Origin of the sequence: Aminobacter sp. AP02, assembly GCF_003148805.1 — a bacterium.
Taxonomy (GTDB): domain Bacteria; phylum Pseudomonadota; class Alphaproteobacteria; order Rhizobiales; family Rhizobiaceae; genus Aminobacter.
The window spans coordinates 55,447-283,390 of record NZ_QGGX01000006.1 but is presented as its reverse complement, the minus strand read 5'-3'; the positions used below and the strand labels follow the sequence as shown (position 1 = coordinate 283,390).

210 protein-coding genes, 1 tRNA gene, 1 pseudogene and 1 riboswitch (2 of these 213 running past the window's edge) are annotated in these 227,944 nt (G+C 62.3%); of the genes and pseudogenes, 94 read left to right on the top strand and 118 right to left on the bottom strand.

All coding sequences use genetic code 11. The features are described from left to right. The 6 genes from C8K44_RS10270 to C8K44_RS10245 all read right to left on the bottom strand — a co-directional run. On the bottom strand, positions 1 to 174 hold the 5' portion of the coding sequence (locus C8K44_RS10270; RefSeq protein WP_109575671.1) for a DUF680 domain-containing protein. It extends 66 nt beyond the left edge of the window; only the first 174 of its 240 coding nucleotides appear in the window; it begins with the start codon at positions 172 to 174; its stop codon lies beyond the left edge, outside the window. A gap of 138 nt (positions 175 to 312) precedes the next feature. After that, positions 313 to 957: a TetR/AcrR family transcriptional regulator gene (locus C8K44_RS10265; RefSeq protein ID WP_109575670.1), complete on the bottom strand. Its 645-nt coding sequence runs from the start codon at positions 955 to 957 to the stop codon at positions 313 to 315. 112 nt (positions 958 to 1,069) lie between these two features. Further along, on the bottom strand, positions 1,070 to 1,555 hold the full coding sequence (locus tag C8K44_RS10260) for a MaoC family dehydratase (RefSeq protein ID WP_281062988.1): 486 nt from the start codon (positions 1,553 to 1,555) through the stop codon (positions 1,070 to 1,072). A 128-nt stretch (positions 1,556 to 1,683) separates the two neighbouring features. Then, the gene (locus tag C8K44_RS10255) at positions 1,684 to 4,812 is read right to left on the bottom strand and encodes an efflux RND transporter permease subunit (RefSeq protein WP_109575713.1); all 3,129 of its coding nucleotides are present in this window, start codon (positions 4,810 to 4,812) and stop codon (positions 1,684 to 1,686) included. 13 nt (positions 4,813 to 4,825) lie between these two features. Next, positions 4,826 to 5,977, bottom strand: a complete 1,152-nt coding sequence (locus C8K44_RS10250) for an efflux RND transporter periplasmic adaptor subunit (protein ID WP_109575669.1) — start codon at positions 5,975 to 5,977, stop codon at positions 4,826 to 4,828. Between the two features lie 212 nt (positions 5,978 to 6,189). Further along, positions 6,190 to 7,017 (bottom strand): MurR/RpiR family transcriptional regulator, encoded by an 828-nt coding sequence (locus C8K44_RS10245; protein ID WP_109575712.1) that lies wholly within the window; start codon positions 7,015 to 7,017, stop codon positions 6,190 to 6,192. Between the two features lie 176 nt (positions 7,018 to 7,193). On the opposite strand from C8K44_RS10245, the gene C8K44_RS10240 reads away from it, so the two are divergent. The 9 genes and pseudogenes from C8K44_RS10240 to C8K44_RS10200 all read left to right on the top strand — a co-directional run bounded on the left by C8K44_RS10240 (position 7,194) and on the right by C8K44_RS10200 (position 18,055). Then, positions 7,194 to 7,985, top strand: coding sequence for an N-formylglutamate amidohydrolase (locus tag C8K44_RS10240; protein ID WP_245417443.1), 792 nt, complete (start codon positions 7,194 to 7,196; stop codon positions 7,983 to 7,985). A gap of 18 nt (positions 7,986 to 8,003) precedes the next feature. After that, entirely contained in the window at positions 8,004 to 9,563 is a 1,560-nt protein-coding gene (locus tag C8K44_RS10235) for an amino acid permease (RefSeq protein WP_109575667.1), read from the top strand. A 105-nt stretch (positions 9,564 to 9,668) separates the two neighbouring features. After that, entirely contained in the window at positions 9,669 to 11,039 is a 1,371-nt protein-coding gene (locus C8K44_RS10230) for a glutamine synthetase family protein (protein ID WP_109575666.1), read from the top strand. Positions 11,040 to 11,099: 60 nt separating this feature from the next. Beyond that, a pseudogene (locus tag C8K44_RS10225) lies at positions 11,100 to 12,503 on the top strand (aldehyde dehydrogenase family protein); the annotation flags it as partial. A gap of 181 nt (positions 12,504 to 12,684) precedes the next feature. After that, positions 12,685 to 13,857: an iron-containing alcohol dehydrogenase gene (locus tag C8K44_RS10220; protein WP_109575664.1), complete on the top strand. Its 1,173-nt coding sequence runs from the start codon at positions 12,685 to 12,687 to the stop codon at positions 13,855 to 13,857. A 239-nt stretch (positions 13,858 to 14,096) separates the two neighbouring features. Next, positions 14,097 to 15,203, top strand: coding sequence for an ABC transporter substrate-binding protein (locus tag C8K44_RS10215; protein ID WP_109575663.1), 1,107 nt, complete (start codon positions 14,097 to 14,099; stop codon positions 15,201 to 15,203). 64 nt (positions 15,204 to 15,267) lie between these two features. After that, positions 15,268 to 16,185, top strand: coding sequence for an ABC transporter permease subunit (locus C8K44_RS10210; protein ID WP_109575662.1), 918 nt, complete (start codon positions 15,268 to 15,270; stop codon positions 16,183 to 16,185). Then, positions 16,182 to 16,973, top strand: coding sequence for an ABC transporter permease (locus tag C8K44_RS10205; protein WP_109575661.1), 792 nt, complete (start codon positions 16,182 to 16,184; stop codon positions 16,971 to 16,973). Before C8K44_RS10210 ends, C8K44_RS10205 begins: the two co-directional genes overlap by 4 nt. A 17-nt stretch (positions 16,974 to 16,990) precedes the next feature. Next, positions 16,991 to 18,055 carry an ABC transporter ATP-binding protein gene (locus C8K44_RS10200; RefSeq protein WP_109575660.1) on the top strand — a complete coding sequence of 355 codons (1,065 nt, stop codon included), beginning with the start codon at positions 16,991 to 16,993 and terminating at the stop codon, positions 18,053 to 18,055. A 108-nt stretch (positions 18,056 to 18,163) separates the two neighbouring features. Here C8K44_RS10200 and C8K44_RS10195 read toward each other — a convergent pair whose 3' ends face one another. Then, positions 18,164 to 18,409 (bottom strand): DUF1344 domain-containing protein, encoded by a 246-nt coding sequence (locus C8K44_RS10195; RefSeq protein ID WP_158282727.1) that lies wholly within the window; start codon positions 18,407 to 18,409, stop codon positions 18,164 to 18,166. Positions 18,410 to 18,585: 176 nt separating this feature from the next. Then, positions 18,586 to 19,752, bottom strand: a complete 1,167-nt coding sequence (locus tag C8K44_RS10190; protein ID WP_109575658.1) for a dihydrodipicolinate synthase family protein — start codon at positions 19,750 to 19,752, stop codon at positions 18,586 to 18,588. A gap of 318 nt (positions 19,753 to 20,070) precedes the next feature. Here C8K44_RS10190 and C8K44_RS10185 point away from each other — a divergent pair, with 318 nt between their 5' ends. The 12 genes from C8K44_RS10185 (at position 20,071) to C8K44_RS10130 (ending at position 34,290) form a co-directional block, all read left to right on the top strand. Beyond that, positions 20,071 to 21,114: a LacI family DNA-binding transcriptional regulator gene (locus tag C8K44_RS10185; RefSeq protein WP_109575657.1), complete on the top strand. Its 1,044-nt coding sequence runs from the start codon at positions 20,071 to 20,073 to the stop codon at positions 21,112 to 21,114. Beyond that, a complete protein-coding gene (locus C8K44_RS10180; RefSeq protein ID WP_109575656.1) occupies positions 21,111 to 22,112 on the top strand; it encodes a Gfo/Idh/MocA family oxidoreductase in 1,002 nt (333 codons plus the stop codon). The genes C8K44_RS10185 and C8K44_RS10180 overlap by 4 nt, the downstream gene beginning before the upstream one ends. A gap of 4 nt (positions 22,113 to 22,116) precedes the next feature. Further along, positions 22,117 to 23,727, top strand: coding sequence for an acyl CoA:acetate/3-ketoacid CoA transferase (locus C8K44_RS10175; RefSeq protein WP_109575655.1), 1,611 nt, complete (start codon positions 22,117 to 22,119; stop codon positions 23,725 to 23,727). Further along, the gene (locus C8K44_RS10170; protein ID WP_109575654.1) at positions 23,720 to 24,499 is read left to right on the top strand and encodes an enoyl-CoA hydratase/isomerase family protein; all 780 of its coding nucleotides are present in this window, start codon (positions 23,720 to 23,722) and stop codon (positions 24,497 to 24,499) included. Before C8K44_RS10175 ends, C8K44_RS10170 begins: the two co-directional genes overlap by 8 nt. Further along, complete coding sequence (locus tag C8K44_RS10165) at positions 24,499 to 26,019, top strand: aldehyde dehydrogenase family protein (protein WP_109575711.1); 1,521 nt, start codon at positions 24,499 to 24,501, stop codon at positions 26,017 to 26,019. The genes C8K44_RS10170 and C8K44_RS10165 overlap by 1 nt, the downstream gene beginning before the upstream one ends. 93 nt (positions 26,020 to 26,112) lie before the next feature. Continuing rightward, positions 26,113 to 27,366, top strand: a complete 1,254-nt coding sequence (locus C8K44_RS10160; protein ID WP_109575653.1) for an ABC transporter substrate-binding protein — start codon at positions 26,113 to 26,115, stop codon at positions 27,364 to 27,366. Positions 27,367 to 27,431: 65 nt separating this feature from the next. Beyond that, complete coding sequence (locus C8K44_RS10155) at positions 27,432 to 28,349, top strand: sugar ABC transporter permease (protein WP_109575652.1); 918 nt, start codon at positions 27,432 to 27,434, stop codon at positions 28,347 to 28,349. Further along, the gene (locus C8K44_RS10150; RefSeq protein ID WP_109575651.1) at positions 28,346 to 29,221 is read left to right on the top strand and encodes a carbohydrate ABC transporter permease; all 876 of its coding nucleotides are present in this window, start codon (positions 28,346 to 28,348) and stop codon (positions 29,219 to 29,221) included. Before C8K44_RS10155 ends, C8K44_RS10150 begins: the two co-directional genes overlap by 4 nt. A 4-nt stretch (positions 29,222 to 29,225) precedes the next feature. After that, complete coding sequence (locus C8K44_RS10145) at positions 29,226 to 30,341, top strand: ABC transporter ATP-binding protein (RefSeq protein WP_109575650.1); 1,116 nt, start codon at positions 29,226 to 29,228, stop codon at positions 30,339 to 30,341. A 1-nt stretch (position 30,342) separates the two neighbouring features. After that, entirely contained in the window at positions 30,343 to 31,851 is a 1,509-nt protein-coding gene (locus C8K44_RS10140; protein WP_109575649.1) for a GMC family oxidoreductase, read from the top strand. Beyond that, a complete protein-coding gene (locus C8K44_RS10135; protein WP_109575648.1) occupies positions 31,848 to 32,624 on the top strand; it encodes a 3-ketoacyl-ACP reductase in 777 nt (258 codons plus the stop codon). Before C8K44_RS10140 ends, C8K44_RS10135 begins: the two co-directional genes overlap by 4 nt. Before the next feature lie 10 nt (positions 32,625 to 32,634). Then, complete coding sequence (locus C8K44_RS10130) at positions 32,635 to 34,290, top strand: GMC family oxidoreductase N-terminal domain-containing protein (protein ID WP_109575647.1); 1,656 nt, start codon at positions 32,635 to 32,637, stop codon at positions 34,288 to 34,290. Positions 34,291 to 34,312: 22 nt separating this feature from the next. On the opposite strand, the gene C8K44_RS10125 is transcribed toward C8K44_RS10130, so the two are convergent. The 6 genes from C8K44_RS10125 to C8K44_RS10105 form a co-directional block, all read right to left on the bottom strand. Then, complete coding sequence (locus C8K44_RS10125; RefSeq protein WP_146203925.1) at positions 34,313 to 36,298, bottom strand: diguanylate cyclase; 1,986 nt, start codon at positions 36,296 to 36,298, stop codon at positions 34,313 to 34,315. Positions 36,299 to 36,477: 179 nt separating this feature from the next. Next, the gene (locus tag C8K44_RS28165) at positions 36,478 to 36,612 is read right to left on the bottom strand and encodes a hypothetical protein (protein ID WP_281062987.1); all 135 of its coding nucleotides are present in this window, start codon (positions 36,610 to 36,612) and stop codon (positions 36,478 to 36,480) included. Further along, the gene (locus C8K44_RS10120; RefSeq protein WP_245417437.1) at positions 36,609 to 36,869 is read right to left on the bottom strand and encodes a DUF202 domain-containing protein; all 261 of its coding nucleotides are present in this window, start codon (positions 36,867 to 36,869) and stop codon (positions 36,609 to 36,611) included. The genes C8K44_RS28165 and C8K44_RS10120 overlap by 4 nt, the downstream gene beginning before the upstream one ends. Before the next feature lie 102 nt (positions 36,870 to 36,971). Beyond that, on the bottom strand, positions 36,972 to 37,385 hold the full coding sequence (locus tag C8K44_RS10115) for a hypothetical protein (RefSeq protein ID WP_109575645.1): 414 nt from the start codon (positions 37,383 to 37,385) through the stop codon (positions 36,972 to 36,974). Positions 37,386 to 37,575: 190 nt separating this feature from the next. After that, a tRNA-Val gene (locus C8K44_RS10110) sits at positions 37,576 to 37,650 on the bottom strand. 126 nt (positions 37,651 to 37,776) lie between these two features. After that, positions 37,777 to 38,139 (bottom strand): response regulator, encoded by a 363-nt coding sequence (locus C8K44_RS10105; protein ID WP_018429348.1) that lies wholly within the window; start codon positions 38,137 to 38,139, stop codon positions 37,777 to 37,779. Positions 38,140 to 38,317: 178 nt separating this feature from the next. On the opposite strand from C8K44_RS10105, the gene C8K44_RS10100 reads away from it, so the two are divergent. Both C8K44_RS10100 and hisN read left to right on the top strand, forming a co-directional pair. Then, entirely contained in the window at positions 38,318 to 39,259 is a 942-nt protein-coding gene (locus C8K44_RS10100) for an N-formylglutamate amidohydrolase (protein ID WP_109575644.1), read from the top strand. A 224-nt stretch (positions 39,260 to 39,483) separates the two neighbouring features. Next, positions 39,484 to 40,257: a histidinol-phosphatase gene (gene hisN, locus C8K44_RS10095; RefSeq protein WP_109575643.1), complete on the top strand. Its 774-nt coding sequence runs from the start codon at positions 39,484 to 39,486 to the stop codon at positions 40,255 to 40,257. A 4-nt stretch (positions 40,258 to 40,261) separates the two neighbouring features. Here hisN and C8K44_RS10090 read toward each other — a convergent pair whose 3' ends face one another. Continuing rightward, entirely contained in the window at positions 40,262 to 41,221 is a 960-nt protein-coding gene (locus C8K44_RS10090) for an alpha/beta hydrolase (protein ID WP_109575642.1), read from the bottom strand. Between the two features lie 456 nt (positions 41,222 to 41,677). Here C8K44_RS10090 and C8K44_RS10085 point away from each other — a divergent pair, with 456 nt between their 5' ends. Then, a complete protein-coding gene (locus C8K44_RS10085) occupies positions 41,678 to 42,148 on the top strand; it encodes an Hsp20 family protein (RefSeq protein WP_109575641.1) in 471 nt (156 codons plus the stop codon). A gap of 73 nt (positions 42,149 to 42,221) precedes the next feature. On the opposite strand, the gene C8K44_RS10080 is transcribed toward C8K44_RS10085, so the two are convergent. Beyond that, positions 42,222 to 43,271, bottom strand: coding sequence for a low specificity L-threonine aldolase (locus tag C8K44_RS10080; RefSeq protein ID WP_109575640.1), 1,050 nt, complete (start codon positions 43,269 to 43,271; stop codon positions 42,222 to 42,224). Positions 43,272 to 43,777: 506 nt separating this feature from the next. Between C8K44_RS10080 and gltB the strand changes: the two genes are divergently transcribed. Beyond that, positions 43,778 to 48,508, top strand: a complete 4,731-nt coding sequence (gltB, locus tag C8K44_RS10075; RefSeq protein ID WP_109575710.1) for a glutamate synthase large subunit — start codon at positions 43,778 to 43,780, stop codon at positions 48,506 to 48,508. A 122-nt stretch (positions 48,509 to 48,630) separates the two neighbouring features. Next, complete coding sequence (locus C8K44_RS10070) at positions 48,631 to 50,085, top strand: glutamate synthase subunit beta (protein WP_109575639.1); 1,455 nt, start codon at positions 48,631 to 48,633, stop codon at positions 50,083 to 50,085. A gap of 68 nt (positions 50,086 to 50,153) precedes the next feature. Here C8K44_RS10070 and C8K44_RS10065 read toward each other — a convergent pair whose 3' ends face one another. Both C8K44_RS10065 and C8K44_RS10060 read right to left on the bottom strand, forming a co-directional pair. Next, positions 50,154 to 51,395 (bottom strand): DUF459 domain-containing protein, encoded by a 1,242-nt coding sequence (locus tag C8K44_RS10065; protein ID WP_245417436.1) that lies wholly within the window; start codon positions 51,393 to 51,395, stop codon positions 50,154 to 50,156. Between the two features lie 16 nt (positions 51,396 to 51,411). Further along, a complete protein-coding gene (locus C8K44_RS10060) occupies positions 51,412 to 52,638 on the bottom strand; it encodes a lytic murein transglycosylase (RefSeq protein ID WP_109575638.1) in 1,227 nt (408 codons plus the stop codon). Positions 52,639 to 52,886: 248 nt separating this feature from the next. Here C8K44_RS10060 and galU point away from each other — a divergent pair, with 248 nt between their 5' ends. After that, positions 52,887 to 53,774: a UTP--glucose-1-phosphate uridylyltransferase GalU gene (galU, locus tag C8K44_RS10055; protein ID WP_109575637.1), complete on the top strand. Its 888-nt coding sequence runs from the start codon at positions 52,887 to 52,889 to the stop codon at positions 53,772 to 53,774. A gap of 67 nt (positions 53,775 to 53,841) precedes the next feature. After that, a riboswitch (cobalamin riboswitch) is annotated at positions 53,842 to 54,027 on the top strand. A 45-nt stretch (positions 54,028 to 54,072) separates the two neighbouring features. Then, entirely contained in the window at positions 54,073 to 54,789 is a 717-nt protein-coding gene (bluB, locus tag C8K44_RS10050; RefSeq protein WP_109575636.1) for a 5,6-dimethylbenzimidazole synthase, read from the top strand. A gap of 12 nt (positions 54,790 to 54,801) precedes the next feature. Here the strand turns inward: bluB and C8K44_RS10045 are convergent, their stop codons facing one another. Continuing rightward, positions 54,802 to 56,379: an outer membrane beta-barrel protein gene (locus tag C8K44_RS10045; RefSeq protein ID WP_245417435.1), complete on the bottom strand. Its 1,578-nt coding sequence runs from the start codon at positions 56,377 to 56,379 to the stop codon at positions 54,802 to 54,804. A 246-nt stretch (positions 56,380 to 56,625) separates the two neighbouring features. Here C8K44_RS10045 and C8K44_RS10040 point away from each other — a divergent pair, with 246 nt between their 5' ends. Next, entirely contained in the window at positions 56,626 to 57,624 is a 999-nt protein-coding gene (locus C8K44_RS10040) for a KpsF/GutQ family sugar-phosphate isomerase (RefSeq protein WP_109575634.1), read from the top strand. A gap of 6 nt (positions 57,625 to 57,630) precedes the next feature. Here the strand turns inward: C8K44_RS10040 and C8K44_RS10035 are convergent, their stop codons facing one another. The 11 genes from C8K44_RS10035 to C8K44_RS09985 all read right to left on the bottom strand — a co-directional run bounded on the left by C8K44_RS10035 (position 57,631) and on the right by C8K44_RS09985 (position 70,666). Continuing rightward, positions 57,631 to 58,095: an NfeD family protein gene (locus tag C8K44_RS10035; protein ID WP_109575633.1), complete on the bottom strand. Its 465-nt coding sequence runs from the start codon at positions 58,093 to 58,095 to the stop codon at positions 57,631 to 57,633. A 26-nt stretch (positions 58,096 to 58,121) separates the two neighbouring features. Then, the gene (locus tag C8K44_RS10030) at positions 58,122 to 59,072 is read right to left on the bottom strand and encodes an SPFH domain-containing protein (RefSeq protein ID WP_109575632.1); all 951 of its coding nucleotides are present in this window, start codon (positions 59,070 to 59,072) and stop codon (positions 58,122 to 58,124) included. Between the two features lie 119 nt (positions 59,073 to 59,191). Beyond that, a complete protein-coding gene (locus tag C8K44_RS10025) occupies positions 59,192 to 60,406 on the bottom strand; it encodes an FAD-dependent oxidoreductase (RefSeq protein WP_109575631.1) in 1,215 nt (404 codons plus the stop codon). A 137-nt stretch (positions 60,407 to 60,543) separates the two neighbouring features. After that, a complete protein-coding gene (gene hemH, locus C8K44_RS10020) occupies positions 60,544 to 61,608 on the bottom strand; it encodes a ferrochelatase (protein ID WP_109575630.1) in 1,065 nt (354 codons plus the stop codon). Positions 61,609 to 61,735: 127 nt separating this feature from the next. Next, positions 61,736 to 63,655 carry a 5'-nucleotidase C-terminal domain-containing protein gene (locus C8K44_RS10015; protein WP_109575629.1) on the bottom strand — a complete coding sequence of 640 codons (1,920 nt, stop codon included), beginning with the start codon at positions 63,653 to 63,655 and terminating at the stop codon, positions 61,736 to 61,738. 270 nt (positions 63,656 to 63,925) lie between these two features. After that, positions 63,926 to 64,309, bottom strand: a complete 384-nt coding sequence (locus C8K44_RS10010) for a hypothetical protein (RefSeq protein WP_109575628.1) — start codon at positions 64,307 to 64,309, stop codon at positions 63,926 to 63,928. Between the two features lie 145 nt (positions 64,310 to 64,454). Further along, the gene (locus C8K44_RS10005) at positions 64,455 to 65,900 is read right to left on the bottom strand and encodes a homospermidine synthase (RefSeq protein WP_109575627.1); all 1,446 of its coding nucleotides are present in this window, start codon (positions 65,898 to 65,900) and stop codon (positions 64,455 to 64,457) included. Positions 65,901 to 66,040: 140 nt separating this feature from the next. Continuing rightward, positions 66,041 to 66,964, bottom strand: a complete 924-nt coding sequence (locus C8K44_RS10000; protein ID WP_109575626.1) for a DUF3445 domain-containing protein — start codon at positions 66,962 to 66,964, stop codon at positions 66,041 to 66,043. A gap of 67 nt (positions 66,965 to 67,031) precedes the next feature. Beyond that, a complete protein-coding gene (locus tag C8K44_RS09995; protein WP_109575625.1) occupies positions 67,032 to 67,697 on the bottom strand; it encodes an aminotransferase class IV family protein in 666 nt (221 codons plus the stop codon). Further along, on the bottom strand, positions 67,646 to 68,800 hold the full coding sequence (locus tag C8K44_RS09990; protein WP_199227063.1) for an aminodeoxychorismate synthase component I: 1,155 nt from the start codon (positions 68,798 to 68,800) through the stop codon (positions 67,646 to 67,648). Before C8K44_RS09990 ends, C8K44_RS09995 begins: the two co-directional genes overlap by 52 nt. Before the next feature lie 30 nt (positions 68,801 to 68,830). Next, a complete protein-coding gene (locus tag C8K44_RS09985) occupies positions 68,831 to 70,666 on the bottom strand; it encodes a M3 family oligoendopeptidase (RefSeq protein WP_109575624.1) in 1,836 nt (611 codons plus the stop codon). Positions 70,667 to 70,809: 143 nt separating this feature from the next. Between C8K44_RS09985 and C8K44_RS09980 the strand changes: the two genes are divergently transcribed. After that, positions 70,810 to 72,309: a sigma-54 dependent transcriptional regulator gene (locus C8K44_RS09980; protein ID WP_109575623.1), complete on the top strand. Its 1,500-nt coding sequence runs from the start codon at positions 70,810 to 70,812 to the stop codon at positions 72,307 to 72,309. A 373-nt stretch (positions 72,310 to 72,682) separates the two neighbouring features. Beyond that, entirely contained in the window at positions 72,683 to 74,365 is a 1,683-nt protein-coding gene (locus tag C8K44_RS09975; protein WP_109575707.1) for a DUF882 domain-containing protein, read from the top strand. Positions 74,366 to 74,444: 79 nt separating this feature from the next. Here C8K44_RS09975 and C8K44_RS09970 read toward each other — a convergent pair whose 3' ends face one another. Both C8K44_RS09970 and C8K44_RS09965 read right to left on the bottom strand, forming a co-directional pair. After that, a complete protein-coding gene (locus C8K44_RS09970) occupies positions 74,445 to 75,086 on the bottom strand; it encodes a 2-dehydro-3-deoxy-phosphogluconate aldolase (RefSeq protein WP_109575622.1) in 642 nt (213 codons plus the stop codon). 164 nt (positions 75,087 to 75,250) lie between these two features. After that, positions 75,251 to 76,117: an N-acetylmuramidase domain-containing protein gene (locus tag C8K44_RS09965; RefSeq protein WP_109575621.1), complete on the bottom strand. Its 867-nt coding sequence runs from the start codon at positions 76,115 to 76,117 to the stop codon at positions 75,251 to 75,253. A gap of 174 nt (positions 76,118 to 76,291) precedes the next feature. Between C8K44_RS09965 and C8K44_RS09960 the strand changes: the two genes are divergently transcribed. The 3 genes from C8K44_RS09960 (at position 76,292) to C8K44_RS09950 (ending at position 79,122) form a co-directional block, all read left to right on the top strand. Next, positions 76,292 to 77,221, top strand: a complete 930-nt coding sequence (locus C8K44_RS09960) for a rhodanese-related sulfurtransferase (protein WP_109575620.1) — start codon at positions 76,292 to 76,294, stop codon at positions 77,219 to 77,221. A 101-nt stretch (positions 77,222 to 77,322) separates the two neighbouring features. Further along, positions 77,323 to 78,069: a tellurite resistance TerB family protein gene (locus tag C8K44_RS09955; RefSeq protein ID WP_109575619.1), complete on the top strand. Its 747-nt coding sequence runs from the start codon at positions 77,323 to 77,325 to the stop codon at positions 78,067 to 78,069. A gap of 297 nt (positions 78,070 to 78,366) precedes the next feature. Then, positions 78,367 to 79,122: an SDR family oxidoreductase gene (locus C8K44_RS09950; RefSeq protein ID WP_109575618.1), complete on the top strand. Its 756-nt coding sequence runs from the start codon at positions 78,367 to 78,369 to the stop codon at positions 79,120 to 79,122. A gap of 6 nt (positions 79,123 to 79,128) precedes the next feature. Here the strand turns inward: C8K44_RS09950 and C8K44_RS09945 are convergent, their stop codons facing one another. After that, on the bottom strand, positions 79,129 to 80,313 hold the full coding sequence (locus C8K44_RS09945; protein ID WP_109575617.1) for a pyridoxal phosphate-dependent aminotransferase: 1,185 nt from the start codon (positions 80,311 to 80,313) through the stop codon (positions 79,129 to 79,131). An 83-nt stretch (positions 80,314 to 80,396) separates the two neighbouring features. On the opposite strand from C8K44_RS09945, the gene C8K44_RS09940 reads away from it, so the two are divergent. Both C8K44_RS09940 and C8K44_RS09935 read left to right on the top strand, forming a co-directional pair. After that, positions 80,397 to 81,080, top strand: coding sequence for a GNAT family protein (locus tag C8K44_RS09940; protein ID WP_109575616.1), 684 nt, complete (start codon positions 80,397 to 80,399; stop codon positions 81,078 to 81,080). A gap of 141 nt (positions 81,081 to 81,221) precedes the next feature. Further along, a complete protein-coding gene (locus C8K44_RS09935) occupies positions 81,222 to 81,428 on the top strand; it encodes a hypothetical protein (protein ID WP_109575615.1) in 207 nt (68 codons plus the stop codon). A gap of 2 nt (positions 81,429 to 81,430) precedes the next feature. On the opposite strand, the gene C8K44_RS09930 is transcribed toward C8K44_RS09935, so the two are convergent. Both C8K44_RS09930 and C8K44_RS09925 read right to left on the bottom strand, forming a co-directional pair. Then, a complete protein-coding gene (locus C8K44_RS09930) occupies positions 81,431 to 82,864 on the bottom strand; it encodes an ATP-binding protein (protein ID WP_109575614.1) in 1,434 nt (477 codons plus the stop codon). Then, positions 82,861 to 83,577, bottom strand: a complete 717-nt coding sequence (locus tag C8K44_RS09925; RefSeq protein WP_109575706.1) for a response regulator transcription factor — start codon at positions 83,575 to 83,577, stop codon at positions 82,861 to 82,863. The genes C8K44_RS09930 and C8K44_RS09925 overlap by 4 nt, the downstream gene beginning before the upstream one ends. A gap of 214 nt (positions 83,578 to 83,791) precedes the next feature. Between C8K44_RS09925 and C8K44_RS09920 the strand changes: the two genes are divergently transcribed. Together C8K44_RS09920 and C8K44_RS09915 are read left to right on the top strand one after the other, a co-directional pair. Then, positions 83,792 to 84,085, top strand: a complete 294-nt coding sequence (locus tag C8K44_RS09920) for a hypothetical protein (protein ID WP_109575613.1) — start codon at positions 83,792 to 83,794, stop codon at positions 84,083 to 84,085. Between the two features lie 42 nt (positions 84,086 to 84,127). Next, positions 84,128 to 84,349, top strand: a complete 222-nt coding sequence (locus C8K44_RS09915) for a hypothetical protein (protein WP_109575612.1) — start codon at positions 84,128 to 84,130, stop codon at positions 84,347 to 84,349. 105 nt (positions 84,350 to 84,454) lie between these two features. Here the strand turns inward: C8K44_RS09915 and C8K44_RS09910 are convergent, their stop codons facing one another. From C8K44_RS09910 to C8K44_RS09885, 6 genes are all read right to left on the bottom strand, one after another. Then, positions 84,455 to 85,555 carry a nickel/cobalt transporter gene (locus tag C8K44_RS09910; protein ID WP_199227069.1) on the bottom strand — a complete coding sequence of 367 codons (1,101 nt, stop codon included), beginning with the start codon at positions 85,553 to 85,555 and terminating at the stop codon, positions 84,455 to 84,457. A 13-nt stretch (positions 85,556 to 85,568) separates the two neighbouring features. Beyond that, positions 85,569 to 86,234 carry a DUF1007 family protein gene (locus tag C8K44_RS09905; protein ID WP_109575611.1) on the bottom strand — a complete coding sequence of 222 codons (666 nt, stop codon included), beginning with the start codon at positions 86,232 to 86,234 and terminating at the stop codon, positions 85,569 to 85,571. Between the two features lie 76 nt (positions 86,235 to 86,310). Beyond that, on the bottom strand, positions 86,311 to 87,219 hold the full coding sequence (locus C8K44_RS09900) for a LysR family transcriptional regulator (protein WP_109575610.1): 909 nt from the start codon (positions 87,217 to 87,219) through the stop codon (positions 86,311 to 86,313). Between the two features lie 117 nt (positions 87,220 to 87,336). Beyond that, positions 87,337 to 87,813: a DUF1963 domain-containing protein gene (locus tag C8K44_RS27500; RefSeq protein ID WP_158282726.1), complete on the bottom strand. Its 477-nt coding sequence runs from the start codon at positions 87,811 to 87,813 to the stop codon at positions 87,337 to 87,339. Beyond that, entirely contained in the window at positions 87,807 to 88,988 is a 1,182-nt protein-coding gene (locus tag C8K44_RS09890) for a DUF1963 domain-containing protein (RefSeq protein ID WP_158282725.1), read from the bottom strand. Before C8K44_RS09890 ends, C8K44_RS27500 begins: the two co-directional genes overlap by 7 nt. 97 nt (positions 88,989 to 89,085) lie before the next feature. Next, positions 89,086 to 90,288 carry an amidase gene (locus tag C8K44_RS09885; protein ID WP_109575608.1) on the bottom strand — a complete coding sequence of 401 codons (1,203 nt, stop codon included), beginning with the start codon at positions 90,286 to 90,288 and terminating at the stop codon, positions 89,086 to 89,088. Between the two features lie 549 nt (positions 90,289 to 90,837). Between C8K44_RS09885 and odc2 the strand changes: the two genes are divergently transcribed. Both odc2 and C8K44_RS09875 read left to right on the top strand, forming a co-directional pair. Beyond that, a complete protein-coding gene (gene odc2 / locus C8K44_RS09880) occupies positions 90,838 to 91,971 on the top strand; it encodes an ornithine/lysine decarboxylase (RefSeq protein ID WP_109575607.1) in 1,134 nt (377 codons plus the stop codon). Positions 91,972 to 92,070: 99 nt separating this feature from the next. Beyond that, the gene (locus C8K44_RS09875) at positions 92,071 to 92,640 is read left to right on the top strand and encodes an N-acetyltransferase (protein WP_109575606.1); all 570 of its coding nucleotides are present in this window, start codon (positions 92,071 to 92,073) and stop codon (positions 92,638 to 92,640) included. A gap of 306 nt (positions 92,641 to 92,946) precedes the next feature. Here C8K44_RS09875 and C8K44_RS09870 read toward each other — a convergent pair whose 3' ends face one another. From C8K44_RS09870 to flhA, 8 genes are all read right to left on the bottom strand, one after another. Next, positions 92,947 to 93,171, bottom strand: coding sequence for a hypothetical protein (locus C8K44_RS09870; protein ID WP_146203924.1), 225 nt, complete (start codon positions 93,169 to 93,171; stop codon positions 92,947 to 92,949). Between the two features lie 234 nt (positions 93,172 to 93,405). Next, entirely contained in the window at positions 93,406 to 93,744 is a 339-nt protein-coding gene (locus C8K44_RS09865) for an SCP2 sterol-binding domain-containing protein (RefSeq protein WP_281062989.1), read from the bottom strand. A 133-nt stretch (positions 93,745 to 93,877) separates the two neighbouring features. Beyond that, positions 93,878 to 94,423 (bottom strand): hypothetical protein, encoded by a 546-nt coding sequence (locus tag C8K44_RS09860; protein ID WP_109575603.1) that lies wholly within the window; start codon positions 94,421 to 94,423, stop codon positions 93,878 to 93,880. Then, positions 94,411 to 94,824: a hypothetical protein gene (locus C8K44_RS09855; protein WP_109575602.1), complete on the bottom strand. Its 414-nt coding sequence runs from the start codon at positions 94,822 to 94,824 to the stop codon at positions 94,411 to 94,413. Before C8K44_RS09855 ends, C8K44_RS09860 begins: the two co-directional genes overlap by 13 nt. 10 nt (positions 94,825 to 94,834) lie before the next feature. After that, a complete protein-coding gene (locus tag C8K44_RS09850) occupies positions 94,835 to 95,383 on the bottom strand; it encodes a rod-binding protein (protein WP_109575601.1) in 549 nt (182 codons plus the stop codon). A gap of 104 nt (positions 95,384 to 95,487) precedes the next feature. Next, positions 95,488 to 95,868 (bottom strand): hypothetical protein, encoded by a 381-nt coding sequence (locus C8K44_RS09845; RefSeq protein WP_109575600.1) that lies wholly within the window; start codon positions 95,866 to 95,868, stop codon positions 95,488 to 95,490. 3 nt (positions 95,869 to 95,871) lie between these two features. Beyond that, the gene (fliR, locus tag C8K44_RS09840; protein ID WP_109575599.1) at positions 95,872 to 96,624 is read right to left on the bottom strand and encodes a flagellar biosynthetic protein FliR; all 753 of its coding nucleotides are present in this window, start codon (positions 96,622 to 96,624) and stop codon (positions 95,872 to 95,874) included. Next, positions 96,621 to 98,711 (bottom strand): flagellar biosynthesis protein FlhA, encoded by a 2,091-nt coding sequence (flhA, locus tag C8K44_RS09835; RefSeq protein WP_109575598.1) that lies wholly within the window; start codon positions 98,709 to 98,711, stop codon positions 96,621 to 96,623. The genes fliR and flhA overlap by 4 nt, the downstream gene beginning before the upstream one ends. Before the next feature lie 970 nt (positions 98,712 to 99,681). Between flhA and C8K44_RS09830 the strand changes: the two genes are divergently transcribed. Beyond that, complete coding sequence (locus C8K44_RS09830) at positions 99,682 to 101,076, top strand: selenium-binding family protein (protein ID WP_109575597.1); 1,395 nt, start codon at positions 99,682 to 99,684, stop codon at positions 101,074 to 101,076. A gap of 121 nt (positions 101,077 to 101,197) precedes the next feature. Continuing rightward, on the top strand, positions 101,198 to 101,824 hold the full coding sequence (locus C8K44_RS09825) for a hypothetical protein (protein WP_109575596.1): 627 nt from the start codon (positions 101,198 to 101,200) through the stop codon (positions 101,822 to 101,824). A gap of 53 nt (positions 101,825 to 101,877) precedes the next feature. On the opposite strand, the gene C8K44_RS09820 is transcribed toward C8K44_RS09825, so the two are convergent. From C8K44_RS09820 to C8K44_RS09655, 33 genes are all read right to left on the bottom strand, one after another. Further along, a complete protein-coding gene (locus C8K44_RS09820; RefSeq protein ID WP_109575595.1) occupies positions 101,878 to 102,177 on the bottom strand; it encodes a hypothetical protein in 300 nt (99 codons plus the stop codon). A gap of 248 nt (positions 102,178 to 102,425) precedes the next feature. Beyond that, on the bottom strand, positions 102,426 to 104,069 hold the full coding sequence (locus C8K44_RS09815; RefSeq protein ID WP_109575594.1) for an MFS transporter: 1,644 nt from the start codon (positions 104,067 to 104,069) through the stop codon (positions 102,426 to 102,428). Positions 104,070 to 104,247: 178 nt separating this feature from the next. Beyond that, positions 104,248 to 104,514 (bottom strand): flagellar biosynthesis protein FliQ, encoded by a 267-nt coding sequence (gene fliQ, locus C8K44_RS09810; protein ID WP_109575593.1) that lies wholly within the window; start codon positions 104,512 to 104,514, stop codon positions 104,248 to 104,250. Continuing rightward, positions 104,511 to 104,924, bottom strand: coding sequence for a flagellar hook assembly protein FlgD (gene flgD, locus C8K44_RS09805; protein WP_109575592.1), 414 nt, complete (start codon positions 104,922 to 104,924; stop codon positions 104,511 to 104,513). The genes fliQ and flgD overlap by 4 nt, the downstream gene beginning before the upstream one ends. After that, complete coding sequence (flbT, locus tag C8K44_RS09800; protein WP_109575591.1) at positions 104,924 to 105,364, bottom strand: flagellar biosynthesis repressor FlbT; 441 nt, start codon at positions 105,362 to 105,364, stop codon at positions 104,924 to 104,926. Before flbT ends, flgD begins: the two co-directional genes overlap by 1 nt. Continuing rightward, positions 105,361 to 105,708 (bottom strand): flagellar biosynthesis regulator FlaF, encoded by a 348-nt coding sequence (gene flaF / locus C8K44_RS09795; RefSeq protein WP_109575590.1) that lies wholly within the window; start codon positions 105,706 to 105,708, stop codon positions 105,361 to 105,363. Before flaF ends, flbT begins: the two co-directional genes overlap by 4 nt. A 25-nt stretch (positions 105,709 to 105,733) precedes the next feature. Beyond that, positions 105,734 to 106,777: a flagellar hook-associated family protein gene (locus C8K44_RS09790; protein WP_109575589.1), complete on the bottom strand. Its 1,044-nt coding sequence runs from the start codon at positions 106,775 to 106,777 to the stop codon at positions 105,734 to 105,736. Between the two features lie 4 nt (positions 106,778 to 106,781). Further along, positions 106,782 to 108,236: a flagellar hook-associated protein FlgK gene (gene flgK / locus C8K44_RS09785; protein ID WP_109575588.1), complete on the bottom strand. Its 1,455-nt coding sequence runs from the start codon at positions 108,234 to 108,236 to the stop codon at positions 106,782 to 106,784. 33 nt (positions 108,237 to 108,269) lie between these two features. After that, a complete protein-coding gene (locus tag C8K44_RS09780) occupies positions 108,270 to 109,526 on the bottom strand; it encodes a flagellar hook protein FlgE (RefSeq protein WP_109575587.1) in 1,257 nt (418 codons plus the stop codon). A 65-nt stretch (positions 109,527 to 109,591) separates the two neighbouring features. Then, entirely contained in the window at positions 109,592 to 110,260 is a 669-nt protein-coding gene (locus C8K44_RS09775) for a response regulator transcription factor (RefSeq protein WP_109575586.1), read from the bottom strand. A gap of 213 nt (positions 110,261 to 110,473) precedes the next feature. After that, entirely contained in the window at positions 110,474 to 111,064 is a 591-nt protein-coding gene (locus tag C8K44_RS09770) for a transglycosylase SLT domain-containing protein (protein ID WP_109575585.1), read from the bottom strand. Continuing rightward, entirely contained in the window at positions 110,994 to 112,262 is a 1,269-nt protein-coding gene (locus C8K44_RS09765) for a flagellar hook-length control protein FliK (RefSeq protein WP_109575584.1), read from the bottom strand. The genes C8K44_RS09770 and C8K44_RS09765 overlap by 71 nt, the downstream gene beginning before the upstream one ends. After that, positions 112,259 to 113,587 carry a chemotaxis protein MotC gene (locus C8K44_RS09760; protein WP_109575583.1) on the bottom strand — a complete coding sequence of 443 codons (1,329 nt, stop codon included), beginning with the start codon at positions 113,585 to 113,587 and terminating at the stop codon, positions 112,259 to 112,261. Before C8K44_RS09760 ends, C8K44_RS09765 begins: the two co-directional genes overlap by 4 nt. Next, positions 113,584 to 114,879: a MotB family protein gene (locus C8K44_RS09755; RefSeq protein WP_245417434.1), complete on the bottom strand. Its 1,296-nt coding sequence runs from the start codon at positions 114,877 to 114,879 to the stop codon at positions 113,584 to 113,586. Before C8K44_RS09755 ends, C8K44_RS09760 begins: the two co-directional genes overlap by 4 nt. Beyond that, positions 114,876 to 115,496, bottom strand: a complete 621-nt coding sequence (locus C8K44_RS09750) for a hypothetical protein (protein ID WP_109575581.1) — start codon at positions 115,494 to 115,496, stop codon at positions 114,876 to 114,878. The genes C8K44_RS09755 and C8K44_RS09750 overlap by 4 nt, the downstream gene beginning before the upstream one ends. After that, positions 115,496 to 117,142, bottom strand: coding sequence for a flagellar basal-body MS-ring/collar protein FliF (gene fliF / locus C8K44_RS09745; protein WP_109575580.1), 1,647 nt, complete (start codon positions 117,140 to 117,142; stop codon positions 115,496 to 115,498). Before fliF ends, C8K44_RS09750 begins: the two co-directional genes overlap by 1 nt. Positions 117,143 to 117,261: 119 nt before the next feature. Then, positions 117,262 to 118,275, bottom strand: coding sequence for a flagellin (locus tag C8K44_RS09740; RefSeq protein ID WP_109575579.1), 1,014 nt, complete (start codon positions 118,273 to 118,275; stop codon positions 117,262 to 117,264). A gap of 329 nt (positions 118,276 to 118,604) precedes the next feature. Continuing rightward, complete coding sequence (locus C8K44_RS09730; protein ID WP_109575577.1) at positions 118,605 to 119,585, bottom strand: flagellin; 981 nt, start codon at positions 119,583 to 119,585, stop codon at positions 118,605 to 118,607. 280 nt (positions 119,586 to 119,865) lie between these two features. After that, entirely contained in the window at positions 119,866 to 120,816 is a 951-nt protein-coding gene (locus C8K44_RS09725) for a flagellin (protein ID WP_109575576.1), read from the bottom strand. Between the two features lie 303 nt (positions 120,817 to 121,119). Next, positions 121,120 to 121,851 (bottom strand): flagellar type III secretion system pore protein FliP, encoded by a 732-nt coding sequence (fliP, locus tag C8K44_RS09720; RefSeq protein WP_109575575.1) that lies wholly within the window; start codon positions 121,849 to 121,851, stop codon positions 121,120 to 121,122. Continuing rightward, entirely contained in the window at positions 121,848 to 122,354 is a 507-nt protein-coding gene (locus C8K44_RS09715; protein ID WP_109575574.1) for a flagellar basal body-associated FliL family protein, read from the bottom strand. The genes fliP and C8K44_RS09715 overlap by 4 nt, the downstream gene beginning before the upstream one ends. Before the next feature lie 8 nt (positions 122,355 to 122,362). Next, entirely contained in the window at positions 122,363 to 123,067 is a 705-nt protein-coding gene (gene flgH / locus C8K44_RS09710) for a flagellar basal body L-ring protein FlgH (RefSeq protein WP_109575573.1), read from the bottom strand. After that, complete coding sequence (locus tag C8K44_RS09705) at positions 123,064 to 123,663, bottom strand: MotE family protein (protein WP_109575572.1); 600 nt, start codon at positions 123,661 to 123,663, stop codon at positions 123,064 to 123,066. The genes flgH and C8K44_RS09705 overlap by 4 nt, the downstream gene beginning before the upstream one ends. Positions 123,664 to 123,666: 3 nt before the next feature. Then, positions 123,667 to 124,893 carry a flagellar basal body P-ring protein FlgI gene (locus tag C8K44_RS09700; protein WP_109575571.1) on the bottom strand — a complete coding sequence of 409 codons (1,227 nt, stop codon included), beginning with the start codon at positions 124,891 to 124,893 and terminating at the stop codon, positions 123,667 to 123,669. Further along, entirely contained in the window at positions 124,890 to 125,309 is a 420-nt protein-coding gene (flgA, locus tag C8K44_RS09695) for a flagellar basal body P-ring formation chaperone FlgA (RefSeq protein WP_245417442.1), read from the bottom strand. The genes C8K44_RS09700 and flgA overlap by 4 nt, the downstream gene beginning before the upstream one ends. Before the next feature lie 59 nt (positions 125,310 to 125,368). Then, on the bottom strand, positions 125,369 to 126,157 hold the full coding sequence (flgG, locus tag C8K44_RS09690; protein WP_109575570.1) for a flagellar basal-body rod protein FlgG: 789 nt from the start codon (positions 126,155 to 126,157) through the stop codon (positions 125,369 to 125,371). Between the two features lie 11 nt (positions 126,158 to 126,168). Beyond that, the gene (locus tag C8K44_RS09685; protein ID WP_109575569.1) at positions 126,169 to 126,480 is read right to left on the bottom strand and encodes a flagellar hook-basal body complex protein FliE; all 312 of its coding nucleotides are present in this window, start codon (positions 126,478 to 126,480) and stop codon (positions 126,169 to 126,171) included. Beyond that, the gene (gene flgC / locus C8K44_RS09680) at positions 126,477 to 126,896 is read right to left on the bottom strand and encodes a flagellar basal body rod protein FlgC (protein ID WP_109575568.1); all 420 of its coding nucleotides are present in this window, start codon (positions 126,894 to 126,896) and stop codon (positions 126,477 to 126,479) included. The genes C8K44_RS09685 and flgC overlap by 4 nt, the downstream gene beginning before the upstream one ends. A gap of 5 nt (positions 126,897 to 126,901) precedes the next feature. Beyond that, the gene (gene flgB, locus C8K44_RS09675; protein WP_109575567.1) at positions 126,902 to 127,282 is read right to left on the bottom strand and encodes a flagellar basal body rod protein FlgB; all 381 of its coding nucleotides are present in this window, start codon (positions 127,280 to 127,282) and stop codon (positions 126,902 to 126,904) included. Positions 127,283 to 127,411: 129 nt separating this feature from the next. After that, on the bottom strand, positions 127,412 to 128,041 hold the full coding sequence (locus C8K44_RS09670) for a hypothetical protein (RefSeq protein ID WP_109575566.1): 630 nt from the start codon (positions 128,039 to 128,041) through the stop codon (positions 127,412 to 127,414). Next, positions 128,025 to 129,425, bottom strand: a complete 1,401-nt coding sequence (fliI, locus tag C8K44_RS09665; protein WP_109575565.1) for a flagellar protein export ATPase FliI — start codon at positions 129,423 to 129,425, stop codon at positions 128,025 to 128,027. Before fliI ends, C8K44_RS09670 begins: the two co-directional genes overlap by 17 nt. Further along, positions 129,426 to 130,148, bottom strand: a complete 723-nt coding sequence (gene flgF / locus C8K44_RS09660; protein WP_109575564.1) for a flagellar basal-body rod protein FlgF — start codon at positions 130,146 to 130,148, stop codon at positions 129,426 to 129,428. Positions 130,149 to 130,155: 7 nt separating this feature from the next. Then, on the bottom strand, positions 130,156 to 131,277 hold the full coding sequence (locus C8K44_RS09655; protein ID WP_109575563.1) for a DUF1217 domain-containing protein: 1,122 nt from the start codon (positions 131,275 to 131,277) through the stop codon (positions 130,156 to 130,158). Between the two features lie 154 nt (positions 131,278 to 131,431). Here C8K44_RS09655 and motA point away from each other — a divergent pair, with 154 nt between their 5' ends. Genes motA through C8K44_RS09625 form a run of 6 tightly spaced genes read left to right on the top strand, consistent with a single transcriptional unit; the run spans position 131,432 to position 136,324 of the window. Beyond that, on the top strand, positions 131,432 to 132,307 hold the full coding sequence (gene motA, locus C8K44_RS09650; protein ID WP_109575702.1) for a flagellar motor stator protein MotA: 876 nt from the start codon (positions 131,432 to 131,434) through the stop codon (positions 132,305 to 132,307). Positions 132,308 to 132,342: 35 nt separating this feature from the next. Further along, a complete protein-coding gene (locus C8K44_RS09645) occupies positions 132,343 to 133,278 on the top strand; it encodes a FliM/FliN family flagellar motor switch protein (protein WP_109575562.1) in 936 nt (311 codons plus the stop codon). 56 nt (positions 133,279 to 133,334) lie between these two features. Then, positions 133,335 to 133,736 carry a flagellar motor switch protein FliN gene (fliN, locus tag C8K44_RS09640; RefSeq protein WP_109575561.1) on the top strand — a complete coding sequence of 134 codons (402 nt, stop codon included), beginning with the start codon at positions 133,335 to 133,337 and terminating at the stop codon, positions 133,734 to 133,736. Positions 133,737 to 133,779: 43 nt separating this feature from the next. Continuing rightward, on the top strand, positions 133,780 to 134,790 hold the full coding sequence (locus tag C8K44_RS09635; protein WP_109575560.1) for a flagellar motor switch protein FliG: 1,011 nt from the start codon (positions 133,780 to 133,782) through the stop codon (positions 134,788 to 134,790). Positions 134,791 to 134,816: 26 nt separating this feature from the next. Continuing rightward, positions 134,817 to 135,893 carry a flagellar biosynthesis protein FlhB gene (gene flhB / locus C8K44_RS09630; RefSeq protein ID WP_109575559.1) on the top strand — a complete coding sequence of 359 codons (1,077 nt, stop codon included), beginning with the start codon at positions 134,817 to 134,819 and terminating at the stop codon, positions 135,891 to 135,893. Continuing rightward, complete coding sequence (locus C8K44_RS09625) at positions 135,890 to 136,324, top strand: hypothetical protein (RefSeq protein WP_109575558.1); 435 nt, start codon at positions 135,890 to 135,892, stop codon at positions 136,322 to 136,324. The genes flhB and C8K44_RS09625 overlap by 4 nt, the downstream gene beginning before the upstream one ends. A 29-nt stretch (positions 136,325 to 136,353) precedes the next feature. On the opposite strand, the gene C8K44_RS09620 is transcribed toward C8K44_RS09625, so the two are convergent. Together C8K44_RS09620 and C8K44_RS09615 are read right to left on the bottom strand one after the other, a co-directional pair. Continuing rightward, positions 136,354 to 137,109, bottom strand: a complete 756-nt coding sequence (locus C8K44_RS09620) for a LuxR C-terminal-related transcriptional regulator (protein ID WP_199227062.1) — start codon at positions 137,107 to 137,109, stop codon at positions 136,354 to 136,356. Continuing rightward, positions 137,106 to 137,807, bottom strand: coding sequence for a helix-turn-helix transcriptional regulator (locus tag C8K44_RS09615; protein ID WP_109575557.1), 702 nt, complete (start codon positions 137,805 to 137,807; stop codon positions 137,106 to 137,108). Before C8K44_RS09615 ends, C8K44_RS09620 begins: the two co-directional genes overlap by 4 nt. 506 nt (positions 137,808 to 138,313) lie before the next feature. Between C8K44_RS09615 and C8K44_RS09610 the strand changes: the two genes are divergently transcribed. Next, positions 138,314 to 139,495 carry a TMEM43 family protein gene (locus tag C8K44_RS09610; protein WP_109575556.1) on the top strand — a complete coding sequence of 394 codons (1,182 nt, stop codon included), beginning with the start codon at positions 138,314 to 138,316 and terminating at the stop codon, positions 139,493 to 139,495. Positions 139,496 to 139,502: 7 nt separating this feature from the next. Here C8K44_RS09610 and C8K44_RS09605 read toward each other — a convergent pair whose 3' ends face one another. Both C8K44_RS09605 and C8K44_RS09600 read right to left on the bottom strand, forming a co-directional pair. Beyond that, the gene (locus tag C8K44_RS09605) at positions 139,503 to 140,534 is read right to left on the bottom strand and encodes a histone deacetylase family protein (RefSeq protein ID WP_109575555.1); all 1,032 of its coding nucleotides are present in this window, start codon (positions 140,532 to 140,534) and stop codon (positions 139,503 to 139,505) included. Beyond that, the gene (locus tag C8K44_RS09600; RefSeq protein WP_109575554.1) at positions 140,531 to 141,205 is read right to left on the bottom strand and encodes a TetR/AcrR family transcriptional regulator; all 675 of its coding nucleotides are present in this window, start codon (positions 141,203 to 141,205) and stop codon (positions 140,531 to 140,533) included. Before C8K44_RS09600 ends, C8K44_RS09605 begins: the two co-directional genes overlap by 4 nt. A 260-nt stretch (positions 141,206 to 141,465) precedes the next feature. On the opposite strand from C8K44_RS09600, the gene C8K44_RS09595 reads away from it, so the two are divergent. The 8 genes from C8K44_RS09595 (at position 141,466) to C8K44_RS09560 (ending at position 150,735) form a co-directional block, all read left to right on the top strand. Beyond that, complete coding sequence (locus C8K44_RS09595; RefSeq protein WP_109575553.1) at positions 141,466 to 143,142, top strand: amidohydrolase; 1,677 nt, start codon at positions 141,466 to 141,468, stop codon at positions 143,140 to 143,142. Positions 143,143 to 143,254: 112 nt separating this feature from the next. Next, complete coding sequence (locus tag C8K44_RS09590; protein WP_109575552.1) at positions 143,255 to 144,349, top strand: ABC transporter ATP-binding protein; 1,095 nt, start codon at positions 143,255 to 143,257, stop codon at positions 144,347 to 144,349. A gap of 3 nt (positions 144,350 to 144,352) precedes the next feature. Further along, positions 144,353 to 145,273, top strand: coding sequence for an ABC transporter permease (locus tag C8K44_RS09585; protein WP_109575551.1), 921 nt, complete (start codon positions 144,353 to 144,355; stop codon positions 145,271 to 145,273). Beyond that, positions 145,266 to 146,066 (top strand): ABC transporter permease, encoded by an 801-nt coding sequence (locus C8K44_RS09580; protein WP_109575550.1) that lies wholly within the window; start codon positions 145,266 to 145,268, stop codon positions 146,064 to 146,066. The genes C8K44_RS09585 and C8K44_RS09580 overlap by 8 nt, the downstream gene beginning before the upstream one ends. Before the next feature lie 17 nt (positions 146,067 to 146,083). Continuing rightward, a complete protein-coding gene (locus C8K44_RS09575; RefSeq protein WP_109575549.1) occupies positions 146,084 to 147,118 on the top strand; it encodes an extracellular solute-binding protein in 1,035 nt (344 codons plus the stop codon). A gap of 126 nt (positions 147,119 to 147,244) precedes the next feature. Next, complete coding sequence (locus C8K44_RS09570) at positions 147,245 to 148,267, top strand: extracellular solute-binding protein (protein WP_109575548.1); 1,023 nt, start codon at positions 147,245 to 147,247, stop codon at positions 148,265 to 148,267. 62 nt (positions 148,268 to 148,329) lie between these two features. Next, positions 148,330 to 149,526, top strand: a complete 1,197-nt coding sequence (locus C8K44_RS09565) for a serine hydrolase (protein ID WP_109575547.1) — start codon at positions 148,330 to 148,332, stop codon at positions 149,524 to 149,526. 30 nt (positions 149,527 to 149,556) lie between these two features. Further along, complete coding sequence (locus C8K44_RS09560) at positions 149,557 to 150,735, top strand: serine hydrolase (protein WP_109575700.1); 1,179 nt, start codon at positions 149,557 to 149,559, stop codon at positions 150,733 to 150,735. A gap of 2 nt (positions 150,736 to 150,737) precedes the next feature. Here the strand turns inward: C8K44_RS09560 and C8K44_RS09555 are convergent, their stop codons facing one another. Beyond that, positions 150,738 to 151,724, bottom strand: a complete 987-nt coding sequence (locus tag C8K44_RS09555) for a LysR family transcriptional regulator (RefSeq protein WP_109575546.1) — start codon at positions 151,722 to 151,724, stop codon at positions 150,738 to 150,740. A gap of 302 nt (positions 151,725 to 152,026) precedes the next feature. Between C8K44_RS09555 and chvE the strand changes: the two genes are divergently transcribed. The 5 genes from chvE (at position 152,027) to C8K44_RS09530 (ending at position 157,919) form a co-directional block, all read left to right on the top strand. After that, positions 152,027 to 153,094, top strand: a complete 1,068-nt coding sequence (chvE, locus tag C8K44_RS09550) for a multiple monosaccharide ABC transporter substrate-binding protein (protein ID WP_109575545.1) — start codon at positions 152,027 to 152,029, stop codon at positions 153,092 to 153,094. Positions 153,095 to 153,240: 146 nt separating this feature from the next. Then, positions 153,241 to 154,776, top strand: a complete 1,536-nt coding sequence (gene mmsA / locus C8K44_RS09545; protein ID WP_109575544.1) for a multiple monosaccharide ABC transporter ATP-binding protein — start codon at positions 153,241 to 153,243, stop codon at positions 154,774 to 154,776. Further along, on the top strand, positions 154,773 to 155,987 hold the full coding sequence (mmsB, locus tag C8K44_RS09540; protein ID WP_109575543.1) for a multiple monosaccharide ABC transporter permease: 1,215 nt from the start codon (positions 154,773 to 154,775) through the stop codon (positions 155,985 to 155,987). Before mmsA ends, mmsB begins: the two co-directional genes overlap by 4 nt. Positions 155,988 to 156,142: 155 nt before the next feature. Next, positions 156,143 to 157,138 carry an AraD1 family protein gene (gene araD1, locus C8K44_RS09535; RefSeq protein WP_109575542.1) on the top strand — a complete coding sequence of 332 codons (996 nt, stop codon included), beginning with the start codon at positions 156,143 to 156,145 and terminating at the stop codon, positions 157,136 to 157,138. A 10-nt stretch (positions 157,139 to 157,148) separates the two neighbouring features. Then, entirely contained in the window at positions 157,149 to 157,919 is a 771-nt protein-coding gene (locus tag C8K44_RS09530; RefSeq protein ID WP_109575541.1) for an SDR family oxidoreductase, read from the top strand. A 4-nt stretch (positions 157,920 to 157,923) separates the two neighbouring features. Here C8K44_RS09530 and C8K44_RS09525 read toward each other — a convergent pair whose 3' ends face one another. From C8K44_RS09525 to C8K44_RS09510, 4 genes are all read right to left on the bottom strand, one after another. After that, positions 157,924 to 158,943 (bottom strand): aldose epimerase family protein, encoded by a 1,020-nt coding sequence (locus tag C8K44_RS09525; RefSeq protein ID WP_109575540.1) that lies wholly within the window; start codon positions 158,941 to 158,943, stop codon positions 157,924 to 157,926. Between the two features lie 80 nt (positions 158,944 to 159,023). Then, a complete protein-coding gene (locus C8K44_RS09520) occupies positions 159,024 to 160,256 on the bottom strand; it encodes an FAD-dependent oxidoreductase (RefSeq protein ID WP_109575539.1) in 1,233 nt (410 codons plus the stop codon). A gap of 5 nt (positions 160,257 to 160,261) precedes the next feature. Further along, positions 160,262 to 160,576, bottom strand: coding sequence for a MocE family 2Fe-2S type ferredoxin (locus tag C8K44_RS09515; RefSeq protein WP_109575699.1), 315 nt, complete (start codon positions 160,574 to 160,576; stop codon positions 160,262 to 160,264). 74 nt (positions 160,577 to 160,650) lie between these two features. Further along, positions 160,651 to 161,739: a fatty acid desaturase family protein gene (locus C8K44_RS09510; protein ID WP_109575538.1), complete on the bottom strand. Its 1,089-nt coding sequence runs from the start codon at positions 161,737 to 161,739 to the stop codon at positions 160,651 to 160,653. Positions 161,740 to 161,899: 160 nt separating this feature from the next. On the opposite strand from C8K44_RS09510, the gene C8K44_RS09505 reads away from it, so the two are divergent. The 12 genes from C8K44_RS09505 to C8K44_RS09450 all read left to right on the top strand — a co-directional run bounded on the left by C8K44_RS09505 (position 161,900) and on the right by C8K44_RS09450 (position 176,112). Beyond that, positions 161,900 to 162,931: a LacI family DNA-binding transcriptional regulator gene (locus C8K44_RS09505; protein ID WP_109575537.1), complete on the top strand. Its 1,032-nt coding sequence runs from the start codon at positions 161,900 to 161,902 to the stop codon at positions 162,929 to 162,931. A gap of 146 nt (positions 162,932 to 163,077) precedes the next feature. Next, positions 163,078 to 163,893 (top strand): TIM barrel protein, encoded by an 816-nt coding sequence (locus tag C8K44_RS09500; protein ID WP_109575536.1) that lies wholly within the window; start codon positions 163,078 to 163,080, stop codon positions 163,891 to 163,893. A 319-nt stretch (positions 163,894 to 164,212) separates the two neighbouring features. After that, positions 164,213 to 165,151 (top strand): substrate-binding domain-containing protein, encoded by a 939-nt coding sequence (locus C8K44_RS09495; protein WP_109575535.1) that lies wholly within the window; start codon positions 164,213 to 164,215, stop codon positions 165,149 to 165,151. Between the two features lie 99 nt (positions 165,152 to 165,250). Continuing rightward, complete coding sequence (locus C8K44_RS09490) at positions 165,251 to 166,789, top strand: sugar ABC transporter ATP-binding protein (protein WP_199227061.1); 1,539 nt, start codon at positions 165,251 to 165,253, stop codon at positions 166,787 to 166,789. Between the two features lie 30 nt (positions 166,790 to 166,819). Continuing rightward, positions 166,820 to 167,863, top strand: a complete 1,044-nt coding sequence (locus C8K44_RS09485; protein WP_109575533.1) for an ABC transporter permease — start codon at positions 166,820 to 166,822, stop codon at positions 167,861 to 167,863. Between the two features lie 99 nt (positions 167,864 to 167,962). Next, the gene (gene iolG / locus C8K44_RS09480; protein WP_109575532.1) at positions 167,963 to 168,958 is read left to right on the top strand and encodes an inositol 2-dehydrogenase; all 996 of its coding nucleotides are present in this window, start codon (positions 167,963 to 167,965) and stop codon (positions 168,956 to 168,958) included. Between the two features lie 168 nt (positions 168,959 to 169,126). Beyond that, on the top strand, positions 169,127 to 171,061 hold the full coding sequence (gene iolC, locus C8K44_RS09475) for a 5-dehydro-2-deoxygluconokinase (protein WP_109575531.1): 1,935 nt from the start codon (positions 169,127 to 169,129) through the stop codon (positions 171,059 to 171,061). Between the two features lie 65 nt (positions 171,062 to 171,126). Further along, the gene (gene iolD, locus C8K44_RS09470) at positions 171,127 to 172,977 is read left to right on the top strand and encodes a 3D-(3,5/4)-trihydroxycyclohexane-1,2-dione acylhydrolase (decyclizing) (protein ID WP_109575698.1); all 1,851 of its coding nucleotides are present in this window, start codon (positions 171,127 to 171,129) and stop codon (positions 172,975 to 172,977) included. A gap of 290 nt (positions 172,978 to 173,267) precedes the next feature. Then, positions 173,268 to 174,185 (top strand): myo-inosose-2 dehydratase, encoded by a 918-nt coding sequence (iolE, locus tag C8K44_RS09465; RefSeq protein ID WP_109575530.1) that lies wholly within the window; start codon positions 173,268 to 173,270, stop codon positions 174,183 to 174,185. A gap of 60 nt (positions 174,186 to 174,245) precedes the next feature. Further along, positions 174,246 to 174,449, top strand: coding sequence for a hypothetical protein (locus C8K44_RS09460; RefSeq protein ID WP_109575529.1), 204 nt, complete (start codon positions 174,246 to 174,248; stop codon positions 174,447 to 174,449). Between the two features lie 4 nt (positions 174,450 to 174,453). Further along, complete coding sequence (gene iolB, locus C8K44_RS09455; protein WP_109575528.1) at positions 174,454 to 175,266, top strand: 5-deoxy-glucuronate isomerase; 813 nt, start codon at positions 174,454 to 174,456, stop codon at positions 175,264 to 175,266. Between the two features lie 39 nt (positions 175,267 to 175,305). Further along, on the top strand, positions 175,306 to 176,112 hold the full coding sequence (locus C8K44_RS09450; protein WP_109575527.1) for a 3-methyl-2-oxobutanoate hydroxymethyltransferase: 807 nt from the start codon (positions 175,306 to 175,308) through the stop codon (positions 176,110 to 176,112). Between the two features lie 43 nt (positions 176,113 to 176,155). On the opposite strand, the gene C8K44_RS09445 is transcribed toward C8K44_RS09450, so the two are convergent. The 5 genes from C8K44_RS09445 to C8K44_RS28160 form a co-directional block, all read right to left on the bottom strand. Further along, positions 176,156 to 177,778, bottom strand: a complete 1,623-nt coding sequence (locus C8K44_RS09445; RefSeq protein WP_109575526.1) for a GNAT family N-acetyltransferase — start codon at positions 177,776 to 177,778, stop codon at positions 176,156 to 176,158. 30 nt (positions 177,779 to 177,808) lie between these two features. Beyond that, the gene (locus tag C8K44_RS09440; protein WP_109575525.1) at positions 177,809 to 179,152 is read right to left on the bottom strand and encodes an HlyD family type I secretion periplasmic adaptor subunit; all 1,344 of its coding nucleotides are present in this window, start codon (positions 179,150 to 179,152) and stop codon (positions 177,809 to 177,811) included. 12 nt (positions 179,153 to 179,164) lie between these two features. Beyond that, entirely contained in the window at positions 179,165 to 181,660 is a 2,496-nt protein-coding gene (locus C8K44_RS09435; protein ID WP_109575524.1) for a type I secretion system permease/ATPase, read from the bottom strand. 23 nt (positions 181,661 to 181,683) lie between these two features. After that, on the bottom strand, positions 181,684 to 183,738 hold the full coding sequence (locus tag C8K44_RS09430; RefSeq protein ID WP_109575523.1) for a type I secretion protein: 2,055 nt from the start codon (positions 183,736 to 183,738) through the stop codon (positions 181,684 to 181,686). A 133-nt stretch (positions 183,739 to 183,871) separates the two neighbouring features. After that, the gene (locus C8K44_RS28160) at positions 183,872 to 185,713 is read right to left on the bottom strand and encodes a hypothetical protein (RefSeq protein ID WP_158282724.1); all 1,842 of its coding nucleotides are present in this window, start codon (positions 185,711 to 185,713) and stop codon (positions 183,872 to 183,874) included. Between the two features lie 740 nt (positions 185,714 to 186,453). Between C8K44_RS28160 and C8K44_RS09415 the strand changes: the two genes are divergently transcribed. From C8K44_RS09415 to C8K44_RS27490, 3 genes are all read left to right on the top strand, one after another. Further along, the gene (locus C8K44_RS09415; RefSeq protein ID WP_109575521.1) at positions 186,454 to 187,254 is read left to right on the top strand and encodes a response regulator transcription factor; all 801 of its coding nucleotides are present in this window, start codon (positions 186,454 to 186,456) and stop codon (positions 187,252 to 187,254) included. Positions 187,255 to 187,261: 7 nt separating this feature from the next. After that, entirely contained in the window at positions 187,262 to 187,744 is a 483-nt protein-coding gene (locus C8K44_RS09410) for a hypothetical protein (RefSeq protein WP_109575520.1), read from the top strand. A 540-nt stretch (positions 187,745 to 188,284) separates the two neighbouring features. Continuing rightward, positions 188,285 to 188,884, top strand: coding sequence for a hypothetical protein (locus tag C8K44_RS27490; protein WP_158282723.1), 600 nt, complete (start codon positions 188,285 to 188,287; stop codon positions 188,882 to 188,884). On the opposite strand, the gene C8K44_RS09400 is transcribed toward C8K44_RS27490, so the two are convergent. Beyond that, positions 188,866 to 190,452, bottom strand: a complete 1,587-nt coding sequence (locus tag C8K44_RS09400) for an ABC transporter substrate-binding protein (RefSeq protein ID WP_109575519.1) — start codon at positions 190,450 to 190,452, stop codon at positions 188,866 to 188,868. The two genes, C8K44_RS27490 and C8K44_RS09400, sit on opposite strands and share 19 nt — an antisense overlap. Positions 190,453 to 190,741: 289 nt before the next feature. Between C8K44_RS09400 and C8K44_RS09395 the strand changes: the two genes are divergently transcribed. The 4 genes from C8K44_RS09395 (at position 190,742) to C8K44_RS09380 (ending at position 193,991) form a co-directional block, all read left to right on the top strand. Continuing rightward, positions 190,742 to 191,665: a sulfurtransferase gene (locus C8K44_RS09395; RefSeq protein WP_109575518.1), complete on the top strand. Its 924-nt coding sequence runs from the start codon at positions 190,742 to 190,744 to the stop codon at positions 191,663 to 191,665. A gap of 104 nt (positions 191,666 to 191,769) precedes the next feature. After that, positions 191,770 to 192,984 (top strand): YeeE/YedE family protein, encoded by a 1,215-nt coding sequence (locus tag C8K44_RS09390; RefSeq protein ID WP_109575517.1) that lies wholly within the window; start codon positions 191,770 to 191,772, stop codon positions 192,982 to 192,984. Between the two features lie 121 nt (positions 192,985 to 193,105). Next, positions 193,106 to 193,372 (top strand): hypothetical protein, encoded by a 267-nt coding sequence (locus C8K44_RS09385; protein WP_146203922.1) that lies wholly within the window; start codon positions 193,106 to 193,108, stop codon positions 193,370 to 193,372. Positions 193,373 to 193,382: 10 nt separating this feature from the next. Then, positions 193,383 to 193,991, top strand: a complete 609-nt coding sequence (locus C8K44_RS09380; protein ID WP_109575515.1) for a hypothetical protein — start codon at positions 193,383 to 193,385, stop codon at positions 193,989 to 193,991. Between the two features lie 6 nt (positions 193,992 to 193,997). On the opposite strand, the gene C8K44_RS09375 is transcribed toward C8K44_RS09380, so the two are convergent. From C8K44_RS09375 to C8K44_RS09365, 3 genes are all read right to left on the bottom strand, one after another. After that, complete coding sequence (locus C8K44_RS09375) at positions 193,998 to 195,101, bottom strand: serine hydrolase domain-containing protein (protein WP_109575514.1); 1,104 nt, start codon at positions 195,099 to 195,101, stop codon at positions 193,998 to 194,000. Between the two features lie 28 nt (positions 195,102 to 195,129). After that, positions 195,130 to 196,728 (bottom strand): ABC transporter substrate-binding protein, encoded by a 1,599-nt coding sequence (locus C8K44_RS09370; protein ID WP_199227060.1) that lies wholly within the window; start codon positions 196,726 to 196,728, stop codon positions 195,130 to 195,132. Between the two features lie 74 nt (positions 196,729 to 196,802). Beyond that, on the bottom strand, positions 196,803 to 197,960 hold the full coding sequence (locus C8K44_RS09365; protein ID WP_245417431.1) for an FAD-binding oxidoreductase: 1,158 nt from the start codon (positions 197,958 to 197,960) through the stop codon (positions 196,803 to 196,805). Between the two features lie 115 nt (positions 197,961 to 198,075). On the opposite strand from C8K44_RS09365, the gene C8K44_RS09360 reads away from it, so the two are divergent. Beyond that, positions 198,076 to 198,699 (top strand): XRE family transcriptional regulator, encoded by a 624-nt coding sequence (locus tag C8K44_RS09360; protein WP_109575696.1) that lies wholly within the window; start codon positions 198,076 to 198,078, stop codon positions 198,697 to 198,699. Positions 198,700 to 198,703: 4 nt separating this feature from the next. Here the strand turns inward: C8K44_RS09360 and C8K44_RS09355 are convergent, their stop codons facing one another. From C8K44_RS09355 to C8K44_RS09325, 7 genes are all read right to left on the bottom strand, one after another. Then, positions 198,704 to 199,840 carry an alpha-D-ribose 1-methylphosphonate 5-triphosphate diphosphatase gene (locus tag C8K44_RS09355; RefSeq protein WP_109575512.1) on the bottom strand — a complete coding sequence of 379 codons (1,137 nt, stop codon included), beginning with the start codon at positions 199,838 to 199,840 and terminating at the stop codon, positions 198,704 to 198,706. Between the two features lies 1 nt (position 199,841). Beyond that, positions 199,842 to 200,549, bottom strand: a complete 708-nt coding sequence (locus tag C8K44_RS09350; protein ID WP_109575511.1) for a DUF1045 domain-containing protein — start codon at positions 200,547 to 200,549, stop codon at positions 199,842 to 199,844. 102 nt (positions 200,550 to 200,651) lie between these two features. Further along, positions 200,652 to 202,037, bottom strand: coding sequence for a phosphonate ABC transporter, permease protein PhnE (phnE, locus tag C8K44_RS09345; RefSeq protein ID WP_109575510.1), 1,386 nt, complete (start codon positions 202,035 to 202,037; stop codon positions 200,652 to 200,654). 3 nt (positions 202,038 to 202,040) lie between these two features. Then, positions 202,041 to 202,991, bottom strand: a complete 951-nt coding sequence (phnE, locus tag C8K44_RS09340; RefSeq protein ID WP_109575509.1) for a phosphonate ABC transporter, permease protein PhnE — start codon at positions 202,989 to 202,991, stop codon at positions 202,041 to 202,043. Between the two features lie 174 nt (positions 202,992 to 203,165). After that, positions 203,166 to 204,077 (bottom strand): phosphonate ABC transporter substrate-binding protein, encoded by a 912-nt coding sequence (gene phnD, locus C8K44_RS09335; RefSeq protein ID WP_109575508.1) that lies wholly within the window; start codon positions 204,075 to 204,077, stop codon positions 203,166 to 203,168. Positions 204,078 to 204,169: 92 nt separating this feature from the next. Then, the gene (phnC, locus tag C8K44_RS09330; protein ID WP_109575507.1) at positions 204,170 to 205,012 is read right to left on the bottom strand and encodes a phosphonate ABC transporter ATP-binding protein; all 843 of its coding nucleotides are present in this window, start codon (positions 205,010 to 205,012) and stop codon (positions 204,170 to 204,172) included. Positions 205,013 to 205,173: 161 nt separating this feature from the next. Beyond that, the gene (locus C8K44_RS09325) at positions 205,174 to 205,953 is read right to left on the bottom strand and encodes a hypothetical protein (RefSeq protein WP_245417430.1); all 780 of its coding nucleotides are present in this window, start codon (positions 205,951 to 205,953) and stop codon (positions 205,174 to 205,176) included. Between the two features lie 179 nt (positions 205,954 to 206,132). Here C8K44_RS09325 and C8K44_RS09320 point away from each other — a divergent pair, with 179 nt between their 5' ends. After that, positions 206,133 to 207,176, top strand: a complete 1,044-nt coding sequence (locus C8K44_RS09320) for a Tim44 domain-containing protein (protein ID WP_109575505.1) — start codon at positions 206,133 to 206,135, stop codon at positions 207,174 to 207,176. A gap of 191 nt (positions 207,177 to 207,367) precedes the next feature. Further along, complete coding sequence (gltS, locus tag C8K44_RS09315) at positions 207,368 to 208,579, top strand: sodium/glutamate symporter (RefSeq protein WP_109575504.1); 1,212 nt, start codon at positions 207,368 to 207,370, stop codon at positions 208,577 to 208,579. A 7-nt stretch (positions 208,580 to 208,586) separates the two neighbouring features. Here the strand turns inward: gltS and C8K44_RS09310 are convergent, their stop codons facing one another. From C8K44_RS09310 to phnG, 7 genes are read right to left on the bottom strand one after another with little or no spacing between them, the layout of a single operon-like run. Continuing rightward, positions 208,587 to 209,204: a DapH/DapD/GlmU-related protein gene (locus C8K44_RS09310; RefSeq protein WP_109575503.1), complete on the bottom strand. Its 618-nt coding sequence runs from the start codon at positions 209,202 to 209,204 to the stop codon at positions 208,587 to 208,589. Next, positions 209,201 to 209,908: a phosphonate C-P lyase system protein PhnL gene (gene phnL / locus C8K44_RS09305; RefSeq protein WP_109575502.1), complete on the bottom strand. Its 708-nt coding sequence runs from the start codon at positions 209,906 to 209,908 to the stop codon at positions 209,201 to 209,203. The genes C8K44_RS09310 and phnL overlap by 4 nt, the downstream gene beginning before the upstream one ends. A gap of 2 nt (positions 209,909 to 209,910) precedes the next feature. Beyond that, a complete protein-coding gene (gene phnK / locus C8K44_RS09300; RefSeq protein ID WP_109575501.1) occupies positions 209,911 to 210,687 on the bottom strand; it encodes a phosphonate C-P lyase system protein PhnK in 777 nt (258 codons plus the stop codon). Next, complete coding sequence (locus tag C8K44_RS09295) at positions 210,684 to 211,577, bottom strand: alpha-D-ribose 1-methylphosphonate 5-phosphate C-P-lyase PhnJ (protein WP_109575500.1); 894 nt, start codon at positions 211,575 to 211,577, stop codon at positions 210,684 to 210,686. The genes phnK and C8K44_RS09295 overlap by 4 nt, the downstream gene beginning before the upstream one ends. After that, entirely contained in the window at positions 211,574 to 212,683 is a 1,110-nt protein-coding gene (locus C8K44_RS09290; RefSeq protein WP_109575499.1) for a carbon-phosphorus lyase complex subunit PhnI, read from the bottom strand. The genes C8K44_RS09295 and C8K44_RS09290 overlap by 4 nt, the downstream gene beginning before the upstream one ends. Position 212,684: 1 nt before the next feature. Beyond that, entirely contained in the window at positions 212,685 to 213,281 is a 597-nt protein-coding gene (gene phnH / locus C8K44_RS09285) for a phosphonate C-P lyase system protein PhnH (protein ID WP_199227066.1), read from the bottom strand. 8 nt (positions 213,282 to 213,289) lie between these two features. Then, entirely contained in the window at positions 213,290 to 213,760 is a 471-nt protein-coding gene (phnG, locus tag C8K44_RS09280; RefSeq protein WP_109575497.1) for a phosphonate C-P lyase system protein PhnG, read from the bottom strand. A 124-nt stretch (positions 213,761 to 213,884) separates the two neighbouring features. Between phnG and phnF the strand changes: the two genes are divergently transcribed. From phnF to C8K44_RS09230, 10 genes are all read left to right on the top strand, one after another. Continuing rightward, positions 213,885 to 214,610, top strand: coding sequence for a phosphonate metabolism transcriptional regulator PhnF (gene phnF, locus C8K44_RS09275; protein ID WP_245417429.1), 726 nt, complete (start codon positions 213,885 to 213,887; stop codon positions 214,608 to 214,610). Between the two features lie 312 nt (positions 214,611 to 214,922). Beyond that, positions 214,923 to 216,032 carry an extracellular solute-binding protein gene (locus C8K44_RS09270; protein ID WP_109575495.1) on the top strand — a complete coding sequence of 370 codons (1,110 nt, stop codon included), beginning with the start codon at positions 214,923 to 214,925 and terminating at the stop codon, positions 216,030 to 216,032. A gap of 155 nt (positions 216,033 to 216,187) precedes the next feature. Further along, complete coding sequence (locus C8K44_RS09265) at positions 216,188 to 217,174, top strand: ABC transporter permease (RefSeq protein ID WP_109575494.1); 987 nt, start codon at positions 216,188 to 216,190, stop codon at positions 217,172 to 217,174. Next, on the top strand, positions 217,174 to 217,968 hold the full coding sequence (locus C8K44_RS09260; protein WP_109575493.1) for an ABC transporter permease: 795 nt from the start codon (positions 217,174 to 217,176) through the stop codon (positions 217,966 to 217,968). The genes C8K44_RS09265 and C8K44_RS09260 overlap by 1 nt, the downstream gene beginning before the upstream one ends. After that, on the top strand, positions 217,968 to 219,053 hold the full coding sequence (locus C8K44_RS09255) for an ABC transporter ATP-binding protein (RefSeq protein ID WP_109575492.1): 1,086 nt from the start codon (positions 217,968 to 217,970) through the stop codon (positions 219,051 to 219,053). Before C8K44_RS09260 ends, C8K44_RS09255 begins: the two co-directional genes overlap by 1 nt. Positions 219,054 to 219,098: 45 nt before the next feature. Then, positions 219,099 to 220,592, top strand: a complete 1,494-nt coding sequence (locus C8K44_RS09250) for an NAD(P)/FAD-dependent oxidoreductase (RefSeq protein WP_109575695.1) — start codon at positions 219,099 to 219,101, stop codon at positions 220,590 to 220,592. Positions 220,593 to 220,601: 9 nt separating this feature from the next. Further along, positions 220,602 to 221,102 (top strand): hypothetical protein, encoded by a 501-nt coding sequence (locus tag C8K44_RS09245; RefSeq protein WP_109575491.1) that lies wholly within the window; start codon positions 220,602 to 220,604, stop codon positions 221,100 to 221,102. Then, the gene (locus tag C8K44_RS09240) at positions 221,099 to 221,674 is read left to right on the top strand and encodes a peroxidase-related enzyme (protein ID WP_109575490.1); all 576 of its coding nucleotides are present in this window, start codon (positions 221,099 to 221,101) and stop codon (positions 221,672 to 221,674) included. Before C8K44_RS09245 ends, C8K44_RS09240 begins: the two co-directional genes overlap by 4 nt. 29 nt (positions 221,675 to 221,703) lie before the next feature. Then, complete coding sequence (locus C8K44_RS09235; protein ID WP_199227059.1) at positions 221,704 to 222,318, top strand: XRE family transcriptional regulator; 615 nt, start codon at positions 221,704 to 221,706, stop codon at positions 222,316 to 222,318. Positions 222,319 to 222,387: 69 nt separating this feature from the next. Beyond that, entirely contained in the window at positions 222,388 to 223,467 is a 1,080-nt protein-coding gene (locus C8K44_RS09230; protein WP_109575489.1) for an NAD/NADP-dependent octopine/nopaline dehydrogenase family protein, read from the top strand. A gap of 87 nt (positions 223,468 to 223,554) precedes the next feature. Here the strand turns inward: C8K44_RS09230 and C8K44_RS09225 are convergent, their stop codons facing one another. The 4 genes from C8K44_RS09225 to C8K44_RS09210 form a co-directional block, all read right to left on the bottom strand. Further along, positions 223,555 to 225,126 (bottom strand): FGGY-family carbohydrate kinase, encoded by a 1,572-nt coding sequence (locus tag C8K44_RS09225; RefSeq protein WP_109575488.1) that lies wholly within the window; start codon positions 225,124 to 225,126, stop codon positions 223,555 to 223,557. A 160-nt stretch (positions 225,127 to 225,286) separates the two neighbouring features. Then, entirely contained in the window at positions 225,287 to 226,765 is a 1,479-nt protein-coding gene (locus C8K44_RS09220; protein ID WP_109575487.1) for a mannitol dehydrogenase family protein, read from the bottom strand. A 96-nt stretch (positions 226,766 to 226,861) separates the two neighbouring features. Then, positions 226,862 to 227,638 carry an L-iditol 2-dehydrogenase gene (locus C8K44_RS09215; RefSeq protein WP_109575486.1) on the bottom strand — a complete coding sequence of 259 codons (777 nt, stop codon included), beginning with the start codon at positions 227,636 to 227,638 and terminating at the stop codon, positions 226,862 to 226,864. Next, positions 227,635 to 227,944, bottom strand: the end of a protein-coding gene (locus C8K44_RS09210; RefSeq protein ID WP_109575485.1) for an ABC transporter ATP-binding protein. 689 nt of this gene lie beyond the right edge of the window; only the last 310 of its 999 coding nucleotides appear in the window; its start codon lies beyond the right edge, outside the window — the gene reads right to left on this strand; it ends in the stop codon at positions 227,635 to 227,637. Before C8K44_RS09210 ends, C8K44_RS09215 begins: the two co-directional genes overlap by 4 nt.

Below are 227,944 nucleotides of genomic sequence, written 5' to 3'. Positions count from 1 at the left end.
GGTGGGGACCGCACTGCGCTGCTTGATCGAACCTGTCGTGGCACAGTCGACTTTCTGCTTGGACATCGTTGCGCTGCACCCTGTCGGCACAGGCGCCGTGTTGTGCGTGTCTTTTGCCATTGCAAGGCCGCTCGTCGCGAGCATCGCCGCGAGCGCCAGAATCGTCCGTCGCATTGTCCATCTCCGTAAAACCTTACCGTACATGTACGGGATAACTTACAGATACGGCCGCACCTTGCGCATTGCAAGGAAATTAGCCGTACGCGTACGGATCTTTTGTTTTTTCAGGCACTGAATGCTACCCGGCAGGCTCTAACAATGGCCGGGTTCGTCCGTGAGCGGAGCCGTCTCGCCTGCGGCCAGTCCGGCCAGGGCGAGATCGCCGATACGCATCACATAGGCTTTGGGATCGCCGAAGGGATAGAAGGGAAACGTGATCAGCAGCGAGATCGCCCCGTGGGCCACTGTCCACAGGGCCGTGGCGATGGCACGGGCGTCACCCTTCAGCTTGCCAGCCAAGATGCATGCTTCAACCCGCTCCAGGATGACCTGGAATGCCGGGTTGCCTCGTTCCATCTCGGCGAAGGTCTTTCCAACCGGCGGTTTCTGCTTCTCGGTCATGAATACGGTCCGGTATTCATTCGGATTGCCAAGTCCGAACTCAGCATATTCGGTAAGCGCTGCGTGGACCGCTTCGAGTGGATCGCGAGGCTGGTTGTGCCGCATCCGCCGCGCCAGGTCGGCGAAGGCATCCTCGGCCAGCGCCAGCAGGATTTCCTGCTTGTCGGCGAAGTAGGAATAGACCGACATGGGAGCATAGCCGACCCGCGTCGCAAGCTTGCGGATCGTCAGGCCCTCATAGCCTTCTTCCCGCACCAGCGCATGGGCGGCTGCTACCAGTTCGGCCCTGAGTTCGGCCTTGTGAAGCCCACGTCTGTTTGCGGCAATGCTGGACACGGTTACGCCCTGTTGACTTCACGCACTCGAAGCCGGCGACTTTATACGTGCCTCCAAAAGGCGGCAAGGCAAGCGAGTTAGCTCTTCAAGGCTATACGCTGACGAGGGATGCTTAGGCCGTTTCGCTCGCCGGCTCGACAAAAGTCAGCGTCAGCCAGCGTGCCGTCAGCGCCGGCTTCTTCGAGTTCTCGATCTCGATGGTCACCTCATGCGTCGCCTGAATCCAGCCCGAGGGACGGATCTTCAACTCAGCCAGGACGAAGTGGGTGCGGATACGCGACCCGGTCTTCACCGGAGCCACGAACTTCAGCTCCTCGAAACCCTGGTTGATACCCATGCTGCCGCCTTCGACCGAGGGAAGCGTGTCGAAGGTCATGGCCGAAAGCAGCGAAAGGGTCAGGAAACCGTGGGCGATGGTGCCGCCGAAGGGCGTTTCCTTGGCGGCCCGTTCCGGGTCGCAATGGATGAACTGGTGGTCGTCGGTGGCATCGGCGAACTGGTCGATCATCAACTGGGTGACCGTGCGCCATGGCGACACGCCAACCTCCTTGCCAACGCTGGCCTGAAGTTCGTCGAGAGTGATCGATTTCAGGCTCATTTGTATCTGTCCTGGATAAGAAAAAGTGATGTGCGCTTTGGTTTGGTGGACTGATACAGAAACAGACACGCCCTGTCATCGCTTGCGGCGGCGAATCCGCAGCAGAATGCCCATCATCAGGCGGGTCGTTACTCCGCCGGTTCGACGCCGGTATAGGCTGCTTCCTCGAGCTCGCGCTTGAGGCGGCTTTCTTCGGCAACCTTGGGCGTGATGAAGCGGCCGAGCAGCAGATAGGCCACCGGCGTAAGGAACAGGGTCGAGATCGTGGCAAGGCCGAGACCGCCGACGATCACCCAACCGAGCGCTATGCGGGCTTCCGCGCCGGCGCCCTGCGCCAGCACCAACGGCAGGCCGCCGAGCACGGTACAGATCATCGTCATCATCACCGGGCGAAGGCGGATGGTCGCTGCCTCTTCGATCGCCTGGCGTACCCCCATTCCGCGGTCACGCAGCTGGTTGGCGAACTCGACGACAAGGATGCCGTTCTTGGCCATGACGCCGACAAGCAGGACAAGGCCGATCTGGCTGTAGGCGTTAAGCGAGGTTCCGGTCAGGAGCAGCGCGAAGACGGCGCAGGCAAGGCCCAGCGGTACCGTCGCCATGATGACGACAGCACTGACGAAGCTCTCGAACTGCGCTGCAAGCACCAGCAGGATGATGACTATGGCAAAACCGAAGATCGTCAGCATGCTGCCGCTGGTTTCGTTCAAGGTCGCGGCTTCCGCGAGCGGCAGGACACGGCTTCCTGCCGGCAGGACCGGGGCCGCGATCTCCTGCACGCGCTGCAGCGCTTCGCCAAGGGCAAAGTTGTCGGCGAGGTTGGAGGTGATCGCCACCGAACGCTGCTGCTGCTCGCGCGACAGCGACGGCGGCACGGCACGCTCGCTCAGCGAGGCGATGGTGGAGACCGGCACGAAGCGCCCGTCGCTTGCGCGGATGAAGATGTTTTCGAGGTCGGTCGAATCGTTGATCGGGTTGGTGGTCGAGACCAGCTTCACGTCGAAGCTGCGGTCTTCGATGAAGACGCTGGCGATCTTGCGGCCATCGAGCATGGCTTGCAGCGCCGGCGACAGGCCCTTGATGTCGATGCCGAGGTCGGACGCGCGGTCGCGGTCGACGGTGACGAACAGCTGCGGCTGCGTCGAATCGGTGCTGAGACGGGCCTGCTGGAAACGCGGGTCCTTCTCCATCTCGGCCAACACCTTGTTGGCGGCAACACCCAGATCGGCGTAGCTGTTGCCAACAAGGGCAAATTGCAGGCCGTTGCCGGCACCGCGGATGCCGAGGCTGTTGGGCTGGGCGACCGTGGTGCGCACGCCTGGCACATCGCGGGTTCGCGCCACGATATCGGCGGCGATCTGTTGCTGGGTGCGCTCGCGCTTGTCCCAAGGCGCCAGCGACAGCACCATGAAGCCGCTGTTGTTGTTGTTGCCCATGCCGGCGCTGACGAAAGTGCTTTCGATCTCGCCCGACTTGCGAAGCGGCTCGATCAGCCCCTCTATGCGGCGCAACTGCGAGGCGGTGTAGTCGAGGCTGACCCCTTGGGGTGCCGACACGCGCAGCATCACCATCGAGCGGTCTTCGGTCGGGGTCAGTTCCTGGCGCACCGAGCCGAAGGCCAGGTAGGCGGCACCGGCAAACAATATGGAGATCAGGATGACGATCGCCGGTGCGTTGAGGCAGGCGCGCAGGCAGCGCTTGTAAAGCGCCGCGAGCTTGGTGCCGATCTTGCCGATCACTCCCGAATGGCTGTGCTCGATGCTTTTTTCCGTCAGCATGCGGGAGGCGAGCATCGGGCAAAGCGACAGCGCGACGACCGACGACAGCAGCACTGCGATGGCCAGCACGAAACCGAATTCGCGGAACAGGCCACCGGTCTGACCGGGCAGGAACGAGATCGGGATGAAGACGGCGGCGAGCGTCGCGGTCGTAGCCACCACAGCGAAGAACACTTCCTGCGTGCCGAGCACGGCCGCAGCGCGCGGGCCCATGCCATCGTTGCGGCGACGCACGATGTTTTCAAGCACGACGATAGCGTCGTCGACGACAAGACCTGTAGCCAGCACCAGCGCCAGCAGCGTCAGGATGTTGACCGAAAAGCCGGCGAGATAGATGCCGGCGATCGTGCCGATCATCGCCACCGGCATGGCAAAGCCGGGAATGAGTGTCGCGCGCCAGTCCTGCAGGAACAGGTAGATGACGATCAGGACGATGGTCACCGACAAGAGCAGGGCGATCTCGACCTCGTGGATGGCGCCCTCGACGAAGGTGGCGTCATCGCTGGTCACGCGGATGGTCATGCCTTCGGGCAGCGTCGACTGGATCTTTTCGGCGGCTGCACGAACGCCCTTGGAGATGTCGAGCGTGCTCGACTGCGCCTGGCGAACGATGCCGATGCCGATGCCGGTCTTGCCGTCGGAGCGCAGCGAGGTCGAACCGGGGTCGCCGCCCAGCGTGACCGTGGCAACGTCGCCAAGGCGGGTCTTGCCGTTGATGATGATGCTTTCGAAGGCCTCGGGCGTGGTTACCGCAGCACTGGCGCGGACAATGATGTCCTGGTTGCCGACGGTCAGCGAGCCCGCCGGCGCGTCGAAGGAAACACTCGCCAGCGCGTTGGAGATGTCGGCGAGCGTCAGGCCTAGGCTCGCCACCCGGGCCTGGTTGATGTCGACCCGGAATACCTTGGCCCGGTCGCCATATGCCTGGACGTCGGCAACGCCGTCGACTGATGCAAGCACGTCGACGATCTGGTCTTCGACCAGGATGGTCATGTCCTCGACGGGCATGGTGTCGGAGGTCACCGCAAGGCGCATGACCGCATCAGCATTGGCATCGGCCTTGACGATGCGCGGGGCATCGGCGTCGTCGGGCAGAGAGTTGGTCACGCGGCCAACGGCGTCACGCATGTCGGAAGCCGCGACGTTGAGATCGACGCCGTCGTTGAACTCCACTGTCACGCGGCTGTTGCCGTATGACGAGCTCGACGATATCGCCTTCACGCCGGTGACGCGCGCGACGGCGCCCTCAACGACAGCGGTTACTTCACGGTCGACAATCTCGGCCGCCGCATCGGAATAGGTTGTCGACACGGTAATGACGGGGCGGTCGACATCGGGCAACTCGCGGATCTCGACGCCGTAGAAGGCGGCGAGGCCGGCAACCACGATCAGTGTGTTGATGACGAAGGCCAGCACCGGTCGGCGCACGAAGAGCGCAGTGATACCTTTTTCGGCGTGTTCGTTCTGGGTGCTGCTCATGGGCCGCTCCTGCTCAGGAGCCGCTGCGCACGGCAGCTTCACTGCCGGCGACGAGAAGTTCAGCACCTTCGCGCACCGTATGGATACCTTCGGTGACGACCTTGTCGCCCGCCGTCAATGCGGCCACGACCAGCACGCTGTCGGTGTTGCGCTGGATGATGCGCACTGGAACGCGCTTGGCCTTGCCGTCGGCAAGCGCCCAAACGAAGGCGCCGTCGCCGCCCCACTGGATCGCCAAGGGGTCGACCGATGGATAGGTGTCGCCGGGGAATTCCATCGCCACCTGGAACGACATGCCGGCGCGCAGCACGTCGCCGTCATTGTCGAGCCGGGCCTGGATGCGCAACGTCCGGCTCTGCTCCTCGAGCCTGTTGTCGACAGCGCTGACCACGCCGTCGAAGACCTGGCCGGGACGAGCAATCGAGTTGGCCGAAAGCGGCGCACCAACCGAGATCAAGCCGGTGAAGCGTTCGGGCACCCAGAAATCGACGATGATGCGCGAACGGTCGTCGATGGTGGCGATCGTCGTCTGGCTGGTGACGTAGTTGCCGGCCTCGACCGGCAGGATGCCGACAACGCCGGCAATCGGCGCGGTGATGGTGCGGCGGTCTAGCGCCAGGGCGGCGTCACGCACGGCGAGCCGCGCATTGTCGAGCGCCAGTTCAGCCTCCCTCTGCTGTACGGCTGTGGCGGTATTGGATGCCCTGAGCGCCTTGATGCGCTCCAGCGACGCCTCTGCGTCGCCTTGGGCGATACGCGCGCGTTCGAGCGCGATTTCTTCCGAATCAGAATCGAGCTTGGCGATGACAGTGCCAGCTTCGATCTTTTCGCCTGAAGTGACCGCAATTCCGGTCAGCCGGCCGGATGCGTATGGGTTGATGACCACGGAGTTCAGCGCGCGGCCGGTGCCGATCGCCGAGAGCTTGTCGTTGATGGTGCCGGTGGTGACTGTCTGGGTGACGACAGGGGTCTGCGCCTGGCCGCCGCGTCCGCCCTGCCGATTGCCGCCACCAGTCGTCTGTGCGGCCTTTTCGGTAGACGCCCAAGCCCAGTCGATACCCCAGCTTGCGAGGACGGTACGCGAGCTCGGAACGAACAGCACCCAACCGGCGGCTGCGACAAGCGCAATGACGATTGCCAAGACAATCTGCTTCCAGGCGGCCATCTGCACTCCAGTCTCGCTAAGTCCCTCGGCCCGGCATTTCGGGCCGGGCGTCGACGCCTCTTTGGCGTCTGCGCATTATTTCGAGGTCTGTGCGCGCAAAAAGAGCGCGCCAGCGACCATATTATAGCCTAGTTCGATAGCGGAGACTTATGGCAATTCTCGGCGTGCCGCACATTAAATCTGCGTAATCTTTCAAGGATTGGGCGCCAAGGTCAGCGCAGGTCCTCGATCTCGCGAATGCGCTTGGCGCCATCGGTCTCTAGCTTTCGCGTCAGTGCGCCGATGAGCGTTTCGGCGGCAACGAAAAGAGCTGCCGATGAATCCCAGGCCGACGGCACGGCTGTGCGCCCGGCAATCACATGGCGGGCAAAACGCGCGATCGGCGACAGCCATTGGTCGGTGAAAAGGATAATCGTTGCGCCACGATTATGTGCCTTCTCGGCGAAGTGGACCAGACTGTCCTGGTAGCGGCGGATGTCGAAGATGAGCAGCGTGTCGCGCTTGCTCATGTCTATCAGCCGGTCGCGCCACAGGCTTTCCTGTCCGACGAGATGGGTGACGTTCGGCCGGATCAAATTGAGATGGGCAGCCATGTAGCGCGCCAGGGGATCGGTGAAACGGCCGCCGACGAGATAGACATGGGCGCGTTGGTTGGCGAGCTGGCTGACGATGTCGGCCAACTGCTTGTCCGAGATATGCCTGAATGTTTCGCGGATGTTTTCGAGCACCGCCTCCAGGATCGGCGCGGTTGAGGCGGGCAGGGGCGATCGTGCCGTGATGGTGCGCGAGGCCGGTGATTGCAACTGGGCTGCAAGCTCGTCCTGAAGTGCCGACTGGAATTCGGGGTAGTTCTGGAAGCCCAGCCTCGCGACAAATCGCAGGATTGTTGGCGACGACACGCCAGCCTGCTGGGAGAATTCGGCCACCGTCTTCAGTCCAATCAGCGGATAAGAGGAGATCAGCGTCTGGGCCGCGCGGCGCTCGCCGGCAGACATCGTATCGATCTTTTCGGTGATCAGTTCGGCAACGCTCGAAACCATCTGCATCCCTTCCGCGAACGTTGCCGCCTTGGCCCACCAGCGAGCGCAAATGACATTTGACAAACTCTTGCAATGTGTATGAAATCATCCACAGGGGCGCAATGAACAAAAATACGTAACATACGATACGGCCCCTGGGAAAATGAATGGGTAAGGGCCAGGCCGTACTACGCGCGATGTCGAATGCCGTCCGGGTGACCAATCGGGCCGGGCGCAGCCCCTACGTCATTATCTGCGATCACGCTTCCAATCATCTGCCCGCGAGCTTCGGCACGCTCGGGCTGGATGCCGCCGAAATGCAACGTCACATCGCCTGGGATCCGGGTGCGCTGCCGGTCGCCGAACGCATGGCCGAAGGCCTCGACGCGACGCTGGTTCAATCCTGCGTCTCGCGGCTTGCCATTGACTGCAACCGCCCGCTCGCCGCCCACGACCTGATCCCCGAGATCAGCGAAACCACTGCCATTCCGGGCAATGCCGCGCTTACCAGCGCGCAGCGCGAGGCGCGTGTGGCGCTGTCGTGGCGACCGTTCCACGATGCCATCGACGAGGTCGTTTCGGAACGGCTCGCGGAAGGGCGCGAGACGAGACTGGTGTCGGTCCATTCCTTCACCCCGGTCTACAAAGGTGTTTCGCGCCCCTGGCCAATCGGCATCATTCATGACGAGGATGCTCGGCTCGCCGTACCCTTGATCGCGGCGCTGCAGCGACTCGACGGCATCAATGTCGGTATCAACGAGCCTTATTCGCCGGCTGATCGCGTCTACTTCACCTTGGAACACCACGGCAGGTCGCGCGGCCTGCCGTGCGCGATGATCGAAATCCGCAACGACGAAATTCCGGCGCAGACCGGGCAGCGGAAATGGGCGGACTTGCTCACGGGCATCTTTGCGGAACTCGAACCCGAGGCGGGCGAAGCTGCCCCATTCCGGACGAGCGACGGCCGCGCAGCTCAATCAAAGGCATAACAACAAGGGGACACTCGCATGACATCGCCTGGTTATTCCGAAAAAGACAAGAGCGAGGACGTCAAGGTCCTCCACAGTATGGGCTACGCCCAGGAACTCGAACGGCGAATGAGCCAGTTCTCGAATTTCGCGGTTTCGTTTTCCATCATCTGCATCCTGTCGGGCGGCATCAACTCGCTCGCCCAGGCAACTTCGGGCGCTGGCGGTGCCGCCATCGGCATTGGCTGGCCGCTGGGCTGTTTCGTCAGCCTTGTCTTCGCCGTCGCCATGGCGCAGATCAGCTCGGCCTATCCAACGGCCGGCGGCCTCTATCACTGGGGTTCGATCCTCGGCAACCGCTTCACCGGCTGGCTAACCGCCTGGTTCAACCTGCTCGGTCTGGTCACGGTGCTCGGCGCCATCAATGTCGGCACCTACTATTTCTTCATGGGCGCCTTCGGCACCACCTATCTTGGTCTCGAAGACACCACGACCACGCGCATCATCTTCCTGGCCATCATCACCGGGTTGCAGGCGCTGGTGAACCACATGGGCATTGGCCTCACCGCCAAGCTCACCGATTTCTCCGGCTATCTGATCTTCGCCACCGCGATTGCGCTGGCGGTCGTGTGCCTGGCGGCCGCGGATACTTATGAGATCAGCCGGCTGTTCACCTTCGCCAACTATTCGGGCGAGGCGGGTGGCAATGTCTGGCCGACCAATTCGTCGATGTGGGTGTTCCTGCTTGGCCTGCTGCTGCCGATCTACACCATCACCGGCTACGATGCCTCCGCGCATACCTCGGAAGAAACGCTGAAGGCTGCGCATTCGGTGCCGCGCGCCATGATCGGCTCCGTGCTGTGGTCGGCGCTGTTCGGCTACATCATGCTGTGTGCCTTCGTGCTGATGCTGCCAAGCATGGACGATGCCGCGGCTCAGGGCTGGAACGTGTTCTTCTGGGCGATGACCGAACAGGTCAATCCCGTGGTCAAGGACCTGCTATATCTCGCCATCTTCGTCGCGCAGTGGCTTTGCGGCCTGGCGACGGTGACGTCGGTGTCGCGCATGATCTTCGCCTTCTCGCGTGACGGTGGCCTGCCGGGCTCCAAGGCACTGGCCAAGGTCAGCCCGACCTACCGCACGCCGGTGGCGGCGATCTGGACCGGCTCGATCCTGGCCGTGCTTTTCGTCTGGGGCTCGTCGCTGGTCTCCATCGGCGAGACGCCTGTCTACACCATCGTCGTTGCTTGCACCGTCATCTTCCTGTTCTTCTCCTTCACCATTCCGATCGCGCTAGGCCTGTTGGCCTGGGGCACCTCGAAGTGGGACAAGATGGGCCCGTTCGATCTCGGTGAGGGCACGTTCAAGCTGTTTGCGGTGCTGTCGATCATCGCCATGGTCCTGATCTTCGTGATCGGCATCCAGCCACCAAACGACTGGGCGCTGTACATCACCGTCGGCTTCCTGGTCGTGACAGGTATCGTCTGGTTCGGCTTTGAAGCACGCCGCTTCCAGGGCCCCCCAATTGGCGACGAAGTGGCCAAGCGCGCCGCCGAGATCGCGGCAGCCGAGCGTGCGGTCGGCGAAACCGGACACTGACAGTCCTCAAGATGGCCGTGGCCGGCCCAGAGCCGGCCACGTCTTTTTTCAAACCTCAACGATCTTCCAAAACCTGAAAGTGGCATTGCCCGGAGCGGAACGAAAATGGCTGGAAATCTCTCATTCGATCAGTTGAAGAAAGCTGTCGCCGCAGGCGAGATCGACACGGTTCTGGCCTGTGCCGTCGACATGCAGGGCAGGCTGGTCGGCAAGCGGTTCTTGGCCAAGTACTTCGTCGATTCCGCTTATGACGAGACCCATGGCTGCAACTATCTGCTGGCCAACGATATCGATATGGAGCCGGTGCCGGGATACAAGGCCGCGAGCTGGTCGAAAGGCTATGGCGACTTCGTCATGAAGCCCGACCTGGACACCATCCGCAACGTGCCATGGCTCGAAAAGACGGCGCTGTTGCTTTGCGACGTGCTCGACCATCACACCCATTCCGACCTGCCGCATTCGCCTCGCGCCATCTTGCGCAAGCAGGTCAAGCGGCTGCAGGAACGTGGCTATCTCGCCTATTTCGCTTCCGAGCTCGAATTTTACCTGTTCAGCGAAACCTACGATTCCGCGCGTGGAAAACACTGGCAAAATCTCGATACCGCATCACCCTATATCGGCGACTACCTGATCGGCATCACCACCAAGGAAGAAGGCGTCATGCGCCGGCTTCGCAACGAGATGGAAGCAGCCGGCATCCCGATCGAGAATTCGAAGGGCGAGTGGGGTCCGGGCCAGGAAGAGATCAACGTCCGCTACGCCGAAGTGCTTGAGATGGCGGATCGCCACGTCATCCTGAAAAATGGCGCCAAGGAAATCGCGGCCAGCGAAGGCAAGGCCATCTCCTTCATGGCCAAGTACAATTACGGCCTCGCCGGGAATTCGAGCCACATCCACAACTCGCTGTGGAGCGCGGATGGCAAGACGCCGCTGTTCTACGACAAGGGAGCGGAATGGACCCTGTCGAAGCTTGGCCAGCAGTGGGCTGCGGGTCAGCTCAAATATGCCAAGGAGTTCACCTGGTTCCTGGCGCCCTACATCAATTCCTACAAGCGCTTCCAGGCCGGTACGTTTGCGCCGACCAAGATCATGTGGAGCGAGGACAACCGCACCGCCGGCTTCCGTCTCTGCGGCGAGGGCACCAAGGGCATTCGCATGGAGTGCCGGATCGGCGGCGCCGACCTCAATCCATATCTGGCCTTCGCAGCTCTGATCGCGGCCGGTCTTGCCGGCATCGACGAAAAGCTCGAGCTGGAGAAGCCGTTTGTCGGCGATGCCTATCAGGCTGCCAGTCTGCCCGAAATTCCCAAGACCTTGCGCGACGCCACCGAAACACTGGCATCATCGAAGATGCTGATCGAGGCGCTCGGGGAGGATGTGGTCGAACACTACGTCCACACCGCACGCTGGGAGCAGTTCGAATATGACCGCCGCATCACCGACTGGGAATTGCACCGGGGATTCGAGCGGTACTAAAGTCACCAACAATTATTATGGCTCTCCTCCGCCCTGCCGGACGGAGGGGAGTGTTGAACTTGGAAGGACAACAAAATGACCGAAACGGTCAAACTCAAATCCCCCGTCGATGGCTCGATTTACGTCGAGCGCCCCGTTGCCAGCGACCAGGCGGTCAACGCAGCCGTGGAACGTGCCCGCGCAGCGCAAGCCGAATGGGCCAGGGTGCCTGTCGCCGAGCGCGCCAACTACATGCTCAAGATGCTCGAGGCACTCGTTGCCATGAGCGACGAGATCGTGCCGGAACTGGCCTGGCAGATGGGCCGGCCGACCCGCTACGGCGGCGAGTTCGGCGGTGTCAAGGAACGCACCCAGTACATGGTCGAGATCGCAGAGAGCGCGCTCGCGCCTGTCCCGGCGTCCAATCCCAAGGATGGTTTCCGCCGCTATGTGAAGAAGGACCCGCTCGGCGTGGTCATGGTCATTGCGCCGTGGAACTATCCCTACCTCACCGCCGTCAACACCATCGTTCCAGCGCTGATCGCCGGCTCGACTGTCATCCTCAAGCATGCCGCGCAGACGCTGCTCGTCGGCGAGCGCTTTGCCAAGGCATTTGAAGTCGCCGGTCTGCCCAAGTACGTCTTCCAGAATCTGGTGCTCAACCACGCCCAGACCGAGAAGCTGCTCGGCTCGGGCAAGATCGACCACGTCAACTTCACCGGTTCAGTTGCTGGCGGCCGCGCCATCGAGAAGGCCGCGGCAGGCACCTTCATGACGCTCGGCCTCGAACTTGGCGGCAAGGACCCGGCCTATGTGCTGGCCGACGCCAAGCTCGACCACGCTGTCGCCAACCTCGTCGAAGGCGCGTTCTTCAATTCGGGCCAGTGCTGCTGCGGCATCGAGCGTGTCTACGTCCACGAGAAGATCTACGACCAGTTCGTCGAGGGCTTCATCGCCGAGACCAACAGCTATGTGCTCGGCAACCCGCTGGAGCAGGCAACCACCATGGGGCCGATGGCGCAGGCGCGTTTTGCCGACTTCATCCGCGAGCAGAAGGCGGAAGCCCTGCGCAAGGGCGCGGTCGCGCATATGAACACCAAGGACCCCCAGGACAAGGCGGGCTCGCCCTATCTGCCGGCCGAGGTGCTGACCAATGTCGACCACCAGATGAGTGTCATGCGTGAGGAAAGCTTCGGCCCGATCGTCGGCATCATGAAGGTGCGCAACGACGAGGAGGCGATCGCCTTGATGAACGACAGCCCCTACGGCCTTACCGCTTCGATCTGGACCTCTGACACCGAGCACGCCATTTCGATCGGCGACCGCGTCGAGACCGGCACGGTGTTCATGAACCGCTGCGACTATCTCGATCCCGCGCTTGTCTGGACCGGCGTCAAGGACACCGGCAAGGGCGCAGCCCTGTCGCAGATCGGCTACGACAACCTGACCCGGCCGAAGTCCTATCACCTGCGCGAGAAGATCTAGGTCGCGACAATGTCTTCGACCCCCACTCCGCCTCGCTACGCTCGGCACCTCTCCCCCGATCGACGGGGTAGAGGAAACGCCGGTCGAGGTTTCGCGCTCTTCCTCTCCCCCGGGCAGGGGGAGAGGTGGACCGGCGAAGCCGGGACGGAGTGGGGGTGCCTCTAACTTCTGGAAAGAAAAAATGTCCAAACTCGTTTCCAAGTGGAATTACCCGACCACGGTCCGCTTCGGTGCAGGCCGCATCTCCGAGCTGCCCGACGCGCTTGCAGCTACCGGCATCAAGAAGCCGTTGTTCGTCACCGATCCGGGCCTCGCCAAACTGCCGGTCGTTGCCTCGACGCTGAAAATTCTCGACGACGCCAAAGTGCCTTACGCCGTCTTCTCCGATGTTCGCCCGAACCCGGTCGAGTCCAACCTCACTGCTGGCATCGCAGCATTCAAGAAGGGCAAGCATGATGGCGTCGTCGCTTTCGGCGGCGGCTCGGCGCTCGACCTTGGCAAGCTGATCGCCTTCCAGGCCGGCCAGACACTGCCGGTGTGGGATTTCGAGGATATCGGCGACTGGTGGACGCGCGCCAATTCCGACGCCATTGCCCCGATCATCGCGGTGCCGACTACCGCCGGCACCGGATCGGAGGTCGGCCGCGCCAGCGTTCTGACGCATGAGGCGACGCATACCAAGAAGGTCATCTTCCATCCGAAGATCCTGCCTGCCATCGTTATTGCCGATCCGGAACTTTCGGTGGGCATGCCGCAGTTCATCACCGCGGGCACCGGCATGGATGCGCTGGCGCACTGCCTGGAGGCGTATTGCGCGCCCGGGTTTCATCCAATGGCAGACGGTATCGGCGTCGAAGGCGTGCGGCTGGTCTTTGAAAACCTGCCCAAGGCCTATGCCAACGGCAAGGATCTGACCGCGCGTGCCAACATGATGGCTGCCGCAGCGATGGGCGCGACCGCATTCCAGAAGGGTCTCGGCGCCATCCATTCCCTGTCGCACCCGATCGGCGGCCTCTACGACACCCATCACGGCATGACCAATGCCGTCTTCATGCCTTACGTGCTGGCCTTCAACCGCGATGCGATTGAAGACAAGATCGTCCGGCTGGCTGCCTATTGCGGCATCAAGGGCGGTTTCGACGGTTTCGCCAAGGCGGTGATCAAGCTGCGCAAGGAACTCAAGGTGCCGCACGCGCTACCCGGGCTCATCAAGGGTCTCGACATGGACAAGAAGCGCAAGACCCTGATCGCTGACATGGCGGTGGTCGATCCGACTGCCGGCGGCAATCCGATCAAGCTCACGAAGAAAGCAGCACTGGGCTTGCTTGAAAACGCCATCGAAGGGGCGGTTTGAGACTAGTGCTGGAACGCGAACCCGACTTGTATAGTCGGCAAAATAGAGGGGAGGGCTTGGGGAGGCTTCCGCAATTTAATTAGCCGGTAAACAACGGCGACGATTGCGACAACCGATTAAAAGTAGTTAACTTTTTTCCACTGCGCGCGCCGGCTTCATATAACCTTCATGCGATTGTCACATGAAGCCGATACCGCATCGCAGGCGTCTCAGGGCGTCAGTTCAACGGAGAGGACAACATGTTCAAGCTTACAGGGAAAGTGCTTTCCCTTACCGCAGCGTCGCTGATGGTGACGACCGCGATCGTTTCCGCGCAGGATCTGGCTGCGCTCGAGGCTGCCGCCAAGGCGGAAGGCCAGCTCACCACCATCGCCTTGCCGCATGACTGGTGCGGCTATGGCGCAGTCATCGATGGCTTCAAGAAGAAGTATCCCGAGATCACTGTCAACGAACTGAACCCCGACGCGGGTTCGAGCGATGAGATCGAGGCGATCAAGGCCAACAAGGACAACAAGGGTCCGCAGGCGCCTGACGTCATCGACGTCGGCCTTTCCTATGGCCCGCAGGCGAAGGCCGATGGCCTGATCCAGCCTTACAAGGTGTCGACCTGGGATTCGATCCCCGACACCGCCAAGGACGCCGACGGCTTCTGGTACGGCGACTATTACGGCGTTCTTTCGTTCGAAGTGAACAAGGACCTCGTGCCGAACGCGCCGCAGGACTGGGCTGACCTGCTCAAGGACGAGTACAAGAACTCGGTTGCTCTCGCGGGTGACCCACGCGCGTCCAACCAGGCAATCCAGGGCGTCTATGCTGCCGGCCTCGGCGCAGGTGCCACCGACGCAGCTTCGGCCGCCGAAAAGGGCCTCGCCTTCTTCAAGGAACTGAACGCCAAGGGCAACTTCGTGCCGGTCATCGGCAAGTCGGCAACCCTCGCGCAGGGCCAGACCCCGATCCTGATCACCTGGGACTACAACGCCCTTGCTGGCCGCGACACGCTCAATGGCAACCCGCCGGTCGAAGTCGTCGTGCCGAAGTCGGGCGTCGTTGCCGGTGTCTACGTTCAGGCGATCAGCGCCTATGCGCCGCACCCGAACGCAGCCAAGCTGTGGATGGAGTATCTCTATTCCGACGAAGGTCAGCTCGGCTGGCTGAAGGGCTATTGCCACCCGATCCGCTTCAACGATCTCGCCAAGAACGGCAAGATCCCGCAGGAAATGCTCGACAAGCTGCCGCCGGCCGCTGCCTATGAAAAAGCCGTATTCCCGACGCTCGACGACCAGGCCAAGGCCAAGGAAGCGATCACCAAGCAGTGGGATGCGGTTGTTGGCGCCAACGTCCAGTAATTGAATTCCTATCGACGCGGGCGGCCTCGCGGCCGCCCGTAATTTCTCTCAAGACGGCGCACGAATGACCCAAGCCAGCATAACCACCACGGCTGATGCCGCGCGCTCCGCACCACCTGACGCGCAAAGCGGCTTCCGGCTGCCGACCCATTGGCTCGGCGTTGCTCCGTTCTTCATATTCGCATTGATGTTCCTGATCCTGCCGACGCTCTATCTCGTCGTCGGCGCATTCCAGAACGACCAGGGCGAGTTCACGCTCGCAAACATCCGCCAGTTGTTCCTCGACGCTTCGATCCGCGACGCCTATTGGGTGTCGATCAAGATCAGCTTCTGGTCGGCCACCATCGGCGCTTTCGTCGGCCTCGCCATGGCGATTGCCATCGTGCGCGGCGGGCTGCCCAGATGGGTGCGCTCGTCGACCATGACGTTTTCCGGCGTCGCCTCAAACTTTGCTGGCGTGCCGCTGGCCTTCGCCTTCCTGGCCACGCTCGGCCGCCTCGGGCTCGTGACAGTCATCTTGCGCGATGCCTTCGGCATCAACATCTACGCGATGGGCTTCAACGTGCTCAGCTCGTGGGGGCTGATCGTCGTTTATCTCTTTTTCCAGATCCCGCTGATGATCGTCATCATCACGCCGGCGATCGACGGGCTCAAGCGCGAGTGGGGCGAGGCGGCAGCGACCCTTGGTGCCACCACCTGGCAATATTGGCGCATGGTCGTCATCCCGGTGCTGTGGCCAAGCTTCCTCGGCACCGTCATCTTGCTGTTTGCCAATTCCTTTGGCGCCATCGCCACTGCCTATGCCTTCACAGGCTCATCGCTCAATATCGTGCCGATCAAGCTCTATGCGCAGATCCGCGGTGACGTGCTGCACAATCCGCATCTCGGCTATGCGCTAGCCTTCGGCATGATCGTGGTCACCGGTCTCGCCAACATCTTCTACATCTGGTTCCGTACCCGCAGCGAGAGGTGGCTCAAATGAAGACCGGTCGCTTCTGGGCATGGCTCGTCTTTGCCCTCGGTACCGCCTATTTCTTCATCCCGCTGATCGCGACCTTCGAGTTCTCGCTGCGCATGCGGCGCGGCGAATACTCCTTCGACGCCTATCGCGTCGTGCTCGGCGACGCCCGCTTTCAGGAGACTTTCGCCTATTCGGTAACGGTGGCGGTGTTTACCATTATCCTCGGCGTGTTGCTTGTCGTGCCGACAGCCTACTGGATCAGGCTGCGCATGCCGCAGCTGAGGCCCATCGTCGAGTTCATCACGCTATTGCCGCTGGTCATCCCGGCCATCGTCATCGTCTTCGGCTACATCAGGATGTATGGCTCGAACTCGCCATTGCCGTTCCTCGGTTCAGCACGCGGCACCGATGCGCTGTTGGTGATCGGCTATGCGACGCTGGCGCTGCCCTACATGTACCGCGCCGTCGACACCGGCCTGCGCACCATCGATGTGCGCACGCTGACCGAAGCCGCGCAGATCCTGGGTGCGGGCTGGATAACCATCATCGCTCGGGTCATCCTGCCCAACGTGCTGATCGCCGTATTGTCGGGCGCCTTCCTGACCTTTGCCATCGTCATCGGCGAGTTCACCCTGGCGAGCTTGCTCAATCGTCCGGCCTTCGGTCCGTACCTCCAGAACATCGGCGCCAATCGTGCCTATGAGCCGGCGGCACTGGCTGTCATCGCCTTCGCCATCACCTGGGGCTGCATGTCGGTAATCCAGGTCCTCGCACGTTTCGCGCCGAAGTCGGCAAATCGCCCGAATTGAAAAAAGAGCAAAAGCCAATGGCCGATCCCTTCCTTTCCATCCAGAACGTCAAGAAATCCTTCGGCAACGTCGCCGTCGTCAAGGATTTCAATCTCGACGTCGGCGCGGGCGAATTCGTCTCTTTCCTCGGACCTTCAGGTTGCGGCAAGACCACCATGTTGCGCATCGTCGCCGGCTTCGAGGAGCCATCGGCAGGCAAGGTGATGATCGGCGGCAAGGACGTCACCGGTCTCAAGCCCAACCAGCGCAACATCGGCATGGTGTTCCAGGCCTATGCTCTCTTCCCCAACCTGACGGTGGCGCAGAATATCGGCTTTGGCCTGAAGGTGGCCGGCATGCCCAAGGCCGAAGCCCAGGCGCGTGTCGCCGAAATGCTCAACATCATCAAGCTGCCCGATTTCGGCGACCGCTATCCCTACCAGCTGTCAGGCGGCCAGCAGCAGCGCATTGCGCTCGCCCGCGCTCTGGCGCCGAAGCCCAAGCTCCTGCTGCTCGACGAGCCGCTGTCGGCGCTCGACGCCAAGGTGCGCATCTCGCTGCGCGAGGAAATCCGCTCGATCCAGAAGAAGCTGGGCATCACCACCATCTTCGTCACCCACGACCAGGAAGAGGCGCTGTCGATGTCCGACCGCATCGTGGTGATGAACGAAGGACGCGCCGACCAGACCGGCACGCCGTTCGAGATCTACAACCGCCCATCGACTAAGTTCGTGGCCAACTTCGTCGGCACGCTCAATGTGCTTGAGGGCACGATCAGCGACGCAGCGTCCGGCACGGTCAAGATCAATGCCGAAGAGATCGGGCTCAAGGGCAAACTCAACGGGTCGAAATCGGGTGACACGCTGTCGTTTGCGCTTCGTCCCGAGGCCATCGCGCTCGGGCGCAAGGCCGGCAATGATTCAAGCCTGACCGGCCAGATTGCTGACGTGCATTTCTTGGGCTCTGTCATCCGCGTCCGTGTCGGCATTGGCCCAAACATGGTCTCGCTCGACACCTTCAATAGCCCCAACAGCCCACCGCCTGCCGTCGGCGAGAAGACCGAGATCAGTTTTTCCTCTGGGGATGTGCTGGTACTACATTAGGTACAACAGCAAACCTGCGGTGATGCTGCAGGGCGACTTAGAACGAATACCGTCAAATGAGAGGCCACGGACAGAGCCCGTGGCCTGCAATTGGCAATCGGCAACCGATTATGGATTGATGAGAACGTTGACCACCTTGGTGTTGTCGTTCTTGTCGGTCTGGATATCGACCTTGGCGCCTGCCGCAACTTCCGGGGGGATTGCGATAGAGGGGTCAATAGTCCAGCTGGTGCCGTCTTCCAGCGTGATGACGCGCGTTTCCTTGTTGTATTCCTTTACCACGCCGTTGGCGTCGGCGAAGGCGGGGAACGACAGAGTGCCAGCAACGGCCAAGGCGAGAACGAACTTTTTCATAAAAGTGCTCCTTTGGTGTTTCAGCAACTTCATTGAACCACGTTGAATGCCCGCGCGCGTAAGTCACGCGCGCGCGGCAACGCCCCCAGCGACAGTTAAACACGCGACGCGGAATTTGGTTCCACTAGCAACCGCGAATGTATGTGCGGATTGAAGCGGTGCGGCAGGTGTAGTTGTCAACTAACCCCGTATTGTACCATCAGGGCAGTCATGCGCGAGGCTGCAAGGTCGGGCTTGTCGAGCACATTGGCCTTGTCGGCAAGGCAAAACACCTCGGCATAGTGGAGCGCGCCCCGTGCCGACTGCATGCCGGCAGGCATGGTGAAATGGTTCTGGTGGCCGTTGAGCCAGGCGAGAAAGACCACACCGGCCTTGTAGTATTGTGTCGGGGCCTCGAAGATCTTGCGTGATAGCGGCACTGTAGGTTCGATGGTTTCGCGGAAGGTGGCAAGGTCGCCCTGGGCGAGTGCTGAGAGCGCCTTGGAGGCTTGTGGCGCCACCGCATCGAAGATGCCGAGCAAGGCGTGGCTGTGGCGGGTGCCGTCGCCCTCGATCAGGGCGGCATGGTTGAAGTCGTCGCCGGTGAAGCAGATCACGCCCTCCGGCAGGCGGCGGCGCAGCTCGACCTCATAGGCCTGGTCGAGCAGCGAAATCTTGATACCCTCGATCTTGTTGCTGTGGTCGGCGATGATGGAGAGCACCGTCTCCAGGGTGTCCTCGAAGCGGTCGCCGCCCCAATAACCTCTAAGTTCGGGATCGAACATGTCGCCGAGCCAATGCAGGACGACCTTGTCCCTGGCTTGGCCGAGGATGCGGCCATAGACCTTACGGTAATCGTCGGGCGATTTGGCGACGTGGGCAAGGGCGCGGCTTGCCATCAAGATCGAACGGCCGCCATGCTTCTCTACGAAACCGACCTGTTCTTCATAGGCGGAAATTACGTCATCGAGTGATTTGGCGTCCTGTTTGGCGAGTTGGTCAGTACCTGCGCCGCAGGCGAGGTCGGCGCCCGGCACGGTGCGCGCCTGGGCCAGCGAGCGGCGGATCAGTTCCTTCGCGCCGGCCCAGTCGAGCCCCATGCCGCGCTGAGAAGTGTCCATCGCCTCGGCGATCCGGAAGCCGAGCGACCACAGATGATGGCGGAAGGCCATGGTCGCATCCCAGTCGATCGCGGGGTTGTTCCAGGGTGTGGCATCGGCCCACGGATCGGAGACGACATGGGCGGCGGCATAGGCGATGCGGTTGAAAACGGGGGGCGTTGCCGGTCGCTCGGTCGGCGTGCCCAAGAGGGCGTAGGTCTCGATCGAGCGGTCCGCCCGCGGAAGCTTGACTGCCTTGGCCATGGGTTCCTCCCCTGATCGGCTGCATCTCGGTAATTTAGATCGTTCCAAATTTCAAGTTCGAATTTTGTGCCGTTGTGCTCGGGGAGTTTTGAATCTGCAGAAGAGGGCTGCTGACAGCGCATGTCGACGCTGCGAATTGTCGTAAATCGTTTGAAATGCCAGATTGTGTACAATTCTTGGGCGATATGGGTTCGGCTCGTGGCGCTCGTCCCAGGTAAAATCGGCGACGTTCGCGTCCATCCTTGCTTGACAGTTTGGAACGTTCCAATTAATGAACTCGGAAAAGGGAGCCAAAGACGCTTCCCCGGGAGGTTCGTTTTGAAGCAGTCGAAGGTGACAGTTGTCGATGTTGCGCGCGCCGCTGGCGTGTCGAAGTCGACTGTGTCGCTCGTGCTTCAGGGCAGCTCTCTGGTAAACGAGGGGACGCGTGCCAAAGTTGGTGCCGTCATCCGCGAGCTCGGCTATGTCTACAACCGTGGCGCTGCCAATCTGCGCCAGTCGAAATCCAAAATCGTCGGTATTGTCGTCAACGACCTGACCAACAGCTTCTTTGCCGAACTCGCCGTCGGCATGGATATGGTCGTGCAGTCGGCCGGCTACATCCAGTTCATGGCCAACACCTCCGAAAACGCTGACCGCCAGGGCGAGGTGATCGCCTCGATGCGCGAGCACGGCATGGCCGGGCTGATCCTGTCGCCGGCACGGGGCACGACGGCAGCCGACCTAAGGCCTCTTGTTGATAGTGGTATCCCTGTCGTGCTCGTGGCGCGCAACGTTCCCGGCCTCAAAGTGTCCTCGGTCGTTTCGGATGGGCACGCGGGTGCGGCAGCCGCGGTGCGCCATCTTATCGAACTGGGCCACCGTCGTATCGCCTTTCTCGGCGGCTTCAACGACACTGCGGTGTTCGACGAGCGTATGCGCGGATTCCGCGATGCGCTTCAGGAGGCGGGCCTCAATGCATCGGATGAGTTGGTCATCAGTTCGGCGCCGTCACGTGCTGGCGGCGTGGCAGCCGTCGAGCGGATGCTGGCCATGGTCGATCGGCCGACAGCAGCCCTGTGCTTCAACGACGCGGTGGCGTTCGGTGTCTGCGACGGGCTGCGCAGCGCCCGCATCGAGCCGGGCGTCGACTTCGGGGTCATCGGCTTCGACGACGTGATCGAGGCGAAGACGGCCGTGCCGGCGCTGACCACAGTTTCGGTCGACCCGCAAGGCATGGGGCGGCGGGCAGCCCAATTGCTGCTCAAACAGATCAATGCAGGTGATTTCGACGCCGAAGCGCTGGTCGCGTCGGTCCGGCTGGTGGTGCGCGAGAGCTGCGGGGCAGCGCAGCGCATGAAACGAGAGGCGGTTACAGCATGACACGCTGGGGTCTGATCGGCGCGAGCACCATCGCTAGGGAATGGGTCATCGGCGCGATCCGCGCGACCGGGGGCGAGGTCGTGTCGGTGATGAGCACCAATGCCGAGCGTGGCCATGCCTACGCCCAGGAGAACGCCATCGCCAAGTCGGTCACCTCGCTGGAAGAGATCACCGGTGATCCCGATGTCGACGCTGTCTACATCTCCACGACCAACGAACTGCACCACGACCAGGCGATCGCCGCCGCGCGTGCCGGCAAACATATCTTGTGCGAAAAGCCGCTGGCGCTGGCGCTCGACGATGCCAAGGCAATGGTCGCCGCTGCCCGCGAGGCCGGCGTCGTCATGGCCACCAACCATCACTTGCGCAACGCGGCGAGCCACCGTGCCATGCGCGATGCCATTGCCGCCGGACGCATCGGCAAGCCTTTGGCAGCGCGCGTGTTTCATGCAGTCTACCTGCCGCCGCATCTCCAGGGCTGGCGGCTTGACAAGCCGCAGGCCGGCGGAGGCGTCATTCTCGACATCACAGTGCACGACGCCGACACGCTGCGCTTTGTTCTGGGCGAGGATCCGGTCGAGGCGATTGCACTGAGCCAGAGCGGCGGCATGGGAATGCGCGGGCTTGAAGACGGGGTGATGGGTGTCTTGCGGTTCAAGTCCGGCGTCATCGCCCAGTTCCATGACGCCTTCACCACCAGATTCGCCGAGACAGGCTTCGAGGTGCATGGCACTGAAGGTTCCCTGATCGCCCGCAATGTTATGACGCAGAAGCCGGTCGGTTCCGTATTTCTGCGCAACGCCGACGGCGAACAGCAACTGCCGCTTGGCCAGCACAATCTCTACGAGGCGGCACTTGCTGCTTTCCACGCCGCAATTGCCGGCAGGGGTGCTCCGTCAGCCAGCGGGGAAGATGGCGTGTGGTCGCTGGCCACGGGGCTCGCCGTCGCCAAGTCGGCTGCGACGGGTGCAGCGATTGCAATCGAACCGGGGCTCTGAGGCGATGGGCAAGCACATCACGCCAGCCGAGGCGGCGAACCTGATTCCCGACGGCGCGGTCGTTTCGGTGTCGTCGTCGAGCGGGCTTGGCTGCCCTGACCTGATGCTGAGGGCTATCGGAGAGCGTTTCGAGGCATCAGGGCATCCGCGGGATCTGACGACGCTGCACCCCATCGCTGCCGGCGACATGAGTGGCATCAAGGGTGTCGACCATATCGCTAGGAAGGGCCTGCTGAAGAAGATCATCGGCGGTTCCTACCCGTCGGGACCGTCCAGTGCCGAGCCGCCGCTGATCTGGCAGATGATCGGCAACGAGGAGGTGGCCGCCTACAACGTGCCCTCGGGCATCATGTTCGACATGCATCGCGAGGCGGCGGCCAAGCGGCCGGGCGTGCTGACCAAGATCGGGCTCGACACCTTCGTCGACCCCGAGCGTCAGGGCTGCGCCATGAACGCGCGCGCCGCGGCCGAACCGCTGGTCAAGAAGGTCAGCTTCGAGGGCGAGGACTGGCTTTATTTCCCTGTCATCAAGCCGCAGGTGGCGATCATCCGGGCGACGACATCAGACGAGCGCGGCAACCTGACCTACGAGCATGAGGGCGCTTATCTCGGTGGGCTCGACCAGGCGCTCGCTGCGCGCAACAATGGCGGCATCGTCATCGCGCAGGTGAAGCGCATCACCAAGCATGGCTCGCTCAGGCCGCATGACGTGCGCGTTCCCGGCATGCTGGTCGACTACATCGTCGTCGATCCCGAGCAAAAGCAGACGACGCAGACGTTGTACGACCCGGCGATCTCAGGCGAAATCATGCGCCCGCTCGACAGTTTCCGCGTGCCCGAGTTCAACATCCAGAAGGTCATCGCGCGCCGCGTGGCGCAGGAGTTGCAGGCGGGAAGTGCCGTCAATCTCGGCTTCGGCATCTCGGCCAACGTGCCGCGTATCCTGCTCGAGGAGGGGCTGCACGGCGAGGTCACCTGGGTGATCGAGCAGGGGGCAGTTGGCGGCGTGCCGCTGCTCGACTTCGCCTTCGGCTGTGCCTCGAATGCCGATGCCTTCATGCCGTCGCCCTACCAGTTCACCTATTTCCAGGGCGCGGGCTTCGACGCCTCGCTGCTGTCGTTCCTCGAGATCGACCGCAGCGGTTCGGTCAACGTCTCCAAGCTCAGCTTCCGCCCGCATGTGACGGCGGGTGCCGGCGGCTTCGTCGACATCACGGCGCGGGCGAAAAAGATCGTCTTCTCCGGCATGTTCAATGCCGGCGCCAAGCTCGGTATCGAGGGCGGCAAGCTGGTCATCGACAAGGAAGGCAAGCTCAAGAAGCTGGTCAATGAGGTCGAGCACGTCACCTTTTCCGGGCGCCGCGGCGTCGAGCAGGGCCAGGACATCACCTATGTCACCGAACGCTGCGTGATGAAGCTCACGCCTCAAGGCATCTTGCTGACCGAGATCGCGCCGGGCGTCGAGCTGCAGGCGCATATCCTCGACCAGTCGGAATTCGCGTTGATCGTTTCGGACAAGCTCAAGCAGATGGATGCGGCGCTGTTTGCAGACGCGCCAATCGGCCTTAAGTTGCCACGCAAGGCCGAACGCAAGCTGGAACGCGCCCATGGCTGACCAGCGCATCAAGGTCGAATTCTCCGGCCATGTCGCCGTCATCACAGCGGCACGGCCGGACAAGCTCAATGCCTTCGACATCGACATGCTGAAAGCGCTGTCTCAGGCCTGCGACGAGGTCGAGGCCAATGCGGAAATCCGTGTCGCCATCCTCACCGGCGAAGGCAAGGCATTTTCGGCCGGTGGCGACATCAAGGCCTGGGGCGCGATGACGCCGGGCGAGTTCGGCCATGCCTGGGTGCGCTTTGGCCATCGCGTGTTCGAACGCCTCGCGACGCTTCGCATGCCGCTGATCGCCGCCATCAATGGCCACGCGCTGGGCGGCGGGCTGGAGCTGGCGATAGCCGCCGACATCCGCATCGCCGAGCGGCAGGTGAAGATCGGCCTGCCGGAGACTGGGCTCGGCATGGTTCCGGGGTGGTCGGGCACGCAGCGGCTGGTGCGCCGTGCCGGTGCGCAGGTGGTGCGGCGCATGGCGCTGGGCGGCGAGGTCTTTTCCGCCGACGAGGCGGCCGCGCTCGGACTGGTTGACCATGTGGTCGAGACCGGCGGGGCAGTGGCCGCCGCGCGCGACTATGCGGCCAGGATCGCGGCGCGTGGTCCGGCGGCAGTCGAGGTCTCAAAACTGATGATCGCGACCGCGAACGGCGAAGACAATGGCACCGCCGTCGAGGCATTGGGTTCGATTCTCGTGGCAAAGACCGGAGACCTCAAGGAGGGGGTCGCGGCCTTCAGCGAGAAGCGTGCCGCCAAATTTACGGGAGAATGGTGATGACGGTCCTGATGCGCCCCAAGCCGCTCGTCGGTTTCAAGGTCCGCGAGTTCAAGATGCTGATCGACGGCAAGTGGACCGCCGGCGGCGAAGGCAAGACCATCGAGCGCGCGAGCCCCGGACATGGCGTCGTCGTCAGCCGCTATCAGGCTGCCACAAAGGTGGATGCGGAAGGGGCAATTGCGGCAGCGCGCCGCGCGTTCGATGACGGCCACTGGCCGCGCATGACCGGCGCTGAACGCTCACTGATCCTTTTGCGTGCCGCCGACATGATCGCTGCACGCGCCGACGAGCTTGCCTTCCTCGACTGCATCGAATCCGGCAAGCCGATCTCGCAGGCCAAGGGCGAACTGGCCGGTGCCGCCGATATCTGGCGCTATGCCGCGGCCTTGGCCCGTGGCCTCCATGGCGAGAGCTACAATACGCTCGGCGACGGCACGTTGGGCGTGGTGCTGCGCGAGGCGATCGGCGTGGTTTCGATCATCACGCCGTGGAACTTCCCGTTCCTGATCGTCAGCCAGAAGCTGCCGTTTGCGCTGGCCGCCGGCTGCACGGCGGTGGTCAAGCCGTCTGAACTGACCTCCGGCTCGACGCTGGTGCTGGGCGAGATCCTGGAGGCCGCCGGCGTGCCCGCGGGCGTGGTCAACATCATCGTCGGCACCGGCCCGGAGGCGGGCGCGCCGCTGACCAGCCATCCCGACGTCGACATGGTGTCGTTCACCGGCTCGACCGGCATCGGCCGGTTGACCATGGCGAACGCGGCGCAGACGCTGAAGAAGGTGTCGCTGGAACTCGGCGGCAAGAACCCGCAGATCGTGTTCCCCGACGCCAATCTCGACGATTTCGTCGATGCGGCGGTGTTCGGCGCGTACTTCAATGCGGGCGAATGCTGCAATGCCGGCTCGCGCCTGATCGTGCATCGAGATATCGCCGACGAGGTCACCGCTCGCGTCGCGGCTCTGTCCGCCAAGGTCAAGGTTGGCGATCCGCTCGACCCTGAAACACAGGTTGGTGCTATCATCACGCCGCAGCATCTTGCGAAGATCGTCACTTATGTGAATGGTGCGAGAGACAGTGGCGCGAGTGTCGCCATCGGCGGTTCTTCTGCCGATCTCGGCCTTGGCCAGTTCATGGAACCGACGATCCTGTCGTCGGTCGCCCCCGACATGGCGGTGGCGCGCGAGGAGGTGTTCGGGCCGGTGCTTTCGGTACTTACCTTCGAGACCACTGACGAGGCGATCCGCATCGCCAATTCGATCGACTATGGCCTGTCGGCTGGCGTTTGGAGCCGCGACTTCGACACCTGCCTGACTGTCGGCCGGCGGGTGCGAGCAGGCACCGTGTGGATGAACACCTTCATGGACGGCGCTTCCGAACTGCCGTTTGGCGGCTATCGCCAGTCTGGCATCGGCCGAGAACTCGGCCGCCATGCGGTGGAAGACTACACCGAAACCAAGACGCTCAACATGCATATAGGACCGCGCACGGGCCATTGGATGCCGAAAGAGGCACGCTCCTGAGCGGACAAGAGGAGGAATTCCCCGAGGCGGGGCCGAAGGGAACTTATGCCACGCAATGATGCGTGAGGAACTTGCAACCCGGGAGGAACTGGAATGCGTAAGTTTTTGATGAGTACGGCGGCTGTTGCGGCATTATTCGCAGCACCCATGCCGATGGCGCATGCCGATGAGAGTGTGGAAGTGCTGCACTGGTGGACGTCGGGCGGCGAGGCCGCTGCACTCGATGTCCTGAAGAAGAATCTTGAAGCCCAGGGCGTGACCTGGAAGGACATGCCCGTCGCCGGCGGCGGCGGTGAAGCGGCAATGACCGCGCTACGCGCCCGCGTCACCGCAGGCGATCCGCCTACCGCCGTGCAGGCCCTCGGCTTCGACATTACCGACTGGGCCAACCAGGGCGTGGTCGGCGATCTCGGCGAAGTGGCCGACAAGGAAGGCTGGGACAAGGTCGTCCCCGCTGCGCTGCAGAACTTCGCCAAGCATGACGGCAAGTGGATCGCAGCACCCGTAAACGTGCACTCGACCAACTGGGTCTGGATCAACAAGAAGGCGCTCGACGCTGCCGGCGGCAAGGCACCCGAGAGCTGGGACGAGCTGATTGTCGTTCTCGACAAGATGAAGGCCAACGGCATCAGCCCGCTCGGCCATGGCGGCCAGGCCTGGCAGGATGCCACCATCTTCGACGCCGTCGTGCTGTCGCTCGGCACCGATTTCTACAAACAGTCGATGATCGACCTCGATCCGGCGGCTTTGGGTTCGGACAAGATGGTCGAAGCCTTCGACCGCATGGCCAAGCTCAAGACCTATGTCGACAAGGACTTCTCCGGTCGTGACTGGAACCTCGCTTCGGCAATGGTCATCGAAGGCAAGGCCGGCATGCAGATGATGGGCGACTGGGCCAAGGGCGAGTTCCTGAAGGCTGGCCAGAAACCGGGCAGTGACTTCGTGTGTATCCGCTTCCCCGGCACGCAAGGCGCTGTCACCTTCAACTCCGACATGTTCATGATGTTCAAGGTCGGCGACGACAAGAAGAAGGCGCAGCTGCAGATGGCTGCCGACATCGAGGATCCGGCGTTCCAGTCTTCGTTCAACGTCGTCAAGGGGTCTGTGCCGGCGCGTACCGACGTGCCAGACACCGCTTTCGACGATTGCGGCAAGAAGGGCATCAAGGATCTGGCCGAAGCCAGCGCCGCCGGCAAGGTGTTCGGCTCGATGGCTCATGGCTATGCCGCACCGGCCGCGGTCAAGAACGCGCTCTATGACGTGGTGACCCGCCACTTCAACGGCGAGATCGACTCCAAGGCCGCAGCGGCTGCGCTCGTCGAGGCGGTTGCCGCCGCCAAGGGCTGAATTTAGCCCCGTGCCCCGGCTTCGGCCGGGGCACTCCTTACCGGATCAACCCAGAGGCTGGACCCATGGCCGATCTTACGACGACCGCACCCCGCGCGGTAACGAACCCGCGCGCGACGATGCAGGACCTGCTGCCGAAGCTGGTGCTGGCGCCAAGCTTCGCTGTGATCCTCATCTTCGTGTACGGCTTCATCATCTTCACGGCCTTCCTGTCGTTTTCCGGCTCGAAGCTGTTGCCCGATTTTTCGACCTGGGTCGGCTTCGGCAACTATGTCAGGCTGTTCAACCACCCCAACTGGATCACGGCGCTGAAGAACCTCGCCATCTTCTCGGTACTGTACATCGTGGTGTGCAGCGCGATCGGGCTGGCGCTCGCCATCTTCCTCGATCAGAAGATCCGCGGCGAAGGTTTCCTGCGGCCGATCTACCTGTACCCCATGGCGTTGTCGTTCATCGTCACCGGCGTTGCCTGGAAATGGTTCCTCGATCCAGGCATCGGGCTTGAGCACGTCATGCAGTCATGGGGCTGGGAAAGCTTTTCGTTCCGCTGGATCAAGGACGGCAAGATGGCGATCTACACCATCGTTATCGCCGCGGTCTGGCAGTCGTCGGGCTTCGTCATGGCGATGTTTCTTGCCGGCCTGCGCGGCGTCGACAATGAGATCATCAAGGCCGCCCAGATAGACGGGGCTTCGACGCTTACCATCTATCGCCGCATCATCATCCCGCTGATGCGGCCGGTGTTCCTGTCGGCATTCGTCGTGCTCGCCCACCTCGCCATCAAGTCCTACGACCTCGTCGTGGCGATGACCGACGGCGGCCCGGGCACCGCGACCTGGACCCCGGCATTGTTCATGCAGAAATTCACATTCGGCCGCAACGAAATGGGCATGGGCGCAGCTTCCGCGATCATCATGATGATGATGATCTTCACCATCATCGTGCCCTATCTCTACTCTGAGCTCGGGGGGAAGAAGAAATGAGCTCCCAAGACGTCGCCACCCGCAACAGCATCTTTGCCCGCGCAATCATCTACGTCGTGCTGATCCTGTTTGCGATCTACTACCTGCTTCCGCTCTACGTCATGGTGGTCAATTCGCTGAAGCCGCTCGACGAGATCCGGCAAGGCAACATGCTGGCGCTGCCACAGCAATGGACGATCGCGCCCTGGCTGTCGGCCTGGTCGACGGCACAGATTGGCGTTCAGCCAGTCGGGCTCAAACCCTATTTCATCAACTCCGTGCTGATGGTCGTTCCCGCGGTCGCCATCTCCACCATCCTCGGCGCGCTCAACGGCTATGTGCTGACCAAATGGCGCTTCAAGGGCGACAGCATCGTCTTCGGCATGATGCTGCTTGCCTGCTTCATCCCGTTCCAGATCGTGCTGATCCCATCGGCCCGCATCCTTGGCCTCACCGGGCTTGCCGGCACCATCACCGGGCTGGTGCTCATCCACGCCATCTACGGCCTTGGCTTCACCACGCTTTTCTTCCGCAACTATTACGAGGCGTTTCCAACCGAGTTGATCCGCGCGGCACAGATCGACGGCGCGAGCTTCTTTCAGATATTCCGCCGCATCCTTCTGCCGTCGTCGGGGCCGATCATCGTCGTCACCGTCATCTGGCAGTTTACCAACATCTGGAACGACTTCCTGTTTGGGTCGTCCTTCTCAGGCTTCAACTCCATCCCGTTGACGGTGGCGCTAAACAACCTGGTCAACTCGTCGACCGGCGTGAAGGAATACAACGTCCATTTTGCCGGCGCGATCCTCGCGGCCCTTCCCACCCTCATCGTCTACATCGTCTCCGGACGCTACTTCGTGCGTGGCCTGATGGCCGGCGCGGTCAAGGGGTAAGCCCATGTCGTTTCTCAAGATCAGCAATCTCTACAAGTCCTACGGCCAGGTCGAGATCCTGAAGGACATCAACATCGAGATCGACAAGGGCGGCTTCCTCGTGCTCGTCGGCCCGTCGGGCTGCGGCAAGTCCACGCTGCTCAACACGATCGCCGGGCTCGAACCGATCACCTCGGGCGAGATTGCCATCAACGGCAAGTCGGTGGCCGGGCTGCACCCGTCCAAGCGCGACATCGCCATGGTGTTCCAATCCTATGCGCTCTACCCGAACATGACGGTCGCCGGGAATATCGCCTTCGGCATGGAAATCCGTGGCGTGCCCAAGGACGAACGCGACAAGGCGATCAAGCAGGTGGCCGACATCCTGCAGATCGGTCACCTGCTCGATCGCAAGCCGAGCCAGCTTTCCGGCGGCCAGCGCCAGCGCGTCGCCATGGGCCGAGCGCTGGTACGCAATCCGCAAGTGTTCCTGTTCGACGAACCGTTGTCCAATCTCGACGCCAAGCTGCGGGTCGACATGCGCACGGAGATCAAGCGCCTGCACCAGCGCATGAAGACGACCATCGTCTACGTCACCCACGACCAGATCGAGGCGATGACGCTGGCTTCCAAGATCGCCGTGCTGAAGGACGGCGTACTGCAGCAATTCGGCACGCCGGCCGAGATCTACAACAGCCCGGCCAACATGTTCGTCGCCGACTTCATGGGCTCGCCGGCGATGAATCTTCTGACCGCGCGCATCGAAAGGGGCGAAGGCGGGCTGAACGTCGTACTCGACAGGCCCAGCGAGCAACCGCTGGCGCTGCCGATCAAGACCGCCAACGGTGCGCTCGGCGCGTATTCGGGTAAGGAAGTGATCTTCGGCGTGCGGCCAGAAGCGCTGACCGACCCTGACGGCGCCGACCGCAATGCCAAGTCGCTGGCAGAAGGCGAATGCCTGATCGAGGTGGTGGAGCCGGCAGGTTCCGATACGTTCGCCGTTACCAAGCTGGGTGGCAAGGAAGTGGTGGCGCGCCTGCGGGCCGATGCGGCCATACACGCAGGCCAGAAGACAAAGCTCGCCTTCAATCTCGACAAGGCGGTTTTCTTCGACCCCAAGAGCCAGTTGCGTATTGTCTGAAATGCCTGGATCGCCTGACGTCGTCATCATCGGTTCGGGCGTCGGCGGGGCTACGGTCGCTGCCGGCCTCGCGGCGACCGGCGCCGAGATTTTGATCCTGGAGACAGGTGGTCACATCGAGGACCGCCCGGAGAACCGCGACCAACGTGCCATCTTCCAGCGTGGCCATTTCCGCCCCGACGAGACCTGGTACGAGGCCGACGGCACCGGCTTCAACCCCGGCAACTACTACAATGTGGGGGGCAACTCGAAGTTCTACGGGGCGGTTCTGACGCGCTACCGCCGCGAGGATTTTGCCGAAATGCAGCATCTCGACGGCGTGTCGCCGGCATGGCCGATCGACTATGAAGAGCTCGAGCCGTGGTACTGTCTGGCAGAGCAGCTTTACCAGGTGCGCGGCGCGTCGGGTGAAGACCCGACCGAGCCGGTGCATTCAAGGCCCTATGAGCTGAGTGCCGTTGCCGACGAACCGGCGATTGCAAAGGTGCGGGCGCGCCTGAAAGCGAAAGGCGTGCATCCTTATTCGTTGCCGCTTGGTGTCGATATCGAGCGCTGGCTCGCCAAGGGCAAGACACCGTGGGACGCGCATCCCAACAGCTTCGACGGCAAGATGGATGCCGAGACGGCAGCCCTTGCGGCGGCGCTGAAGCATGAGAACGTCAAGCTGCAGACCGGTGCCAAGGTGACGCGGCTGGAGACGGCGCCCGACGGGCGCAACATCGCTGCCGTGCATTTCACGCAAGACGGCGAGAACCGGGTGCTCAAGCCAAAGCTTGTCATCCTGTCGGCGGGCGCCGTGCAGTCGGCCGTGCTTCTGCTGCGCTCGGCCAATGACGCAAATCCGAACGGCCTCGCCAACAGCTCCAACCAGGTCGGGCGCAATTTCATGAACCACAACTCGACGGCGGTGATCGCCTTGAGCCCGTGGTTTCGCAACGACTCGATCTACCAGAAGACCTTCGGCTTCAACGATTTCTATCTCTCGGACGGCGAGGGCGGCCCGCCGCTCGGCAATGTGCAATTGCTCGGGCGCATTTCCGGCACGATCCTGAAGGGTGCGATGCCTTCGGTGCCGGAATGGCTGCTCAACAGTGTGACGGCGCATTCGATCGACTTCTACGCCATGAGCGAGGACCTGCCGTCCCCGGAAAGTCGGGTCATGGTCGACGGCGATCGCATCGTGCTGCAGTGGGTGCGCAGCAACTGGGACACGCATGAGCGGCTGGTCGCCAAGCTCAAGCAGGTGCTGCGCAACGCGGGCTTTCCGGTGGTCGTCTCTCGCGCCTTCGACAAGCGCACGCCTTCGCATCAATGCGGCACTGTGCGTATGGGCACCGATCCCACCCAAGCTCCACTCGACATCTGGTGCCGTGCCTTCGACCATCCGAACCTGTTCGTTGTCGATGCCGGCTTCCTGCCGACCTCGGCGGCGGTCAATCCGGCGCTGACGATTGCTGCGCAAGCGCTGCGCGTCGCCGACCATATTGCTGCGAAGGATCTTGTCGCATGAGCGCCAGCGCCAAACCCGTGGCCCTCGTGACCGGCGCCCGTCGCGGCATAGGTCTTGCCGTTGCCAAGGGGCTCGCCGAAGCGGGTTTCGACCTCGCCATCACCGACCGCGAGGACGACAAGGCCGCAGCAGAAGCCGTTTCCGGGCTGGAAAAGCATGGTGCCAAGGTGCTGTTTGTCGCCTCCGACCTCGCCGAGATCGAAGGCCATGCAGCGACGGTCGAAAAGATCGTCGGACAGTTCGGTCGGATCGACTGCCTGGTCAACAATGCCGGGATCGCGTCCAAGGTGCGCGGCGACTTCCTTGAGCTGACGCCTGAGAACTTCGATGCCATCATGGCCGTCAACCTGCGCGGCACAGTGTTCTTCACCCAGGCGGTGCTGCGCGCCATGCTGGCCATGAAGCCAACGCCCGAGCCGCGCTCGATCATCAACATAACTTCGATCTCGGCCGAGATGACCTCGCCCGAAAGGCTCGACTACTGCATGTCCAAGGCTGGACTTGCGGCCTTAACGCAAGGGCTGGCGCTCAGGCTTGCAGATGCGGGCATCGATGTCTTCGAAATCCGTCCCGGTATCATCCGTTCCGACATGACCGCCAAAGTGGCCGAGAAATACGACCGGCTGATCGCCGAGGGCCTGGTGCCGGTCAAACGGTGGGGCGAGCCCGACGATATCGGACGCATCGCGGCAGCCCTTGCCAGCGGCGCCTTCGGTTTCGCCACCGGTTCCATCATCAAGGCCGACGGTGCGCTGTCGGTCGCGCGACTTTGAGAGTTTCGAGATGACTTACGACTATATCATCACTGGTGCGGGTCCCGCCGGCTGCGTGCTTGCCAACAGGCTGAGCGAGGATGCGGACGTTCGTGTGCTCTTGCTCGAAGCCGGCGGTGGCGACTGGAACCCGCTGTTCCACATGCCGGCGGGCTTTGCCAAGATGACCAAGGGTGTTGCGAGCTGGGGCTGGGAGACCGTGCCGCAGAAACACATGAAAAATCGGGTTCTGCGCTACACCCAGGCGAAGGTGATCGGCGGCGGCTCGAGCATCAACGCGCAGCTCTATACGCGTGGCAACGCGACCGACTACGACCTGTGGGAGCGCGAAGACGGCTGCACCGGCTGGAACTACCGCTCGGTTCTGCCCTACTTCAAGCGCTCGGAAGACAACCAGCGTTTCGCCGACGACTACCACTCTTATGGCGGACCGCTCGGTGTCTCGATGCCGTCCGCGGCGCTTCCGATTTGTGATGCCTATATCCGCGCCGGCCAGGAACTCGGCATTCCTTACAACCATGACTTCAACGGCAAGCAGCAGGCGGGCGTGGGCTTCTACCAACTCACCCAGCGCAACAAGCGCCGCTCGTCGGCCTCCATGGCCTACCTCGATCCGATCAGGAGCCGACCGAACCTGACTACGCGCACCGGTGCGCGCGTGGCGCGCATCGTGGTCGAGAAGGGGAGGGCCGTCGGTGTCGAAGTGGCCAATGGCAATGGCATCGAGATCATTCGCGCCGGGCGGGAGGTGCTGGTTACCTCGGGCGCTATCGGCTCGCCCAAGCTATTGCTGCAGTCAGGTATCGGCCCGGCAGACCATTTGAAGAGTGTCGGCGTTCCTGTCGTCCACGACCTCAAGGGCGTTGGCGAAAACATGCAGGACCACCTCGACCTGTTCGTGATTTCCGAATGCACCGGCGATCACACCTACGACAACGTCGCCAAGCTGCACCGCACGCTGTGGGCCGGTCTGCAGTATGTGTTGTTCCGCACCGGGCCGGTGACATCCAGCCTCTTTGAGACAGGTGGCTTCTGGTATGCCGATCCAGACGCTCGCTCGCCGGATATCCAGTTCCATCTTGGGCTAGGCTCTGGCATCGAGGCCGGAGTGGCACGGCTCAAGAACGCCGGGGTGACGCTGAATTCGGCCTATCTGCACCCGCGCTCGCGCGGCACTGTGCGACTTGCGTCGAACGACCCGGCAGCGGCACCCTTGATCGATCCGAACTACTGGAGCGACCCGCATGATCGCAAGATGTCGATCGAAGGGCTGAAGGTCGCGCGCGAAATCATGCAACAGGCAGCGCTCAAGCCGTTCGTGCTGGCCGAGCGGCTACCGGGGCCGGGCACGGTCAGCGATGAGGACCTGTTCGAATATGGCTGCGCCAACGCCAAGACCGACCATCACCCGGTCGGCACCTGCCGGATGGGCACCGACGACATGGCGGTGGTGGGGCTCGACCTGAAGGTACACGGTCTCGACGGCCTACGGGTCTGCGACAGCTCCATCATGCCGCGTGTCCCTTCGTGCAACACAAACGGTCCGACGATCATGGTCGGCGAGAAGGGGGCGGACATCATCCGCAACCGTGAGCCGCTGGCGCCCGTCATCTTTACCCATGAGCGCAACGACGCTCGGCCACGGGCGCGGGCCGACGTGAGTTAGGCGAACTGCGTCGCCGGGCTGGCTATCTGGACATGCGGGCGGCACCAAGTGCCGATCCGTCGGCCTCCTTGTTGCGTTCGACCAAACGGGCCATGTCCGCCAACAGCACGTCCTGCTCGTAGAAGGCGATGCGACCGCGCCCCAATTCCTTCGCCTTATAAAGCGCCTGGTCCGCACGTTTCAAATAGGTTCGGATGTCCTGGCTCTCCCCGCCCAGCAAGGTGATGCCGACGCTTGCGCCGATGATGATGCTTCGCCCGTCAATGTGGTACGGCTCGCACAATATCTCCACCAGCCTGCTGCCAAGGGAAGCGGCGGCCTCGGGCTGATCGGCATTGGTCTGTATGATTGAGAACTCGTCGCCACCGACGCGCGCGATGCAATCCGTGCCGCTGGCGCAACTGCGCAATCTGGCGGCAACCTCACAAAGGAGGGCGTCGCCTACGGGGTGGCCTAGCGTGTCGTTCACCTGCTTGAACCGATCGAGGTCAAGGCAAAGCAAGGCACCTTGCGCTCCATGTGCGGCCTCACTCGCGGCCAGTTCAAGGCGCTGCCGGAACATGGTTCGGTTTCCCAGACCGGTCAGCGCATCATGGTGCGCCATATGAGCGATGCGGGCCTGGTCGTTTTTCCGAGCATCGATGTCTTCGAGTACCCCGACCCATTCCACGATGTTGCCGTCGTCGTCGGCCATCGGTGTGCCTTGTGAACGGACCCAGAGCCAGTAGTCGCCCCTGACTTTCAGGCGGAATTCGACGTCCAACGGCGTATTGTCAGCCAGGGCCCTGCGCCAGGCGGCGGTCGTCAGCGCCCTGTCTTCGGGATGTATGCCTTCGGCCCAATCGTATCCCGCAACCTCGCCTGCTGGCCTGCCGGTCAGTTGTTCCCAGCCGGTGGCCGAACCGACCCCGTCGGCGAGGGAGCGGCGCCAAAGCACGATGGCGCCTGCCTCGGCAATGACCCGGTAGCGCCGTTTTTCGTTTCGCAATGCCTTTTCGGCTTTTTCAAAGCTCTGTCGCAGCATTTCGAATTCGCGTATCGACGATGGCGGTACCGAAGCAGTGTCCGACCGTTTTCCATCAGCGATCGCGTTGCTGTGGGCGACCAGCGCCTTTACCGGATGGAGGATCCGGCGGCCCAGCCATAGGGCGAGGGACAGCGCCAGGCCGATCGCCACCGTAGCACCCACCAAAAGCCCCATGATGGGATCGCGCCAGCGTGCATTGAAAACGCTTGTTGGCTCGCCGACAACGACGACCCAGCCCGGCGTGCCCTGCAATTTCTGGTATGAAAGCATGACGGGCAAACCTTCCACCGTTCTTGCCTCGAAAAGTCCGGAAGTGGTTCCCAGAGCCTGAAGTTTCGACCAATCGGGCGCCATTTGGCCAACAAAACGTTCCGGATCGCGCGAGCGCGCAACGATTCGGCCGTTGCCGTCGGTCACGGCGACCAGAATGCCGCTCAGCGAGCGTTTGCCGCGCAGCAAGGTCTGTACCAGCGACGAAGGTGACGTCGTGAGGACGAACGCGGCCTCACGTCCCGGTATCGGCAAAGCCAGGGACAGAATGGGCCGGTTGTCCCGGATCACGATGTTCGAGACCAGCGGCGATTGGTTCTGCAATGCCGTCAAGGCGGTGCCTGCCGCGACCGGTGTGCGCGAACGCAAAAGATGCATGCTCTGCGTGTCGACGAGTGCGATCTCGCCGTCGAGGCCGATCTTGCCAAATCCTGTCTCGGACAGAGGAATCGGGTTTCCATGAGACTGTCCGAAGGACGAGGCGAGCACTTCCATGGTGGAGAAGCGCCCCTGCAGTTCACCCTCGATGGCGTTGGCGAGCGTGCTGGCGGTGTCGTTCAGCCTGGTGGTCGCCGTGTCCATGTAGGCGTATCCCGTGTGCCAAACGGCAAAGGCGGAGACCGCAATTACCGGAAGAAGGCAGACGAGCGCCAGCGCCAGGAGATAGCTGTTCAAGCCTCGCTGCACGCCCAGTTTCGCTTCCGTGACCAATTTGCACACACTCCGCGGATGCAACCTAGCGTAGGCCGATACCAGGGGCTGCTAATGCACCCAAAAGCCTTCCAAATGGTCAACGTTGGGGCGGTTGTGGCGGGGACAGCCGAGTTCATGCAGTGGAAATTTGCAAGGCTGCGAGCAGGGGCGCCGCTGAGGTCGCCAAACTCGCAGCTCTATCCGAGCGGACCGACCTGGAAGACCATGCTGGCGATGGCGGCAATGCCGATCACAAGCAGGATCACCGCAGTGATGAGCGTGAACGAGGGAGGAAAACTGCTCTGGGCGTGGACGAGCCCGGCGGCTCTCATTGCTTCGCGCTCCTGTCGCAGGCCGAGCATGAACTGAAGGTGATAGACACAATGCCAACAACCAGCATGACGATACCCAGCGCGACAAGGGCAATGCCAAAGTTGCGCGCCGGTGCCGTGCCTGTCATCAGGGCGTGTTCGCGCAATTTCTCGAACACCTGGTAGATGGTGAAGCCGAAGCTGATCAATGCCAGCGAGGTGCGGATGACCGACATCAAGGTGCGGTCGGCGCTCAAGCGCGTGCGCTGGAACGCCATGCCGGTTCGACGGGCGGCGAGTTCGTCTGAAAACTTGTCAGACGCGAGCTTTGTCTCCGTCGGCGTGACGTTTCTCCGGATCAAGTTTCAGGGCTAGCACATTCAAAGCTGGCAGCGATGGTACCTCATCGCTATCTCGGGGAAACTCGGGTCCATGCGTTCAAAGGTATCCTTGTCTATCACCCTGAACGACATGGACATGCTTTGGAACATGATGGAATCCGCGCAGTTCAGAAGCACCGACAAGTGGTCCTTTTGCTCGCTTATCTTACCAGCGGTGCAAGACATGTTCGAGCCGGCGATCTTGTCGCCGCTGATGAGAATGCCCGTGGTCAAGCTGGACGTCTTGTCCTTGAAATCGATCTTGCCATCCACCTTGTGGAAAGTGTCGGCGCAATCAGTGCCGCCTGTCGTCCAGGCGCCCTGCAACGCGTCCATTGACGCGGCCTGCACGCCGGTCGCAAAGATCATTCCCACCGCAACCAGTGCGTAAGCAACTCCGTTTTTCGACATCATGCGCCCTCAACCTCGTGTTGGTCGAGGAATGCTAGAGCCTGTCGTAGGGGAATGCTAGTGGCGGCTGCGCTATCGAGCGAACGCAGCGGCGCGCCCAACGAAGCCTCAACTCGGGCCAACGAACCCGCATTGCCATCAGGTACGCGAGCTGCGGACTGCCAATCAGGTCATCAATGGTGGGGAGTTCGGATGGTGGGCGTGACAGGGATTGAACCTGTGACCCCTGCAATGTCAATGCAGTGCTCTCCCGCTGAGCTACACGCCCATCCGATGGGGGCGGATACACCATTTTTGATCCGGCGCGTCAATAGCGTGTTTGGCGGAAAAATGCGCCGGATCATCAATTCCCTTGGCGGCGCCGTCGATTCCCTTGGCGACGTTAGGGAAGCGCCTATGCGGCGTGCAGCATCTTTTCGACCTCGTTGACGAGATCGCGCAGATGGAAGGGCTTCGACAGCACTTTTGCGTCGCGCGGCGCCTTCGAATCAGGATTGAGCGCCACTGCGGCAAAGCCTGTGATGAACATCACCTTGAGATCGGGGTCGATCTCGGTGGCGCGGCGCGCCAATTCGATGCCGTCCATTTCCGGCATCACGATGTCGGTCAAAAGCAGTGAGAAAGGTTCTTCGCGCAGCCGCTCGTAAGCGCTCGCGCCATTGTCGAAGTCGCTCACCTGGTATCCGGCGCGCTCAAGCGCCTTGACCAGGAAGCGGCGCATATCGTCGTCGTCTTCTGCCAGAAGAATGCGTGCCATCAGTAATCCCGTCCGAATCAGCGGTCGAAGCCGCCCCCCAGCAGGGGCTTCGTTAACCATCTTCTATATGAGTCCGGGACGGTAAACATCAAGTGAATGCCGTGTCAGCAGAGTGAGGCAAAGCCACGGTAAGAGCGGATTTTCCACAGTTCGAAATGCTGGACACAGGCGGCGGCAGGTGGCACTTTCGAGCGATGAGCAAGTGCATTTCGCAGGTCCATCAGCAAAGATGACGCCAGCCGAAGATTTCTCGGTACTGCCGCCGTTCGAAGTCCGGACGAGCGCCGAGCAGCGTGTGCCGTTCGTGTTCAATTCGCCCCATAGCGGGCGCTGCTATCCCGACCGGTTCCTGGCCATGACCCGGCTCGACGCCACCTCGATCAGGCGCTCCGAAGATTGTTATGTCGATGAACTGTTCGGTGCCGCGGTTGCTCTTGGCGCGCCGATGCTGGCGGCGCATTTTCCACGCGCCTATCTCGATGTGAACCGCGAGCCGTGGGAACTCGATCCCAGGATGTTCGCCGAACCGGTTCCGCCTTTCGCCAACATCCGTTCGGCGCGCGTTGCCGGCGGGCTCGGCACCGTGCCGAAGCTGGTGGGCGAGGGGCTCGACATCTACGCCAGCCGGCTGCCGTTGGCAGAGGCCGTCGGGCGCATCGAATGCGTCTACAAGCCCTACCACGAGGCGCTCAAGCGGCTTGTCACGCGCACGCATGCGCGTTTCGGCTACGCGGTGCTTGTCGATTGCCATTCGATGCCGGCTTCGATCCGCATCGGCGACAGTGGGGTGAGGCCCGATTTCATCGTTGGCGATCGTTTCGGCACTTCTGCTGCATCTGCTCTGTCCGAGCGGGCGATCGGGCTGCTTGCGGCAATGGGTTATACCGTGGCGCACAATAAACCTTATGCCGGCGGTTTCATCACCGAGCATTATGGCCGGCCGGCGCGCAGGCTTCACGCGCTGCAGATCGAAATCAATCGCGGGCTCTACATGGACGAGCGCACGTTCAAGAAATCGGCGGGCTTTTATGCGCTGGCGGACGATCTGGCCCGGTTTTCCGCCGATCTCATGGCGGCTCCGGACCATTATTTCCTCGACCTGCCGCTGGCGGCGGAATAGTCAGAGGCTAGCAAACGGCTAAAAAAAGACCGCTCCGGAGAGCGGTCGAAGTCTAGGGAGGAAACGCCCAAGGAGGGCATGGACAGGAGAACCTGTCCGAAGTCGAGATTATTGTGCGCTGCACAAAAGTCAAGGCGCCTTGGGTCTTTTTAAATCATGGTGATGTAGTTATTGCCTATAGGCGTGGCTGCGTGTCATCCAGGCCACAGTCAGACATGGGGTGAATGATGATCGACGCCGAATTCATGCGACGAATCGCAAGTGCCGCAGCGGCCGAGACGTTGCCGCGTTTCCGCCGGCAAGGCGCAGTGGCAAACAAGCTCGCTGGTGGATTCGACCCGGTCACTGAAGCCGACCAGGAGGCCGAGCGCGCCATTCGTGCGCTGATCAATGCCGAATTTCCCGATCACGGCATCCTCGGCGAAGAGCATGGCAACGAAAACATCTCCAACAGCCATGTCTGGGTCATCGATCCGATCGACGGCACTCGCGCCTTCATTTCCGGCTTACCGGTGTGGGGCACGCTGGTTGGCCTCACTGTTGACGGCGATGCGGTGGCCGGGGTGATGTCACAACCCTTTACTGGTGAGTTGTTCTTCGCCGACGGCAAGGGCTCGCACTATGAGGGGCCGGGCGGGCCGCGCAAGCTTGCCGTGCGCAAGACGACCAAACTTTCCGAAGCAACGATGTTCACCACCACGCCAGCACTGTTCAAAGGCGAGATGCGCATGCGTTACGATGATCTGGAAGGCAAGGTGCAACTCGCGCGCTACGGCACCGACTGCTACGCTTTCGCCATGGTTGCCGCGGGCCAGGTCGATATCGTCGTCGATCCGGGCCTCAAGCCCTATGACATCGTCGCGCTGATTCCCATCATCGAGCAGGCCGGCGGTATCGTCACCACCTTCGATGGCGCTCCGGCCGAGAATGGCGGCGACATCATCGCCGCGGCAACGCCAGAACTGCATGCGGCGGCGCTGAGAGTTCTCGCGGGGTAGGGTGCTACTCTACCGCTTCGGGAGTTCCTGGCACGAAGGCTGAAAAGGCCGCGAGCAGCGGCTCGCGGTAGATGTCGACTTCCTGAAGGATCTCGTGGCGGGAGCCGTCGACAGTCAGCAGCGAGGCTGCTCGGCACTGGTACGCAAATTGCTCGACGTCCCGGGTCGACACGACTTCATCGGCACCTGCGGTAACGATCAGCATCGGTACCCTTAGCGAGGCCATGAAGGCCTGGTCGCGCACGGTTTCCGATGCCTTGGCCGCGGCCCGCAGCCAAGCGACCGTCGGGCCGCCGACAGACAGTTCCGGATAGGTTTCGTAAAGCAGTGTGTTGCGACGATAGCGGCGCTCATCGCTGGTCAACTTGTTGATTTCGAAAGGCGTACCTGCTCGCGGCCGCGGCCCCCAGGCTACGTAAAGCCTGCCGAGGCCGAGCCAGCAGAGCAAGGTAGTGATGCGCTTGATCGACTTCATCGACAGCGGCGCGCCGATGACCGAGAGGAACGGCGCCACAAGCACCATGCGCTGGACGCGATTGGCCATCAAGGGAGCGGCGAGCATGGCGATCAAGGCGCCGCTCGAGTGGGCGAGGATGAAGAATGGGCCACGACAGTCAGGCAAGACGATCTGCTTGAAGAAGGCTTCGAGATCCTTGACGTAGTGGTCAAAGCTTTTGACGTATCCGCGATGGCCGTCGCGCAGAAGCCTTTCGGAAGCACCCTGGCCACGCCAGTCGAAAATGGCGACGGCATGACCGCGCACCGCGAGGTCCCGAATGGTCTCGAAATACTTCTCGATGCACTCGTTGCGTCCCGGCAGCAGGATCACCGTGCCCTTGAAGGGCCGGTTAGTTGCCGGAAACAACGCATAGCGCAGGCGCTTGCCGTCATGCGCGGTGAAGTAGCCGCCCGTGGCCCTCTCCGGAACCGGATTGCCGGGGATTTCGTGGAACAGGTCCGTCATCAGGCGCTTCGGCTTGGAACTCGCTGCCGTGGGATCAGTCTATTGCCAAGGGTGATAGAAAGGGCAGCGGCGAAAATCAAAGGAATTCCTTCAGCAAGCCGAAACGAATGAGGCCGGAGGCAGCTTGCGGGATGCCTCCGGCCTCTGTCGTTCCGGGAGGAAGGGACGTTACAACCCGGTTCGGCCTCGTCGGCTGCGCAACCTTGCGCTGCCTGTTCGTCAACTTGGATGCACTTTAGGCGAGGCGACCTGAACGGATACCGAAGGAGCGGTTCATCTTCGGTTCATCGGGGAGAGGGCGAGAAAGCAGTTTCTGGCGTCTCTTGAAATGCCTTTGGACGGCACCCAAATGTCTTCTGCGGCGCCCAATATCGGGGCCGCTGATCACCGCCGGGACGCCATGAAGGGTTTCGGCACAGGTCACACGCAAACCTTGTTGCTCACTGGAGAACACCCATGCGTCACGTTGATTTTTCCTCGCTCCACCGCTCGACCGTCGGCTTTGACAGGCTGTTCAATATGCTCGACGGCCTTGGTCAGCCCGAAGGCGGCCAGACGACCTATCCGCCCTACAACATTGAGCGCACCGGTGAAGATGCCTATCGCATCAGCATGGCGGTTGCCGGCTTCTCGGAAACCGAGATTTCGATCGAAGCCCATCGTAATGTGCTGACGGTAAAGGGCGATCGCAGCAATGAAGCCACCGGCGAAGGTTCGGAGCTGCTGTATCGCGGCATCGCCTCGCGTGCTTTCGAGCGTCGCTTCCAGCTTGCCGACCATGTCGAAGTCGTAGGTGCGACCCTCAAGAACGGCCTGCTTCACATCGATCTCAAGCGCAACATCCCGGAAGAGCACAAGCCTCGCAAGATCGAGATTGCGGCTGCTCCGGCGAAAGCCAAGCAGATCGAAGCCAACACCGTGAACTAAACAGACCGCTCCTCCCAAGGAGAAAAGGCGGCGCTTTCGAGCGCCGCCTTTTTCATGTTTGGTCGGTAGACGCTCAGCGCAACAGGTTGCCGAAGCGATCGATCTCGTCCTCTGTCGTGGCGAAACTGGTGACGAAGCGGTAGAGCGCTTCGTCCTCGCCGATCTCGCCGTCGAAGCCTGCCGGCGCGTGCCAGTCGTAGAAGGCGGCGCCCGCGTCTTGCACCTTTTTCGCCACTTCGGTCCTGATCACTGCAAAGACCTCATTGGCCTGCGGCTGCCAGGCGACGCGTGCGGCTGGCGAAGTTGCGATGGCCGCGGCGAGCCTTGCCGACATCGCGTTGGCGTGGCGGGCCGTCTCCAGCCACAGGCCGCCATCGAAATAGGCGTCGAACTGGGCCGAGATGAAGCGCGACTTGGAGAACAGTTGGGCCGAACGCTTGCGCAGGAAAGCCATTTCCCTGGCGCGGTCGAGGTCGAACATGATGATTGCCTCGGCGCACCAGCAACCGTTCTTGGTGCCCCCGAACGAGATGATGTCGACGCCGCGTTTCCAGGTCATTTCGGCGGGCGTGGTGTCGAGCGAGACCAGCGCATTGGCAAATCGGGCACCGTCCATGTGCAGCGGCAGGCCGTGGCGGCGGGCAATCGCTGAAATTGCCGCGATGTCGTCGAGGCCATAGACGGTCCCGACCTCCGTGGACTGGGTAACGGAGATCGCTGAAGCGCGTCCACCGTGCACGTTCTCGCTGGCGAAGCGGCCGACGGCGCGCTCGAGATTGCCGATGTCCATGCGCCCGAGGGGGCCATCAACCGGGGAAAGCCGCGAACCGTGGGAAAAGTATTCCGGCGCGCCGCATTCATCCTCAAGGACGTGCGCCTCGCGGTGCGCGAAGGAAATGCCCCCCGGTTTGCCGTAGGCGGCGAGCGACAGCGAATTGGCGGCCGTGCCGGTCGCCACGAAGAATACCGCCACTTCGCGCTCGAAGATTTCGGAGAAGCGCTTGTACACAGCCCGATCGAGATCGCCGTCGCCATAGGCGCGGCTATAGCCGGCGGCACTGGCGCTAAGCCGTTCGGCGACCTTGGGATGAGCGCCGGCCCAATTGTCTGATGCGAAGATCATTTTGTGCGTCCGTAACATGGCTGTCGGGGGCTGTGTGGCAGAATGGGGCCGAGCTAGAGCGGATTTGGCAATCTTCGGCAAGTGCGCGAGCTGGAAATCGATTGAGGCAGGGTTGGATCCACATTTGACCGGTTGTTCAAAAATTACGCCGATCGCGAGTTCCGCGTAATTTTGTGTCTTTGAAGTGGCGGAAAATTCGTGAATCGGTCTTGTGCGTATTCAAGAATTCTGTCATACAAAATTTAGGACAGCAGTGCTGTCTTATTTATCTGCCCAAAGCGAACCGGATTTGGCGTATGATCACGCCCCGTCCGGCTTCCGCTGCGAGCGTGGGTGGAGCTTGAGGCGGAATGCCTTCCGTCCTGTTCCCCCGACCCGCGGTCAAGTGCCGGTCGCCGGCACCGAGCCGCAGAGCATATCGATAGCAATATCGGCATAACAGGGACGGGCAACCCCTGCCGTCCCAACGTGGATTGCCCGACTGGGCCATAATGGAGAACGAGACGATGACGGAGTTGACGCCATCTGTGACGACGGGTTTTGTGCCGGCCGCGCAGACGAAAGCGGCCAACAAAAAAACCGATCATCTCCGAACCCCCACCGGCTATGCAGCGCATGGCCTCTACGACCCACGCAACGAGCACGATGGCTGCGGCGTCGGCTTCATCGCCCAGATGAAGGGCATCAAGTCGCACCAGATCGTCAAGGACGGTCTGTTCATGCTCGAAAACCTGACCCATCGCGGCGCGGTTGGTGCCGACCCGCTGGTTGGCGACGGCGCAGGCGTGCTGGTCCAGATCCCCGATGCGGTTTTCCGCGAGGAAATGGCCAAGCAGGACATCGAGCTTCCCCCGGTTGGGCAGTACGGCGTCGGCCACTGGTTCATGCCTAGAGATCCCGTGCTTCGTGACCACATCGACGACATCATCCGCGAGTCGGCGCAGTCGGAAGGGCTGCCGCTGATCGGTTTCCGCGATGTTCCCGTCGACAATGCGTCGCTGTCGAAGGCGCCCGAAATCGCCGCCGCCGAGCCTTATCACCGCCAGGTGTTCATCGGGCGCACCCCTGAAATCCCAGATGACGAGGAATATGAGGCGCGCCTCTATCTCCTGCGCAAGGTCATTTCCGGCCGCATCTATGCCGAAAACAACAACAGGGATATCGGCGCCTACTGCGTGTCTCTGTCGGCACGCACCATCGTCTACAAGGGCATGTTCCTGGCCAATCAGGTCGGTGCCTATTACAAGGACCTCACCGATCCGCGCTTCGAGACGGCGCTGATCCTCGTCCATCAGCGTTTTTCGACCAACACCTTCCCATCTTGGAAGCTGGCTCACCCCTATCGCATGGTCGCGCACAATGGCGAGATCAACACCGTGCGCGGCAACAACAACTGGATGGCTGCGCGCCAGGCGTCGGTCGACAGTGAACTGTTCGGCAACAACATCTCCAAGCTGTGGCCCATTTCGTACGAAGGCCAGTCGGATACCGCCTGCTTCGACAACGCGCTCGAGTTCCTGTTCCAGGGCGGTTACTCCCTGGCGCATGCGATGATGATGCTGATCCCGGAAGCCTGGGCCGGCAACAAGTCGATGGGCGCCGACCGCAAGGCCTTCTACGAATACCATGCGGCTCTGATGGAGCCGTGGGACGGCCCGGCAGCGGTCGCCTTCACCGACGGTCGCCAGATCGGCGCAACCCTCGACCGCAACGGCCTGCGCCCGGCGCGCTACATCGTTACCGACGACGACCGCGTGATCCTGGCCTCCGAGGCCGGCGTGCTGCCGGTCGATGAGAAGAGCATCGTCAAGAAGTGGCGCCTGCAGCCCGGCAAGATGCTGCTGATCGACCTGGTCAAGGGCCGCATCATTTCGGACGAGGAGATCAAGTCCGAGATCGCAACGAAGCACCCCTACAAGCAGTGGCTTGCCAACACCCAGCTGATCCTTGAAGAGCTCAAGCCGGTCGAACCGCGCGAGCTGCGCAAGGATGTGTCGCTGCTCGATCGCCAGCAGGCCTTTGGCTACACCCAGGAAGACACCAAGCTTCTGATGTCGCCGATGGCAACGACGGGCCAGGAAGCTGTCGGCTCGATGGGTACCGACACACCGATCTCGGCCATGTCCGACAAGGCAAAGCTGCTCTACACCTACTTCAAGCAGAACTTCGCCCAGGTCACCAACCCGCCGATCGATCCGATCCGCGAGGAGCTGGTGATGAGCCTGGTGTCCTTCATCGGGCCGCGGCCCAACATCTTCGACCTTGTCGGCTCGTCACGGCGCAAGCGTCTTGAAGTGCGCCAGCCGATCCTGACCAATGGCGATCTTGAGAAGATCCGCTCCATCGGCCATACCGAGGACCGGTTCGACACCAAGACGATCGACATCACCTATTCCGCGGCCGAAGGTGCCGCCGGCATGCCGGCGGCCATCGAGCGGCTGTGCGATCGCGCGGAAGCTGCGGTTGCCGGCGGCTACAACATCATCATCCTGTCAGATCGCCAGATCGGACCGGACCGCATCGACATCCCGACGCTTCTGGCGACGGCCGCGGTGCATCACCACCTGATCCGCAAGGGCCTGCGCACGTCCGTCGGCCTCGTGGTTGAGTCGGGCGAGCCGCGCGAAGTACACCACTTCTGCTGTCTCGCCGGCTACGGTGCCGAGGCGATCAATCCGTATCTCGCCTTCGATACGCTGATCGACATGCACAAGCGCGGCGAGTTCCCGCCGGAGGTCGACGCTTCCGAAATCGTCGGCCGCTACATCAAGTCGATCGGCAAGGGCATCCTCAAGGTGATGTCCAAGATGGGCATCTCGACCTACCAGTCCTATTGCGGCGCGCAGATCTTCGACGCGATCGGCCTGAAGAGCGACTTCGTGGACAAGTACTTTACCGGCACCGCGACCAACATCGAAGGCGTCGGCCTGGAGGAAATCGCTGCCGAGACCGTCAGCCGGCACGAGTCGGCCTTCGGTCCTGATCCGGTGCTGCGCAATGCGCTCGAAGTAGGTGGCGAATACATGTACCGCATGCGCGGCGAAGCCCACATGTGGTCTCCCGATGCGGTCGCCTCGCTCCAGCACGCGGTTCGCACGGGCTCGTGGTCGACCTTCAAGGAGTTCTCCGCCCAGATCGACAGCGAAACCGCGCGTGCCCAGGCAATACGCGGCCTGTTCCACATCAAGTTGGCTGAAGAGACTGGCCGCAAGCCCGTCGCCGTCGACGAGGTGATGCCGGCCGCCGAGATCGTCAAGCGCTTCTCGACGGGTGCGATGTCCTTCGGCTCGATCAGCCGCGAAGCGCACACCACGCTCGCTGTTGCCATGAACCGGATCGGTGGCAAGTCGAACACCGGCGAAGGCGGCGAGGAACCCGACCGTTACCTGCCTCTGCCCGACGGTTCGGTGAACCCCGAGCGTTCGGCCATCAAGCAGGTGGCTTCCGGCCGCTTCGGCGTGACGACGGAGTATCTCGTCAACTCCGACATGATGCAGATCAAGGTTGCCCAGGGCGCCAAGCCCGGCGAAGGCGGCCAGTTGCCCGGCCACAAGGTCGACGCGACGATCGCCAAGACCCGTCATTCGACGCAAGGGGTGGGCCTGATTTCGCCGCCGCCGCACCATGACATCTATTCGATCGAAGATCTGGCGCAGCTGATCTACGATCTGAAGAACGTCAATCCTGCGGCCGACGTGTCGGTCAAGCTGGTCTCGGAAGTGGGTGTCGGCACGGTCGCTGCCGGTGTTGCCAAGGCACGTGCCGACCACATCACGATCTCGGGTTATGACGGCGGCACGGGCGCATCGCCGCTCACCTCGCTCAAGCATGCCGGCAGCCCGTGGGAAATGGGCCTGGCCGAGACGCACCAGACGCTGGTGCTGAACGGCCTGCGCAGCCGCGTCGCGCTGCAAGTCGACGGTGGCCTGCGCACGGGCCGAGACGTCATCATCGGTGCGCTGCTGGGCGCCGACGAGTTCGGCTTCTCGACCGCGCCGCTGATTGCGGCGGGCTGCATCATGATGCGCAAGTGCCATCTCAACACCTGCCCGGTTGGCGTCGCCACCCAGGACCCGGTGCTGCGCAAGCGCTTCAAGGGCACGCCCGAGCACGTCATCAACTACTTCTTCTACGTGGCCGAAGAGGTTCGCGAGCTGCTTGCCGCGATGGGCTACACCCATCTCGACCAGATCATCGGCGACGCTGACCTGCTGGAAAAGCGCGAGCTCATCAACCACTGGAAGGCACGCGGGCTCGACTTCTCGAAGGTGTTCTTCAAACCGGATGCGCCCCGCGAATCGGTACACTGGACCGAGCGCCAGAAGCATCCGATCGACGACGTGCTCGACCGCAAGCTGATCGCCGAGGCAAAGACTGCCTTGGAGGCTCGCCAGCCGGTGAAGATCGAGACCACGATCCGCAATGTCGACCGCTCGACCGGCGCGATGCTGTCGGGTGAGGTTGCCAAGCGCTTCAAGCACAAGGGCCTTCGCGAGGACACGATCTCGGTCAGACTGACAGGCACCGCCGGGCAGTCCTTCGGCGCGTTCCTGGCACGGGGTATCTCCTTCGAGCTTGTCGGCGACGGTAACGACTATGTCGGCAAGGGCCTTTCGGGTGGCCGTATCGTCATCCGTCCGCCCGAGGAGTCCAAGATCCGTGCCGAGGAGTCGATCATCGTCGGCAACACCGTGCTCTACGGTGCGACCGAGGGCGAGTGCTACTTCCGCGGTGTGGCGGGCGAGCGTTTCGCGGTGCGCAACTCGGGCGCCGTCACTGTCGTTGAAGGCGTGGGCGACCATGGCTGCGAATACATGACCGGTGGTGTTGTCGTCGTCATCGGCAAGACCGGCCGTAACTTCGCGGCCGGCATGTCCGGCGGCGTGGCCTATGTGCTCGACGAGGATGGCGATTTCGCTGAACGCTGCAATATGGCCATGGTCGAACTCGAGCCGGTCCCCGAAGAGGACGACATGCTCGAGAAGCTGCACCATCACGGCGGCGACATCGCCCATATGGGCCGCGTCGACGTTTCGGGCGACATGACCCGCCACGATGAGGAACGCCTGGTGCAGCTGATCTCGAACCACATGCACTACACCGGTTCGACACGCGCCAAACAGATACTCGACGACTGGGCGAGCTATCGTCCGAAATTCCGCAAGGTCATGCCGGTGGAGTACCGCCGCGCGCTGATCGAGATGGAGCGCATGAGGATGGGAGTCGCGGCGGAGTAGCCGCGACGTTACCTGCCGGCGCTGCGCCCAACTGGACGCAGCACCATCGCATGCTTCATTGGAAGTGATGGAACGACACGCCCGCGAGGTTCCCGCGAGGCTAGACTGACGAAAGTTAGACTATGGGCAAGGTTACAGGTTTTCTCGAAATCGACAGGCAGGTGCACAAGTACCAGCCGGCTTCCGACCGCATCCGGCATTTCCGCGAATTCACGCTGCCGATGTCGGACAAGGAAGTTGAAAAGCAGGCAGCACGCTGCATGGATTGCGGCATTCCGTTCTGCCATGGGCCGACGGGTTGTCCAGTGCACAACCAGATCCCGGACTGGAACGATCTCGTCTACAATGGCGATTGGGACAATGCGATCCGCAACCTGCACTCGACCAACAACTTCCCCGAATTCACCGGCCGCATCTGCCCCGCTCCTTGCGAGGAAGCCTGCACTCTGAACCTCGAGGACATTCCGGTCGCCATCAAGACCGTCGAGCAGGCGATCGCCGACAAGGCCTATGAGACCGGCTACATCAGGCCTTATCCGCCTGAGAAGAAGACCGGCAAGAAGGTTGCCGTCATCGGCTCCGGCCCTGCCGGCATGGCGGCGGCCCAGCAACTCGGCCGTGCTGGCCACGACGTCCATGTCTATGAGCGCGAGAGCCGCCCAGGCGGTTTGCTGCGCTTCGGCATTCCGGACTTCAAGATGGAAAAGCACTATATCGACCGCCGCGTCGAGCAGATGACGGGCGAGGGGGTGACCTTCCATTGCGGCGTCAATGTTGGCGTCGACAAGCCCGTCACTGAACTTCTGGCCGAGTTCGATGCCGTTCTCTATTGCGGCGGCTCCGAGACGCCGCGTCCGGCGGGCATTCCGGGCGACGACCTCGAGGGCGTGCACGATGCGATGCCTTACCTCGTCCAGCAGAACAAGCGCGTCGGCGGCGAAGACATCCAGTCGGTTGCCTGGGCCTCCGAACCGATCGTCGCTGGTGGCCAGCATGTTGTCGTCGTCGGCGGTGGCGACACCGCGTCCGACTGCGTCGGCACTGCCTTCCGCCAGGGTGCGGTGCGCGTTACCCAGCTCGATATCCGTCCGCAGCCGCCGGAAAAGGAAAACAAGCTCTCGGTCTGGCCCTATTGGGCGACCAAGATGCGCACCTCATCCTCGCAGGCCGAAGGCGCGCAGCGCGAGTTCCAGGTGGCGACGCTGGAATTCATCGGCGAAGAGGGCCAGCTGACTGGCGTGAAGTGCTGCGAAGTCGACGACAAGCGCAAGCCGATCCCGGGTACCGAGTTCGTCATCCGCGCCGATCTCGCCTTCATCGCCATCGGATTTGCCGGCCCGCTCGCCGGCGGCCTGGTCAAGGAGCTCGAAGGCACGCTCGACATCACCACCGATAACCGTCGTTCGACCAATGTCGCGGCCAACGATCGCGACTACAAGACCAACGTCGACAAGCTCTATGTTGCCGGCGATGTGCGCCGTGGCCAGTCGCTGGTGGTCTGGGCTATCCGCGAAGGACGCCAGGCGGCGCACTCGATCGATGTTGCCCTGATGGGGTCAAGCGTTCTGCCACGCTAAGGCTTGGCGGTTTCGATAATGAAAAGGCGCCGCGAGGTGCCTTTTTCATTTCCGGTGGCTTCTGCAAACTACCGCTTGATGGCCGTCGTCATCTCGGTGCTCTGGCCGGCCGGCAGTGGCTTGGGCGGCCACGAGAAATCGTCGGCACGCCCGGGGGGCGCCGCCGGCGCTATGCCCTGCACGACAAGTTTTTCGCCGGGCGAGCGCGGGTCGCCCTTGGCGGCCGTTTGTGCTCCCAGCAATTCGCTGCCGCCGTCGAGTTCGGGGTCGGAAAGCGAGACCGGCACGGTTCGGTCGATATTGACCGGCACGTTCAGTTCGCCGGGGGTCGCTTGCGGCAAGCTTGCCGGCATCACGGTCTCGGTTCCCAGAGCGGTGATACCGAGCAGCTTGTTGAGCGACTTTTCCGTATAGAAGGCGAGCTTGCGCTTACCGGCCTTGGTGACGTTGATGCCGTCATCGGAGCGCAGGCGCACCGGCTGGCCGTTGATATCGGGGCCGCTGGTGACGAAGGCACCGCCCTCATCGACAAAGCCGCCCCAGACATCGATGAATTCGCTTCCCACTGCCTCGGTCGCCGCACGATAAACATCGTTGAAGGCGAGCATGTCGGTGCTCGCCTTCGGCGACTTGAAGGCCGGCATGCCGACCCACAGGAACGGCACCTTGGTGGCGGAGATAGTTTTTGCCAGCGCTTCGGTGCGGGCTTTGTATTCCTTGGTCCAGGCTGCGTTCATCGGCGGCTCGCGCGTGTCACCGATCTTCATCTGCTGGCGATCATTTGAGCCCATCATGACGATGACGGCGGCGGGTTTTTCCTGCTCGATCAGGGCTTTGGCATTCTCGGGCCAGTTGTAATAGTCATCGCGCACGAAGCCCGACGAACCGTTGGTCTTGTCGATGACCCGGACCTTGGCATTTTCGGCGAAGACGGCGCTGAGGCCCTCGGCGATGCCAGCGCCGAGGAAGTCACCGATGACAAGAACGACCTTGGCGTCGAGCGCTTTCTCGATGACGGGAACGACCGGTTCGGCCGGCCTGGCGACGGTGCCCACAGCGCTCTTCGGCTTGCGCGGGGCCCTGCGAATGACGCGCTGCGGGGCTTGCTGCTGCTGATAGATGTAAGGATCAACGCGCGGTTCGCGGCGCGGCATGAAGAGGTCGCGCAGCGACCACCGCCGCAATATGCCTTCCTGGGCTGCAGCTGGGCTTGGCATGGTGGACGAGATGGCGGTCACGGCGACCGCCACCGCGAGCAGTGGCATCGTCAGGCGCAAAAGCAAAAACCTTGAACGACGTGTCGATGCCAAATGCAGCCTCCGGTTGCTAATTACGCCGCAGCCATTTGAGGACTTCCATGCTCGGATGCCCGTCCGGCGTCAAGCCCAGCTGTGCCTGGAACGCCTTGATTGCGGTGCGCGAGCCTTCGCCGATCTTGCCGTCGCTCTTGCCATCGTAATAGCCGTGCGCCGACAGCCGCTTCTGCAACTCCTGCTTCTCTTCGAAGCTGAGCTTGGTGAACGGTCGCTTCCAGTCCTGTACCAAGCCACCATAGCCGGCGATCTCGTCGGCAAGAAGGCCAACGGCGAGCGCATACTTATCGGCATTGTTGTAGCGCTTGATGACGGAAAAATTCTTGGTCATCAGGAATGCCGGTCCACCGCGTCCGTCCGGCACCTTGAGGGTGGCCACGTCGGAGCCGCGCTTGAAGGCCTTGCCATTGGCGCGTTCGACGCCAAGCGCTGCCCACTTGTCGAGCGTCATCGATCCCGAGGGGAACTTCTGGCCCTGGGGCAGCACGACCTCGTAACCCCAGGTCTTGCCGGCCTGCCAGCCATTCTTCTTCAGAAGATTTGCGGCCGTGGCGAGCGCGTCGGGCACGGAGTTCCAGATGTCGCGCTTGCCATTGCCGTCTGCGTCGACGGCATAGGCCTGGTAGCTGGTCGGGATGAACTGGGTGTGCCCCATGGCGCCGGCCCAGGAGCCGACGAGATGGCTCTCGTCGATGTCGCCGCGCTGCAGGATCTTGAGCGCCGCGATCAGCTGGGTGCGAGCAAACTTCGCCCGGCGCTGGTCGCCATAGGCGAGCGTCGCCAGCGAGCGCACCACATTGCGCATAACCTTGTCGTTCTTGAGAATTTCGCCGTAGTTCGATTCCATCGACCAAATGGCCAGCAGAACATAGCGGTCGACGCCGTAGCTGGCCTCGATGCGGTCGAGCCACGGCTTCCACTTGCGTGCCATCTCACGGCCTACCGCTATCGACTGGTCGTGCACGCGGTTGTCGAAGTAATCCCACACCGGTGCCGTGAATTCCGGCTGGAAGCGGGCTTTTTCCAGAACCTCGGGATCCGCCGAGGTTACGCCGCGAAAGGCACGATCATAGGTCGCACGGGAGATTCCGTTGTCGGCGGCTACCGAACGGAAGCTCGCGACCCAGCGTTCGAAGCCAGCCTCGGCCGCCGCCGGGCCAGCAGGCAACAGCAGCGCGAGCGAAAGACCAGCGATCGCGGCAACGCCTGCGAGACTCTTGGCGGTTTTGCGAAGGGGCATTCTTTCCTCCTTGGAGAGATCAGAAAGTCGATTCATCGCCTAAGCCGGTTAGCAATCAGTTTACCATGGTCCCCAGAGGAACGAAAAACGCCCTTGGGGATTGTCTCCTTAATGGGCGGGACAATCAAGATCGCGTGATCGATGGTCTTGCCCCTGTCCCCGAATACGTGAACGCGTTCAGTATTCCTCAATTCGGGCGTGAGAATGTCACTTCTCATACCTGTAATCTTCTATCGGACGACGAAGCAATGAAGAGAGTTCGCAAGGCAGTTTTCCCGGTCGCCGGTTTGGGCACGCGTTTTCTGCCTGCCACCAAGTCGATTCCGAAGGAAATGCTGACGGTTGTCGATCGTCCGGTGATTCAATACGTGGTCGATGAGGCACGCGAGGCGGGCATCGAGCATTTCATCTTCGTCACCGGCCGCAATAAGGCGGTCATCGAAGATCATTTCGACGTTCAGTTCGAACTCTATGACACGCTGGCCCAGCGCGGCAAAGGTGAGCAGCTCGAGCGCTTGCAGCGGCTGCAACCCGGGCCGGGACAGACCTCGTTCACCCGCCAGCAAGTGCCGCTTGGCCTTGGCCATGCTGTGTGGTGCGCGCGCGAACTTGTCGGCGACGAGCCCTTTGCACTGCTTTTGCCCGATATGATTATGCAGTCTGAAAAGAGCTGCATGCGCGAGATGGTCGAGCTTTATGCCGAAACCGGCGACAACATCATCGCCGTGCAGGAATGCGATCCCACCGAAACGCACAAATACGGCATCGTCGGACAGGGCAAGGCCGTCCATACCGGCTTCGAGATCGAAGGCATGGTGGAAAAGCCCAAGCAGGGTACGGCACCATCGAACCTCTTCATCAATGGCCGTTACATCCTGCAGCCGGAGATTTTCAACATCCTGGCCAGCCAGGAGCGCGGCGCCGGCGATGAAATCCAGCTCACCGACGCGATGCTGAAGCTCGAAAAGCAGCAGTCTTTCTACGGTTACCACTATCGTGGCCGCACCTTCGACTGCGGCTCGCCGGAAGGCTTCGTCGAAGCCAATGTCGCGTTTGCCTTGTCGCGTTCGGATCTCAACAGGAGCATGGCCGGTGTCATCGAAGGCCTGTTGCAAGAGATGAAGCCTGACCGCTAAGCGGCCGCAATGTCGCTCGCGCGTCAGTTTTGGACGCGCGGCGGCGTAGCAAAGGGCTTTGTCGTCCTGTAGACATTTCCTGCCAGGTGCTCGCAGCGATGCGGGAGAATCGGGAACACGGTGCAAAACCGTGGCGTGCCCAACGCTGTAAGAGGGACCGTATCGGCAAAAGCCACTGTTCGTCCTGAACGGGAAGGCGCCGAACGCGGGTTGAACTCGAGCCAGAAGACCGGCCCGGCAGAAATCGTCCACCGCATGGTCAGGCGGGGGAAATCGATTGCTCGCAAGGGGAAACGCAATGCCGGCTGACCATTTCAACTCCAATGGTTTCGACCAGACCGCACAGGACGCCGTCTACCGTGCCATCTTTACGCGTCGAGATGTGCGCAGCCATTTCCTGCCTGATCCGCTTGAAGATGGGCTGCTGGCAAGGCTTTTGATGGCTGCCCATTGCGCGCCGTCGGTAGGCTTCATGCAGCCGTGGAATTTCATCGTCATCCGCGATGCTGGACGCCGCCAGCAGGTGCGCGATCTGTTCCTTGCCGCGCGTGGGGAGGAATTGCCGCAGATCGCCGAGGAAAAACAGGCGCTCTACCGCAAGCTCAAGCTCGAAGGCATCTGCGAGACCCCGCTCAATCTCGTTGTCACCTGCGACCGCGGCCGCTCGGCAAAGTCGCCGCTCGGACGCTGGCACAATCCGGAAATGGACCTCTACAGCACCGTTTGCGCGGTCCAGAACTTCTGGCTGGCGGCGCGCGCCGAAGGCGTCGGCGTCGGCTGGGTCAGCATCCTCGACCGCGAGGCGCTGAAACAACTGCTCGGCATTCCCGAGCACGTCGTTCCCGTAGCTTACCTCTGCGTCGGCCATGTTTCGGAATTCGCGCCAAGGCCTGATCTCGAACGGCACGGCTGGGGCAGCCGCCTGCCGCTGGCAGACCTCATCATGAGCGAGGTGTATGCGGGAGAAGGGGAAGAAGCGTTGAGGGCGATCGCCGCCGAACTGGTGGCGCCCTAGAGCGCCGATGCGTCAGCGCTGGATTCTCATCCCAAGGAATACACTGTTGGTCGTGCTGTCGCGGTTGGGCAGGGTGCTGGTGAAGGTCTCGTGGCGCAGACGCCCGGTGAGACCGGCATAGCGGTTGAGCCACCAGGTCAGGCCCGCTTCGGCGGTCAGTGTCAGGTCGTGATCGCTTGAGCCGGCATAGTCGCGCCAGCCGACGCCCACGGCAGCCAAACCAGTGAGGTTTGACCGGAGTTCGCGCTCGACGCTGAGGCGCCCGGCATAAAGCACCGAACCGCTTTCGCCCGGTGTGGTCGAGCCTTCCACGAAGGTCGCACCGTTCAAGCCGACGGTGGTACCACGCATCGGCGACCATCTGAGATCGGCGGCAATTGTCGGTTCGGAGATGGTCTTGAGGCGCTCGTCGTCGAAGTTTTCGCTGATCCAGCCTGCCGAGACTTCACCGCCGAATTTCTCGCCCATGTCCAGTTCAACGCCGGCACGCGCGCCGATCTCGTTCGAAGAACGTTCGAAGCCGGCCGTGTCGAGGCGCAGGTCATAGATCCGGCGACCGAACTGGACCTCGCCAAATGGCGTCAACGCCGGGGATATCTGATATCCCGCGCGCAACCTGCCAGAGTAAAGCGTGGAGTTTCTGTCTTTTTGCGACAGCATGGCTCCATCCGACAGTTGCGCATCGCCGTAGGTTTCCTTCGTGGCCTCGCCGGTCACGCCGAAGCGGAATTTGCCGACATCTTTCTCCATCCCGAGCGCGCCATTGAGGATATGGAGCGTCGGGCGCTCGACGGTGCCGACGATAACAACGGGTGAAAAGGCCGATTCCGGGCGGAAATCATAGCCGAGACGCGCGATGGCACGCAGGTCATCGGCAAGATCGAGCTGCAATCGACCATTGATGCCGCCAGCGAGGTCGTCCACCTCCTGGCCGGAGATGGATTTGCGGACAATGCCGTACGCGTCGATGTTCGCCGAATGGGTTTCCCAGTCGGAAGCCGCGTTGAGGCGAAGAGCCGTGTCCGACAGCACTGCCGATTTGCCGTCCGGGCTCGAATCCGCGTTGGTGGTTGCGCCCAAACCTTGCACGAGGCTGGGCCGCAGCACGAAACTGCCGACGCGGATGCCTGTGGGTTCGAAGGGATTTGCGTCGATCAGCAGATCGCGGCCTTCGATGGCGCGTTGCCGCTCGGAGTCCGGCCCGTTGTCCACGCTGGTCTCGGAGTCGACAGTGCCTTGGCGCACAGTGGCAGTGGTGATGTCGTCTTGCGTCGCCGGTGCCGCCCTTGTGGATGACGCGCCAGCGGGGGCGGCGCGTTGCCGCCGCGCCTCTTCGGTGCGCTGGCGCGCCGTCGTTGGCGGGCGATTGGACGCCGCACTGTCGGCATTGGGCGGTTCGCTGAACAGGCTGTCTTCGGCGGCTGGATCAATTGGGTCGGCAAGTGCGCCGGGGCTGGCGGGCTGGTATTCCGCGACCGGAACCTGGGGGGACGGTTGCGGCTGGGTCGGTGGCCTGCGCGTCAGCAGGCCCGCCGCGTTTGCGTCGTCACCAGGACCGCGCAGGCCTGCCTCCTGGGCATGCAAAGGCATGGTGCAAAGCAACGTCGCTATACTTGCTGTCGCCAGCAAGGAGCGCAGTCCAACGTTGCCCCATAGTCCTTTTTGCCCTGGCTTGATCTGCGCCATTTTTTCCACTGCTTCGCCGGCGCATGGGCGCCGCAATTACCAACTGGTAAATGGCCATGGTTAACGGAGAGTTTCTCGTCATCGCTCGGGCATGCCGTTCGGGCTGGATAATCATGGACAGGGACCGTTCGACGCGCTAACGCATGCGACATGCACGCTGGATCACTAAAAAAAGAACCGGATCGGCAGGCGTCGATCGCCTCCGCCCTCCGCACTGTTGCCACAGAGCAGGCCGGCATGGCCGCGCTTGCAGCCGCGCTCGAAGGAGCGTTGGCCGAACCATTCGCCCAGGCAGTGTCGATCCTTGCGCGACTCGGTGGCCGGGTCATCGTTACCGGCGTCGGCAAGAGCGGCCATATCGGCTCGAAGGTCGCAGCGACGCTGTCCTCGACAGGGACGCCGTCCTATTTCGTTCATCCCTCCGAAGCCATTCATGGCGATCTCGGCATGATCACCAAGGAAGATGCGATCGTCGCGCTCTCCTGGTCAGGTGAAACAGCCGAGCTCAAGGGCATCGTTGCCTATTCGAGGCGCTTTTCGATACCGCTGGTTGCCATCACCGCGGGTGACGCTTCCGCATTGGCGCGTCAGGCTGATGTGGTCTTGTCGTTGCCGCGCACGCCGGAGGCCTGCCCGCACGGTCTTGCCCCGACGACCTCGACGCTGCTTCAATTGGCGATAGGCGACGCGTTGGCGGTCGCCCTGCTTGAAGCGCGCGGCTTCACCGCCGATCATTTCCGAACCTTCCACCCCGGCGGCCAGCTTGGCGCGAGCCTGATGCCGGTCGGCGACCTGATGCATACGGGCGACGAGATGCCGATCGTGGCGGTTGGTACCAAGATGCCGGAAGCGGTCAGGACACTGTCGAAGAAGCGCTTCGGCTGTGTCTGCGTCGTGGACGCGGACGGCAAGCTCGCCGGCATCCTCACCGACGGTGATCTGGCACGCAATCTCGACCGCAATCTCGCCGAGACAAATGTCGAAGACATCATGACCGTGCGGCCCAAGACCGTTCCGCGACAGATGCTGGCTGGCACGGCAACCGCCATGCTCAACGAGCACAACATCAGTGCCATTCCCGTGGTGGAAGACGACCGTCCGGTCGGCATCATCCACTTCCACGACCTGCTCAGGGTCGGCGCTGCCTGAGCAGCCTCAGACCGGCTCCACGACCAGTTCCAGATCGACGTCAGCAGCACTGACGACACGCACCTGCGTACCGACAGGCAGGTCCGGGCCGGAAACGCGCCACATCGTGTCGCCAAGCTTGATGCGCCCGCGGCCTTCCTTGATCGGTTCGGTCAGCGTCGCGGTGCGCCCGATCATCTGGGCGCCGCGGCGGTTGAGCAGCGGCTGGTCGGAGACGTCGCCGCGGCCGCGAACGATCTGCTTACCGATATAGGCCGATGCCAGCGCAAGTACGAGGAACGCCAGGATCTGTGCCTGCCAACTCCAGAAGGCCGCATCCCACAAAAGCAGCGACACCGAGCCGACGATAAGCGCGGCAATGCCGATCCATAGCAGGAACACACCCGGCGCAAAGATCTCCATTGTCAGCAGGATGAAGCCGAGCAGCATCCAGTTCCACGGACCCAGTTCGTCAACGATGCTTGCGATCATTTGGGCTTCCCCATCAGTGCGGTCGCTCAGTTCTGCTCAGGCGCAATCCTTGGCGGGCGCGAGGACTGGCGCTGCGCGCCGGCGGTGCCTTCGGCGCGGAACACTTCCTTGGCGATCTCGCCGATGCCGCCCAAGGTGCCGATCAGCGACGAAGCCTCCATCGGCATCAGCACGACCTTGCTGTTGGGGGCCGAGCCGATCTTGGCGAGGGCTTCGGTGTATTTTTGGGCAACGAAATAGTTGATCGCCTGAACGTCGCCCTTGGCGATGGCCTCTGACACGACCTGCGTGGCGCGGGCTTCGGCCTCGGCGGCGCGCTCGCGTGCCTCGGCATCGCGGAAGGCGGCCTCGCGGCGGCCTTCGGCCTCCAGCACCTGTGCGGCCTTGAGGCCTTCGGCTTCGAGGATCTGGGCGCGCTTGTTGCGCTCGGCCATCATCTGGCGCGCCATCGAGTCCACGAGGTTGGCGGGCGGATTGATGTCCTTGATCTCGACGCGGGTCACCTTGATGCCCCAGGGATGTGCTGCTTCGTCGACGACGCGCAGCAGGCGCTCGTTGATCGCGTCACGGTTCGACAACAATTCGTCGAGGTCCATGGAGCCCATGACCGTGCGGATGTTGGTCATGGTGAGGTTGAGGATGGCGTTTTGCAGCCCGGCAACCTGGTATGCGGCCTGCGGCGCGCTGAGCACCTGGTAGAAGGCAACGCCGTCGACCGCCACGATAGCATTGTCGCGGGTAATGACCTCCTGGGTCGGTACATCGAGCACCTGCTCCATCATGTTCATCTTGGCGCCGATGCGGTCGATGAAGGGAATGATCAGGTTGAGACCGGGCGTCAGGGTCTTGGTGTAACGGCCGAACCGTTCGACCGTATAGTTGTAGCCCTGAGGGATGGTCTTGATGCCGGCGAAAAGCAGCAAGAGAACAAGGACGACAAGGACCGGGATGACGATGTCGAAACCACTGAAGTCCATTCGGTTAACCCCTCAGGCTTGAGCTTGCCGGCTGTAGTCATGCCAGCGCTGCGATGCCGAAAGACTTAAGGGCCTTTCAGTGCTGTTACAATCGCGTGCTGGCGGATTGTCAGGTGTTGTCAACGGCGAAAGCTAAACAAGCCGGCGTCGGAGTCCTCGCTGCCCGTAATCGTCGAGGTAATGAGCTCGGCGGCGATACGCGAATAGGTGATGCCATTGCCGCCGTAGCCCATCACGGCATGGATACGCGGATGGCGAGGCAACTGACCAATATAGGGCAAGCCGGTGACCGTGGTGCCGAATGAACCGGCCCAGGAAAACTCGGGCGTCGCATCGAGCTTGGGCAAAAGAGCCTTCAGTTTTCGTGCGATGCGCTCGGATTTTTCAGCTGTCAGCATGTCGCGCTTTGCCTCGTCGGTGAAATCTTCATCCTCTCCGCCGCAGATCACCCGCCCGTCGGCGGTGGCGCGCATATAGAGGTAAGGATCGGAGGCCTCCCAGATGAAGGCGGCTCCGGGCCACAGTGCTCGCTTCTGCTGTCGCGTGGCGATCGCCCAAGTAGAGATGATCTTGTGGTTGGTTGACGGCACGAGGTCTGCGACAAGTTCGTAGCCGGTGGCCAATACGACATGAGTTGCCGTGATCGTCGGGCCTCTGGCGGTCGCGATCACGACATCTTCGCGTCCGTCTTCGATGCCGGTCGCCTCGACGGGAGCGTATAAGCGCGCCTTGCGTGCAAGCGCCTTGCGGAGCAGTCCGGCGGTCAATTTTCTAGGATCGAGCGCCAGATTGTCGGGGCTGAGGATCGCGCCATCGCGCTCCACACCGAATTTTTCGCGCAATGTCGAAGCCGTCAGGTAGGTCGCACCAATGCCAGCTTGGCGCCGCGCTTCGGCCTCTTCGCGCAGGCCGCTCGCGTTCAGAATGTTGCCGGCGAGATAGAGCGATTGCCTGGTCTCGGCGGCGCAGCGGATGCCGAGTTCGCTGATGTGCGCCTTGAGGTTCATCACCGCGAGCCGAGATCGGCGCCAGGCACGCTCGGCCTTCGGCTTGCCGATCTTAAGTGACAGTAGTGAAAGTGGCTGGTCGATCTCGAATTGGACGAGGGCTGTCGTGGCCGAAGTCGAGCCGAGGAACGGTCCGCGCCGATCGATGCAGACAACCGAACAGCCGGCTTCGGTCAATGCTTCGGCGATCATGGCGCCGCTGATACCCATACCGATGACAGCAACATCGGTCTTGACGTCGCGGGTGAGCTTGCCAGTAGGGACGGACGGCGCGCGATAGGCATACCAGACGGGCCGTCCGGTCCTTAGGTCGAGCTTTCGGGTCATGCATGCGCACCTCTCCAGATGTGCTCAACGCACCGCCTTGGGGAGAGGTTCCTGAGGGGCCGACGGCCTTAGCGCGCGCATGCACCACCCCGGATTGGCACCCGCGAGATCGCCTTGGATTGCGGCTCGGCCGTTCCTCAGACCCAGCCCATCAGTTCGCGGCGGGTGATGGTCTCGATGACTGCCATGCCTTCAGGGCTGTCGTTGAGGCAGGGGATGTGGGAGAAGTTCTTGCCGCCGGCGTGGTGGAATATCTCGGCGTTTTCGCCGGCGATCTCCTCCAGCGTTTCGATGCAGTCGGCCGAAAAGCCCGGATTGACGATCGCGATCGACTTGATGCCTTCCTTGGCGAGCCGCTCCACGGTCTTGTCGGTGTAGGGCTGAAGCCATTCCTGCGCGCCGAAGCGCGACTGGAAGGTTGTCATCAGCTTCTTGTCACTCATGCCGAGGCGCTCACGCAGCAGCCGTGTCGTCTTCACGCAATGGCAATGATAGGGGTCGCCCTTTTCGAAATAGGGCTTTGGGATACCGTGATAGGAGGCGAGGATCACCTCCGACTCGAAGTCGACCTTGGCAAGATGCTGCTCGATGGAGCGCGCGAGCGCTTCGATGTAGACCGGTTCGTCATAGTAGGCCGGCACGCTGCGGATGGTCGGCTGGGCCCGCAGCTTCATCAGCGCACGGAAAAACTGGTCGTTAGCGGTTGCCGTCGTTGTTGCCGAATATTGCGGGTAGAGCGGAAACAGAACGATCCGGTCACAGCCCTGTTCGAGCAGCTTCTTGGTGACGCTTTCGGTCGAGGGATTGCCGTAGCGCATGGCCCAGTCGACGACGACGTCGGGCAGGTCACGCAGCGCCTCGGCAAGCTTTTCGCCCTGGGCGCGGGTATGGGTGCGCAGCGGCGACTCGTCGAGCGCGGTGTTCCAGATCTTCTTGTAGTTCTCGCCCGATTTCTTGGGCCGCGTGTTGAGCACGATGCCATAGAGGATCGGATACCACAGCGCCTTCGGCATCTCGATGACGCGCGGGTCGGAGAGGAATTCACGAAGATAGCGCCACATCGACTTCTGGTCGGTGCCGTCTGGTGTGCCGAGATTGACGAGGAGAACGCCGACCTTGCCCTTGCGCACCGCGGGGTGACCGTTTGGGAACGGGCCGAGCGCCTTGGCCGATTTTTCGTCGATCGTCGTGGTCATGTTCATTCGGTGTCTCCGTAATGCGGGATACCTAGTTGAAAGGCGCAACCGTTCAATGTCGCGTCTGGCCGCACCCAAAAAACAAAGTCCGCCCGGCATGCCGGGCGGACTTGTTGAGGGCAAGAGAGCCCTATCAGTTTACCGACGGGATCGAAAGCGTTCCGCCGATGTGCAGGTCCTTGGCCTTGGCGTCAGGATTGGCCTCGGCGATTGCTTTCCACTTGGTCGGATCGCCGAGATAGGTCTTGGCGAGGTCCCAGAACGTGTCGCCAGCAACCACCGTATGCGACTTGGCACCAGCCGGCGCTGCCTCGGCGGGCTTGGCCGGTTCCACGGTTGGCGGGGTGTTTGCGATCTCGGTCGAAGCGCCGGGCAGGACGGGGGTCGCAGGTGCAGCGTCCGCGGGCTTGGCGGGTTCTGCAGCAGGGGCGGCTGCCGCCGCTACGGCGATCTCGGTGATGCGGCCGTCCAGCTTCGGCGTGAAGGGCCGGTTCTTGGCGAGATAGTCGGCGACGACCTGTTCGAGGCTCGGACCGTAGTCATAGGCGTTGGTGGCGTTTTCGGCGAAAAGCTTGTAGCCGTCGCCGCCCTGGCGCACGTAGTTGTTGGTCGCCACCGTGTAGACCTTGGCTTCGTCGATCGGCTTCCAGGCGCCACCGTCCATCACTTCCACCGACTTGACGCGGCCGGCATTGGCGGCGACCGACTTGTCGAAGGAATATTTGAGCCCGGAAACCTGCGGGAACTTGCCCTTGCCCTCTTCGATCTCGCTGACGCCTGCTTCAAGCGAGGCGACGATGTCCTTGCCCGAAAGCTGGAAGGTGGCGAGCGTGTTCTGGAATGGCAGGACCGTTAGAACTTCACCCATGGTGACGACGCCCTGGTCGATGGAGGCACGAATGCCGCCGCCGTTCTGGAAGACGATGGTGACGCCCTGATCCTTGACGCGGTCGAGAATGGCATCGGAAATCAGGTTGCCCATTTCGCACTCGCGTGCCCGGCAGCTTTCACGGCTGCCGTCGATCAGGGCGGTGGTCTCCGAGACTTCCTTGTTCTTCAGTTCCTCGATCGGCGCGCCGAGTTCCTTGATGCGGGCAAGCACTGCCTCGTCGGGCTTGATCGAATTGTCGAGATAGATTGGATCGCCCTTGGCTTCCTTGACGACGCCGTTGTCGTCGAAGGTCACCGTGAATTCGCCGAGATACTTCGAGTAGGACGCAGCCTGGGTGACCGGCACCTTGTAGCCGTCGGGGTTGTCGATCATCGTCGGATAAGGCCCTTCGGCCTTGGCGTCGGTGTTCGACAGCAGCGAGTGCGAGTGACCGCCGACAACCACGTCGACGCCGGGGATCTTGGCGATCATCTCCTTGTCGCGGGGATAGCCGACATGGGTGAGGGCGATGATCTTGTTGACGCCCTCGGCCTTCAGCTTCTCCACTTCGGCAGTGATGTTCTTGACGTCGTCTTCGATGGCAATGTTGGGGCCGGGCGAGGCAACTTCGGGCGTGTCGTTGGTGACGGCGCCGACGATGCCGATCTTCTGGCCGCCGACCTCGAGCACGAGCGACGGCTTGATGCGGTCGCCGACCTTGGACTGCGCATTGGGATGCACGTTGGCGGAAAGGACCGGGAACTGGATCTTCTCGAGGAACGGCACCAGCGCTTCCTCGCCGTCGTCGAACTCGTGGTTGCCCACGGTCATGGCGTCGAACTTCATCTGGTTGAGGAATTCCGCTTCAACCGCGCCCTTGTAGGTGGCGTAGAACAGCGAGCCCTGAAAATTGTCGCCGCCATTGAGCAGCAGCACGTTCTGGCCTTCGAGTTTCTTGCGCTGGTCGGCGATCGCCGTCACCAGGCGCGCCGCGCCGCCGATGCACTCGCCCTTGCCCTCTTCTTCGGTCGAGCAAGTCGATTCGAATTTGTTGTTGCTCTCAATGCGGCTGTGCCAGTCATTGATGTGCATGATGGTCAAAGCGTAATCGGCGAATGACGGCGCGGCGGAATAGCCGAACGCCGAAGCTGACAAAGCCGCAATGGCAGCCAATCTCTTCATGTTGAAATCTCCCGAATGACCCCCGCGAGACGTTTAGCGTCTTCGCTTGACCGGAATGTTACACATTCCTTGGTGCCATGTTCACATCCTCATTTTGCGGATGCAAGGGAGAATCGGAAACGACAAGCCGGCTTACTTGCCGTGCGCAGGAGCATACGTACGTAAACCAAAGCGCCGTGCGTTCGAATGGACGCACGGCGCTCTGAAACTACGAATCCACGCATCGCGCCCCTTGAAAATCTGATCTGATTTTCGGGCCGCTGCGGTAGGTCAGGCCGAACGCCTGGTCAGCGTGAATTGCTGGTTGGTGCCGCTGGTGCAGTTCAGCTGGTTGGCGGAGATCAGCAGGCAGTTGAAGCTGATCGGCGACTGGCGGATCAACGAGGTGCCGTTGATCTGTACCGAATTGGCGCCGGTCAGGATGTAGGTGCCGTCAGAAAGCTTCTGGCCGGTATCGGTTGCGACCGTCTGGAACGAGCCGTTCGTGAAGGTCGAAAGCCCGGTCCCCTTGGCGTCGAGCCAAGCACCTTCCACACCCGATGGCGCCGATCCGGAACCACCGCCCGAAGAGCCACCGCTGGTAGAGCAGCCGGCAATGGCGGCCGCAAGCAGGGCAAGTACTCCGGCCGAAACAATTTTGCGCGAAGTTGTCATGAAGTAGTCCTCTCCTCAGTCCGCTTGCCTTCAATCGCCCGATTTGGCGATGAAGGCAAGGGCAGAGCAAGGCGGTTAAGAACTGAGGCAGTAAGGCACTAGGGCAGTAAACCTACTTCCCTGGTGCCCATCGCTCTCATCTTTTTTAGCGCACCAGAACGTTGCGGAACTGCCATGGATCGTCCTTGTCGAGATCCTCCTCGAACAGGCCAGGGCGGCCTTCGAGCGGCGTCCAGTCGGTGTAATAGCCGTTGACCGGCCCGAGGTAGGGCAATTGCACTTCGAGGCAGCGCCGGTAGTCGGTTTCGTCGGCCTCGACGATACCGGCCTCCGGGTTCTCCAGCGCCCAGACCATGCCTGCGAGCACCGCCGAGGAGACCTGCAGGCCCGTTGCGTTCTGATAGGGCGCGAGCTTGCGGGCCTGTTCCAGCGACAGCTGCGAGCCGAACCAATAGGCGTTCTTGTCGTGGCCGTAGAGCAGCACGCCGAGTTCGTCGACACCATCGACCAGCTCGTCCTCGTCGAGAACGTGGTGCACTGGCTGCGGCTTGCCGGCGGCGCCGAACATCTCGTGCATCGACAGAACCGCGTCGTTGCAAGGATGATAAGCGTAGTGGCAGGTCGGACGGTAAGTCACCTTGCCCTTCTTGGAGCGCACTGTGAAGAAGTCGGAGATCGAGATCGCCTCGTTGTGGGTGACCAGGAAACCGTACTGCGGTCCTGGCGTCGGGCACCAGGTACGGACGCGGGTGTTGGCGCCTGGCTGTTCGAGATAGATCGCGCCCTTGTTGCCGTGCTTGAACTTCTTGGCGTTCTTGGGCTTCCAGGTCTCGTGCGTGCCCCAGCCGAGCTCGGCCGGCTGCAGGCCTTCCGAGATGAAGCCTTCGACCGACCAGGTGTTCCAGAACACGTTCATCGGCTTGGGATTCTTGGTGCGCTGGGTGTCGCGCTCGGCGATGTGAATGCCCTTGACGCCCGCCTTCTTCATCAGCGCGGCCCAGCCTTCGCGGTCGTGCTGTGCGGGTTCCTCGAATTCGATGCCGAGGTCCTTGGAGAGGTTGACCAGCGCCTGCTTGACGAACCACGAGACCATGCCCGGGTTGGCGCCGCAGGTGGAGACGGCGGTCGTGCCGCCGGGGTGCTTGCGCCGTTCGGCCAGAAGCGTTTCGCGCAACGCATAGTTGGTGCGCTCGTCATTGCCGGCGTTGTTGTCGAAGTAGAACCCGAGCCACGGCTCGATGACGGTGTCGACGTAAAGGGTGCCGAGCTTGCGGCACAGATGCATCAGGTCCACCGAACCGGTGTCGACCGACAGGTTGACGCAGAAACCCTGGCCTCCGCCATTGGTCAGCAGGGGCGTCAGAAGCTCCTTGTAATTGTCCTTGGTTACCGCCTCCTGGATGAATTTGATGCCGCGCTCATCCGCGAGTTTACGGTTCTCGTCGCTGGGATCGATAATCACCATGCGCGACTTGTCGAACTTGAAATGGCGTTCAATGAGGGGGAGAGTTCCGCGACCGATCGAGCCGAAACCGATCATCACAACAGGACCAGCAATCTCACCGTAAACGGGCCATTTTTCATTCGCCATTTTTTATGGCACTCCTTCTCACACTAAAAGAGCCGGGCCACGATTGACCCGGCTTCAACAGCTAAACCATACATGCTTGTTGCAATAAAGCGAATCCGGCGCCCCATATGCTGTGGGAAGCGGACGTTATGCCGCTATAGTTAGCCGGCGTTCGCCATGGAATGCAGGAAATCGACGAGCCTGTCCCGGTCGGCGGCGAGGCCTTTGTAGTCGAGTTGCTCGCGGTCGAGGCTCATCAGTTGCTCTGCGAAGGATGCGGCCAATAGGGCGCGTTCGTCGCTCTGCGCAAGCACCGCGAGAGGGTCGAGATAGATGCGGATGGTGAACAGGATGTCGCCAGAGACCGGCAGCTTTCTCAAGGTCTGCCGCTCGACGCGGATGAAGGCCCGGCCGGCGACATCGGCGTCGGCAAAGGTCGACTGGGTCTCCGACGAGCGAGCGATGCGCTGGCGGTCGGAGAGCGGGTGATAGAGATCTCCACTGGCCTGGATCGACCAGTTGAAACGCTCGACCAGCACAGCCAACTTGTCGAACATGCGAGCGATCAACTCGGCCATGCGGGTGCCGGGGCCGAAGCCGGGCACGGGGCCGTGGATCTGGTGGATTGGCAGGCCGAATTTTTCGGTGAGCTTCCATGACGAGGGAAAACACAGCGAGCCGGCCGCCAGCCGCCAGCCATTCTCGCCCTGCCGCATCAGAATGAGATCTTCCTGCACCAGCTTCGAGGCGGCGATCAGCGGATTGTCGCCAGCGTTCTGGATATCGACGGACCGGTCTGTCCCTGCGACGACGCAGCGGCCGCCTTCGAGGCAATAGGCTTCGGGGAAGCGCTCGACGAGATGCGCGACCAGGAGGTCGAGCACTTCCTGCTGGGCCTCCCGCGTTTCCGGCTCGGCGACGAACACCTTGTCGGGCAACTCGGCATAGAGCCTGTCTTTTTCCGAGAGATAGGCCTCGAGATGATCGTCGAGCTCGATCCAGTCGCGCGGCTCGGCTTGCTTGAGGCCGATGGCGAATGGTTTCGAGCTGCCGTCATATGGGGTGTGGGTGGGGCTGTCGGTCATCGCAACTTGTCGGACTGAGTGGCTGGGTGTGGCTTAGCCTGCGGCGCGGGATGTCGGCAATGTCGCGCTATTGGGCCAGGTTCGCCGCGATCAAACCGCGCAGCGAATTGCCGAACCAGATTTTCGCGGCTCGGCGAAAATCGGCAGCGCTCACGACCGCCTCCACAGCCATGCCGCCTTCGATCATTTCGCCGCGCAGCACCCCGGCGAGCAGGCCGCAGGCGAGGGCAGGCGTCTTGAGCGGGCCGCCGTCGCCCATATCAACGAAGACATTGGTGATCGTGCCTTCGCAGACGTCGCCAGCCTCGTTGAGCAGGATCACCTCGTCGGCCTGTTCGCGCGAAAATTCGGCGCGGGCGCGATCATAGGCGTCGCGGCGCGTGGTCTTGTGCCGAAGCAGCGGATTTGACGAGGCGAGCCTCGTGTCGGCGATGCGCACGATCCAGGTGGTATCAGGAGCAAGCGGAGTGAAGGCCTGCGTCGTGATATCGACGCTGCCATCGGCGGAAAGGGCCAGGCGGACCCTGAGGGCGGTGTCGCCACCCACCGCGAGCCTAAGCGCATTTTCGACAGTTCCCTGGTCGAAGGTGAAGCCAAGTGCCTTGGCAGACGCCCTGAGCCGCGCAAGATGCAAGCCCCCACGCAGGAAGCCGGTCGCCGGTTCCCAGCGCATGGTCTCGATCAGCTCGAAGCCGGCACCGTGCCCGTGGCGAAGCGTGCTTTGAGAAGGCATTCCGCGTACTCCGCTTCCGAAGTTGAATCGAAGACAACTCCGCCACCGACATTGTACACGGCCTCGCCGTCCTCATGCAGAGTGATGGTCCTGATCGCCACGGAAAAACGCATCGTCCCGCCAGGTGCTATCCAGCCGATTGCGCCGCAATAGACGTCGCGCGGCACGCTTTCCAGTTCACGCAGGATCTCCATCGCCCGGATTTTAGGCGCGCCGGTGATCGAGCCGCATGGAAACAGGGCGGCAAACACCCGCTCGATGGAAAGCCCCGGCAAGAGCTTGGCCCGCACGCGGCTGACCATCTGGTGCACTGTCGGATAGCTCTCGATGCGGAACAGTTCGGGCACGTCGAGCGTGCCGACCTCGCTGATGAGCGAGATGTCGTTGCGCAAGAGATCGACGATCATGCGGTTTTCCGCCTGGTTTTTCCCGTCGTTGCGCAGGAATTCGCGCAGTGCTGCGTCCTCTTCGGGCGTCTTGCCGCGCGGGGCAGTACCCTTCATCGGATGGGTCTCGATCCAGCCTTCGCTGTCAATCTCGAAGAACAGCTCGGGCGAGCGCGAAAGCACCACGGGGCCGCCGAGCGATACAAGCGCGCCATACTTCACGGGCTGGCGCGCGATCAGCGCATCGAAGGCATCGAGCGCTTGGCCGGTCCATTGCGCATGGACAGGGAATGTCAGGTTGGCCTGGTAGCAATCGCCCTGGCGCAGATGCTGGTGCAGTTTCCTGAAACGGCGTTCATAGTCGGCTTCTGACCATGTCGCCCGGGCGTCGAAGATCGGTCCGTTGGTGACGGGTTCGCGCGATGGCGCCCGGTTGCGGTCCGATGGCTGGTCGAACACGCCAAGGCACACCAGCGGAGCGCGCCGGCCCTCGGGAAGGAGCGGCCGAAGCTTGGGTTCGAGCAGGTAGCCGGCCTCGTAGGAAAAATAGCCGGCCAGCCATTTGCCCTGTTCGTGCGCCTTTTGGGCTGCCTGCAAGGCCGGAAAAAAGTCCGCAGTGTCATGCGCGACAATGACTTCGCGGGGTGCCTCGAACAGCACCTCGCGGCCGGCGGGGTCGTCCCTGAATAGGACGAATGGAGAAGCAATATCAGCCATGATTTCAGCGTGTATGGGAACGTGCCGGGCTCAGTCCAGCGCTTCCAACTCGTCAATGAGGTTGTCGATGACGGCAAGACCCTTCTGCCAGAAGGCCGGGTCGGTGGCGTCGAGCCCGAACGGCTTCAGAAGCTCGGAGTGATGCTTGGTGCCGCCAGCGCGCAGCATCTCGAAATACTTCTCCTGAAAGCCGCTCTCTGCATTCTGGTAGACCGCATAGAGCGAGTTCACCAGGCAATCGCCGAAGGCGTAGGCATAGACGTAGAAGGGCGAATGTATGAAGTGCGGGATGTAGGACCAGAACACCTCGTAACCGTCGCGCAGCTTGATCGCCGGCCCCAGGCTCTCGGCCTGCACCTCGAGCCAGAATTGGCCGAGCTGGTCGGAGGTCAGCTCGCCATTCTTTCGCTCGGAATGCACCTTGCGCTCGAATTCGTAGAAGGCGATCTGGCGCACGACCGTGTTGATCATGTCTTCGACCTTCTGGGCCAGCATCGCCTTGCGCTCGCGCTTGTCGGTGGTGCGGTCGAGCAGCGAGCGGAAGGTCAGCATCTCGCCGAACACGCTCGCGGTTTCGGCCAGCGTCAGCGGTGTGGAGGCCATCAGCGCGCCCTGGCCGCCAGCCAGTACCTGATGCACGCCGTGGCCGAGTTCGTGGGCCAGGGTCATGACGTCGCGCGGCTTGCCCATGTAGTTGAGCAGGACGTAGGGATGCGCCGAGGGCACCGTGGGGTGCGCAAAGGCGCCTGGCGCCTTGCCCGGACGCACCGGCGCGTCGATCCAGCGGCGGTCGAAGAAATCGCGCGCGATGTCGGCCATCTCAGGCGAAAAGCGCTGATAAGCGGTCAGCACCGTGTCCTTGGCTTCGTCCCAGCCAATGGTTGCCTGCGGCGTCTCGGGCAACGGCGCGTTGCGATCCCAATGGTTCATCACCTCCATGCCGAGCCATCTGGCCTTCATCGCATAATAGCGGTGCGACAGGCGCGGATAGGCCTCGCGAACGGCGGCGGCGAGGGCGTCGACCACTTCGCGCTCGACCCGGTTGGCTAGGTGTCGGGAGTCGGCAATGTCTTCGAAGCCGCGCCAGCGGTCGGAAATCTCCTTGTCCTTGGACAAGGTGTTGGTGATCAGGGTGAATACGCGCAGGTTCTTGCGGAAGGTCGCGGCAAGTGCTTCGGATGCCGCCTTGCGCACCTCGCCGTCCGGGTCCTGAAGCTTGTTCAGCGCCGGCTCGAGGGTCAGTTCCTCGCCGCCGATGTCGAAACGCAGGTCGGACATCGTCTCGTCGAACAGCCTGTTCCAGGCACCGCGCCCGGTGATCGACTTCTCATGGAACAGCTGCTCGACGCGGTCTTCGAGCTGGTAAGGCTTGTCCTTGCGCAGGTCGAGCACCCAAGGGCGGTAGTGGCCGAAGGCCGGATCATCGTCGAGCGCCTGGAGGATCAGCTCGTCGTCGACGAGGTTGAGTTCGAGCGCGAAGAACAAGAGATGCGCGCTGGCGTCGGTCATCTTTTCCTGGACGTCGCCGTAGAGCTTGGCGCGCTTGGGGTCGGAGGTGTCGCCGGAGTAGACCAGTCCGGCATAAGAGACCACGCGCCCGACAAGTTCCTCCAGCGCCTCGTAGCTGCGCATCGCCTCGCCAAGCTTGCCTGCGGCACCACGCGCTGCCTCGATCGAAAGCGTTCCTTTCCAGCGGGCCTCGAAGGCGACCGCATCGGCCGAGGCCTTGTCGAGGTCGCGGACAAGCTCGGGCGCTTCCATCCCGGCATAGAGGTCGCCGAGGTTCCATTCGGGCAGTTCGCCAAGCCCTGTCACACTCCCTGCGGAGGCTGTGGCTGACATCTCTTGCCCGGAATTCCAACGCATTGCGTCTTCCTTTTCACTTACTTGTACCGGTTCGTTCAAATCATAAGGGATTCGTTCACCGGCTTTTTTGAAACCTTATTTAGAACCCTGTGCCAGGATGATCCACATCCAAAACGGCAGCTACGGGCATATTCCGGACATTCATGGCAGGTTCGATTCTCATAGTCGATGACGATCCCGTCCAACGTCGCCTTGTCGACGCCGCGGTGACGAAATTCGGCCACACCGCTCTCGTGGCGGATGGCGGGGAGGCGGCCTTGCGCCTGCTCGACGGACCGCGTGGCGGCGAGATCGACGTGATCATCCTCGACCTGTCCATGCCGGGCATCGATGGCATCGGCGTGCTCAAGGCCATGCGCGAACGCGGCATGGCCATTCCGGTCATCGTCCAGACGGCGCAGGGCGGCATCGAGACCGTGGTGTCGGCGATGCGCAACGGCGCCTTCGATTTCGTCGTCAAACCAGCGTCGCCGGACAAGCTCCAAGCAGCGATTGCGAACGCGCTCAAAGTCGAGGCCGTCGGAGGCGAGATCCGGCGGACGGCGCGGCGCGGCAGCGGGCTGTTGACCTTCCGCGACATGATCACCCGAAGCCCGGCCATGGACCGGGTCATCCGGCTCGGCCAGAAGGCGTCGGCATCGAACATCCCGATCCTGATCGAGGGCGAATCGGGGGTCGGCAAGGAACTTGTGGCACGTGCCATCCAGGGGTCCGGCGATCGGCGCTCGAAGCCCTTCGTTACTGTCAATTGCGGGGCGATCCCCGACAATCTGGTTGAAAGTATCCTGTTCGGCCATGAGAAGGGCTCATTCACCGGTGCGACGGACAAGCACGCGGGCAAGTTCGTCGAAGCCGACAAGGGAACCTTGTTCCTCGACGAGATCGGCGATCTGCCGCTCGACGTGCAGGTCAAGCTGTTGCGCGCCGTGCAGGAAGGCGAGGTCGATCCCGTCGGCGGACGATCAACCGTCAAGGTCGACATCCGGCTGATTTCGGCGACGCACCGCAACCTCTTGCAACAGGTCAAGGACGGCAAATTCCGCGAGGACCTGTTCTACCGCCTCAACGTCTATCCGATTTTCGTGCCGCCGTTGCGTGAGCGCCGCGACGATATTCCGCTGCTCGTCAGTCATTTCATTTCCCGTGTCGCGCCGGCAAGCCCGCATGGCAGGATTCCGATGATCTCGGAAAATGCACTGGCATTGCTTCAGGCCTATGACTGGCCGGGCAACATCCGGCAGCTGGAAAACGCCATTTTCCGTGCGTGTGTCCTGTCTGAAGGCGATGTGCTGACCGAAGACGAGTTTCCGCAGATACGCGCTCAGGTCGAAGGCGTTGTCGATCTCGGCGGCACCACTGTTGCCGATACGGGCACCGAACGAGCGTCTCTCCCCGCTCCCGTACTGCCGCGGGCCCCGGAACGGGCGAGGCCGGGAATGCTGCGGGCGCTCGACGAGCGTGGCAATGTACGTCCACTGTCCGACGTTGAATTCGAGATGATCCGGCTCGCCATCGACCACTATCATGGCCAGATGAGCGAGGTCGCGCGGCGGTTGGGAATCGGGCGCTCGACGCTGTACCGCAAGCTCAAGGAGTACGGAATCGATCCTGAGACCGGGCGGAGCGAGAGACTCGCTTCCTGATATTTTTCTTTAGCGGAACTGAATTAAGGCTTGCGTGTCGCTTGCGCGCCGCATGAAAATTCGGGTGCGCGCATATTTGTTAATCGCTGTTTTTGTGGTTTAAACCAGCGGTTTACCATAAAAAAGCGCGCTTCTTTTTTGGTTGGACATCGCCATGGTCTCACCGCATTTCGGCTTCAATAATCAGTGATTAACCATTAGGATCGATATTCGGACGCGAATCCGTAAGCGTGTCCGGGCTTCAAATCCGGGGACAGATGGCAGCCTAACAGGGCCTTTTGATTTGAACAGGATCGAGAACACCGAAGGGCGTCACTCGAAATCCAAAGTGTTGCAAAAGTGGCTTACCGCCGCAGCGCTGGCTTTTGGTTTCATGACAGCCTCCCAGGCCTCCGCCGAAACGCGGACGCTCAAGCTTTTCTACACCCACACGGGCGAGAAGGCTGAGATCACGTTCAAGCGCAATGGCAGATACGATGCCGCCGGCCTGAAGAAACTCAATCAGTTCCTCCGCGACTGGCGCCGCAACGAGCCGACGAAGATGGACCCGCGTCTGTTTGACGTCGTTTGGGAATCCTACCGTTCGGTTGGCGCTACCGGCTACATCAGCGTTGTTTCCGCCTATCGTTCGCCTGCCACCAATTCGCTGCTTCGCAGCCGCTCGAGCGGCGTTGCCGAAAAAAGCCAGCACATGCTTGGCAAGGCGATGGACTTCTACATTCCCGGTGTTCCGCTGAAGAAGCTGCGTGACGCGGGTCTGCGCGTCCAGGCCGGCGGCGTTGGTTACTATCCGCGTTCCGGTTCACCCTTCGTCCACATGGATGTCGGCAATGTGCGCCATTGGCCGCGCATGAGCCGCCAGGAACTTGTGGCCGTATTCCCATCCGGCAAGACGCTGCATGTGCCGAGCGACGGCAAGCCGCTGCCGGGCTTCGAGCAGGCGCTTGCCTCCTATCAGGCACGCAAGAGCAGCGGCGACCTGGTCATGGCCAGCGCTTCGCCTGCCAAGCGCGGCGGCCTGTTTGCCGCGCTGTTCGGCGGCGGCGGCGCCGACGAGGAAGAAGATACCGGCGAAAGCACGATTGCAGCTGTTGCCCCCAAGAAGGCGCCGACCCAGGTCGTGGCGGCCGCGCCGGCTCCAAAGGCGCAGCCTGGAATCCAGATCGTTTCGCCTGAGAACGCACAGCGCGCCGAGCTGCCGCAGGTTGCCGAGCAGGAACCCGAGACCATCATTGCGGCCCTTCCAGCGCGTAGCGTGCCATTGCCTGGCGTAGCCCCGCGGCCGCAGGCCGAAATTGTCTCGGCCACAGCCGAGAACGTACCATTCGGCGCAGCATCCGCTCCGCTTGCCGAAAGCGAACAGCCTACCGCGGCCGAACAGCAGATTGCTGCCAATGTGCCGCTGCCGACCTGGCGTCCGAACCATACGCCTCCGGCCGAGCTCAAGCCTGAGAACCAGGCCGTGCTGATGGCGCTTGCTTCGACTGACGACGCGCCGGCGATCGCCAGCGACGTCAACGCGCCGCTGCCGTCAGCTCGTCCGCAGGACATGACCGTTGAAGCTGCCTTGGCTGCTGCCAACGACATTCCGACAGAAGACGAGGGCGCGCAGGCCGAACTCGAAGTTGCCGCCCTGGCGCCTCAGCCGGAGCAGCGGTCCGTGTTCGATCAGCCTGAAGCGGTAGCTGTCGCCACGCCCAAGAGCGCGATCGCTACGGCCTCGGCTGGAACCGACCCTGCCGCTGCCATTGGTGGCAACGTCAAGACAACGCGCAAGGCTGCCCGCCCGCTCGCTCAGGAGGCCAAGCCGGATCCCAAGGCTGTCGTGGTTGCAGCAGCCCCCGATGCCGCACGCTGGGCACTGCGCAGCGGCGCCCAGGTCATCACGGTCACGACCAACACCAAGGCGCCGGGCTTTGCCTATAATCTGGTTCGCACTGCGCCCAAGGAAGTCTACACGGCCGGCTTCCAGCAGGGCAACGAGGCTACCGACGCCCATCGTTTCTCGGGTAGTGCCGTCAAGTTCCTCTCGGTCGCTCGCTTCGGAACGAACTGACCGGACTCCCGAACAAAAAAAGAGCCGCGCTGGACAACCAGCGCGGCTTTTTCTTTGTCGGATTCTCCGAGGGAGACGATCAGTTCTTGCGCAGCTTGCTTGCCTCGGCGGCGAGGGCCTCGATGCCGGCCCAGTCGCCTGCCTTGACCATTTCGTCGGGTGCCACCCAGGAACCGCCGACGCAGACCACATTCGGCAGGCTGAGGTATTCCTTGGCGTTCTTCGCCGAGATCCCGCCGGTCGGGCAGAACTTCACGTCAGCGAGAGGCGAAGCCAAGGCCTTGAGGAAAGGTGCGCCGCCGGCCTGTTCTGCGGGGAAGAACTTCAGGAAGTCGAGGCCCGCCTCGCGTGCGGTCATGATCTCGCCGGGAGTGATGGTGCCCGGCAGCAGCGGGATATCGCTGTTGGCGGCATGAGCGATCAATTCGCGGGTTAGGCCCGGGCTGACGATGAATTTCGACCCGGCGGCAACCGCCTCGTCGAACTGGCGCGCGTTCAGGACGGTGCCTGCACCGGCGATGCAATCCTCGACCTCGGCGGCAACGCGGCGAATCGATTCCAGCGCTTCGTCGGTCCTGAGCGTGATTTCGATTGCCTTGAGGCCGCCGCGTGCCAGCGCGCGGGCAAGCGGTACCGCATCGGCGGCGCGCTCGATCTTCAGCACTGGAATGACTGGCTGGCCATCCAGCAGCGCAAGGAGTTTTTGGGTTTTGCTGGTCATGGCATTCCGTTCCACTGTCAATTTTCAACCGATTTAACAGACGGCGCATTGCAAGTCCACGAAACCGGTAGCGACTTGGTGTTGCGGGCCCGGATGCACTGCACCGCCGCGCAATCAATGGACGCCCGAAGGACACTGTAGCAGCTAAACCAGTGCAGGGTCCTTTAAGATCTGCCGAAAAGCCCCACCAGCCAAGCTTTCAGGCTGGACCAAAATCCGGCAGCCGGCTGCAGTGCCTTTTCAAGAGCTGCCTGGGTACGCTCGCCGGCGATCCCGTCGGCGGCAAGACCGTGTTCGCTTTGAAATTTCTTGATTGCGGCTGCCGTGCCAGGCCCGAAGATGCCGTCGGTGTCGACCGGATAGCCGAGTGCGACGAGAGCTTCCTGAAGCTCGGTCACCATTTCGCCGCGCGAATCGACTTTCATCAGCCGGTCGCCCGGCGCTGGGCCGTCGATCTGTCGCTGATATGCCTCCGCGAGCTTGAGATGATAAGCGTTCTTGCGGAAGCCGGGGCCGTTGTAGCCGTGCCCGACCGCTTCCCAGTCGTGCCTGTTGAGCGCTTCGGTGAGGCCGGCTTTTTCAATGTAGCGAGCCATCAGCCGGGCTTGACCGGCGGCTCCCGAGCGGGCTTCCTCCACAAGGGCATCGACGTTGTCGAAGCCGAGCCAAAGCCAATGCGCGCCCATCACCTGCCCGAGACCCCACGACGTCGACTCATAGGCCGCCTGGTGGTCGATGCCGGCCGCCTGGTCTAGCATCTGCCAGCGTGCCGCCTGGGCACGCGGATTGGCAACGGCGCCCGCTGTCGGTGAGGCGAGGCCGGCGGCCCGCGCGTTGTCTTGCTTGTCGCCGGAAAGCCTGCGGTCGAAATAATGCCCTTCGAAGCGGATCAGCGGCTCGTTTCGTCCGTCGATCCTGGCAAAGACCTGGCCAGCACTTTCGATCTCGGCGATGGCAAGCAATGCTGCCGGTTCGATCCCGAGCTCCCTGGCCGCCTTTTCAATTTCCGCTGCCGTCTGCTTGCTGAACATGCGCCTGGCACTCCCTTTCGTCGGTGCGATTGTCGCCCGACTTTGGCAGGCGTGGATAAATATGTTTGCATCCGGCTTGGGGCCGCGATCTCAACGAATCTGGAACCATTTGTAATCGTTTGCCTTTCCGCATTGCATTGAAAATCGCGAGCCAAGGCGTTAGGGGCTCTCGCCATGAATCTTTCCACGCCCGCACCCCACTTCCGTGTTGCCGCCCTCTACCGTTTCTGCCGGCTCGAGGGTTTCGAGGCCTTGCGCGCCCCGCTGGCCGCCTTTTGCTGTGGCCGCGGCATCAAGGGCACGCTGTTGCTTGCCCGCGAAGGCATCAACGGTACCGTCGCCGGTACCGAACAGGCGGTTGCCGAACTCATCGCCTATCTCGAAGCTATGCCGGAATTCGCCGGACTTGAGGTCAAGTATAGCGCCGCCGAAGCGATGCCGTTCCACCGTATGAAAGTGCGGCTCAAGAGCGAGATCGTCACCATGGGCGTGGAGGGCATCGACCCACTTGCCAGCGTCGGTGCTTATGTCGAACCGGATGACTGGAACGCGCTCATTTCCGATCCGGACACCATCGTCGTCGACACCCGCAACGACTATGAAGTGTCGATCGGCACGTTTTCCGGCGCGGTCGATCCCCAAACCAAGAGTTTCCGCGAGTTCCCGGCCTGGGTCGAGAGCCACCGCAGCGAACTGGAAGGCCGCAAGGTGGCAATGTTCTGCACCGGCGGCATCCGCTGCGAAAAGGCGACTGCCTATGTGAAGTCGCTCGGCATCGACGATGTCTTCCATCTCAAGGGCGGCATCCTCAAGTATCTCGAAGAGGTGCCGGCCGAAGAGAGCTTGTGGCAGGGTGAGTGTTTCGTCTTCGACGAGCGCGTATCGGTTTCCCATGGCCTGGCCGTAGGCGAGGCAGAACTGTGCCGGGCCTGTCGGCACCCGCTCAAGCCCGAAGAGGTTTTGTCGCCGAAATTCGTATCCGGTGTTTCGTGTCCGCATTGCCATGACGCCCGCACCGAAGAAGACCGTGCCCGCTATGCAGAACGCCACAAACAGGTGGAACTTGCCGAAAGGCGCGGTACACATCCGCATATTGGCGGCTAGTCCCGCGCCTCCGACGGCCTCGCCAAATTGGCTGACGTCATTGTAATGTCGCCTTCGTCCGCCTACCTGACGGCGACCGTCATTCCAAACCGGAGGCACCTATGTTCGACCCCAAGAAGCTGCTCGACGATCTGCTCGGCTCCACGATTCCAGGCACCGGTTCCACCGTGCGCGACAAGGCGGGGCAGGCGACCAAGCTTGCCAAGGACAATCCGCTGGCCGCGGGCGCCCTGGTCGCCGTGCTGCTCGGCACTGGTACCGGACGCCAGGTCACCGGCACCGCGTTGAAGGTCGGTGGTCTCGCCGCCATCGGTGGCCTCGCCTACAAGGCCTACCAGAACTACAAGGCCGGCAACGCGCCTGATGCCACCGCCAACACCAATCCTGACACGCAGCTTCTGCCGCCACCGGCCGACAACTCCTTCCACCCGGCCCAGGCACCGCAAGGCGAGACCGAATTCGCGCTGACGCTGATCCGCGCCATGATCGCGGCAGCCAAGGCCGACGGCCATATCGACGACGCCGAGCGCAAGAAGATCGGCGACAGGCTCAGCCTGTCGGGCCTCGATTCCGAGGCCGGGCAGTTCCTGAAGGACGAACTCGATGCGCCGCTGGATCTGGACGCGATCGTGGCCGCCGCCCAGACCGACGCGCAGAAGGTCGAGCTGTACACCGCCTCGCGTCTTGCGATCGAACCCGACTCCCGCGCCGAGCGCGGCTATCTCGATCTGCTTGCTGGCCGGCTTCAGTTGCCGGACGCATTGGTCGACCACGTCGAGGCAACCATTTCGAGCGTCAAGGTGCCGATCGAGGCGTCCGCCAATCCGCAGGTTAATCCTCGCTGGTAGCGGTTGCGATGAGGGCGCGCAGAAAGCCGCTAAAAGGCAATTCTTCGCGTTAAGGATTTGTTAACCGAGCAGGCGCATCCTTTTCTCATTCGGATCGGCTCTCCTCCTCCCAAGCACGGTTCGATTTAAAACTGGGCGGTCGCCAATGACCGCCCTTTTTGTGTGACTCCCCTCGACATTTCTGGATGGACTATCAAGCAAATCCAATCTGGTTTTGCTTGACCCTGCGCTCTAGATTTAAGGTGCTACGAAGGATCGTCCGCCGGCGATTGGTCATGCGCAGGGGAGGGCTTCATCATGGCGAGCAACAGGGTTGCGGTGGTTACGGGTGCTGGCAAGGGCATCGGCAAGGCGGTGGCTACCGCATTGCTCCACGATGGCTGGAACACCGTCTTTTGCGGGCGCAGCAAGCATGTGCTGGATGAAGCGATCCACGACGCTGGCAAGACCGACGCCAAGGCGCTCGCCGTTGTCTGCGACGTCACCAGGCCTGAGCAAGTCGACGACATGTTCGAGACCATCACCGAAGCCTTCGGTCGGGTCGATCTGCTCTTCAACAATGCCGGCATGGGCTACAAGGCGTCCACCATCGACGAGATCCCGGTCGAAGCCTGGAACGAAGTGGTGTCAGTCAACCTCACCGGATCGTTCCTATGCTCACGCGCGGCATTTGCAGCCATGCGCAGGCAGGAGCCCATGGGTGGGCGCATCATCAACAATGGTTCCGTCTCGGCCCATGCGCCGCGCCCTGGATCCGTGCCCTATACCGCCACCAAGCATGCCATAACCGGCCTTACCAAGACGCTGGCACTCGATGGCCGGCCCTTCGACATCGCCTGCGGCCAGATCGACATCGGCAATGCACTGACGGAGATGGCCGCGCCCATGACCGTTGGCGTGCAGCAGGCCGACGGCTCGATCGCTGCGGAGGCCGTGATGGACGTCGCCCGTGTCGCCGAGGCCGTGGTCTACATGGCCGGCCTGCCACTCGACGCCAATGTGCTGTTCATGACCGTGATGGCGACGAAGATGCCCTATGTCGGGCGTGGGTGAACGGCTCTATTTCGCCAAAAACGCCTCAATGCGCTCCAGCGCGCGCAGGATGTTTTCTTCGGAATTGGCGTAGGACAGCCTGATATAACCTTCGCCAAGGATGCCGAAATCCGGCCCGCCGATCAGCGCGACGCCAGCTTCTTCGAGCAGTGCCGAGGCGAGTTTCTTGGCCTTCCAGCCGGTCTTTTCGACATTGGGGAAGGCATAGAAGGCACCCTTCGGCGTGATGCAGGAAATGCCGGGGATCGTATTCAGCCCCTCGACGACGATCTTGCGGCGATTGTCGAAAGCACGCATCATCTTGTCGACGTCGTCCTGCGGCCCGTCGATCGCAGCAATGCCGGCATACTGGCTCGGCGCGTTGACGCAGGACCAGCAATTGACCGCGAGCTTGCGTACCTTGTCGTAGAGCATGCCGCTGTGAGGAGCATTCGGCCAGATCGACCAGCCCATGCGCCAGCCGGTCATCGCCCAGGTCTTGGACCATCCATTGAGCACGATCAGCCGGTCTCGGATTTCAGGAAAGCTGAGCAGCGAGGTGTGTTGCTCGCCGTCATAGGTCATGACGTCGTAGATTTCGTCGGACATGACAGCGACATGCGGATGGGCTTCCAGCCCCTTGACCAGCTTGGCGATCTCCATGCGCGGCGTCACCCCACCTGTCGGATTGGCGGGCGAATTGAGGATCAAAAGCCGCGTCTTGGGCGTGATCAGCGAAAGTGTTTCCTCGGCCGAAAAGGCAAAGCCGTTGGCCTCGCGCATCGGAACCGGCACCGGTGTCGCTCCGGTGAACTCGATCATCGAGCGATAGATCGGAAAGCCGGGGTCGGGGTACAGGATCTCGGCGCCCGGTTCGCCGAACATCAGGATCGCAGCGAACATCGTCGGCTTGCCACCAGGCATGATCATGACGCTTTCGGGCGAAACCTCGACACCTGTGGTCGTCAGCGTGCGTCGTACCACCGCCTCGCGTGTCACCAAAAGACCGTTGGCGGGCGTGTAGCCGTGATGGCCGTCGCGCAATGCCTTGATTGCCGCTTCGACGATGTGGTCGGGTGTGCGGAAATCTGGCTGGCCGATGCCGAGATTGACGATGTCGCGCCCCTCATGGAGAAGTGCCGTGGCGCGCGCCAGAACGGCAAATGCGTTTTCTTCGCCGAGGCGGTCGAAGGCGGCAATCGTTTGGAGCATTCCGGCAATCCGTCTGGTTCTTTCGGTCACTTCGTATTTTTGCGAGGGTCCGGGCGGCCATGTCAAACGAATTGGAGAGATCGTTGACCGAGAACCTGCACGACTGGAAGCCGCGTCCGCGCCCTGAGCGCATCGTGCTTGATGGACGCTATGTGCGCCTCGAACCGCTAGACGCGGCAAAGCATGGCGAGCGCCTGTTCGAGATGGCGACCGCCCAGGATGCCGAAGGCCGGTTCCGCTGGCTGTTCGACACCAAGCCGCAGACTCGCGCCGAGTTCCAGCCATGGCTCGACAAATCGGCGGCAAGCGAGGATCCGCTTTTTTTCGTGGTCATCGACAAGGCGAGCGGCAAGATGGCCGGGCGCCAGACGCTGATGCGCATCGATCCGGCTCAAGGCGCCATCGAGATCGGCAATATCTACTGGAGCGACATCATCTCCCGTAGGCCGGCGGCGACTGAGGCGCAATTCCTGTTTGCACGCTACATCTTCGAACTCGGCTACCGCCGCTACGAGTGGAAGTGCAACAACCGCAACGAGCCGTCCAAGCGTGCCGCCGAACGTTTTGGCTTCAAGTTCGAGGGCATCTTTCGCCAGCACATGGTTGCCAAGGGTGAAAACCGCGACACGGCCTGGTACTCGATCATCGACAAGGAATGGCCTGCACTAAGGCAGGCCTATGAAGCCTGGCTCGATCCGGCAAATTTTGATGCCGCAGGTCAGCAGAAGCGCAAGCTCGAGGACTTTCGCGCAGAAGTTGGAACATGAAACGTGCCAGTTTTGGCTGGCCGACTTACGCATGCGACAAAGGAACCGGCATTGGCGCGTTGGCTGATGCGCCGACGAGCGCTATGAAGCTCTGCGTCACGGGCCTTGAACCCGGCAACATCTGGATCTGAGGCCTCGCCGATGGACACCAAAACCCGCCACGCCGCCGTCGCCGCCGCCTGGATCATGATCATCTTCGGCGTCGCGGCATTCTTCCTGCCGAAAATCATGCTGGCGGTCGGCAGCTACTCGACTGTGGCTGCCGGGGTAGTCGCGGTGCTGTTCGTGCTAGGCTTCTTCGGCGTGTTCTGGCTGCGCGGCCGCAGCCAGCGCAGGAACGGCAACTGAGCCTATTTTGCCGCAAGCGGTTGTACCGCTTCGGCCAGCGGAATCGTCAGCTCGGCCCGCAAGCCACCACCGTCGGCCCTGTTTTGGAGCGTGACGTCGCCACCAAATCGGCGGGCGATGTTGCGGGCGATCGTCAGGCCTAGACCAAAACCGCCGGTCTGGCGGTTACGCGAACCTTCGAGCCGGATAAACGGACGGAAGATCGTCTCCATCTGGGCTTCGGGGATGCCTGGTCCGGAATCGTCGATGGTCAGCAGGATACGAACTTTGTCGCGCGACAAGGCAAGGCGCGCCTTGCCGCCATATTTCACCGCATTGTCGACGAGGTTCACAACGCACCTGCGCAGCGCGATAGCCTGGCCGTAGCAGATCAGTCCGCGCGCATGGGCGCGTGCGCCGTCGAAGACGACATGCGGATTGCCGTCGGCGATAGAGTCCACCAACGACCAGAAGTCGATCCGCTCGGAGGCCTCGCCCTTGGCTTCGAAGTTTGCGAAGTCGAGGACCGAGGCCGAGATCGCCTCGATGTCGGCAAGATTGTGCATCAGCGCCGTGCGCAGGGGCGAGTTGCGCAACAATTCAAGACGCAGGCGAATGCGCGTCAACGGCGTTCTGAGATCATGGGCGAGTGCTGCGGCGAGAAGTTCACGATCCTCGACATATTCGCGCAATCGCGCCTGCATGGTATTTACCGCGCGGGCCGCCGATCTGTATTCACTGCTGCCCCACTCCGGCAGCGGTGGGCTTTTCAGATCTTCGCCGATGCGCCGGACTGCGCTTTCGAGCGCGCGATACGGTGCGGTCAGCCGGCGAAGCGACCAGATCGACAGCAAAACCACAAGGGCTGCGACCGATCCGTAGAGCGGCAGGCTGTCGGTGTTGAGAATGGGACTGGGCGGCGTGGCCTGCATGGTGAAATTGAGCCACTGGCCGTCCTTGAACTCGATCGATGCGACCAGCGTATCGGAGTTTGTGAAATCGGATGACAAGTCCACCAGTTCACGCTCGACACTGCCCATGCTTTCATCCGATTGGGTCGCGCTTTGGCTGGGTCGTGTTTCTGCCGTCTCGCGCCGCACTCGCGCTTCCTCGACGCCGTATTTCGACAGCCGCCCAACGATGATGTCCTCGAGCTCAGCCATGTCGTCGTCAGCGGGGATAGACGAGGTGATTGCCGAGGTATCCGACGTGCTGAGCACGTGTGGCGGCACCGACAGACCGGCGGCTATGCGGGTGCGGTCCGCTGGTTCTTCGGCGTACATCAGCTTGGTCAGCGACAGGGCCCGGTCGTTGAGCCGCAGCAGATCAAGGACGTTGTTTGAGGCGACGCGCTCGCGCGAGACAATGGAAAGCGTAGAAACCTGGATGGCCAGAAGTCCTGCGATGACGATCAGCAGAACCCAGGCGGGCAGCGACCGTGGCAGGAGCCAATTCATTCGGCTGACACCTCCGGGACGAATTGATAGCCGCCGCCGCGTACCGTCAGTACCAGCTTGGGAGAACGCGGATCGTCTTCCATCTTGCGCCTCAGGCGACTGACCAGAATGTCGACGCTACGGTCGTAGCTGTAGTCGCCACTTTGGTTGGACAATTCCACCAACTGCTCGCGGCTCAAGACGCGCTGCGCGCTTCTCACCAATGTGTGGAGCAGGTTGAATTCGGCGGTGGTCAGTTCGACCCGTACCTCGTCGGGCCTTAGCAGCCTGCGCCGAGAGGCATCAAGCGTCCAGCCGGCGAACTTGTATACTTGCGGCACCGGGCGATGAGCCGCACCTGCGGTGCTCGGCCGGCGCAATACGGCGCGGGTGCGAGCCAGCAATTCGCGGGGGTCGAAGGGTTTCGGTACATAGTCGTCGGCGCCCATCTCAAGCCCCACGACGCGGTCGATCGTCTCTGTGACCGCCGTCAGCATGATGATCGGTATCTTGGAATGGATGCGCAGGTCGCGGCAAATATCGAGACCGCTTTTGCCCGGCAGCATGACGTCGAGGATGATGAGGTCGACAGGCGCGCGGCGAAGCGCTGCCTGCATCTCGTCGTCGTCGCGGGCTGTCGAAACACGCATGCCATGCTTCTGGAAGAACTCCTGGAGCAGGTCGCGGATTTCCCTGTCGTCGTCGACGATCAGAATGTGGACGTCGGCTTTCAATTCAATTTGCTTCCGCTGTCGCGCTGGATGGGGATCGGCCAGGACCTTGGCAAAATAAGGTCCGCGCATCGATTTGGCCAGCGGATGCTGGTCACCTGCTGCACTGAATTCGCCAGTTACAATCCAGAAACAAAACTCTGCAAACCGGAAAAATACCCGACAAGTCGATCCGCGATAACAACCGTGTTGCTTAGCCACGGGTGCCTGAAACGACATGCGAAAGCTTGTGATCAGTTCGACGATCGTTCTGCTTTCAGCTCTTTCGCTAGGCGCGACCGGTACCCAGGCGCAATCGAAGGGGACCATCAGCAGAACCGAACGTTGCGACAAGCTGCAACAGCAGTTCACCCACGAGATCACCGAACACGCCGAGGCAAAACGGGCCGCCGAAGCGCAAGCTCTCCAGAAAAAGGCGATGAAATTCTGTGCCGGCAAACAGCAGGCCCAGGGCATCCGCGCCTATGCGACAGCACTGAAGATGCTTGGAGTGCAACCGATCGAACCCTGATCGGCAAACTCAAACCAGGCCCTTGTGCAAAGGAAACCTATCATGAACGTCAACAAGACCCTCCTGACCGCTCTTGGCCTGGCCGTCGCTGTGGCCTTCTCGGCTCCCGTCCTGACCGCCAGTTCCGCCAACGCGGCCAGTGCAGCCGCGACGAGCACCACAGCGCCGGCAGTGAAGAAGCCGGTCCAGAAGACCACCCACAAGACCACCCCCAAGAAACACAAGAAGACTGCGGCTCCGAAGAAGTCCACCACTGCCATGTAACATCCGAAGCCACGCAGGACGTGGTTCGACGAATTCCGCCCTGGCAGCCGCAGCTCCAGGGCGGATTTCTTTTGCGCAAGTCATGTTTGGGTGACAGCGAGCGCCCTAGGCGCTCAGGCTTGCCGCCAGCAACGCCAGGCCGAGCAGCATGACGAGTGCTGCGCCGCCGATCTCGATGACATTGTGGACGCGGTTTCCGGCGCGGCCGTCGCCGGCGATGGCCACAGCCCAGTTCTTCGCCGTCACGGCCAGCACCGCCAGCGTCGAGACAGTGATCGCCGTTCCCAGAGCCATAGCGAAGACCGACAGGATGCCGCCAGCCCACAGCCCGTTGAGGAAGGCGAAGCTGAGCACGATCAGCGCGCCGGAACAGGGGCGGATGCCGACAGCTGCGACGGCCGACCAGGCCGTTCGCCAGTCGAAATGCTTGCCTTCAAGCAGCTTGGGGTCAGGCGCATGCGAATGGCCGCAGGTCGAGCAGACGTCGCCAGCGGTGTGATGAACATGATCGTGATGGTGATGCGCGTGGCCATGATCATGGTGGTGGGCGTGGCCATGGTAATGGTCGTGTGAATGATCGTGGCCGCAATTGGCATGGTCATGGCCATGACCATGCGCATGGGCGGCTGACAGGCTGTGCACCGGAGCAGCGCCCGCAAGGCCGAATGCCATCGGTTTGAGCTTCCTCCACAACAGCCACGCTCCGAATGCGGCGATCAGCGCGTAGCTGACGGTCTCCAGGAACCAGGTCGCGTTGGTCATCGACACCGAGGTGCCGCGCAAGACGAGGAACACCAGCGACATCAAGACGATGGCGGTGGCGCCCTGCAGGAATGCCGACACGAAGGACAGCATGACGCCGCGGCGCAGCGCCACTTCGTTGGCGAGCATGTAGGACGAAATCACGGCTTTGCCGTGGCCGGGACCTGCCGCATGGAAGACGCCGTAAGCGAACGACAGGCCGACCAGCAGCCAAATGCCCCCGCTCTGGCCGTCGCGCATCGCCTTCAGCGAACCTGTCAGCGAGCGGTAGAATTGCTGCTGGTGGACGTTGATCCAGTTGAGCAGCCCGGAAAACAGGCCGGTCGAAGGCACGATCGCCTCGTTGGTGCCGATCCCCAGGGAGCTCTGCGCATGCGCCTGAAGGGCAAAATGGCTGAGCACGTAGCTGAGCGCCAAAAGTCCGAAGACCAGGCGGATCGTCATCTTCTTCACTGCATCACCCCTTGGCTTGGCAGTTCAATTCCAGGCGCGTGGCAAATATCTTGCTCATGTCGGTGCCCGATGGATCGTTGAAGAACGCCTCGGTCAGTTTCGATTGGTTCTGCGCAATCGCTTCATCCGGATCGGGGCGGATCACGGAGCGGCTGCAGATCGAGGGCAGGTTGGCGACTGAGAGGTTGGAGTCTTCGGTGAAATCGATCGCGGTGTAGAAGGTCGGATCATAGACGCCGAAGTCGATCTTGCCAGCGAGCTTCAGCGGCTCTTTCGGCTCGGTCTCAAACAGGATGATGAGCTGCTGATCCTCGAAATTGGCGATCAGGTTGGACGGCGGCTTCATCGCCACATCCTTGCCGTCGACGGTCACGACCTGGAAGTAATTGTATTCGCCGATCGACTCGAACACCGTCTTGGATACCTCCGCCAGTTCGGAATCGTCGAGCTTGAGGTCGGAATTCTTGTCGAACTCCATCAGCACGGTGCTGGAAAACAGGTCGTCGAAACGCCAGAGATGGCGCAGCGACTTCACGGTGCTGTCGAGATTGAGCACGACGTCGAGCCGGGCCTCGGCAAACACGTGCGGATGAACGCTTGCCGGCACGGTCATGGCCAGCAAAACCGCTGCGGCTGTCGCCAACATGGTCTTTGACGATTTCAGAATCATGGTACTGGCGGTCCCGCGCTTTGGGTGATGCCGACAGTTATCAGAAACCGGGCAAAAGTGGGACGCGTGCCGCCGATTATGCCGAATGGTCGCAAGGGTTCGCCTTGAACCATTGCACCAGGAAGTCGACGAAAACGCGGATCTTCGCCGGCAGATAGCGGCGATGCGGGTAGACTGCAAAAATGCCGGCGCCGCTGGGCAGTCGATCGTCGAGCACAGGCACCAGCCGGCCGGCCTCGATGTCGGGAGCGGCGATGAAGTCCGGCAACATAGCGAAGCCGAGCCCCGCGACTGCCGCAGCACGCGCCGCCATCGGACTGTTGACCTCCATCGGCCCCGAAACCGAGACCGTCATCGCCTCGCCGGTGTCGGCGGCGAATGGCCAATTGGAGAGGTAGCGGCCGTTCGTGTCGATGATGCAGGGCAGTCCACTGAGATCAGCCGGGCGCTTCGGTACGCCGTGCTTTTCGATCAACTCCGGCGAGCCGCAGACCCTGACGCCGAACGGGGCCAGCCGGCGTGCGATCAAGGATGAGTTCTCAAGCCGTGAAATGCGGATGGCAAGGTCGAAACCCTCTTCGACGAGATCGACGAAACGATCATCGAGATGGATTTCCAGCACGATGTCGGGGTGCTCCTTGGCGAAATCGATCAACGACTGGCCGATCGGTGCGTCGGCGAAAGTCCGCGGTGCCGAAAGCTTGACGCGGCCGCGTACGTCGCCGGAAGATTCGCGTACGGCGTCGGCCAGGCTGTCGACCTCGCGGATGATTTCCGAAGCGCGGCGATAGTAGGTGTGGCCAGCTTCAGTCAGCGAGAACTGGCGCGTGGTGCGATTGAGCAGCAGCGCGCCGAGTTCGTCCTCCAGCTCGCGCACATACTTGGACAGCAGCGCCTTGGAGCGGCCGATCTTGCGCGCGGCGGCCGAAAAACCCTCGGCCTCGACCACGTCGATGAATGCGCGCATGCGGGTCAGTGTGTCCATGGTGCCTGGGTCTCGTTCAAAAGCTGGATACGATAATGCCTAGATTGTTCACACTGAGCGTAGGGTCAAGTGCGACGGCACGATGCTTGATGCGCAAGATGCCTTGAAAGCGCCCAGCTAGTTCGAAACCTGGACCCTGACAGCGTCGAACCTGCCGGCGGCGAGGTCTTCTTTCCTGATTGTCACAACCAGGTTGTCGACGTCACCGAACATCCAGCCCATCAGGTTGCTGGTGGGCAGTTCAAGCAGGGTAACGTCCTTGTCCATGTCGAATTGGTGGACAAAGCTGAACGGAATGTGGCCCATGCCCGCCATTTCATGCGCGGCCTGATCCTTCCAGATGGCCTCGAAATAGCTGCGCATCGCCGGCGGCAGGGCGTCAGGCGATTTCGAGTAGGCGTGCCGGGCCCGGTCGAGACGCAGGCATTCGAAGTCCCAGGTCCACAGGCACCCTTCGCCATTGTGGGTGGTGAGCGGCGCCTGCTGGGTGCGCGGATAGATGATCTCGTATTTTGCCAGTTCGGCCGTGATCGCGGCAATCTCGTCTTGCGAAAGCTGCTGGTCCGATGTTGCCCTGACCTGCTCGGCTACCATGCGCACCCGTGCAAGGGCGCTTCGAGCATGGGCCGCCCCTTCGTCCTTGCTTCGATGAGCGCCGCCAAGGTGGTGGCACGTTCGCGCAGTTCGGCGAGATAGCCAGGCTGTTCCAGTGCGGCTTCCGCTATGAGGAGGCTTTTCGATACCTGTTCGAGTTGCTGCCGGAGCGGCGTGATCAAGTCCTCGGCCAGGTGTTCGACGAGGCGCGCCTGCGCGATCTCGAGCATTTCGTGGGTGGTGGCGCGATCGAACGGGCGGTGCTCCGGGGACGCCACGTCGAAACCCTGTTTGTAGATATCGTGGCTGGCCTCGCTGTGTCCTTCCTGCTTGGGGTCGGAGTCGCCCGGCCGAAGTGGCATCAGGTCGACAGGCCAGCGGGGCCAGGCGTCGATCTGTTTCAGCCGCGACTTCCCATAGGGCAGATTGGTGGACCAGTCTTCTATGCTGAGGTCTGCGGATCCCTGCCGCCATGGTCCCATCTCGTCGAGGTGCAGCACGCGTACCGCGTAGCCGGTCGGGTGGATGAAGAAGGCCAGCCAGCCGTCGCGCGGACCGAGACCGTCCCAGAGATTGCCAGGCAGGTCGGCGCAACAAATCTGGCCGAGGAAATTGGCGTTGCGGCCATCGATCCGGGGCCAGGGGATATGCTCGGCCATCGCCGGTGCGCCGCCGAGCCAGCTTCTGGGACGCCCGACGTCGCGCAGCGGGACCTGCGGCACCAACCGTACGACAAGAGGCTCGGTGCCCTTTGCATCCATGAGCTTCTGTTCATGCACGAGTTGGGCGGACAAGTCCTGACGGAGCCTGAGCAGGAACTGGCGGTCGGCGTCGGTCAGCGGCCTGTCCGGAACTTTGAGGGCAGTCCTTCCCACCGCCTTGGCGATGCGTTCCGGAGGGGGGCCTTGCGCGGCGGCCGGCGCAGCCGCCTCGGTGTTGCGTTGCCTGACGACAGGACGTGCAGTCAGTTGCTGGACGCTAGGTTGCCTGCGATAGGCGAGGACCGTGAATACGACGGTCAGCAGGGCGAGCACGGCGGCGGAGGGAACCACGCCGATCCGCGACACAAGCGCGAAGTCGAGGAAGGCGTTGATGCCCTGGACGCCGTTGGAAGTTGCGCCGCCCGGCAAGCCGTCGAGAAAGCGGGTAAGCGCCTGTGCGACCAGCATGGCCATGAAGATGAACACAAGTATTAGGCGCAGATATGGGCTCATCTGCGCATGATAGCGCTGTAAGCCTAATTATTCGTGACGTTGTGGAAACTGCCGATGCTTAGGTACTGCGTAGTATTTTCTGCTTCAGCACTTTGCGGCCCAGCTCTATCAGCGCGAGATCGCTGCCGGCGGGGCCGAGCAGCGACAGGCCGAAGGGAGCGCCGTCGACCTTTCCGATGGGCAGGGTGATCTGTGGAAACCCTGACAGGCCAGACAAGCAAAGCAGCATCAGCGCGCGTTCGCGATAGGCCTGAAGTTCTTCATGTGAACCGTTTGCCAATGGCGCCGCGCCAGGCACAGTCGGCATGACCAAAAAGCCGTTGTCGCCCAGCAACCTGCCCAATTCCTTGCGAAAAGAATCGCGTCTGGCGATCTCAGCCTGATAGGTAGCCGCATCGATGCTCGCGCCGAAATCGAAGCGGTCCTTGACGCCTGGGGCAAGGCCGCGATCTCCGGACGAGATCCATCCACCATGTTGCTGCCAGGCCTCGTAGGACTGGATCTTGCGGAAACACCAGTAAAGTTCGTCGGCGTCGAAGGAGAGGGGCGCGGCATCGGCAATCGGACCGAGGGCATTCTCAGCCTGTCCACGCATCCGCTTGTATTCGGCTGCTTCGGCGGGGCCTGTTACCAACTGATCGAGCCAGTCGAGCGCAAGCGGCCGGTCCAGCGTGCGAGGATGGGCGTCCTTGCCGATCAACAGCGTCGCCACCGTTCCATAGGTGTCGATGTCCCGGGCGAACCAGCCGAAGGTGTCGAGGCTCGGCGCGAGCTTCATCGCGCCGTCGAGCGAAATCAGGCCGTGTGTCGTGCGCAGGCCGATCAGGCCGCAGAAGCTGGCCGGTGCCCGGATCGAGCCGCCGGTGTCGGAGCCTATCGCAATGTCAGCAAGTTTGCCGGCCACTGCAGCCGCCGAACCCGACGACGAGCCGCCGGTGACGCGGTCAGGTGCAGCCGGATTGACCGGATAGGAATAGTGCGCGTTCTGCCCCATCAGGGAGAAGGCAAGTTCGTCGGTCTGGGTCTTGCCAACGAATCGCGCACCGGCATCGAACAGCACTTGTATCGAGGGGGCTGTTTTGGACGCTGGGCGCGCACTCGCCGCCTTTTGCGGGTTGCCACATCCAGTCGTGTAGCCGGCGACGTCATAGATGTCCTTGACCGCAAGCCTCAGTCCTGCCAGCGGTCCATTTTCCGCATTGGGAACAGGCACTTGCGGTACATCTAGAAACGCGTTGAAAGGGCCTGTTGTTTCAGTCATCGTTCGAAGCCTGTTTACGATGTCGCAGCATTGTTCAGTGTTTGATTTTTTTCAACCTGCTATGCGATTTTAATTGATTGTGACATCAGTGGTGCATATATCCCCGCTTGCCCAAAGTCGCACGTGCCTGTGGGTGTCCGCCGATCCCTCGAATGGCGAGGAAATCGGTAAGGTAACTGGAGCTAACCCCTCCAGTCGATTTAGCGGCCAACCGCCAAATCGAGGACACCTTGAAGCAACGACGGTGCGGGCCTTTCTGGTTCTCTTCCGGCTGTCCAAAAGCCGGGGTTACTGAAGAGGCACACCTTCATTGCCGGCAGTGCGGAACGGGTCTCCCATTTCCAAGCCAAGGCAGACAAAGCGAACCGAAGCCGGGCTGGCTTAGGTTCACCGCCGCGTGAAGCGCATTTATGGTTCCAGGGTCTCCACAGGCTGGTTCCATCAAATAGCGGTCATGTCTTTGTCCACCGCGGGATTCTGCGGCCGGGAACGGCTGTCCCGCAGCTTGATAATGATTCTGCGCGGCAGGACCGCGCGATGGAGAGACCTATGGCCACTCAGCGCATCCTCGACTTCCTCGCCACCCGACGCCCGTCCGGCCCTTGCCTGGTCGTCGACCTCGATGTCGTGCGTGACAATTTCCGCGCCTTCGAAAAGGCAATGCCGGAGTCCAAGGTTTACTACGCGGTGAAGGCAAACCCGGCACCTGAGATCCTGCGCCTGCTCGCCGGCATGGGCTCGTCCTTCGACACCGCTTCGGTTGCCGAAATCGAGATGGCCATGGATGCCGGCGCGCCGGCCGAGCGCATCTCCTTCGGCAACACCATCAAGAAGGAGCGCGACATCGCGCGTGCCTTCGAGCTGGGTATCCGCCTGTTTGCCGTCGACAGCGTCGAAGAAGTCGAGAAGGTCGCTCGTGCAGCTCCCGGCGCACGCGTCTTCTGCCGCGTTTTGACCGATGGCGAAGGTGCGGAATGGCCCCTGTCGCGCAAGTTCGGCTGCGTGCCTGGTATGGCTGTCGACGTGCTGCGACTGGCCAAGTCGCTCGGCCTCGACGCCTATGGCGTGTCGTTCCATGTCGGCTCGCAGCAGACCGACCTGACCGCCTGGGATCGTGCGCTTGCCGACGCCAAGAAGGTGTTCGCCAAGCTGGCCGAAGAAGGTATCACGCTCGGCATGGTCAACATGGGCGGCGGCTTCCCGACGCGCTATCTGCGCGACGTGCCGGCGGCCCAAGCTTATGGCCAGGCGATCTTCGAGTCGCTGTCCAAGCACTTCGGCAACAACATCCCGGAGACGATCATCGAGCCGGGTCGTGGCATGGTCGGGAACGCAGGCGTCATCAAGTCCGAGGTCGTTTTGATTTCGAAGAAGGCCGACAATGACAATGTGCGTTGGGTGTTCCTCGACATCGGCAAGTTCGGCGGTCTCGCCGAGACGATGGACGAAGCCATCCGCTACCCGATCGTGACGGCGCGTGACGAAGACGAGAAGTCACCTTGCGTGCTCGCGGGCCCGACCTGTGACTCGGCAGACGTCATGTACGAAAAGACGCCGTATCCGCTGCCGCTGTCGCTGACTATCGGCGACGAGGTGCTGATCGAGGGTACGGGCGCATACACCACGACCTATTCTTCGGTCGCCTTCAACGGCTTCGAGCCTCTCCGATCCTACGTGATCTGACGGCTCGCAAGAGTTGATCAGATCACCCCGGCGCGGGCGCATCGGCGCCCGCTCGGGTTCGCTTGTGGAACAGTTCTCCGCTCGTGAAGGATCGCGGACATGCATATCGAAAAAGAAATCACTAAGACCTCGCCCGGCTTCATCATCGTTGCCGAAACCTTTGCCGACATTCCGGCGCGCGAAGCTTTGCTCGACCGTGCCATGGGCCCGAAACGGCGCAAGAAGTCGTCGGAGAAGCTCCGGCGTGGCCGTCGTCCATCCGAGGGCCTTGCTCTTATCGCGCGCAATGCCGATGGCTCGGTCCTTGGTACCGTGCGCTTGTGGGACGTGCGCCTGGGCGAGGGCGGTCCGGACGCCTTGCTGCTTGGCCCTCTCGCGGTCGATCCCACGATGAAGAGCGGCGGCATCGGCTCGGCGCTGATGCGTCATGCCATCGCCGAGGCTGGCCGTCTCGGCCACGGCGCCGTCCTTCTGGTCGGCGACGCCCCTTACTATGCGCGCTTCGGCTTCTCGGCTGAAAAGACAGGCGCGCTGGCCATGCCCGGACCTTACGAGCGCGACCGGTTCCTTGGACTGGAACTCGTCCACGGCGCTCTCGATGGCGCAAAGGGCGTTCTGAAGGCCGCTGGCCGCAAGCTCAGGACCGAGCGCACGCGTATCGCGGCCTGACCGGCCGTCAGAGCTATCCCCGAGCCGCTCTGCGGTTCGGGGCGGGCGGAAAGCATGTCGGCGACAGCGCCATGGCGGTGTCCACCGAGCAATCCAAAGATGGCTGCTTCGGAAGGGGCGGGCGCGGGGTTCGCGGCCGATCCTCGTCCTGCATCCCAAACAGTACGTTGGCGCAGCCGGTTAGAAACATCGTGCATAGCAATGCCGTCACCACTGCTGCGAAGCGGTTTCGTTTCACCGTCATACTCCAATGTCGGGCTTTGGGAGGCAGTGGCGCGCCGGGCCTCCCGTGAGGCGCGGCGTCCATCAGTCATTGTTCGTCGATGTAGAACCGGTCATCGCCATGGCGTGGCCGCCGCCGGTCATGGCAGTCAGGGTGCCGGTACCGGTCAGGTCCACGCCAGCAGTCGACCTGCTCGGCGAATGGCGGACGCGGAGGCATGGGGGGTAGCGGCGGGCGAGGATGATAGCGCGGATAGTCTCGCCCATGGCGCGGTGGATAGCGCGTGTCATCCCAGCGGGGCGGGCCATAGCTGTCGTCCACGCAGCCGGCGAGAACTGCCGCACACAGCGTGGTAGCCAAGGCAATCAGTCGGTGTTGATTCACATGATACTCCAGTCGCATTCAGTGACCGGAGCGCTGTGTGCGCCAATGATTACAGCTGCATTACGCGCTGGCGCTCGTGGCGTGTAGGATTGTGCAATGCAAAAAGGCCCGGCTGAACACCGGGCCTTTTGTTAGTGGAATGATCTAAGGTCGACGGATCAAAGCAACTGGCTCAGACCCATGGCCACCGACATGTCGCCCTCGACCTTGATCTTGCCGGTCATGAACGCCATCGTCGGGTTCAGATCGCCAGCGATCAGCGATTCAAGGTCGTCGAGCGACAGCTTGATGGTGCAATCGGCCGGTGCGTCGGTCGTCGAAATGGTTGCGCCGTCGATGACGATGACGCCATCGCTGCCGGTGTCGAACTTGATCGAGCGGTCAAAGCCGGCGCTCTCCACCTTCGCCTTGATCTTGTCTGCGACTGCCTGAATGCTCATGGCTCTCTCCTGGTCATTTCCTGAAAGGCGCTTTGCGCCGGGCCTCCCCGGACCAATCCGGATGGAGCCGGCCCGGGTCACAGGACTGCATTGCCTATAGCTGGCGGTTGACGTTTACGTCAACGTTGAATTGACAAAGATGGCAGCTCGAACCGGCTTCTGCGGCAGCCCGAACAGACTGCCAGTTGTCTCAGTGTGCCGTCGCCGGGCTTGCGTCGGGCTTGGCGGATTCGGTCGCGGCGGCGTCCGCGGCGGAGGAGCGCTTGCGGACCGCGTTGTCGCGGACGTCGTCCGGGGTCAGGAAATCGATCTGCTCGACCATCACTTCATGCACCAGCTTGGAACCGATGCGCGTGTTGATGCTGTCGCGGATGCCATTGCGAAATGCGTCGAGGTCGAGCTTGTCGTACTGGGTAAAGTCGATCTGCGGATTGCCGTAGAGATACGAATAGACCTGATCGACGAGCAGAACGTCCATCGGCACCGACATCTTGGCGGCTTCCTTGGGCTCGACGGTGTAGACGAGGCGCGTGAGGAAATAGCCGTGCACGCGCTCGCCACCGAGCAACGGCACCGAGATCACGTCAGTCTTGACGTAGTCGAGACCGCCGAGAAGCGGTTTGTTCGCTTCGTCGGCCGGCAGGTTGGCGGCGGCCTGGAACGAATAGAAGACCGCGCCGAGGGTCACGGCGACAATCCACAGCGCCGCCGCGATGAACTTGATCACCGGGCCCATCCGAATTCGTTGGCCGAATAGGTGCCGTCCGTCTCGGAACGCTGGATGGCGTCGCGGAGGAGGGATGCGACTTCGCTGACAGCGCTGAGATGGGCGAGGATGGCGCGCTCATTGGCAACCAGCTTGTCGCGCAGGCGTTCGACGCCGACCTTGAGTTCGCTCGGGAACTCGCCTTCGACCAGACCCTTGGTTGCGCGGGTCAGTTCGTAGAGATAGCGGCTCTTGCGCGCATTCGACGCCTTGATGTCGAAGTGGATGTCGGTGCGGATCGCTGAGGTTTCTTCCTCGACCGCATCCTCGATGCGGCTGATGATGGCCGCCACATTGCCAGGCCGCGCGCCGGTGTCGCTCAGGTCGGCCGTCGCGGGAAGGTCAGGCCTGTATTCGGAGATATCCGACATATCTTATCCTCTAGGATTTGTTGTCAGTGACGGAGCCGGCATGGTCGCTTCCAAGCGACTGCACCATCTTCCGCTGCATTTCCTGGATGAGCGCAGTCGCCTGGCTCGTTTGTTCGTCGAGCGCGGCCTGGTCGGGGCCGCCGGAGACGCCGCTGACGGGCACCGCCTTTTCGTTTTCGATATAGTGGTCGCGCATCACCGCCTTGGCGATGCCGATACCGCCGGCATCGGCCGTCTGGTTCGCGAGGTGTTCGGCCATCAGCGACTTCCACATGTCGCCAGCCATACCCTTGCCGTAAACGCTCTCGGTGTTTTTCGGCATCATGTTTTCAATGAAGGTCTGCAGCACCATGGCTTCGAAGCGCTTCATTGAGGCGTCGGGCGAGGCCTTGTCAGGCTGGCGCGTGAGGCCGCCGGTAACGTCGGCTTCGGTAAGCGAGAAGGTTCCGGCGGGGCCGGCAGTCCGGTTGGCGAGCGCGGCGCGCGCGGCCTGGATGCCGGACGGCTCGACCGCCTTGGCAACGTCCAGAACAATGTCGCTGGGTGGGGAGATGGCCAAAGCTGGCTCGCCTTTCCGGAGTTTGTGTTACCGCTGATTGTGGCGGATCAAGCTTGTGGCAACCTTACTTGTCGCTAAAGTGCCGCTCGCCCGGACGTTCGTGGTCATTCACTGGGCTTTCTTTCAATAATTTCGAGGCGTTCGCGGTCGGCGCTGTCGCGCTCATCCTGACGGCGGACGTCGCGATAGGCGCGCTCGACCATGTTGGTGCGGGCTGTCGCGGCGGCGATCTTGCCAACCTCGACATTGGCAAGGCCAAGATTGAGCTGCTGCTTGTTGATCGCTGCCGAGATGCGCCGGTGATATAGTTCCGGAAACAGCTGCGACATGCCGCCAACGCTGTTGAAACTCTGTGTCAGGTCCTGCACTTCCGTTTCGGCTGCGATCGCCTGGGCGACGAAGCCGGCATGGCGTGTCTCGTGCAGCGCCTTGAGCTGTTCCTGCACGACGACAAGTTTTTTCAGACGATCCCTGCGCGAGGCCAAGCCTTATCTCCCAACGGTGATGTCGACGAAGCCGTCGGCGAAAAGGCTGAGCATGGTGGCGATGCCGAAATACATCAGGATCAGTCCGCCGGCGACGACGAAGGGCAGCGAGATGAAGTAGACCGGGATCTGCGGCGTCAGCTTGTTGACGAAGCCGATCGTCAGGTTGACCAGGATCGCATAGGCGACGAACGGGCTGCCGAGCCTGAGCACGACCATGAAGCTTTCCGACAAGGTGTCGGTGACATCGACCAGAGCTGCCTGCGGGTTGAAGAACATGTTGACCGGCGCAACCTGATAGGAGGCGACCAGCGCTCGGACGATCTCGTGGTGGAAGTTGAAGGCGAAGAGCAGGATCAGCGCGGCAATCGAAATGATCGAGGCGAGTGGCGCCTGCGGTTCGTTTTCTTCGATGGCATGGCCGCCGACGCCTCCGAAGCCGACGAGCATGGCGATCGCCGAGCCCATGAACATCAGCGCCAATATGTAGAGCCTGGCCATCAACCCGATGAGCCCGCCGATCAGGAGTTCGGACGCGATCATCGGCATCAGCACGCCGGGGCGGGCGTCGACGAAGGGAAAAATCTGGTCCCAGAGGTGAACCAGAAGCCCGCCGGTGGCTGCGACCGCGACGAACAAGCGGACATGCATGGGCACGCGCACGCTTGAAATGCCGGGCATCAGCATGAAGCAGCCGCCGATACGACAGAAGGCGAGGAACGCCGCAAGGACCATGCCCTGCGCGGCGGCATTCATGAGACGGTACCGAGCACGCGCAGTTCGACGCCCTTGGCGATCTCGACATGGCTGAGCACCGGCAGTGTGGGGAACAGCCGTTCGATGATCATGCGGACGTAGGGCCGGGCGTCGGGCGCGGTGACCATGACAAAACGCTCGCCCGTCTCGAGATGGGTGCGGATCGCCTTGGAGGCCTCCTGGCCGAATTCCTCGAGCTGGCGCGGGTCGATGTCGAACTCGCGTATGTCGCCCTTGGCGTCGCGCTTGAGGCTCTGGTGGAATGCAAGGTCCCACCGGTTGCCGAGACGCAGTACCTTGAGCACGCCGCTCTCGCTCAGATCGCCGCAGATCTGCTGCGCCATGCGGATGCGGACATGCTCGACGATCTGCTCGGTGCGGCGGACATGTGGCGAGATCTCGGCGATGGCCTCGATGATGAGGTGGAGATTCCGGATCGAGATGCGCTCGGCAAGCAGCAGCTTGAGCACCGCCTGCAGGCCGGGATAGGTGATGTGCGAGGAGCAGATCTCGTCAGCAAGCTTGCGGTATTCCGGATCCTGGCGTTCGAGCAGGGCCTTCATGTCCTTGTAGGACAAGAGCTGCGGCAAGTTGTTGCGGATCACTTCGGACAGGTGGGTGAGCAGCACAGACATGTTGTCTGCGAAGGTGAACTGCTCGCGCTTCAGGTCCTCGGCGAAGGAATCGAGCACCGAAAACGCGCGCATGCCGAAGGCCGGCTCGCGAACTTCCTCGCCCGGAATGTCGGGCAGGTCGCGCGAGCCGAGCAGCACCATGATTTCGCCGACACGCATCTGGTATTCGGCGACGACAGTGCCGTGGACCTTGATCTGGTAGCTCTTGGGCGGGATCGAGAAATCGTCGGTCATGCGCACTTCGGGAACGACGAAGCCGTATTGGGTGGCGAACTTCTTGCGCATCTTCGACATGCGGAAGGCGAGTTCCTGATGCGTGGCAAGCAGGCGCGTCGACAGTTGCTTGCCGATCAGCAGTTCGATCTCGGCGGTGGCGAGCGACGCCTTGACCGAGTTCTTTTCCTCTTCGACCTTGTCGGCCGCTACCTGCTCCTTTTCGGCATTGGCCTCGGCGATGCGGCGGTTGTGGCGCATCGGGATGACATAGCCTAGCGCTGCCATGCAGGCGGCGAGCGAGATGAACGGGAACATCGGCAGGCCAGGCATCAAGGCGAGCAGCAGCAGCAAGCCAGCCGCGACGTAGAGCGCGCGCGGATAAGCGCCGAGCTGGCCGAAGACGGCCTGGTCGGCGGAGCCGCGGGTGCCGCCCTTGGACACCAGCAGGCCGGCGGCGAGCGAGACGATGAGCGCGGGGATCTGGGTGACCAGGCCGTCGCCGACCGACAGCTTGATGAACACGTCGGCGGCTTCGCCCATCCCCATGTCGTGGCGGAAGTAGCCGATAGCGATGCCGCCGACGATGTTGATCGCGGTGATCATCAGGCCGGCGATGGCGTCGCCACGGACGAATTTCGAGGCACCGTCCATCGAGCCGAAGAAGGAGCTTTCTTCTTCCAGTTCGCGGCGGCGCAGCTGCGCGGTCTTGTCATCGATCATGCCGGCGGAGAGGTCGGCGTCGATCGACATCTGCTTGCCGGGGATGGCGTCGAGGGTGAAACGCGCGCCGACTTCGGCGATACGTGTCGCACCCTTGGTGATGACGATGAAGTTGACCACGATGAGGATCAAGAACACGATCAGGCCGATGACGAAATCGCCGGACATGACCAAGTTCGAGAAGCCCGAAATGACGTAGCCGGCGGCGTGCGTGCCTTCATTGCCATGCGACAGGATCATCCGCGTGGTGGCGATGTTGAGCGACAGCCGCAGCATGGTGGCGATCAGCAGAATCGTCGGGAATGACGAGAAATCGAGCGGGCGCTGGATCCATAGCGCGACCATCAGGATCAGCACCGAAATGGCGATGGAAAAGGCGAGGCCGACATCGATCAGGAAAGCCGGGATCGGCAGGAACAGCACCGCCAGGATGATGACGATGCCGATGGCGAAGAAGACGTCGCGTCCGCTCTTGTTCGCCGTGCCTTCGCCCGAAATGGTTTCGCTGATCGCCATTGCTGCTTCCGATCGAATCCTGCCGCGAGCCAGTGCCACGACGCGTCGACCCTATTGCGCCAAGCTTGCGCGAGGGTGGGAGGGAGGAGCGGCTCCCTTGTGAGAGAGCACCAGGGCGGCTGGCGTTGTCATCCCGGGCGAGCGCAGCGAGACCCGGGACCTATTGACCCGCACGGCCGGGTTCTAATTTCAGATCCGGTCATGAAGTGCTCCCCAGGCGACGACCCGGCTGTGCTTGACGATGTTCGAGCCAATGGGTCGCGGCTCTCGCTGCGCTCGCCCGGGATGACGGCGTCAGCGCTGGCGCCAAGCTTCATCCCCGCCACGCTCGCCTTCGCGCCTGGCTATTGTCAAAGAGCACTCCCTTTCAGGAGGTGGTTCGGGAAGCGGGGCGCGAGGCCGTGCCTTCCGATAGTAGATTTGTGGCGCGAACCTCGCGTCCCACTCGGTGTTCTTGCCCCGCTCAGTCGCCTCAACGCTTTCGCGCCGCCAGCCGCCGCAAGGCCCGGGCTTGGGGGCTCATCACCCAGCAGGAGATCCGACCTCCTGCCAGCCCGGCACCGGCGCTTCCCCCCGCTGCCCGGTGCGCACCGGAGTCCCGTGGAAGATCGCGAGGTCAATGATACGGCACGTCTGGAGGGCGTGGAAAAACGGGGGCCGTCTATCCACGGTGATTGCTGACAGACTTCCTGACAAGGCAGTGGAAATGCGGAGCCATTAGCAAGATGCGCGGAGCAACATGCGTCTTGTCGACTGCCATTGCGATCCTATGACAGCTCCAACATCCAGCAATCACGACGGCCGGTTTTTCTCGGACCAGCAAGCGGCAACCGGTGCTGACCTTCCGCTCAGGTTCCTAGCATCAGCCGACTTGATTGGACACTTCGTCCCTGTGGTGCGAAAGTCGCTCGCAGGACCAATTCCGGGGGCAACGCGCAAAAATCAGAAATGATCAAGAGAGGGTTTCATCATGGCAACCTGGCAACCTGATCCTTCATTCTATCCCTCGCCAAGAATGGCCGCGAAGGCGCCGAAAGAGACGCTGGCCTATGTCGCCGCCTTCGACCCGGACCGGAGGAAACCTGACGCGATAGCTGTCGTCGACGTAGACCCCAAATCCCCGTCCTATTCCCAGATCGTCGGCAAGGTCGACATGCCGAATGCCGGCGACGAGCTGCACCATTTCGGCTGGAATGCCTGCTCGTCTTGCCTTTGTCCCAATGCGCCACATCCCCACATGGAACGGCGCTATCTTGTGGTGCCCGGCTTGCGGTCGTCGCGGCTGCACATCATCGACACCAAGCCGGATCCCAGAAACCCTGAGATCGTGAGGGTCATAGAGCCGGAAGAGATCGCTGAGAAGGCTGGCTATTCGCGCCTGCACACCATCCATTGCGGTCCGGAAGGAATTTATGTGAACGCGCTTGGAAACGCCGAGGGCAAGGCGCCAGGCGGCATATTCCTGCTGGATTCCGGGAGTTTCGACGTTCTCGGCCAGTGGGAGATGGACCGGGGACCGCAGCAGCTTGCCTATGACTTCTGGTGGCATCTCGGTCACGACACCATGGTGACGAGCGAATGGGGAACCCCCGATACATTCGAAAACGGGCTCGTTCCAGAGATACTGCTGGGCAGCAAATATGGGCGCAGGCTGCACTTCTGGGACCTGCACAAGCGCAAGCATCTGCAGGAGATCGACTTCGGCGAAGAACACCAGCTCGTGTTCGAATTGCGCCCGGCGCATGACCCGACCAAGGCTTATGGCTTTGTCGGCTGTGTCATCAGTCTCAAGGATCTTTCGGCTTCGATCTGGACCTGGTACCGCGACGGCGACAAATGGGCGGTGAAAAAGGTGATCGAGATCCCCGCGGAACCAGCGGATCCGGACCTGCTGCCACCCGTTCTCAAGGGCTTCAATGCGGTTGCCCCACTCGTCACCGACATCGACCTGTCGATGGATGACCGCTTCCTCTATGTGTCCTGCTGGGGCACCGGAGACATGATCCAGTACGACGTGTCGGATCCGTTCAACCCGAAAGAGGCCGGCAGGGTCCGCATAGGCGGGATCGTGTCGCGGGCAAGCCATCCAAAGGCGAACAATGGCGCGCTCAACGGCGGCCCGCAAATGGTCGAAATCAGCCGGGATGGAAAGCGGGTCTACTTCACCAACTCGCTCTACGGCGCCATCGACCCGCAGTTCTATTCCGATGGCATCGACGGGTGGATGGTGAAGCTCGACGTTGGAGAGAATGGCGGGATAAAGTTCGACGAGGATTTTTTCGTCGACTGGCCAAAAGGGCATCGGCCGCATCAGGTGCGCTTGGAGGGAGGTGATTGCTCGTCCGATTCCTACTGCTATCCGTGATGAGCTCGCCCGCCTCGCAGCGACGAGAGCGCCGTGAAGGACGCTATGAGTCTCTGAATCCAGGCATCGTGCATTCCGAGGATCGGATCGGATTTTCGGCCAGCCGCTGTATTGGCGTAGCATGATTTCCATCTCGCCTTGGCTGGTGCTTGCTGGCCTTGGAGCGTTTCACGGCCTCAACCCCGCCATGGGGTGGCTGTTTGCTGTTGCGCTCGGGTTGCACCGCGAAAGCCGACGCACAGCGCTGCTAGCTCTAATCCCCATCGCGCTCGGGCATATGGTTTCGATCGGTGTCGTTGCGATGGCTGTGTTGACGCTTGGCCTGGTCGCTGACCAGCGTTCGTTGGAAACAGCTGCCGGCATGGTGCTCATCGGCTGGGCCATCTTCCATGCCACATCCGGTCACAACCATAGGGTCAGGATCGGCATGAAAACCGGGATGATGGGGCTTGGCGTCTGGTCGTTCCTGATGGCGACCGCCCACGGGGCCGGCCTGATGCTCGTGCCGGTGCTCATCCCGCTGTGCCTTTCGGGCAGCCCGGCTAGCGATTTGACAGCTGCTGGATCGCTGCCCATCGCGCTGTCGGCGATCGGCGTGCATATGGGGGCCATGCTTGCAGTGATCCTGGTTGTCACTGTTTGCGTCTATGAATGGGCAGGCCTTTCATTCCTTCGCCGTGGATGGATCAATTTCGATCTCATCTGGATCGCGGCCCTTACAATCACTGGCATAGTGCTGATCGTTTAATCCAATTCAGCCCGGCCGGCGGACGCCCGACCGGGCCAATTCATTGAAAACTGCTACTTTGTGGCGTGAATGATGATGGATCCCATGGAGACTTTGGGGGCATCCACATTGATGCCTGCCGCATTTTTCGAGATCCACTCCCTGGCGAGCTTGACACTCTCTTCGGTGCCAGCCTTGTCGTGGCAGACCGTCATCGACAGCCCACCTTCGCCATCACTGCTACGGGCAAGCGTATAGCTTTCAAACCCCTTGACGGCGCGCATGAGCTTTTCGACTTCTGCCTTGTGTTTTTCCAGCAGCGAAAAGAGCTCTTTCGAGCCCTTGCCTGTGTAAGTTCTGACAACGACATCCATGATGGGCTCCAATCCTGAGAATGCGTTCGTCGCCCGAACGCGCATCGTGGAAAGCATCGATCCAAACCAACGGCTCCGGTCCTGCTGACCAATGCGCCGGATGGTGCGCGCGTCGATTTAATATTACAATTTGCTAATATGATCTATCGAAGGTCGAGCAAATACCGACCTCGCCAGCGGCCGTAGTTCCGAGCTCGTGAGCGCCGTTAAAGCTGGTCCTGTCCGAACTGGATCTGACGACCCATGCTTTAATGCAGCTCGATGTGGCCCTTGTGCGTGCCGAGTGCCGCGGCGAGGCTGGTCGGGCGCTCGATCAGGCGGTGGACGCGTGGCGGCTGAGCACCGCTGTGCAGCGCGCGCAGCTTGTCGCCGATGACGGCGTCGGCGTGGGTGGCGCGCTGGTTGTGGCGGATGTATTCGAGCCAGGTCGGCGTGTGGTAGCTCTCCACCCAGATCTCGGGGTTCTCCAGATCGCGCGACAGCGTCCAGTTGCGGGCGCCGTCGCGGCGTCGCACGCGGCGCCTTTCAGTCATGGCATCGAGGAAGGCGCTGACGTCTTCCTCGCGGATGATGAATTCGATCGTGATGACGATGGGGCCCGAGCGCGGCCGGACGTCGAGGGCCAGATGCGGCTCGCGGAAACGGTTGAGCGGATCGAGATTGAGGGCCGTATGCTCGGGCAGCGGCAGCAGGAAGCCGATCGCCGCTCCTGCCAGCATGACGATGCCGGCGACGATCAGCGCGGTGGCCGCGCCGTTGCTTTCGGCGACGAGACCCCAGACCCAGCTGCCCAGTGCCATGCCGCCGAAGGTCGACATCTGGTAGATCGACAGCGCGCGGCCGACGACCCAACGCGGCGTCGACATCTGTACGGTGATGTTGAAATGTGAAAGTGCCAGCACCCAGCAGGCGCCGCCGATGAGCAGGCCTCCGCTGGTCAGCCAGGCATTGGAGCTCCACGCGGCAATCCAGCTGCATAGCGCAAAGCCGAGGAAGGCCGAACGCACGATGGTTTCGCTCGACATGCCGCGGCGGATGCGGCCGGAAATCAGCGCGCCGCCGACGGCGCCGATACCGAAGGCGCCGAGCATGATACCGTAGGTCAGGGGCCCGCCTGCAACGAGGTCGCGGGCGACGAGCGGCAAGAGCGCCTGGATGACGACGGCGGTAAAGCCGAAGGCAAAGCTGCGGAGAAGCACCTTGCCGATATTGGGCGACATGGCGACGTAGCGCAGGCCCGCACCCATGGCCTGACCGAGCGTTTCGCGCGGCAGCGGGTTGGCCGGATACTGCGGGCGCCAGCGGAACAGCACGAAGATGATCGCGAAGTAGCTGAGCGTGTTGACGGCGAAGGCGGCGGCTGCACCGGCGGTGGCGACGATGATGCCGCCGATGGCCGGACCGACGCTGCGCGTCATGTTGAAGCCCATCGAATTGAGCGCGACCGCCGCCGGCATGACGGGGCGGGGCACCATGTCGCCCACCGACGCCTGCCAGGACGGGTTGTTGAGGGCGGTGCCGCAGCCGATGAGGAAAGTGAAGGCGAGCAAGAGCCACGGCGTGATCACGCCGAGATAGGCGGCCAACGTCAGCAATGCGGAGACGGCAAGCATGAAGCATTGCGCAGTCAACATGACACGGCGGCGGTCGTAGCTGTCGGCAAGGGCGCCCGATGCCAGCGAAAACAGCATGATCGGCAACGAAATCGAGGCCTGGACGAGTGCCACCATGTCCGATGACGTGGCGATCGAGGTCATCAGCCAGGCGGCACCGACCGACTGGATCAGGCTGCCGAAATTCGACGCCAGGCTGGCGAACCAGACCGAGCGGAAAATGCCGTGCTTGAACGGGGCAAGTGCCGAACCCTGCTCGTACTGGTGGTCATCGTCCATGCGCTGATGCCGGCCGGGCCGGGTGCCCCTCGTGTGAATGAATCGTTGTTAGACGACTAGACCATGATCGGCGGGCGCGGTGAACCCATTTGTATGGAGCAGGCATGGGCCAGCAGCGTCGCTGCTGAGGTCCACAGCGGGAATCCAGGGGAGGCCGGCCCGCAACGACCGCCTTTTGTCAGAAGCCGTTTTCGATGCGCTCGAAGATGACGTTGGTGAAGCTTGAAATTTGGGCACCTATGAACGGGCCAGTGAGCGCTACCACCAGGAAGATGGCGACGATCTTGGGCACGAAGGTGAGCGTGATTTCCTGGATCTGGGTCAGCGCCTGGATGAGCGCGATGCCGACGCCGACCAGCATGGCTGCCGCGACCGCTGGCGCGGAGGCGGTGAGCACGGTCCAGATGGCGTACTGGACCAGGTCGAGGGCATCGGCTTCGTTCACGCGGCCGTCGCCTTGACGGTGACGCCGGGAGCCATGGTGATCTGCTTGCCGTCGGTGAGCACGGCAATGACGCCATCCTTGGCGAGACGCACTTCGGCGACCTGGCCTGATGTCTTGCCGTCGGCTGAGGTGACCGTGCGCCCGATCAGCGCGTCGGCCTGGGCGAGCGCGGACGACTGCAGGATCTGGTCGAGCCGCGAGTTCATCTGCACCGACTGCTCGACCTGCGAGAAGGTGGCGAGCTGCGCGACGTATTCGGTCGAGTCCATCGGTTTGGTCGGGTCCTGGTTCTTCATCTGCGCCATGAGCAGCTTGAGGAAGGACTGGTAATCGACCGAGGCCTTGGCGCCGGCCGACTTGGTACCGGTGTTGGCGCCGACAGGGGGAGTAGTGGTGAAATCGACGGGCATCAGAAAGAACCTCCAGCGGCGATGGCGCGTACGATTGGCTGCTGATCGTTGCCAGTCATGATGCGCTGTTCGAGTGGATAGAGCGAGCGGAGCGTCTTCAACGCCTCGTAGACATGGTCCTCGGCGACGAGGCGGTCGATGTGCTTCAGGCTCGAAAGAATCTCGGCGTTGTCGAAGGTGGCGAGCAGCAGCGGCAGCGAGCGGCGGAACATGTCGCGTGCCTCGACGGCCCCCTGGGGGTCGACCAGCATGACCTGCAGGATGAAGTAGAGCTGGCGCAGAGGAGTCGACGCCTGGTCCGGCTGCAGGACATGGCTTTCGAGCAGGAACTGCGCGTCGTTGAGCAGTTCAAGCGAGGCCTTGCGGTCGATGCGGACGACGGCGCCGTTGATGTAGATCTTCTCGTTGGCCTTCAGCGAGATCTTCAGCGTGTTTTTCATTGTATGCCGTCACGGATGATCTGCGAGACCTCGATCAGGCCTTCGAAGTTGTCGGTGCGGCCCTGGCGGATGTCTTCGCACTCGCGCAGCAGCCACAGGCCGATGGAGATGAGATTTGCGCGCAGCTCCTTGGGAAGCGCGTTCTCGGGGCTGCCGAGGTCGTCCAGCAGCGATGTCCACACACGGTTGGTGAACATCAGCGCGTCGATGGCTTCCCGGGAATTGGGGCCGACTTCGCTTGCCCTGGTCAAAAGATCGATCGAACGGCTGAGAAGCTGGCGTTCGCGATCCTTGGCGTCGGCAATCGAGTCGTCCTGGATATCGGCATAGGAAAATTGATACATATGCGTCCCGTTGGTTGCCGTCAGATCAGAGGAATTTCATCAGGCTGAGCTGTTGAATGCGGGCAGTCAGGGCGTAGGATTTCTCGATCATCGAGATGAGATCGGTTACGCGCGTCGCCGCTTTTTCGGGGTTCACGCCCTCGGTTTCCAGGATGTAGCCTTCGTAGAGGTCCTGCTGCATTTTCAGCCGCTCGGTGGCACCGCTGACGCGCTGCTCGATGATGCCGGTTCTCGCTTCGAGCTGGCCGATGTCGCTGACAGCCGCGCCGATGGTCGCGACGCCGCGGGTAACGAGTGCCGCTCGAGCCGCGTCGCCGACATTGGAACCGAGCAGGTCGCTCATGACCACCGAGATCATCGCGATCTTGCGTATGCCCATTTCATTGGCGCTGACCGAGCTTTCCGTCGTCTCGTTCAAAGTGATGCGGCTGGTAATGCCCTGATCGGTGGCATTCGACCATGTGCCCTGCCAACCGGAGCCGAGAAACATCGGTTCGACCTTGGTGGTCATGAAGCTGTCCATCTGGGCAGCGGTGATGTTCTTGGCGGCCGGGTCGTTCTGCGTGAAACCGAAATGGGTCTGGAAAGCGGTGTCGAATGCCACCTTGCTCGGCGAACCAGGCTTGAAGTCGTTGAACGGCTTGACGTCGGTATTGGTACCGGCAAACAGATATTCGCCGTTAAGGCTCGTGTTGAGCACGGCCGTCATGGTTTCGAGCGTCGCCCGAGCTGTGTCACGCGTCTGTCCGTAGGTAGCGTCGCTGGACGCGCTGGTTGTCAGGCTGGCCAGCAGGGACTGGGCGGACGCGCCGATCTGCTTGAGAGACTTCTGCGTCATCGACAGGCGCGACGCCACCAGAGCGTTGGAATCGACAATGCCACCCAGGCGTTCGTGGTCGCGGTTCAAGGCGACCGACTGGGCCGTGCGCGCGCCTAGCGCCAGCCCGGTGTCGGCGACGAAGCCACTGGTGGCCTCCTTCTGCGCTTTGATGAGCGCCGACTGCTGGCGCATCATCGAATAGCGCAGCGCGTTGGTGACGGCTGAAGTGGAAACGAAGGTGGTTTTCATCGTGCTACCTCACCGCTGCCAACAATGCACTGAGCATCTCGTCGACAGCCTTCAAGAGCCTCGCCGAGGCTTGGTAGGCGTGCTCGAGATCGAGCATCAGCGACATCTCGATGTCGACGTTGACAGCTGTTTCGCTGGACAGCGCCTCGGCCGTACGGACCGCCAGTGCTTCCTTGCTCTGGGTGGCGCTATCGGCCTGCTTGCGCATGGCTTCGAACCAGCCAATCGAATTGGTGGTGAAGCTGCTGAGGCTGGAGTTTGCGGTGATGCCGGCCGCCGGGTCAAAGACCATAGGCTCGTCGATGCGGTTGCCGTAGGAAATCAAAAGATCAGCGTAGGACGCGTTGTTTGCCGTATTGGCGATGTAGGACGCGCCGTTGATGCCGCCGTCGCGCAGGAGCTTCGGGTTGCCGCCGACAGTCGGGTCGACCGCAGGATTGATCTTGATCTGACGCGCGAGGCCGTTGATGAGCGTACCGGCCGGCGGAACGGCGGGGCCGCCCGACCAGGTGAACAGGCCAGCCTGGTTGGCAAGCCCTGGCGCTGACTCGGAGAAGGCAGTGATGAGGCCGCGAGCGGTTTCGTCGAGCTGGGCCTGCATGGTGTTGGCGACGCTGTCGCGCAGTTGAACCAGTCCTGCGAGCTTGCCTGCAGCATCGGTGTTGGCGCCGGTTCCCGGCTGGATGGGCACCCCGTCGATGTAGACCTTGCTGCCGGCCATGCCTGGGGCAAAGCCAGGCGACTGCTCGAAAGTGACGGCGCGCGGCACGGTCTCGAACAGCGTCGCGCCTGATGCCGTGGTGATGACCATGTCGTTGTCGCCACGCTTGAAGGTCGAGATCGGAACGATCTCGGAAATCTTCTTCAAAATGGCGTCGCGCTGGTCGAGGGAATCGTTGACGTCGCGCGCGGTGCGGGTCCCGGTCATGATGAGCTTGTTGGCCTGTTCGAAGTCGGCCAGCAAGGTATTGAGGTCATCGACCGCTGTGGCGATTTCGCCGTCCGCCTCGGTGCGGATCTTCTGGATGGCATCGGTGCCATCGTTCAATGAACGTACGACCTGGCGGGCGGCATCGATCGCTGCCGTTCCGAGGTTCTGGTTGGAAGGCGATGCCGCATAGAGCTGCAGCGCCTGCTGGAACTTCCCAAGCACGGTCGCCGGCGAACTCTTGTTGTCGGAGCCGTTGACGTCGAGGGCCAGCTTCTGCAGGCCTTCGAAGAGCGTGTTCTGGCCGGAGAAATCGGCCAGAGCTGACAGGTTTTGGCGAAACAGCAGTTCGTTGGTCGCCCGCTGGATCTCGACGACGCGCGCGCCGGGACCGGTGCTGGTGAGCACCGCCGTGCGGCGCGCGTAGTCTGGGTTCGATGCATCCGCGACGTTGCGGGAAACCGTGCTGGTCTGACGCGACGTGTTGCGAAGCGCAGATTGAGCGATGCTAAGGGCAGATGACAACGACATGCTGAATCTTTCGCGGACTGAGGCCCGTCAGTCCTATCTCTTCAGGTTGACGAGGATATCCATGAGGTCTGCCCCGGTTTGGAAGACCTTGGAGTTGGCGGTGTAGTTGCGCTGGGACTCGATCATGGCCGTGAGTTCCTCAGCGATATCGACGTTGGAGTTCTCGACAGCTCCGGAAACCATCTTGCCGCGGCCGCCTGAGTCGGCGAAGCCGATCTGGACCTCGCCCGAGTCAGAGCTTTGCGAGAAGACGTTGCCCGATTGCTGGATGAGCCGGTCAGGGCTTGCCACGTCTGCCAGCGGAATCTTGAACAGTGGCTTCATCGAGCCGTCCGCGTACTGGGCGTACATGGTGCCGTCGGTGTCGAACTGGACGCGCTCGATCGTGCTCGGACCGTTGCCGTCCGTCACCGCCTTGGTGACCGTGTAGGGCGAGGCGAGCTGGGTCATCTTGGACATGTCGAGGGTCATTGGCGCACCGCCGGGCACGGTGAACGACAAAGTACCTCCGCCGGTCAGCTTGCCGGTGGTGCCGTCGAATGTGAGGGAGTCACTGTCGAGCAGACCACCTGCGGCGTATGGGAACGATGACGTACCTGACGCAGCCTTCGACTGGTCGAACACAGCTACATCCCAAGTGTTGGCGCCTGTCTTGGTATAGTAAACGTCGAGAATCTTCTTGGCGCCGAGATTGTCATAGACCACCATCGACGATTTCGAGGTGTAGGTCGCGCCAGCAGCGTTGCCGCTCGGCAGCGGCGGGGCGACGACAGCGGCGTCGCTGGGCAGGTTTGCGGTGAAGATGCCGTTCTTGGTCGGAAGCGCGGTCAATTCAGTCGCGGAAATCTGGACCGGCACAAGTCCTTCGAAGCCGTTGGCCGTGGCTGCTGGAACGCCGTTGGCGTAGCTGTAACCCATCAGCTGGTAGCCGGCGGCGTTGATCAGACGGCCCTGGCCGTCCGGCACGAAAGAACCGGCGCGGGTGAGGAAAGGCGAGCCGGATGCGTCGCGCACGACAAAGAAGCCGTTGCCGTCGACCGCAAGATCGGTGGTCGACGTTGTGTACTGCAGCGCGCCCTGCTTGCTGATCGAGTTCAGCACGTTGGTCGTGACGCCGCCTGAATTGTAGCTGCCTGGCGTGCTGGGCAGGACCAGTGACGAGAATTCGGTGAATGCGCGCTTGTATCCGGTCGTGCTCGAATTCGCGATGTTGTCGGCGACCGTCGACAGCCGGTTTGCCTGGGCAGCCATGCCCGAAACACCGGTTCGCATCATTCCGTAAAGGCTCATCGATGGTCTCCTCAAATCTCATGCCACGATAATGAAGCTACGCGGCATGACTTGCGCGAGGCTGGTCAGACGACCAGCCGGTAGCCGAGGAAACGTTTGGAATCGATCGGGTCGTGTCCCAGACGCTCGCGCAGCTTCTTGCGCAGCTTGGAGATGTGGCTTTCTACGACATTTTCTTCGACTTCTTCGTCGAACACACCGTAGATCGCGTTGAAGACCTGTGTCTTCGTGACTCGGCGGCCGCTGTTGCTTGCCAAATATTCCAGGATTCGGCGTTCGCGGCGCGGCAACGGCATCGGCTCGCCATGGATTTCGGGGTCGCGGCCATCCATGAAGATGCGCATCGCGCCGATCTCGGTGAAGCCGGTGTCTTCCTGGGCCCGGCGGCGGATTGCCGAGATGCGTGCCAGGATCTCCCGGATATGGACAGGCTTGCGGATGACGTCATCGACGCCCGACTCGAAAAGCTTGAGGGTGTTCTCGAGATTGTTCTGTTCGCTGAGCGCGATGACAGGAGCCTTGGTGCGATCGCGCAGCTGACGAGGAGAAATCAAATCCTCGTTGCAATCGCCGATGAGAAAGGCGCGAACCGAGCGCAGATCCTCTTCGGGAGCGCTGGTGACCCATTCGCCGAACTCGCCCGAGCGGAAGCCCGCGCAAGCCACACCTTCCCGGTCAAAAAGTGAATTATATCCTTTGGTGACGAGCTCGCGCTCGTCGACAACAACAATCATCGGCCCCGCCTTCCGAATCAGAAAAAATGCCCCGTTAACCAATCGGTAATGGGTCGGGAGCAAGGCGACCAATCGTGAATTCTTGCCACTATTTTTTTGGGAGTCAGGAATCGCATGGGTTGAAACGGCTGCACGACATGCGTGCATCCTGTTTCATCATTTCGAAGCTGGCTGGGGTCTCGGCTCGCGGCCGGTTCAACGTGCCTCGCACCCCTAGGGGTTGCAGAAACTCCGGGCGTTGTCGGTCCAGCGGCCGAAGCCTGTGGCGACCATGTTGGCGATGACGCGGCAGACGTAGCGCTTCTGGGCCGGGTCGTTGTTGGGGCCGGCATGATAGCGGGCGACGGCCATCGACCAGGACTCGTGGCGGCTGTGAAGACTGACCAGGAATCGCGCGGCGTAATCGACATTGCGACGGGGATCGAGCATGTCGCGCACCGACCGGAACTCGGCGGCATGGTAGCGATGGTTGATCTGCATGCAGCCGAGATCGATCAGGGTCTTGCCCTCGCTGCGGGCAGCCTCAAAAGCTGCAAGAGCCTCTGCCGCATTCTTTGGGAAGACGGCTTTTCCTTCTATATTCAATGCGTTGGGTTGAAGACTCCCCTTCTTGCCGGTCTCTGTCAAACCGACGGCATAGAGTATCCCCACCGGCACGCCATACCGGTCCGCGGCGCGCAGGATCTCCGGTTCGCACGGATTGGCGGAGGCGGCAGCCAGGCCCGTCGAAGCGCTAGATATAGCGGCTGCTGTCAGCGCGATCAGTGCGAGGCGACGAAATGTTGCGTGCGTTGCCGTCTTCATTTGCCGCTCTCCCGCCGTTACGTCCATTGCCTGTATTGCCACCCTCGCTGCCTGTTCCACCTGGCTGGAACGACGGCTGGTCTCGGCCGCCGGAGCCCTGGGATGCCGCGTCGCCATCGCCGCGTGCCTGGGCCGACGCGTTCGACTGAGGCTGCAGGATGGTGACGCGGTCGACGTCGAATCCGAGACCTCGCAGCGCTGTATTGATCGCCTCGCGGTCGGCGGAAAGCCTGTGATACGCCTCGGCATTCTCAACTTGTATTTCAACTGAAAGTTGTTGTCCGGCGAGGTGAAGATTGGCTGTGACCATGCCCAGTTCGACCGGACGCAACTGGATCTTCAAGACCTGTGCTGCCGGTGCATTTGTGGCGCTGGACTGAAGCTGCTGGACGGCACTTGCCGCGGCCGTGTGGCGTGGGGCAGCCGAAGCGATTTCCAATGCCAACGCGCCTGTGGTGCTGTTGGCACCCGAGCTTGCGGGAGCGGGGATCGCCTGCTCGGAGATGACGCTGACGCGGCTTGTGACGGCAGGCTGATCGGCCTGCTTTGCGGTAGGACGGGCAGGCTTGTCGAGCGCTGTGTCCACGTCTCCCGGGTTCGCCGTCGCTGTCGTTCCGGGTTGCGCTGTCGTTGTAGCTTCGGAAGCGGGCGCCAATCCCGGCGGCAACGACGTAGCAGCGGAGGACGTACGCGCTGAGGTGACCAGGGCTGAACGCTCGCCTTTGGGCACATCCCCGGAAATATCAGGCTGCAAAGTTGCATCGCCAGTGTCGGCGTCGGTGGCATTTGCCGGTGCAGCGTTGGCCGGCTGGCTGCCCGCCTTGCGCAGCTCGCTCAAGGCAAGCACCAGGGGCATTGCGACGTCCGCAGCGTCTGCTTTGGAGACATCCTTGGCTGGCGCATCGGGAAGCGGCAGTTCCGCATCCTGCGCCGGCTCCGCATCGGCCGGAACATCGCCTTCAGCGGTTGTCGCGTCTTCGGCACCATGTGGGTTAGGCGCGGCAAGCCGTTCGGCAAACTTGTGCAGCCCTTTTTCACGGGTCGCATCCGCGCCCTTCGGCTGATCGTCCTTTTTCGGCGACATCAACGCGCTGTCAAAATCGGACTGCTCGTCATTGCCCGGGAGGGCGTTGCGGTCTGCCACCGATGCATGTCTGGCGAGCGGGCTCACCAGTGCCGAGCTGATGCCGTCGGTCATTTGGGGGAGGCTCCGAGAAGTTCGTCAATGGATTCGAGCGTGCGCCGCGCTTCGATGACCTTGGGGTCTTCTGGCTCAGCTGGCGGCTCTTGCTTCGTCAACGGCACGACCCTTGGCGCGGTTGCGAAAGCCGGTTCCTGGGTCGTGGTCAGTGGAGTGGTATCTGATGCGTCGATGGCATCTGGAACCATCGGGTCGGCTACGGGCGACGGGATGTCGAGCGGCGGCGGCGGCAGATCCGCTATGTCGACAGGTTTCTTGGCCGCCGGTGCGGCCGGTACAGCCGAGGTCAGCTCGGATGCAACCGCCTCGACAGCGTCGAGCAGGGCGCGGTCGCCCTTGGACAGCTTGTCGCGATCGATGCCGCCAAGCTTGCCCAGCATCTCGGCGGCGTTGCCCGAGGTGATGGACGAAAGACCCGAATAGAGCTGAGTGCGTGGGTCGGCATTGTTGCGCTGGCCATCGCGGCCTTGCGCAGCCTTGGCGGCGGCAAACGCGGAGAGATCGCTCAAGCCGTCGATCGCGGCACGACGGGCGATACGCAGATAGACAACCTTCTCCTGCTCAGCATCCATCATCGCAGTGATTTCTGCAACCGAGTCGAGATTGACCGAGGCATGAAGCGTGACGACGCCGGCGACGAAGGCATCGGCGAACTGGCTGGCATAGGGCGAGCGCAGATAGCTGCGGACATATTGGGTCGACGTGCGTAGGAAGCGGCCGCCGTCCTCTAGCTTGCTGGCAAGCGCCACCGAACGGCGCAATGCGGCTTCCTCGACCAGCGTGCCGGGGCTGAGTAGCCGGGCCTGGTCGAACAGTTTCATTGCCTTTTCGGGCTCGTCGGCGATGCTGACCGAACCCTTGACCAGGGCAAGGAAGGCACCCAGTTCGGAGGTCAGGCTCAACGGATCGATCGAGGCGAGTGCCTCGACAGTGCCCTTGGGCTTGCCCCTGAGGTAGTCGATGACGCCTTGCGCCAGCTTCTGGTCGGCCTCGTCCAGTGTCAGCCGCGACACTACTTGTTCGATGGTCAGCGGGTTGCCGCCGCTCATGGCGTAGATCAACAGCGCGCGGAAGTTCTTGATCTCCTTGAATGCGGCCGGATCGGCCGTGCGCATGCGCTCGTCGGTCATTTCAAGCAGGCGGCGCTGCAGCGGCAGCGAGGCCTGGTCGCCTGAAGCGATGCGGTCCTGCAACAGCTGCAGGCAGCGCACGAGCTGGTAGGGCTCGAGCGCCGGCGCTTCGCTGGCGCGCGCTTCGCCTGCTACGCCCGTGGCGACCAGGGCGATGAGGGCCGCACCTGACAGGGTCGCCGCGAGCCTCATTCAGGCTTCTCCAGCAGGATTTCGATGCGCCTGTTGGTGGCCGAAAACGGCTCGGTGGCGTCTTTCAGCTTGCGGTCGGCGAAGCCCGCGACCTCGGTGATGCGCTTATCGTCGAGCCCGGCGCGGACCAGCATGTAGTAGGCAGAATGGGCGCGCGCGGTGGACAGCCGCCAGTTGTCATAGCCGCCGCCACGGAACGGACGGGCATCGGTGTGGCCGTTGATCGACACGTTGCCCTCATGCGCCGAGATGGTCTTGGCGATCTTTTCCATGGCGAGCACGAGTTGCTTGCGCGGCACGGCGGAACCGATCTCGAACATGCCGAAGTCGAACTGCTCGGTAACCGAAATGACGACGCCCCTGTCTGTGGCGACGACGGAGACGCCGTCAGGCAGGTTTGGACCTGACTTGATGGCCTCGGCGAGTTCGCGCCGGATGGCGTCGGCATCCTTGATGGTGTCCTTGCTCGGCGCATCGTCCTTGGGCTTCGGCTTGTCGGCCATTGCTTCGGCTTCGGCAGCCTGCGATTTTGGTGCGTCCCCGGGCTTTGCGGTTTCAGGTGCCGACGTGACCGGAGCAGCGGTCTTTGCCTGTGGTTCGGGAGCCTTTACCGCTTCTGAACTCACGGAACGCTCGGTCTTGTCGCCGGGCTTTGCCGGCTCGCCTTCGATCTTGGCACGCTCGGCGCTTGCCTCGGCGGCGGGTGTGGCGACCTGTTCGGTCCAGAAATCTGGCGCGAAGGGATCGCGGTAGGCTTCGCCGCCGGTAGCGCCGCTCGAGGGGCCAGCGTCCTGGGCACCACCGTCACCGCGTTCGGAGACATTGGCCTTGGCGCCGGTTTCCTGGGCGATTTCGGCGAGAACGGCGTAGGGATCGTTGAACAGGTGCTCGTCGGAACGCTTGACTATGTCGGCGGAGTCGGCCGAGTTCTTCTCGGTGGACGGGCCGGCATTGCCACGGCCGTCGCTGCCGGCCTTGCCGCTCGCTTCCTGCGGATCCTCGGCCGTGAGGCCGACCGAGTTGGGACCATCGCCAAGGTCTTCGAGACCCTTGCGGCTGGCGTTACGGTCGACCAGCTTCACCGGATTGAAGTAGCTTGCAACAGCTGCCTTGGTCTGTTCGTTGGCGGCGCTGATCAGCCACATGACGAGGAAAAAGCACATCATCGCCGTCATGAAGTCGGCGAAGGCGATTTTCCAGGCGCCGCCGTGATGGCCTTCGTCGTGATCGGAATGGGCACGCCGGACAATGACGATTTCGTGCCGTGGCTCGGTGCCGTCTGTCGCGCTCATGGCAAGGTCTCGGAAAGCGCCGAAGACCATTCGCCAAGGCGGGTCTCAAACAGGTTGTCGTCGATCGAAACGGAGAGATCGAAGCCGACGGCTTCGATGAAGTCGACATTGTCGGCGCGTCCGCCGATGGCGACGGTTAGCGCATCGAACAGGAACTGCGGGCCGCTGACCTTGATGCGCACCGCTTCGCGATCAGCGCAGGCCGCGATGATGGCTTTGGCCAGGGCATCGATGGAGCGGCTGCGGATGTCGTCGCTGACCAAGGTAGCGACGACGCGGGCGGCAGCATCGGTGGCGAGGTGGACAAGGCGCGTTTCCATCTCGGCCATGCTCGTGGCGATGGCAGCACCGGCGTGAGCCCCGAAGCGAGCGCCGAACTCTGCCATTTCACCAGCATGGCGCTGACGCTCGGCTTCGAGAGCGGCCTCATGCTCTTCGGCCAGACGCGCGGTGAGTTCCGCCTCTGCCTGGGCTACCGCTTCAGCCACGATTGCGGTGATGTCAGGATCTGGGACGGCCTTGGGATAAGAAACGGCGTCCGACGCTTCGGACTCGACGCCTTGAGGGGCAAGTGGCGCGAAGTCGGTCAGCCGTTCGTAAAGCGCTGCGATCGACATCAGGCGGCGACCTCTTGGCCGGCCCATTTGCGGAGGATCAGCGCGGTGCGCTCTTCATTGATGTCGACCATGCGGGCGAGGCGGTCCTGCGGGGCGGGGCGCAGCTTGTTGCGCAGGTCGTCCATCGCATGCGGCCGCTGGTCGGCAAGGGCCGCGGGTTCCTCCTCTTCGAAGGACGCCATGCCTTCCGGCGTCGGCAACGAACGCTGCATTTCCTCAAAGCTCGGGCCGGCAAAAGCGGGGGCTTCCGCGGGGCGCGAAAGGGCTGCAGCCATCGGCCTCAGGCCGAAGAAGGCGACGAGGAAGACAACAACGATGAAGGCGGCGGCGTTGATCAGGGTGCCGGCATGCTGGCCGACGGAGTCGAGGACGCCGGGGCTGGCGACCACTTCGCCGTCGAGGCCGTCGATGAACTCGACCGCCGAGACGTTGATGAGATCTCCGCGCTTTTCGTCGAAGCCGGTGGCCGAGGTCACCATCTTCTGGATGTCGGCGACACGTGCGGCGATGGCTTCGGGCGTTGCGTCCTTGCCGAGGATCGCTGCCAGGCGCTGCTGGTTGACGACGACGGCGATCGACATCTTGGTCACCGAATAGCCGTTGGAGACGGTGGCGATGCGCTTGGAGTTCATCTCGTAGTTGGTGATTTCTTCCTTACGGTCGCTTTTCGAACTCGATTGCGGGCCGTCCGTGGCGGCGCCCGCCTCGGCGTCCGGCAGGTTCTGTTCGACGGTCGCTGGCGTCGATGACTGTCTCTGGTTGGAGTCTTCGTTGGCGCGGACGACCTGGACGGAACGCTCCACGCGCGATTCCGGATCGAAGATGGTCTCTTCGGTCTGGCGCGAATCGGTGTTGACGTCGGCCTTGACGCTGGCGCGGAAATTGTCGGGTCCGAGATAGGCGGTGAGCGCGCGACGGATGTTGTCTTCGATCTGGGTCTCGACGGTGCGTTCGACGCCGATGGAGCGCGCTGCACTTGAATTGTTGGGATCATCGCCAGCCGCAAGCAGGTTGCCGCTCGAATCAAGCACCGTCACGCGTTCGGCGTCGAGGCCGGGTACGGCAGCGGCGACGAGATGACGGATCGACATGGCGCTCTTGTCAGCGTCGACGCTGGAGGCGCGGATGACGACCGAAGCCGACGGCTTTTGCTCGTCGCGGCGGAAATTGGCGCGCTCGGACATGACGATGTGGACACGGGCGGCCTTGATGCCGGTGATCGACTGGATGGTGCGGGCGATCTCGCCTTCCAATGCGCGGACGCGGGTGACCTGCTGCATGAAGGAGGTGAGACCGAGCGAACCGACGTTGTCGAACAGCTCGTAGCCGGCGTTTGCGCTGGTCGGCAGACCCTTTTCAGCGAGCAACATACGCGCCTGTGCAGTATTGCCGGCTGGTACCAGGACAGTCGTGCCGTCGGATGCGACGTCGAAGCCGATGCCGGCCTCGCCCAGCACCATGCCAATCTGGTTCACGTCGGAGCGTTCGAGCCCGACATAAAGTGTCTCGTATGCCGGACGGTTGAGATAGATGGACGCCACGCCGACGATGGCGAGGACCAGCGCTGCGATGCCGCCCAGCATGGCGAGCCGGCGTGGGCCGAAACTCCTGAGATTGGCGACGATGCTCTGTAACTGTTCGGGCACGTGCGTAGGTTCCCCGCAAAACTATCCGGCAGACCCTAAACCTCGAAGCTTGTGCGAAAATGTTATGGGCCGCGCGATGCGCGGCCCATGGCAAAATGGTCGAGTGTCGTGAGGGGCGATCAGCCCTTGAACAGCGACAGGATATTCTGCGAGTTCGAGTTGGCGATCGACAGAGCCTGGATGCCGAGCTGCTGCTGGACCTGGAGGGCCTGCAGACGGGTCGATTCCTTGTTCATGTCGGCGTCGACAAGCTGGCCAACGCCACGGTCGATCGAGTCCATGAGCTTGGACACGAAGTCCTTCTGCATGTCGATGCGCGCCTTGGCGGCACCGAGTTCCGACGCCGCGTCGGCCATGCTGGCAAGCACCGTTTCGACATCCGTCAGCAAGGCGTCGAACGCCTGCGATTCGGTTGGAGTGGCGATGACGGCGTCAGCAGCGTCACGTGCCTTCACGCCGGTCAGATCGTCAACTTTGATATTGAGCAGGGAAACATCGGAGGCGTGGCCCTTTTTGTCGAGGATGCCGCTCTTCGCGACGACTGGAGGGCCGGCTGCTGGTGTCACGTCATCGATCAGCCGAACATTCTTCAGCGCGATGTCGATGCTGCCGGTCGAAACGACGCCGGTCGAGTCGCGGTTGTAGGACGAGATGATGCTGAAATGATTGCTCTCGGCAACGGGAGGCGTGGCTGTCGGATTGGCAGTATCCTTCGAGGAATCTGTTTGGAGCAGATTGGAGCCGGCGTAGTTGGCGCCGCCAATCGCATCCTTCAGCTGGGCGACATATGTGTCGATCTCGGTCTGGAGCTTGGCGCGCTGTTCGGGGCCAACATTCTTCGCCAGAAGCACATTCTTCTTGATCTTATCAACGGCGGTGAGGGCGTTGTTAATTGCGGTGTAGGCAGTGTCTACCTTGCCGCTGCCGAGGCCGAGCGCATCCTGCACGACCGAGTTGACGTTGTTGTCCGAGCGCATGGTTGTCGCGATCGACCAGTAAGCCGCGTTGTCGGAAGCTTCGGCGACACGGAAGCCGGTCGAAATGCGCCCCTGCGTGGTCTGGAGCGCCTTGTTGGTGGCGCTGAGGCTCTGGAGTGCCGTCATTGCCGAAGCATTGGTCATAATACTGGACATCGATAAAGCCCCCTCTGTCAAAACCGCGCCGCTGGCAGCGGCTATTGGACCGGTCGCGGATGCTGTTCGTTTCCGCCCCGTGGCAGCCGATGAACCGCATGGCAATTGGTTAACCATAACTAGCGGTTCATGGTTAACGGTGGATTAAGAGCGTTGGCGACGCGAGCGTTCGCCCCGATCGGTGACGCTGGGGCATTTATCTGGGAGGAGGCTTGCGCCAAGCTAGCTTGGCAGGGGCTGAAAAACGAAATCGGGCCGCACCTTGCGGTGCGACCCGATCCTAGCGGCAAGTGCCTGAGACGGCTCTTAGCAGCTATTCTGGTCAGTCATTAGCCGCGGAAGAGCGACATGATCGACTGGGTGTTGGAGTTGGCGATCGACAGAGCCTGGATGCCGAGCTGCTGCTGGACCTGAAGGGCCTGCAGGCGGGTCGATTCCTTGTTCATGTCGGCGTCGACGAGCTGGCCGACACCGCGGTCGATCGAGTCGCTGAGCTTGGACACGAAGTCCTTCTGCAGATCAATGCGAGCCTTGGCGGCGCCGAGTTCGGCGGCACCGGTCGCCATCGAGCTGAGGGCCGACTCGATATCGGTCAGAAGAGCATCGAATTTGTCTGCTTCGGTGGGAGTGGCGATAGCGGTGCCACCAGCATCTTTGGGGGCGATGCTCGACAGGTTTGTTCCGGTGATGTTGATGTTCAAGATCGAAACGTCGGACCTGCTACCCGCTTTATCAAGTATGCCGGCGCCAACCACAGGCGTTCCAGTGGCGGCGGGATCGATCAACCGGGTGTTGGCGAATGCAATGTCGATCGTGCCAGTGGTGACGGCATTGCCGGTACCGCGATTGTAGGAAGTGATCACGCTCAGCTTGGTCGGGTCAGCCGCAGCCGCGCCGGTCTTGAGCAGGTTGGACCCGGCATAGCTGGCGCCGGCGATGTTGTCCTTGAGCTGCGCCTGGTAGGTGGTGATTTCGCTCTGGATCTTCGCACGCTCGGTCGCGCTGTCGGTGGCCTTGGCCAGCAGCACCTTTTCCTTGATCTTGTCGACGACCTCGATGGCACTCTTCATGCCGGCATAGGCGGTGTCGACCTTGGCGGCGCCGAGGCCAAGTGCGTCCTGGACGACCGAGTTGGCCTTGTTGTCGGAGCGCATGGTGGTGGCGATCGACCAGTAGGCGGCGTTGTCGGACGCTTCGGCGACGCGCATGCCGGTAGCGATGCGGCCCTGGGTGGTCGAGAGGTTCTTGTTGGTTGCAGCGAGCGTCTGCAGCGCGGTCATTGCCGACGCATTGGTATTGATGGAAGACATGGGAAAAACGCCCCTAAGAAATGCAATGGTACAGGGACATACCGGATCGGCCGGTATGGCGGAGAGGCATCATGCCAATGAGCACTTCAGGGAAGGTCACCCGCCATGCCGGGCAATCTGCCGGAAAATTGCTATTAAAAATCTAAGTATCATGGTTAATTCAAAGTAACTTGCTGTTTTATTTGAATATTGAGCGCCATGACTTGAGTTGCACGGATGCCCAAACGAAATCGGGCCACACCGAGGTGTGGCCCGAGCTTCATGTTAAGATTTGCCGATGTTAGCCGCGGAAGAGCGACATGATCGACTGGGTGTTGGAGTTGGCGATCGACAGAGCCTGGATGCCGAGCTGCTGCTGGACCTGAAGGGCCTGCAGACGGGTCGATTCCTTGTTCATGTCGGCATCGACGAGCTGGCCGACACCGCGGTCGATGGAGTCGCTGAGCTTGGACACGAAGTCTTTCTGCATGTCGATGCGGGCTTTGGAAGCGCCGAGTTCGGCAGCGCCGGTCGACATCGAGCTGAGGGCCGACTCGATGTCGGTCAGCAACTTGTCAAAAGACGCACCCACGTCGGTCGCAACGTAGCCGGTGACGCCAGTGACGTCCGAAACATCAATGTCAAGGATGGACGTCCCAGATTGTGCACCGTTCTTGTCCAACATTCCCTTGTTGGCAGCCGCCGCGGCCGGATCCGAGTTGATCAGACGAGTGTTGGCGAATGCCACGTCAATCGTGCCAGTGGTGACGGCATTGCCGGTACCGCGATTGTAGGAAGTGATCACGCTGAGCTTGGTCGGGTCGGTCGCGGCCGTGCCATTCTGGAGCAGGTTCGAACCGGCGTAGCTGGCGCCGGCGATGTTGTCCTTGAGCTGCGCCTGGTAGGTGGTGATTTCGCTCTGGATCTTCGCACGCTCGGTCGCGCTGTCGGTGGCCTTGGCCAGCAGCACCTTTTCCTTGATCTTGTCGACGACCTCGATGGCACTCTTCATGCCGGCATAGGCGGTGTCGACCTTGGCGGCGCCGAGGCCAAGCGCGTCCTGGACGACCGAGTTGGCCTTGTTGTCGGAACGCATGGTGGTGGCGATCGACCAGTAGGCGGCGTTGTCGGAAGCTTCGGCGACACGCATGCCGGTAGCGATGCGGCCCTGGGTGGTGGAGAGGTTCTTGTTGGTTGCAGCGAGCGTCTGCAGCGCGGTCATTGCCGACGCATTGGTATTGACTGAAGACATGGGAAAAACGCCCCTAAAAATGCGGATGGTACAGGGACATACCGGATCGGCCGGTATGGCGGAGAGGCATCATGCCAATGAGCGCTTCAGGGAAGGTCACCCGCCATGCCGGGCAATCTGGCGGAGAGTTCCTACCAAAGGCGTAAGCGGTACAGTTAATGCCGCATTAAGCTGTTGATATGTTGTGATTTTGCGTGCACGAGCCCATGCAATGCAACCGCAGCGCGCCTTTGGGCTGCGGTTAGATGCATTTGGTTCGAAAATGGCAGTTTCTTGCGAGCCCTCACGAGGACTCGCGGTGCTCTAAGTAAATGATCGTACCAGGGAGCCTACGAGCAGGTTCCAGCCGTCGATGAGCACGAAGAACAATATCTTGAAAGGCAGCGACACGACGGTGGGCGGCAACATCATCATGCCCATGGCCATGGTGATGGTGGCGACGATCAGGTCGATGACCAGGAACGGGAGGACGATCAGGAATCCGATTTCGAAACCACGGCGGATTTCCGAGATCATGAAGGCCGGAACCAGGATGCGCAGGTCGACCTTGTCTTCCGAAACGGTCTGGCCGCGCTCGCGGGCGAGGTCGGCGAACAGGTTGAAATCCTTGTCGCGGACGTTGCGCATCATGAACGTACGGAACGGATCTGAAATGCGCTCGACCGCCTCGGTCTGGTTGATCTGGTTGTCCATCAGCGGCTTGACGCCGTTTTGCCAGGCCTGATCGAAAGTCGGCGCCATGACGTAGAAGGTCATGAACAGCGACAGCGAGATGAGGATCAGGTTGGCGGGCGTCGATTGCAGGCCGATGCCGGTGCGCAGGATCGAAAACGCGATGACGAAGCGGGTGAAGCTCGTCACCATGATCAAAAGGCCGGGCGCCACCGACAAGACGGTGAGCAGCCCGAACATCTGGATGATGTAGCCGATGGTGGCGCCGTCAGTGTTGCCGAGTGCACTCAGGTCAAGCTGCTGTGCGCTCGCGGGCATGGCCGTGCTCGCGAGGATGGCTGCGGTGGCCAGGAATTTTTTCATTCGAACAACAACGTTCTGATCAGCACTTCCTTGACGTGGCCGTCGCTGCGGACAGCGGCGCGTTCGTCGAGGTCGGTCTTGAGGTGGCGGAAAGCACTGGCACCCTGGAGCTGATGGATCCTGAGCGTGCGCACGAAGGCAACCAGGTCCTGATGGACGCGAACGGCGAGTTCGGGCGGCTGCGGCGCGTCGAGTACCAGCGAGACCTCGAGGCGGACCCACATCGTGTCGGGTGCGGCGAGGTTCGCGGTGATGGTGGGGAGCTGAACTACCGTGGCAGCGGCCAGGGAGGCGTTGCCATGATCGGTGCTGGCTTTAGCCGGAGCGCCTGGTTTTGCTGCCTCGCTGGCAGCCTGCTCGGCTGGCTTGGCTTCGCCCCTGAGGTAGCCGCCGGACACCCAACCCATGCCGATGGCCGCTGAGGTCATCATAAGCAGGATGCCGATCTGGACGACCAACGATGGTCCGGGCTTTTGGGGGGAGAACTGTTCCATTGCTGTCATGACCGGACCTAGAACGGGAGGACCTGATCGAGGAATTGCTGGCCGTATGGCGGCTGCTGTACCTCGGTGATGCGGCCACGTCCGCCATAGGAGATGCGGGCTTCGGCGATGCGCTCATATGGAATGGTGTTGTGCGGCCCGATGTCGGTCGGGCGCACGATGCCGGCGATGGTCAGCACGCGCAGTTCGGCGTTGACGCGGACCTCCTGAGATCCGCGGATCATCATGTTGCCATTGGGCAGCACTTCCATGACGACCGCGGCGACGAGCAGGTTCAGCTTTTCCGAGCGGGCAGTGGCACCGTCACCCGTGAACTTGGATTTCGAGTCGATGTTTGCGTCGGCCGAGCCGCTGGTGCCGGCCCCGTCCCATTCGAGATCGAGGCCCATGCCGAGGCCGCGGCTGGACGTGCGCTGGCGCTCGGACTCATTCTTGAAACGCGCCTTGTCGTCGATCTCGATCCTGACGGTGAGAATGTCGCCCGCCTGCAGCGCGCGCGGGTCGGTGAACAGGCGGCTCTGCTTGTCCTGCCACAGCGAAAAACGCTTGGGCGGTGCCGAGGGCGATTCAGGATAGCGGTACATCGACGAACTGCCGTCCTCGATGCCGGAACCGACCGCCGACATCGTCGGCTCCTTGTTGATTTCCTTCAGGTCGGTGGCGCAGCCGGCGAGGCTGGCGAGCGAGGCTGCGAGGAGGGCTTTTCTAATCATGTTGGGTCTTCCCGGCGGGATGCGCTTGCCATGATGCGGGTGAGTTCGGCAGCCGAGTTGCTTTCCATCTCGTTGAGGATGACGCTCGACTTGCGCGCGTCGAGCTTCATCAGGATGGCTGCGGCGAGATCGACATTCATCACCGCCAGGCGCTCGGCCGCAGCATCGGGCTTCATGCGCGAATAGATCTGGACGACGCCTTCCTCGGCGCGGGCAAGGAAGACCTCGCGACGCTTGAGCCAGGTTTCGTACTCGGTGCGTCGTTCCTCGAGCAGCGCGATGCGCTTGTCGACCTCTGCCTGGAGCTTCCTCAGTTCCTCGGCCTGAAGCGCGTAGCGGCGGTCGCGGGCTGCGTCGGCTATGTTGGAGCAGAAGCGTTCGACTTCACTCGGCTCGATCGTGTTTGGCGGGATTGTCGCGGTGTGCTCGGACGAAATTTGAGGCTTTACCTCACGCGGCATGACCTGCGTCGGGGTGCCCTGAACGAGCAGCTGTTCGGCATGGGCCGAGCCGCCGTGAGTAGCGATAATCGCAAGTGCCGCGGCCGCGAGGGCCTGGCTGCGGAACGTCTGGAGAAGGCTTGCGGTCATGGCCATGGCTTACTGCACCACCAGATCGGCCTGCAGCGCGCCGGCCGACTTGATGCCCTGGAGTATTGCGATGATGCCGTCCGGCTTGACGCCGAGGCGGTTGAGGCCGGCGACCAGCGTCTGCAGGTCGGGACCGTCGAGCATGGCCAGTTTCGAGTCCGGGCGCTCCGTCTCGATGACGGTGTAGTCCTCGATGGCGGTCTGGCCGCGTGCGAAGGGTTCGGGCTGGACGACGCGTGGCTGTTCGGTGATGCGCACGGTGAGCGTGCCGTGGCTGATGGCGACGCGCGAGATCTTGACCTCGTTGCCGATGACGATGGTACCGGTGCGTTCGTCGACTACGACGCGCGCGGGAGTGTCGGACATGACCATCAGGTTTTCGAGTTCGGCATAGAAGCGTGCGGTCGAAATGCCCTCGGGCTTGCGGATGACGACGGTACGCGAATCCTGCTCGCCGGCGACGCGCTTGCCGAAACGGTGGCGGGCGTAGTCGTTGACGGCGTCGGCGATGCGGACGGCAGTCGAGAAATCCGGGTTGAAGAGCTGCAGCGTCAGAACGTTCTCGTCACCGAAGCGGGCCTTGACCTCGCGCTCGACGATAGCGCCATTGGGAACACGTCCTGCAGTGGGCACGCCCTGGATGACCTTTTCCGCATTGCCCTGGGCCGCGAACCCTCCGACCATCACCGAACCTTGGGCGACGGCGTAGATTTCGCCGTCGGGCGCCTTGAGCGGAGTCATCACCAGCGTGCCGCCCGAGATCGCGGTGGCGTCGCCGAGCGACGAGACGTTGACGTCGATGCGGGCGCCGGACTGGACGAACGCCGGCATGTTGGCAGTGACGACGACCGCAGCGACGTTCTTGACGCGCAGGCGACCATCTTCCGAGGCGATGCCCAGATTTTCGAGCATCGCGCGGATCGACTGCTCGGTGAAGGGCGAGTTGCGCAGGCTGTCGCCGGTGCCCGGCAGGCCGATCACGAGACCGTAGCCGACAAGCTGGTTGTCGCGGGATTCCTGTAGAGAGGCGACATCCTTGACGCGCACATTGATGAGATTGGCGCCGCCGCTGTTGAGCGTGGTCTGCTTCCCCCCATCGCCGAGGTTCGCGAAGGCATCGTCGCCCTTGCCGCTGCGCTTGGCCAGTTCGGAGGCGGGAACGCCGTCTGGACCGTCGGCATGAGCGCTCTGGAGGCCAAGTACGGCGACTGCCGCAAGCAACAGTCTGCGGATCATATTGCACCCACACGGATCGAGCCGTCGGCCATGATCGTGCCTGAGAGAACTTTGCCGCTGTCTATGTTGCGCACCTTTACGACGTCGCCTGCCGAGCCCGGTTCAAGCGTGACCGCGGCAGCGGAGATCAATAGCGCGCCAGTCGCAAAGACGACCTGCACGGAAGCGCCGCGGTCGACCAGCCAGGCCTCGCGCAGCGCGTTGACGGGGATGTAGCGGCCAGGCAGTAGCGTACGCTTTGCAATCCGGCCGTCGAGTTCATCGGCAAGCGTCGCAACCGCGTCGGGACGAACCCTGCCCGGCTTGAGGGTGACTTCCTTGAGCGAGGACAAGGCAATTGTCTCGCCCGGATAGATGACGCGGTTGGGAACGAGCACGACCTCCTGCTCGGCAGCCATCGCTGCGCTGCCAAGCATGGCGAACGCGAGTGCCGCCGCGCGGATATGGAGGAGGGCGTTCCGTCGCCGCATGATCTTCACCGGATATTCTTGGAAACGACGGCGGCCATCTCGTCGGCAGCCTGGATGACCTTGGAATTCATCTCGTAAGCGCGCTGGGCCGAAATCAGCTCGGTGATTTCCTTGACCGGATCGACGTTGGAATTTTCCAGATAGCCCTGCTTGATCGTGGCGTAGCCCGGATCGCCTGGTACGCCGACATTGGCGGCACCGGAGGCTTCGGTTTCCTGGAAGAGGTTGTCGCCGAGCGGCATCAGACCTGCCTCATTGGCGAAATTGGCGAGCGTCAGGTCGCCAAGCGGCTGGAGAGCCGCCTGGCCGTCGATCCGGGCAAAGACCTGGCCGGAATTGTTGACGATGACCTCGACCGCATCCTGCGGCACGGTGATTGCCGGGATGACGTTGAAGCCGTCAACCGTGACCAGCTGGCCGGTGGCGTTCTTGTTGAACGAGCCGGCGCGGGTATAAAGCGTCTGGCCGTCGGCACCCTCGACCTGGAACCAGCCTTTACCCGATAGCGCGAGGTCGAATTCGTTGCTTGTACTGGTGAGGCCGCCCTGGATGTGGACGTTGCGGACTGCCGCCGTCTTGACGCCGAGGCCGATGGCGACGCCTTCCGGCACGATCGCCGAATTGGCGCGGTTGGGCACGCCCTGCAAACGGTCGACCTGGTAGAGCAGGTCGGAAAATTCGGCGCGGGCGCGCTTGTAGCCGGTGGTGTTGATGTTCGCGATGTTGTTCGCGATCACCTCGAGATTGGTTTGCTGGGCGTTCATACCCGTCGCGGCGATGGCAAGCGCTTTCATCGGGATGTTCCTCAGATGCCCATGCGGCTGACTTCGAGATAGGCTGTGACGATCTTGTCGCGGATCGCGACAGCCGCCTGCAGCGCCTGCTCGGCGCTCATCACCGCGTCGACAACCTGGCGGGTGTCGGCTTTGCCTTGGAGGCCATCGAGCGAAAGCTGCTCTGCCTGACGCAACGTGGCATGGGCCTGCGCGGCGGCGTCCGAAAGGGCCGCGGCGAAGGACTGGGCGACTGTACCGGACGCAGCTGCGCCGGCCTCGGGCGCGACGCTTGTCGGCTTGCTCAGTAGCTGCGTGCCGATTGGGCTGATGCTGCCGATCATGACTGGCTCCTCATAAGGTCAATGGTCATGGAAATTAGGTCGCGCGCCTGCTTGATGACTTGCAGGTTGGCTTCGTAGGAACGGTTGGCTTCGGTCATGTCGGCCATTTCGATGATGACATTGACGTTGGGCATCTTGACGTAGCCGTTGGCGTCGGCTGCCTCGTTGCCGGGCTGGAATTCCAGCGGAAACGCGGACTGGTCGTGACCGATCGAGGCGATCTCAACCGTCGATCCGCCGGTCGCGCGGTCGAGTTCGGCGGCGAAGCTGACTGTCTTGCGGCGATAGGGGTCGGCGCCGGGCGTGTTGCCGGTCGACTGGGCGTTGGCAAGGTTTTCCGAAACGATGCGAAGGCGTTCGGACTGGGCTCCGAGACCGGAGCCCGCGACCTTGAGGGCTGAGACGAGCGGATCCATTCCTGTCAGGCCTTCGTGCTGAGCATGATCATGCGGTGGAAGGCTTTGACGATGGCGGTATTGAGCTCGAAGGAGCGGCGAACTTCGCCGGCCTTCATCAACTCGTCTTCGACGGCGACAGTGTTGTCGGAGGGCAGGACCGCGTGCCTGGGCTGTTCAGGCTTGACAGCGTAGCCGGCCTCGGTGGCACCGCCGGTGAGGTGGCCCGTCTGGGTCGATGCCATGGCAACACGTGAACGATCAAGCACGCGCTCGAACGGCTCTATCTCGTTGGTGCGATAGCCAGGCGTGTTGGCGTTGGCGACGTTACCGGCGATGGTGTTCTGACGCACCGAGAGCCAGCGTGCCTGCTGGGCGGCCAGATCGAACAGGTTGACGGGGTCCATGGAAATCTCCGAGCAGATTTCCAAACACTATTGCCTCAGTCTTGCGCGGGCCTTGCGCGGCGGCCCTGGGCGCCTGTTCCATTCCCGGAAGCCGGAAGCCGGAAGCCGGAAGCCGGAAGCCGGAACCGCTCAACGCGAGACCTGGAAGACCTCTTCGCGGGAGGTGACGAGCACCCATTTGCCGTCGCGCTGTTCGATCGAGGCGACACGGCTAGAGTCGGGCAGAACGGAGCCGCGCTGGACAACCCAGACACCGGCGTCATCTTCGACCATCGCCCGACCATTGGCGATGTGAACGAGCTTGAATTCGATCTTAGGTCCGGGGAAGGGCTGTTCGGCTATGCCGGGAACCCCAACAGCATCGTCCTTGTCGGAGCGAAGCGAGCCGGTGGCGAACAGGTCGAGCTTCATCGGCGGAATGTCTTCGACCGACATTGGGGCGCCGACCCGTTCGACCTGCTGGCCCAGTGCCAGCGGAATCGGCTGTTCGTTTTGGCCGCCGCCGGAAAATTTCATCGCCCGGATGCCGAACTTGTCCTGGTTGAAGAAGATGTACCAGGGAAACAGCGCGCAGGTGAGCCCGAGCGCAATGCCCAGCCCTGCGATGACAAAGTCGCTTCGATGATCGCGCTTTTCGCGCGTTGGGGTGATGGTAAGCGGCCCGCGCCTCAAGCCGAGGCGCTGCAGCAGCGTGCGCGGCTTGTCCTTGCACCCGATCATTTCGAGGAACTCGCTTGCCGGGTCATTCCGCCTGAACATTGGCTCTATCCTTGGCTTTCAGATGGCGTGCGAGATCGGAGAACGGGTCGAGCGACGGTCCATCGGCTGGTGATTGGCCCAATGCCTCGTAGATCACGGGAACCTGGCGTACCGCCAGATCGAGATCGGCGTCGGCGCCGGGCTGGTAGGCACCGAGCAGACGGATGTCGCGCGTGTCCTCGAAGCGTGAAATCAGTGCCTTGAGCTTGCTGACAAGCTGGCGCTGCTCGGGGGTCCAGGCCTTGCCGGCCAGACGCGAGATCGATGCCAGGGGATTGACCGGCGGATAACGCCCCTGTTCGGCGATCGAGCGGTCGAGCACAACGTGGCCGTCCAGGATGCCGCGGACGGAATCGGCGACCGGATCGTTGTGGTCGTCGCCGTCGATGAGCACGGAGATGATCGCCGTGATCGAGCCGGTGCCTTCCATGCCGGGGCCGGCGCGTTCGAGCAGCTTGGGCAGGTCGGTGAAGACTGACGCGGGATAGCCGCGCGCGACCGGCGGTTCGCCGGCGCCGATGGCAACCTCGCGCAACGCATGAGCAAAGCGGGTGATCGAATCCAGCACCAGAAGCACCCGGTCGCCACGGTCGCGGAAATGCTCGGCGACGCGCATTGCGGTGTCGGGCGCGCGGCGGCGCATCATCGCGCTCTCGTCGGAAGTGGCAACGACGGCGACCGTCTTGGCCATGGAAGCGGCGCCGATCGTGTCTTCGAGGAATTCGCGGACTTCGCGGCCGCGCTCGCCGATCAGGGCGACGACGACCGTGTCGAAAGCATCGGCCCCGGCAAGCATGGCAAGCAGCGTCGATTTGCCGACCCCGGAGCCGGCGAAGATGCCCATGCGCTGGCCGAAGCAGAGCGGGGTGAAGATGTCGATGACGCGGACACCTGTATTGAAACCGGTTTCAACGCGCTGGCGCGCCAGTGCCGCGGGCGGCACGGCTTCGGCGGCGTCCTGCTTGCCATCGCGGATCAGCGGCCCGCCGTTGTCGATGGGGCGGCCAAGAGCGTCAATGGCTCGGCCGCGCCAGCTCGGATGCGGGGTGATCGAAATGGGGCCACGGGTGAAGACGGCGTCGCCGACACCGACCTCGCCGCTGCTTTCGTAAGGTGCGACCAGTACTTCGTCTCGGGCGATCTGAACGATCTCGCCCCGACGGTTGCGGCCATGGCCGCGATGCTCGACGATGTCGCCAAGCCGCGCGCTCGCGGACAGTCCGCCGACCTTGTAGTGCGTCGGAGCGATTTCCCTCACCTGTCCGCCACGTCTGACCAGCAGGCGATCATCGGCAAAACGGTGTTGGATGCGTTCGAGCGCTTCAAGCCGGTTGTCGTGCACCGGCTGTGGCCCGTTGCGGATGGCGGTCAGGGACGTGCTCACTTATTTCGAGCCGAGCGTCTTGATGGCGTCGGAGAAGGAAGCCTCGTTCTGGCGTATCAGGGCGGCTGTGTTTTCAAAGGCGCGCTGAACCATGATCAGCTTGGTCATTTCCTTGATCGGATTGACGTTGGACTCCTCGACAAAGCCCTGGACGATGCCTGCGTCCATGCGGTCGACGATCGGCTGGGGCGGTGTCGGCGGCACGACGCCCGAATTGCCGTAGCGGACGAAATTCACGCCGGGGTCGAAATCGTAGAGGCCGATGGCGCCAACCTGACGATCACCCTGGCGCAGCGCGCCGTCGGCGCCCGCAGTCGGGGGGCCGGCACGTGGGTCGAGCTGTATCGGCGCGCCGCCAGCGTCGAGCACCGGGTGGCCCTCGACGGAGACGAGCTGGCCGTCCTGGGTCATGGAGAAGCGGCCGTCGCGGGTCATCACCACGCCCGCTGGCGTGTCGATGCCGAACCAGGCGCCGCCACGGATAGCGAAGTCGAACGGATTGCCGGTTTCACGCATGCCGCCATGCTGGGTCGAAAGATAGGTGTCGCCTGGCGAGGTGAAGGACACCGACTTCTGGCCGAGGCCGGAGACGACGTCCTCGAACTTCACGCCTGTGGCGCGGAAGCCGACGGTGGACGCGTTGGCGACGTTGTCAGCGATGGTGTTGAGGCGCTTTTCAAGCGCAACCTGGGCCGAGAGGGCGACGTAGAGACCGTTTTGCATGATGTCCTTAGAACCTCAGCTTCTGCATGGCAAACAGCAGGTCGGTCGACACTCCAGCGGCGGGCGACCCGCCGAAAAGCACGCCGACGGAGGCCTGTACCGGTGAGCTGGGGTTGTTGATTTCCCAAAGGCTGGTGAAGCGCTTCATGAATTCGCCGAGCTTCTTGGGATCGGAGAAGTCCTCGACCTTGAGCTTGCTTTCAAACAGAGCGACCTGGCGGTCGATATCGGCGCCAGCGAAGGATTCGGGCAGGGCAAGCGCCGTGCGCACGACCTTGGCGAGTGCCGGATCGGCGAGCACCTGGTAGAAGCTGGTGATAGTCGATGCCTTGCGTTCGAAATAGAGCGCGAGGCGCACGCCTTCATTGTCCTTGCCGGCATTTTCCTCCAGCGTCTGGCGCATGAACTTGTCGACGGACGGCCGTTGGGAGGGGTTGGTGGTCGTGGCCGTTTCGCCATAGGCCTCGAAATTGTAGACAGCGGCGAATGCGGCGTAGCGCTTGTCCGTCATCTGGTTGGCGTAGCTTTTGGGGTCGCGAACGCCACCTGCCAGGACCTTCTCCATCATGTCCTTGTTGGGGATCGAAGCTTCGATGCCCAAGGCGTTCATGGCGAAGGCGTACAGCCTGTCGTCGCCCAGGAGATCCTTGGCGGACTTCACCTTGACGATGTTGTCGAGGTAGTACTTCACCTCTTTCTGGACGGCTTCCGACTTGGGATCGAGTCCGGCAAGTTCCACCTTGATCAGGTATTGATCGACGGCACCTTGCTGGGCCTTGTTGTAGGTGGTTGCCTGCGCGCCGAGTTCGGCGAAGTTGAAACTCTTGACGAACTCGGCATAGCGCTTGTCGGTCAGCTTGTTGGCGAAGCTGTCCTTGTCGGTGATGCCTTCCTTCAGCGCCTTGACCATGAATGCCTTGGCGTAGGCCATATCCTGCAGGCCGTGTGCCTTCATGGCGTACTTGAACAGACGGTCGTTCTTGACGAACTCGTCGATCGACTTCACGTTCTTGATGTTCTTTAGATAATACTCGGTCTCGCGCTCGACGGTGGGCTGAGACTCGACACGGCCGATTGCCTTGCCGATGTCCCTCGCGATCAGGTGGTAGCTTGTATAGGTATTGAGCATGACAATAGCCCTTCCGCCGCAGGATAGTCGGGGAAGGCTACGCTCAAATGCTTGCGCGAGGCTGAATCATTTGGCTGCGTACTTTCAAGCCTCACACAAGGCACGCAAGCTATCTGTGTCCGCCTAAGTGCTTTGAATGCGGAAGGACCGGCTTGTGGGCATTCTGATCGGACTCGTCGTGACGCTGGGCTGTGTGCTCGGTGGATTCATGGCGATGGGCGGACACCTCAACGTCCTGATGCAGCCTTGGGAACTCGTCATCATCGGCGGTGCGGCCCTTGGAACCTTCCTCGTCGCCAACCCCATGACTACGGTCAAGGACACCGGCAGGGGCATCATGGAGGCCTTCAAGCAGTCAGTGCCGAAAGAGCAGGACTATCTCGAGACGCTGGGTGTGCTGCATTCGCTGATGCGCGAGCTGCGCACCAAGACGCGTTCGGAAGTCGAGGCCCATATCGACAACCCGGATGACTCGCCGATCTTCCAGGCCTTCCCGACCGTGCTGAAAAACTACGACCTGACGCATTTCATCTGCGACTATTGCCGCATCATCATCATCGGCAATGCCCGTTCGCATGAGATCGAAGCGCTGATGGACGAGGAAATCCAAACCATCCGCGCCGACAAGCTCAAGTCCTATCACGCGCTGGTCGCGGTCGGCGACGGCCTGCCGGCGCTGGGTATCGTCGCCGCCGTGCTCGGCGTGGTCAAGGCGATGGGCGCACTCGACCAGTCGCCCGAGATCCTTGGCGGCCTTATCGGTGCTGCACTTGTCGGCACCTTCCTCGGCATCTTCTTGTCCTATTCGGTGGTCAATCCAATCGCCACCAAGGTCAAGACGGTGCGCGAAAAGAAGAACCGGCTCTACATCGTCGTGAAACAGACGCTGCTTGCCTACATGAACGGCTCGCTGCCACAGGTCGCGATCGAGTTCGGTCGCAAGACGATCTCGTCCTACGATCGCCCGTCGATCGACGCGGTGGAGCAGAGCACGCTGAACGCTGGCAGCATCGAAAAGAAGGCGGCCTGATCGATGCGGGACGCTGACAAAGGGCATCGCAAGCCATGAACACCACCGCAAGCCCGGCGGAACCGCGGGACCTCGTGATCGAGCGCATTTTGGGCGACACCGGCGAGCCGGCCAAAGTGCATTCGGCTGCCAGGCGCCTTGCCGAACGTTCATCGCCGCTGATTGCCAAGCTGCTGAGCGAAGTGCTGCCCGAACAGATCTTCGTCGAAGTGGTGGAAGTCAAGCTTGCCCGCATGGCTGACGCCAAGGCCGGCAAGAGCAACCAGGCCATGTCGGTCGCGATGACCCAGACGTCTCCGGACGGGCTGGTGATGACGCTTGATCCGCAGGCGCTGGCGATCCTGGTGCATATCATGTTCGGCGGCGATCCGAGCCGCGACGTCGCGCCGATCGACCGCGACCTGTCGTCTATCGAGACAAGTGTCGCGACCCTGGTTTTCCAGGACGTGGCGCGCGCCATGAACGCGCAAGGCCCCGATGGCGGCGTCGGCGTGAAGCTGCCGGTGCCAGAGGCGATGACGGGCACCGTCATGAAGAAGCATGTGTTTCGCGACGGGCCTTCCGCCCGCATCACGCTGTCGATCTCGACGGCCGTGTCGCGCGGCCTGCTGGTCCTGACCCTGCCGCAACGCGTGCTGATCGAAGATCGCCGCAGCAAGGCCGAAAAGGAAGCCGAGGCGATCCCGACCACCGAATGGCGGTCGCGCTTTTCCGACGAACTGATGCGTTCGACCGTGCGGCTCGAAGCATCGATGCCGCTCGGGCGCATGACGCTCGGCGACCTGACCTGCCTAGAGGTTGGGCAAGTCATCGAAATGGCCGAGGACACCCAATCCAATGCCGTCATCGCCGCGCGCGGCAAGACGCTGTTTGCCTGCGAGTTCGGCAAGCTCGGCCAGAACTACACGGTACGCATCAGGCGTCCTTTCGACGCGACCGAAGAAATAATTGAAGGAATCGTTGCGGGTTGAGCCGATGCGCTGCCAAGCAGCGCCCGGCACCGCGAACGACATAAAGGAGAACACCGATGAGCAAGGCGCAGCCCAAGCCCGAGGTCGAAAAGCCAGAAGTCGAAGTCGAGGACGACCAGCTCAACCGCGCCATCGAAGAACTGCGTGGGGTTCTGAGCGAAGAAGAAAAGCGTCCTGGTGCAGCCGCAGCTCGCCCGTCCGGCGTCGGCAACAGTGTCATCCTCGACATCCCGGTCGAGGTGCAGATCGTGCTCGGAAGCACCGAAATGCCGGTGTCCGATCTGATGTCGCTGCAGAAGGGATCGACCGTGGCGCTGGACCGTCGCATCGGCGAGCCGGTCGACGTGGTGGTCAATGGTCGACGCATCGCGCGCGGTGAAATCACCGTGCTCGAAAGCGATCCGTCGCGTTTCGGCATCCGCCTTACCGAAATCGTTGCGGCGACAAAGAGCGCCTGAGGACTTTGAACGTGCTTTCCCTTGCTTCTAGAAAGGCTTCCGAATGACGACGCTGGCGACGCTGACGCGGCCGCAGAAGGCGGCGGCCATATTGGTGGCAATGGGCAAGCCGTCGGCGAGCCGGCTGCTCAAGTTCTTCAAGCAAGACGAACTCAAGGCGCTGATCGAAGGCGCGCGGCTTCTGCGCACCATTCCGCAGGCCGATCTCGAACGGATCGTTGCCGAATTCGAGGCCGAGTTCACCGAAGGCGCGGGCCTGCTCGATTCTGCCGACAAGATGGACACGATCCTCAACGAGTCCCTGTCGCCCGAAGAGATGAATGCGCTCATGGGCAATGGTGAGCCCATGGGCAAGAAGGACACCTTGCCACCGGTGTGGCCGCAGCTCGAAAAGCTCGAAGCCGCGCAGATCGGCGCCTTCCTTGCCAATGAACATCCGCAGACGTCGGCGATGATCCTGTCGAACCTCGCGCCGAACTATGCCGCGAAGGTGGTGCTGACGATGGAAAAGCCCGAGCGGAGTGAAATCATCAAGCGGATGATGGAACTGGCGAACGTACCGGAAGCCGCGACGAGATTGGTCGAAAACCAGATCCGTACGCGTGTTCTGACTGAAAGCGCCCAAAAGGATACCACTGCCGGACAGACGCGCGTTGCCAGCGTGCTCAACGAACTGGACAAGTCGCAGCTGGAAGAAGTCATGAACGACCTTCGCGAAGTGGGCATGGCCGATCTCGATGCCATCCGCGCGCGCCTGTTCTCGTTCGATGATGTTCCGATGATGACGCAGAAGGCGCGTGTCGCGCTGTTCGATGGCCTGTCGACCGAGCTGCTGACGCTCGCGCTGCGCGGCACGGCCTTGCCGCTTGCCGAGGCTGTGCTGTCGTCGATTGGCGCTCGCTCGCGCCGCATGATCGAATCCGAACTCAGCCAGGGATCGGAAGGCATTCAGGCGGCCGACATCATACGCGCCCGCAAATCCATTGCTTCCATGGCATTGCGCATGGCCAACGAGGGTCTCCTCGAATTGCCATCGACGCAAGACGCCGCCTGATCCCGTCCGAACGGGTCGGCTGAGCGATGTCGGACGAAGATAAAGACTCCAAAACAGAAGACCCGACAGAGAAGAAGATCCGCGACACAATGGAGAAAGGCAAATTGCCGGTCTCCAAGGAAGTCGCGATCTTCACCTCATTTTTGGCGATCATGGTCTACACCGTGTTTTTCGCCTCCAATTCGGTGGCTGAACTCGGCGTCTTCCTGTCGAACTTCCTCGAAAAGCCGGAAGCCTGGCCGCTTGGCACCGAGCGCGACGTGATCGAGCTCTACCAGGCGGTTGCAGTCGAAGTCGGGCGTGCCGTCGCTAGCCTGTTCTTGTTGCTCGTGGTCGCTGGGCTCGGCGCATCGCTGGTCCAGAACGTTCCGCAATTCGTTGGCGAACGCATCCGTCCGCAAGCCTCGCGCATTTCGCTGACCAAGGGCTGGTCGCGCATGTTTGGCGCGCAGGGGCTCGCCGAATTCCTGAAGTCCCTGGCCAAGCTTTGCTTCGTCATGATCGTGCTTTACTTCGTCCTGTCGGACGATCATCGGCGACTGCTTGCCGGCATGATCACCAATCCGGTGGCCTTCGGTAGCGTTATCCGCGACATCGCCGTCGATATCCTGGTGGCGATCGTCTTTGTCATGGGGGTGATCGGCGTCGCCGACATCGTGTGGTCGCGCTTCCACTGGTTCCAGGAGCAGCGCATGACAAAGCAAGAGGTCAAGGACGAGATGAAGCAGTCGGAAGGCGATCCGATCGTCAAGTCGCGCCTGCGCTCGATCGCCCGCGACCGTGCGCGCCAGCGCATGATGACAGCGGTGCCGAAGGCGACGCTGGTGATCGCCAACCCAACCCATTTCGCCATCGCGCTACGCTATGTCCGCAACGAGGACGCGGCTCCCGTCGTGCTCGCCAAGGGGCAAGATCTGGTGGCGCTGAAGATCCGTGAGATCGCCGAGCAGAACGGCATTCCAGTATTCGAAGACGTGGCTCTTGCCCGCTCCATGTACAAGCAAGTTTCGGTGGATAGTATCATTCCATCGCAGTTCTATCAGGCCGTCGCCGAACTGGTGCGGATCGTTTACGGAAACAGGGCTCAGCGTAATCAGTCATGAAGAATCAGCCGCATGCTTCGTCCCGTGAAGTCCTTGTCGCGACGGCTATCCAGCCGGTGGTGCGCGAGTTGCGCCTCGTCGACCTTGCCGACTACGTCGCCTTCATCCGGATGGAGCATTTTGCCAACGTCGCCGATCTCGTCGATTCAGCTGCGGAACTCTATTTCATGCCGGGCGCGCTGCGCATGGGGCTGGGTGGCGAGGCGCATGTCAGCTGGACGGGCAGCCCCCGGATCGTGCTTGACCTCGAGCTCAGGCCTGAAGGGGCAGTGGTCTATTTCCAGCTGTCGATGACGGCCAACAATGCTTCGGTCGAGGTGCACTATGTCTCGTTCGAGAAGCCCGATGCCGAGCCGGAGAAGAATACCGAATATCTCGCCGCGGCGATCCAGCATGCGATGATCAGGCCGTCACAGGCCCAAGCGGCCTAGGGTAGGGTAAGGTGGCCTGATTTGATCTCTTAGTCGATCAGCCCAAGACGCAAGGCCTTGGCGACTGCGTGCATGCGGTTGACGGCATTGAGTTTCTGCGTCGTCTGGGTGAGGTACTGATTGGCGGTGTGAACCGAAAGCTTCAGCAGCTTGGCTATCTCTTCGCTGGTGTATCCCCGCGAGGTCAGCTTCAGGCACTCGATTTCGCGACGCGACATCGACGGCATTTCCCGGGACTGCGTTGCGTTTATGCGGGCCACTGCGTCGAACAAGGCAAAGCAGCGGCCGTGAAGGTCGTGCAGCGACTGCGGGTCGGGGGATAGCTCGGGGCCTGCGAAGATGAAAAGCCCCACCTGACCGCGGTCGGTGTAGACCGGGAAGGCGATGCCGCGGCCGCTTCGCGCGAGCGGTTCGATACGGCTGGTCCAGGCCAGGGCCGAGAACGCCTGTGCGGTGTCGGCGTCGTCCGCCCACCAGCACGGTGCCGTCGACTGGCGCGCATGGCGCATCAGGTGCTCGCCAATGCCGCCGCCAAGCAGACGTGCGGCGGACATGGTGCTGGGATAGTCGGAATCAAAGCAGGGCGTAAGGCGGCTGCTGTCGGCAGAGGCCAGGCAGAGCGCGAAATCGCGCGCGCCAAGGTCGACGGCGATCCAGCGGCAGCGCTTTGCGGCGTCGGCCAGGGTGACGGCCGGCAGGCCGATTGCGGCCGCGTGGCTGGTGCATGAAGCATCCTGCTCGCAGTTGGACGCGCGGCCTAGCTGCTTTGCCTGGGGGTAGCTCAAATGATGCCGCTCCTGATTGCGGTCGCAATCGCCATGGCGCGATTGGAGGCCGACAGTTTCTGGATCGCGTGGGTGATGTAGGAGTTGACCGTGTTGGCCGACACGCCGAGGATTAGTGCGACCTCATCGGTGGTCTTGCCTTCGGAAACCCAAAACAGGCATTCGCGCTCGCGGTCCGACAGCGGGTCTTGAAGCGTTGCCGCTGCAAGCACGCTTGGTGCCTGCGACAGGGCGTAACAGCATTCGAGCTGGGTGCGGGGCATGACGGTCGGATCAATGCGGCCGGCTTCCGCTGCCGAAAACAGCACGAACAGCCGCTGGCGGCCGACATGCAAGCGCAAGGCGAAGATTTCGGCATGGCCGAGGATGTCGAGCAAGCGGGCTTCTTCGCCGCCAAGGACGCCTGGCGCCTGCGATGCGATAAGGCTCTGCGGCCGGCCGCCTGGTGCACTGGCGAACGGACCCTGAGCGAGGCCGGCGATGAGTGCGTGGCCGGCGAGCTGAATGGCGTCATAGATCCAGTTCGAGGCAATGATCTGGAGGTTGTCGCGTTCCTGGTCCTGGGCGATGGCGACGAGCATGTAGCCGTCGGCACCGATCTCGTCGGTCAGGTTCATGAAGAAGGCGGTCAGATCGCTACGTGATGCGAGCCTTGCTGCGACGGTCGTCTGTTCGTTGCGGGCTGCGAGGGCGATCATCTCAAAATTTCTGCCGGAATCCGTTTGGGAACCGGAGTTGGACGGCGGCCCGATCCGGTCGAAATATCCATGACTTTGACGTTAAAAAACGCGACGCGGACGCCTGAGACATCCATCGGCCGAATCCGTACTGGTCGCGCGAAACCTGACGCGCTCTCCACCGGGAAAATTCCCGGCATTTCAGAGAGTTGGTGGTTCGCCGCGCCCCCCGAGGACCGGCTGATTCGTGGTTAATCTAACCGCTCGCGAATCGCTCCGCAAACATAATTGACAAAAAGTTAATTCAGAGTCCTTCGACAGACTCAGGGCAGGTCGAAAAGGCCCTGGAAACGCTGCGGCATGACCCTAGAAAATCTTGGCGGTGTTTGGAAAATTCAAAGTGCTGAAGCGTCCGTTGCGCGTCCAGCGGGAAGCGTGGCGCGGTGGTCAAGGCCCTGGCGAAGATCGCCATTGATCGGCTGGTGCAATCGGCTTAACGCTGCGTCCGCTACGGGCAGGGGAATGCAATGAGCGAGCAAATTCGTGAAGTAACCAGCGTGTCCTGGTTCGGGCGGATCAAGCGCACGGTTGGCGGAGTGCTCGTCGGGCTGATCCTTGTCGTCGCCATGGTGGCGGTGCTGTTCTGGAACGAGGGCAGGGCGGTGACCACGGCGCGCTCCCTGGCTGAGGGCGCCGGTGCCGTGGTGTCGGTTTCGGCTGAAGCGATCAATGGCGCCAACGAAGGCAAGCTCATCCATGTCGGCGGGGCCGTGAGCGCATTGGAAGGGCTCAGCGACCCGGATTTTGCGATATCGGCCGAAGGCGTACGGCTGTTGCGCAACGTCGAGATGTATCAATGGGTGGAAAACTCCAAGTCGGAGACGACCACCAAGCTGGGTGGCGGCGAAGAGACCGTGACCACCTACAGCTATGCCAAGGAATGGCAGGACCGGCCGATCTCGTCGTCCGAGTTCAAGCAACCGTCCAACCACCAGAATCCGTCGATGGAGATCGCTTCGCGGTCATTCCAGATTCCCGAGGGCAGGCTTGGCGCATTCGTGCTGGACGAACCGGTTCTCGACCTTATCGGCGATGCCAAGTCGCTGACCATTTCGCCGAACCAGCTTTCGGCAATCCAAGACGCCCATTCCGGCACTGAGCGCGTCAGCGTCGTCGATGGGCGGATATTCCTGGGCGTCAACCCGACCTCGCCGGCGATCGGCGATTATCGCATCGGCTACCGGCTGGTGCCGCTTGGTGACATCAGCGTCATCGGCCAGCAGAGCGGGGACGGGTTTGCGCCCTACCAAACGCTTGCCGGCGATGAATTGTTGATGGTCGACGCTGGCATGGTGCCGGCCGAAAAGATGTTTGCGAATGCGGTGAGTGCCAACACCATCATCACCTGGCTCGTGCGTGCGGGCTGCCTGCTTCTGTTGGCCATCGGTTTCGGATTGCTGCTCGCACCGCTCGGCGTGTTGGCCGATGTGATCCCGTTTGTCGGCGGCATCGTGCGCATGGGCACCGGGCTCGTCGCCTTCGTGTTGGCCCTGCTGCTGGGTTCAGCGACGATTGCTGTGGCGTGGTTCTGGTACCGGCCACTTATTGCGGTAGGCATCGCGGTGGCCGGGCTTGCACTGGCCTATCTCCTGACGCGGTTTGGGCGGCGCAAGGTTGCCGCCGCGCCGCAATCGGGCGCGACGGCGTAGATGTCGATCACCGTCCCTCGAAGCCGGTGAGGACGCCCACGGCGTTGATGCCGATCTCGTCGACGGCATAGCCGCCTTCCATGACAAACAGGCTGGGCAGGCCAAGCTTGGCGATGCGCGCGCCGATCTTGGGATAGTCGGCGCTGGTCAGCTTGAACTGGCTGATCGGATCCCTTTCGAAGGTGTCGACTCCGAGGGAGACGACAACGACGTCGGGCGCGTAGGCGGCGAGCTTTTGGCAGGCATCTTCAAGCGCTTCGTTCCACTTCTGCCACGAGGTACCGAAAGGCATCGGGTAGTTGAGGTTGAACCCTTCGCCCGAGCCGGCTCCGCGTTCGTCTGCGTGGCCGAGGAAGAACGGATACTCGGTCATCGGGTCGCCATGCAGGTTGATGACCTGGATGTCGGAGCGGTCGTAGAAGATTTCCTGCGTGCCGTTGCCATGGTGATAGTCGACATCGAGGACCGCAACGCGCTTGGCGCCTTGGTCGCGGAACCATTGTGCGGCGACTGCGGCGTTGTTGATGTAGCAGTAGCCGCCCATGAAGGCAGCACCGGCATGATGGCCTGGCGGGCGGCAGAGCGCGAAGGCAGCGCGCTCGCCGGCCTTGATCAGCTGGGCTGCGGTCAGGGCGACATCATAGGACGACTTGATGGCGTCCCACGTGCCTTTGACGAAGCTGGCGCCGCCGTCGAAGGAGTAAAAACCGAGCAAGGCCTCGATGTTGCGCGGGCGCACATCGCCACGCAGGCCGCGTGTCGGCCATGCGAAAGGGATGGCCGAGCCGGACTTGCCGGCGGCTTCCCATTGCGGCCAGACGGTCGGCAGGAAGTCGATATAGTCGGCAGCATGCACGCGCTTGGCAGCCGCGAGGTCATGTATCTCAGGCGCCAGAATATCACCCAGCTTTTGATCTTCGACCCGCGCCTTGATGATCTCGGCCCGCGAGGGCTTCTCGAAACCGGGCACGATGGCACCCGCGACAAGCTCCATCTGGCCGCTGTGGCCGGCGTGGAGCGGTGAAAAGACTGTCTTCATGAAAATCCTTCCTGGTTCTGGTCAAGGTCGAGATAGGGGGTGACCAGGGCGAGCCACATTGTCTTGACGTCGTCCTGGATGAGATCGAATGCCCTTCGGTCCCGCTTGAGCCCGACAAGCCGGCAGACGTGGCCGACCTCCATCATCACCACGCCCAAGCGGCTCGCGATCTCGACCTGAAGTGCTGGATTCACATGCTGCAGCCAGGCGGCGTAGAGGGCGATGATCTGTTCGTCGTATTCGTTCTGGATGGGCCTCAGGTCGGGGTTGCCGGTGATGGCCTCGATGACCGGCATCAGGTTGGCGTTGTCGAGGTAAAGCCTGGAGGTGTCGACGAACAGCTTGTCGACCTCTTGCTGGAATTCGTCGTGGTTGGTGGGACGAGGAGCGTCGATGCGCTTTGCAATGACTTCTGGGAAGGCTCCGAGCCAGCGCCGGGCAAGATCCAGCAGAATGGCTTCCTTGTTGGGGAAGTACTGGTAGACCGAACCGACGGACAAGCCCGCACGCTGGGCGATGGCAAGCGTCGTTGGTGTCTTGGTTCCCTGTTCCCTGGTCAGGATCAGGGCGGCATCAAGAATCCTGTCGACAACCTTGCTCGACCGCTCCTGTCGCGGCTGCTTGCGCGGGCTGAGCGCTGTCTTGGTTTTCCAGTTGAGACTGCGATTCATGGAAAGACTTCTCGCTCCCTGCTTGCGTTTACCGTTAGCGGGGTGCGTCCTCCACAACGCATCCAACAAATCCCGCATATTGACAAACGCGAATAAATAGTCGCATTTTTTCCCGACGTTGTCTGCAGGGAAACTTTGCGGAATTCCTTAGGGCAGCGGATCGGCTTCAGCCTTCTTGTCTGGTTGCGCCACTCCGTCCGATCGGCGGGCCGACTGATGCAGGTTTGAACGGTCACAGCAGTCAAGAGCGCGGAGTCGCGATGTCTGTCCAAACGGTTCACAAAGCCGACCTGATCGTCATCAATGGCCGCGTGCTGACCATGGACGCAGCACGGCCCTCGGCCGAAGCGGTGGCCATCAAGGATGGCCTGATTGCCGCTGTCGGCGACCGGGCGACCGTGGAAGCGCTACGCGGGCCTCACACCAAGGTCATCGATGCCCGCGGCGGATCCGTCGTTCCAGGCTTCATCGAAGCGCATATGCACCTGTTTTCGGGGGCGGCCGAACTCGCTCATCTCCAGCTCGCTGGCGTCCACGGCTTCGAAACCCTGCGCGATGCGGTCCTGGCCTATGCCAGGTCGCGGCCCGATGCGCGCATTTTGGTGGGGCAGGGCGCCGACTACACCATTTTGGGCGCCGAGCGCGTGACCAGGCATCATCTCGATGCCATCCTGCCCGACCGCGCCTTTCTGATGGCCGCACCCGACCATCACACCTATTGGGCCAACACCAAGGCTCTGGAAATGGCCGACGTGCTGCATGGGCGCGAGCTCACGCCCGGCAACGAGATCGTCATGGGCGCTGACGGCCTGGCCGAAGGCGAACTGCGTGAGAACGAGGCGTTCAATCCGGTGCTCAAGCTTGCGGGCGAGGGTCGTGTGCGGCTCGGCCTTTCGACCGGCGGTGAGCGCGACCCGATGCCGTCAGCCGAGGAGCGCGACGGCGACCGCGCCATCATGCGCCGTGGCCTCGACTGGTGCGCGCGCCACGGCATCACTTCAGTCCAGAACATGGATGGCAATTACTACCAGCTCGAGCTCTTGTCGGAGGTAGAGTCCGAAGGCGACCTGATCTGTCGCGTCAAGGTGCCGTTCCACTACAAGAACTTCATGACGCTCGACCAGCTCGACAAGGCGTCGGACATGGACAGGCGCTATCACAGCGAGTGGCTGTCCTCGGGCTTGGTCAAGCTGTTCTACGACGGCGTGCTCGATTCCTGGACCGCGGTGATGATCGAGCCCTATGCCGACCGCCCCGACTGGGTCGGCGAACCTTTGTTTTCGCCTGAGGAGTTCAAGCGCATCGCCGCCGAAATCGACCGACGCGGCTTGCAGATCGCGGTGCATTCGATCGGCGACGGTGCGGTACGTGCAGTGCTCGACGGCTACGAGGCGGCACAAAAAGCCAATGGCAAGCGCGACAGCCGTCACCGCGTCGAGCATATCGAACTAACCACCGCAGCCGATATTCCGCGCTTCGTCGATCTCGGCGTCATCGCATCGATGCAGCCGCCCCATCCGCCCGGCGGAATGAGCTTTCCGCTCGAGCCGACGGTGTCGCGTATCGGCCGCGAACGCTGGCCCTATGCCTACCCGACCCGCACGCTGATCGATGCCGGCGCCCACGTCGTGTTCGCTTCGGATTGGCCGGTGGCGCCGATCGACCCGATCCTGGGCATGCAGGCGGCGATGCTGCGCAAGCCTTGGGCAGACGACATGCCCGACCAGCGCGTTTCGCTGCAGCACGCGCTGGCCGGGTACACGGTCGAGGGCGCTTATGCCGAATTCATGGAAGACAAGAAGGGCCGGATAAAGCCGGGTTTCTTCGGTGATCTTGTCGTGCTTTCAGCCGATATCGAGGCGACGGCGCCCGAAGATTTGCATGAAGTGCGGCCGGTGACGACTATCTGCGGCGGCAAGGTGACCTACCAGGCTTGATGCCTGGCGAATTGATTGAGTGCTGTTGTTGCCAAGCCGCTCGGCCTGTGGTGACAATCGACTGGGAAAAAAATTCCACTGTGAAGGTGGACGAAACAATGGGGCGGTTTGCGTGCCGGAAACACCGGGTAGGAATGCGATTGAAGTTCGCGGCGTTCGTAAAGTCTTTGGAACAGGTGAGGCACAGGTAGCGGCGCTCGACACGGTCTCGGTGTCGATCAGGGAAAACGAGTTTTTCACGCTGCTTGGACCATCAGGCTGCGGCAAGACCACGCTCTTGCGGCTGATCGCTGGCTTCGACTTCCCCTCCGAAGGTGAAATCCTGCTTTACGGCAGCGATATCGCACCGCTGCCGCCATTCAAGCGGCCGGTCAACACGGTGTTCCAGTCCTATGCGCTGTTTCCGCACATGACGGTGGCACAGAATATCGGCTTCGGGCTCGAGATGCTGGGCAAGCCGCGCGCCGAGATCGACGCGCGCGTCACCGAGATGCTGAAGCTGGTGCGCATGGAAAAGCTCGCCAAGCGCCGCACCAGCCAGATATCGGGCGGACAGCAGCAGCGCGTGGCTCTCGCCCGGGCGCTTGCGCCGCAGCCCAAGGTACTGCTGCTCGACGAGCCGCTTTCGGCGCTCGACTACAAGCTGCGCAAGGAGATGCAGATCGAGCTCAAGCGCCTGCAGCTCGAAACCGGCATCACCTTCATCTTCGTCACCCACGACCAGGAAGAAGCCCTGACCATGTCCGACCGCATCGCGGTGATGTCGTCGGGCAAGATCCTACAGGTCGGCAGCCCGCGCGACATCTATGACCGCCCGGCCGAGCGCTTCGTCGCCGACTTCATCGGCGAGACCAACTTCCTCTCGGCCAAGGTCGACAGCATCGACGGCGGCAAGGCCAGGGTGACGCTGAAGTCAGGCGCAACGATCTCGGCGACGCTGCCCGACGGCTTCAGGCCCGATGGCGAGGCCACGGTGGTCGTCCGTCCCGAGCATGCCAAGGCGGTCAAGGGCGCTGGCGATCTCTCGGGCGAAATCGACAACGTCGTCTATTTCGGCACCGACACGCATGTGCACGTCAAGCTGGACGGCGGCGAGCTGTTCACCGTGCGCCAGCAGAACGCGCGTGGCGCGGTGGCAAGCTTCGAACGCGGCGAACGCGTCGGCGTCGTCATCGGCGACGATGCGGCCCAGATCCTGAAGGACTGAGCCATGGCGACCGCAGCCGAAATCGAAAAACAGGCGGAGGCGCGGGAGGTCAGGAACCGCTGGCTGCTCTCTGCGCCCGCCCTGATCATCATCCTGCTGGCGGCATCGGGCCCGCTGCTCATCGTCTTGCTCTACTCGTTCCTGACGCCCGGCCCCTATGGCGACGTCCAGTGGAAATTCTCGACCGAAGGCTGGATCTCGGTCATCCTTGAACGCGACATCTTCGATGACACGCTGGCCTTTGCCAGCGCGCATCTCACCATCTTCTGGCGTTCGCTGAAGCTTGCCATCATGGCAACGGTGGCGACGCTGATCTTCGGTTTTCCGACCGCCTACTTCATCGCCACGCGCTCGGAGCGGACACGCGACATCTGGCTGTTCCTGATCACCATCCCGTTCTGGACGAACCTGCTCATCCGCACCTTCGCCGTGCTGCAGGTGATCCGCAACGAAGGCATCATCAACACCGCGCTGCTCAATCTCGGCATCGTCGACCAGCCGATCCAGATGCTCTACACCGACTTCGCCATCATGGTGGGCATGGTCTACGTCTACCTGCCGCTGATGGTGCTGCCGCTCTATGCCAGCATGGAGAAGCTGGATTTCCGCCTGGTCGAGGCCGGCTACGACCTCTATGCCACCCGCTGGCAGGTGCTGCGGCGGATCATCTTCCCGATGGTCAGGCCCGGTGTCGTCGCCGGCTCGATCCTGGTCTTCATCCCCGCCATCGGCGCCTATGTGACGCCAAGCGTGCTCGGCGGCGGCAAGAACATGATGTTCGCCAACCTGATCGAGCTGCAGTTCGGCCAGGGCCGCAACTGGCCGCTGGGCGCGGCACTGTCGATCACGGTCATGGCGATCGTCATGGTGGCGCTGCTGGTCTATGTCCGCAACACCTCCAGCTCGGAGGTGCGTCATGGCTAAGCGGTTCACCATCCGCCACCAGACGGGCTTCACGGCCATCGCCGCGGCCTGCTTCGTGCTGCTCTACCTCCCGATCGCGGTGTTGGTGGCCTATGCCTTCAACGAGTCGACCTCGGTGTCGGAATGGGGCGGGTTCTCGCTGCGCTGGTTCGTCTCGGCCTGGAACAACGTGCAGGTCATCGACGCCTCCATCCGCTCGCTCAAGATCGCGTCCTCAGCGGCGATCATCGCCACGATCGTTGCGACCATGGCGGCGCTGGCGACGACAAGGACGCGAGCCTATCGCGGGTTGACGTTCAAATACGCCTTCATCAACCAGCCGCTGATGGTGCCCGAGATCGTCACCGGCGTGGCGCTGCTGATCTTCTTCTCGCAGATCAAGGTCGCTACCGGCTATTCGGGACTTGGCTACCTGATCGCCGCTCACACCGCGTTCTGCATCCCGTTCGCCTATCTGCCGATCCGGGCACGGCTGGAGAACATGGACCTCACGCTCGAGCGGGCTGCGGCCGACCTCTACGCCACGCCGTGGAAGGCTTTCCGCCGGGTGACGCTGCCGCTGCTGTGGCCGGGCATCATCGCCGGCCTGATGCTCGCCTTCGTCATCTCTCTCGATGACGTGGTCATCACCGAGTTCGTCAAGTCGGGCGGCCAGGATACCTTGCCAACCTACATGCTGGGGCAGATCCGCCGCGGCATCACACCTGAGGTCAATGCGATCTCGACCGTCTTCCTGCTCTTGTCGGTCGTCATCGTCACGCTGTTCTTCTTCATGAGCAGAAAACGGGATTAGTCAACGGGAGTGAAATGATGAACCTGAAATCCATGTCGACGGCAGTCGGCCTGGCGCTGCTGGCCTCGACCAGCATCGCCTCGGCCGCGGGGGAGCTGAACATCTACAATTGGGGCAACTACATCAGCCCCGATATGATCAAGAAGTTCGAGAAGCAGTTCGACGTCAAGGTCACGGTGACCGACTACGATTCGAACGACACCGCGCTCGCCAAGGTACGCCAGGGTGGCACCGGCTTCGATATCGCCATGCCGTCGCAGACCTTCATCCCGATCTGGATCCAGGAAGGCCTCATCCAGGAGACCAATCCGGGCCAGATGGAGAACTTCAAGAACGTCTCGCCGGAATGGGCCAACCCCGACTTCGACCCCGGACGCAAATACTCGGTGCCGTGGGCCTGGGGTACGATCGGCGTCGTTGTCAACACCGACACCTACAAGGGACCGGCCGACAGCTGGGGCATCATCTTCGATACGCCCGACGAGCTTAAGGGCAAGGTCAACGTCGTTCCCGAAATGAACGACGTGATCTTCGCGGCGATCAAATATGCTGGCGGCGAGCAGTGCACCGAAGACAAGGCGATCCTGAAGAAGGTGCGTGACATGCTGGTCGCGGCCAAGCCGAACTGGATCGCCATGGAGTACAACACCATCGAGAAGATGGGCGCCGGCGACTTCAAGGCGACCAGCGACTGGAACGGCTCGGCATTGCGCCAGCGCCTCGCCAATGCGGCCATCCACTACAACTATCCCAAGGAAGGCTATGGCCTTTGGAGCGACAACGTCGTCGTGCTGAAGGAAGCCAAGAACCTCGAGAACGCCAAGCTGTTCCAGAACTTCATGATGGACCCGGAAAACGCGGCGATGAACTCGGCCTTCCACCGTTATGCCAACGGCATCGCCGGGTCGGACAAGTTCATGCCTGCCGACATGAAGGAAGCTCCGGAAGTGATCATCCCCGAGGCCGTGAAGGCGAAGGGCGAATTGCAGCGCCTGTGCTCGCCGGAGACCCAGGCACTCTACACGAAGATCTGGACCGAGCTGCAGAAGTAAGCTCTGCCCGGTCTCGGACCGAAATCATCGCAGCCGGACCCAATCCGGCTGCGATGTGCATCTAGCCTGCCGCCGGCAGGGTCGTCACAGCCAACAAACAAAAGGAGTCCCGCTGTGAAACCAAGAATGTCCACTGCTGTCGCGGCGATCGCGCTGCTTGCGGCGACGGGGCTTGCCCGCGCCGAGGGCGAGCTCAACATCTACAACTGGGGCAACTACACCAACCCCGAGGTCATCAAGAAGTTCGAGGACAAGTACCAGGTCAAGGTGACTGTCACCGACTACGACTCGAACGAGACCGCGCTCGCCAAGGTGCGCCAGGGCGGCAGCGGCTTCGACATCGTGGTGCCCTCGCAGACGCACCTGCCGATCTGGATCAACGAAGGCCTGCTGCTCGAGACCAATCCGTCCGGCATGGAGAACTTCAAGAACATCGCTCCCGAATGGGCTAACCCCGAGTTCGACCTCGGCCGCAAATATTCCGTGCCGTGGGCCTGGGGCACCATCGGTGTCGTGGTCGACACCAATGTCTACAAGGGCGACATCAACAGCTGGAAGATCATCTTCGAGACGCCTGATGAGCTGAAGGGCAAGGTCAACGTCGTTCCCGAGATGAAGGACGTGGTCACCGCTGCCGTCCGTTATGTCGGTGGCGAACAGTGCACGACCGACAAGGAAGTGCTGAAGAAGGCCCGCGACCTGCTGGTCGCCGCCAAGCCGAACTGGGTGGCCATGGAATATGGCGCGGTCGACAAGATGAAGGCCGGCGACTTCAAGGCCTCGAGCACCTGGAACGGTGCCGGCCTGCGCATCCGCCTTGAACGCCCCGAGGTGAAATTCGGCTATCCGAAGGAAGGCTTCACCTACTGGAGCGACAACGTCGTGGTGCTGAAGGACGCCAAGAACGCCGACAACGCCAAGCTGTTCCAGAACTTCATCATGGATCCGGAAGTAGCCGCCGGGCTGTCCGCCTTCCACCGCTATGCCAACGGCATCGCCGGTTCGGAGAAGTTCATGCCTGAAGACATGAAGGACGCACCGGAGATCGTCATTCCAGAGGAAAGCAAGGCGCATGGCACGATGTCGCTGATGTGCTCGCCGGAGGCCGATGCGATCTACACCAGGATCTGGACCGAGCTGCAGAAATAAGCTTCGATTACAGGGTCCGGCGTCAGCCGGATCCTGTATGTGCCAAGCTTGAGGGTGACGCCATGAGCTCCTACCGCAACAGCCAAAACATCCCGCCGATCATGCAGGGCTCGCCGCCTGCAATGCCGGTGCCTGAGGCCGCGTGGGACATGCCGCCATGGAACCGATGGGCCTTCCAGCATGTGCGCGAGATCGTGCCGACCGTGGAGGTGTGGCGCGGCGCGGGGCCGGTGCGTGCCTTGCCGCGCGCGGAGACGGATCTCGACGGGCTCGGCGTGACCGACAGCGAAGGCAGGGCGACGACGCTTTCCGGCCTGCTCGACGAGACCTATACCGACGGCTTCATCGTGCTCAAAGACGGCAAGATCGCCTTTGAACGCTATTTCAACGGCATGACCGAACGCACGCCGCACCTGTCGCAATCAGTGGCGAAGTCTGTGACGGGCACGGTGTTCGGCATCCTCGCGGGGCGCGGCATCGTCGATCCGAAAAAGCTGGTGACCGACTATCTGCCCGAGCTGGCAACGACCGGCTGGAGCGGCGCAACGGTCCAGCACGTGCTGGACATGACCACCGGTGTGCGCTTCAGCGAAGCCTATACCGATCCTTATTCCGCTATCGGCCAGGTCGATGTCGCCTGCGGCTGGAAGCCGATTCCCTCGGGTACCGATCCCGATTTCCGATGGCCGCGCCATGTGTTCGAACTGATCCAGCGGCTGACGGAGACGACGCGGCCGCATGGCGCTACCTTCGAATACCGCTCGATAGAGACCGACGTTCTCGCCTTCATCATGGAGCGCGCGACCGGCAAACGGCTGGCGCAACTCGTTTCGGAGGAGCTTTGGCAGAAGATCGGCGCCGAAGAGAGTGCCTTCTTCACTGTCGACAGCGCCGGCTACGCGCTGGCCGACGGCGGCTTCAACGCGACGCTGCGAGATTATGCCCGTTTCGGCCAGGTGATCCTTGAGGATGGCGCCGGCATCGTGCCCGCCGACTGGATCGCCGAGACGCGCAATGGCATTCACGGTCCCAATTACAGCGCCTCGATGCCGGAAGGCAGCTACCGCAACCAGTTCTGGATCGAGGACCCACGGTCGCGGGCACTGATGTGCCGGGGCGTGTTCGGGCAGCTCATCCATATCGACTGGGACACGAATATGGTGACGGTGAAGCTGTCGACCTGGCCCGATTTCACTTCCGTCGCCTATTCGGTGGCGACGCTCAAGGCGGTTCACGCGATTGCCGATGCACTCGCCTGACCTGTCGGAAACATGCAGCAGGATAAGATCATGACGTCATCCACCGTATTCGAGCGGACTTTCGGCTTTGTCCGCAGCGATGTGGCGCTCGCCAACTGGCGCGAGGAGCCGTTCAGCCGTTGGGCTTTCCAAAATGTCGGCGAGATGGTGCGCAGCGCTCGCATAGCGACAGATGAAGGCAATGCGGAAGGCGCGTCGGTCGATCTCGGCGGGCTGCTTGCCGAAAATGTTGAGATCAATGGGCGGAGCGAGACCGTCGGCGGCTTCCTCCAACGCTCGTCGGCAGACGCGCTGGTTGTGATGAAGAAGGGACGTTTTGTCGGCGACTGGTTCGCGCCGACCATGCGGTCGGACGCGCGCCACGTCATCTTTTCGATCTCAAAGTCGCTGACAGCGATCCTTGCCGGTGCGCTGGAGGCCGACGGTAAGCTCGATCCTAACGCACCTGTCAGCACCTATGTGCCCGAGGCCAAGGGCTCGGTCTATGCCAATGCGACTGTGCGGCATGTGCTCGACATGACCGTCAGCCTGGATTTCGAGGAAGCCTACCTCGATCAGGAGAGCCTGTTCGCCCGTTATCGCCGCGCCACCATGTGGAACCCAGGCGGCGGGACCGAGACACTACGCGAGTTCCTGGTCACGCTGCAGCAACTGGACGAGCCGCACGGCAGGACGTTCCGCTACCGCTCGCCCAATTCCGACCTGCTCGGCATCATCGTCGAGCGTGCTTCGGGCCAGCGCTACGCCGACCTCATGTCGGAGAAACTGTGGCGGCCGCTTGGTGCAAAGCGCGACGGATTCGTCACGGTGGACGCCGAAGGCTCCGCGCGCGCCGCCGGCGGCATTTCTGTGGCAGTGCGCGATCTCGCCCGCGTTGGCGAAATGATGCGACAAGGTGGTGTGGCTGCGGGCGGGCGGATCGTGCCGCAGGCCTGGGTAGACGACACTGTCCATGGCGGCGACGCCGTGGCATGGCAGCGGGGCGACATGGTCAACTTGTTCGCCAACGGCCGCTACCGCAACAAGTGGTACCAGAGCGGCAATGCGAGCCAGGCTTATTGCGGCATCGGCATTCACGGTCAGTGGCTTTATGTCGACGAGAAGGCCGAGGTGGTCATTGCCAAGATGTCGTCGCAGGCGCTGCCGGTCGACGATCCGCTCGACCTCGACAACGTGGCGTTCTTCGAAGCGCTGTGCGCGCGCGTTTGAGATCAGGAAATCTCCCTGAGGATATGATCGTAGAGCAGTTGCGCGGTCGGTGACAAAGTACGCCCGCGCACCATGATCAGGCTGTAGGGCTGGACGGTGATGTCGAAGGCGATCGGCAGGATCTCGATCGCTCCTGCCAGCCCGCTCGCGCTGTTGACGAACTTGGCGACATCCACTGCGATGGGGGCGATGGCGTCGGATTGAGCCACCATCACCAGCGTCAGCAGCAGCGAGCTTGTGTTGAGGATGCGGTCGGGCATGCGGACATTGCGGCTCATGAAGATACCTTGCACCGTCTGGCGCAGCAGCGAGCCGCCGGGCTGGAACACCCAGTCGAATTCGGCGAGGCGCTCCAGCGGGACCGTGTCGGAACCAGCCAGCGGATGGCCCCGCCGGACGATCAGGCAGGCCTTTTCGATGCCGATGATGCGGCTTTCAAACAGGCGCGGATCGAGGTCGTCGGGGATGCGGGCGATGATGAAGTCGTGGCGCGATGCCAGCAGCTCGCGTGCCAGAACGGCACTGGTCTCGATCTGGACGGAAATCTCTATGCGCGGGTAGCGCTGGCGGATCTTCCGGATGGCGGGCACCGCGAGCTCGATCGCGGGAGCGGTCACCGCGCCCATGACGACGGAACCGCCCTTGCCGGACTTCAGATCGGAAATCTCGCGGTCGACCTGCTGCATCTCAAGCACTATGGCGCGGCCACGGCGTGCAAGGGCAGCACCGTAAGGCGTCAGCCTGATGCCGCGCGGCAGCCGCTCGCAGATCTGTACGCCGAGGATATCCTCAACCTCGGAAATCATGCGTGAGGCAGCCGGCTGGGACATGTTCATGACCTGGGCTGCGGCGCTGATCTGGCCGTGATCCTCAAGGGCGACAACCAAGCGCATGTGCCTGAGCTTCAGGCCGCTGCGCAGAAGAGTCTCGCTTTCGCTGAGGCGAATGCTTGAGTCCTGCACGCGCACGTCGACCGGGATGTCGACCATGACTTCCGCCCCTCCCAAGGCCGTTGCATGGGGCGTGGTGCCCTCGCAAGAAAGCATATCAGAAATGATATGCGAAACATCTAAAATTGCATTTGACTGTTATGCCTTCCTCCATAACTCTGGTGGCCGTCGCGAGTTCGATACAGTCCAGCCGGGTGCTGGGGCATCGAGCGGAGGAAACGCAGGGCTCGCGGCTCTTTGGGAGGAAAGTTGCACCAAATCTGGCTTTGCCGCGCCGTTCATGGCGGGGCCACGCGCGAGCGTTTGCGTCCGCGCGCCGGCACTTCACAAGGGAGAAGAAGGTGAAGATCATCAAGACGTTCGTGGCCGCGCTCGCGGTCAGCCTTGCAGCGATGTCCTACCAGGCACACGCTCAGGACAAGGGCACCGTCGGCATCGCGATGCCGACCAAATCTTCGTTGCGCTGGATCAGTGACGGCAACGAGCTGGTCGCAGCCCTCAAGGCCAAGGGTTACAACGCCGATCTGCAATATGCCGAAGACGACATCCCCAACCAGCTCGCCCAGATCGAGAACATGGTCACCAAGGACGTCAAGGCGCTCGTCGTTGCCTCGATTGACGGCACGACGTTGTCGGCCGTGCTTGAGCAGGCTGCCGACAAGGGCGTCAAGGTCATCGCCTATGACCGTCTGATCCGCGACAGCGGCAATGTCGACTTCTACACGACCTTCGACAATTTCAAGGTTGGCGTGCTGCAGGCGGAATCGCTGCTCAAGGGCCTCGGCTATCCGGAGAAGCCGGGTCCGTTCAACGTCGAGCTGTTCGGCGGTTCGCCCGACGACAACAACGCCTTCTTCTTCTACGACGGCGCCATGTCGGTACTGCAGCCGCTGATCGATAAGGGCACGCTGGTGGTCAAGTCCGGCCAGATGGGCATGGAAAAGGTCGGTACGCTGCGCTGGGACGGTGCTGTCGCCCAGGCGCGCATGGACAACATCCTGTCGGCCAATTACTCCGACGGCAGCCGCGTCGATGCGGTGCTTTCGCCATATGACGGCCTGTCGCGCGGCATCATCTCGTCGCTGCGCGGTGTCGGCTACGGCACGGCCGACCAGCCATGGCCGATCGTTTCCGGCCAGGACGCCGAAGTGCCTTCTGTCAAGGCGATCATCGCCGGTGAGCAGTATTCCACCGTGTTCAAGGACACGCGCGAACTGGCCAAGGTGACCGCCAATCTGGTCGACGCCGTGCTTTCGGGCGGTAAGCCCGAAATCAACGACGAGAAAACCTACAACAACGGCGTGAAGGTCGTTCCGTCCTATCTGCTGACGCCGGTCGCCGTCGACAAGACGAACTACGAACAGATCGTTGTCGGCTCGGGCTACATCAAGGCCGACGAACTGAAGTAAGCGAAGCCGCCTTCTCGATCCCAACCCTTCTCCCGCGCCTGTCGCGGGGGAAGGGCAGGCTCGCGGCAAAGGCGTTTCCATCGTTCCAAAAGTGCGGCAGACTGCGTCGAGCGGTTGCCCTTTTCGTTGCTGGATCGAGAGTTCGGATGACGGACAGCACAATCCTTGAAATGCGCGACATCACCAAGACGTTTCCGGGCGTCAAGGCGCTGCAGAATGTCAATCTCGACGTTCGTGCCGGCGAAATCCATGCCATCGTCGGCGAGAACGGCGCTGGCAAGTCGACGCTGATGAAGGTGCTTTCGGGGGTCTATCCCTATGGCGAATATGCGGGTGAAATCCGTTACATGGGCCAGGAGTGCCGTTTCGGCGGTATCCACGACAGCGAACGCTCCGGCATCGTGATCATCCACCAGGAACTGGCGCTGGTGCCGCTCCTGTCGATCGCGGAAAACATCTTCCTCGGCAACGAGCAGGCGCACTACGGCATCATCGACTGGAACCTGGTCCGGCACCGCGCTGCCGAACTGCTCAAGCGCGTGGGCCTCCGCGAGGACCCCGACACGCTGATCACCAATATCGGTGTCGGCAAGCAGCAGCTTGTCGAGATCGCCAAGGCGTTGTCGAAGGAGGTGAAACTGCTCATCCTCGACGAGCCGACGGCGTCGTTGAGCGAAAAAGATAGCGAGGCACTGCTACAACTGCTCATCGAATTCAAGGGCAAGGGCATCTCCTCGATCCTGATTTCGCACAAGCTCAATGAGGTCAGCAAGGTCGCCGATCGCATCACCATATTGCGCGACGGCCAGACGATCGAGACGCTCGACCCGCATGAGATCAGCGAAGACAGGATCATCACCTCGATGGTGGGGCGCACGCTGGAGGATCGTTTCCCAAGCCGCGCACCCAATATCGGCGAGACGATCTTCGAAGTGAAGGACTGGGTCGTTCACCACCCGGTGCATCCCGACCGGCAGATCATCAAGGGTGTCAACATCAACGTCCGCAAGGGCGAGGTCGTGGGGATTGCCGGACTGATGGGGGCCGGTCGTACCGAGTTCGCGATGAGCGTATTCGGCAAGAGCTACGGCACCAGGATCAGCGGCGACGTCTACTTGCACGGCAAGAAGGTCGATGCCTCGACCGTTGGCCGCGCGGTGGCGCATGGGCTCGCCTATGCCACCGAGGACCGCAAGACCTACGGGCTCAACCTGATCGACCACATCAAGCACAATGTGACGGTCGCCAATCTCAAGGCGGTGTCGCATGGCGGGGTTCTCGACGACATCGCGGAGTTGAACGCGGCCAACGACTATCGCAAGAAAACCAACATCCGCTCGTCGAGCGTCTACCAGAAGACCGGCAATCTTTCAGGCGGCAACCAGCAGAAGGTGGTGCTGTCGAAATGGCTGTTCGCGAATCCCGACGTTCTGATCCTCGACGAGCCGACACGCGGCATCGACGTCGGCGCCAAATATGAAATCTACACGATCATCAACAGGCTGGCCGGCGAGGGCAAGGGCATACTGGTGATCTCTTCGGAGATGCCCGAACTGCTCGGCATCTGCGACCGCATCTATGTGATGAACGAGGGCCGCATCGTCGGCGAAATGGCCGGCCACGAAGCGAGCCAGGAAAAGATCATGCGCGCCATCGTGCGCGGGGAGGCAAAAGCATCATGAGCACAGAAACGGCAGGGCAGGCCAGCCGGCCGGCAAACTCCGCGGCGCGCTCGGCCTGGCAGAGCAATTTGCGCGACTACGGCCTTGTGCTGGCGCTGATCGCCATCATGGTGTTCTTCCAGTACTTCACCGGCGGCGTCTTGTTCAAACCGGTGAACCTCACCAACCTGGTGCTGCAGAACAGCTATATCATCATCATGGCTCTGGGCATGCTGCTGGTTATCGTCGCCGGCCACATCGACCTGTCGGTCGGTTCGGTGTCGGGCTTCGTCGGCGCGATCGCGGCGGTGCTCATGGTTCAATACAAGCTGGATCCGATCCTGGCGACGCTGGTCTGCCTGACGGTCGGTGGCCTCATCGGCGCCAGCCAGGGCTACTGGATCGCCTACATGAAGATCCCGTCCTTCATCGTCACGCTTGCCGGCATGCTGGTATTCAAGGGCCTTGCCCTGTGGCTTTTGGGCGGAAAATCGGTGGGGCCGTTTCCGCCCGAATTCCAGCTGCTCAGCGCCGGCTTCATCCCCGATCTGATCGGGCCGATGACGATCGGTGGGGTGAAACTGCATTCGACGACACTAGTGATAGGCGTCGCGATCGTCGCGGCTATGCTCTATTTCGCCATCAGGAGCCGCGCCAGCCGCGAAAAACACGGCTATGAGGCCGAGCCCTTCGCCCTGTTCATCGCCAAGAACGTGGTGATCGCAGGCATCGTCTTGTTCCTCACCTACATGATGGCGTCCTACAAGGGCCTGCCCAACGTCCTGATCGTGATGGGCGTGCTGATCGCATTGTTCGTGTTCGTCACCAAGCGCACGACGCTTGGCCGGCGTATCTATGCGATGGGCGGCAACGAAAAGGCGGCCAAGCTCTCCGGCGTCAAGACCGAGCGGCTGACCTTCACCGTCTTCATCATCATGGGGGTTCTTGCGGCGCTGGCAGGCCTCATTTTCGCCGCGCGGCTCAATACCGCGACGCCGAAGGCAGGACTGGGCTTCGAGCTCGACGTCATTGCGGCCGTCTTCATCGGCGGGGCGTCGGCAATGGGCGGCGTCGGCCAGGTTGCGGGCGCGGTCATCGGCGCCTTCATCATGGGCGTCATGAACAACGGCATGTCGATCATGGGCGTCAACATCGACTGGCAACAGGTGATCAAGGGCCTGGTGCTGCTCGGGGCGGTGGTGTTCGACGTCTACAACAAGAACAAGGCTTGAGGCGCGCAAGCGGCTGACAGCGGCACTGCGAGGGCGGGGCCGCAATCACGAGAACGAGGTTTTGGAAGCGGACGGTCCGCCGTCGCGCTGGGGAAGTTTTTCGCCTGTCGCCGGTAGCGAGGCCGGTTGCGGCGGAACGAAAGGAGTGCCGGAAAATGCTGATGTCCCAGATAATCTCAGCCGACGGAAAGAGCCGCGTTGTCGCGCGCGAGGGCGAGACCGCGCGGCTGGTCAACGATGCAAAGTCGATCTACGCGCTGGCTCTGGAGGCGGTGCGCGCCGGAACGACGCTCGCCACTGTCGTCGCAGACCGTGGCCTGGGCGATGTCGTCGACCTCGATGCCGCGGCGCGCGCAGGGTCCTTGCTGTCGCCGGTACGGCATCCCGACCCCGCGCATCTGCATCTCACCGGTACGGGGCTTACCCATCTTGGCTCCGCAGCGACGCGCGATAGCATGCACAAGAAACTGGACGCGGAAGGCGAGGAGGCACTGACCGACTCCATGAAGATGTTTCGCATGGGGCTCGAAAACGGCAAGCCGGCGCGCGGCCAGGCGGGTGTCCAGCCGGAGTGGTTCTACAAGGGCAACGGCAACATGGTGGTCGATCCAGGCAAGGCACTGGTGTCGCCCTATTTCGCGCTCGATGCTGGCGAGGAGCCGGAGATCGCCGGCATCTATCTCGTCGGTGACGACGGCACGCCCTACCGCATCGGCTTTGCGCTCGCCAACGAGTTCTCCGACCACGTGACCGAGCGTATCAACTATCTCTACCTCGCCCATTCGAAGCTGAGGAATGCCGCATTCGGTCCGGAGATTTTGGTGGGGGATCTCCCAGCTGACGTGCGAGGCACGTCGCGGATCATCCGTGCCGGCAGGACGATCTGGGAAAAGCCGTTCCTGTCGGGCGAGGCCAACATGTCCCACACCATCGCCAATCTCGAGCACCATCATTTCAAGTATGGCGTCTTCCGCCAGCCGGGCGATGTGCATGTGCATATGTTCGGCACGGCCACACTTTCGTTCGCCGATGGGGTGAAGGCCGAGCCCGGCGATGTGTTCGAAATCGAGGCAAAGGATTTTGGCCTGCCACTGAGAAACCCGCTCAAGCTGGCACGGGCTGCCGCGCCGGTTGCCGTTCGGGCGCTTTGAGGAGGTGGTGATGGGCACGGAAAACATGGCCAACTATCCAAGCCTGAAGGGGCGCCCGGTGCTGATATCGGGCGGTGCGACCGGCATCGGCGAGGCGCTGGTGCGGGGTTTTGCCGAGCAGGGCGCCAAGGTCGGCTTCGTCGACTTGGCCGAGACCGAAGGCAAGATGCTGGCAGATGAACTGGCGGCTGCGGGCGGCACCGTGGCTTTCCGACAATGCGATGTCACCGACATCGAAGCATATCGCAAGGCAATTGCCGAGATTGAGATCCTGCATGGACCGACTCTGGCGCTGGTCAACAACGCGGCCAACGACACGCGGCACGACTGGCGCGATGTGACACCTGATTACTATGACGCGCGTGTGGCCGTGAACTTGCGGCATTCGTTCTTTGCCATCCAGGCGGTTGCGCCGGGCATGATCGCGGCAGGCGGTGGATCGGTCGTCAATTTCGGGTCAATCGGCTGGATGAAGGCGTCAGGCGGCTATCCGATCTACGCATCGTCCAAGGCAGCCGTGCACGGCATGACGCGCTCTTTTGCCCGCGACCTCGGCAAGCATGGAATCCGTGTGAATACGCTGGTGCCAGGCTGGGTGATGACGAAGCGCCAACTCGATCTCTGGATCGACGATGCGGCGAACGCCGAGATCGATAATGCCCAATGCCTGGCCGGTCGGGTGCTGCCTGATGACATCGCGCGCATGGCGTTGTTCCTCGCCGCCGACGATTCCCGAATGTGCACGGCGCAGAATTTCGTCGTCGACGGCGGCTGGGTGTAGGTGCCTACTCCACCATCGAGAAGCGATATTCGGTGACCTGCGAATAGACTTCGCCCGGCCTCAGAACGGCGCTCGCAAAATGCGGGTGATGAATGGCGTCCGGGAAACGCTGCGGTTCCAGGCACAGGGCGCCGTGGCGCACCTGTTCGATGCCGCCGCGCAAGGGCGGTGCAACAGGCAGGAAAGCGCCGTCGTAGAATTGCAGCCCCGGTTCGGTGGTCCAGAGATCGAGGCGGATGCCTGATTGTGGTCCTTCGAGCCGGGCAGCGTGCCACGGTTCGGGCGCCGGCTGCATGGCCAGGACAAAATTGTGGTCATAGGGGGAGTGAGCGCCATCCGGCGCGTTGCGGATCGGTCTTAGATCGCGGAAATCGAAGACGGTTTCGTCGGTTGCCAGTACGTCGCCGGACGGAATGCTTTGTGCGTCGACCGGCGTGTAGGCTTCGGCGGCGATCTTGAGGCGGTGGTCGAGGATCGAGCCCGAGCCGTCGAGGTTGAAATAGGCGTGCGTCGCCAGATTGACCAAGGTAGGTGCGTCCGCGCGCGCGCCTAGAGCGATGGTCAAGCGACCGGCTGTGAGCGAATAGCGGCAGGTGGCGATAACCTTGCCGGGATATCCCTGGTCGCCATCGGGAGAGCTCAAGGCAAGCAGAACGGAGTTTTCGTTGCTGTCGACGATGGTCCAGTTGCGGCGGAAGAAGCCGTCGCCGCCGCCATGCAGGTGGGTGCGTCCGGCTTCGTTGGGATCGAGCTGGTATTCCTGGCCGTCGAGCGAAAAGCGGCCGCCGGCGATGCGGTTGGCGCAGCGTCCAGCTATAGCGCCGAAGTAACCTCCATGGGTCAAATAGCCGTCGAGATCGTCGAAACCGAGAATGACCGAACGCGGGCCGCTCGGAGTCGAGACGATCAGATCGGCGAGCGTGGCACCGAACGTGAGGACCTTGGCCTCGATGTCCGGGGCGGCAATGGTGACCGCTTCGACCAGCGATCCGTCGTCCATCCGTCCGAATTCGGTGATCGGCATTTTTGACACCTCCGCGCGGAGCCACCCCAAACGCAGAGTCACGGAAAGTGATCCGATTCTCAAGCGACTTTTGCCTGCCGTCAGGCGGCGAGCAGGCTCTTGAGCTTGGTCGAAGGGGAGGCCAATGCCACCGCATCGGGTCGTGCAGATTTGCCAATCAGCATTTCGGCGAGACGAATGTCGCGGGCGACCGCGTTGCCCGGGCCGATGCCGCTGGCGGCGACGAGGCGGCCATCGTTCTTGAGGTGGAACAGGATGAAGGCGCCGTCGTCGAGATCGCGGCGCACGGTCAATTCACCTTCGTCGGGCAAGCCGGCAATCTGCAGCGTGAGCCCATACTGGTCGGACCAGAACCAGGGCACCGCCGCATGTGCCTCTTCCGCGCCCAGCATGTTGCGCGCTGCGAGCACCCCATGCTCCTGGGCGCTGCGCCAAGACTCCAAACGAACCCGGCGGTCGCCATAGATAGCCAGCGGGAACGAGCAACAGTCGCCGGCGGCAAAGATGTGCGGATCGCTGGTGCGGAGCCGGGCGTCGACCGCGATGCCGTTATTGAGGGCGAGGCCTGACGTTTCGGCAAGGGCGGTGACCGGAAGTGCACCGATGCCAATGATGGCGAGGTCGGCTGCAACAACCTGGCCGCTTGAAAGCGTTATGTGGACGCTGGCGCCGTCGTCTTCGATCGAAGCGATGCCGTCGCCGCAGATGATGTCGACGCCTTCTGCATCGTGGGCCTCGTGGACGACCTGCGCAATTTCCGCGGGCACGCCACGCATGAGGATGCGTGGCTGGGCTTCGATGACAGTGACCAATGCACCCAGATTGCGGGCCGATGCGGCAAGTTCGAGCCCGATGAAGCCGCCACCAACGACGGCGATGTGCGAGCCGGCGTGCAAATGCGCGCGGATGGCGAGCGCGTCGTCGAAGGTGCGGAGGTCAAGGCACCGAAGCCCGAGACCCTGGAGGGGAAGCTTGCGCGGCAAGGACCCCGTTGCGATCAGAAGCTTGTCGTAGTCGAGGTCGGAACCATTGGTGAGGCGAATGGAGCAGTTGGCCCGATCGATCGAGGTAGCCGAGGTCGAACCCAGCAGGTCGATGTGATGTTCCGCGAGGCGGGCGGCATCGGCGATGGCCTTGATGGACGGCGCTTCGGGATCGACCATCGACTCCTTGGATAGCGGCGGACGCTCGTAGGGCAGATGGGCTTCGGCGCCGACCAAAGTGACCGTGCCGTCATAACCTGCCTCGCGCAAAGCGAAGGCAGCGCGGGTGCCGCATTCGCCGGCGCCGATGATGACCATTCCCGTCGCCATCGGCCTCAGCCCAGCTGGACGAAGACCTTCCCGGCGTCGACTTTCACCGGATAGGTCTTGAGGCTAACGCAGACAGGGGCGCCACGGGCGGCACCTGTCTTGTAGTTGAAGCGGCCGTTGTGCTTGGGGCACTCGATGATATCGCCCATGACCAGCCCTTGCGACAGATGGATCTGCTCGTGGGTGCACAGGCCGTCGGTGGCGAAGAACTCGTCTTGCGGGCTGCGGTAGATGGCAAAGGTGCGTCCCGCGTGGTCAAAGCGCATGACGTCCTCTTCATCGATGTCGTCGGCCGCGCAGGCCTCCACCCAGTCACTCATCATCTCTCTCCCTGTGAATCTTTGGTTTGAAGCGGCGGCAAAACCGCCGCCCCTGCGCGTTGCCTTGTTAGGCGTCATTCCGCGGCGACTGCCGATGCCTGATGGAAGTCGTCTCGATAGGGCCGGGCTGTTGCCGGCAGCTGACGCTTGACGAAATAGTCTTCGTTGCGGAGCTGGCGCAGGAAGGCGGGGACCATTTCGCGGTAGCCGGCCCAGATCGACTGACACGGTGCGGGCAGGTCGTGCTTGATCATCTCATGCAGCTTGGGCAGCGCATGGTAAGGCACCATGGGGAACATGTGGTGTTCGACGTGGTAGTTCATGTTCCAGTAGATGAAGCGGCTCATCGGGTTCATCAGCACGGTGCGGCTGTTGAGCCGATGGTCGATCACGTTGTCTGCGAGGCCGCCATGCTGCAACAAGCCTGTCAGCACATGGTGCCAGGCGCCGTAGAGACGCGGCAGGCCAATCAGCATCAACGGCAGCCACGAGCCGAAATAGACCGCCAGTGCGATGGTCGCGGCATAGATCGCCACCCAGATGCGGGCGATGCGGATTGCCTTGTGCTGTTCCTGCTCGGGAATGAAGGTCTTTTCGGCCGCGCTCAGAACGCCCGCCGCGTTACGGATCATGTCGACCAGCGCGTGCCAGACGTCGATGATGCCGAAGAAGTTGAGCACAACGCGCAGAAGGTCTGGCGGCCGCATCACCGCAATCTCGGGGTCGCGGCCGACGATGACGGTGTCGGTGTGATGGCGGGTGTGGCTCCAGCGCCAGGTCACAGGATTGCGCATGATCATGAAGCAGGCGATCTGGTAGACGACGTCGTTCATCCACTGCGTCTTGAAGGCGGTGCCATGGCCGCATTCGTGCCAGCGTGAGTCGGTTGCCGAGCCGTAAAGCACGCCGTAGCAAAGAAAAAATGGAACGCACCACCAACTGCCCCAAAGGGCGGCGCCGGCAGCGCTAAACGCAATGAGCAAGCCGAGCCAGATCACTGTGTCGCGGATCGCCGGCCCGTCGGAGCGCTGCATCAGTTCCTTCATCTGCTTGCGTGGAATGTCGGTGTGATACCACTCGGCGGCTGCGAGCCCGCTTTCCACGGCACGCCTGGAGTCCTTGCCGACAAGGCTGTAGTCGCGCGCCAATGGCGTCACGGTCATGGCTCTCTCCCTGGAAGTCGGAAACGGTTCCGCTGACCGCGCCGGATATCGTTCACTGGGAGAATGGTACCCCATGATGCGATATTTTCAATCATATCATGATGGTTTCTATCATTTTCTATCATGATTCGATATCGTGGCGTGAACTACGGGAGTTGACATGAGCAAACGGCCCACCATCACCGATCTTGCCCGTGTGTCGGGCGTCAGCGTCGCGACTGTCGACCGGGTGTTGAATGGCCGCCTTCCAGTACGCCAGGAGACGCAGCGCCGCGTCTATGAGGCAGCGACATCCATCGGCTATCACGCGGCCGGGCTGATTGCGCAGCGTATGCGCAAGGAGTTGCCGGAATACCGGCTAGGCTTCGTTCTGCTGCGACCGAAGGACGTATTTTACCGCGCCTTTGCCAATGAACTTGAGAAGGCGATTGCCCAGGCGCCGGGCTTTCGCGGCACGGCGGCAATCGAATTCGCAGATACGCTCGCACCTGAAGAAATTGTCGAACGGTTGCGACGCCTGGCCTCGACCTGCGATGCTGTGGCGCTGGTCAGTCCCGACCACCCGACGGTTACGGCCGCAGTGGCCGAGGTGAAGGAGCGTGGCATTCCTGTCTTCTCGCTGCTGTCCGATTTCGCCACCGGCATCCGCGAGGGCTATGTCGGCGTCGACAACCTGAAGGTCGGGCGCACGGCGGCCTGGATGATCTCCAAATGCGCCCGCCGTCCGGGCACGGTGGCACTGCTTGTCGGCAGCCATCGTTTCCACGGCCACGAGCTGCGCGAGATCGGCTTCCGCGCCTTCTTCCGCGAGCATGCGCCGGAGTTCACGCAGCTCGAGACCATCGTCAACCACGAGTCCCACGAGATCACGCGCGACGTCGTAGGCAACCTTCTCGGGCAACACGGCGACCTCGTCGGATGCTATGTCGCCGGTGGCGGTATCGAGGGGGCGATCTCGGCGCTGCGGCAGATCAAACCCGATCCTCTGCCGGTGCTGATCTGCAACGAGATCACGGTAGACACCCGCGTCGCACTTGCCGACAATCTGGCGGTCATGGCGATTGCGACGCCCTTGCATGCGCTTTGCCGCGAACTCATCGCGCTTATGGTACATTCGATCGAAGAGGGGGCGGCCAACGCACCCGGGCAGACTTTCTTGCCATTCGACATCTTTCTGCCGGAGAACATCTGACAGTTCGTTGACGCTCCGTGGTTGTGGTCGTGCGAATCTATCAGCGAATGATAGATTCGCATCAGCATGCGGATTGACTATTCCGCACCGAGCGTAGAATGGAACGAAAATATCGACGCTCATTACCCGCGGAGGAGAAATTCGGCATGACCAGGAAGCTCACATTTGCGCTGAACCATATGGTGGCCCCGGGGCTTTCGCCGGCGGAGTTCTTTTCGCTGTGCCGCGAACTCGGCCTGAATGACGTCGAAATCCGCAACGACCTCGTTGGTAACGCCATCATCGACGGCACGCCGGCAAGCGCGATCAAGGCGCTGGCTGCCGAAAATGGAATATTCATTTCAAGTATCAATGCGTTGCAGCGCTTCAACGAGTGGAGCGACGCGCGCGAGGCGGAAGCCATCGAACTCGCCGACTATGCCCGCGACGTGGGCGCCAGGGCTCTGGTGCTGGTTCCGGTCAATGACGGTACCGGGCAGGCGGATGGCGAGCGCCAACCCAATTTGAGGACGGCTCTGTCGGCACTCAAGCCCATTCTCGGCGATCGCGGCGTGCGCGGCCTGGTCGAGCCGCTCGGCTTCGAGATTTGCTCGCTGCGCTCCAAGCGCGAGGCCGTAGAGGCCATCGAGGATATCGGCGGCGGCGCCACGTTTCGCATGGTGCATGACACGTTCCATCACCATCTTGCCGGCGAACCGGATCTTTTTCCCGGAATGACCGGGTTGGTGCATGTTTCCGGCGTCGACGATCCGGCGGTGACGGTGGCCGACATGCGCGATCCCCACCGCGTGCTGGTCGATGCCGGTGACCGCCTCGACAATGTCGGCCAGATCCGTGCGCTGGTCGCCGGCGGCTATGAGGGACTGCTGTCGTTCGAGCCGTTTTCGCCCGTCGTCCAAAAACTTGCGGACCCTCGCAAGGCCTTGGCCGATAGCATCGACTTCATCCAGTCGCGCGTCTGAAAAGGCGCGCCGACGGGCTGCCCGTGCAAGCGCGGGCGATTCCCTTCTGTACTCGGCTTTCATCGAGCCCAATTCTGATGCGCACCGACGGTCGGCCGTGGAATATCTCTTGACGTCCGCCTGGAATATGGAATAAACATTTCATATTAAAAAAACACGGCCCGAACATTCTGAATTCAGGCCGGCATCGGGAAGCGGGTGGCGCATTTTTCATCGCGGAGGAGCGGTGGTGGCGCCCGTGGATATGGGTCTTCGGCGCAGCCGCGGGCTTCCGGCACTATGAGGTGCAGCCGGGCACCATTCGTGGAGGAGAGTGATCATGAAGAAATTCTTGCTCGGCGCTGTCATGACCGCGCTGATGGCCGGCACTGCTTTTGCCGGTGACATCGGCGTCAGTATGGCCAATTCGGACACCTTTCTGACTGTCCTGCGCAAGGGCATCGAGAAGTCCGCGGCCGACGCCAGCCAGCCGGTTGTCATCGAAATCGCCGATGACGACGTCAACAAGCAGCTCAGCCAGGTACAGAACTTCATCGCTGCCAAGGTCGATGCCATCATCGTCAACCCGGTCGACACGTCGGCCACCGCGCCGATGACCAAGCTCGCCAACGATGCCGGCATCCCGATCGTCTACGTCAACCGTCAGCCGATCGACGTCGAAGCGCTGGGCGCGAAGGGTGCCTTCGTCGGCTCGAACGAGGTCGATTCCGGCACGTTGGAGACCAAGGAAGTCTGCCGCATACTCAAGGAGGCCGGCAAATCCGAGGGGGGCATCCTGATCATGGTCGGCGACCTTGCCAACCAGGCTGCCGTGATGCGCACCAAGGACATCCATGACGTGAATGCCGGCAGCGAATGCGGCGTCAAGCTGAACGTCATCGACGAGCAGACAGCGGGCTGGGATCCGGTCAAGGCGCAGGACCTGATGACCAACTGGATCGCCGCCGGCCACAAGCCCGACGCCGTCATCTCCAACAACGACAACATGGCGATCGGCGCAATCAACGCCATGAAGGCGGCCGGCTGGGACATGAAGGACGTGATCGTGGCCGGTGTCGACGCCACCCAGGAAGCGCTGGCCTACATGAAGGCCGGCGACTTGGACGTCACCGTGTTCCAGAATGCCGCCGCGCAGGGTGGCGGTGCAGTCGAAACGGCAATGAAGCTCGCCAAGGGCGAAGCCGTGAAGTCGCCGGTATGGGTGCCGTTCGAACTCGTTACCCCGGCGAATATGGACCAGTACACGACCAAAAACTGATATGATCCACGCAATGCGCCGTCGGTCACCGGCGGCGCATTTCCCCACAGGGGCCGTGTCCCGTGCGCAGGCCGGTCCGGTCCGGGAGGACCAATCATCATGAACGGTACAGGCACTATGGACGCGACGCCCGCAGGCGGCGCTGCGATGGATGGCGGCTACCTTCTCGAAGTCGAGAACGTCCGCAAGGAATTTCCCGGCGTCGTTGCCCTGGACAATGTCCAGTTGCGCCTCAAGCGCGGCAGCGTGCATGCGCTGATGGGCGAGAACGGTGCTGGCAAGTCGACGCTGATGAAGATCGTGGCCGGTATCTACACGCCCGATTCCGGCAGCTTCAAGCTGCGCGGCGAAGACATCAAGCTGCGCGGCCCGCTCGATGCGCTCGAGCATGGCATCGCCATGATCCACCAGGAGCTGAACCTGATGGCGCCGATGACTGTGGCCGAGAACATCTGGATCCGGCGCGAGCCCCTTACCCGCTTCGGCTTCGTCGACCATGGCGAGATGCGTCGCAAGACTGCTGAGCTGTTCAAACGCCTCAACATCGACATCGATCCCGATGTGCAGGTGGGTACGCTGACGGTCGCCAGCCGCCAGATGGTCGAGATCGCCAAGGCGGTGTCTTACGAATCCGACGTGCTGATCATGGACGAGCCGACATCTGCGCTTACCGAGCGCGAGGTCGATCACCTGTTCACCATCATCCGAGCACTGCGCGGCCAGGGCAAAGGCATCATCTACATCACCCACAAGATGAACGAGCTGTTCGAGATCGCCGATGAGTTCTCGGTGTTTCGGGACGGCAAGTACATCGCCACCAAGCTGTCGCACGAGGTGACGCGCGACGACATCATTCGCATGATGGTGGGTCGGGAGATCACCCAGATGTTCCCAAAGGAAGAGGTGCCGATCGGCGCGGTGGTGCTGTCGGCCAAGGGGTTGACGCTCAAGGGTGTATTCTCCGACGTTTCCTTCGACGTGCGCTCGGGCGAAATCCTCGGCATCGCGGGCCTCGTCGGTTCGGGCCGATCCAACATCGCCGAGACCGTCTTCGGGGTGACGCCGGCGGATGCCGGTACGATCGAGCTGTTCGGCAAGACGGTGCGCATCGACAGTCCCTCGACCGCGATGCGGCACGGCATGGCGTTCCTGACCGAAGACCGCAAGGAAACCGGCTGCTTCTTGTTGCTCGACATCCAGGAAAACACCCAGATGGCGGTGTTGCAGTCGGGCTACGTCAAGAACGGCTTCGTCAAGCAGAAGCACCTGTCCAGGGATTCGGTGGAGATCAGCCAGGCGCTGAGGGTGAAGACGCCCGACATGGCCGAGCCGATCATCAATCTTTCCGGCGGCAACCAGCAAAAGGTACTGATCGCGCGCTGGCTTTTGACCAAGCCGAAAATCCTGATCCTGGACGAGCCGACGCGCGGCATCGACGTCGGCGCCAAGGCCGAAATCCATCGCCTGATCTCGAAACTGGCGGGGCAGGGCGTGGCGGTCATCATGATCTCGTCGGAAATGCCCGAAGTGCTGGGCATGAGCGACCGCATCATGGTGGTGCATGAGGGACGCGTCACCGGCTTCCTCGATCGCGCCGAAGCCAGCCAGGTCAAGATCATGGAACTCGCGTCGCACTGACGGCGCCAGCTAGCTCAAGGTGGAAGAACCATGTCGACGAACGAGATTGCGGGTTCCGCAAACGTCATTGGAAGCAAGAAGCGCCTGCCGCCCGAGGTCTCGATCCTGGGCGTGCTGATCGGCATCGCCATTGTCTTCGAGATTCTTGGCTGGATTTTCGTCGGCGACAGCTTCCTCGCCAACAAGCAGCGCCTGTCGATCATCATCCTGCAGGTGTCGGTGATCGGCATCATCGCGGTCGGCGTGACCCAGGTCATCATCACCGCCGGCGTCGACCTGTCGTCCGGCTCGATCGTCGGCCTCTCCGCCATGGTGGCTGCAAGCCTGGCGCAGACGTCGGCCAACCCGCGCGCCGTCTATCCGACGCTGACCGACATTTCGCCGATATGGGCGATCCTGGCCGGCCTCGGCGTCGGCCTCCTAGCCGGCATAGTCAACGGATCGCTGATCGCCAGAACCAAGATACCGCCCTTCATCGCCACGCTCGGCATGATGGTGTCGGCGCGTGGCCTGGCCAAGTGGTACACGCTAGGCCAGCCCGTGGCGCTGCTCGACGACAGCTTCACCTGGTTCGGCAAGAGCTTCAACATCTTCGGCTTCCCGCTGCCGCTGCCGGTCATCGTTTTCCTGCTGGTTGCCGTCATCTGCCACATTGCGCTGACCTACACCCGCTACGGCAAGTTTACCTATGCGATAGGCGCAAACCCGCAGGCAGCTCGAGTATCGGGCATCAACATCGGCGGCCACCTGATCAAGGTCTATGCCGTCGCCGGCCTGCTGTCGGGCCTGGCAGGGGTGATGACGGCGGCGCGTGCGGCTTCCGGCCAGCCCGGTATGGGCGTTGCCTACGAACTCGACGCCATTGCCGCGGCGGTCATTGGCGGCACCTCGCTGTCGGGTGGCGTCGGCCGCATCACCGGCACGGTGATCGGCACGATCATCCTGGGCGTGCTGACTTCGGGCTTCACCTTCCTCAAGGTCGGCGCCTACTATCAGGAAATCATCAAGGGCATCATCATCGTGTCGGCCGTCATCATCGACCAGCACCGCCAAAACAAGCGCAAGAAGGCGTAAGCAACAACAGGCCGCCCGGCACCCGTCGGCGGGCAGCCTTCATCCCCACAGATCAAGATTGCAGGCCCGGACGGCGCGGGCCAAGGAAATGAGGTTGTCATGACAGTTCGGTTCGGTGTCCTGGGTGCAGGCCGCATCGGCAAGGTTCACGCCAAGGCCGTTGCCTCCAACCCGCAGGCGAAGCTGGTGGCGGTGGCGGACGCCTTCGAAAAGGCCGCCAGCGATCTCGCAGAGGCCTATGGCTGCGAGGTTCGCTCCATTGACCAGATCGAGAAGGCGTCGGACATTGACGCGGTGGTGATCTGCACCCCGACGGACACCCATGCCGATCTGATCGAGCGCTTCGTGCTCGCCGGCAAGGCCGTCTTCTGCGAAAAGCCGATCGATCTCGATGCTGCGCGCGTCGAAAAGTGCCTGGCCGTGGTGGACAAGGCGGGCGGCACCCTGATGGTCGGCTTCAACCGACGGTTCGATCCGCATTTCGCCGCCGTGCGCAAGGCCATCGACGACGGCGCCATCGGAAAGGTCGAGCAGGTGGTGATCACCTCGCGCGATCCCGGGGCCCCGCCGGCTGAGTACATCACGCGCTCGGGCGGCATCTTCCGTGACATGACCATCCACGACTTCGACATGGCGCGCTTCCTGCTCGGCGCCGAGCCGGTGGCGGTGACGGCGACTGCCTCGGTGCTGGTCGACAAGAAGATCGGCGAACTTGGCGATTTCGACAGCGTCAGCGTCATCCTGGAAACGGCGACCGGGCAGCAATGCGTCATCACCAATTCGCGCCGCGCCACCTATGGCTATGACCAGCGCATCGAGGTGCACGGCTCGGACGGCATGGTGGCGGCCGAGAACCAGCGCGCAGTGTCGATCGAGGTCGCCAACGGCAAGGGTTACACCCGCCCACCGCTGCACGACTTCTTCATGACCCGCTACACCGAGGCCTATGCCGCCGAGATCGCCGCCTTCGTCGCCTCGGTGACCAAGGGCGCGAAGGTCTCGCCAAGCGGCAAGGACGGGCTGATCGCCTTGCAACTGGCCGATGCAGCGCTGCAATCGGTCAAGGAAGGCAAGACTGTTCGCCTGAAGGGCTAACCAAGACCCGCAACCACCACCCCGCCCGAGGAGGCGGGGTGATGATGCACAATCTGTCGAAGGAATAAATATTCCGATTGACTGATATGTGGAATTGAAATTTCATTGTTTGGCCTGCGACGAGTCACGCCAGGCAGGCCGGCGCGGCGGAGCGACCGGGAGGAACACATGGCCGATCCTAACACCCAGCCTACAGCGCAGCTCGACGTCATCACCATCGGGCGCGCCTCGGTCGACCTCTATGGCCAACAGACCGGTTCGCGGCTCGAGGATGTCGCTTCCTTCGCCAAGTCGGTCGGCGGCTGCCCGGCCAATATCGCCATCGGTACGGCAAGGCTCGGCCTGCGCTCGGCGCTTCTGACCCGCGTCGGCGACGAGCACATGGGCCGCTACATCCGCGAGCAGATGCTGCGCGAGGGCGTGTCCGACAAGGGATTGGTGACAGACAAGGAGCGGCTGACGGCGCTTGTGCTGTTGTCGGTGGAAAACGACCGGACGTTCCCGTTGATCTTCTACCGCGAAAACTGCGCCGACATGGCACTGAACGAAGACGACATCGCCCCTGAATTCATCCGCTCGGCACGGGCGATCGTCGTGACAGGCACGCATTTCTCGCGACCCAACACGGACGCTGCACAGCGCAAGGCGATGAAACTGGTCAAAGAGGCTGGCGGCAAGGTGGTGTTCGACATCGACTACCGCCCGAACCTGTGGGGCCTGGCAGGTCATGCCGCCGGCGAGAGCCGTTACATCGCTTCCGACAAGGTGTCGAACCACATCAAGGGCGTTCTGGCCGACTGCGACCTGATCGTCGGCACCGAAGAAGAGGTGATGATCGCCTCGGGCGAGAGCGAGCTGCTTGCGGCGCTCAAGACCATCCGCTCGCTGTCCAAGGCAACCATCGTGCTCAAGCGCGGACCGATGGGCTGCATCGTCTATGACGGGCCGATCGCTGACGACCTTGAGGCCGGTATTGTAGGCAAGGGATTCCCGATCGAGGTCTACAACGTGCTCGGCGCGGGCGATGCCTTCATGTCGGGCTTCTTGCGCGGCTGGCTGGGTGACGAAAGCCTCGCCACTGCCGCGACCTGGGCCAATGCCTGCGGCGCGTTCGCCGTGTCACGGCTGCTATGCTCGCCTGAGATCCCGACTTTCGAAGAACTACAATTCTTCCTCAAGAACGGTAGCAAGCAGCGCGCATTGCGCAAGGACGAGGCGATCAACCACGTCCACTGGGCAACGACGCGACGCAGCGACATTCCTTCGATGATGGCGCTGGCCTGCGACCACCGCATCCAGCTCGAAGACATCGCCACTCGGGTGGGTGCCGACCCCACGCGCATCCGCGACTTCAAGGTTCTGGCGGTCAAGGCCGCTGCCAAGGTGGCCGATGGCCGCGACGGTTATGGCATGCTGATCGACGAGAAATTCGGCCGCGAGGCGATGTTCGAATTCGCCCGCCATTCGTTTGGCTGGATGGGCCGGCCGGTGGAGCTGCCGGGCTCGCGGCCGTTGCGCTTCGAATTCTCCCAGGACATTGGTTCGCAGCTCGTTGAATGGCCTGTAGACCACACCATCAAATGCCTGTGCTTCTACCACCCTGACGACCCGGCTGAACTCAAGGCCGAGCAGCAGCAGAAGTTGCGCACGCTGTTCGAAGCCGCGCGCAAGGTCGGGCGCGAACTCCTTATCGAAATCATCGCGGGCAAGCACGGCACGCTCGATGAAGACACCATTCCGCGCGCGCTGGAGGAACTCTACGCACTTGGCATCAAGCCCGACTGGTGGAAGCTAGAGCCGCAGGCTTCGGCCGGCGCATGGAAAAAGATCGAGGCGGTGATCAACAGCAACGATCCCTATTGCCGGGGCGTGGTACTGCTCGGGTTGGAGGCACCGCTTGCTGAACTCGAGGTGGCGTTTGCCGCGACCGCCGACGCCGATGTGGTCAAGGGTTTTGCTGTCGGCCGCAGCATTTTTGCCCATGCGGCGGAACAGTGGCTCGGCGGCAAGATGAGCGACGATGCGGCGGTGGGCGACATGGCCCAGCGTTTCGAACAGCTGACCAAGGCATGGCTTGCGGCGCGGGACCGTCGGGCGGCATAAATCGAAAGACAGCTGAAGCGAAGCCGGCATCCCAGGATGCGCCGCTGCAGTGGGAGGAGAAGACGATGACCAAGACCGTTCGCCTGACCATGGCGCAGGCGCTGACGCGCTATCTGACGCGGCAGATGACCGTGATCGATGGCAACATGGTGCCGCTATTCGGTGGCGTGTGGGCTATCTTCGGCCACGGCAATGTCGCCGGTATCGGCGAGGCGCTCTATCAGGTCCGCGACGAACTGCCGACCTATCGCGCCCATAACGAGCAGGCGATGGCGCATGCGGCAATTGCCTTCGCCAAGGCCAACTTTCGCCAGCGCATGATGGCGGCGACCAGCTCCATCGGCCCCGGCGCGGTCAATATGGTGACGGCGGCGGCACTCGCCCACGTCAACCGGCTGCCGGTTCTGCTTCTGCCTGGCGACGTCTTCGCCAACCGCGTACCCGATCCGGTGCTGCAGCAGGTCGAGTACTTTGGCGACGGCACGGTGTCGGTCAATGACTGCTTCCGCCCGGTGTCGCGCTATTTCGACCGCATCACGCGGCCAGAGCAGATCATCCCGGCGCTGGCGCGCGCGATGCAGGTGCTGACCGATCCGGCCGAGTGTGGCCCGGTAACGCTGTCGCTGTGTCAGGACGTGCAGGCCGAGGCCTATGATTATCCCGAGAGCTTTTTTGCCGAGAAGCTGTGGACGCAGCGCCGGCCACGACCCGATCGGGACGAGCTTGCCACTGCCGCTGAAGCGTTGAAGGCAGCGAAGAAACCGCTGATCGTTGCCGGCGGCGGCGTGCTCTATTCCGGCGCCTCGGAAGAACTTGCCCGCTTTGTCGAGGCGACCGGCATTCCGATCTGCGAGACGCAAGGCGGAAAGTCCGCGCTGACCGATGATCATGCACTCAACATGGCCGCCGTCGGCGTGACCGGCACGGCCGCTGCCAATCGCCTCGCCGAAGAAGCGGATGTGGTTCTTGCCGTCGGCACGCGCCTGCAGGACTTCACCACGGGCTCCTGGGCGCTGTTCAAGAATGCCGGCAAGACCATCATTGGCCTCAACGTCCAGCTGTTCGACGCAGCCAAGCATCGCGCGCTGCCGCTGGTCGCCGATGCCAGGGAGGGGCTCGTTGAGCTTGGCACGGCAGTGGCAAGCTACAAGGCGCCAAGCGCGTGGACCGAAAATGCCAAAGCTGGCAAAGCCGAGTGGCGCAAGGCGGCCGCCAATGTGACGGCTGCGACAAACACGGCGCTGCCTTCCGACGCTCAAGTGATCGGTGCTGTGCAGCGTGCGCTGGGCAGCGAGGTCATCGTGCTTCACGCGGCGGGCGGCCTGCCGGGCGAGATGCACAAGCTGTGGCAGGCGGGCAGCCCCGGCTCCTACCACTCCGAGTATGGCTTCTCCTGCATGGGCTACGAGATCGCCGGGGGACTGGGCGCCAAGATGGCGCGGCCCGACAGGGAGGTCGTCATCATGATCGGCGACGGCTCCTATCTGATGCTGAACTCCGAGATCGCGACTTCTGTGATGCTTGGACTGAAGCTGACGATCGTGCTGCTCGACAACAGGGGCTATGGCTGCATCAACCGGCTGCAGATGGCGACCGGTGGCGCGAACTTCAACAATCTCTTGCGCGACAGCCGGCATGAGGTGCTGCCCGACATAGACTTCGTGGCCCATGCCAAGAGCCTCGGGGCAAATGCCGAAAAGGCATCATCGATCGCGGACCTCGAAGCCGCGCTCAACCGTGCCCGCAAGAGCGAGCGGACCACGGTGGTGCTGATCGACACGGACCCGCTGATCTCGACCGGCGAGGGCGGTCACTGGTGGGACGTTGCGGTGCCTGAAGTGAGTGCCCGCGCAGAGGTGAACGCCGCCCGCAAGGGCTACGAGGAAAAGCTCAAGTTGCAGCGGGTTGGAGATTGAGGCTCGGCCTGTGAGGTTCGCGCTGCCCTTGCTTGAAGCGTAGGCGCTGCCCCTCACTGTCCTGCCGGACATCTCTCCCCGTAAACGGGGAGAGAATGGCTGTCGCGATCACCTCCGTTAGTCGTTGCCGGTGGTGCCGATTTGGCGAAATCAGTGCGGCCAGCGGGTCTCTCCCCGCTTGCGGGGAGAGATGTCCGGCAGGACAGTGAGGGGGCAGAGCTGACGATGATGAATGCGCGCGAATGCTGCTGAAGCGGACGCCGAAACCCAATTGAGACCGGAGTGAAAAAGTGAAAGCTAAACTGGGCATGTCCCCCATCGCGTGGTGGAATGACGATCTTGCGGAACTGAGCGATGACGTGTCGCTGGAGGAGTGCCTGCGCCAGTCGCGTTCGGCAGGCTTCACGGGCATGGAGCAAGGCCGCCGCTTCCCAAGCACGCCGGAGGAAATGCTGCCGATCCTCAAGGCCGCCGACGTGACGCTGTGCGGAGGCTGGTTCTCCGGCACGCTGGTCAACGAAGACCTTGCCGCCAACAAAGGCCGCATCCAGCCGATGATCGACCTGTTCAAGGCGGTCGATGCGCCCTGCATCGTCTATGGCGAGGTCGGTCGCTCGATCCAGGGCGACCGCTCGAAGCCGCTGGCCACCAAGGCCATTTTGTCCGACGATGAGATGAAGGCCTATGCCCGCAAACTGACCGAATTCGGTGAATGGTGCGCGGAACAAGGCATGCCGCTGTCCTACCACCACCACATGGCGGCGGTGGTGCAGTTCGAGCACGAGCTCGATGCATTCATGAAGCATTCGGGCGAAGGCATCCCCCTGCTGCTCGACGCCGGTCACCTGGCTTTCGCGGGCGGCGACGTGTTGCGTGCCATCGACAATCACCACAGGCGCATCAGCCACGTGCATGTCAAGGACGTGCGCATGGACATCATCAAGGCTCTGGACTGGAACAAGCAGTCCTTCCTTGACGCTGTGGCGCTAGGCGCCTTCACAGTGCCCGGTGACGGCTCGCTCGACTTCGGCAAGATCGTGCGGAAGTTTGCCGACTATGGCTATGAGGGCTGGTTCGTCGTCGAAGCCGAGCAGGATCCCAGAAAGAATCCGCCGCTGAGGATGGCTCAGGTCGGCCATGCCGAGTTGACGCGGGTGATGACGGCTGCCGGCTACACCGTCGAAACTCAGGGCTTTCCCGGTGCTTGAGCGCGGTGCCAGAGCCGGCTACGATCCAGGGATATGGCTCCGAGAGGCAGTGCCCAATTGATGCAGGATCAGAACCATCCTTTCCTGAGGCCGCTGTGGCGACGAATCGCGCTCGTGGCGTTTTGCGCCGCATGGTCGATCTTCGAATTCGCAACGGGCTCCGCTTTTTGGGGCACCCTCGCTGGGGGCATGGCGGTGATCGGGGCATACCAGTTCCTGATTGCATACAAGCCCGACGCCAATAGTGAAGCCGGCAAGGAGTGAATGGATGTCGAAACTTCTGATCAAGCCCAAGCATGGCACTGGACGCGTCACCCATGTGACGCCCGAAAGCGCAGGCTGGACCTATGTCGGCTTCGACCTCCACAAGCTCGAACCCGGCGATACCTATGGCGACTGGACGGCGGACCGCGAGACCTGCCTGGTGCTGGTATCGGGCAAGGCGCATGTCCGGGTCGGGGAAGACGACCTCGGCACGCTGGGCGAGCGCATGTCGCCGTTCGAAGGCAAGCCGTGGTCGGTCTATGTGCCTGCGGGAGGCGACTGGTCGGTGAGAGCCGAGACCGATGTGGAACTGGCCGTGTGCACGGCACCCGACGTCGGCGGCAATCTGCCCGTTCGAGTGATTGGCCCTGACGACGTCAAACAGGAGACACGCGGCAAGGGCACCAACACGCGCTACGTCACAAACATCCTGCCGGAAAGCGAGCCGGCGGATTCATTGCTTGTCGTCGAGGTAATCACGCCGGGTGGTCATACGTCGAGCTATCCACCGCACAAGCACGACGAAGACAATTTGCCTGACGAGTCGCTGCTGGAGGAGACCTATTACCACCGGCTCAACCCGCCTCAGGGTTTTGCCTTCCAGCGCGTCTATACCGAGTTCAACGACGCCGGTCATCGCGAACTCGATGAGGCGATGGCGATCGAAGACGGCGACGTGACGCTGGTGCCCAAGGGTTACCATCCGTGCGCGGCCTGCCATGGCTATGACCTGTACTATCTCAATGTGATGGCGGGGCCGAAGCGGACGTGGAAGTTCCACAACGCGCAAGAACATGAGTGGCTGCTGAAGGCGTAACGCCCAACCAAAGATACAATCCTGAGCGAAGGAAGAACGATGGCACGCAACAGGCCAACGATCGCGGATTTGCGCGCGCTAAAAGGCAAACGGCAGCTGTCGAAACTCAGGGTAACGACGCTGGAGGAGGCCGAGGCAGCCGAGCGCGCAGGTATCGACCTGTTGTCGGTGACCTACGGGCTGATGCTCGACAAGCGTTTTCGCGATGCGGCTCCGACCTGTTTTGCGGTGCCTGGCGACGAGTACGGGATGATGGGGGCGACGACGAGCGAGATCCTTCGCACGGCAGTCAAGCTCAAGGCTGCGAGTGCTGACGCTGTATATTGCTCGGCGAGCCTCAAGACGATCCGTCGGCTGCGCGACGAGCACATCCCGGTATGCGGCCACGTTGGGTTGATCCCGACACACTCGACCTGGACCGGTGGCTTTCGCGCCGTGGGGAAGTCGGTAGAAACAGCGATGCTGGTCTGGAAGCAGGTCAAGGACCTCGAAGAAGCCGGGGCATTTGCTGCAGAGATTGAAGTCGTGCCGGCAGAGGTTGCAGCGGCCATATCCAAGCGAACGCAGCTGGTGATGATTTCGATGGGAGCAGGCGCTGGCTGCGACGCCCAGTATTTGTTTGCCGAAGATGTGCTTGGCGTGAACCGGGGGCATTTTCCGCGCCATGCCAAGGTCTATCGCAATCTTGCGGCGGAGTTCGACCGCATCCAGCAGGAGCGCATTGCGGCGTTCGGCGAGTATGCGGCTGACATTGCCACCGGCGCTTATCCGGACGGCAGTCACATGGTCGGTATCGGAACCGATGAGATGCGCAAGTTCGAGGATTTTCTACGGCAGCAGGCATGAACCTGGTGCCGTAGATTTGCGAGAGCGTAAGATTTTCTAGAGCCTAAATGGCAGTAACCAGCTGGCGTGCAGCCGACTTGGGCTGTGGGTCGAGCCTGATGTAGCTTGGCCGGGTTTCCCGTTTCAACCGGGTGAGCAGCGCCTCCGCCTTGACAACCAGCGCGTCACTGCGCCCTTGCGCCTCAAGCTCTCGCTCGAGCGCCTCGAGCGTGTCGATGGCCTCCTCGGCGCGGTCAAGCTCGGCAAGACTCTTGGCCATCGAGAATTTCGCCCCGTTGAAGTTGCGGTCCAGCTCAAGTGTGCGACGGAACGCCTCGACGGCGGCGGCGTGATCATCCAGCGCCTGAGCTGAGAATCCGAGCCGGAACCAGATCTTGGCTACGCTGGGGGCAACTCCCGTCAATGTCTTGAAAAGCTGTCTTGCTTCGCGGTGATCGCCCCTGTCGGAAACCAACTGGCCAAGACCGTAAAGCGCCTTGCCATGCAGCGGGTCGGTGTCGAGGATCTGGCGGTAGCCGTTTTCGGCATGCTCCAGTTTGCCACCTTCATGAAAACGCGTCACCTCGGCGAACACCCCGTCAAGCGTTCGCGGATCAAGCCGGTTGCCGACGTTGAGCCCGTCCTTGGTGTAGATCATGGCGCATCGGATCTTGCTCTCGGTAACGCCAAAGGCAAACTTGTAGGGCTCGTCGCCACGCAGGAAGTCGTAGGTGCCAAAGCCGCGCGCGATCGCAAGCTGGATGCTGTGGCCGTGGAGGATCAGCCCAACCGGGATCGATGTGGCGGTCTCGTCGCGACCGGAGATGTAAAACAGCATCTCCCTTTTGACCGGATCTACGAAACTGGCCAGCGCGCCGAGTGGCCTGTCACCTTGCCACAACACCGGCATGAACAGTGAACCGGTCTCGAAACTGGTTCGCAGCACGACCTTGTTGTGGCGAAGAATCGACTGCAGCCGGTCGCCTTTGCGCGCGCCCCAGCGCGTACGCCAGAAATGCAGCATCATGTCGATGTCGCGATCAAGCGTGCCGGTGTCCACATGAGTGATGCGTAACTCGCCTGCTTCGACCTTGCGCATGAAGCGGCGCAGCTTCTGGCGCGTGTTGGTGCTCAGCACATTGTCGAGATAGGCGTCGAAGCTTTCGGGCAAGGTCGCGGCAAAGCAGCGGCAGTTGTCGACATTGTCGGCCTTGTTGACGCGGGAGAACTCACGCAACGCCAGTGTTTCGCGCGGGAATTGGCCGAGGAAAGCCAAAAGCCTTTCGTCCGACATGCGCATGTTTTCGAGATGAATTCTTGTCCAGGCCAAGTTGCGGATATGGCGGGCGAATGCCTGCATCGTCTGCTGCGCCAAGGCCGGCACGCAGAGGGCCCCTGTATAGTCGGCGGCATAATTGCCGGCCATGTTGATTTCGTTGAAGAAATGCCCCGTCTTGGTGTCCATACGCGTGCGCAGGCGCAGAGGCATCAACCCGACATAAGGCGTTCCGGGGCCGTCCTCGCGCGCCGCAAGGACAAACCATGTACCGTCATAAAGCCGAAGGTGGCGCGACAACCATGTCCACGACAGGAAGAACTGGGCTTCAGGGTCCTCGTTATAGATCCGATCCCAATCTTCCCTGATACCTTCGAGTTTGCCTGTATCGGTGATGACGTCGATCTGCATGTTTCCCCCAACTTGTGGCCTTGTTCTTGCTCACCGCTCCATGAATGCGCGCGACATGGAGTCTGCGATCGGCTTAGTCAGATATCTGAAGAAGGTCCGCTCTTCCGTCTGAACCAGGACCTCGGCCGGCATGCCGGGCGTCGGCGTGAAACCGTGTACCCGTGCGATCTCGCTCATTGGCAGGCTGATGCGGGCGACGTAGATTTCGCGCGGTGCGGGTCCCGAATTGTCGGGCAGGGCATCGGCGGAGACGTAGATCACTTGGCCATTGAGGACCGGCGTGGTGCGCCGGTTGAGGGCGGAAAGCCGCACGGCCGCACTCTGGCCCACGCGAACGTTGTCGATGTCGGAGCGGGAAATGAGCGCTTCGATCACGAGCGGCACCTCGGACGGCAGGATCTCCAGGATCGGCTTGCCGCTTTCGATGACACCCCCTGAGGTATGGTAGTACATGCGCACGATGGTGCCGGCCACCGGCGCGTTGATGGTGACCCGGTTCAGCACGCTTTGAGCCTGACGGAGCTGTTCGCGAACGGTATCCAGATCGCCCTCGAGGTTCTGTAGCTGGTCGAGTGCTGCCTGCTTGTAGGCGTCTTCCGCCTGCTGGATCTGCTGTTCGAGTTTGATGATCTCGGCGCCGGTCTCAGAGACTTCGGCTGCTAGTCGGCCGATCTGGCCTTCGGCATCGGCCATGGCGCGCTGGATCGACTTGAGTTCGGTCGCCCGGAGAAGGCCCTTGTCGGCCAGGGTCTTCTTGCCGGCGTACTCCTCCTTCATCAGTTCCAGTTGTCTTTGGACCGCGTTGTGCTGCTGCTGATAGCCCTCGGCACGGAAGCGGAAGGCGGAGATGTTTTGTTGCAGCAAGCCGATCTCGCTTTGGAGTTTGTTGCGCGCGCCTTCGAAATTCAATTTCTGGCTATCGACGATCGGCTTGATCTCGGGGTCGTCGATGTTGTCGGTGACGTCCTTCGGATACGAAATCTCGGGGGAGCGGGTGACTTCGGCAGTCAGGCGCGCAGCGATGGCATCCAGGCGCACCTGGCGCAGGAACAATTGTCGCTCGGTCGCCTTTGCCGCTGTCTCGTCGAGGCGGATCAATGGCTGGTCGTAGCGGACGTGATCGCCCTCGCTGACCAGAAGGTCCTTGATGATGCCACCTTCCAGGTGCTGGACGATCTTGTTTTGCCCTGAAGCCACGAACGAACCCTGCGCGATGATCGCTGCGGCAAGCGGGGCGGTGAACGCCCAGGTGCCGAAGCCGCCGAAGGTGATGGCGATGAGCAGCAGGCCGACCTTGGTCTGCTTGCTGATCGAGCGCGGTACATCTGCGTACCATTCGAGATCGTGGACCTTAACAATTGACGTGTCGCTCATTGCGGTGTCCGCCTACTGAATCTGATGCCCGAAGGAACCGCCTTCGATGCTGAGGCCACGCTGAGCGAGAGCCTGAAGAACGTCCTGGCGCGCGCCGAACAATGCCACCGTGCCGTTGACCAGCAGCAGGATCTTATCGACGTTCTGAAGCAAAGCCGGCCGCTGGGTGATGGTGATGACGGTGATCTTGTTGTCCTTGGCGTGCTGGAGCGCGCGGGCAAGGGCTATGTCGCCGGCCGCGTCGAGATTTGAGTTCGGCTCATCAAGCACGACCATGCGCGGGTTGCCGAAGAAGGCTCGGGCAAGTGCAATCCGCTGCTTTTGACCGCCTGAAAGCGGGGCTCCGTCGGCGGCCACGAATGTCTCGTAGCCGTGCGGCAGGGTTGCGATCATCTCGTGCACGTCGGCGAGTTGGGCTGCCTCGTAGATTTCGGCGTCGGAGGCATCGTCGCGCATGCGGGCGATGTTGGCCTTGATCGAAGCGGGGAATAGCTGCACGTCCTGCGGCAGATAGCCGATGTTCTCGCCGAATTGGCGCTGGTCCCAATTACGCAGGTCCATCAGGTCGAGGCGGACGTTGCCCGACGTCGGCAGGATGGACCCGACCAGCATCTTGCCGAGCGTGGTCTTGCCGGCGCCTGAGTTGCCGATGACGGCCAAGGAGTCGCCCGGCGCCAGAGCGAAGGTGATGCCGTTCAACACGACCCGCTTGGTGCCTTGGGGCACAAACAGCAGGCGTTCGACATCCAGGCGCCCTTCCGGACGCGGCAGGTTCAGGCGTTCGAAATTGAGTGGCGAAGCCTGGAGCAGGCTAGCGATACGGCCATAGGCGGCGCGCGACTGGATGACCTGGTTCCAGCCCTCGATCGCGCCTTCGATCGGACCAAGCGCACGGCTGGCGATGATCGACGCTGCAATCACCATGCCGCCGCTGAGATGGCCGTCGAGGGCCAGATGCGCGCCCCAACCGAGCATGGCTATCTGCGTGAGCAAGCGGGTAGCCTTGGATGCCGAGGCAAATGCGATGTTGCGATCTTGGGCGATGACCTGGGCACGCAGCGAACTCGCCGTGTCCTTGCCCCAGATGCGGACGGCTTCGGGGATCATCGCAAGTGCGTTGATGATCTGCGAGTTCCGCGACATCGAATCGAGGTGCAGATTGGCCTTGCTCTGGAACGAGTTGGCTTCGCTGAAGGGCGCTTCGGTCGAGCGCTGGTTGATGATGGTGATGACCAAAAGGATCAGTGAGGTGGTCACGACTATGAAGCCGAGATGCGGATGCACCATGAACACGGCGAGCACGAACAGTGGAGCCAGCGGCGCGTCAAGCAGCGTCAGCAAGGTGCCTGAAACCAGGAAGGAGCGAAGTTGCTGGAGATCGCTCAGCGTCTGGTATTCGCGACCGTTCGAATGCAGTGCCGCGCGGGCGGCGGCACTGAGGATCGGCGCGCCAAGCTGAGCTGCGACCTCGACAGCCGTGCGCATCAGGATCAGACGACGGATGGCGTCGAAGATGGTCTGCAGCACCACAGCGCCGACAATCACGATTGTCAGCATGATCAGGGTATCGACCGAGCGGCTGGTCAGCACGCGGTCGGAGATCTGGAACAGATAAAGCGGTATCGCCAGAACCAGGATGTTGCTGGCCAAGGTGAACAGCATGACGATCAACAGGTTGCGCTTGACGACCTTGAGGCCGGTCCTGAGCGACGCGGAAAAGTCGATTGGCCCCAGGCGCTTGTGAAAGACGCCGCCACCACCGCCACCGCCGCCGCCTCCACCACCGCCGTCGGTGTTGCCTCCGTTCGGGCCGTTGGTGTCAGGCAGTTTTTCCTTGGCTTTGATCGGCCCGTTGTCGGCGTCAATCACCTTGCCGACCGGCGTGGCGGGCTTGCTCTTCATCTCGGTCTTGGCTTGCGGCTCAGCAACCCGCATCTCGGGAGGAGGGGTATTCACTGACGCCGGTTTCACCTCGCGCGCTGGCTGGGCAGCTGTCGGGTGGGCTTGGGCCGCGCCCTGAGCGGGAGGAGTGACGGGAGCTTTTGGAAATTCGCGTTGGGCCGGATGGGCTTGGGCTGCTTGAGGCGGCGTCTCCGCCGGGACTTCGGCCGGGGATGCGTTATGGGAATTGCCTTGCGCCGAAGGCCTCCGCTCGGGAGGGATCACGGTAGGCTCGGCGACTGGTGGCTTGGCAGAAGGTGGTGTGTGCCCGCTCGCCTTGCCGGTATCTGTAGCTGGCAGGGCTTTTGCAACGGTATCTGGCGGTGGGGCGGCCTCGGCTTTTGTCTTGTCGTCGGCTGCCTCGTGCAATTCGCCAATGACGTTGTCGATGTAACGCTCAAGACGGTCGAGTGCCTCTTCTTGAGACGCCATGGCAGTCGACAATTTCACGTCCTGCGCAGGTTTGGGCTGCACCGGCTTCGGGCGGGCATGGCTGCCCTCCCGGTAGTCGTCGTCATCCGGCGTATTGTGGAAGACGCTCCAACCCTGCTCGCGGTCGTCAGTCATGTTGTCGTATTCCTCTGAAGGGCTTAGCCCAGCATGTGCTGCATGACGTCGGCCGATGCGGAATCGGCGGGCTGTGGCGTGATATGGTCGTTGACGTGCGGCGCGCTGCCTGTGTCTCCGGTACTGTCGGTCAGGAAGGCCACGGCCTCGTTGACGAGGATGTCGGGGTTCTGGGCTCCCATATCAGGGGCGCTCGAAACGAGATTGGCCTGGATCAGGATTTCATCGGAGTAGTGGTCGCCGCCGACGTAAATCTTGTTGGCGCCATCGACGTCGACGATGGTCGCGTGGTTGACCAACTGATTGCCACCCGTGGCGATGGTCCAGTCGGCATTCGGATCCGGAGCGATCTTGTTCATGGCGAGAGCTATCTGGTCGCTGTCGCCCATGATTGTCGCTTGATTGAGGTATTGCAGATTGTAGATGTCGCCAGAAATGTAGAGCACGCGCAGCAGGCCAGAGCCCGCGAATGCAGGATCCTGGAGGATCGAATCCGGCAAGTCCTTCTTGCCGGCGGAGAGATCGTCGTTTGCCTGCTTGTAGGCATCGGGCAGCGCCTGGTACTGGCCGGTGCCGACAGTGATGATGCTTGCCTGGTTCCAGGTCAGATTGCCCGCGGTCGAGACCGAGCCCTGGCCAGTCGTTTCAAAGCCTGAGACGGCTCCAATCGTGTCATTGTCTATCAGAAGGTTGAACTGCTGTATGATGCTGGCGTCGTAGACATTGCCGCCAATTATGATGAGGTCGTAATTGTGACCGAGTTCAGTGAGATCGACGGCGTTGAAGCCTGTGTTGTCGCCGGTCGACACATAAGTCTGTACGCCCGACGATGCCGCGAGAACGACGTCGTTGTCGGTCACGAAGCTGAACTGGTTGATCCAGTTCATCATGATCAGATCGCCGGTGATTTGCGTCACCACGTAGTACGAGGGGAAGTCCGGGGCGGCTTCTGCCGGTGCCTGATCGGCGGTCGGGTCGATGTGCTTGAACATCGCGATGTTGAAGCTTTGATCCGCGGTCTGACCAGGGTCGAAAGGCCAGCCGCTGATCGCTGCGCCGATGCTGTCGATGTCGGATGTGGCGTTGATCTGGACGATCGCGTTGACCGAAATGTGGTCGCCGATGACGGCCATGACGCTGGCGGAAGCCCAGTCGTTGACCACCACGGCAGAGTTGATGACGGTGTTGTCGCCGGTTGAGATGTTGACGCTCGGACTGGTTGTTCCGACGCCCCAGCCATGCATGAAGTCGCTAGAGTCTGGTGCTACGCTCATGTTGAGCGGACCATTCGGACCTTCTACCGTAGTGTCCTTGTCCTTGAGATAGTCGACGTAGTCTTCCATCTTGGGCGTGTCGGCCTCGTCGATGAGCTTGCCGTTCAGGTAAGTGCCCTCGATGGTCGTGCCCTTGGTCGTGAAGATGTCCGCGTCGCCGTGGCCGTCCGCGCTGAAGCTTTCGAGCCTTGCGACCGCCGTGGTCACGAACTGCGCCATCTCCTGGGGCGTGCCCGGGAGCGTCAGATCGTCGATCGGGTTGATGTTGGCGGCGGCCTGATGCAGCGCTTCCATCTGGCTGTCGTCGACCGGAGGCGGTGTGAATTTCAACCCGCTGCCACCTACGCTGACATAGTCGTTGTCGGAGAGGCGGATTTCCTGGTTGATGAAAATGGCCACAGAACCCGGTGGGTCGAGCTCCGGCAGGTGGACATCCACCTCATGGCTGATCGACCATCCGGGGATGAACGCGTGCGGGAAGTTATGGTCCGGAGGGGAAAGGAGTGGGCCATCGGGAATGGGAATATCTTGCGGCGCCAAATGGACATATGGCAGCACCGTCGCCATTTCGATGCCCGGTTTCAGGGGCTTATATGGCACGTATGGATCGAAGTCCTCGAACTGGTGGGAGGCATCGATCTTGATGGTATATGTCGAGTGTTCAGGTTGCTTGTCGTCTGCCTTGTGGGTGGCCCGGAATTCGTCATAGGCCTGCTTTAGGCGTGCTTCTTCGTCCGCTGTTGCGAACAATCCGGCGAAATGGACAATCGCCTCGGTGACCTTGCCGAAATATGCGGAATACATGATATCGCCTCCGCCCGGAGTTCAGGCGCGGTGAGGCCGTTAGAGGGGCCCCACCGGCCGGGAAGGACTGCGCGGGGACGCCGCGCAGTCCAGTTGGCTTGACCTCGTGTCGACGAGGCCGAGGGGGGTGCCTCTACAGTGTGCTGTGGTCGGTGCCGTCTTCACCTGCCAGCGTGTGATGATAATCGCCACCCACCACAGTCATGTCGACCGTGTTGCCTTGCAGGTTTGCGCCCATCACGATCTGCTGGTTGAAGGCACTGGTGTCGATCGTGGCGTCGGAATGTGCCGTGCTCGTGCCGGTGACATAACCGTCGTCGCCATTGTTCGAACCCCACATGCCGCCGTCGCCGCCTGCGCCGCCAGCGCCGCCCATGGCCAGGCCACCTGCGCCGCCGAAGCCGCCGGCTCCGCCCATTGCCAGGCCGCCCACGGCGCCGCCGCCGGTACCGTCAGCCCACGCGCCGCTCAAGGCATGTCCACCGTCGCCGCCCCATGCTCCGGCCAGTCCGCCGTAGCTCGCGCCGCCAGTTGCATCGCCATTGGTCGCTGCGCCGCCGGTGCCATCGCCGCCGCCGCCGCCGCCGCCGCCGTTACCAGCGCCAGAGCCCGTGCCGGAGCCCGTGCCGGAGCCGGAGCCGGTGCCGGTGCCCGCGCCGCCAGTCGCATCGACCGCGCCGCCAAGTGCATTGGCTGCGCCACTGGCCGCATCAGCTGCGCCAGATGCTGCATCGGATGATCCAGTCCCGCCGCCGCCGCCGCCGTTGCCGGCATTGCCGGTGTCGCCGGAATCGCCGCCATCACCATTGGCGTCGCCGCCTGCGCCGAAATTGAGAATCGGCAGGATTGGCACGAACGCATCGATGCCGTCGCCCGCATCGCCACTAGCGTTGCCAGCGTCTGAATCGCCGCTATCGCCACCGGACGAGCCGTTTCCGCCGTCGCCGGATTGCCCATCGGCATCACCGCTGTCGGCCTTGGCATCGCCGGTTTCGGACTTGGTGTCGCTGTCGGCCGAGCCGTCGCCGCCGAGGCCGGCGCCCAGTCCAACACCCAAGCCGAGGCCGAGGCCGAGGCCCACGCCCGTGCCGTCGCCACCGCGACCGCCATCGCCGCCGTCGCCCTTGCCGCCTTCGGCATCGTTCTTGCCGTCGCCGCCAGTGCTGTCGCCGCCGTCAGCCTTGGTGTCGCCCTTGGCGTCGCCGCCAAGTGCTGCGCTCAAAGCGTTGCCACCGGTGCCGTCGCCGCCATCGGCCTTGCCACCATGGGCATCGCCGCCATTACCGCCATCACCAGCTTCGGACTTGGCGTCGCCGCCACTGCCGCCGCCACCACCGGTGCTAATGCCATCGCCAGAAGAAGCGAAACCGCCCTTGGCGTCGAGGTCCAGGGTGAATGGGGCATTGTTAGAGACGGTCGCGTTGTCGAGCTTGTCGTTGTCCTCCATATTGGCGACTTGGTTGATGAACTGAACGTTGTTGTTGCCGTCGCCGGTCAACGAATCATTCAGGACGTCCTTGAAGCTTATGTCGTCGCCTGGATCATAGGTGATATTGCCGTCCTTGGTGAACATCAGGTCATTGATGTCGCCACCATTGGTGTTGATGTCCGCGAAGGGATCGCTGAGGCCCTCGGCCTTCAGATCGACCTTCACGTCAACATTGACGTCAACTTTGGTCTCATTCTTATTTTCGTTTACATTCTTGTTTTCAGATTCATTCTTGTTTTCGTTCTCGGATTTGTTCTCGTTTTCGTTCTTGTTTTCACTCTCGTTCTTATTCTCGTTCTCAGACTTATTTTCGTTTTCGTTCTTGTTATCGGAGTCGTTCTTGTTTTCGTTCTCGTTCTTGTTGTCGGAATCGTTGTTGTTTTCGTTGTTGTTTTCGTTCGTGTTCTCGGTGTTGCCAGGGTCGTACTCATGCCCTGGGAATTGCATGCCAAACGCGTTCATACCGTTCGTGTTGCGATCAGACATCGTCTTGTCCTCGGTTGGGACCGCGATAGCTGGACCGTCTTCATCTTTCACACGGTCTTGGGCTCACGCGGACGCTTAGCCAATTTTCATTTGCTTGGATTGTTTGGATCATCACGCCCAGGGGACTGGTGGCTGAAGATCCCGCATCGTGTCTGGATGGTTGACTACCTCCCTTGCTGCGTATGGCTGGCAGCGTGGGATGACGTTCGGATTCTTCACAATTTCGTGAACATCATGCGCCTGAGAACGGTCACGGATGTCCAATGCTGAAGCCCCGGATGCGCCACGCCATACTGACGAAACCGGCAAAGTCTCTCGCTGCGGCTTGAAAATTGTAAGCTAACAGTTCGCGCTAGGCTGTTTGGCGGATGGTGCCGAGCATTGGTGGCGATGATCTAGATATACCAGCGCTGGCTGCGGGTGAAATATTAGAGAGACAACATGTAGATGGAAATCAGAAGCATTTGCGAATGCGAGTGGCGTGCGGAAAATCTTTCGCGAGGCCGGGTTGGGCGGCACCAATAGCTCGTAGGATGGTGCCGGGCGAAAGCGCCCAGTTCGAGAGCGCTAGCTCGAACGTGGAGGTAAAACTCCCCCAAGAGGACTAAGTTGCTGCTCTCCATAGCCCGTCTTGCTTATACCGAACCGTTGGCGGCAGGTGTATGGTTACGGAATAGGCAACCCCATGATGCGGCTAGTGGGGAATATCGCAAGTTTGCGAGTATTGGGCGGGAGACCTCATGTATCGAGTGGCAAATCCCAGCGCGCGCCGCGCTCTCGGAGCAGATGGCTCCGCGCAGAAAGCCTGCAAGACATTGCTGATCGTTGCTCCCGACGACTTCGTCTCGGAAAGCCTGGTCTTTGCGATGGAGCGGGAATTCCCATGGGTCGTAGTTGCCCAGGTGCCGACTTTGACGGAGGCCTGCGGGCGGCTCAACTGGCCGGTGGCGCTGATCCTGCTCGAAGCGGGGCAGTTGCCGGCGGTTGCCGGACATTCCGAGCAGCTTCAGCAGATGCACCCGGGAGCCCAGATCATGCTCATCCAGGAGGACGGGCAGCAGCAAGTCTCGGTCCGCGATGTGGTCTCGGTGCGAAACGTGCGCGGCGTTCTGCCAATGAATCTCAAGCTCGACGTCTGGCTTTCCGTGGTCAGGCTGGTTCTGCGTGGCGGGGAGTATTTCCCCCTGTCGCTGTTCGAGCCAATCATGGGGCAAAAGTGGGGAGCGGTTGCGACCGAGCTCAGCGAGCCGGTCAAGACAAGCATTCTGCAGGAAGGCGATACCGACGATTTCGACGAGCTGACCGATCGCGAACTGCAGATTTTGGGCATGGTAGCACGGGGCCTGCAAAACAAGCTCATCGCCGCTGCCCTTGGGCTCTCGGAGCATACCGTCAAGATCCACCTGCACAACATCATCACAAAGCTTGGTGCACACAATCGCACCGAAGCCGCCGCTATATTTCACCGGCGACGGGAGGCGGTCAGCGAACGTAGCGTGAGCACCCCGGCCGCCCGTCCGGCCCAAATGCCGTTGGCATGAGACGGAAATGCCCCGCTTCCAGGATGTCCTGCTCACCGTCGGCCAGCTCAATTACACCTGGACCAACACGGAGAGCCTTCTCATCTATCTGATTGCCGGCCTGGCCAAGGTCGACAAGGAAACCGCGATCATCATCTTCCTGACGCTGAACACGACGCGCGCCAGGCTCGACCTCGTCGAGCGGTTGGCCAAGATGGCCAAGACGCCCCAGTCCTGCCGGGACTCGGTGCTGTCGGTGGCTGATCAACTGACGCATCAGGGCAAGCTGCGCAACAAATACAGTCACTGCATCTACTCGTTCGACGAGACCGGCACGCGCGCCAGCACCCAGCTCATGCGCATCTTCGACAGCAAGGATGCGGTGCGCTACGGCAAGAACGAGGAACTCGACGACAACGAGATGCATAGGATCGGAGCCTCGATCGAAGCCATCAGGGACATCAATCGGGAAATCTGGAAAATCGTTGAGGAAAACGGGTTTCCACATTGAGCGCGCGACGCGCTTCGATAAGCGTCTCACCGGCTGGATGGGATCGTGATCGGCGGGCAAGATGTTGCCGCCCTCCCACAATGGGTGACTGAAGATACCGCGTATGAGGTACGCGCGAATCACCCTCTTGCGGGTAACTACTAACCGATTTGAAAAGCGTGTATGGTTAGCGAAATGTTTCCAATCGTGGGAACATGTCCATAGCGTCAGTTTGGGGACGGACGCATTTTTTCCCTCAGGAGGAAGAAATGACGACGTACCCAACCCGCGTAAGCGGGATCAGAGCGATTCTGCTCGTATCTTCGACATTTGCGGCCATCGGCTTGAGCGCCCCGGCGTCGGCCCAAAACAACATCCGCCCACGGATGACGGCCGCACAATGTCAGCCTCTCAGTCAAGGTAACTACGAGCTTTGCTGCATTGCGATCAACCGCCGCAGCATCCTGTCGTCCGAGCAGTTGGCGCAATGTCCGCCGATAACCACCTCGTTGATCTCATCGGTGCTGGCTGGCAGCGACCACAATGGCGGCAATGGGCGCAATGGTAGCGATCGCAATGCTAGCGCTGGCCGATCTGGCGGTTCCGGTGGCACCGCTAGTGCTGGGGGCACCACTGGTGGCTCCAGCGGTGGTGCTGGCGGCGGCTCCACTGGAGGTGGTGGCAGCGTCGGAGGCACTTCGGCTGGCGGTGGGGGTGGCGGCTCCGGTGGCGGCAATGGTGGCGACGGCGGCGGCACCGGCGGTGGTGGTGGCGGCAGCTCCGGCGGCGGCAATGGCGGTAATGGAGGCGGTGCCGGTGGCGGCACCGGCGGCGGCGGCGGCAGCAACTCCGGCGGCGGCAATGGCGGCGATGGAGGTGGCACCGGTGGGGGCACCGGCGGTGGTGGAGGCAGCAACTCCAGTGGCGGCAATGGCGGCAACGGCGGCGGCACTGGCGGCGGCTCTGGTGGATCAGGCGGTGGCGCTGGTGGCGGCTCTGGTGGAGCAGGCGGTGGTTCTGGCGGCGGTGCCGGTGGAGCAGGCGGCTAGTCTTCGTCGCGATAAGTTGGGTGGGGGCGAAGGAGCCGGGTGGCATCCAGATTGGTTGCCGCCCGGTGAGCGTTGGAACGGTTGCTTTCCGGGTTATTTCGAAATCGCCTGATACCGGTCATCGGAGAAGGTCGTGCCCATGACGAGGCCCCTGATGCGGGCGCTGACGCCGACCTTGCGGACTTCCTGAAACATCAAGATGAACGGGGAGGTGTCGGTATGCACCTTCTGGATCGCTTCATACATAGCCTTGCGCTTGCCTGTGTCCTGTTCGCGCACGGCCGCCATGGCATACGGCGACAGCTTGCCCGCGTTCCAGCCGAACCGGTCGGCAAGGCTGTCCGAGCCGTCAGGCGCATCCTGCTTGTTGACGGCGAAGGCCTTGGCGTTGGAGTGCGGGTCGGGATAATCCGGTCCCCATAGGCCGAGCCATATATCGAGGTCGTGGTTGCGGTAGCGGTCGAGCCATTCCCGGCCGTCGACGATCTGCAGATTGAGGTGCACATCCGCCTGCGCCATGGACGCCTGGATCGCCTTGGCGAAATCTGTAAAGGGCAAGGTGTCCCACACCACCATGTCGAGCGAGAACTCTCCGGTCACGCCGCCTTCGGCCAGCAATGCCTTGGCCTTTTCGACGTCGAAGGTGAATGGCTTGTAGGCGATGGCGCCAAGAAAGCCGCTGGGCACGAGCGTCTGGTGCACTTCCATGGTGCCGCGCGATATCGTGTCGACGATGCCCTGGTAGTCGACCAGGTATTTCATCGCTTCGACCACCTTGGGATTGGCCAGGTACTGGTTCCGGACGTTCAGCCCCATGTAGTAGATGCTGCCAGACCGGGCGTTGACGATGCTCAGTTTCGGGTTGGTGGCGATGCCGTCGAAATCGTTAGGCCCCAGCCTATTGGCGATGTCGACTTCACCAGCCTCGAGTAACCTGCGCTGCTCCGCGCTTTCGGCGACATGGCGGATCAATATGCTGTCGATCTTGGGTGCCGTTCCCCAGTAGTTTTCGTTACGCTTCAGCAGGATCGACTCTTTGGCCCGCCATTTGACGAGCTGAAATGGCCCGGAGCCTGCCGAATTGTCCGATTTCAGCCAGCTATTGCCATAGTCGCCTTCGGCTTCGTGCGCCTTGACGATCTTGCTGTCGACGATGGCGCCGATATAGGACGACAGGCAGTAAAACAGGAAGCTTGGCGCGTAGGTGTCGGCGATCTCGATGACCAGGGTCTGGTCGTCGAGAGCTCTTATACGGTCGTCGACATTGTCCGGCGAAAAGCCGAACTGGCCGATGATGAAGGCCGAGCGCGATTTCAGGTGAACCACCCGCCTGAGCGAGAATTCGGCGTCCCACGCGGTCACACGATTGCCTGAGGCAAAGCGGGCTTTGGGGTTCATCTTGAAGGTGAAGGTCTTGCCGTCGGGTGAAATCGTCCAGCTCTCGGCGAGCACCCCGATGATCCTGGTGGGATCGTTGACGTCGAAGCTGACCAGCGACTGGTAGATCTGGCTGCTGGTGAGCACGCCGCCGACCTCGCCAACCTGGCCCGGGTCGAGCGTCATTACATCGTCGATGGCATCGGCAACGACGAGGGTGTCTGTCGGCGTATCGGCGAAAGCGACGGAGACGGCGAAAACCGCGCCGAACATCGCTGCGGCCATCGCCTTGAGCACACGCATGCCTTTGTCCCCTCATGAGCCTTTTTTGCTGCGGCCCAAATCATCGGCACTGCGGCTTCGATAAGAAAATCGTCGCAAAGGGCCGGTTTGTGAAGTGGTTATATTCTTTATTCTGAATGTGGGTGTCGCGCCTCAAGCGGGGAATGATGTTCCACAGGATTGACGGTTCTGTGTATTTCATTTCGCATGCGGCGCCAAATTAGGGCTGACTTGCCGTGTCCGCCGATCTTGGTCGGATTATATATGTGGGCAATGCCTGTCATTAGAATCTTTTTCCTGGAGTTGTCCGATGCGTTTTTCTCTGTTTGCCGCAGCAATTACTGCCGGCCTTGCCTTGGCAACGGGCGCCCAGGCTGAGCGCCTGACCGACCAGCCGCTGGTCGACGCCGCTTGGCTGAAGTCCAATCTCGGCAACAAGAGCCTTGTGGTTCTCGACGTTCGCGACGCCGCCAAGGATGGAAACAACCCGTATGCGAAGGGGCATGTGCCAGGCGCGGTCAGTGCGCCCTATTCGACCGCTGGCTGGCGTGCCGAGGTGAACGGCGTGCCTGGAATGCTGCCGCCTGTCGACCAGATCGCAAAGACCATCGGTGCATTCGGCGTCAGCAATGACAGCCATGTCGTGATCGTACCGAATGGCACCGACTCATCCGAGTTTGGCGCCGCGACACGAGTCTATTGGACGTTCAAGGTTCTCGGCCATGACGCCGTGTCGATCCTCAACGGCGGCGAGCGCGCTTGGGAAGCGGCTGGCGGCGAGATTTCGACCGAAGCCGCCAAGCCCTTGGCAGCTGTTTTCAACAGTAAGCTCAAGACCGAACTGCTGGCGACCACTGCGGACGTTGAAAAGGCGCGCGCCGAGGGCACCAAGCTCATTGATGGCCGTCCGGCAGCGCAGTTCCGCGGAGAGGCCAAGAGCCCGGTTGTTCGTGCTCCTGGCACCATTCCGGGCGCCGCCAATCTCGAAAACACCAAGCTTTACGACGCCGACAAGGCATCCTTCGCCTCCAAGGACGCCGTGGCAGCCCTCTCCAAGGGCGTGGGTCTTGGCACTGACGAGAAGAACATCGCCTTCTGCAACACGGGTCACTGGGCATCGGTGGTCTGGTTCGGCCTGAGCGAGGTCGAAGGCAACAAGAACACCAAGATGTATGATGGTTCGATGGCCGAGTGGGCCGCCGATCCGGCACGTCCGGTACAGCCCGGTTCCTGATCGCCAACGCGCGCGAGTCCGGCATAAAGATGTCCAGGAGCGATCCTGGACATCTTTCGTTGAACGGGCGATGTCTCTTCACAGCCAAACACGACTGAATTGAAATGACTCAGACTACCGCAATCGTCCCGGCGCCTGCCGCGCCGGTAAATCTCGACAAGGGCCCCGTCATCTTCGTGGTGCTGGCGCTTTTGCTTGGAGCGCTTGCCATAGGCGATGCGATCAGCCCTCGCCAGGCGCTATTGTTCGTCATTGGCGGCCTGTTGGGCCTGACGCTCTACCACGCATCCTTCGGCTTCACGGGCGGCTGGCGGCGGTTCGTCGTCGAAAGGCGCGGCAACGCGATCCGTGCGCAGATGCTGATGATTGCGGCTGCTTCGGTGATCTTCATTCCGCTCCTGGCGCTGGGCAGCGCCAATGGCCAGGCACTGGTCGGTGCCTTCGCGCCGGTCGGTATGTCGGTGCTCGTGGGTGCTGCGATGTTCGGCCTGGGCATGCAACTTGGCGGCGGCTGCGGTTCGGGCACATTGTTCACCGTCGGTGGTGGCAGTTCGCGCATGGTGGTAACACTCGTTTTCTTCATCTTGGGCGCCGTCATAGGCACGGCACATCTGCCATGGTGGCTGGCGATGCCATCACTGCCCGAGATCAGCCTGGGCAAGACGCTCGGCGTGCCGGGTGGAGTCATCGTCACGCTCGTGGCGCTGGGGGCAGTTGCGGCCGCAACCGCGCTTGTCGAGCGCCGCGCCCATGGCGGTCTCGAGAAGGCGACGCCTTCGCCGCGCAAGGGGCTTTCCCGGCTGCTGCAGGGTCCTTGGCCGCTGGTCGGCGCGGGGCTCGCGCTGGCCGGGCTGAACATCGCCACGCTTCTGACCGCTGGCCATCCCTGGTCGGTAACCTTCGGTTTCGGCTTGTGGGGCGCCAAGGTTGCGCAGGCAGTCGGTGTGCCGGTCGAAACCTGGGCCTTCTGGAACTGGCCCGGACCGGCAAAGGCGCTCGGCTCCAGCGTGCTCGCCGATGTTACCTCGGTGATGAATTTCGGCATCATCCTGGGTGCAGCACTGGCCGCAGGCCTCGCCGGCAAGTTCGCGCCCAAGGTCAAGGTGCCGTTCGCCTCGTTCGTGGCTGCCGCTATCGGCGGTGTCTTGATGGGCTACGGCGCGCGGCTGTCCTTCGGCTGCAATGTGGGCGCGCTGTTTTCTGGTATCGCCTCGGGCAGCGTGCATGGCTGGCTGTGGTTTGCCTCGGCATTCCTTGGCAGTCTCGGTGGGGTCGCGTTGCGTCCATTGTTCGGCCTCGATGGGTTCAAGACGAAATGAGCACGCGTAACACACTTCTCTTCGGTACGGCCTTCCTTGCCGCCACATCGGCTGTTGCTGTCGATCATTATCGCTTTGCTGCCCCTGATCCCGTGCCTGCCGCCAGCGCACCGGCTACGCCTTGTTCTGCCGCGCCATGTGCGGCCGCGTCACCGTGCTCGGCAGCGTCGCCATGCGCCGCTTCGGCACCTTGTGCGGCTGCGTCTCCATGCTCGGCAGCGTCCGCACCCTGCGCGGCGATGGCACCCTGCGCAGCCGCTTCGCCTTGTTCGGCAGCGCCCGCGCCATGTGCAGCCATGGCGCCATGTGCGGCGGCATCGCCGTGCGCTGCGGCGCCCGCCGCTTCGCCTTGCGCGGCCCAGCCGCAATAGCGCAAGCTGTTCGCTAGGAGACCCGAGATGGACGAGGCAAAGGCACAAGCGGCGCGCCAGGCGCTGTTTTGCGAGCAGGTGCTGGCGAAATCTGGCAGCAACGTGCTGCTGGAAACGCTGCGCGAGGCCAAGTCCGTCGCCGTATGGGAGCATTTCCCTCCCGGCGATGTGTTCGATCCCGAGATGGGTGCGCAGTGGTACTACCACAGCCACCCCGCAGCCGAAGGCCAGGTCGAGCACGGTCATTTCCATTGCTTCGTTCGACCTGAGGGGGCGAACGGGCCGATCCACCATCTCGTCGCCGTAGGTGTCGATGCATATGGCCGGCTCACGCGCCTGTTCACTGTCAACCAGTGGGTTGTCGGTGACGACTGGTTGGAGGCAGAGGCCACGATAACGCTGTTGCCGCGCTTCGACCTCCATTTCGCCAGGCCGTCCTATCTGGTCAATCGCTGGCTGAGTGCCGTGCTCGGTCTCTATTCGCAGGAGATCGAGGCCCTGATCCGAGAGCGAGACCGGGTGCTCGCCGCGCATCGGTCTGGAAGTGGCGCTCCAGCGCGCGACGACCGCGCGCTGGAGGTGACGTCCGAACTTGGCGTTGACCTTCGCCAGATGGCCGCCCGCCTCGGCGTCTGATGTCCGTTATCCCCGCAGGATAATTCGCATCGCCTGGTCGACCACCGGGTGCAGGCCACTGGCGTAGAACGAGAGGCGGTTGCCCGCGCCGGCATTGCTGGTCATGGCGATCGTCAGGCCCGACTTCGGCTCATGTTGCATGACGGTGACGTAGCCCGGAATGCTGCCCTGATGGCCGAAAGCCATGCGGTCGGCATAGCTGCTCATGAACAGGCCGGCACCGGTTTCACGCATGCGGGTTCCCGGGAAGCTCACCGCGATGCGGGATTCACTCATCTCGCGAAACAGCGGGGCGGGCAACAGGCGGCCGGAAAACAGCGCCCGCATGAAGTTCACCATGTCGGTCGGCGTCGACACCATGTCGCCGCAGCCATAAGCGCCCGCGAAGGGGAAACAATCCGAGGAATCCTGCAATTCGTCGGAGTAAGGCAGTACGCCCTCCATGCGCCACATCTCGCGGCCCTCGGCGAGGCTCGTCGCTGCATCGCGCGCGGGTTTCGGGCGGTGGTAATAGCCACGCACCATGCGCTCCTCGGGGAAGTTCTCGGTCGCCGGCGACCAGGTGTCATTGAGGCCAAGCGGTTCAAGTACCTTGCGGCGGACATATTCGCCAAGCGTAACACCTGAAGCGGACTCGATCAGCATGCCGGCAAGCACGTAGCCGGTGTTGTTGTAGACCGCAGGCCCCCCGGGTGCCGTCTGACCGCCGACGCTGAAGGCGAGGTCGACAAGCTGGGTCGGCGTCCAGGACCGGGTCGGGTCCATGGGAATGTCGTATTCGAATTCGGGCAAGCCGCCGCGATGGTTGATCAGCTGGCGCACCGAAACCTCATGCGAGCGGGGCAGGTCGGGAAACCATGCCGAGATCGGGCCGCCGAGATCGACCTTGCCTTCTTCGGCAAGCTTCATCACGGCGGCGGCGACAAAGGTCTTGGTGCAGCTGCCGATCTTGAACAGCTGGTCAGGAGCAACGGCAATGTCGCGAGTTCGGTCGGACAGGCCGGCGGTGGCAGCGACCGTTTCACCATCGCCAAGCGCGAAGGCCAACGAGGCACCTACCGCGCCATCGGCACGGTAGGTTTCAAGCAGACGGTTCAGGTCTTCGAGCATGACTGTCTGCTCCTTGGTAAGTGCTGGACTATTCGGCGATGTCGACGGCGGCGAAATTCTGCCGGCCGAACGGATCCATCACATAGTTGAGCACGCTCTTTCGCACCGGGATCGAGACGACGGAGTGGGCGATAGGAGCCTCCGGCACCTCGGCCTTCAGGATGGCCTGGGCCTTGCGGTAGATTTCGGCGCGTTTCTCCGGATCGGCGGTGAGACGACCGGCCTCGAGCAACTTGTCGAAATCCTCGTTGCACCAGCGCGAGCGGTTCGAACCACCCTTCACGCCGTCGCAGGCAAACGAAAAGGCCAGCATGTTGTCGGGGTCGCCATTGTCGCTCGATCCGCCGAGCAGATAGGCGTCGTGCTCGCCCTTGCCAGTGCGGGTGAGATATTCACCCCATTCGAAGGTGACGATCTCCGACTTGACACCGACGGCTGCCCAGTCGGCCTGGATCATCTCGGCCATGCGGCGGGCATTTGGGTTGTAGGGGCGCGACACCGGCATCGCCCAAAGCTTGATGTTGGTGCCTGCATCCAGGCCCGCTTCCGCAAGCAGCTTCTTGGCGCCTTCGGGGTCGTAGTCGATGGCCGCGTCGGCCACCGCGCCAAGCTGCATCGGCGGTACGACGCTGCCGGCGAGGCTGCCCGCGCCCTGGTAGACGGCCTCGACGATCGCCTGGCGGTTGATCGCCTTGGCAAGTGCAGTGCGCACGCGCACGTCGCCCAGCGGCTTGTGTTCGGTGTTGAAGCCGACGGAGCCGATGTTCTGGCCCGGCTGGCTCAGGATGTCGACGTCAGGATTATCCTTCAGTTCCGCAAGCGCGGCAGCCGGGGGCGGCGCGGCGACCTGGCATTCATTCGCCTTGACGCGGGTGACGCGGACGACCGGCTCCGGCGTGATGGCGAAGATCAGCGTGTCGATCTTCGGCGCACCGTTCCAGTAGTCCTTGTTGGCGGCGTAGCGGATCTGCGCGTCCTGCTGATAGGCCTGCAGCACGAAAGGTCCGGTGCCGACCGGCTTCTGGTCGATCAGTTCGGGCGTACCGGCGGCGACCATCTTTTCGGTCTGCTCGAGCGAGAGGATGGAGAGATAGTCGAGTGCTACGCCGGCGAGGAAGGTGACGTTCGGCGCCGTCAGCGTGAAGCGCACGGTGTAGTCGTTGACCTTCTCGATCTTCTCGATCATCTGGCCCATTCCGAGGCCATAGAAGTACTCGTAGGAGGCATTCGCCAGCTTGTGATAGGGGTTGGTGGTGTCGCGCTGGCGCTCAAAGGTGTAGAGCACGTCGTCGGCGTTGAAGTCGCGGGAAGGCGTGAACGTTTCGTTGGAGTGGAACTTGACGCCCTTGCGGAGATGGAACGTGTAGACCTTGCCGTCTTCGGAGACGTCCCATTTCTCTGCGAGCGCAGGTCCGACTTCCGTGGTTCCCGGCTTGAATTCGACGAGGCGGTTGAAGATCGTCTTGGCGGCCGCATCCATGGTGGAGTCGGCGGCCGTCAGCATCGGGTTGAAGGTCTCGGGGCTGGCCTCCGAGCAGTAAATCAGCGTCTTGGCGTAGGCCTGGCCGCCAAACAGCATTGTCGAGGCTACAAGCGCTGTGCGCAAAATCCCGCCTGATGATGTCATTCCAATCGCTCCCTTGCTTGATGATGCTGCCGCGCGGTTCTCCTCCCACGCACCAACATTCCTTTGGATTGAGTCTAGGTGCTCGCGGCGTTCTCGGCGCGTGCTTCTTCGAGAAAACGGTCAGGCGCCAGCGCGCCAAAGGTCAGGCCCAGTTCGGCGAGGTCATCCGGCATCGGCTCGCCGCGCATCATCGCCGAGCCCAGGCGGGCGAGCGTCAGCGAAACCTGGAAGCCGTAGCCACCCTGGCCGCCGAGCCAGAAGAAGCCGGGCAGGCGCGGATCGAAGCCCGCGACCGGCGTGCGGTCGGGCGAAAAGGTGCGCAGGCCGGCCCATGGGGTCGAGGGACGGCCAACATTGAGGCCCGTCGCTTCCTCGATGTTGTAGGCGGCGGTGGCAATGTCGATGTCTTCGGGATAGGCGTCGCAAGGAGCCGAGTCTGTCTCGTCGGCGAGCGAGCCGATCAGGCGGCTGGCGTCCGGCTTGAAGTAGAAACGCTCGTGCAGGTCGACGACCAGGGGCCAGTTGCGAACGTCGAGGCCGGCGGGCGGGTCGAACAGGAAGGCGGTGCGCCGCTTGGGTGCGAAGCCGAGGCCGACAAGGCCGGCGCGTTCGGCGATGACGTCGACCCAGGCGCCGGCGGCGTTGACGACGATGTCCGCATGATAGGCGCCTGACGTGGTCGCGACACTGTAGCCGTTAGCGACGCGCGAAATTTCCAGGACTTCCGCACCGGTGACGATGCTGCCGCCAGCGGCCTTGAGCGCAGATGCCTGGGCCTGGACCATCTTGCCGGTGTCGATGTCGACCGCGCCGGGCTCGTAGACCGCGCCGCAGGTCCGATCCGCCGAGATGGCTGGAACCATGGCCGCCACTTCGTCCGGCGACAGGCGCCGTACGCTGGGCACCAGGGCCTTTTGTTCCTCGGCCAGATGGTCGATGGCGTCGGTGTCATCAGGACCGCCGAAATGCAGGGCGCCCCTGACGTGCTCGACAAAGCCGCCGTCAATGATGGCCTGCCGGCTCGCCACCGAAAGCGCGCGCACGGTCGCGTTGCCATAGGTCTCGGAAAACAGCGCGGCGGAGCGTCCGCTGGCGTGATAGCCGAGCTGGGTTTCGCGTTCGATCACCGTGACCTGAGCCCATTGCTGGACGGTGGCTGCAAGCGAGAGGCCGGCAATGCCTCCACCAATGACAATGACATTTTGGGTGCGGGAACTGGAATGCATGGTCATTGGTAAAATCATTTTCGAATGCAGTCAATAATTAGCGCATAGGAAAATTATTGACGAATCTTGCGATGCGGAAAGAGTTGGAATAGCTACTGAATCATGGGGGATGGAGATAGCCATGTCGGAACAACCGAATCTGGGCGACTGCCTGCGAAACCTCAGAAGGCAGCACGGCTGGACGCTGCAGGATGTCAGCCATCTGACCGGTGTCGCCGTTTCGACGCTGTCGAAGGTTGAAAACGACCAGATGTCGCTGACCTACGACAAGCTGCTGCAGATCTGCGGCGGGCTCGGTATCCATGTCACCGAGTTGTTGAGCGGCGATTCAAAGCAGCCTTCGGCCCGCACCCGACGTTCGGTCACGACGAAGACGACGACGCTTCGCCAGCTGACGCGGAACTATGACTACTATTATCTCGCCACCGATCTGGTGCGAAAGCGCATGGTGCCGATCATCGCAGGCGCCCGGGCGCGAACTCTGGAGCAGTTCGGCCCGCTGACCCAGCACGCCGGCGAGGAGTTCCTGTTCGTGCTGAAGGGCGAGATCGAGGTCCACACCGAGCAATATGCGCCGGTGCGCCTCAAGCAGGGCGAGAGCGTTTACATCGATTCCACTATGGGCCACGCCTACCTGTCGGTAGGCGAGGGCGACGCCGAAATGCTGTGCATTTGTTCCGGCGACGAACCCGACATGGAACAGACCCTCATCGGCCTCAACGACGAAGAGAAGGTCGAGGCCTGAGCGATCAGGCCACGCGGTTGCCTTCGCGCCAGACGGTGCGAACGACGGGTACATGCTCGTCGACCCGCACGCGCACCAGGTCGGCACGGCGTCCGGCTTCGATAACGCCACGGTCGGTCAGGCCGACGGCATCGGCCGGGTTCTTCGACACCATGGCGACAGCCTGCGGCAGCGAAATGCCGTCAACGACTTCGCCAAGGAAGAACGCCGACTGGATCAGGCTGAAGGGGATGTAGTCCGATGACAGGATGTCGAGCAGGCCATGCTCGGCTAGCGCGCGTGCGGACACGTTGCCCGAATGAGAGGCGCCGCGCATGACGTTGGGCGCGCCCATCAACACGCCAAGGCCTGCACCCTTGGAGGCGTTTGCCGCTTCCAGCGTGGTGGGGAATTCAGCAACACGGATGCCTTGGGCGATCGCCTCGTCGACATGGGCTGTCGTGGCATCGTCATGGCTCGCCAAAACGATGCCACGCGCATGGCAGGCCGCGGAAATGACATCGCGGTTCGCCCGGGAGTTACGGGCCGAGTCGCCCATGCGCTTGTCGCAGAAGACCCGGAACTCGACGTCGTTCAGCTTGAGCTTGCGCTGGTAGTAGTAGGCATAGGTCTCGAGGTCGACGAACTGGCGCTGGCCCGGCGCGTGGTCCATGAGCGAGGCGAGCTTGACGCGCTCGTCGCCGTCGAAGAAGGCGAAGCCTTGCTGGCAATCACCGGCTGAGACTTCACAACGCAGGTGGATGAAGTGATCGGCACGGACGCGGTCCGCGCGTACGCTGTCTTCGATGGCGTCGGCCAGCTTGCGCATGTCGTCGGCGCCCATTTCCGCGTCCTCGTCCATGCCGACGCGCAGCGCGTCGAACACGGTGGTGATTCCGGCGGTCGCGACCTGTGCGTCATGCGCAAGTACGGCGGCGATCGGGTTCCAGCGCACGCGCGGGCGCGGCGCATAGTGACCTTCGAGGTGGTCGGTGTGGAGTTCGACCAGGCCAGGAATGACGAAGTCGCCGCCCATGTCTTCGCCGACAGAGCTTGAGCCGGTCGAGATTTCGGCGATCTTACCGTCGCGCACCACGATCGAACCATCGATTACGGTATCGGCCAGAACGATGCGGGCGTTTTTCAAAACAAGATCGGTCATCTCAGGCGGTCTTTCTTTCAGCTTGATTGCCCAGCGCTCGATAGGCGCGCACCTCGAATGGCGCACCGGTGGTGGGCTCGACGAATAGCGCGAGGCCGTCAACCGGCACCGGCTTGTCGAGCACATTGCCCAGGCATTCCTCGATCGCGGCGCGCACGCGCGGTGCTTCCTCGGCTGCCACGCGGCCGGTCAGCGTCATGTGGAAACGGAAGGTGTCGAAGACGTAGGGATAGCCCCAGCGGCTGAGGTTGGCGTGTTCCTGCGGCGACAGGGCCTCGGGGTTGCGTCTGGCGATCTCGGCGTCGCTCAACGGTGCACGGAACGGCTCGAAGGCTTTGACCACATCGCCGGCGAAGCGGTCGAGCGTCGGCAGAGGGGCGGCGGGAACGAGTGCGAAGAAACCGTCGATCTGGGCGAGCTTCAGGCGCGGGATTTCGAACGGCGCTGCGTCGTTGGCAAAAGCGGCAACGGCATCGATCAACAACGTCTCGGAAGTGCCGTCGGCGAGGCGGAACGGCGCCTTGAGCGTGGCGTGAAAGCCGTAGCGACGCGCCGATGCCGTATGAAACGCGACTTCCGCCGCCGACAGGTCCCCGAAAGCTCTGGCGCGGGTCACGGCACCGCCAAACGCGTCGCGCCCGAGCCAGCCAGTAGCGATGCGACAGAGGTGGTCGTCATGGTCGGGCGTGAAATAAATGGCGTAGCGCATGGCGCGAATTCCCCGAGGCGATTGCCCGATAAACGATTTGCGTGACAGTTTGACGAAGTAGTGGCCGACTTCTCAAGATTTGCAATGGCCGGCCACAGATGTTCAGTGGCTGGCCTTCCCACCGATCAGGCGCTGGCGCAATGCGGTGGAGATATTGTCGAAGACGAACACCACGATCAGGATGAGCAGCACCATGTAGGCGACGTTCTCCCAGTCGGAGTTGGTGCGCATCGCTTCCCATAGCTTGAGGCCGATGCCGCCGGCGCCGACTGCGCCGATGATGGTGGCCGACCGTGTGTTCGATTCCCAGAAATAGAGCGATTGGCTGATCAGCACCGGCAGTACCTGCGGCACCACACCGTAGCGCTGGACGGACGCTGGCGAGGCGCCAACCGAGCGCATGCCCTCGCGTTGCTTGTCGTCGATGTTTTCCAGGGCTTCCGAGTAAAGCTTGCCGAATGTGCCGGTGTCGGTGAAGAAAATCGCCGATATGCCCGCGATGGGGCCGGGGCCGAAGGCGCGGGTGAAAAACAGCGCCCAGATCAGCATGTCGACCGAGCGCAGGAAGTCGAAGAAGCGCTTGGTGACCTGGTTGACGAGACGGTTCTGGGTGATGTTGCGCGCCGCCAGGAAGGCGAGCGGAAAGGCGAGCACACTGGCAAACAGCGTTCCGACGAAGGCCATGACGATGGTCTGCATGAGCTTCAGCCAGACATCGCCATGCTGCCACTCCGAGTTGTTGACGATATTGTCCCACGCAAGTGCGGCGTTCGACATTTTGGGGTCGAGGCGTTGGTCGGACGTCATCAGCGAGACGACCTCGCTTGTCGACATGCCCCAGAAAGGCGAGTTGGCGTCGAAGAAGAAGTTCTCCCAGCCGAAGAAGCGGTGGCGGATCTTGACGTCTTCCTCGTCGATCTGGAGGCCGCCGGCAAAACCGAAATCGGCAAGGATCTTTTCGCCCGGGGCCTTTTGCGTTGCCCAGATGGGCAGCGCACCGGCGACCGAGATGCTCTGGCGCGGCACGATGGTCACGTCGAGGGTCTGGCCGCCGTGGCTGACAACGACGCGCTGGGCAGCGATGTCGATTTGTGTGGTGCCGCCGATATAGGCGACGACGCGGTCGGCCGGTGCCTTGTTGCCGGCGATCGTCGCACCGGCCGGCTGCGTGATGTCGAGCCAGTCGGGGTGGCGGTCGGGGCGGTAGGATGAAAAGCGCGGATAGCTGACCTCGAGATGTCCATCCTTGAAAGCGACTTGCGGGCGTATCTCATAGCTCACCCAGTCGGCGAGATATGTTCCTGCGATGCCCCAGTTGCCCCCGGCCATCACGGCGCCGACAGCGAAGAACCACCAGGCGAAGGCGAGATAGGCGACAAAGCCCGCGCCCACGGCCCATCCGGTCAGGCGTTTGCGCCATGAGCTTGCGAAAACGTCGGGATGGCGCTCCGAGATCGCCTGAATATCGGTGAGGGAAAGCGTGGTCATGTCTTAGTCCCCGCGGCCGAAGGCAAATGCCTGCTCGCCGACCAGTTTCTTGCGCAGCCAGGCCGACAGCTGGTCGACGGCAACGATGGTGCAAAACAACAACAGGATGATGGCCAGCGTCTTGGCTTCGTGGTTGCGGCTGATGGACAGCCGCAGGGCTTCGCCTATGCCGCCGCCGCCAACCGCGCCGATGATGGTCGAGGCGCGGACATTGATTTCGAGCCGCAGCAGCGCATAGCTCAGGAAGTTGGGCATGACCTGCGGCACGATGCCGAACCAGACACGCTCGGGCCAGTTGCCGCCGACAGCGCGCAGGCCCTCGTCGGCCTTCATGTCGGCATTCTCGACGACCTCGAAGAACAACTTGCCGAGAGCGCCGATGGTGTGCAGCGACACCGCGATGATCGCCGGAATAGGACCCATCGACAGGATGGCTAGGAAGAAGCCGGCGATGACGATTTCAGGGAAGGCGCGCAGGATTTCGAGGAAGCGGCGCACGAAAAAGCGCAGCCAGCGCTGCGTTACCAGATTGGACGCGGCAAGGAAGCAAAGCACGAAGCCGAAGGCGAATCCGATGATCGTGGAGACCAGCGCAATGTTGATCGTTTCCAGCATCTTGTAGACATATTCGGGCATGTAGAAGGCACCAAACAGGTGGACACGGCCCTCGGGGTAGTCGAATTTCAGGCTGCCGTCGGCATAGGGCGAGGGCAGGTCGAAGAGCGCGCGGCCGATCTCATAGGGATCGCGCGGCATCAGCTGGTCGGTGAAGTCGAAGAAATGCGGCAGGCGGTCGAAGAACTTGCCGGCATTGATTTCATTGGCGAACCAGAGCGACCCCGACAAGGCGACAAACAACAGGATCAGGCCGCCTATGGTGTGCAGGCGGCGGCGGCCGGCGAGTTCGCGCCAGTGGCGCTCGACAGTCAGGCCGGCTTCCGAGAGCATAGTCATGAATTTTCCGTTCGGTCCCGGATCGCGTCGGCTCAAAAATCGGAGTCGATTCTCGAAAGCGCGATGCGCAGGTTCAATGAGCTGGAGCGTCCTTTGTGCATCCATTCGGACGCGCAGCGCTCTAAGAAAGACGCGCCGCGATGGGGTTCGCGGCGCGTCGATGTTGCCCGAGGCTTAGCTGCCGATCTGTGCCTTGCGGGCGTCGATGACAGGCTGGTAGAATTCCGGGGTGACTTCGGTGAAGCCCGTGAAGTCGCCGCCCTGGATGGCCGAGAAGCAGGCCGGATCGGTCTGCGGCAGCTTCATCATGTAGTCCTTGAACTTGGACTTGATGTCGGCGTCGAGCGAGGTGCGGACGACGATCGGGCCGTTCGGGATCAGCGGCGACTTCCAGATTTCGACCAGGTCGTCCATGTCGAGGATGCCCTTGTCGACCATCTTCTTGAGGTTGCCCGAGGTGTAGCCGTCCTTGAACTCGCCGACGCCCGAGCCGAAGGTCGTGCCGGCGTCGAAGGTGCCCTTGAGGACTTCAAGCACGAGGTTTTCATGGCCGCCGCCGAAACCGGTCTCGGCGAAGTAGTCCTTCACCGCGGTGCCGCCCAGCGACTTGGGCAGCGAGGTGACGGGGATCAGGTAGCCGGAGGTCGAGTCGGGATCGGCGAAGCCGAGCTTCTTGCCCTTGAGGTCTTCGAGCTTGGTGATGCCCGAATCCTTCTTGGCGACCATGATCGAATAGTAGCCGGTGGCGCCATCGGTCTGCACGGTGGTGAGGATAGGCTCGACCGCATCCTTGTTCTGCAGGTAGATCTTGGCGTAGCCGGACGCGCCGAGTTCTGCGTAATCGAGCGTGCCGCCGAGCAGACCCTGGATGGTGCCGTCATAGTCGGCTGCCGGGAACAGCGATACCTTCTCGACGCCGAGAACGGCGGGAAGCTGATCGGCCATGCACTGGAAATTGCGGAGGCGGTCGGCTTCGTTTTCGCCGCCGATCAGGCCAATGCGGAATTCCTTGAGGTCAGCTGCATGAGCCGAACCGATCGCCAGGACGGCGAGCGAAACGGCGCTCAGAAGTGCTTTCTTGAACATGACAAGTCTCCAGGTTGGCCCAGCACCTCGCTGGGTCATTGCAGTTGCTGATTGCGGGCCCTTGACGCGGGCGAGGCGAACGCGGACGGCGTTTAGAGCGAAGCGTATGCGGGCTCGAGAGGTGCCGCTGAAATCGTAGGCTTCGCCCTTGGCGGGCGGATGCTGGTGGAGGTAATAGCTTCCGAGATCTCAGCGCCATCGCTGTCGGCACCGTAGACCAAGCGCACGGCGTCGCGGTTGAGGTCTTCAGGCGCGCCGTCGAAGACGACCGAGCCGGCGGACATGCCGATGATGCGGTTGCAATAGGTCCGCGCCGTGTCGAGGGTGTGCAAATTGGTGATGACGGTGATGCCTTCGCGCAGGTTGATGTCGCGCAGCGCATCCATCACCACCTTGGCGTTCAGCGGATCGAGCGAGGCGATCGGCTCGTCGGCGAGGATCAGCTTCGGCTCCTGCATCAACGCCCGAGCAATGGCGACGCGCTGCTGCTGGCCACCCGAAAGGGTTCCAGCTGCCTGGAGTGCCGTGCGGGCGATGTCGAGGCGTTCGAGCGCCGCAATGGCCCGAATGCGTTCTTCGCGGGAAAAGATCGACAGCAGGTTGAGCGCGGTCGAGCGGTGGTTGAGACGGCCAAGGAGGACGTTGGTGAGAACGTCGAGGCGCGGTACCAGGTTGAACTGCTGGAAGATCATGGCGCAGTCGCGCTGCCAGCGGCGCAACTGCGTGCCGCGCAACGACGACACTTCGGTTCCGTCGAAGACGATCGAGCCCTGGCTCGGGTCGATCAGGCGATTGATGGTTTTCAGCAGGGTCGACTTGCCGGCACCGGAGCGGCCGATGATGCCGACCATCTGGCCTTGCTGGATCTGAAGATTGACACCGTTGACGGCTACGCTCTTGCCGAAGCGGCGCGTGACGTTGCGGATTTCGAGCATCGTGGCTTCCCTGTCCTGTCAGGGCTTTCCGCCCTTTTCAGGCATCGGCCTAGACCCGGGACATGAAGCTGAAATGTCGGGACCATGTCAGTTTTGTTACGATGCACATTTCCGCCGGCCGCAATTGGCCGTTTGTTACGCCAGAATGCGAATTTCCCCGTTCAGCTTGCCTCCGGTGGCGAGGCGATCTCTTTTTGCAGCCGCAGGTAAGCGCTTGGATTGAGCGTGCCCGGCTGGCTGTAGGGATTGGAGAACGCGTAGATCAAAAACAAGATGATGCCGGTATAGGCCCCGACGACCGACAGCAGCATGACAGTTCGACGCTCGGGGGCGTAGGGGTAGTAGCCGAATGCGACAAGGATCACGCCCGACAATGCGGCGAACCAGAACATCACGTTGATGCTATCGGGGCCATGATTGTCGCGCTTGACTCGAACTTCGGCGATCGCCTGCATTTGCCTGAGCATGTGATCGCGCAGGCTTGCCTGGCGCCCGGTTGCGGGAACGAGATCGAGCACTCCGCGATAGGCGACGTCCCACTGGTCCCACGCGGTCTGCGACAGCTCGCCGGTGGAACCTAGCTCCGCCCATTCCTGGTTGATGACCACGCGCAGATATTCAGCAAGCGCCTGCTGGATGGGGAGGCCCTGCTCGATGCCGTAGCGCTCCGCGTCATAAAAGACGTCCGCAATGGCATCCGCCTCGGTGGCGCTTTCGTATTTGAGCTGCTGATACTCGACCATTTCCTGGGCGAACACCAGTGCGAGGATCAATCCGTGCAACGCCGCAATGCGAACGACGATGGAAGATGCCAGTTCACGGTCCCTGCCTTCAGGGTCGCCGCCTGTGATGAAGCGCATGGCCAGGTACGACGCTATCGTCAGGAGGATCGTCCCGCCGATGAAGGCGGCGCCGAGAACCACGCCATATATCATCCGCATCTCCTCCCGGCGGTCCGTCGGGGAGCTGTTCGTCGTCGCCAGTTTATCGGCAATTCCTGCAAACGCCGAGATGGCTGAATTGATGAGATGTCGCAGTGTCGCGAAAAAAGAGTCGCAAGCACTGACACTACACTTGTTAGTCATTATATGAGGGCGGACGTCACTTTGAGGAACCGCCTATGAAAATGTCCCGAACGACCCGATTTGCCACGCTTTTCGCAGGGTTGTTCCTTGCATTCTCCATGGTCGCCGTCGACCAAGCCGATGCACGGCGCGGCGGAAGCTTCGGCAGCAGGGGAGCGCGCACCTTCCAGTCGGCACCGCCGACCCGCACCGCGCCGCAGCCGGCCGCGCCGATGGAGCGCTCGATGACTCCGAATACCGGTCAGGCGGCCAACCCGGCCGCCACCAACGCCGCGCGGCCGGGCGCGGCCGCTCAGCAGCGCCCCGGCTTCATGGGCGGCTTCGGCGGCGCAATGATCGGCGGCCTGCTGATGGGCGGCTTGCTCGGGATGATGATGGGCCAGGGTTTCGGCGGTCTTGCCGGCATGTTCGGCATGCTGATGCAGCTGCTTTTGATCGGTGGCGCGATCTGGCTTGCCTTGCGCTTCTTCCGTTCGCGTCAGGCCTCCGGTCCGGCGATGGCCGGCGCGGGTGCCGGCGGCGGCAACATCAGCTCGGGCGGTGGCAACTTCAACTATCGCGACGCCGCACCGTCTGACCAGGCCGGCAAGGCCAATGGCGGCAGCCGTTCGTTCAGCATTCCGAGCATCGGCGGCAGCCGCGCAGATGCCGCGCCGCAGCAGCCGGCCAGCAAGGACATCACCGTGTCGGGCGAGGACCTCGACACCTTCCAGCGCCTGCTGACCGAGGTGCAGGAAGCCTTCGGCCGCGAGGATCACAAGGCCCTGCGTCGCCTGGTGACGCCGGAGATGGTTTCGTACCTTTCGGAAGAGCTGGCCGACAACGCCCAGAACGGCGTCCGCAACGACGTGACCAACGTCCAGCTTCTGCAGGCCGACATTGCCGAAAGCTGGAACGAGGGAGACCGCGACTACGCCACGGCGGCGATGAACTATTCGTCGATCGACGTGACCCGTAACCGCACGACGGGCGAAGTGGTGGACGGCGACGCAAACGAGCCCACCGAGACCACCGAACTGTGGACCTTCGTGCGCCAGAATGGCGGCGACTGGCAGCTGTCGGCGATCCAGGAAGCCTGATCAACCTCGAACTGCATTTTCTTGCGCCCGCAATCGTCCCCTAGGGGATCCGGTTGCGGGCGTTTGTGTTTCCGCAAACGACCGTAGCCGAATAGCGATTGCCCTGCTCGATTTTCTAGGCAAGGTTGAGTCTGGATAGGCTGGGGTCCGCCGATCCGAGATTCCAGTTTTCGCGACCACAAGAAGCTCGGATGACGACGGCAGCCAATACGTTCATTTCGCCTGATTTCCTGACACTTACCCTCGGAATCGTCGTCTATTTCATCGGCGTGATCCTGACGCGACGTGTCGCATTCCTTCGTGATTACAACATCCCTGAACCGGTGACGGGCGGATTTCTTGCCGCCGCGGCCATTTGGGCGTTCCATAAGTTTTCGGGGATGGAGATCGTCTTCGAGATGACCACGCGTGACAGGTTGCTGGTCATCTTTTTTGCCACGGTCGGCGTCAATGCGCGGCTTTCCGACCTTCTGGTCGGGGGACGGGCGCTGGCGGTGCTATGCGTGCTGACCGTGATTTTCGTTTTCCTGCAAAATGGTGTCGGAACCCTTGGTGCCTGGCTGTTTGGCCTCCCCTCCGCAGCGGGGGTCATCATGGGATCGATCGCCTTTGTCGGTGGGCACGGAACCACGATCGCATGGGCGCCGGCGATTGCCGCCGAACATGGCTTTCCCGGAGCCGTGGAAGTCGGCACGGCGGCGGCGACGCTCGGCCTCATCGTCGCCAGCGTCCTGGGCGGGCCAGTGGCCAAATTCCTCATCGAACGCGGCAAGCTTACCCCTGATGCCGCGGCGCCTGACAGTGCGGAAAACGCAGCAAAGGCGGATGCCGCTCCGATCGACAAGTCGAGCTTCATGCAGGCGATCTTGCTGGTCAACGTCGCAGTGGTGCTCGGCTATCTGGTGCATGGACCGGTCACGGCAATGGGCGTGAAGCTGCCGCTGTTTGTGCCTTGCCTGATCATGGGCGTCGTCTTGTCCAACACGGTCCCATATGTCTTTCCGCGGCTGCCATGGCCGGCCCGCACGCCGGCAATGTCGCTGATCTCCGAATATTCGCTGTCGGCGTTCCTTGCCATGTCGCTGATGAGCATGCAGCTCTGGACGCTTGCCGGGGTCGCCGGTCCCCTGCTGGTCGTCGTTGCCATGCAGGCTCTTCTCGCCGTCGCCTTCATCCTGATCGTGCTTTTTCCGCTGCTCGGTAGGGATTATCAGGCGGCGGTGCTGAGCGCGGGTTTCACCGGTCTTTCGCTGGGTGCAACGCCGACGGCGATCGCTTCGATGACGGCGGTGACCAAACACTATGGCCCGTCACCGAACGCCTTCATCATCCTGCCGCTGGTCTCGGCGTTTTTCGTCGACCTGGTCAACATGGTGGCGATCCAGTTTTTCCTGGCACGGTAAGGCGGCTTCAGCCGCCGTGCTTTTCCAGAAATTCCTCCGCCGAAAGGTTGCGGAAGTCGTCAAGCGCGATGCGGAGCCTGGCATGGTCCCAGTCCCACCATGCCAGCGCCTGGAAACGTTCAGCCGTCTTGCGGTCGAAGCGCTCGCGCAGGGGCTTGGCCGGCACGCCGGCGACGATGGCGTAGGGCGCGACGTCCTTGGTCACCACCGCACCTGAGCCGATAGCCGCACCGTCGCCAATGGTCACACCCGGCAGCACCGTCGAGCCGTGGCCAAGCCAGGTGTCGTGGCCGACGGCCACCGCGTTGGAGCGGCGCCACTCGAAGAAGTCGGTCTCGTGCTCGGCATCGTCCCAGTAGTCGGAGGCACGGTAGGTGAAGTGATGCAGTGTCGGCCGCCAGGTAGGATGGTTGGTCGCGTTGCAGCGCACGGCGGCCGCGATGTTCGAGAACTTGCCGACCGTGGTGCACCACAGGCTGCAATCCTGCATGACGTAGGAATAGTCGCCGAGGGAACTCTCGTTGATGCGGGTACGCTCGGAGACTTCGGTCCAACGCCCCAGCTTCGACTGCGTCACCTCGGCTGTCGGGTGGATCCAGGGCTGCTCGGAGAGTTTGCGGCTCATGCGGCCGCCCGTCCTGCGGCGAATTCGGTAACGTCGACGATGCGGTCGGCGACCGCCTCGCGCACGTCGGCGTCATGGAAGATGCCGAGCAATGCGGTGCCAGCGAGCTTCTTTTCGTCGATGAGGGCGATGACCACTTCGCGGTTGGTGGCGTCGAGCGAGGCGGTAGGCTCATCGAGCAGAAGCACCGGGTGATCGGTGATGAAGCCACGCGCGATGTTGACGCGCTGCTGTTCACCTCCGGAGAAGGTTGCGGGCGGCAGCGACCACAGCCTTTCCGGCAGGTTGAGGCGTCCGAGCAGTTCGGCGGCGCGCTTCTGAGCTTGCCTGCGGTCGGTGCCGCGCGCCACCAGGGGTTCGGCAACGACGTCGAGTGCGGAAACACGCGGTACGGTGCGCAGGAACTGGCTGACATAGCCAATGGTGTCGCGGCGAACCGACAGCACCGTGCGCGGGTTGGCGGTCGCGAGGTCGACGAGTGCGCCATGATGCTCAACGATGATCTGGCCCTGGTCGACACCGTAGTTGCCGTAGACCATCTTCAGGATCGAGCTTTTGCCGGCACCTGAGGGGCCGCCAAGCACGGCGCATTCGCCTGCCCTGACCGAAAACGACACGTTTGCGACCACCGGCAGGCGGATGCCCCCGCGCAGGTGCATTATGAAGGCCTTGGCGACCTCGGATACGATAAGTGGCGTGGCCATGGTTACACCTGCAGAATGGAGGAGACGAGGAGCTGGGTGTAAGGCGCGCGCGGATCGTCGAGCACGCGGTCGGTGAGACCGGCTTCGACGACGTGGCCGTCCTTCATCACCATCATGCGCTGCGACAGGAGTCGAGCGACTGCTAGGTCGTGGGTGACGACGATGGCGGCGAGGCCGAGATCAGTGACCAGCCCGCGCAAGAGGTCGAGCAGGCGTGCTTGCACCGAGACATCCAGGCCGCCGGTCGGCTCGTCCATGAATACGAGTCGAGGGCCGGTCACCAGATTGCGCGCGATCTGCAGGCGCTGGCGCATGCCGCCGGAGAAGGCGCGCGGCTCATCGTCGATGCGCTCCTCGTCGATCTCGACACGACCCAGCCAGTCGACGGCGGTCGAGCGGATGTTGCCGTAGTGGCGATCGCCGACGGCCATCAGCCGCTCGCCGACATTGGCGCCCGCCGACACCGTCATGCGCAGTCCGTCGGCCGGATTCTGGTGGACGAAGCCCCAGTCGGTGCGCATCAGGAAGCGGCGCTCGGCCTCGCTCATGCGGTAGAGGTCGCGCCACTGGCCGTCACGCATGCGGTAGCTGGCGGTACCCGAGGTTGGCAGCAGGCGGGTTGCCAGGCAATTGAGCAGGGTCGTCTTGCCCGATCCGGACTCGCCGACGATGGCCAACACTTCGCCCGGCCAAAGGTCGAAGGAAATCTCCTCGCAGCCGATGCGCGAGCCGTAATATTTGGAAAGCGCAGTCACGCGCAGGAGCGGTTCGTCGGTCATTGGGCTGGCTCCAGTGCTTGCGGGGCGAGGTGGCCGCGGTGGCCGTCTTCCTGGCGCTTCTCGCAATGATCGGTGTCGGAACAGACGAACATGTGTCCGCCGTGATCGTCGAGGATGACCTCGTCGAGATAGACATGCTCCGCCCCGCACAGCGCGCAGGGCTGGTCGAAGGTCTGGATCTCGAAGGGATGGTCCTCGAAGTCGAGGCTGACCACTTTGGTGAAGGGTGGCACGGCGTAGATACGCTTCTCGCGGCCGGCGCCGAACAACTGTAGCGCGGGCGACATGTGCATCTTGGGATTGTCGAACTTTGGCGTCGGCGAAGGGTCCATGACGTAGCGGCCCTCGACCTTGACCGGATAGGCATAGGTCGTGGCAATGCGGCCGTGACGGGCGATGTCCTCGTAGAGCTTGACGTGCATAAGCCCGTATTCCTCAAGCGCGTGCATTTTCCGCGTCTCGGTCTCGCGCGGTTCGAGGAAGCGCAGCGGCTCGGGGATCGGCACCTGATAGACCAGCGTCTGGCCCGCCGTCAGCGGATGCTCTGGAATGCGGTGGCGGGTCTGGATGATCGTCGCCTTGGCCGTCTCGGTCGTCACGGCGACATCGGCGACCTTCTGGAAGAAGGCGCGGATCGACACGGCGTTGGTGGTGTCGTCGGCGCCCTGGTCGATGACCTTGAGCACGTCGTCGGGGCCGATGATCGCGGCCGTCACTTGTACGCCGCCGGTGCCCCAGCCATAGGGCATCGGCATCTCGCGTGATGCGAACGGCACCTGGTAGCCGGGAATGGCGATGCCCTTGAGGATCGCCCTACGGATCATCCTTTTGGTCTGCTCGTCGAGATAGGCGAAGTTGTAGCTTGCGATTTCTGGTGCTGCGGTGGTCATTCTGCCGCCTCCCGCTGGTCGGTGTCTGTTGGTTGGTTTCGCTTGTCGTGCTCTGTGCGCATGCGACGGACGAGGTCGAGCTCGGCCTGGAAGTCGACATAGTGGGGCAGCTTCAGGTGCTCGACGAAGCCGGTGGCCTGGACGTTGTCGGAGTGCGAGATGACGAATTCCTCGTCCTGGGCAGGCGCGGTGATATCCTCGCCGAGTTCACCGGCGCGCAGTGCGCGGTCGCACAGCGACATGGCCATCGCCTTGCGCTCGGACTGGCCGAAGACCAGCCCGTAGCCGCGGGTGAACTGTGGCGGCGCCTTCGCCGAGCCCTTGAACTGGTTGACCATCTGGCACTCGGTGACGCGGATGCGGCCGAGCGTGACGGGGAAGGGCAGTTCCGGTACGTCGAGTTCAAGCTCGACCTCGCCGATGCGGACCTCGCCGACGAAGGGATGGCTGCGGCCGTAGCCGCGTTGGGTCGAGTAGCCGAGTGCCAGCAGAAAGCCTTCGTCGCCACGCGACAGTGCCTGCAAGCGGCTGTCGCGGGCCAGCGGGAATTCCAAGGGCTCGCGGGTGATATCGCCGGTGAGATGATCCTCTGGCAGTTCGCCGTCGGCTTCGATCAGCCCTTCATGGGCGAGGATTTCCGCCACACGCGCCATGCGCTGGCCGTCGGCTTCGCGCTGTTCCGGCTCGACGACTTCGGGATCGGCGGCGAGTTCGGGGTCGAGCAGGCGATGGGTGTAGTCGAAGGTCGGGCCGAGCAACTGACCGCCGGGCAGGTCCTTGTAAGTCGCCGAAACGCGGCGCTCGACCTGCATGGCTGCGGTGTCGATAGGTCTGGTGTAGCCGAAACGCGGCAGGGTGGTACGATAGGCGCGGACGAGAAAGATCGCCTCGATCAGATCGCCGCGCGACTGCATGATGGCGAGGGCCGCCAATTCGCGGTCGTAGAGCGAACCTTCCGACATGACCCGATCGACACCGAGTGCCAGCTGCTCGACGATTTGGTCGATGCGCAGAGCCGGCACCGAACGGTCGCCACGGCGACGGTCGGCGAGCAGGCGATGGGCATTGGCGATGGCGGCTTCGCCGCCTTTGACTGCCACATACATGTCAGGCCTCCGTCGTCTTGATGCGGGTGGTGCGGGGCAGGCAGGCAACCGCATCGGGTGCCGCAAGGATCAGGTCGACGCCGCGCGGGAAGCGTGCGCCGTTCTGCTTCCACTGCTCGACGAAATGGCGCGGCAAGGAGGTTGGCGCGATGGATGCCGACGTCTCGATGCCGGGTCCCTCGAGGCGGAGCTGCGTGCCTTCCGTCAGGCTCTCGACCTGCAGGATCAGCGTCGTCGAGCGGTCAGGGTATTCCTGAGTGCCTTGCGCGAAATTTTCGAGCGAGATCAGGTTGGCCGGGTTTGTGACGAGGGCGAAATGTGCATCGGCTGGCGTCGCGGCTAATGGGGCGCCGGTGTGGAAGCCAAGCCAGGATTTGGCCGCCGAAACCTGAAGCCCGGCATCGAGCCACAGCGGCGTGTCGTGGTCGCACAAGGTCATTGCCACCGCACCAGCTGTTGCCGAAAGCGGCGCCGGCGGGTGTGCCAGTTCGGCTATTTGTTGAACCGTTCCCGGCCGTGCCATCGCGTCCATGACGGCGCGGAACACTGTCTGCGCGTCGAATACAGGGGCGGAAAAACCGCCGTCAATTACATCCATCTGGTCCATCAGTCCTCTCCGCGAACCATGGTGAAGAAGTCGACCTTGGTCGCCGCCGTCTCGGCGCGACGGGTCTCATCGGCTGCGGCTTGCGCAGCGCGCAGGGGGGCGATGATCTTGTCTTCAATGTCGGCGCGCCGCTCCGGATTCTGCCAGAGCGCGTCAGTGATGGCCGAAAGCCTCGCCTTTTCCTTGTCGCGGCCGAGCGCATAAGCATGGCCGATCTCACCGCCGGGCAAACGTACTGTCGCGCGGGTCACCGTGGCTTCGCCGAAATTGAACGGTGCACCGCCGCCGCCGATCCGACCACGCACCGACACCAGGCCGGTTTCGGGACCGCGCAGCATCTCGGCTTCGTTGGGAATGCCCGCAGCCACGCAAAGGCGTTTCAACTCGTCGCCGGGAGCCGTGGCCAATGCTGCCATGGCGACCTTGCGCGCGGCCTCCAGTTCTCTTTCCTGCCTTCGGTCCATCTTCATTGCCGCTCCGTTCGCTTTATTTGTCCATTGTTCTATACAAACGAACAACATACAATGGGCTTGTAGAGAGGCTCCATGACGGGCGCATGACAGGGGCAGGGGATTGAGCGAACGAGGATCAGCGGTGACGCGGAAGAGCGGTGTGGCGCTGTGGCGCCAGATCGCCGACCAGATCAGACAGGCGATCGGCGCCGGCACGTTGGGTTCCGACGGCCGGCTGCCGACGGAAATGGCGCTTTCCGAGCGCTTCGGGGTCAATCGCCACACGTTGCGCAGCGCCATTGCCGCACTCGTGCAAGAGGGCGTGCTGCGTGCCGAGCAAGGGCGGGGCACCTTTGTCGAGAGCCGGCAGAAGCTGTCTTACCCGATCTCGGCGCGTACGCGATTTTCAACCGGCCTGCGCGAGCAGACGCGCGACCGCCGCAGCTCGCTACTGGCGTATGCGCTTGAGCCGGCGAGCGATCGCGTCGCCGAATCGCTGCGCCTCACTTCGGGAGCGCCAGTGCTCCGTCTCGAAACGTTGAGCGAGGCCGATGGCCGGCCTGTATCGCGCGCGACGAGCTGGTTCGATGCGGAGCGCTTTCCGGGTTTCGAGAAGGTCTATGCCGAGACCGGATCGATCACGCTCAGTTTCCAGCATTTTGGAATCTCGGACTATTTTCGGCGATCCACCTTGGTCTCGGCGCGGCATGCGGATGCCTCAGACCTGGCCGATCTCAAGCTTTCGGCTGGCGCCATCGTGCTTGTAGCTGTTGCGACCAATGTCGACGGCGAAGGGGTCCCGGTTCAGTACGCTGAAACCCGGTTTGTCGCGGATCGTGTGGAATTGAGCGTTTCGACCCAGGCTTAGCCGGCTTCATCCACAGCCAGGCGCAGCGATGCGCCGGCAGATGTTGGTGGGCGAACAGATTTTTTCTAACAATGCTTGACAATCGACCGGTTTACAGAAAAATTCCAGTTTAGTGGAATTTGCGGACGGAATGTCGGAATTCATGGCTGGCTTAGTGGAGGACTTGGCGCCAGTTCATAGCTGTCTGTAAATCTCTACGAGTACACTTTTTCGCCGGCTTGTCGGTCGCGCAGTCCATTGACTGAGCGAGGGCGAGTATTATTGCGCGGTCAGTTCCGCGTGCATGCTTCGTATTATCCAATGGGGAACATAATGAACAAAATTCTGGTGCCGAACCGCCGTACCGCGCTGAAGATGCTTGGTGGTGGTGCTGCCGCTCTTGCCATGCCCGCCGTCATCCGCCCGACTCCCGGCTGGGCGGCGAACGGCGTGCTGAACATCACCACCTACGACAAGTTCCTGCCGCAGGAATTCCTCGACAAGTTCCAGAAGGACTCAGGAATTCAGGTCAACATCCGGCTGACCGACGACCAGGGCAAGCAGTACAACCTGCTCACCGCCGAGGGCGCCAATCCCTCGACCGATATCGTCACCGTTGCCGGCCACCGTTATTCGCAGTTCATCAGCTCGAAGCTGCTGCAGCCGCTCGACACCGGCAAGATCTCGAACTGGAAGAACCTCAACCCGGCTTACCAGAACGCCGCTTGGGCGCGCGTCGACGACAATCTCTGGGGCCTGCCGATTCTCGCCGGCTATGAAGGCCTCGCCCGCAACGTCGATTATGTGAAGGAAGCTCCGAGCTGGGAGATCATGTTCGACCCGCAGTACAAGGGCCAGACCTCCTACATCGTCAGCGACTTCATGACCATCGTCATGCAGTATCTCGGCCATGACGGCGATTTCGTCAGCTACGCCGGCAAGCCTGAAGTTGCCCAGAAGGCGACCAATGAGGCGCGTGACTTCCTGATCAAGAACAAGGACATGGTGCGCAAGTACTATGAGGCCGGTTCGGAAGTGCAGCAGATGTTCATCAACGAGGACATCTATCTCGGCCATTCGTGGTCGGGCCCGGCCGCCAAGCTGATCATGGACGGCCACCCGATCCAGCTGTCGGTTCCGAAGGAAGGCACGTTTGGCTTCTGCTACACGCTCAACGTCGTCAACAACGCGCCAAACGCCGAGAATGCCTACAAGCTGCTCGATGCCGTGCTGGCAAGCCCCGAAGTGGGGGCGGCAATGACCCGCCAGTCCGGCTACAGCTCGACCATCAACGGCGTCGCTGACCTGCTCAACGATCGCGAAAAGCTCGCCTCGACGCTGCCGCAGGAAGAGCTGGAGCGCATCGTGTTCTTCTCGTCGGTCAATCGCGACATGAAGAACGAGATGATCGACCGCGCGACCGCAGAGGTCAAAGCGGCCTGACGAGGCGCAAGCCTCGCATGGCCCATCGCCTGTCCCGGAGCGCTGCGACGATCTCCGGGGCGGGCAGCCGGCCTGTCCAGACACACAACGCGCATTGACTGACCGCCGGCCTGGCCGGGCGGCGCCAGTCGGGCTGCGCCAACCGAGATTGTTTGATGGTGAGTAGCAACACGACAGCCGGCTATGCGGCAGGACGCGATGCGTCCGTGCCCAGATATTCGACCGGCATCGCCAAGGTGGTCAACTCCGCGCTCTACCGGCACACGCTGGGGGCCGCGGTGGAGTCGCGCATCGGCAGGATCATCCTGCTGGCTGGCGTGCCGCTGATCTGGCTGATCATGCTGCATGTCGGGCCGATCTATCAGATGCTGAAGATTAGCCTGATGTCGCACTACCCGGTCCAGCCCGGCGTGGAATCGCATTTCACCTTCGACAACTACGCGATCTTCTTCAGTGAATCGCTGTACTTCACCCCGCTGATCAAGAGCTTCATATTCGCAACGGCAGCGACAGCGATCACGCTGGTGGTGGTCTATCCGGTCGCCTATTACGTCGCCAAGGTGGTCAAGCCGGAAGGCCGCTCCAAGGCGCTGCTGCTGCTTTTGGTGCCGTTCTGGGCAGGTGAGCTGATCCGCACCTTCTCGGTAATCATGCTCTTGGCCAACCGTGGCGCGGTCAACGTGCTGCTGCGCGAGATCGGGCTGATCGACCGACCGATTCCGATGCTCTACACGTCGTTCTCGCTTGGCTTCGGCCTGGTCTACCTGATCTGCCTCTACATGCTTCTGCCGCTCTACTCGGCAATCGAGAAGATTCCCTCCCAGTATCTGGACGCGGCCGCCGATCTTGGTGCCGGTCCGTTCACCCGTTTCCGCAGGATCATCCTGCCGCTGTCCAAGGACGGTATCGTTTCGGGCTGCAGCCTCGTGTTCCTGACGTGCATCGGCGTGTTCGCAACTCCCATGCTGCTGGGCGGCCCAAACACAGTGCTCTTCCCCGAGACGATCAGCGGGTTCTTCCATGGCGCCAGCGACAAGTGGCCGGTCGGTGCTGCCTTCGCGTTGATCATGCTGGTCACGGCCCTGATCACCGCGGGCATCTTCATGCGCCTCGTCGGCGGCAAGAAAAGGAGTGCATTCTGATGCGCAACATGTTTTCCGACGCGCCGCGCACGACGCTGACCGCGTTCTACTGGGCCTTCCTACTCTATCTGCTGCTGCCGCTCACGCTGATGATGGCGATGAGCTTCAAGGACGCCAATTTCGTCGCTTTCCCGATCGGCGACTGGACGCTCGACTGGTACGCCAAGGTCATGCAGGACAAGCAGTTCCTGGAAGCCTGCCTGTATTCGGTGATGATCGCCGCCGCCTCGACGCTGGCCGCAACCACGCTTGGCACCTGGATTGCCATGCTGATCGTTGCCGAAGGCATCAAGGGCCAGGTCATCATCTTCGCGCTCGCCTGCCTTCCGGCTGTCGTGCCCGGCATGATCTCGGCGATTTCCATGCGCATCTTCATCTCGACCATCGACATGCCGACTGGAACGGCCGCGATCATTCTGGGCCACACCGTGCACGCAGTGCCCTTCGTGGTCGTGATGGCGCTGACCCGCCTGCGCTCCATGCCTGGCAATCTCGTCGATGCCGCGCGTGACCTCGGTGCCGACAGCGTCGTTGCCTTCTTCCGCGTCACGCTGCCCTATCTCGGGCCGGCGCTGGTTGGCGGCATGATCTTCTGCGTGCTGTTGTCGATCGACGACTTTGTCCGCACCTTCTTCCTTGGCGGCTATCGCCCGACCCTTCCCATGCTGATCTTCGCCAAGGTGCAGGGCGGCATGTCTCCCGAAATCAACGCAATGGCGACACTCGTCCTGGTGGTTACCGCCGCCGTCGGACTTTACGCCGAGTACCTTACCCGCCGCGCGAGGACCCGCTGATGCAACCCGTATTCCAGTTCGACAACGTCACCAAGAGCTACGGCAAGCATGTTGCCGTCGAGAACCTGAACCTGAGCATCGAGGCTGGCAAGTTCGTCACGCTGCTCGGCCCCTCCGGCTGCGGCAAGTCGACCTCGCTGCGCATGCTCGGCGGTTTCGAGACACCGAACTCCGGCCGTATCCTGCTGGGCGGCAAGGACGTGACGCGCGTTCCGCCCAACAAGCGCAACGTCAACATTGTCTTCCAGGACTATGCGCTGTTCCCGCATATGACGATTGCCAAGAACATCGCCTTTGGCCTCGAGCTCAAGGGGTTCGACAACCAGCATATCCATCGCCGGGTGAACGAGCTGCTCGAACTGGTCCAGTTGCAGGACTACGCCAAGCGACTGCCTTCCGAGCTTTCCGGCGGCCAGCGCCAGCGCGTAGCGCTGATGCGCGCACTGGCACCCGATCCGGAAGTGCTGCTGCTCGACGAGCCGCTGTCGGCGCTCGACGCCAAGCTGCGCCAGCAGATGCAGATCGAGCTCAAGTCGATCCAGGAAAAGACCGGCAAGACCTTCATGTTCGTGACCCACGACCAGGAAGAGGCGCTGACCATGTCAGACACGATCGTGGTCATGAACAAGGGCCGCATCGAGCAGATGGGCGATCCGAACACGTTGTATGGCCGCCCCGGCTCGGTGTTCGTCGCCAACTTCATTGGCGAGACAAATCTGCTCCGCAGCACCGTTGTCGGCACCGAAGGCGATACGGCCGCCCTGAGCTGGAACGGCGTCACCATCAAGGCGGCGCCTGGCGGGCTCGCTCCCAAGGCCGGCGACAACCTCTATGTCGTGCTGCGTCCCGAGGCGATCCACTGTTCGGCAGACGAGCCGGCGACCGGCAACCGCATCAAGGGCAAGGTCCGTCAGCGTGTGTTCAAGGGCAACCACACATCGCTTTCGGTGGAAGTTGGCGACGGCGCGCTGCTTAACGCGCTCGTGCATCCCTCTGATGTTGCCCAGCTTTCCGGCGACGACGTCTGGGTTGGCTGGAAGCCTGAGACCACCACGGTCATTCCTGACCGCCACGCGCACAACTGAGGAAGGACGCCCGGGCCGTTTGGCGTGGGCAACAGGCAGATCACCATGGCGTTTGATTTATCCGCACCACTCCAGTCCACCGCCGGCGGATTGGAAGAACTCGAACAGCGCGTTCGCGACGACCTGGCCTGCCTGTGCTATCCGCCGGCAAACTGGGTCGTGCCGACTGCTGCCGAAGAACATGTCCACGACGTCGTCGTCATTGGCGGGGGCATGTGTGGCCTGGTCGCAAGCTTCGCGTTGATCGGAGCGGGTATCCAGAACATTCGTATCTTCGACCGTAGCCCGGTTGGATTCGAAGGGCCGTGGCTGACCTATGCTCGCATGGAGACGCTGCGCTCGCCCAAGCAACTGCTTGGTCCGGCCTATGGCATGGCGTCTCTGACCTTCCGTGCCTGGTACGTCGCCCAGTTCGGCAACGACAGCTGGGCCGAACTCGACAAGATCCCGCGCCCGATGTGGATGGAATACCTGCGCTGGTACCGCAAGGTGCTTGAATTGCCGGTAGAAAATGGCGTTGAGGTCAAGTCCGTTGTACCCGAGGGCGAACTGATGCGCCTGAACCTTGCCGGCGAGGGCGCGCGCGAAAAATCGGTGCTGGCCCGCAAGGTGGTGATGGCGACCGGCCGCGACGGCATGGGCCATCCGAGCATTCCCGGCTTCGTCGACGGGTTGCCGCGCAAATACTGGGCGCATTCGTCCGACGAAATCGACTTCGCCGCCTTGCGTGGCAAGCGCGTCGTGGTCGTCGGCGTGGGAGCTTCCGCCGTGGACAACGCCGCCGAGGCGCTCGAGGCAGGGGCCGTTGAAGTGCGTCATCTGATCCGGCGCAAGGAGATGCCTTGCATCAACAAGCTGATGGGCATCGGCTCGTTTGGCTTCACCGCTGCCTTTCCGCAGTTGAGCGATGCCAGGCGCTGGCAGATCATGAACTACTCGCTACGCACCCAGACGCCGGCGCCACGTGGTTCGACGATGCGCGTAAGCAGGCATCCGAACGCCTACTTCCATTTTGATGCGGCCGTCGAAAAGACCGAGATCGAAGGCGACGAGATCGTCATCTCGACTTCGCAAGGCAAGGCCGTTCGCTGCGACTTCCTGATCCTTGGTACCGGCTTTAGCGTCGATCCGCTCGCGCGAAAGGAACTCGACGGCTACGCCGACAAGATCCTCTTGTGGCAGGATCGCTTCACCCCGCCGGAAGGCGAGGAGAATGGCGATCTCGGCAACTACCCCTACCTGGCCAACGACTTCACCTTCCTTGAGCGTGAGCCGGGGCAGGCGCCGTGGCTCGCCAACATCCACAGCTTCAACTCGGGCGCTGCCGCCAGCCTAGGCAAGATGAGCGGCGACATCCCCGGCATCAGCGAAGGGGCGGCGTGGCTGGCGCGCGAGATCGCCGCAAAACTCTACACCGAGAATTTCGGCCAGTACTGGCAGCGGCTGCTCGACTACGACACGCCCGAACTGCGCGGCGACGAGTGGACGGCATCGCCCTTGCCGGACGACCAGCGGACAGCCGTCCGCAAGCAGGCATAGGAGGACGGCATGGCCGAGAACAAGGATGTGATTGCCGGAATCGTCGGTGTCGAGCCTGGCAGCGAGTTGGCGGCGGTGGTGGCCGGTCGCGCTGACATCATGGCGTTGACGCAGCAGACGCATGACGGTGCGTTGACGCCGGTCGAGCCGGGCGGGCTGTCGCATGCCGAGCGGGCGGCCCTTGCGTGCCGCATCGCCAAGATCAATGACGACAAGGACTTCGAGGAACATTTCGAAGCCTTGCTTGAAAAGGCCGGTGCGTCAGGCGACACCGCGCGCATTGCCGACATCTGGTTCGATGGCGGCAACAATGCGCGCTTCAAGGCGCTGATCCGGCACGTCGACCTGGTGGCGCATGCGCCCAAGGATGCGACACGCCGCGACATCGAACTGCTGCAGGAGGCGGGCCTTACTGATGCCGACATCGTGCGGTTGTCGGAGCTGGTCGCCTTCTGCAGCTATCAGATCAGGGTCGCCGCCGGGCTGCGGCTGATGCGGGGGTTGGCATGAGCAAGGTCGTCCACGAATTCACCACGGCAATCCCCGAGTGGAAGCCTTACGTCAGGCCGCTCGACCTCGCCGAGGCCAGTCCCGCGCAGCTAGAAGCGCTCAAGGTCACGCCGTCCAACACCAAGGTGTCGGACTACGTGCTGGTGCTGGCGCATGACGTCGAGACGCTGACGCACCGCTCGCCGCTGTTCAACGGGGTGATGTACAACAAGGGTGGCCTGTCGCGCGCCGAGCGTGAGATCGGCGCTGTCGGCGCCTCGATCGTCAACCGCTGCATCTATTGCGCCGCCGTGCACGCCAGCCGCTACAACCAGTTGACCAAGGACGAGAGCGTCATTGCGGCGATCTTCGCCGACGGTACAGAGGCCGAGATTTCGCCGCGGCTGAAGGCGATCCTCGACTTTTCGGTCAAGCTATCGAAATGCCCCTCCGATGCCGATGCCTCGGACATGCAGGCGCTGGTCGATGCCGGTCTCGGCAAGGACGAGATCCTCGACCTCATTCTGTCATCGTCGCTGTTTGGCTGGGCCAACCGGCTCATGCACACCCTTGGAGAGCCGCTCGCCGAATAATTGCCCGAGGCGTCGGAAGGAGCATCGGAATGAACATGCATTCGGTCAATCCGCCGGAAATCGGGCCACGCCTGCAAGCGTACCGCAAGCAGCAGAACCTGACGCTCGCCGACCTTGCGACGAGATCGGGCGTGTCGCGTTCGATGCTATCTGAGATCGAGCGCGGCAACGCCAATCCGACCTACGGCACGCTTTGGCATCTCACCCGGGCGCTCGGCATCGACCTCAACAGCCTGATCAGCGGTGCTTCCGAAGAGCGCGGCGACAGGATCGATCTGCAGCCGGAGAACCTGACGCCGACGATCCGCAGCGCCGATGGAAGTTGCACGCTACAGATACTGTCGCCGGCCGGCATGGTGCCGCTGATCGAATGGTACCTGCTGAACTTCGAGCTCAAGGGCAAGCTGATCAGCGATCCGCACGGAGCCGGCACTATCGAGCATCTGCATTGCACCGAAGGCGAGATCGTCGTCCGCAGTGCGGGCAACGAGATGATCGTGCGCGCCGGTGAGACGGCCCGATACGCCGGCGATGTGCCGCATTCGCTGACCAGTGTCGGCCCGGTCGGGGCACGGGCATTTCTGGTTGTCGCATCAGGCGAAGTCGGCAGCAGTACGACGCGGGCGTTGATACGTCCGAAATGAACGACCCGGTCACGCCTGCAGGGCGGCTGCCGGGCCCAAAACGAATTTGATCCAAAAGGGAATGTTGGAATGCAGGTAGGTATTGTTGGCGCAGGTTCGATCGCCTTTGGAACGGCGGTGTTTCTCGAACAGCAGGGACATCACGCGACACTGTGGTCGCCATCTGGCGAGCGCACCAAGGCGCTGGCAAACGGCGAAGCGCTGGTTGCCCAGGGTGCCGTCGAAGGAACCTTCCATCCGGCAGCCGCTGCAAGCACGGAGGAACTCGTCGCCGGTGCGGAAGCAATAGTGATCGCGCTGCCGGCCTATGGCCACAAGGCCGTGCTGGACGCCATCGCGCCCTATGTCAGGGCCGACCAGACCGTCATCATCAGCTCGCACGCGTCCTTCGGCGCGCTCTACTTGTCGCGCCTGCTGGCCAAGCGCGGCGTCGTTGCGCCGATCGTCGGCTGGGGCACGACAGTCGTGTCCGGCCGCCAGCTCAGCCCGACGCTGGTCAACGTCAACACGGTACGCAAGAAGGTCGATCTGGCCACGGTGCCGGCTTCGCGCAGCGCCGACGGCTTCGCAGTCTGCCAGGCGTTGTTCGGCGACCGCTTCGTCGACAGGGGCAGCCTGATGGCGATCGCGCTGTCCAACCTCAACCCCCAGAACCACATGGGCATCGCGCTCGGCAACATGACGCGCATGGAGCGCGGCGAGAACTGGAGCCAGGGCCAGAACGTCACGCCGAATGTCGGCCGTCTGCTGGAACAGCTCGACGAGGAGCGCATCGCAATCGCCACCAAGCTCGGTCTTGAAGTGCGCAACATCTTCCAGCACTTCCACCTGTCGTTCCACGTGCCTATGAGCTCGATCTCGCAGATGAACCAGGAGATGCACGAAGCCGGAAACGGCGGCACCGGCCCGACCACTGCCGACAGCCGCTATGTTACCGAGGACGTGCCTTTCGGCCTCGTCATGACCGCCAAGATCGGCCGCCTTGCGGGTTATCCCGCCGAGCTGCACGAAGCCGGCGTACGCATCTTCTCGGCGATGTATGGCCGCGACTTCAATGCCGAGAACGACCTGCTGACAGCGCTCGACATCGACGCGATGTCGCTGGAGCAGCTCAACGGCTTGTGCCGCGACGGATTTGCGGCGGCTTAAGCAAGCGCCCTGGCGCGGCGTCCCTGGCGGGCCGCCGCGCCAGCAGCAGGTGTTGAGTACGGGGCACGCAAGCCCTTCCGACGGCCATCAGGCAAGCGCGTCGATGGCCTTGCGCTGGCGCTGCATTTCGAGGAACACGCGGTAGTCGCGATCGAAGCGTTCCTGTGCCGATGCATTTGGCCTGCGCGCGCGTCCTTCCTGGCGCATGGCGGCACAGGCTTCGGTGAGGCTTGGATAGAGTCCCGCCGCTGCGGCCGCCGCCATGGCGGTTCCCAGCAGAACGGCGTCGCCGCCAATCGGTTCGACGACGGTGCAGCCGGTGGCGTCGGCGTAAAGTTCCATCAGCAACGGGTTGCGTGTATGGCCGCCGGTAACGTGCAACGTGTCGATGCCGTGGCCATTGGCGTTGAGCGCATCGAGCACATGGCGAAGGCCGAGCGCGATGGCGACGGCCGTGCGCCAGTAGAGCCGGCACAGGCTGTCGAAGGACGAATCGAGCGTCAACCCGCTGATCACGCCAAGCGCATGCGGGTCGGCCAGCGGCGAGCGGTTGCCGTGGAAGTCGGGCAGCACGTGCAGGCGCCCGGCAAGGTCCAGCCCTTCCAGCGTTCGCAACTGCATGATGCGCTCGGTGATGCGCTGATGCATGGCAATATCGGGCTCGCCACCGGCGCCGTGCCAGCGGATGATGTGGTCGAGCAGGGCGCCGGTTGCCGACTGGCCGCCTTCGCTCAGCCACAGGCCAGGCAGGGCTGCGCCGAAATAGGGGCCCCAGACGCCGGCAAAGGCGCGAGGCTCTGCCGACATCGCCATGATGCAGCTCGATGTGCCGGCAATAAGCGCGAGGTGACGGTCAATATCGGTTCGTCCGCCAATGACGCCGATGGCACCGGCAAATGCGTCAATCAGTCCGGCTCCGACGCGGCAAGTTGTGGTCAGGCCTAGCGCTTCGGCGGCAGTTGGCGTGAGCGGCCCGAGATCTGCGCCAACCGAGCTTGCCCGCTCGGGCAAACCGGCATGCTCGAAGATGTCGCCGAGACCAACCGCGGCGAAGAAATCGTGGCGCCACGCTTCGCGTTCATGGGCGAGGTAGGTCCATTTGGCGGTGAGTGTGCATTGCGAGCGGGCGAACGACCCGCAGGCTTTGTGTGTGAGGAAATCCGCGAGGTCGAACAGCCGACCGGTCCTGGCCCAGCTTTGGGGCAGGTGACGCTTGACCCACATCAGCTTGGGCGTCGCCATCTCCGGCGACATCACGCCGCCGACATAGCCGAGCACTTCATGGCGGGTGGCGGTGCACTCGTCGGCCTCCGCCAGCGCGCGATGGTCGAGCCAGACGATAGTGTCCCAGCGATCGTTGCCGCAGTCGGACACGCTGACCTGATCGCCAAGCTTGCCCCTGAACACGGTCGAGCATGTCGCGTCGAAACTGATGCCGGCGATGTCGCCCGCATCGACATTGGCGGCACTGCGGGCTTCACGGACCGCCTCACACACGGCCGACCAGATGTCTTCGGAATCGTGCTCGCACTGGCCCGAAGTCGAGCGGTTCATGGCGATGGGACGTTCGGCGCGGCCGAGAAGTTTTCCGGTATGGTTGAAAATGCCTGCGCGTGTGCTGCCGGTGCCTACGTCCACGGCGCAAAGATAGGCGGCCATCAGGATGACATCGCCGTGGAAATCCCGGCCATGCCTATGCTGCCGGACGGAAATCGCCGCAAACTCACATGATGTAAAAATGCGCGAAACAACACCATGACGCGCAGTCTATATGTGCGCCAAAAGCAATTCCAGCGGGCAGTGGCAGCTCTGACTTGGCTCAGAGGTCGTCGCCGAGGTAACGCGTCAGGGTCTCTTTCGTGCCCAGCTTCCAAAGCGCATCCAGGCTATGGGCGAAGGCTTCGGCGAAGGCGGGTGATTTGCCGACCTCGCCATAGATGTCTTCCATCGCAAGCCAGGTTTGCGGCGAACCCTTGGCAGCCGTCGCGGTAGCAAGCAGCCGATCCCAATTGGGGTCGTTTGGTTCGATCACGGCGCCTGAATCCGTGGTGCCGAAGCAATAGCGGCACCAGAGCGCGGATTCGAGCGCTAGACCCGCTATGCCGTTGCCCGTCTTCAGGCGGTCGGCGATCGTCGGAATGATGAACTTCGGCTGCCTGTTGGATCCGTCGAGGCACAGGCGGCGAACCGTGTCGCCAATCTTCGGGTTGGAAAAGCGCCGCTCGATGAGTTGGCAATACTCTTCCAGAACAACGCCCGGCACCGGTGGCACGGTGGGCATGATCTCCTCGCGCTCGAGCTTGGCCAGGAAGGCGCGCACGAGCGGATTTTCCATTGCCTCGTGGACGAAATGAATGTCCATCAGGCCGGAGGGATAGGCGATGGTCGCATGGCCGCCATTGAGGATGCGGATCTTCATCAATTCGAAGGGCGCGACGTCATGCACGAACTGCACGCCGACCTTTTCCAGCGCCGGCCGCCCATCGGTGAAACGGTCCTCCATCACCCATTGCTTGAACGGCTCGCAGAACACAGGCCAGTTGTCCTCGACGCCAAAATCACTGCTCAGGATCGTGCGTTCGCGATCTGTGGTGGCAGGCGTGATGCGATCGACCATGCTGTTGGGAAAGGCGACGTGCTTGCTGACCCAGTCCGCCAGCGTTTCGTCGACCAGTCCGGCAAGCCCGACCATCGCGTCGGATGTGACGTGGCCGTTGCCGGGGATGTTGTCGCAGGACATCACGGTGAAGGGCACCACGCCGTCTTCGCGCCGCCGCATGAGTCCGGCCAGGATGATGCCAAACACGGTCTTGGGTGCCGTGATGTTTTCAGCGTCCGCGACAATATCGGGGTGGGCCGGGTTGAACACTCCGGACGCCGGGTCGATGAAATAACCACCCTCGGTGATCGTCAGCGAAACGATGCGGATGGCCGGGTCGGCCAGTTGTTCGACGATGGCTGCGGCATCGCCGGGTGTCAGGAAATCGATCATGACCGAGGTGACGAGGGCGCTCATATGGCCGCTGTCTTGTTCCACCACGGTGGTCAACCAGTCCTGCTCAGCCAGTTTTGCGCGGCCAACCTTTTCGCCGTCGAAAACGCCAGCGCCAACGATCGCCCAGTCATGACCGACGCCCATGTTGAACAGCGCGTCGAGATAGACTGCCTGATGCGAACGGTGGAAATTGCCGACGCCGAAATGCACGATGCCTGCGGTGAGCAACGAGCGGTCGTATGTCGGACGCGCGACGTTGGCGGGAAGCTGGCCGAGATTCGCTCGGGAGAGTTTCACGGGCATGGTTCGACGCTTTCTTGGTTGCGGTTCAGCGCACACGTCTCCGATGCCTTCGCCTGCTTCACGGGCGAAGGTTGAAGGGGAAAAGGAGCGCTTTGTTCAACTCATCCAGTTGCCGCCATCGACGTTGTAGGTCTGGGCGACGATGTATTGGCTCTCCGGTCCGGCGAGGAAAATCGCCATGCCGACAAGGTCCTGTGCCGTGCCCATGCGGCCAAAGGGTACACCTTCCCCAACAAGGCGTTTCTTTTCGCCTTTGGGCCGGTCTTCATATTTGGCAAACAGCGCGTCGACGTGATCCCAATGCTCGCCATCGACGACGCCAGGCGCAATGGCATTGACGTTGATGCCGTGCTTGATCAGGTCCAACCCTGCCGACTGGGTCAGGCTGATGACGGCGGCCTTGGTGGCGCAATATACGGCCACCAGCGCTTCGCCGCGCCGGCCGGCCTGGCTTGCCATGTTGACGATCTTGCCGCCCCGCCCACGCGCGATCATCGCACGGGCGACAGCCTGCAGGGTAAACAGCGTGCCTGCTACATTGACGGCAAACAGCTTGTCGAAGCTCGATCTCGAAATCTCGACGATGGGCGCGAGGTCGAACAGTGCGGCGTTGTTGACCAGGATATCGATCCCGCCCGCTTTTGCTTCAACCGCCTTCACCGCCGCGTCGATCGAGGCCTGGTCGGTGACGTCGAGCTTGACCGCATAGGCCGACGGGCCGATCTCGGCAGCCGTCTTTTCGGCGGCCTCAAGATTGATGTCGCCGATCGCGACCACCGCGCCTTCGCCGACATATGCCTCGGCGAAGGCCCGGCCGATCCCGCGCGCAGCACCTGTTATCAGCGCCGACTTGCCCTTAAGCCTGTCGCTCACATGGCCCTCCCGTCAGTGCCGAAGCGGTGGATCTTGGTGGCGCTCGGGGTAAGGAAGATCGTTTCGCCGTGACGCACGCCGATCTCGCCGTCGGCGCGCACGGTCAGCGAACCGACGTCGTCGGCGTGCACATGCAGGAAAGTGTCGGAGCCAAGGTGCTCGGCGACGCCCACCATCGCTTTCCATTCACCCGACGTGGTCGAGATTGCGAGATGTTCGGGCCGGACACCGATGGTCGTCGCGCCGTGCTTTGCCGCGGCCGCGCCATTGATCAGATTCATCTTGGGCGAGCCGATGAAGCCAGCG

Excerpts from the sequence above, each read along its gene's own strand:
- C8K44_RS10260 (WP_281062988.1), bottom strand. The coding sequence starts at position 1,555 with ATGAGCCTGAAATCGATCACTCTCGACGAACTTCAGGCCAGCGTTGGC.
- C8K44_RS10255 (WP_109575713.1), bottom strand. The coding sequence starts at position 4,812 with ATGAGCAGCACCCAGAACGAACACGCCGAAAAAGGTATCACTGCGCTC.
- C8K44_RS10250 (WP_109575669.1), bottom strand. The coding sequence starts at position 5,977 with ATGGCCGCCTGGAAGCAGATTGTCTTGGCAATCGTCATTGCGCTTGTC.
- C8K44_RS10245 (WP_109575712.1), bottom strand. The coding sequence starts at position 7,017 with ATGGTTTCGAGCGTTGCCGAACTGATCACCGAAAAGATCGATACGATG.
- C8K44_RS10240 (WP_245417443.1), top strand. The coding sequence starts at position 7,194 with ATGTCGAATGCCGTCCGGGTGACCAATCGGGCCGGGCGCAGCCCCTAC.
- C8K44_RS10235 (WP_109575667.1), top strand. The coding sequence starts at position 8,004 with ATGACATCGCCTGGTTATTCCGAAAAAGACAAGAGCGAGGACGTCAAG.
- C8K44_RS10230 (WP_109575666.1), top strand. The coding sequence starts at position 9,669 with ATGGCTGGAAATCTCTCATTCGATCAGTTGAAGAAAGCTGTCGCCGCA.
- C8K44_RS10220 (WP_109575664.1), top strand. The coding sequence starts at position 12,685 with ATGTCCAAACTCGTTTCCAAGTGGAATTACCCGACCACGGTCCGCTTC.
- C8K44_RS10215 (WP_109575663.1), top strand. The coding sequence starts at position 14,097 with ATGTTCAAGCTTACAGGGAAAGTGCTTTCCCTTACCGCAGCGTCGCTG.
- C8K44_RS10210 (WP_109575662.1), top strand. The coding sequence starts at position 15,268 with ATGACCCAAGCCAGCATAACCACCACGGCTGATGCCGCGCGCTCCGCA.
- C8K44_RS10205 (WP_109575661.1), top strand. The coding sequence starts at position 16,182 with ATGAAGACCGGTCGCTTCTGGGCATGGCTCGTCTTTGCCCTCGGTACC.
- C8K44_RS10200 (WP_109575660.1), top strand. The coding sequence starts at position 16,991 with ATGGCCGATCCCTTCCTTTCCATCCAGAACGTCAAGAAATCCTTCGGC.
- C8K44_RS10195 (WP_158282727.1), bottom strand. The coding sequence starts at position 18,409 with ATGAAAAAGTTCGTTCTCGCCTTGGCCGTTGCTGGCACTCTGTCGTTC.
- C8K44_RS10190 (WP_109575658.1), bottom strand. The coding sequence starts at position 19,752 with ATGGCCAAGGCAGTCAAGCTTCCGCGGGCGGACCGCTCGATCGAGACC.
- C8K44_RS10180 (WP_109575656.1), top strand. The coding sequence starts at position 21,111 with ATGACACGCTGGGGTCTGATCGGCGCGAGCACCATCGCTAGGGAATGG.
- C8K44_RS10175 (WP_109575655.1), top strand. The coding sequence starts at position 22,117 with ATGGGCAAGCACATCACGCCAGCCGAGGCGGCGAACCTGATTCCCGAC.
- C8K44_RS10170 (WP_109575654.1), top strand. The coding sequence starts at position 23,720 with ATGGCTGACCAGCGCATCAAGGTCGAATTCTCCGGCCATGTCGCCGTC.
- C8K44_RS10165 (WP_109575711.1), top strand. The coding sequence starts at position 24,499 with ATGACGGTCCTGATGCGCCCCAAGCCGCTCGTCGGTTTCAAGGTCCGC.
- C8K44_RS10160 (WP_109575653.1), top strand. The coding sequence starts at position 26,113 with ATGCGTAAGTTTTTGATGAGTACGGCGGCTGTTGCGGCATTATTCGCA.
- C8K44_RS10155 (WP_109575652.1), top strand. The coding sequence starts at position 27,432 with ATGGCCGATCTTACGACGACCGCACCCCGCGCGGTAACGAACCCGCGC.
- C8K44_RS10150 (WP_109575651.1), top strand. The coding sequence starts at position 28,346 with ATGAGCTCCCAAGACGTCGCCACCCGCAACAGCATCTTTGCCCGCGCA.
- C8K44_RS10145 (WP_109575650.1), top strand. The coding sequence starts at position 29,226 with ATGTCGTTTCTCAAGATCAGCAATCTCTACAAGTCCTACGGCCAGGTC.
- C8K44_RS10140 (WP_109575649.1), top strand. The coding sequence starts at position 30,343 with ATGCCTGGATCGCCTGACGTCGTCATCATCGGTTCGGGCGTCGGCGGG.
- C8K44_RS10135 (WP_109575648.1), top strand. The coding sequence starts at position 31,848 with ATGAGCGCCAGCGCCAAACCCGTGGCCCTCGTGACCGGCGCCCGTCGC.
- C8K44_RS10130 (WP_109575647.1), top strand. The coding sequence starts at position 32,635 with ATGACTTACGACTATATCATCACTGGTGCGGGTCCCGCCGGCTGCGTG.
- C8K44_RS28165 (WP_281062987.1), bottom strand. The coding sequence starts at position 36,612 with ATGAGAGCCGCCGGGCTCGTCCACGCCCAGAGCAGTTTTCCTCCCTCG.
- C8K44_RS10120 (WP_245417437.1), bottom strand. The coding sequence starts at position 36,869 with ATGGCGTTCCAGCGCACGCGCTTGAGCGCCGACCGCACCTTGATGTCG.
- C8K44_RS10115 (WP_109575645.1), bottom strand. The coding sequence starts at position 37,385 with ATGATGTCGAAAAACGGAGTTGCTTACGCACTGGTTGCGGTGGGAATG.
- C8K44_RS10105 (WP_018429348.1), bottom strand. The coding sequence starts at position 38,139 with ATGGCACGCATTCTTCTGGCAGAAGACGACGACGATATGCGCCGCTTC.
- hisN (WP_109575643.1), top strand. The coding sequence starts at position 39,484 with ATGATGATCGACGCCGAATTCATGCGACGAATCGCAAGTGCCGCAGCG.
- C8K44_RS10090 (WP_109575642.1), bottom strand. The coding sequence starts at position 41,221 with ATGACGGACCTGTTCCACGAAATCCCCGGCAATCCGGTTCCGGAGAGG.
- C8K44_RS10085 (WP_109575641.1), top strand. The coding sequence starts at position 41,678 with ATGCGTCACGTTGATTTTTCCTCGCTCCACCGCTCGACCGTCGGCTTT.
- C8K44_RS10080 (WP_109575640.1), bottom strand. The coding sequence starts at position 43,271 with ATGATCTTCGCATCAGACAATTGGGCCGGCGCTCATCCCAAGGTCGCC.
- gltB (WP_109575710.1), top strand. The coding sequence starts at position 43,778 with ATGACGGAGTTGACGCCATCTGTGACGACGGGTTTTGTGCCGGCCGCG.
- C8K44_RS10070 (WP_109575639.1), top strand. The coding sequence starts at position 48,631 with ATGGGCAAGGTTACAGGTTTTCTCGAAATCGACAGGCAGGTGCACAAG.
- C8K44_RS10060 (WP_109575638.1), bottom strand. The coding sequence starts at position 52,638 with ATGCCCCTTCGCAAAACCGCCAAGAGTCTCGCAGGCGTTGCCGCGATC.
- galU (WP_109575637.1), top strand. The coding sequence starts at position 52,887 with ATGAAGAGAGTTCGCAAGGCAGTTTTCCCGGTCGCCGGTTTGGGCACG.
- bluB (WP_109575636.1), top strand. The coding sequence starts at position 54,073 with ATGCCGGCTGACCATTTCAACTCCAATGGTTTCGACCAGACCGCACAG.
- C8K44_RS10045 (WP_245417435.1), bottom strand. The coding sequence starts at position 56,379 with ATGCCTTTGCATGCCCAGGAGGCAGGCCTGCGCGGTCCTGGTGACGAC.
- C8K44_RS10040 (WP_109575634.1), top strand. The coding sequence starts at position 56,626 with ATGCACGCTGGATCACTAAAAAAAGAACCGGATCGGCAGGCGTCGATC.
- C8K44_RS10035 (WP_109575633.1), bottom strand. The coding sequence starts at position 58,095 with ATGATCGCAAGCATCGTTGACGAACTGGGTCCGTGGAACTGGATGCTG.
- C8K44_RS10030 (WP_109575632.1), bottom strand. The coding sequence starts at position 59,072 with ATGGACTTCAGTGGTTTCGACATCGTCATCCCGGTCCTTGTCGTCCTT.
- C8K44_RS10025 (WP_109575631.1), bottom strand. The coding sequence starts at position 60,406 with ATGACCCGAAAGCTCGACCTAAGGACCGGACGGCCCGTCTGGTATGCC.
- hemH (WP_109575630.1), bottom strand. The coding sequence starts at position 61,608 with ATGAACATGACCACGACGATCGACGAAAAATCGGCCAAGGCGCTCGGC.
- C8K44_RS10015 (WP_109575629.1), bottom strand. The coding sequence starts at position 63,655 with ATGAAGAGATTGGCTGCCATTGCGGCTTTGTCAGCTTCGGCGTTCGGC.
- C8K44_RS10010 (WP_109575628.1), bottom strand. The coding sequence starts at position 64,309 with ATGACAACTTCGCGCAAAATTGTTTCGGCCGGAGTACTTGCCCTGCTT.
- C8K44_RS10005 (WP_109575627.1), bottom strand. The coding sequence starts at position 65,900 with ATGGCGAATGAAAAATGGCCCGTTTACGGTGAGATTGCTGGTCCTGTT.
- C8K44_RS10000 (WP_109575626.1), bottom strand. The coding sequence starts at position 66,964 with ATGACCGACAGCCCCACCCACACCCCATATGACGGCAGCTCGAAACCA.
- C8K44_RS09995 (WP_109575625.1), bottom strand. The coding sequence starts at position 67,697 with ATGCCTTCTCAAAGCACGCTTCGCCACGGGCACGGTGCCGGCTTCGAG.
- C8K44_RS09990 (WP_199227063.1), bottom strand. The coding sequence starts at position 68,800 with ATGGCTGATATTGCTTCTCCATTCGTCCTATTCAGGGACGACCCCGCC.
- C8K44_RS09985 (WP_109575624.1), bottom strand. The coding sequence starts at position 70,666 with ATGCGTTGGAATTCCGGGCAAGAGATGTCAGCCACAGCCTCCGCAGGG.
- C8K44_RS09980 (WP_109575623.1), top strand. The coding sequence starts at position 70,810 with ATGGCAGGTTCGATTCTCATAGTCGATGACGATCCCGTCCAACGTCGC.
- C8K44_RS09975 (WP_109575707.1), top strand. The coding sequence starts at position 72,683 with ATGACAGCCTCCCAGGCCTCCGCCGAAACGCGGACGCTCAAGCTTTTC.
- C8K44_RS09970 (WP_109575622.1), bottom strand. The coding sequence starts at position 75,086 with ATGACCAGCAAAACCCAAAAACTCCTTGCGCTGCTGGATGGCCAGCCA.
- C8K44_RS09965 (WP_109575621.1), bottom strand. The coding sequence starts at position 76,117 with ATGTTCAGCAAGCAGACGGCAGCGGAAATTGAAAAGGCGGCCAGGGAG.
- C8K44_RS09960 (WP_109575620.1), top strand. The coding sequence starts at position 76,292 with ATGAATCTTTCCACGCCCGCACCCCACTTCCGTGTTGCCGCCCTCTAC.
- C8K44_RS09955 (WP_109575619.1), top strand. The coding sequence starts at position 77,323 with ATGTTCGACCCCAAGAAGCTGCTCGACGATCTGCTCGGCTCCACGATT.
- C8K44_RS09950 (WP_109575618.1), top strand. The coding sequence starts at position 78,367 with ATGGCGAGCAACAGGGTTGCGGTGGTTACGGGTGCTGGCAAGGGCATC.
- C8K44_RS09945 (WP_109575617.1), bottom strand. The coding sequence starts at position 80,313 with ATGCTCCAAACGATTGCCGCCTTCGACCGCCTCGGCGAAGAAAACGCA.
- C8K44_RS09935 (WP_109575615.1), top strand. The coding sequence starts at position 81,222 with ATGGACACCAAAACCCGCCACGCCGCCGTCGCCGCCGCCTGGATCATG.
- C8K44_RS09930 (WP_109575614.1), bottom strand. The coding sequence starts at position 82,864 with ATGAATTGGCTCCTGCCACGGTCGCTGCCCGCCTGGGTTCTGCTGATC.
- C8K44_RS09920 (WP_109575613.1), top strand. The coding sequence starts at position 83,792 with ATGCGAAAGCTTGTGATCAGTTCGACGATCGTTCTGCTTTCAGCTCTT.
- C8K44_RS09915 (WP_109575612.1), top strand. The coding sequence starts at position 84,128 with ATGAACGTCAACAAGACCCTCCTGACCGCTCTTGGCCTGGCCGTCGCT.
- C8K44_RS09910 (WP_199227069.1), bottom strand. The coding sequence starts at position 85,555 with ATGACGATCCGCCTGGTCTTCGGACTTTTGGCGCTCAGCTACGTGCTC.
- C8K44_RS09905 (WP_109575611.1), bottom strand. The coding sequence starts at position 86,234 with ATGATTCTGAAATCGTCAAAGACCATGTTGGCGACAGCCGCAGCGGTT.
- C8K44_RS09900 (WP_109575610.1), bottom strand. The coding sequence starts at position 87,219 with ATGGACACACTGACCCGCATGCGCGCATTCATCGACGTGGTCGAGGCC.
- C8K44_RS27500 (WP_158282726.1), bottom strand. The coding sequence starts at position 87,813 with ATGGTAGCCGAGCAGGTCAGGGCAACATCGGACCAGCAGCTTTCGCAA.
- C8K44_RS09890 (WP_158282725.1), bottom strand. The coding sequence starts at position 88,988 with ATGGCCATGCTGGTCGCACAGGCGCTTACCCGCTTTCTCGACGGCTTG.
- C8K44_RS09885 (WP_109575608.1), bottom strand. The coding sequence starts at position 90,288 with ATGACTGAAACAACAGGCCCTTTCAACGCGTTTCTAGATGTACCGCAA.
- odc2 (WP_109575607.1), top strand. The coding sequence starts at position 90,838 with ATGGCCACTCAGCGCATCCTCGACTTCCTCGCCACCCGACGCCCGTCC.
- C8K44_RS09875 (WP_109575606.1), top strand. The coding sequence starts at position 92,071 with ATGCATATCGAAAAAGAAATCACTAAGACCTCGCCCGGCTTCATCATC.
- C8K44_RS09870 (WP_146203924.1), bottom strand. The coding sequence starts at position 93,171 with ATGGCCCGCCCCGCTGGGATGACACGCGCTATCCACCGCGCCATGGGC.
- C8K44_RS09860 (WP_109575603.1), bottom strand. The coding sequence starts at position 94,423 with ATGGGCCCGGTGATCAAGTTCATCGCGGCGGCGCTGTGGATTGTCGCC.
- C8K44_RS09855 (WP_109575602.1), bottom strand. The coding sequence starts at position 94,824 with ATGTCGGATATCTCCGAATACAGGCCTGACCTTCCCGCGACGGCCGAC.
- fliR (WP_109575599.1), bottom strand. The coding sequence starts at position 96,624 with ATGAATGCCGCCGCGCAGGGCATGGTCCTTGCGGCGTTCCTCGCCTTC.
- flhA (WP_109575598.1), bottom strand. The coding sequence starts at position 98,711 with ATGGCGATCAGCGAAACCATTTCGGGCGAAGGCACGGCGAACAAGAGC.
- C8K44_RS09830 (WP_109575597.1), top strand. The coding sequence starts at position 99,682 with ATGGCAACCTGGCAACCTGATCCTTCATTCTATCCCTCGCCAAGAATG.
- C8K44_RS09825 (WP_109575596.1), top strand. The coding sequence starts at position 101,198 with ATGATTTCCATCTCGCCTTGGCTGGTGCTTGCTGGCCTTGGAGCGTTT.
- C8K44_RS09820 (WP_109575595.1), bottom strand. The coding sequence starts at position 102,177 with ATGGATGTCGTTGTCAGAACTTACACAGGCAAGGGCTCGAAAGAGCTC.
- C8K44_RS09815 (WP_109575594.1), bottom strand. The coding sequence starts at position 104,069 with ATGGACGATGACCACCAGTACGAGCAGGGTTCGGCACTTGCCCCGTTC.
- flgD (WP_109575592.1), bottom strand. The coding sequence starts at position 104,924 with ATGCCCGTCGATTTCACCACTACTCCCCCTGTCGGCGCCAACACCGGT.
- flbT (WP_109575591.1), bottom strand. The coding sequence starts at position 105,364 with ATGAAAAACACGCTGAAGATCTCGCTGAAGGCCAACGAGAAGATCTAC.
- flaF (WP_109575590.1), bottom strand. The coding sequence starts at position 105,708 with ATGTATCAATTTTCCTATGCCGATATCCAGGACGACTCGATTGCCGAC.
- C8K44_RS09790 (WP_109575589.1), bottom strand. The coding sequence starts at position 106,777 with ATGAAAACCACCTTCGTTTCCACTTCAGCCGTCACCAACGCGCTGCGC.
- flgK (WP_109575588.1), bottom strand. The coding sequence starts at position 108,236 with ATGTCGTTGTCATCTGCCCTTAGCATCGCTCAATCTGCGCTTCGCAAC.
- C8K44_RS09780 (WP_109575587.1), bottom strand. The coding sequence starts at position 109,526 with ATGAGCCTTTACGGAATGATGCGAACCGGTGTTTCGGGCATGGCTGCC.
- C8K44_RS09775 (WP_109575586.1), bottom strand. The coding sequence starts at position 110,260 with ATGATTGTTGTTGTCGACGAGCGCGAGCTCGTCACCAAAGGATATAAT.
- C8K44_RS09770 (WP_109575585.1), bottom strand. The coding sequence starts at position 111,064 with ATGAAGACGGCAACGCACGCAACATTTCGTCGCCTCGCACTGATCGCG.
- C8K44_RS09765 (WP_109575584.1), bottom strand. The coding sequence starts at position 112,262 with ATGACCGACGGCATCAGCTCGGCACTGGTGAGCCCGCTCGCCAGACAT.
- C8K44_RS09760 (WP_109575583.1), bottom strand. The coding sequence starts at position 113,587 with ATGAGGCTCGCGGCGACCCTGTCAGGTGCGGCCCTCATCGCCCTGGTC.
- C8K44_RS09755 (WP_245417434.1), bottom strand. The coding sequence starts at position 114,879 with ATGAGCGCGACAGACGGCACCGAGCCACGGCACGAAATCGTCATTGTC.
- C8K44_RS09750 (WP_109575581.1), bottom strand. The coding sequence starts at position 115,496 with ATGTCGATCGCAGCGCTTTACGAACGGCTGACCGACTTCGCGCCACTT.
- C8K44_RS09740 (WP_109575579.1), bottom strand. The coding sequence starts at position 118,275 with ATGTCCAGTATTATGACCAATGCTTCGGCAATGACGGCACTCCAGAGC.
- C8K44_RS09730 (WP_109575577.1), bottom strand. The coding sequence starts at position 119,585 with ATGTCTTCCATCAATACCAATGCGTCGGCAATGACCGCGCTGCAGACG.
- C8K44_RS09725 (WP_109575576.1), bottom strand. The coding sequence starts at position 120,816 with ATGTCTTCAGTCAATACCAATGCGTCGGCAATGACCGCGCTGCAGACG.
- fliP (WP_109575575.1), bottom strand. The coding sequence starts at position 121,851 with ATGAAAAAATTCCTGGCCACCGCAGCCATCCTCGCGAGCACGGCCATG.
- C8K44_RS09715 (WP_109575574.1), bottom strand. The coding sequence starts at position 122,354 with ATGACAGCAATGGAACAGTTCTCCCCCCAAAAGCCCGGACCATCGTTG.
- flgH (WP_109575573.1), bottom strand. The coding sequence starts at position 123,067 with ATGATTAGAAAAGCCCTCCTCGCAGCCTCGCTCGCCAGCCTCGCCGGC.
- C8K44_RS09705 (WP_109575572.1), bottom strand. The coding sequence starts at position 123,663 with ATGGCCATGACCGCAAGCCTTCTCCAGACGTTCCGCAGCCAGGCCCTC.
- C8K44_RS09700 (WP_109575571.1), bottom strand. The coding sequence starts at position 124,893 with ATGATCCGCAGACTGTTGCTTGCGGCAGTCGCCGTACTTGGCCTCCAG.
- flgA (WP_245417442.1), bottom strand. The coding sequence starts at position 125,309 with ATGCTTGGCAGCGCAGCGATGGCTGCCGAGCAGGAGGTCGTGCTCGTT.
- flgG (WP_109575570.1), bottom strand. The coding sequence starts at position 126,157 with ATGAAAGCGCTTGCCATCGCCGCGACGGGTATGAACGCCCAGCAAACC.
- C8K44_RS09685 (WP_109575569.1), bottom strand. The coding sequence starts at position 126,480 with ATGATCGGCAGCATCAGCCCAATCGGCACGCAGCTACTGAGCAAGCCG.
- flgC (WP_109575568.1), bottom strand. The coding sequence starts at position 126,896 with ATGGATCCGCTCGTCTCAGCCCTCAAGGTCGCGGGCTCCGGTCTCGGA.
- flgB (WP_109575567.1), bottom strand. The coding sequence starts at position 127,282 with ATGGACCCCGTCAACCTGTTCGATCTGGCCGCCCAGCAGGCACGCTGG.
- C8K44_RS09670 (WP_109575566.1), bottom strand. The coding sequence starts at position 128,041 with ATGTTCAGGCGGAATGACCCGGCAAGCGAGTTCCTCGAAATGATCGGG.
- flgF (WP_109575564.1), bottom strand. The coding sequence starts at position 130,148 with ATGCAAAACGGTCTCTACGTCGCCCTCTCGGCCCAGGTTGCGCTTGAA.
- C8K44_RS09655 (WP_109575563.1), bottom strand. The coding sequence starts at position 131,277 with ATGCTCAATACCTATACAAGCTACCACCTGATCGCGAGGGACATCGGC.
- C8K44_RS09645 (WP_109575562.1), top strand. The coding sequence starts at position 132,343 with ATGAACACCACCGCAAGCCCGGCGGAACCGCGGGACCTCGTGATCGAG.
- fliN (WP_109575561.1), top strand. The coding sequence starts at position 133,335 with ATGAGCAAGGCGCAGCCCAAGCCCGAGGTCGAAAAGCCAGAAGTCGAA.
- C8K44_RS09635 (WP_109575560.1), top strand. The coding sequence starts at position 133,780 with ATGACGACGCTGGCGACGCTGACGCGGCCGCAGAAGGCGGCGGCCATA.
- flhB (WP_109575559.1), top strand. The coding sequence starts at position 134,817 with ATGTCGGACGAAGATAAAGACTCCAAAACAGAAGACCCGACAGAGAAG.
- C8K44_RS09625 (WP_109575558.1), top strand. The coding sequence starts at position 135,890 with ATGAAGAATCAGCCGCATGCTTCGTCCCGTGAAGTCCTTGTCGCGACG.
- C8K44_RS09615 (WP_109575557.1), bottom strand. The coding sequence starts at position 137,807 with ATGATCGCCCTCGCAGCCCGCAACGAACAGACGACCGTCGCAGCAAGG.
- C8K44_RS09610 (WP_109575556.1), top strand. The coding sequence starts at position 138,314 with ATGAGCGAGCAAATTCGTGAAGTAACCAGCGTGTCCTGGTTCGGGCGG.
- C8K44_RS09605 (WP_109575555.1), bottom strand. The coding sequence starts at position 140,534 with ATGAAGACAGTCTTTTCACCGCTCCACGCCGGCCACAGCGGCCAGATG.
- C8K44_RS09600 (WP_109575554.1), bottom strand. The coding sequence starts at position 141,205 with ATGAATCGCAGTCTCAACTGGAAAACCAAGACAGCGCTCAGCCCGCGC.
- C8K44_RS09595 (WP_109575553.1), top strand. The coding sequence starts at position 141,466 with ATGTCTGTCCAAACGGTTCACAAAGCCGACCTGATCGTCATCAATGGC.
- C8K44_RS09585 (WP_109575551.1), top strand. The coding sequence starts at position 144,353 with ATGGCGACCGCAGCCGAAATCGAAAAACAGGCGGAGGCGCGGGAGGTC.
- C8K44_RS09580 (WP_109575550.1), top strand. The coding sequence starts at position 145,266 with ATGGCTAAGCGGTTCACCATCCGCCACCAGACGGGCTTCACGGCCATC.
- C8K44_RS09575 (WP_109575549.1), top strand. The coding sequence starts at position 146,084 with ATGAACCTGAAATCCATGTCGACGGCAGTCGGCCTGGCGCTGCTGGCC.
- C8K44_RS09570 (WP_109575548.1), top strand. The coding sequence starts at position 147,245 with ATGTCCACTGCTGTCGCGGCGATCGCGCTGCTTGCGGCGACGGGGCTT.
- C8K44_RS09565 (WP_109575547.1), top strand. The coding sequence starts at position 148,330 with ATGAGCTCCTACCGCAACAGCCAAAACATCCCGCCGATCATGCAGGGC.
- C8K44_RS09560 (WP_109575700.1), top strand. The coding sequence starts at position 149,557 with ATGACGTCATCCACCGTATTCGAGCGGACTTTCGGCTTTGTCCGCAGC.
- C8K44_RS09555 (WP_109575546.1), bottom strand. The coding sequence starts at position 151,724 with ATGGTCGACATCCCGGTCGACGTGCGCGTGCAGGACTCAAGCATTCGC.
- mmsA (WP_109575544.1), top strand. The coding sequence starts at position 153,241 with ATGACGGACAGCACAATCCTTGAAATGCGCGACATCACCAAGACGTTT.
- mmsB (WP_109575543.1), top strand. The coding sequence starts at position 154,773 with ATGAGCACAGAAACGGCAGGGCAGGCCAGCCGGCCGGCAAACTCCGCG.
- araD1 (WP_109575542.1), top strand. The coding sequence starts at position 156,143 with ATGCTGATGTCCCAGATAATCTCAGCCGACGGAAAGAGCCGCGTTGTC.
- C8K44_RS09530 (WP_109575541.1), top strand. The coding sequence starts at position 157,149 with ATGGGCACGGAAAACATGGCCAACTATCCAAGCCTGAAGGGGCGCCCG.
- C8K44_RS09525 (WP_109575540.1), bottom strand. The coding sequence starts at position 158,943 with ATGCCGATCACCGAATTCGGACGGATGGACGACGGATCGCTGGTCGAA.
- C8K44_RS09520 (WP_109575539.1), bottom strand. The coding sequence starts at position 160,256 with ATGGCGACGGGAATGGTCATCATCGGCGCCGGCGAATGCGGCACCCGC.
- C8K44_RS09515 (WP_109575699.1), bottom strand. The coding sequence starts at position 160,576 with ATGAGTGACTGGGTGGAGGCCTGCGCGGCCGACGACATCGATGAAGAG.
- C8K44_RS09510 (WP_109575538.1), bottom strand. The coding sequence starts at position 161,739 with ATGACCGTGACGCCATTGGCGCGCGACTACAGCCTTGTCGGCAAGGAC.
- C8K44_RS09505 (WP_109575537.1), top strand. The coding sequence starts at position 161,900 with ATGAGCAAACGGCCCACCATCACCGATCTTGCCCGTGTGTCGGGCGTC.
- C8K44_RS09500 (WP_109575536.1), top strand. The coding sequence starts at position 163,078 with ATGACCAGGAAGCTCACATTTGCGCTGAACCATATGGTGGCCCCGGGG.
- C8K44_RS09495 (WP_109575535.1), top strand. The coding sequence starts at position 164,213 with ATGAAGAAATTCTTGCTCGGCGCTGTCATGACCGCGCTGATGGCCGGC.
- C8K44_RS09490 (WP_199227061.1), top strand. The coding sequence starts at position 165,251 with ATGAACGGTACAGGCACTATGGACGCGACGCCCGCAGGCGGCGCTGCG.
- C8K44_RS09485 (WP_109575533.1), top strand. The coding sequence starts at position 166,820 with ATGTCGACGAACGAGATTGCGGGTTCCGCAAACGTCATTGGAAGCAAG.
- iolG (WP_109575532.1), top strand. The coding sequence starts at position 167,963 with ATGACAGTTCGGTTCGGTGTCCTGGGTGCAGGCCGCATCGGCAAGGTT.
- iolC (WP_109575531.1), top strand. The coding sequence starts at position 169,127 with ATGGCCGATCCTAACACCCAGCCTACAGCGCAGCTCGACGTCATCACC.
- iolD (WP_109575698.1), top strand. The coding sequence starts at position 171,127 with ATGACCAAGACCGTTCGCCTGACCATGGCGCAGGCGCTGACGCGCTAT.
- C8K44_RS09460 (WP_109575529.1), top strand. The coding sequence starts at position 174,246 with ATGCAGGATCAGAACCATCCTTTCCTGAGGCCGCTGTGGCGACGAATC.
- iolB (WP_109575528.1), top strand. The coding sequence starts at position 174,454 with ATGTCGAAACTTCTGATCAAGCCCAAGCATGGCACTGGACGCGTCACC.
- C8K44_RS09450 (WP_109575527.1), top strand. The coding sequence starts at position 175,306 with ATGGCACGCAACAGGCCAACGATCGCGGATTTGCGCGCGCTAAAAGGC.
- C8K44_RS09445 (WP_109575526.1), bottom strand. The coding sequence starts at position 177,778 with ATGCAGATCGACGTCATCACCGATACAGGCAAACTCGAAGGTATCAGG.
- C8K44_RS09440 (WP_109575525.1), bottom strand. The coding sequence starts at position 179,152 with ATGAGCGACACGTCAATTGTTAAGGTCCACGATCTCGAATGGTACGCA.
- C8K44_RS09435 (WP_109575524.1), bottom strand. The coding sequence starts at position 181,660 with ATGACTGACGACCGCGAGCAGGGTTGGAGCGTCTTCCACAATACGCCG.
- C8K44_RS09430 (WP_109575523.1), bottom strand. The coding sequence starts at position 183,738 with ATGTATTCCGCATATTTCGGCAAGGTCACCGAGGCGATTGTCCATTTC.
- C8K44_RS28160 (WP_158282724.1), bottom strand. The coding sequence starts at position 185,713 with ATGTCTGATCGCAACACGAACGGTATGAACGCGTTTGGCATGCAATTC.
- C8K44_RS09415 (WP_109575521.1), top strand. The coding sequence starts at position 186,454 with ATGTATCGAGTGGCAAATCCCAGCGCGCGCCGCGCTCTCGGAGCAGAT.
- C8K44_RS09410 (WP_109575520.1), top strand. The coding sequence starts at position 187,262 with ATGCCCCGCTTCCAGGATGTCCTGCTCACCGTCGGCCAGCTCAATTAC.
- C8K44_RS27490 (WP_158282723.1), top strand. The coding sequence starts at position 188,285 with ATGGTAGCGATCGCAATGCTAGCGCTGGCCGATCTGGCGGTTCCGGTG.
- C8K44_RS09400 (WP_109575519.1), bottom strand. The coding sequence starts at position 190,452 with ATGCGTGTGCTCAAGGCGATGGCCGCAGCGATGTTCGGCGCGGTTTTC.
- C8K44_RS09395 (WP_109575518.1), top strand. The coding sequence starts at position 190,742 with ATGCGTTTTTCTCTGTTTGCCGCAGCAATTACTGCCGGCCTTGCCTTG.
- C8K44_RS09390 (WP_109575517.1), top strand. The coding sequence starts at position 191,770 with ATGACTCAGACTACCGCAATCGTCCCGGCGCCTGCCGCGCCGGTAAAT.
- C8K44_RS09380 (WP_109575515.1), top strand. The coding sequence starts at position 193,383 with ATGGACGAGGCAAAGGCACAAGCGGCGCGCCAGGCGCTGTTTTGCGAG.
- C8K44_RS09375 (WP_109575514.1), bottom strand. The coding sequence starts at position 195,101 with ATGCTCGAAGACCTGAACCGTCTGCTTGAAACCTACCGTGCCGATGGC.
- C8K44_RS09370 (WP_199227060.1), bottom strand. The coding sequence starts at position 196,728 with ATGACATCATCAGGCGGGATTTTGCGCACAGCGCTTGTAGCCTCGACA.
- C8K44_RS09365 (WP_245417431.1), bottom strand. The coding sequence starts at position 197,960 with ATGACCATGCATTCCAGTTCCCGCACCCAAAATGTCATTGTCATTGGT.
- C8K44_RS09360 (WP_109575696.1), top strand. The coding sequence starts at position 198,076 with ATGTCGGAACAACCGAATCTGGGCGACTGCCTGCGAAACCTCAGAAGG.
- C8K44_RS09355 (WP_109575512.1), bottom strand. The coding sequence starts at position 199,840 with ATGACCGATCTTGTTTTGAAAAACGCCCGCATCGTTCTGGCCGATACC.
- C8K44_RS09350 (WP_109575511.1), bottom strand. The coding sequence starts at position 200,549 with ATGCGCTACGCCATTTATTTCACGCCCGACCATGACGACCACCTCTGT.
- phnE (WP_109575510.1), bottom strand. The coding sequence starts at position 202,037 with ATGACCACGCTTTCCCTCACCGATATTCAGGCGATCTCGGAGCGCCAT.
- phnE (WP_109575509.1), bottom strand. The coding sequence starts at position 202,991 with ATGACTATGCTCTCGGAAGCCGGCCTGACTGTCGAGCGCCACTGGCGC.
- phnD (WP_109575508.1), bottom strand. The coding sequence starts at position 204,077 with ATGTTCAAGAAAGCACTTCTGAGCGCCGTTTCGCTCGCCGTCCTGGCG.
- phnC (WP_109575507.1), bottom strand. The coding sequence starts at position 205,012 with ATGCTCGAAATCCGCAACGTCACGCGCCGCTTCGGCAAGAGCGTAGCC.
- C8K44_RS09325 (WP_245417430.1), bottom strand. The coding sequence starts at position 205,953 with ATGCGGATGATATATGGCGTGGTTCTCGGCGCCGCCTTCATCGGCGGG.
- C8K44_RS09320 (WP_109575505.1), top strand. The coding sequence starts at position 206,133 with ATGAAAATGTCCCGAACGACCCGATTTGCCACGCTTTTCGCAGGGTTG.
- gltS (WP_109575504.1), top strand. The coding sequence starts at position 207,368 with ATGACGACGGCAGCCAATACGTTCATTTCGCCTGATTTCCTGACACTT.
- C8K44_RS09310 (WP_109575503.1), bottom strand. The coding sequence starts at position 209,204 with ATGAGCCGCAAACTCTCCGAGCAGCCCTGGATCCACCCGACAGCCGAG.
- phnL (WP_109575502.1), bottom strand. The coding sequence starts at position 209,908 with ATGGCCACGCCACTTATCGTATCCGAGGTCGCCAAGGCCTTCATAATG.
- phnK (WP_109575501.1), bottom strand. The coding sequence starts at position 210,687 with ATGACCGACGAACCGCTCCTGCGCGTGACTGCGCTTTCCAAATATTAC.
- C8K44_RS09295 (WP_109575500.1), bottom strand. The coding sequence starts at position 211,577 with ATGACCACCGCAGCACCAGAAATCGCAAGCTACAACTTCGCCTATCTC.
- C8K44_RS09290 (WP_109575499.1), bottom strand. The coding sequence starts at position 212,683 with ATGTATGTGGCAGTCAAAGGCGGCGAAGCCGCCATCGCCAATGCCCAT.
- phnH (WP_199227066.1), bottom strand. The coding sequence starts at position 213,281 with ATGGATGTAATTGACGGCGGTTTTTCCGCCCCTGTATTCGACGCGCAG.
- phnG (WP_109575497.1), bottom strand. The coding sequence starts at position 213,760 with ATGAAGATGGACCGAAGGCAGGAAAGAGAACTGGAGGCCGCGCGCAAG.
- C8K44_RS09270 (WP_109575495.1), top strand. The coding sequence starts at position 214,923 with ATGAACAAAATTCTGGTGCCGAACCGCCGTACCGCGCTGAAGATGCTT.
- C8K44_RS09265 (WP_109575494.1), top strand. The coding sequence starts at position 216,188 with ATGGTGAGTAGCAACACGACAGCCGGCTATGCGGCAGGACGCGATGCG.
- C8K44_RS09260 (WP_109575493.1), top strand. The coding sequence starts at position 217,174 with ATGCGCAACATGTTTTCCGACGCGCCGCGCACGACGCTGACCGCGTTC.
- C8K44_RS09255 (WP_109575492.1), top strand. The coding sequence starts at position 217,968 with ATGCAACCCGTATTCCAGTTCGACAACGTCACCAAGAGCTACGGCAAG.
- C8K44_RS09250 (WP_109575695.1), top strand. The coding sequence starts at position 219,099 with ATGGCGTTTGATTTATCCGCACCACTCCAGTCCACCGCCGGCGGATTG.
- C8K44_RS09245 (WP_109575491.1), top strand. The coding sequence starts at position 220,602 with ATGGCCGAGAACAAGGATGTGATTGCCGGAATCGTCGGTGTCGAGCCT.
- C8K44_RS09240 (WP_109575490.1), top strand. The coding sequence starts at position 221,099 with ATGAGCAAGGTCGTCCACGAATTCACCACGGCAATCCCCGAGTGGAAG.
- C8K44_RS09235 (WP_199227059.1), top strand. The coding sequence starts at position 221,704 with ATGAACATGCATTCGGTCAATCCGCCGGAAATCGGGCCACGCCTGCAA.
- C8K44_RS09230 (WP_109575489.1), top strand. The coding sequence starts at position 222,388 with ATGCAGGTAGGTATTGTTGGCGCAGGTTCGATCGCCTTTGGAACGGCG.
- C8K44_RS09225 (WP_109575488.1), bottom strand. The coding sequence starts at position 225,126 with ATGGCCGCCTATCTTTGCGCCGTGGACGTAGGCACCGGCAGCACACGC.
- C8K44_RS09220 (WP_109575487.1), bottom strand. The coding sequence starts at position 226,765 with ATGCCCGTGAAACTCTCCCGAGCGAATCTCGGCCAGCTTCCCGCCAAC.